Consider the following 166,040-nt stretch of genomic DNA (forward strand, 5'->3'; position numbering starts at 1 on the left):
GCGTCGTCGGTGCTGCCCAGCAGGTCTTCGGCACTCGGCAGGTCGAACCCGGCCGGCAGCGTGTCCGCGCGCGCCAGATCCTCGGCGGCGGCCATCGTGCCATCGCCATAGACCTGCGCCAGCAGCGCCTCGAACGCCGGGGGCGCCACCCGCCGCCAACTGGCAATCGGCCCGGCCACGCGGCGCACTTCGAGCAAGGCCAGCGCGCTCGCCCCTTCGCGCAGCACCAGCGCCACGCCGCCCGGCCCGCACCCTTCCACCAGCACGCCAGAATCGCGCGCCACGGTATAGTCCGGCTGCCAATGCGCGCTGTCCTGCCCCAGCATCATGGTCGTCGCTCCGTCGCCCCGGCCGGCGGAGGCGCGGCCGGTGGCGGCGCGATCACCGCGTCCCCCGCCTGCACTGCCGCCGGGCGCAACACCGCGCCGGGGGACACGCCCAGGTAATCGGCCACCAGTTCATCGATCGAGGGTTCCTGTCCCGGCGCGAACGCCGCCTGCGCGCCGCGCACCGCCTCCATCCGCCGGGCCGTCAGCGCCGCACGTCCGGCCCCGTCGCGCAGGATCGTCGGGCGGATGAACACCATCAGGTTGGTCTTCACGTGGCTCTTGCTGCGCGACTTGAACAGTTCGCCCAGCAGCGGCACATCGCCCAGCAGCGGCACCTTTTCCAGCGTCCGCCGCTCCGCATCGTCAAGCAGGCCGCCCAGCGCGATGATCTCGCCATCGCCCACCGTCACCGTGGTGCGGATTTCGCGCTTGTTGACCACCAGTTCGCCGTTGCTGCTGGAAACCGGCCCGGCGACCGAGCTGACCTGCTGCCGCAGATCGAGCCGCACCGCCTGCCCGGCGTTGATCTGCGGCGTTACGTCCAGTTCGATTCCCACGTTCTGGCGCTGGATCGTGCGGAATGCCCCGGCCAGCGAATTGGACAGCGCTTCCCCCGTCGCCACCGGGATTTCCTTGCCGAACAGGATCGAGGCCGGCACGTTGTCGTTGGTGACGATATGCGGGGTGGACAGCACGTTCGAATTGCTGTCGGCCCGCACGGCATCGATCAGTGTGCCGAAAAAGCCTGATCCGCCCAGACTTGTCGCCCACCCGGCGATGCCTCCGCGCGCGGCCAAGGCCGCCTGCGCCGCGTTCTGGCGCAAAAGGTCGGCCGTGGCGCTGGTCGTGCTGGTGGTGACCGTGGCGCCATTGATCACCGTGGTGGTCTGGTCCAGCCGATCGGCATAGAGCCCGCCGGCCAGATCGAGGATATTGGCGGCGCCATTGGAAAAGCTGGTCACGGCAAAGGGCGCATCCTTGCCCCCGATCAGCATCTGCACACCCAGCTTCTGCGCCACTTCGTCGGAAACCTCGACGATGATCGCTTCGACCAGCACCTGCCGCTGTGGCAGGTCGAGCGCATGGACCAGATCGGCCAGCCGCCGTTGCTCGTCGGCCGGGGCGGCAATGATCACCGCATTGGCACCGGGATAGCGGGTGATCGTCGCCGTGCCGCGCCCGCCGTCAAGCCGGATCGGCCCGCTGCCCAGGCCGCCGATAGTGCCTCCCGCCGGGCTTGCAGCAGAACTGGCCGGGGAACTGGCTGGGGCCGCAGAGGCAGCGCCATTCGTGCCGCCCAGCGAAACCGGCGCCGCCGAACCCGCGCTCGCGTCTCCCCCGGCGCCGCCGACCAGCCGTTCCAACACCGGCACCAGCAGCGCGGCATCGGCATGATCGAGCCACAGCACCCGGATCGCCCCGCCTTCCCCGGCGCGCGCGTCCAGCCGCCGCGCCACGTCAGCCAAGCGCGCCAGCGTGGGCGGATCGCCGCGCAGCACCACGGCATTGGCGCTGTCCACCGCCACCACGCTCGCCGGGCTGCGGCCGCCCTCGCCCGCCGCCACCAGTTGCGTGAGCGCCGTTGCCACTTCGCGCGCGCCGGCGTGGGCCAGGTCGAGCGTCAGCACGCTGGCGCGATCCTGGTCGATCTGGCGCACCAGCGCGCGGATACGGGCGACGTTGTCGGCATAATCGACCACGACCAGCGAATTGCCCGCCTTGTTGGCGGTGAGCGAGCCATCCTTGCTGACCAGCGGACGCAGCGTATCGAGCGCCTGCGCCGCCTCGGCCACGCGCAGGCGGACGATTTCGGTCACCATCTGGTTGCGCAACCCGGCCCCCCGCGCGGCGGCGGTCGGCTGGCTCGCCGCGCCCTCGCTGGGCTGGATGCGGAAAGCGCCGTTGCCGGTGGGCACGGCCACCAGCCCGTTGGCGCGCAGCGTGGCCAGGAACACTTCGAAATACTCGCTCGCGCTCAGCGTCCGCTCGCTCGCCACGCTGACCTTGCCGCCCACCCGCGCATCGACAATGAAGGTCCGCCCGGTCACTTCGGCGGCATCGGCAATGAAGGCGCGCATGTCCGCCTCGCGCACGTTGAGGCGGTATTGCGCCGAGGCAGCCGAAGGCCACCCAAGCAGCAGGCCCGCCAGCGCCAGCGCCAAGGCAAGACCGCTCCACCGCGTGCTCTGGCCGGTCATTGCGCCGCGCCCAGCGAAAGCGCCAGCGCGCGATCCCCGCGCAGCACCGTCACGGCCACGGCGCGCCCGCTCTGCATCGCCGCCTCAAGCTGCGGCGCGGCGCGGGCGTCACGCACGGCAACACCCTCGACCGCCACGATCCGGTCTCCCGGCAGCAGGCCCAGCGCCTGGCCTTCCGCCCCTTGCGCCATCAGTGCGGGAACTCCGCCCGCTTCGCTCAACCGAAAGCGCAGGGTGGCAGGGGCAGGAGCCGACGCCTCTTGCCGCGCCCCGGACAGGCGCAGCACCACGGCCCCACCCGGCCGCTGCAAGACCACGTGATCGAACGCCACTTGCGCCAGGCGCACGCCGGGCATCGCCTCTTCCCCCACCGGCACCGCGCGCTGCACGCCATCGGCCCCGGCCAGAATGGCCGCGCCGCCCTGCCCATCGGCCGCCGAGCGCGTGCCGAGCAGCGTCAGCGGCAGAGACTCTCCGCCGGCACCGGCCGCCGCACCATCGCGCGCAAATGGATCGAATTGTGCAAACAGACCGGCTCGCGTGGGCGCATCAAGCACTACCGGCCCACTGCCATCGGCCGCAGGCGGCGGCCCGAGCGGCACCAGCAGGACCCAGCCGAGCATGACCAGCAAGGCCCCGGCGCTGGCCAGCAGGGCAGCCTCCGCCACGCGCGCCGCCGAGGGCCGCGCCATGGCCGCCCATCCTGTCGATCCTGTGATGCCATGCGCGCGCTTGCCCATCGTTGCCCTTGCCCATTGCCGGAGCCAGAATAGGCGGACCTCCCGTGCCCAGGATGCGGGAAAGCCTCGATTTCGGTTGCTCTTGCGCCTAGCGTCGTGCCTATGCGCCTTCCCTCACCCTTGCACCGCGCCGCCCTGCGCCTCGCCCACCGCCTGCGCCTGGCCTGGTGGCGGTGGCGCCGGGCAACAGTCCTTGGCTGCATGGTCGTGGCGCGCAATTCGGCCGGGCACGTGCTGCTGGTCCGGCACAGCTACCAACAGAGCGAGGCATGGATGCTGCCCGGTGGCGGCCTGGGCCGGGGGGAAAGCCCGGTTGCCACGGCCCGGCGCGAACTGGCCGAAGAGACCGGTTGCACGCTGCACGAGGCGGTGCACTTTGCCGATCATCGCCGCGATCGCGGTGGCTGGATCAACCAGCTCGCGCTGGTCACCGGCCTGGCCGAGGGGCAGCCCCGCCCCGACGGGCGCGAACTGCTGGACGCGGCCTTCTTCCCGCCAGAAGCCCTGCCGGCGCAAACCACGGCCGCCACGCGCGAGATGATCGCGCTGTGGCTGGCGTCAGAACGGTAGCTGCGCCTGCCCCGGCGCGGTGGCACCGGCATCGGCGTCCTGCCCAGGTTCATCGAGCGCGGACAGCGTCACGCCCATCAGCCGCACTGGCTGGGGTAGCGGCAAGACCTGGTCGAGCAGGCCACGGGCCACCTCGGCCAGCGCCACGCGGGTGGCGATCGGCGCAGCCACCGAGCGCGCCCGGCTCATCGCCGAAAAATCCCGGAACTTGAGCTTGAGGGTTACCGTGCGCCCGCTTGCGTCAGCGCGGGCGATGCGGTCCCACGCCAGGTCGATGATCGTTTCCAGCGTTTCACGCAGCACCGAGCCGGACGAGAGATCACGATCGAACGTGCGCTCCGCCCCCACCGACTTGCGCGGCCGGTCGGCCATGACCGCGCGCAGATCGATGCCCCGCGCGGCGCGATAGAGATAATCGGCCTGCGCGCCGAAATGCTGGCGCAAGGTGGCGAGGTCCAGCCGGCGCAGGTCAGCGCCCGTGGCAATGCCAAGACCCGCCATTTTCTCGGCGCCGCGCGGGCCGACCCCGTGAAACCGCGCCACCGGCAGGCTGGCCACGAACGCGGCCCCCTCGCCGGGGCGAATCACGCACAGGCCATCGGGTTTGTTCTGGTCGCTGGCGAGCTTGGCCAGGAACTTGTTGTAGGAGACCCCGGCGCTGGCAGTGAGCCCGGTTTCGGCACGAATGCGCTGGCGGATCAGTTCGGCAATGCGCGTCGCCGATCCGATGCCGCGCAAGTCGCGCGTCACGTCGAGATAGGCCTCGTCGAGCGAGAGCGGCTCCACGTGCGGCGTGTAATCAAGGAAGATCGCGCGAATCTGCTGCGACACCGCGCGATAGACCTCGAAGCGCGGACGGCGAAAAATCAGCTCGGGGCACAGTTGCACCGCGCGGGCCGAGGGCATGGCCGAGCGGACGCCGAATGCCCGCGCCTCGTAACTGGCGGCGGCCACCACGCCGCGCGCGGCACTGCCGCCCACGGCAACCGGCCGCCCACGCAATTCCGGCGCATCGCGCTGCTCCACGCTGGCATAGAACGCATCCATGTCGACATGGATGATCTTGCGCAGGCCCGGCGCATCTTCGGCAGCGGCGGCGGTTGGGGAGGGAGGCAATGGCATGGGGCGCAGCCGATCATGCCACAGCGGCCCGCCAAAGGCTGCAACAAAACCTTGGATTGACACGCTCCGCCTGCCATAGCGCACCCATGCAATCCGATAATCCAGCCCGACGGCGCCCGATCGAGGCGCTGGGCGGGCGCGAATTCATTGCCATGATGGCCCTGCTCATGGCGCTCCAGGCGCTGGCCATCGATGCCATGCTGCCTGGCCTGGGCCAGATTGCCGCCGATCTGGGCGTGTCCGATCCCAATCGCCGCCAACTGGTGGTGGGCGTGTTCCTGGTTTCGGCCGGTGTTGGCGCGCTGGTGCCCGGCGCCCTGGCCGATCGCCATGGGCGGCGCCCGGTGCTGCTGGTGACGATCGCGCTCTATGTCCTGCTCGCGCTGGGCTGCGCGATGGCGCCGGATTTCGATACGCTGCTGATCCTGCGCGCCCTGCACGCCGTGTCCAGCGCGGGCGTTGCCGTGCTGCCGGCGGCGATCGTGCGCGATCGCTTTGCCGGAGACCGCATGGCGCGCACCCTGTCCACGGTTTCCACGGTGTTCATGGTCGTGCCGATGCTGGCGCCCAGCGTGGGCCAGTTCGTGCTGCTGTTTGCCGGATGGCGCTGGATTTTCGGCGTCCTGGCCACGCTGGCGGCGATCATGGGCGGCTGGGTCTTCCTGCGCCTGCCCGAAACGCTCGATCCGGCCAACCGCCAGCCGATCCTGCCGCTGACGATCGCCCGCAACATGGCCAACTCGGCGATGGAGCGTTCGTCTGCCGGCTATGTCCTCGGCGCCGCGCTCGTGTTCGGGGCCATGTTCGGCTATATCAACTGCTCGCAGCAACTGGTTGCCGAACACTTCGGCGCGGGCCGCTATTTCCCGCTGATCTTCGGGGCGACGGCGCTGTCGCTGTCGTTTTCCAACTTCTTCAACGCCCGCATCGTCGAACGTTTCGGCGCGCGGCGCGTGTCGCAGACCGCGCTGCTCGTGTGCATCGCGCTGAGCCTGGTGCAGGTGCATTTCGCGTTCAGCCCGCACCAGACGCTGCTGCGCTTCATGCCGGTGATGGCCGCCAACATCTGCGCCATGGGCTTCATCGGCGCCAACTTCAGCTCGATCGCGCTGCAACCCTTTGCCCGCACGGCCGGCGCCGCCAGCTCGATGCAGATGTTCATGCGGACCCTGATCGGCTCGCTGATCGGCATCGCCATCGGCCAGGTCTATGATGGCACGGCGCGGCCATTGTCGCTGGCATTCGTCACCTGCGGCCTGCTCTCGCTCGGCCTCGTGCTCTATTCCGAACGCGGCCGCCTGTTCCGCCGCCTGATCCCGCCCGGCGGCGAGCGCGTGCTGGTGGATCTGCACTAATACCAACCTGCACAGACTGTGACCCATGAGGATGCCCAGCCCCGTTCGCTGACAAGGCGCAGCCGAAGCGGCGATGTGGTGCATCGTCGCGAGGCTGCAACGCAGCTCAGCGGGCGGGGCTGGGCACCCTGCGGGCAGCGTTTTGGCGACCCTCGGACTGCGTTGCGCCCTTGGCAGGATGCACCACATCCCACCTGCGGACGCGCCTTGCCGAGAACCGCCAAAACGCTGTCCTCATGGGTCACAGTCTGTGCAGGTTGGTATAAGGTCTGGCGTCAGCTCTCACACCAACCGCTTACGCCACGGCGCGGCCCATGGCCGCCAGGGCCACGTCCACCCGCTCTGGCCGGGCAAAGTGATAGCCCTGCATCAGGCGGATGCCCAGGGCGCGGGCGGTGGCCACCTGCGCTTCGTCCTCCACGCCTTCGATCATGCATTCGATGCCCAGTTGCCAGGCAAACGATACGATCGTGCCGACAATCGCCCGCGCCCCGGGATCGCTGGCCAGGGCACTGGCCAGGCCGCGATCGATCTTGACCATGTCCAGCGGCAGGTCGCGCAACTGTGACAGGCTGGACCAGCCTGCCCCGAAATCGTCGAGCGCCAGGCGGAAGCCGGCAGCGCGATAGGCTTCCAGTTGCGCCCGCGCGCGGCGTGGATCGGCCAGCAGCGCGGCCTCGGTCATTTCCAGCAGGAACTGCGCCGGGTCGGCCCCGGCATCGCGCACCAGGCGATCGAGCGATTCCACCGCCCCTTCCCGCGTCACGTCGCGCGGGCTGAGATTGATCGCCACGGTCAACCCCCGGCGCCAGGCATCGCATTCCGCCAGAGTGCGGGCCACCACCGCGCGGGTCAGTTCGCCGGTGCGGCCGGTTGCGGTGGCAAGCGGCAGGAATTCGCCGGGCGCCAGCCAGGCCTGCCCATCGGGCGACCAGCGGGCAAACGCTTCAAAGCCGACGACGGCACGGCTGTCGACATCATAGAACGGCTGGTAGAGCAGGCAGAGCCGATCATCGAGCGCGCAGGCGTTGAACCGGCGCGTCATGGCGCTGCGGTGCTGCAACGCCACTTCGTCTTCCGGCCCGAACAGCACGATGGCGCCATCGCCGCGCTTCTTCGCCTTGTAGAGCGCCGCATCGGCGCGTTCGAGGCAGGCGCTGACATTCGGCCCGCGCACGCGATGGATGCCGGTCGACGCATGCAGGCGCAGGCTGATGCCGTTGTGCACCACCGGCACGCGCACGGACTGGGCCAGTTCGTGCGCCGCCGCGGCCACGCCCGGCCCATCCAGCCCGCCGTGAAACAGGATCGCGAATTCGTCTCCGCCCAGGCGGCCGTGGGCCATGACTCCGGCAATCGCGCCGATACGCATGGCCACGGCGCGCAACACGTCGTCGCCCGCCGCATGGCCATACGTATCGTTGATATGCTTGAACCCGTCGAGATCGAGCAGCGCCAGCCAGGGCTGCGCCTGGCCCTCGCCACCGCGATCCTGCGCCATGTGCAGCCCCAGCCGTGCCAGGATCGCGCGGCGGTTGAGCGCGCCGGTCAAGGCATCGCGGGAGGCCTGCTCGAAATTGGTTTCCGCGAGGCGCGCGGCCAGGCGTTCCCGCCGGGCGAGTTGCTGGCGCGACAGTTCCAGCCGCACGAAATCGGCGTGGAAGCCGAATGTCATGACCAGCACGGTGAGATTGGCCACCGCCAGCACCAGCACCATCGGCCAGAGCCGCGCGCCGTCCAGGGCGAGATAGACCACGCAGGCCGGCAAAGTGGAGGTGAGCGCCAGGCGCAGGGCGGCCGCCGGCGCATGGGCCAGCCCCAGCACGCCTGCCACCGCCACCACCGAAAGCAGCACACAGACCAGGGAGCGCTGCGCGTCATTGCCCATGGCATAGAGATAGAGCGCCCAGGAAACCGACAGCAGCGCGGAAAGCCCCACGCTGGCCGGCAGCCGAATCAGATCGTCCCGCCGCTGGGCAAGAGGCCGGCTGGCCACGCGCGCCGGGAGCCAGTGCCAGCCGCGCTCGCTGGCAAAGACCATCATCGCCAGGCCCGGCAAGAGCGCGAGCCAGGATACCGTGCCAAGGAAGCGCATCACCACCAGCCCGACACCGAGTGTTGTCAGCAGCGATAGCAGCGGCAGGCGGCGCGACAGGCTGTGGGCATAGGCCGCCACCATCGTGTCGCTGCGAAAGCCGCGCCAATTGGCCCCGCCGATCGCGGCGCCCACCAGCTTTGCCAGGCTGTTTGTACGCGGGCGCGCAGGTCTCCGCTCTGGCGCGGAGTCACCCGCGCCAAGATCGGCCACCTGAGGGTTTCCGCTAAGGACTTCCATCAGGTGGCCATAAGGCCCAGCGAGTTAACAGGTGGTATGCGTGGTCAAGCCGCCTGCCGTCGCCCAGCCATCAGGCCGGGCTGTCAGGACGCTGCCAGCGCGGCAACCAGGGCCTTGACCTTTTTCTGCCGCCACTGTGGCAGCGGGGCGACCAGCCAGTATCCGCGCCGGCTGGTCTCGATCTCGCCCAGCGCCACCACCCGGCCGGTGGAAAGCGCGTATTCCGCCAGAAGATAGGGCACGCGCGCCTTGCCCAGGCCAGCGGCCGCAGCGCTGATTGCGGTGCCGGCATCGCCCACCGAAAAAGCCACTTCGCGCCCGTCGCCCGCCGGCACCGGATCGCCCGGCCAGCCGATCCAGGTACCATCGCCGTTCTCGCCGCTGACCTCGGCAAAGCCGGGCGCGGCCACGATCACGGTCTGCGGTGCGCCCAGCGGGATGCCTTCCAGCTCGCCCGGCCCCTCGGCCCAGCGCACCGCCAGGTCGAGGTTGGCCTCGGTAAAGTCGATATCGCCATCGCCGCCCACCAGCGAAAAGCGCAGCGCGGGATTGTCCGCGCGAAACGCCGCCAGTCGCTGGCTGAACCAGGCGGCAAAGAAATCGCGCGGGCAGGCAATGGTATAGACGTGGCTGGATTGGCCCGCCTGCATCGCCTGTACGCCTTCTTCAAAGCGCAGAAAGCCTTCGCGGATGGCGTCCAGCCCGGCGGCGGCCTCATCGGTCAGCTCCAGGCCCTTGGACGTGCGGCGGAACAGCACGACGCCGAGCAGGTCTTCGAGTGCGCGGATCTGCTGGCCCACGGCCGCCGGGGTTACCGCCAGTTCGTCGGCGGCGCGGGTGAAGGACAGGTGGCGGGCGGCGGCGTCGAGCACGCGCAGCCCGTTGAGCGGGAGATGGGTCCGCTTCATCGGTAGTTTCGCCCTCTATTCTGGCGTCAGGTGGCCGTGGCCGGGGCGGCCAGCGGAAAGAACGGGATGGCCACGTCGAACACGCTGCCATCGTCGCGGCGCATGGTATAGTGGCCTTCCATGCTGCCGTTGGGCGTGCCCAGCGGACAGCCCGAGACATAGTCGTGCGCCTGGCCGGGCTCCAGGCGGGGCTGTTCGCCCACCACGCCTTCGCCATCGACGAAGCTGACATGGCCGCGCCCATCGGTGATGCGCCAATGCCGGGTGATCAACTGGGCCGCCTCGTTCGAATCGTTCTCGATGCGGATGTGATAGACCCAGAACCACTTCCCGGCCGCCACGCGCGATTGTTCCGGCAGAAAGTTGACCGCCACCCGGACGGTCATTCCCTGCGTGATCGCGGCATGCTGGAAAAGCTGCTTCATCCGTCAAAGACTAACGCACTTGGGCCGGTGTTCCAATGCCCGAAATGGACTTTCCCGCCGCAACTCTTGCTCCGCGCGTCGCGCCGGGGCACAGGCAGGAGCGCCATGGAAGATCCGAGCCCGCCTCCGTTCATCGTCTGCGCGGTGCTGCCGCATGGGGAAACCGGCGCAGTGGTGCGGCTGCTGGGGGCGCAGACGGGCCTGGTCGCGGGCTATGTCGCCGGCGCGCGGGGGCGCACCTTGCGCCCGGTGCTGATCCCGGGAAACCTGGTCGCCGCCGAATTCACCCGCCGGGGCGATGCGCGCCTGCCCAGCGCGCGGGTGGAACTGGTGGCCAGCCGTGGTCCCTGGCTGGCCGAGCCGCTGCCCAGCGCCGGCATCGCCTGGGCCTGCGCGCTTACCGCCGCTGCCCTGCCCGAAGGCCTGCCCCTGCCCGCGATCCACACCGCGCTGGCCGCGCTGCTCGATGCGATCTGTCTGGCGCCCTCGGCGCGTGGCTGGGCACGGGCCTTGGCCGGTTACGAGGCCTTGCTGCTGCGCGAAGGTGGCCATGGCCTGGCGCCGCGTCCGCCCGAAAACGAGGATTGGCCCGCGCTGCTCGCCCGGCTCGATGTCCAGGGACCGGCGATTGCAAGCCAACTGCTTGCCGAACGGCGGCGCGATGTTATGGCGGCCCGCGCGATTCTGCTCGAACGGCTGAAGCGCATCGGATCGGATTGATAAAGGCCTCACACATGAAAATTGCGGTTTTGCCCGGCGACGGCATCGGCCCCGAAGTGACTCGCGAAGCGGTCCGCGTGATCGAGGCGCTCGATCTTGGCATCGCAATGGAAGAGGCGCTGGTCGGCGGCTGCGCCTACAAGGCCAAGGGCCACCCGCTGCCGCCCGAGACGCTGGACCTGGCCCGCGCGAGCGACGCCATCCTGTTCGGCGCGGTGGGCGATCCCGATTGCGACGCGCTGGAGCGCCACCTGCGTCCCGAACAGGCGATCCTGGGCCTCCGCAAGGAACTGACCCTGTTCGCCAACCTGCGCCCGGCCAAGGTCTTTGCCGGCCTGGAAAGCCATTCCGCCCTGCGCCCGGAAGTGGCCGGGGCGATCGACCTCTTGATCGTGCGGGAATTGAACGGCGACGTCTATTTTGGCGAAAAGGGCTTCCGCCAGACCGCCAATGGCGAGCGCCAGGGCTATGACATCATGTCCTACAGCGAAAGCGAAGTGCGCCGCATCGCCCATGTCGCGTTCCGCGCCGCGATGGGCCGGGGCAAGCGCCTGTGCTCGGTGGACAAGGCCAACGTGCTGGAAACCTCGCAACTGTGGCGCGACGTGATCGTCGAAGTCGCCAAGGATTATCCCGAGGTCGAACTCGAACACATGTATGTCGACAACGCCGCGATGCAGCTCGTGCGCGCGCCGGGCAAGTTCGACGTCGTCGTCACCGGCAATCTGTTTGGCGACATCCTGTCGGACCAGGCCAGCATGTGCGTGGGTTCGATCGGCCTGCTCGCCTCGGCCTCGCTGGGCGAGCGCCAGACCGCGCATGGCACGTTCGGCCTCTATGAGCCGATCCACGGTTCCGCGCCCGACATTGCCGGCCAGGGCCTGGCCAATCCGATGGCGACGATCCTTTCGGCGGCCATGCTGCTGCGCCATTCGCTTGGCCTGGCGCAGGCGGCAGACCGCATCGAGGCCGCCGTTGCCGCTACGCTGGCCGATGGCGTGCTGGGCCGCGATCTGGGCGGAACCGCCGGCACTGCGGAAATTGGTGACGCCGTGCTCGCAAAGCTGTAAGCGCGCGCTCCATGTTGCAACTGGCAGTCATTCTCCCGACCTACAACGAGAGCAAGAACATTGCCTCGATGGTCGAACGGCTCGACAAGGCACTGGCCGGCATCGCCTGGGAAGCGATCTTCGTCGACGATAACAGCCCCGATGGCACCGCCGATATGGCGCGGGCCATCGGCCGCAGCGATCCGCGCATCCGCGTGATCGAGCGGATCGGGCGGCGGGGCCTGGCCTCTGCCGCGATCGAGGGCATGTGCGCCACCGCCGCGCCGATCGTGGCGGTGATGGACAGCGATCACCAGCACGATCCGGCCCTGCTGCCGCCGATGCTGGCCGCTATCACCAGCGGGGAATGCGATGTGGCCTATGCCTCGCGCTTTGCCGAAGGAGCCAGCACCGAAGCCTGGGGCCGGCCCGACCGGGTCAAGGCCTCGGGGCTGGCCAATGCCATCGCCCGCAAGGTCACGGGCGTGCAGTTGTCCGACCCGATGAGCGGGTTCTTCATGCTGCCCGCCACCGTGCTGCGCGCCGATGCGCATCGCCTGTCGGGCGTGGGCTTCAAGATCCTGCTCGACATTCTCGCCACGGTTGACGCGCCGCTGCGGGTAAAGGAATTTCCCCTGAACTTCGCCGCACGGGCCGAAGGCGAATCGAAACTGGATCGTACCGTCGTGTTTGAATTCCTCATCGGCCTTTACGACAAGTGGCTTGGCCGCATCATCCCCACCCGCTTTGCCCTGTTCGGCACGGTCGGGGCGCTGGGCGCACTGGTGCACCTGGCCGTGCTCTATGTCGTGCTGCACCTGTTTGGCCGGGAACTGGCGCTCAGCCACTATCCCAAGGAAACCGCGTTCATCGTCGGCCAGACGCTTGCCGCGCTGACCGCGATGACGTTCAACTTCGTGCTGAACAACGAACTGACTTATGCCGACAAGCGCCTGCGCGGCTTCATGCCGCTGGCGCGCGGCTGGCTCAAGTTCGCCGCAACCTGCGCGTTCGGCATGCTCGCCAACATCGGCGTGTCCACCGCGCTGGTGCGCGTGGGCTTCCACCCGATCTCGGCCGCCCTGGTGGGCATCGTGCTCGCCTCGGTGTGGAACTTCGCGCTGTCGAACAAGTTCGTCTGGGGCAAGTATGGGTGAGGCGAACGCCTGATCCGTAACGCTTTCAACAAAGGCCGCTGTCGGAAACGACGGCGGCCTTTTTGCTTGGCCTACCGGGGCTTCGACAAGCTCAGCCCGAACGGAGAAGGCTATTTCTCCCCCTGCTCTTCAGAGGAGGGGGTCGGGGGGTGGTGGACACCTGGCGCAAGGCCTCGCACCACCCCCTAACCCCCTCCTCTGAAGAGGAGGGGGAAATGTGCGTTTCTCCGTTCGGGCTGAGCCTGTCGAAGCCCCCGGCCCGCATGTACAATGCCCGTCACTTCCACACCGGCAGCCAGGTGAACAGGCGGAACGACTTCACTCCCGGCAGCGGCAGGGCGGCAAGGATCGGGAAGAAATAGACGAAGCCCGCCAGCGTCAGTGCCACGGTGATCCACACCGGCCAGCGCAGGCCGCGCCGCCACAGTTGCGTGAGGGCCAAGGCCAGCGCGGCATCGAGGAACACGGCGGCGAGCTGGTAGTGGTAATAGAACTGCACCGGCTTGCCGTTGATCGCCCAGAAGAACAGCGAGCCGACATAGAACAGCGCCGCCATGCCCGAGAGCGCGGAGAGGCGATCGCGGCCGGTCGGCGCCCACTTGCCGGGAATCGCGAGCGAGCGGCGGGCCAGCGATTGCAGGCCATCGAGCGCGCACCACAGCAGCGCGGGAAGCCCGGCCCACATCGACCACGGGTTGCCGATCATCAGCACGCCACGCTGCGCGCCGTCCCACTTTTCATAGAAGAACCAGATCGGCCGGGCATTGACCATCCACTGATACCAGTGGCTCATGTAGCGATGCGGCTTCACCACGCTGTCTTGCAGTTTCAGCATGGTCTGCTGCCATTCGATCAGGTGCCACGGGCTGAGCGGGTTGATCTTGTAGAACATCGCCGGGGTGAACGTGGCGAAATAGACCAGCACCGGCCAGATCCCCAGCCACAGCGCGGCTTCGAGCAGGCACACGCCAGGCACCGGGCCACCCTGCCGCCCGGCCAGCCAGGCCAGCGCCCGACGCGGCGCGGCAAGGCCGGCACTGGCCTGCCAGCGCGCCCAGGCATACCACAGGCCGGGAAAGACCATCAGCGGCACGCCGTTCCACTTGCCGCCCATCGACAGCCCCATGAACAGCCCCGCCAGAACGAGGTGAACCCGCTTGCCCTTGCGCGCCGCCAGCGCCCATTGCCAGAACGCCAGGGCCAGCGAGGCGGCCATGGCCATGTCCAGGATGGCAATGCGGCTGAGCACGAACCAGATGAAATTGGTCGCCAGGAACAGGCCGAACAGCACCGTGCCCTGGCGCGATAGGCTGGCCCACCAGAACGCGCGGATCGCGCCGTAAAGGCCGATCACGCCATAGAGCGCATTGCAGAAGCGCCAGCCGAACGGATTGTCGCCAAACACCATCATGCCCAGCGCGATGAGTTCCTTGCCCAGCAGCGGATGCTCGGGATTGAGCCGGCTGGACAAGTCGATCAGGTGCCGCGCGGCGGGCAGGTAATGCACTTCATCGAACATGATCTTCGATGGCGTGCCCAGTCGCCAGAACACCAAGACGGCAAAGACCGCCACGATGGCCAGCACGGCGCGGATCGGATCGGGTTCGGATGCGCGCGGCGGAAACCGGAGTGGCTGGGGTATCGGCTGGTTCATGGAAAGCGCGCGATACGCCATATCGCCCTTGGCGTGCAATGGCATCCCTTGCGCAGGGGGCCACGGGAAACTAAGGCTGCGGCCCATGAAACGCACCACCGGACAAGACCGCTCGATCACCCAATCCTGGCGCCCGGCCACCAAGGCCGTGCGCGGTGGCACCTGGCGTTCGGAAATGGGCGAGACGTCCGAGGCGCTGTTCCTCACGTCGGGCTATACCTATGACGATGCGGCCACCGTGGCGGCGCGCTTTGCCGGCGAACAACCGGGCATGACCTATTCCCGCCTGCAAAACCCGACCGTGGCCATGCTGGAAGAACGCATCGCGCTGATGGAAGGGGCGCAGGCCTGCCGCACCCAGGCGAGCGGCATGGCGGCGATGACCACTGCCCTGCTCTGCCAGCTTTCCGCCGGGGACCACATCGTGGCGGCCAAGGCGGCGTTCGGTTCGTGCCGCTGGCTGGTGGAAAGCCTGCTGCCCCGCTTTGGCGTGGAAGGCACGCTGATCGACGCGACCGACAATGCCGCATGGGAAGCCGCGATCCGGCCCAACACCAAGGTGTTCTTCTTTGAAAGCCCGGCGAACCCGACGATGGGCATCGTGGACATGGAATATGTCTGCGCCCTGGCCAAGGCACACGGCATCACCACCGTGGTGGACAATGCCTTTGCCACCTATGCCCTGCAACGCCCGATGGAATTCGGCGCCGACGTGGTCGCCTATTCGGCCACCAAGATGATGGATGGCCAGGGCCGCGTGCTGGCGGGCGCCGTATGCGGCAGCCAGGATTTCATCGACAACGTGCTGCTGCCGTTCCAGCGCAACACAGGCCCCAATTGTGCGCCGTTCAACGCCTGGGTCGTGCTCAAGGGCCTGGAAACGCTGGACCTGCGCATCCAGCAGCAGAGCCGCAATGCCCAGAAGGTGGCCGAATTCGTGGAAGGCCGCGTGCCGGTGATCCTCTATCCCGGCCTCAAGAGCCATCCGCAGCACGACCTGGCTATGCGCCAGATGAGCGCGGGCGGCACGATCTTCTCGATCGAACTCGATGGCGGGCGCAGCCAGGCCCATGGCCTGCTCGACGCGCTCAAGCTGATCGACATTTCCAACAACATCGGGGATTCGCGCTCGCTGATGTGCCACCCGGCCACCACCACCCACCACGGCGTGGGGCCGGAAGGGCGCGCCGACATGGGCGTGGGCGAAGGCATGCTGCGCCTCAACGTGGGGCTGGAAGATGCCGACGACGTGATCGAGGATCTGGATCAGGCGCTGCGGGCGGTGGGGCTGTAAGAAGGGGCAGTTGCAACAACGCAATCTGACCTTTGACAAGCGGCGCTGACCGCCTAAGGGTGCTGCGGGGCGGGGTTATACCGGAGCGTGCACTTGCTGGCGGAAGCCCATCTATCGGCCATTGTCCAATCCTCGGATGATGCCATCATCAGCAAGTCGCTGGATGGCATCATCCAGACGTGGAATCCGGCCGCGACCCGCATCTTCTGCTTCACCGAAGCAGAGATGATCGGGCAATCGATCCGCAAGCTGATCCCGCCCGATCGCCAGCGCGAGGAAGACGGGATCATTGCCCGCATCGCACGCGGCGAACGGGTCAAGACGTTCGAAACCATGCGCCAGCGCAAGGACGGCACGCAGTTCTGCGCCTCCCTCACGGTCTCCCCGATCCTCGCCCCCGATGGCACGGTGGTGGGCGCCAGCAAGATCGTGCGCGATGTAAGCGAACGCCACGAGGCGCAGGCCGTGCTGGCCGAGCGCGAGCATCGCCTGCGCATCCTGGCCGACAACATCTCGCAATTGACCTGGGTGACCGACCCGCAGGGCAACCTGCTGTGGTTCAACAAGCGCTGGTACGATTTCACCGGACTGACCGAAGAGGAATGCCTCCATCGCCGGCGGTTGCCGGTGCACCACCCCGACCATGTCGATCGCGTGGTGACCAAGTTCTATGCCGATGTCGCTGCCGGGGTGGAATGGGAAGACACCTATCCCATGCGCGGGAAGGACGGCAATTATCGCTGGTTCCTGTCCCGCGCCAAGCCGATCCGCGACGAAACGGGCGCAATCGTCAACTGGTTCGGCACCAACACCGACGTGACCGAAATGCTGGAGAAGGAGGAGCAGATCCGCCTTCTGCTGATGGAAGTGAACCATCGCTCCAAGAACATGCTGGCCGTGGTCCAGGCCCTGGCGCGCCGATCAGGCGGGGGCGATCCGGAATTCCTGCGCCGTTTCGAAAACCGGCTGTCCAGTCTTTCGGCCAACCAGGACCTGCTGGTGCGACGCGGGTGGCAGCACATTCCGATGACGGAGCTGGTCGACGCGCAACTGGCGATTCTCGATCGCGAGAGCCGCGCGCTGGTCAAGGTCTGCGGGCCGGACATGCTGCTCTCCCCGCGCACGGCGGAAATCATCGGCATGGCGCTGCACGAGCTGGCGACCAACGCACTCAAATATGGCGCGCTGTCGCAGCCCGGCGGCCAGGTCTGGCTGTGGTGGGAAACCCCGGACGACCATTTCGCGGTGGCTTGGCGCGAACGCGGCGGCCCGCGCGTGGCGCCGCCGCAAAGCTCCGGCTTTGGCACCACGCTGATCCGGCATATCCCGGCGCGCAGCCTGAAAGCCGAAGTGACGCTGGATTATGCGCCCGATGGCCTGTCTTGGCGCCTGGAATGCGACGCCACGCTGGCCCGCACCCTGGCGTCGTAGCGGCTTATGGCCGAGCCCTCAGAACGGGACCCCGGATCAAGTCCGGGGTGACGACGAACAGATTACAGATATGTTCGTCACCCCGGGCTTGACCCGGGGTCCTCCGCAACCTCCACGCCTGGCCCGCGCAACTTGCGCGACACAGGCGGTCAGCCCGCGTCGCCCTGCAAGGCTTCGGCCAGCCAGTGCGGCGGGTGGGTGATCGCCTCCACGCGCAGATGGTCGACGGCCAGGCCCAGTTCGGGATAGGCGGCCCGCTGCCGCGCCGGGTCGGACTGGCTGAGCGGCACCACGGCAAGGCGGCGGTTGACCTTCTGCCGCCAGTTCATCCGCGCGGTGTTTTCCTGGCCGACATAGCAGCCCTTGGTGAAGCTAACCCCGTGGAGTTCGGCGGCATTGGTTTCGAGCCACAGGGTTTGGTCGCTGCCCAGCTCGGCCATCCCCTCCGTCACCCCCAGCTTGAGGCGATGCGCGCGCCATGCATCGTCCACGCGCGCGTCGTCGTCGCTTGCGTGCGCGATCCAGCGCTGGCCCAGCGCGGCAAGGCGCGGATCGGCCGCGCCACCATCGCCCAGGTGGCCCTGCCAATAGACGCCCAGTTCAGGGGCAATGGCGATCGCGATCTTGCGGCGCAGGCGATAGAGCGAGAGGCGCTTGACCAGCGCTTCGGCCACGGCTGCCTCGCAATCGAGCAGCAGCGCGTCCGTCCCATCGGGCCAGACCAGGAAATCGAACAGCGCCTTGCCCTGGGGCGTCAACAGCCCGGCCCAGACCGGCAGCGGCCCCTGCACATCGTTGGTGACCAGCCCTTGCAGGAAAGCGGCAACATCCTCTCCCGGCGCGGTGGGGGAGAGGCGCACGAGCGCACGATCGAACAGGCGGGGGTTGCTCATAGGTGACAGATAGGCAGGCTTGCGCCAAAGGGAAAGGCATGACCACGCATCCGACTCTCACGATCCGCCGCCCCGACGACTGGCATGTTCACTTGCGCGATGGCGCGATGCTGGAAGGCGTGGCGCCCTATACCGCGCGCCAGTTCGCGCGCGCCATCGTGATGCCCAACCTGTCCCCGCCGATGACCGACGTGGCCGGCGTGGCCGCCTATCGCGAGCGCATCCTGGCTGCCCTCCCCGCCGGCAGCGATTTCACCCCGTTGATGACGCTCTATCTGACCGACCATACCGATCCTGATGAAGTGGAGCGCGGCCATGGCGCCGGGGTGTTCACCGCCGCCAAGCTCTATCCCGCCCATGCCACCACCGGATCGGCCCAGGGCGTGACCAGCGTGGCGACGATCTATCCCGTGCTGGAACGCATGCAGAAGATCGGCATGCCGCTGCTGATCCATGGCGAAGTGACCGACAGCCATGTCGATATCTTCGACCGCGAGGCGGTGTTCATCGAGCGCACGCTGCGCAAGCTGGTGGCCGATTTCCCCGCGCTCAAGATCGTGTTCGAGCATATCACCACGCAGGAAGCCGCGCAGTTCGTGGAAAGCGGCGGCGCCAACGTGGCCGCGACGATCACGCCGCAGCACCTGCATATCAACCGCAACGCCATGCTGGTGGGCGGGATGCGCCCGCATGCCTATTGCCTGCCCGTGGCCAAGCGCGAGAAGCACCGCCTGGCGCTGCGCAAGCTGGCCACTTCGGGCCACGACCGGGTGTTCCTGGGCACCGACACCGCACCCCATGCGCGCCATCTCAAGGAAAGCGCCTGCGGCTGCGCCGGGCTGTTCAACGCGCCCTATGCGCTGGAAAGCTATATCGCCGTGTTCGACGAGGAAGGCGCGCTCGACAAGTTCGAGGCCTTTGCCAGCGAGAACGGGCCCCGGTTCTATGGCCTGCCTTTGAACGAAGGCACCGTTACGCTGGAAAAGAGCGGCGTGACCGTGCCTGGCGAAATCGCCGCCGGCGGCACCGTGCTGGTGCCGTTCCACGCCGGCGAAACGCTGGCTTGGCGCCTGGTCTAAAATCCTCCCCGTGCCGGGGAGGATCAGCGGCGGCGCAGCAGGTCATAGCTGAACAGACCGATCGCCGCCCAGATCAGCACGAAGCAGGTCACCCGCGCCGGATCGAGCGGTTCGCCATAGAGCATCGCGCCGAGCACGAAGAGAATGGTCGGCGCGATGAACTGGGCAAAGCCCAGCGTCGAAAGATCGAGCTTGCGCGCCGCCACGGCAAACAGCAGCAGCGGCACGGCGGTGACCACGCCCGATCCCGCCAGCAGCCAGGGCACCAGCCCGCCCTGCCCCAGCGCCGATCCGGCCGGCAGCGTGGCGGCGTGGAGCACCGCAGCGAGCGCGGGCACGAACAGCACGGCGGTTTCCACCGTGAGCCCGATCACCGAAGGCACCGCCACGAACTTGCGCACCAGGCCGTAGAGGGCAAAGCTTCCGGCCATGGCCAGCGCCACGCCCAGCATCGACAGGGCGCCGGCCAGCAGCACGGCAATCCCCCCGGCGGCCAGGATCACCGCCGCCCATTGCAGGCGGTTGAGCCGTTCCTTGAGGAAAAGCACGCCGATCAGCACGTTGAGCAGCGGGTTGATGTAATAGCCCAGGCTCGCCGCCAGAACCTGGTGGGTTTCGATCGCGACGAGATACATCAGCCAGTTGCAACCGATCGCCATGGCGCTGAGCACCAGGCGGCCGAGCATGGCGGGGTTGGTCACCGCCGCACGCAGCGCCGCGCCCTGGCCGGTGGCCATGACGACGGCGAGGCACACCGGCAGGGTGAACACCACGCGCCAGCTTACCAGTTCCACCGCCGGCACGCCGAGCAGCGGGTGAAAATAGATCGGAAAGAATCCCCACAGCACATAGGCGAGCACGGCTGCCCCCAGCCCGCCGGATGCTTTTTTAACGCTCTCGTTCATCTGTTCGGTCATGCGCGGGGCTGTGGCAGGCCCTCGTGCCGCCGCCAAGTGGCTTTCCACCATGGGTTTTGCGCCGCGCCGAAGTTTTTTCGTTTCCGGTCAATTCTGACAACGACGTTGCATCTCGTTCAGTTTGTTGGGTGTAAACATGAACCAACACGACGGATCAGGAGACCGAACATGACTGTCATTCGCAAGACTCTGCTGGGCCTGGCCGCAACGGCCACGCTGGCTGCCGGCATCGCCCCGGCTTCGGCCGCGATTGCCCCCCAGGCGGCCCCCGCCGCCCTTGCCGCTCCCGTGGCGCATGATGGCTGGGATCAGGGCTGGAACCACGGCCGCAACGACTGGCGCGACCGCGGCGATTGGCGCGATGGTGGCTATGGCCGCGGCTACGACGGCTATCGCGGCGATGATCGCCGGGATTATCGCGGTTACGATCGTGGCTATTATGGCGATGTTGCCTATCGCGGCCAGAGCTGGCGCGGCAACGACGGCCGCTATTACTGCCGCCGCAACGACGGCACCACCGGCCTGCTGGTGGGCGGCGTGGCCGGCGCGCTGATCGGCCAGGGCGTGGCGGGACGTGGCGACCGCACGCTGGGCGCCATCCTCGGTGCGGCCGGTGGTGCCCTGCTCGGCAAGTCGATCGACCAGAGCAACGCGCGCTGCCGTTAATCGGAACAGCGTGGCTCCTGCTCGCCGGAGGGACCAGTCGGGGAACGGGCGGGACCGGGGCCTGCATGCGTGGTGGCATGCAGGCCCCCTTTTGCGCTAGGGCCTATGGGGATTTAGCCCATGGCGGGCTGCGAACGGCCGCTTTTCGCGCTTCCGGTACTCACGTACCGAAAGTACGCTGCGCTCCGGGTCGCGAAAATCAGCCATTCTCGCTCCGCCCTGACCTAAATCCCCACAGACCCTAGGCGCCCGTTAAGACGGTGCTAACCACAGCCCGCGCAAGGATGGGCGCATGCCCCGGCGTCTCACCCCAACCTGTGCCGCGATCCTGGCCAGCCTTGCCCTGGCCGCCTGTACCCACGAGGAAGCGCCCAAGGCGCAGACCGATCATGACCCCGCGATGAGCGCCGCGCTGGAAGCGCCGCTGCTGGTCGATCCCGATCTTTCGCAGCACAACCTGCGCAACGCCGCCGTGGTGCCCGGCGGGCCGGTGGACCCGGCCACGCCCCCGCCCGATCCGAAGGACTGAACTGCGGCTTTAAAACGTATTGTCGCGCGGGAAGCCGACCGGCGGCAGGCGGCCCGCCGCGCCACGCGCGACTTTCCAGGGCAGAAGGTCCTTTTCCACGCGGGTGCGGCCGGTTTCGCCACCCATGGTCCAGGTCAGGCCATCGTCCAGCTTGAGCGTGATGGCGTCGGACAGGCCGCCGTCGCGATAGCGTTGCAGCGTGACCCCCTGTCCCTTGGCCAGGATCGGCACTTCCGACAGGGCAAAGATCACCAGCTTGCGGTTCTCGCCGACCACGGCGACGTGATCGTGCTCGGGCGCAATCTCGCGCACGATCTTGAGCGTGACGCCGGGCTTGGTCGAAACCACGCCGCGCCCTTTGCGGGTTTCGGCCAGCAGTTCGTCCATCTCGGCGGCAAAGCCACGGCCGGAGTTGGCCGCCAGCAGCAACTGCCCCTTGGGCCGATAGACCACCAGGGCCACGATATGCGCATCGGGATCGATGTCCACCATGGTGCGGATCGGCTCGCCAAAGCCGCGCGCGCCGGGCAGCTTGTCGGCCCCCAGGGTGTAGAACCGCCCGGTGTCGAGCGCGACCAGCAGCTTGTCGGTGGTCTGCGCGTGCAGCACCCAGGCCGGGCCATCGCCTTCCTTGAACTTGAATTCGGTATCGAGCGGCAAGTGGCCCTTGGCGGCGCGAATCCAGCCGCGCGCGGAAAGCACGACGGTGACCGGCTCCTTCTCGATCATCGCGTCCATCGAGAATTCGCGCGTCGGCGCGGCTTCGGCAATCGTTGTGCGGCGGCGGCCCAGGGCCGTTTCCGGGCCATATTCCTTGCGCAGCGCGTTGAGATCGCGCTTGAGCCGGGTGCGCTGGCGCGCCGGGCTTTCCAGCAGCTTGTTGAGGTCGTCCTGCTCGGCCAGCAGCTCGTCCCGCTCGCGCCGCAGTTCCATCTCTTCCAGCTTGCGCAGCGAACGCAGCCGCATGTTGAGAATGGCTTCGGCCTGGCGGTCGGTCAGGCCGAATTCGGCCATCATCACCGGCTTGGGCTCGTCCTCGGTGCGGATGATCTCGATGATCCGGTCGAGGTTGAGATAGGCAATGATATAGCCTTCGAGCAGTTCGAGCCGGGCGGCGATCTTGTCCAGCCGGTGCTGCGTGCGGCGCAGCATGATGTCGATCTGGCTGACCACCCATTCCTGCAACAGCAGTTTCAGCCCCAGCACCCCCGGCGTGCGCTGCGAATCCAGCACGTTGAGATTGAGGCCGAAGCGCGTTTCCAGGTCGGTCAGGCGATAGAGCGATTCCTTGAGCAGGTCGGGATCGACATTGCGGCTCTTGGGCACGAGCACGATGCGGATCTGCTCGTCGCTTTCATCGCGCACGTCTTCCAGGATCGGCAGCTTCTTGTCGGCAATCAGCGCCGCGATCTGCTCGATCAGCTTGCCCTTCTGGACCATGTAGGGGATTTCGGAAATGACCAGTTGCCACTGGCCACTGCCCAGCCGCTCGATCCCGCTTTCCTCCCAGGCGCCGTCCTCGCCGCGCCCGTTGGAAAAGCGCCCGCGCACGCGGATCGAGCCGCGCCCGGTTTCATAGGCGGCCGCAATCACCGCCGGGCTGTCCACCACCACGCCCCCGGTGGGGAAATCGGGGCCGTGGAACACTTCCATCAACTGGGCATGTTCGGCATGGGGATTGTCGATCAGCAGCAGCGTGGCATCGACGATCTCGGCCACGTTGTGGCTGGGAATGTTGGTTGCCATGCCCACGGCAATGCCGCTGGCGCCGTTGGCGAGCAGGTTGGGGAACAGGCCGGGGAAGATTTCCGGCTCGTGCTCCTCGCCATTGTAGGTCGGCACGAAATCGACCGTGCCTTCGTCCAGCCCGGACATCAGGCGGATCGCGGTGGGCGTCAGCCGCGCTTCGGTATAGCGATAGGCCGCCGCGTTATCGCCATCGATATTGCCGAAATTGCCTTGGCCCTCGACCAGCGGATAGCGCAGCGCGAAATCCTGGGCCAGGCGCACCATCGCGTCATAGACGCTGGCATCGCCGTGGGGGTGATACTTGCCGATCACGTCACCCACAACGCGCGCCGATTTCTTGAACGCGCCGTTGGGATCGAGCTTCAACTGCCGCATGGCCCAGAGCAGGCGGCGATGCACCGGCTTCAACCCGTCGCGCAGATCGGGCAGCGACCGCGCGGTGATCGTGGACAGGGCATAGACCAGATATCGCTCCGACAGGGCGGAGTCGAAGGGGGCATCGACGATAGCGTCGAACGGATCTTTGAAATCATCGGCCATGGCAGAATCTCTGTAGCAATGCCGTGAACAAAACGAAACCTCCGGAACTGTCATCCGCACGGGCCATTGTGGGCAAGTACCCCCGATTTGACGGAGAAATGCCATGGCCAAGCGCGTGTTGATCCTTGCGACCGACGGCTTTGAACAATCCGAATTGCTGGAACCGAAAAAGGCGCTGGAAGCGGCCGGTATCGAAACCACCGTGGCCAGCCCCAAGACCGGCTCGATCAAGGGCTGGAATCACACCGACTGGGGCGAAAGCGTGAAAGTGGATGCCCGGCTCGACGCCGTGGACGCCGACGATTTCGACGCCCTGCTGCTGCCCGGCGGCCAGATGAACCCCGATGCCCTGCGTCTGGAATCGCGGGTGATCGAGCTGGTCGAGGAATTCGACGACATGGACAAGCCGATCGCGGCGATCTGCCATGGCCCCTGGCTGCTGGTGGAAGCCGATATCGTCGATGGCCGCACCGTCACCGGCTGGCCCTCGATCCGCACCGACCTGGAAAATGCCGGGGCCGACGTGGTGGACCAGGCCGTGGCGATCGACGGCAACCTGATCACCAGCCGCAAGCCCGATGACATCCCTTTGTTCGCCCAGGCGCTGATCGATGCGCTGGAGGAAGACGAGGAGGAAGAGGACGAAAAGGGCTGGGACGAGGACGAAGACGCCCTGCCGGAAGACGAAGAAGAGGATTAATCCTTCAGCCGCCCGCCGCTGAGCCACTGGGCCAGCGGCGGGCTCATTTTGCGCAGCGCTGCGCCCAGCAGCAGCGTCGCGCCCAGGGCCAAGAGCGGCTGGGTCAGCAGGAACAGCGGATAGAGCGGCGCACCGAGCGGCCCGGTGAGCGCGCCGATCGCTGGCCCTGCGCACCAGATCAGGATCAGGTGGCAGCAGAACAGCAGGAACATCGCCGGTTCCAGCCGCGACAGCGCCTCGCCCGCACGGGTCTGCGCCAGGCGCCATGCCAGCGCCCAGAAGCACAGCGCGGTGGCCGCGCGCATGGCGAGATCGACGCAGGCGAGCAGCAGCGGCGATGCCAGCCCATGCGCCTGGCCATACAGTTCCAGCCAGATCTTCACGCCAGACAGCGCAAGATAGGGCATCGCGATCAACGCCAGCGGCGCCCCGGCAATCCGCGCGGCGGCATCATGGCGGCGCACCAGCATGCCCAGCACGAAGAAGCCCAGGATCGAGGGGCGCTGCAATAGCGGGAAGAGCGGCGGCGCCAGGCTCCAGGCCAGGGCCGCCACCGCCACCACCGCCAGCGTGCGATCGCCTTGGCGCACCAGCAGCGGGGCCACCAGCAGGCACAGGAACAGGTCGCGCAGGAACGGCATCTGCACGTTGATTTCGTTGGGATGGACGAGGCCAGTCAACTCGTTGGCCAGCCAGCCCCACGAGGTGGGCTGCGGCGCATAGAGCCAGCCGAGCCATGCCGCGCCCGAAACCACGACGATGGCAATGGCATTCCACGCCAGCATGGGCACCAGCACGGTGCGCGCCTTGCCCGCCAGAAACGCGCGCGCGCCACGCCGCGCCAGCGATGGCCCGACCAGCCAGCCGGACACCAGGCTGAGCAGCGGCACCGACGAGCGCGCCAGCAGCTCGATCAGGCCCCAGCGCAACAGGCCCTGGGGCGTGTGATCGAGTGCGCTGAGCGCGGGGCCATAGAGCCCGGTCCAGGCATGAACATAGACGATGCCCAGGATGCACAGCACGCGGGCCAAGCCGATCGCCCGCGAGGTGCGCGCTCTGGTATCGGCAAAGGTCTGGCTTTCCTGGAACACGGGGCTTGGCATCCTTGCAGCGATGCCCCCGCCCCGCGCGATGGCGCGGCAGGAGCGTCCCTGTCAAACCCGCCAAGCGGCCAAACGTGCCCTTATCTGGCTATCCCGCGTAATAGCCCACGCCGACGATGTGATCCCCCACCCGCTGGACGAGCGAGCGCTTGTGCTCCACGCGGTTGTCCGCCCGGTTTAGCCAGACATAGTCGACCCGGCCGCCGCCCTTTGCCTTGGCCAGGGCGATCATGTCGCGCACCAGCGGCTTGCCTTCGGCGTCGGTCATGTCGGTGGCGTCGGTGCCGACCAGCCGGGGATCGGCGCCAGAGGCTTCGTAGGCGCCCGACAGGCTGAACACGAAGACATAGAGCTCGCGGGTGTGGAACGCGCCTTGCGGATCGTTGAATTCGGCAAAGGCCTTTTGCGGGCCAACGCCCTTGAGCTCGGCCACGGCGCGGGTGAGCAGGGCCTGTGCCTCGGCCGAGCCGTCATGCGTGGCGGCCAAGGCCGGTGCCGGCGCCAGGGCCAGCGGCGCAGCGGCCGCGCAGGCGACAGCCAGGATCAGGCGGGGAAACTGTGGCAACATCGATCGAACCTCCTTGGACGCATGAGTCAACGCCCCCGGAAGAAACGGCGCGCGGCGGACGATCGCGCGATCCCCTCGTGGGTGGGGACCGCTTGCCATGGGCGGGGGCGGCTGTCGGTGCGCTAGATCAAATGGTGCGGATTTGCGGAACCATCGCCGCGTCCATCCCTTGAAGTCACACAAAGGAGACAGGCCATGCCCCAAGGCAGCAAGGACGCCTATACCGACAAGCAGAAGCGCAAGGCCGCGCATATCGAGCAAAGCTATGAAGAGCGCGGCGTGAGCAAGGACGAAGCCGAGGCCCGCGCCTGGGCCACGGTCAACAAGCAGGACGGCGGCGGGAAGAAATCCGGCTCTGGCCGCAAGCACTGACAGAGCATTTCAGCCGGCCGAGTTATTCAGCCGGCTGAAATTCAGCCGAGCCAGTCCACCACCTGCCGTGCCACGTCGTTGGCGGCCTGGTTCAGTGCCGGGCCGACGGCCTTGGCATCGTCGTCCACATTGGGCACGCGCGCTTCGAACCGGCGGGTCTCGATCTTGCCGCCGGGCGCTTCCTTCACCGCGTCGAACCGCACGACCGCGCTGTGGCTGGGCAGATCATAGCCCATGGCCAGGAGGCGGCCGGACAGGCGCTGCTGCCACTGGTCGATATCGCTTTCCACCACCAGGCGGCCACCCTTGGCGCGCAGCGTCTCGGCGATCAGGTGCTGCAACTGCCGCGCCGGGCGCTCCACCCATTGCGTTTTCTTGAAATAGGCGACGTTGCTGGCGTCGATCTGCACCGGCACGCGCAGCACGGCCACCCGCGCATCGGCGGAAGGCTCCATCACCACCACCGACTTGGCGAGCGTGCCCGAGGCGCCCTGCCCGTCCGGCACGGTCGCTTCCGGGCTCAGCGCCAGCAGGCTGTCGGGCGCCTTGCCGCCGATGCTGACGCAGCCGCTCAGGGCCAGCGCGGAAACCAGCAGCGCGGCCAGCGCCGGGCGCGAAGCGGGGGTGGGCAAACGCAGTGTCATGTCAAACTCCCCTCATCGCCATCAGTGCTTGTAATCGGGCAGCTTGGGGCTGCCGACCACGCTGCTGACGCCGCGATCGTTGATGCGATCGGTCAATTCGCGCAAGGACCGGGTGGTGGCCTGGAGATCGCGCATCGCCGCTTCGGCCGCGGGCAGCGTCTTCTCGTCGAACTGCCGCAGGCCGGGCTGCGCCGCCGTGGCCGTGGCATTGAGCGCATCGGCCGCGCCCTGCGCCGACTTGAGCGTGTCGCGCAACTGCTTGGCCAGGCCATTGCCCTGGTCGTTGAGCAGGTTGTCGGCCGAGCCGGCGACCTTTTCAAAGGCCGAAAGGGTATAGGTCGCCTGGCGCAGCGTGGACTGCAATTCCGACAGGGTGCGCTGCACCTGGGGCGAGGCATCGGCCAGGTTCGCGGTCATCTTGTCGGTATGGGCCAGGATGTTCTCGATCGACTTCTGGTTCTTGTCGGACAGCACCATGGTCAGCCGCTCGGTCAGAGTGGCCAGCCGTTCGAGCAGCAGCGGCGCGTTGGACAGGATCTCGCCCAGCCCCGAACGCTTGGTCGGGATCACCGGCGCGCCTTCCGGCCCGGGCTGGTCGATCGGCGGGGCGCCTTTCACCGCGCCGGCAAGCTGGATCGTGGAAACCCCGGTAAAGCTGCCCTGGATGCTGGCAGTAGTGCCCATCAGGATCGGCACGCGCTTGTCGATGGCGATGCGCACGCGCACGAACTCGGGATCCTTCTCCCACAGCTCGATATCCTTCACCTGCCCCGATGGCACGCCCGAGAACGACACTTCCGAGCCCTTGGCCAGGCCATCGACGGACTGCTTGAAGAAGATGTCGAACTCGTTCTGTTCGTGCTGGTTGAGCCGCGCGATCCAGATGGTGAGCACGGCCGCGCCGATCAGCAGCAGCAGCGTGACGGCCCCGACCCAGATATGGTTTGCCCGCGTTTCCATCGCTTATTCCTGTTCCATCGGGGATGTGGCCGTCTTCTGATCGGGCTGCACCACGCTCGCCGCTTCGCGATCCTGCGCATCTTTGGCCGCCCGGCCGCGCGGACCATTGAAATATTCCTGGATCCACGGATGGTCCAGCGCCAGCAGTTCGGGGATCGTCCCCACCGCAATCACTTTCTTGTCGGCCAGCACCGCCACCCGGTCGCAGATCTCGTAGAGCGTATCGAGATCGTGGGTGATCAGGAACACGGTGAGCCCGAGGGTTTCCTGAAGGCTGCGGATCAGGTTGTCGAACGCGGCCGCCCCGATCGGATCGAGCCCGGCGGTCGGCTCGTCGAGAAACAGCAGCTCGGGATCAAGCGCCAGCGCGCGCGCCAAGCCGGCACGCTTCTTCATCCCGCCCGAAAGCTCTGACGGATACTTGCTGGTGGCGTTGGCCGGCAGGCCCGAGAGCAGCACCTTGTAGCGCGCAATCTCGTGGCGCAGGTCGTCGCTGATCTCGGGATAGAATTCGCGCAGCGGCACTTCGACGTTTTCCGCCACGGTCAGCGTGGAAAACAGCGCGCCGCCCTGGAACAGCACGCCCCACTGGCTGCGGATGTCGATGTCTTCATCGTCGCGCGCATCGGTGATCGAGCGGCCGAGCACCTCGATCGAGCCTTCCTGCGGAATTTGCAACCCGATGATCGAGCGCATCAGCACCGATTTGCCGGTGCCCGATCCGCCCACCACGCCGATGATCTCGCCCCGCTTGACGTCGAGGTCCAGCCCATCGTGGATGGTGTGTTCGTCAAAGCGGTTGACCAGCCCGCGCACGCGGATCGGGTAATCGCCCTCGAACTCGTCGGGAATGTCGGCCAGGTGCGCCTGCGCTTGGTCCATCGCTTCAACCCCAGCCGATCTTGGTGAAGAACACGGCAAAGAACGCATCGAGCACGATCACCGTGAAGATCGCCAGCACCACGGCCGAAGTCGTGCGCGTGCCCACTTCCTCGGCATTGGTCTTGACCTGCATGCCCTGATAGCAGCCAGCGAGTGCCACGATCAGGCCGAACACCGGCCCCTTGACCAGCCCGACCCACACGTCGTGGATCGGCACCACTTCCTGGATGCGCGCCAGGAAGGTGAGGAACGGGATGCCCAGGCTGACCGCGCCGAGGAACGCGCCGCCGATGATGCCCAGCACCGACGAATAGATGCCGAGCAAAGGCAGCATGATCATCGTGGCGATGATCCGCGGCAGGACCAGCGCCTCGGTCGGCGAGACGCCGATCGTGCGCATGGCGTCCACTTCCTCGGTCAGCTTCATCGTGCCGAGTTGCGCGGCAAAGGCCGAGCCGGACCGGCCCGCCACCATGATTGCGGTCATCAGGATGCCCAGCTCGCGCAAGGTAAGCCGGCCGACGAGGTTGATTGTGTAGATTTCCGCGCCGAACTGCTGAAGCTGCACCGCACCCTGCTGGGCGATCACCACGCCCACCAGAAAGCTCATCAGGCCAACGATGCCCAGCGCGTTGACGCCGACCAGTTCCATCTGGTGGACCAGCGCCAGGCCGCGAAAGCGGCGCGGGTGGCGCAGGATCATGCCCGCAGCGGAAATGGCCTGCCCCAGGAAACCCACGACCTGGAGAAACCCGACCGCCAGCGCAATGACCAGCGTGCCCACTTCATCGGGCACGCGCTTGATCAGCGGCAGGCGCGGGGCGCGGATGCTTTCGTTGTTGGTGTCGGTCTCGCTGATCGCCTTGATCAGGCGCTCCGCCTCGTCGCGGCAATTGACGATCTCGGCGCCGAGTTGCTGCGACAGGCGCCACACCGTCCAGGCGCCGACCGTGTCCATCCGCTCCACATCGCGCACGTCGATCTGGGCCACGGGATCGGACAGCTTGCGCAGGCGACGGTCCACCAGCCCCAGCGAGGATACCACCATCGGGCCGCTGAAATGCAGCACCCCACCGTCGGCCCCCTGGCCCGGCTCTATCGTGAAATCGGCTAAGGCTCTCATGCAGCCCGCTTCATGGGGGAAAATGACAGGGGCGACAAGTGCATCACGTGCGGCGGAACGCATGAACGGGCTTTTCCGTTCCTGCGCCGGCTTGCGATGGCGGGCCGCAACTGGCAAGGCGCCAGCCATGAGCGAGACAGAAACGCAGCAGGAATCGGCCCAAGATCAACTGGCCAAGACGTTCGAGCCGGGCGCCATCGAAGCGCGCTGGTATGCCCATTGGGAAGGCCAGGGCCTGTTCCGGCCCGCGCGCCCCGATGCCCAGCCGTTCACCATCGTGAACCCGCCGCCCAACGTGACCGGCTCGCTCCACATCGGCCATGCGCTGGACAACACGCTGCAAGACATCGTGATCCGCCACGAACGTCTCAAGGGCAAGGATGCGCTGTGGGTGGTCGGCACCGACCACGCCGGCATCGCCACGCAGATGGTGGTGGAACGCCAGCTCGAAGCGAACCAGGACAAGCGCACCAACTACACCCGCGAGCAGTTCGTGGACAAGGTGTGGGAATGGAAGGCGGAAAGCGGCGGCACGATCACCCGCCAGTTGCGCCGCCTGGGCTGCTCGATGGACTGGTCGCGCGAGCAGTTCACCATGGACCCGCACTTCACCCGCGCCGTGGTCAAGGTCTTCGTCGACCTTTACAACCAGGGCCTGATCTACCGCGACAAGCGGCTGGTGAACTGGGACCCCAAGCTCAAGACCGCGATTTCCGACCTGGAAGTGGAAACGCGCGAAGTGCAGGGCCATTTCTGGCGCTTCCGCTATCCGCTGGCCGATGGCGTGACGCTGGACAGCGGCGCCGATCACATCGTGGTCGCCACCACGCGCCCGGAAACCATGCTGGCCGACATGGCCGTGGCCGTTCACCCGGACGATGAACGCTACAAGAGCGTGATCGGCAAGCATGTCGTGCTGCCGCTGACTGGCCGCCGCATTCCCATCGTGGCCGACGAGCATGCCGATCCGGCGCTCGGCACCGGCGCGGTGAAGATCACGCCGGGTCATGATTTCAACGACTTTGAAGTGGGCAAGCGCGCGGGAATCGAAGCGCGCGACATGCTCAACATGCTCGATGCCGAAGCCCGCGTGGTGCAGACCGCCGATGGGCTGATCCCGGCCGAATTCGTCGGCCTCGATCGCTTCGACGCGCGCAAGGCCGTGGTCGAGGCGCTGAAAGGTCAGGGCCTGCTCGTGCCCCATGTCACCAAGGACAAGGAAGGCAACGAGATCGAGCACGACGCCGAGCCGCGCACGATCCAGACGCCCTATGGCGATCGCGGCGGCGTGGTGATCGAACCCTGGCTGACCGACCAGTGGTATGTGAATGCCGAGTTCCTGGCGCGCAAGCCGATCGAAGCGGTGCGTTCGGGTAGAATCGAGATCGTGCCCAAGTCGTGGGAAAAGACCTTCTTCAACTGGATGGAGAACATCCAGCCCTGGTGCGTTTCGCGCCAGCTCTGGTGGGGCCATCGCATTCCGGCTTGGTATGACGCCGAGGGCAAGCCTTACGTGGCTGAAACGGAAGAGGAAGCGCAGGCCCTTGCCGGCAACAAGCCGCTGACCCGCGACGAAGACGTGCTCGACACCTGGTTCTCTTCCGCGCTCTGGCCTTTCGCCACGCTCGGCTGGCCGGACAGCACGGAGCTTGTCAAGCGCCACTATCCCAACGACCTCTTGGTGTCCGGCTTCGACATCCTGTTCTTCTGGGATGCGCGCATGGCCATGCAGGGGCTGCACTTCATGGACGAAGTGCCGTGGAAGCGGCTCTATCTCCACGGGCTGGTGCGCGCCGCCGATGGGCAGAAGATGTCCAAGTCCAAGGGCAACGTGGTCGATCCGCTGGGCCTGATCGACAAGTATGGCGCCGACGCGCTGCGCTTCTTCATGGCGGCGATGGAAAGCCAGGGCCGCGACGTGAAGATGGATGAGAAGCGGGTGGAGGGCTATCGCAACTTCGCCACCAAGCTGTGGAATGCGGCGCGCTTCTGCCAGGCCAACGGCATCGGCGCCTCCGCCACGCTGGCAGCGCCGGCCGCGACCAGCGCGGTCAACCGCTGGATCGTGGGCGAAGTGGTGGAAACCGTCGCCGCGCTCGACCAGGCCATGGCCGACCTGCGGTTCGACGCAGCGGCCAACGCGATCTATCACTTCGTGTGGGACACGTTCTGCGACTGGTACATCGAACTGATCAAGGGGTCGTTCGATGACGAGACGCGCGCCGTGGCCGGCTGGGTGCTCGACCAGATCCTGGTCATGCTCCACCCGTTCATGCCGTTCGTGACCGAGGAACTGTGGCACGCGCTTGGCGCCCGCGACAACGAACTGATCGTCGCGCGCTGGCCGGCTCCGCAGGCCGGTGTCGACGCGGCCGCCAAGGCGGAAGTGGAATGGCTGATCGCGCTGGTTTCGGCCCTGCGCACCGCCAAGAACGAACTGGGCATCGCGCCCGGCGCGCGGCTGGAGGCCTACCTGGCCGAGCCGAGCGCGCAGACCGCCGCGACCATCGCCGCCAACCCGGCCGCGATCGAGCGCCTGGCGCGTCTTTCGGCGATCCACTTCGCCCCCGCGCCCGCCGGGGCCGCGATGCAGATCGTGGCGGGCGATGCCACGCTGGTCGTGCCGCTCGACGGCGTGATCGACATTGCCGCCGAAAAGGCCCGCCTGGAAAAGGCTCTCGCTGCCGCGCAGAAGGAAGCCAAGGCCCTGGAAGGCCGCCTCGGCAACCCCTCGTTCGTCGAGCGCGCCAAGCCCGAAGCGGTGGAAAAGGCCCGCGCCGACCACGCGCACCACAGCGCCGAAGCCGACCGCCTGGCCGCCGCGCTGGCGCGGCTGGGGTAAGGCCCATGCGCCACCGTCTTCCTCCCCTCCTCTTCAGAGGAGGGGATCGAGGGGTGGTGGCGCCCGGAACGGGCGCGGCTCACGGGTTCGCACTGTTGTTGCAGGATCAGCACCACCCCCAACCCCCTCCTCTGAAGAGGAGGGGGCTATTTACCGCCGCTCCTCGGAGAAGAGGGGTGGTGCGAACCCACGAGCCACGCCCATGCCTCTAGCCCTTGCCACCACCACGCCGGGCGAACCGGAAATCTTTGCCTCGCTTCAGGGGGAAGGCCCTTCGATGGGGCGGCCTTCGCTGTTCATGCGCCTGTCGCGCTGCAACCTGGCCTGCCAGTGGTGCGACACGGCCTATACCTGGCGCTTTACCGGGGACAACCGCCCGCACCGCGACGGCCTGGCGTTCGAGCGGCAGGCCAACCAACTGGTGCTGGACGAAGACGATGTCGTCGCGCGGCTGCTGGCCTTTGCGCAGGACCGGCTGGTGGTGACCGGTGGCGAGCCGCTGTTGCAGGCCCCGGCGCTGGCCCGCGTGCTGGCCGCGCTCAAGGCGGCGCGGCCCGAACTGCATGTGGAGATCGAGACCAACGGCACCGTGGCGCCCTCCCCCGCCATCGATCCGCTGATCGACCAGTTCAACGTCTCGCCCAAGCTGGCCCATTCCGGCAATCCGGCCGACCTGGCGCTGATTCCGGAGCGGCTGGCGGCCTGGGCAGCCGAACCGCGCGCGTTCTTCAAGTTCGTGGTCGCCAGCCAGGATGATTGCGCCGAAGTGGCGGCGTTGCAGGCCCAATACGCCATTCCCGGCGCGCGGCTGTTCGTGATGCCCGAGGGCACCGACAGCGAAACCTTGCGCCGCCGCGAGAAATGGCTCTCTGCCCTGGCGCTGGAGCATGGCTGGCGCATGACCGACCGCCTGCACATCCACCTCTACGGCGACACGCGCGGAACCTGAGACGAGCGGCGGAACCGTTCGTCGCAAGCCCCCTGCCCGCGCTCTTGGGCGGTTGCTATGCCGGCGCAAGGGAACCGTTGAGGGACGCAAGAACATGAGGGTCAATTCACTGCTGGCTGTGGCGCTGATCGCCGCAGCGCTGCCGGTTGCGGCACGGGCCGACGATCCGGCCGATCCGGCCATGCGCAGCAGCGCGGCGCGCCTGCGCGATCACGAGACGATCCGCCGGATGAACCAGGCCCAGCTCGATTACGTGCGCCGGCGCGATGCCCGTTGGGCGCGCGAGTATCAGCAGCAGAACGAGCGTTACCAAGAGGGCTATGTCGAGCGGGCGCCCTATGGCGAAGCCTACAGCAATGAGGGCTATGCGCAGGCGCAAGCGCAATACCAGCGCGACCTGGCCGCCTGGCGCCGGGCCGTGGCCGACTGCCGCGCGGGCTATTACGACGCCTGCGGGCAGTAACGCCCGTCTGCGACGCCTTGTGGCATGAAAAAGCCCCCATTCCGCCGGGAATGGGGGCTTTTCTTGTGCGTTTTGAACGGGTGGCCCGATCAGAACGGAATATCGTCGTCCAGATCGTCAGCAAAGCCGCCGCCGCCTTGGTTCCAGGTGCTGCCGCCGCCCGAGGACTGGCCGCCGCCGAAACCGCCACCGCCGCGCGAACCGCCGCCGGAACCGCCTTCGTTCCAGCCGCCCGAGCGCTGGCCACCACCGCCGCCACCGCTGCCGCCGCCGCCCTGCGGGCCATCGAGCATGGTCAGCGCGCCGCCGATGCCGGCCACCACCACTTCGGTGCTGTAGCGGTCGTTGCCGCTCTGGTCCTGCCACTTGCGGGTGCGAAGCTGGCCTTCGATGTAGACCTTGCTGCCCTTGCGCAGGAAGCGCTCGACCACGCCGATCAGGCCCTCGCCATTGATCACGACGGTGTGCCACTCGGTGCGCTCCTTGCGCTCGCCGGTGTTGCGGTCCTTCCAGGTTTCCGAAGTGGCGATGCGCAGGTTGGCGATCTTGCCGCCGTTCTGGAACGACTTCACTTCTGGATCGGCGCCCAGGTTGCCGATCAGAATGACCTTGTTGACGCTGCCTGCCATCGAATCTCGTCCCTATGGAATTCAGTGGCGTGTGATAGCGCATCGCCAACGCTTAGTGCCAGTGCACTATCCACTGGCTTGTTAGCCCAGGCCGCAGGCCACCGCGATCCAATACGTCAGCCCGGCAAAGAGATAGGCCAGGCCGAAGAGATAGGCGAGCATGAAGCCCGGCCATTTCCAGCCGTTGGTCTCGCGCCGGGTGACGGCGATGGTGGACATGCACTGCGGCGCGAAGACGAACCACGCCAGGAACGCCAGCGCGGTCGCCAGGGTCCAGTGGTGCTTGAGCTGGTCGCCCAGGGCGCGGCCTTCCACTGCCTCGTCGTTGGTATCGACGGCATAGCTGGTGGCGAGCGAGGACACCGCCACTTCGCGCGCGGCCATCGACGGGATCAGCGCCAGGGCGATGTCACGGTTGAAGCCGATCGGCTCCATCACCACGGCCAGGCCATTGGCGACATGCCCGGCGATCGAGGCATCGACCTGGCTCTTGCCCGGCTCCGCGCGCGGGAAGTTGAGCAGCAGCCACAGCACCACGGTGACCGTGAAGATCATCGTGCCGGCGCGGCGCAGGAACACCCAGGCGCGCTGCCAAAGGCCGAGCGCCAGATCCTTGACCGTGGGAAGCTGGTACTTGGGCAGTTCCATGATGAAGCCCGAAGCCGCGCCCTTGGTGACCGAGCGACGCAGCACCAGCGCCACGACCATCGCCCCGACGATGCCCGCGACATAGAGCCCGAACAGCACCAGCCCTTGCAGGCCGACGCCGGGCAGCACGCGGGTGTTGGGAATGAACGCGGCGATGATCACCGCATAGACCGGCAGGCGCGCCGAGCAGGTCATCAGCGGGGCGATCAGGATCGTGGTCAGCCGGTCCTTGGGATCGGTGATGGAGCGCGTGGCCATGATGCCGGGAATGGCGCAGGCAAAGCTGGACAGCAGCGGAATGAAGCTGCGCCCAGACAGCCCGACGCCGGCCATCAGGCGGTCCATCAGGAACGCGGCGCGGGCCATGTAGCCGGTCGCCTCCATCACCAGGATGAAGAAGAACAGGATCAGGATCTGCGGCAGGAACACGATCACCGCGCCCACCCCGCCGATGATCCCGTCGGTCAACAGATCGCGCAGCAGCGATGCGGGCAGTTCGCTGCGCACCAGATCCTGCAAGGCCGAAGCCAGGCCATCGAGCGCGTCCTGGAACGGCGCGGCCCAGGTGAACACCGCCTGGAACACCACGAACAACAGAGCGAACAGCACCGGCGGGCCTGCCCAAGGATGCAGCAGCAGGCGGTCCATCCGCGCATGGATGCGGTGGCGGGCGGTTTCCGAAAGCGTGGCGCCTTGCGCCATCTGGCGCGCCAAGAGGCGGCGTTCGGGCAAGGTGACATGCGCGCGCGGCACAGGCGCGGCTTCGCTCGCGGCACTGTCACGCGCAACGGCAATCGCGGCAGCGAGTTCGACCAGGCCCTTGCGGCGCACGGCGACCGTCTCGATCACCGGCACGCCGAGTTCCACGGCCAGCGCGGCCGGATCGATCGTCAGGCCATCGCGCGCGGCCAGATCGACCATGTTGAGCGCGACCACCGTGGGGCGGCCCAGTTCCAGCACTTCCTGGGCAAAGACCAGATGCTGTTCGAGGTTGGACGCATCGAGCACGATCACCAGCACGTCGGGCTGCACCTGGCCCGCCTGTTCGCCCATGATGACCTTGCGGGTCACTTCCTCGTCAGGGCTGGTGGCGGCAAAGCCATAGGAGCCGGGCAGGTCGACCAGTTCCACCGGCTCGCCGCTCGGCAGCAGCAGGCGCCCGGCCTTGCGCTCCACGGTCACGCCTGGATAATTGGCGATCTTCTGGCGCGCCCCGGTCAGCGCGTTGAACAGCGCGCTCTTGCCCGCATTGGGATTGCCGACCAAGGCGGCGACGAACGGTCCCCTGCTCATGCCGCAAGCTCTTCCACGTGCATGGCGCGGGCATGGATGCGGCGCAGGGCCACGGTCATCCGCCCGATCTCGATCGCCAGGGGATCGCGGCCCAGGAACACCCCGCGATAGGCGAGGCGAACCTGCGCCCCTTCGTCAAAGCCCAGCGCGCGCAGGCGCTGCGCTTCTTCGGGCACCAGCGCGGCCCAATCGACCGAAGCGATTCGGGCATCACGGCCCAGTGGAAGTTCATCGAGCGTCACAGCAGACCCGCTGCCATAGCCCAGCCGCTTATGCAAGTCGTTCGCAATTGGATTGATCGCGGTCAAAAGGGCGAAGCGGCCGAACCCCGCCCTTTTGGCCGCTCAGCGGGCCGGATAGCGCAGCCGCCCGAGCAGGCGCACCGGGCTAAACCGCTCGCCCTTGGGCTTGAACAGGCCGGCCTTGATCTTTTCAAAGCGCATCACGCCTTCGATCCGGCGATCGAGGAACGCGCGGGTTTCGGCATGATCCTCGCTGCGGTCTTCGGCAAAGACGGCGAGCGTGGCGGCATAGAGCGCGGCGAGCGTGGCGCGCTTGCTGTAATGGTTGAGATCGGTGGCCGTGTCACCGGCCAGGCGCCACATCGCATCGGCGCTGTTCCAGCCGAGCTTGAGGCTCTGCGCGGTGTTGCGCGGCCGGGCCATTTCAATCAGCGCCCGGCGCAGCGCCTCTTCCATCCCGACCAGCGCGTCGAGGCGGAACTGCACCAGGCGGCGGATGCGCTCGCGCACTTTGACCGTGGCAAGCTCGCTGGCCGGCAGCGCGCGGGCCATGTCGGCATCGATCCGCGCGATCCAGGCGGCGATCATCGTCATCGCCGCGCCGCTTTCGCCCACGCCATAGGCGAGGCGCGCCACTGCCGGATCGAGCCCGACGGCCTGCGCGGCGCTGTCCACCGCCGCGCCGGTCCACCCGTCGAACATCGCCGCCTCGGCCACCAGCGGGGCGAGTTCGACGCGCAGTTCGTCAAGATCGAGCGTTTCGAGCGTGGCAAGATCGGGCATGTGGATCACAAACGGTCCTCCTTCAGGCGCCAATCTGGCAGCCGCACGGGGCTGGCACAATCAGAACGTTGGGCCATAGGTCTGCGCCGCCTTGCCGCTCTGGCGCTTCTTGGCAGCGGTTTCCAGTTCGTCGGAAATCGCCTCGGCATGATCGAGCGCAGCATAATCGCGCGCCGAACGCCCGGAATTGTCGGGCCGATCGGGGTTGGCGCCGGCCTTGAGCAGAGCGCGCACCAGGGCGATGTTGTGGCCGTGGACGGCGGTGATCAGCGGGGTTTCCCCGGTGTTGTTGGGATCATCCACCCGCGCGCCGACCGAAATGAGGAAATCCACGCCTTCCAGGAACGCGAGGTTGGTCGCGATGACCAGCGGCGTCGCCCCCTTGTTGTCGCGCGCGTTCACATTGGCACCCTTGCCCACCAGGAACTGCATCCACAGCAGGTCGCGCCGCTGGGTCACGATGTGCAGCGCGGTTTCGCCGGTGGAAACGTCCTTGGTGTTGACGATCTGGCTCGCCGGGTTTTGCAGCGCCTCGTTCACCTTCTCGCCGTCCTTCTTGCGCACGGCGTCGAGGAACTTGTAGCTTTCCGAAAACTGGGCCAGCGCCGGGCCGGCCGGCAACAGCATGGCCAGCGGCGCCGCAACGCCAAGGGCAAAGGCGCTCAGGGCAAAAGCGCTCAGGCTGGGGGCACGGCGGCGCGAAGTGGCCCGGTTGAACGTCACGGCTGAAATCTCCTCAAGGGCATGGCCACCCGTGCAGGTGGCCCTTGCAAGCGCGCTGTTAGCAGAGCATGAACCGCCACGCCATGGATCACCCTTCGTTCTTGCCGATTATTGCCCGCAAGTGCTTGGCTGCACTTGCGCTGGCCACCTGCCTTTCGCTGGCGGCCTGCGGGGGCGGATCGCCCACGCCCGAGGCGCCGCTCGCCGGGGCGCAACTGGGCGGCGATTTCACCCTGGTGAACCAGGCCGGAAAGACCGTGCATGCCGCCGATTTCGCCGGCAAGTACACCGTGTTCTATTTCGGCTATACCTATTGCCCCGATGTCTGCCCGCTCGACACCGCCAACCTGATGCAGGGCTATCACGCCTTTGCCAAGGCGCACCCTGACAAGGCCGCCCGGTTGGTGCCGATCTTCGTCTCGATCGATCCGGCGCGCGATACGCCGCAGGTGCTGGGCCAGTTCACCGGCAATTTCGGCAAGGAACTGGTCGGCCTGACCGGAACGCCCGCGCAGATCGCTGCCGTCGCCAAGGAATATGCGGTCTATTACCAGAAGCGAGCCGCGCCCAAGGGGGCCGCGCCCGAAGCCTATCTGATGGACCACAGCCGCGCCGCCTATCTGATGGGGCCGGATGGCAAGCCGATCGCCCTGCTGCCGGTGGACCAGAACGGGCCGGCGGTCGCCACCGAACTCGCCCGCTGGGTGCGCTGACCATGGCCGCCCCCACGCAGGACCGGTTCTGGGACAAGCCGATCGAGACGCTTTCGCGCGACGAGTGGGAAGCGCTATGCGACGGCTGCGGCAAGTGCTGCCTGCACAAGCTGGAAGACGAGGACACCGGCGAAGTCCATCACACCAACGTTGCCTGCCGCCTGCTGGACATCAAGACCGCGCGCTGCGCCGATTATCGCCACCGCCGCGCCATGGTGCCCGATTGCCTGCGGCTGACCCCGCGGCTGGTGGCGCAAGTGGCCTGGCTGCCGGCCACCTGCGCCTATCGCCTGCGCGCCGCCGGAGAGCCGCTACCTACCTGGCACTATCTGGAAAGTGGCGACCGCGAGGCGGTGCACCGCGCCGGGGTTTCGGTGGTGGGCAAGGCGATCAGCGAAGTCGTCGCCGGCCCGCTGGAAAACCACATCGTCAGCGACCGGGAGTGGGACACGGGTGCCCCCGCCACCCCGCGCGCACCGATGGGCTTTCGCCTGCCGTGATCGACTGGCTGCGCCGCCCTGCCGCAGCCGAGGACGCGGCCCTGCCAGCAGTGCCGCACCCCACCGTGATCGTACACGGCCGCGCCCTGCCGGTGGAAGTGCGGCGGCTGCGCCAGGCCCGGCGGATGACACTGCGCCTGGCGCCCGATGGCAGCGCGGCGCGGGTTTCCATGCCCACCTGGGCGCGCACCGCCGATGCCCTGGCCTTTGTGCGCGAGCGCGCCGACTGGCTGGGCGCGCAGCTTGAACGCCTGCCCCCGCCGCTGGAACTGGCGCCGGGCAAGGCCCTGCCCTTTCGCGGTGACCGGCTGGTGCTGGCCTGGGACAGCGCCTATCCGCGCCGCCCGGTGGTGGACGATGGCCAGTTGCTGGTCGGCGGCCCGCGCGAGCAACTCGTGGGCCGCGTGCAACGTTGGCTGGCGGGCGAAGCGCTGCGGCTGTGCGGGGAAGACCTGGCCCACTACTGCGCCCGCGCCGGGGTGCCCGTGCCCGCGCTGGGCCTGTCCAGCGCCAGGCGGCGCTGGGGCAGTTGCGCCGCCGATGGTTCGATCCGCATCAACTGGCGCCTGATCATGGCGCCCGATGCCGTGCGCCGCTCCGTGGTGGCGCACGAGGTGGCGCATCTGGTCCATTTCGACCATAGCCCGGCGTTCCACGCGCTGCTGGGGTGGCTTTTCGAAGGCAGCGTGCCGGCGGCCAACCGCTGGCTCAAGGCCGAAGGCCGCGGGCTCTACCAGCCGTTCGGCTGACCGCCCGGACTTGTGGTGCGCGCGACTCATTTGCGTTCCGCCCGCGCCATCCCTATCTGAAGCGCGATGAAAGGCTTTTTCCGCAACGTCTCTCCGCGCCGCGCGGTGCTGGATCTCTGGCAGGTCATGGGTGCGCCCAGCGAATTCCGCGCGCGCGCGCTGATCCTGGCGGCCCTGGTCACCGGGGGCATCTTCTACCTGATGACCCAGCAGGAAGGGCGCGGCCTGCCCAAGCCGCCCACGATCATCTATTTCGAATCCTGGCGCGCCGATCGCAGCGACGCCGAGATTCTCAAAGGCAATATCGAGGCGCAGAAGAAAGCCGACGCCGAAGAAGCTGCCGAAGAACAGCGCCAGGAAGACATCCGCAAGATGTACAAGGCGGTGGGCGCGGCAACCGGCATCGACACGCAGAAGATGTACGATGACGGCACCAAGGAGCGCGCCGCCGAAAAGAAGGCGGAAAGCGAAAAGAACGCCGCGCTCTATCGCCAGATCACCGGCAAGCCGGTGCCGACCGCACCCGGCCTCGATACCCATAAGCCTTGAGCCCGGCGCCAGACGAGGACCGGCGCTGGCTTGACGCCGCCGCTGCCGTTTCCGCGCGGGGCCGGCCACTGAGCGCGCCCAACCCGGCGGTGGGCTGCGTGATCGTGCGCGGCGGTAGGGTGGTGGCGCGCGGCTGGACCCAGCCCGGCGGACGCCCCCATGCCGAAGCCATGGCGCTGGCGGCGCTGGGCGGCGATGCCAGCGGCGCGACGGTCTATGTCAGCCTGGAGCCTTGCGCCCACGCTTCGCCACGCGGGCCAAGCTGCGCCGACCTGCTGGTGGCGGCGCGGCCGGCGCGGGTGGTGGCGGGGCAGCAAGACCCCGATCCGCGCACGGCGGGGGCTGGGCTGGCGCGGCTGCGCACGGCCGGGATTGCCACCGATCTCGTCCCCTCCCCCGCCTGCGCGGCGGCGCTTGCCGGGTTCCTGCTGCGCATCACGGCCGGGCGCCCGCATGTCACGCTCAAGCTGGCGCTGACGCTCGATGGCGCGATCGCGCTGGCCAATGGGCAAAGCCGCTGGATCACCGGCGCACAGGCGCGCGCCCATTGCCACGCCGAACGCGCCCGGGCCGATGCCATCCTGGTGGGCGGCGGCACATTGCGTGCCGATGCTCCCCGGCTGGACGTGCGCCTGCCCGGTCTGGAGCCGCGCAGCCCGCAGCGATGGGTGCTGACACGCGGCCAAGCGCCAAAAGGCTGGAACGCGGTGGCAGACATTGCCGCGCCCCAAGCCTTCGGATCGGCACAGTGGCTGTTCGTGGAAGGCGGTGCGGGCGCGGCCGCCGCATTCCTGAAGGCCGACCTGGTCGATCGCCTGCTGCTCTACCGCGCGCCGATCCTGGTCGGGTCGGGGCTTGCCGCCGTGGCCGATCTGGGGCTGGAAACGCTCGATGCCGCGCATGGCCGTTGGGACAGGGATCGCGCGTGCCAGCTTGGCAGCGACACCCTGACCATCTACCACCGCCGCCGCTGAAGCATAAGGAACCAGCCACCATGTTTACCGGGATCGTCACCGAAGTGGGCAACGTGATTGCCATTGCCGACAAGGGCGACAAGCGGGTGACCGTGTCCTGCGCGATGGACCCGGCGCGGATCGCCATCGGCGCCTCGATCGCCTGTTCGGGCGTGTGCCTCACCGTGGTGGAAAAGGGCGGCGTTGTGGGCGAGGCCTGGTTCGCGGTGGACGTTTCGGGCGAGACGATCAGCCGCACCGCACCCGCGCAGTGGCAGGCCGGTGCGCCGATCAACCTGGAACCGGCGCTGCGCCTGGGCGATGAACTGGGCGGCCACATCGTGACCGGCCATGTCGATGCGCTGGGCAAGGTGGTGAGCCTCGCTCCCGAAGGCGGCAGCCTGCGCGTGATCGTCTCCGCCCCGCCGGAACTGGCGCCCTATATCGCGCCCAAGGGCTCGATCACGGTCGATGGCGTGTCACTGACGGTGAACGCGGTGGAAGACCAGGCCGACGGATCGTGCCATTTCGCGCTCAACATCATTCCCCACACCGCCCAGATCACCACGCTCGGCACCTTGGCAGAAGGCCGCGCGGTGAACCTGGAGATCGACGTGCTCGCGCGCTATCTGCAACGCATGCAGAGCCTGTCGCGCCAGGCCTGAGGCGGGCGGGCGTGTTTGCAGGGCAGTGATGCTCGGTTGTGGGCAGTTGCAGGTTGTACTTGCCCAAGAAGCTGGACCCCGGATCAAGTCCGGGGTGACAGTAAACAAAAATTTCCCGTCGCCCCGGACTTGATCCGGGGCCCCGCTCAGCGGCCTGTGCCTTGAACCAGAATCAAGGGCAGGCGCAGGCCGAGACGCTGCAACACGAGGGCAGCAGCGTCTCGGCCCGGCGTCATCGCATCAGGCCGTGGCGACGTCGCGCAAGGCTTCGATGAAGCGTTCGATATTGCCGGTGGTGAGACCGGCAATGTTGATGCGGCCGGTGCCGGCCATATAGACGCCGTGGCGCTCCCGGATCGCCAGGATCTGCTCGCTCGACAGCGGCAGCATCGAGAACAGGCCGTTCTGCGTGCCCAGCACCGACATGGCGATGGGGCCGACCTGGCCGGCGGCGGCCAGCGTGTCGCGCACCCAGCGCATGCGATCGCGCATCTCGTCCAGCTCGGCCAGCCACAGCGCGGTCAGATCAGGGTCGGCCAGGATCAGGCGCACCGCAGCCGCGCCATGATCGGGCGGCATCGACCACGAGGCGCGAGCAATCGTGGCGCCGTTGGACATGGCCTTGGCCAGCGCGTCCTTGTCCGCCGTGACGGCGTAGAACGCACCGACGCGGTCGCGGTAGAGGCCGAAGTTCTTGTCGCAGGAATAGGCGACCAGCGCCTCGGGCACATGGGCCAGCACCTTGCGCAAGCCATAGGCATCGGCTTCCATGCCCTCGCCCAGGCCCTGATAGGCCAGGTCGATCAGCGGCAGCACGCCCTTGGCGGCGAGCAGCGGGGCGATCTCGTCCCACTGCGCCGGGGTATAGTCCACGCCGGTGGGGTTGTGGCAGCAGCCGTGCAGCAGCACCAGGTCGCTCGCCTCGGCCTCTTCCAGCGCGGCCTTGAGCGCGGCGAGATCGGCCGTGCCATCGGCGGCGGTGTGCTTGAAGGTCTTGAGTTCAAGACCGGCGGCCGCGACGATCTGGGCATGGTTGGGCCACGAAGGGGTGCCCATCCACACGCGCTTCACGCCGGCGCGCTTGGCCACTTCGATCGCCAAGCGCACCGCACCCGTGCCACCGGGAGCCTGCATGCCATCGACCTTGGCGGTGTCGAAATCGGCGCCGAACACATAGGGAATCAGCGCATTGACGAAACCCATGTCGCCTTCGGGGCCAAGGTAGGCCTTGGAATCCTGATCGGCGAGCAGCTTGGCTTCGGCGGCCTTGATCGCCTTGAACACCGGAGTCGCGCCATCGGCGGTGCGATAGACGCCCACGCCAAGATCAATCTTGGTATCGCGCGGATCGGCATTATGCAGCTTGATCAGCGCCAGCAAGGCATCGGCCGGTTGCGGAGCCAGGTTTTCGAGCATGGGGATTTTCTTTCACGGCTGTCTGAAAGGAACGCCGCCCCCATGCCGCCGCAGGGGCGCGGGCGCAAGTGACTTTGCGCCCGCGCAGGCACTCAAGGCGGCAAGCGTGTGTTGGAAATCCGGCTGCGCCGGATTTGCGGCACCGGCCCGCTCCCGTCCCGAAGGCACCGAAAACGTCCGGGGGACGTTTTCGCTGAGGGGGCCGACCTCCCATAGGGTACTATCGTTGGGAGGTCGGGTGGGGGAGCGGGCCGGTGCCGCAAGGAAAATGCGCCTCGGCGCATTTTCCAAACGGACTCTCAGCCCGTCAGAACGGCATCCAGGTCTGCTTGTGGCTGAACTTCATGTAGCCGGCGTTCACGCCCAGGCGCAGCCCCGCGCCCATGCGCACCGGAATGAGCACGACATCGCCGCGCCGCAGATAGCTGACGTTGAACCCGCCGATCAGGTAGGCTTGCCCCTCGCCCGCGCCAAAGCGGTGGTACATGTCTGCCGTATCGTAAAGGTTGTAGACCAGCACGAAGGTGTTGCCGGCATTGGCGCCGGCATCGAAACCCACCGAGGGACCGGTCCAGTAGACCGGCATATCACCCTCCACCTTGTGGTGCAGCGTGCCTGAGCCATAGCGCAGGCCCACGACCAGCGCACCGCCCGCCTCGCGCCCGGTGATATAGCCGATCGGCTCACCCTGCTTTTTCAGGATGTCGCGGATCATCATTGCCAGCCCCTTGGCGCCCTTGCCAAACACGCCTTCGGCCGCGCCGATCAGATCGTCCTCGTGCCAGGATTGGCCGTTGGCGCTGGCCGGCTGCGCTCCGGCAGGCGGGGGTGTTGCCGGCATGGATTGGGGCGGCGGCGGCGCGGTGGGCGCGCCCGGGCTGGCATAAGGCGCCCCGCTCACCGGCGGGCTGGCGGGCGCCGGCTGCACCGGGGTGGCGCGCGGCGCGGCCGGCGTGGTGCCGGGCTGGGGCGCCAGATCGCTGTCGATCGCCGAATTGGGATCGATCGTCTGCACTTGCGCCTGGGCCAGCGGCGCAGACAGCAGGGACAGGCCCGCCAGGCCCAAGGCCACGCGATAATGGATGGCACGCTTCATTGTGTTTCCCGTCCCCTCAATGCGACACCGGATGGCAACAGCACCCTGCCATGGCGCGAACCGGGCACCACGGCAATTGGCCTGCTTTCTTCCGCCACAGATTCTCCCCATCACAATGAACGGGCGATGAGCCGAGTCGAAATTGCGCCCAAACGGAGCAAGCGCACGCCAGCCGCCCACATGGCGCCGATACACCGCTTTCCACAGGGTAATGCAGGCCTGGGGAAAAATCACAAGACAGCGCTTGCCCAGCCCCCCAACCCCCGTTATAGGCCGCCCTCGCCGCTGCGATCCGGAGACGTGGGTGAGTGGCTGAAACCAACGGTTTGCTAAACCGTCGTACTGGTAAATCCGGTACCGAGGGTTCGAATCCCTCCGTCTCCGCCAGGCCCCTGTTTGCAGGGGTTCCCGGAAATCTGCTGGGACTGGCAAAACCCTAAAAAATCGAGGATTTCCCGCTTCGGCTCGTTTCTGTCGGTTCGTGCCCCTCCGCTAGTCGTGGGGTATGAAAACGGGGTATCGGGTCTCGGAAAGGGGGTATCCGGACGCCCTGCCGAACGACGGTTTGAAACGTGATCGGCGGCGGCCTGGTGCGCCCGACTTCCAGCGCGTCGGGCAGGATCGTTTTCGCGGCCACCCCATCCTGGAAGGCGCCACCGGCGGACTTGAAGCCAAGCCGCCGGCGCTCAGCGCGGGCTGGGGTTTTCATCCGCCGGCCATGTCGCGCGGAACGCGGGCGGCTTTGTGGGTCAGCCCGAATTCGCCGTAGCGCGGCGATGCCCGCCTGGTCTTCGCGCGACCGGGAGCGGCGGCATGGCCTCAGGCCCTCGGCTGCCAGGCCACGAATTCCTGGCGCTGTTCACCCAGCTTCTCGATACCCAGGGTTACCACGTCACCCGGCTTGAGATACCACGGCGCGGGCTTCTGCCCCAGGCCGACGCCCGGCGGCGTGCCGGTGGTGATGATGTCACCCGGCTCCAGCGTCATGATCTGCGAACAATAGGAAACGATCTCGGCCACCGAGAAGATCATCGTGTTGGTGTTGCCGTTCTGCACGCGCTGGCCGTTGACATCGAGCCACATCGCCAGGTTCTGCACGTCACCCACTTCGTCGGCCGTCACCAGCCACGGACCGACCGGGCCGAAGGTGGGAAAGCCCTTGCCCTTGTCCCAGGTGCCGCCGCGTTCCAGTTGCCAGTGGCGTTCCGACACGTCGTTGACCACGCAATAGCCGGCAACGTGGTCGAGCGCCTGGTCCACCTCGACATATTCGGCGCGGCTGCCGATGATCACGCCGAGTTCGACTTCCCAGTCGGTCTTTTCCGAACCGCGCGGAATGACCACGGGGTCGTTCGGGCCTTGCAGGCAACTGACCCACTTGTTGAACACCACCGGCTCTTCGGGGATCGGAGCGTTGGATTCGGCGGCGTGATCGGCGAAGTTGAGCCCGATGGCGATGAACTTGCGCGTTCCGGCCACCGGCACGCCAAAGCGCGCACTGCCTTCCACCAGGGGCAGGCTTTCGGGATCGATTGCAGCCAGGCGGGCGAGCGTTTCGGGACCGAGCGTGTCGGGCGTGATATCCGGGTGCCCGGCCAGCGCGCGCAGGCGGCCGGCAGCATCGATCAAGCCCGGCAGTTCCTGTCCAGGAGCGCCATAACGGCAGAGTTTCATGGGTTTTCCTTTGTTGCGGAGAGAAGGGATCGATGGTTGGCGACAGGGGCAACCGCGCCTGGCAGCACCAGCGCGCGGCTCAGGCCATGCACCAGCCACCATCGATCACATGCAATTGCCCGGTCGTATAGGCACTTTCATCCGACGCCAGATAGAGCGCCAGTGCGGCGACTTCCTCGGGGGTGCCGAGCCGCCCCATCGGCTGACGCGCCACGAACGCGGCGCGCGCGGCGGCCTCGTCGCCAGTGGCGGCCAGTCGCTCGTCCAGCGAAGGCGATTGCACCGTACCCGGGCAGATCGCGTTGCAGCGAATGCCCTGCCCGACATGATCAAGCGCCACAGCGCGGGTGATTCCCGCCACGGCCGCCTTGCTGGCACAATAGGCATAGCGATTGCCCACCCCGATCACCGGCCCGGCGACCGAGGCCATGTTGATGATCGAACCACCGCCGCGCGCGATCATCGCGGGCAGCAAGGCCTGCAACATATGCGTGATGGCGTGGACATTGAGATCGAACGACAGGGCATAGCCCGCGTCGGTGGTGTTGAGCAGAGTGCCGGCATCGACATAGCCGGCACAGTTGAACAGCACGTCCACGCCGCCGGCCTGCGCGCCGAACGCGGCGATCGCGGCGCGGTCGGTCAGGTCGATCACATGCGGCGTGCAGCCCGACAGGCCTGCCAGCGCTGCACCGTTGCGATCGAGCGCGAGAACCTGCGCGCCCTCCGCAGCGAACAGTTCCGCAGCGGCGCGGCCGATGCCCTGCCCCGCCCCTGTGACGATGGCCGTCTTGCCGTGAAGTCGCTTCATGCCGTTATCCCGGATTGCTTGGATGCGAACGTGAGCATGGCACCGCGCCGCTGATCTGCCTGCTTGCAGAGAAGCGGGGTTGCGGAGCGCGGCTCAACACATGCGGGGGTCTTTGAAAAGCGCGCACTACACCTGTCCCGATCTGCCATTGTTTTACAGATGCCAGATTAATATCAAATATGCGAACGTCAAACGCTTTACGCCGCTCGGCATGCCAGGCATGCGAATGCAGGGCAGCTTCATCGGCACCATCCGATTTCCGTTTGCCGAGGGAGTCGAGGGCGTGGCAGGGTCTGCAAACCATGCCGCTCACCAGAATTGCAGGATTTCATTGCGTATATGATATTGAAATTGCACTGTAGCGATTGAATGACATGCCCAACGCGGTCCTGTGCGAGCCGTCGTTGCGGAAATTGGCCGCGCCGCCTAGGGTGGCAGGCAGCGTATCGACATGGGACTTTATGGCACGGCAGCCCGAAACCGCAGGACAACGGAAGGGAAGCTACAAGGCCCCCGCGCTGGACAAGGCGTTTCTGATCATTGAATTGCTGGCCAACAATCCGCAAGGACTGCTGGCGAGCGAAATGGCCACCGCGCTGGGCCGGTCGCTGGGCGAGTTGTTCCGCATCGTGGTCGTGCTGGAAGAGGCCGGCTACCTGCAAAAGTCGCGCGTCACCGATCGCTATACTGTCACCTACAAGTTTCTCGACGTGGCCTATCGCGCTACGCCCGCGCGCAAGCTGGTGGTGACCGCGCAACCGGAAATGCAGGCGCTGGCGGCAGAGATCGGACAATCCTGCCACCTTGTCGTCGTGCAATCGGCCGAGGGGCTGATCATCGCGCGCGAGGAAAACCCCGGCATTCGCGGCTTTTCCCTGCGCGTGGGCGCCTCGATCGACCTGGCGCGCAGTTGTTCGGGCAATCTGCTGCTGGCGTTGATGCCGAGGGAACAATGCGAACTGGCATTGGTGCGGGCCGCCGCCCTGCGCAAGGAACCGATCGGCCACACCGCCCTGATGGCCCGGCTGGAGGAAATCCGGACGCGTGGCTACAATATGCGGCCCAGCCCGGTCATCCGCGGCGTGACCGACATCAGCTTCCCGGTTCTCGGCTTTGGCAGCGAATTGCTCGCCGTCCTGACCGTGCCATTCCTGGAAGCGCTCGATGGCTCGCAGCTTGTCTCGCTGGAGGAAGCCATCGTGGCGCTGCGGCGCACGACGGAAACCATTTCCGCCGCGCTGGGCTGGCGCGCCGACGCCACCGACGATGCGGGCAGCGGCGCGCCAGGCAGCCTTCCGGGTGCAACGGACCTGTCGTGACGGCAGCGGCTCAGCGATAATGGCCCATGGTGATCCTGAGCACCTGCGGCCGATCGGTGAGGTTCAGGCCATAATCGGTCTGGTCGCCGTTCCACACGCGGTTCATCACCCATTTCCCGCCGACCATGCGGCCTTCTTCCGCCCGCAGCATGATGCCGTTGGCGGGTGACCCCGGCGCCGGCGCGAAATTCACCCGCACGTGATCGCCGATCAGCAGGAATTCATCGTCGGATAGCTGCATCACGGCAAAGCCGCCAATCGGCTGGTCCGCCGCCGGGTTGGGCTCGGCCTTGATGAAGGTCCAGTCCTTCATGCCGAACTGCCATTCGCCCCAGTCCCCCGTGATGGTCCACTTGCCCAGGGTGGTGGCGATGGGCTTGCCATCGTCGGGCTTGGCCCCGCCCCAAGTGGGATGCGACGCAGCGAGTGCGGCCCATTCGCGCATCATCGGCGCCACCATGGCATAGGGCAGCGCGAAGGCATCCAAGGTCGGATCATCGAGATTCCTGGCCCCCAGCGGATAGTTCATGTAGCCGCTGCGATCCATGCCGAACGGCGCAAAGCCGATCGTCCCGCGGCCGAGGGCGGCATAGAAATAGCGGCCGAACAGCGCGGCATTGCCGATTTCCGGCACCATCAGGGCATTGTCAGGGCGGTTGTACTTGTCGAGGTAGACCAGCACGTTGTCGCTCTTGCCGTCATAGATGTCGGGCGCGGCGAGATCGATCGCCGGAGCGGCTGCCTTCCACACGTCGAGCACGTCCTGCTGCGGGCCGCCGCTGGCCACGCCGGCCGGATCGGGCAGGTTCGACGGCCCGGCCAGCGCGGCGTTGACATACATCGGCAGCGGCTTGATCGCCTTGCCTGCGTCGGCAATCTCGTTGACGTAGCGCGCGGTGTACCAAGTGTTGAAATAGCGATCGGCCTGCGCGCCAAAGGCTTGGGCCCAGGTGCCGCTGCGGCCGGTGGCGCGGGCCAGAGCGGCCGGGATCGGTTGGGCGAACAGGCCATTGGCCTGCGCCCCATAATCGCGCGGCACGCGATAGCTGCCGGTCTCGTTTTCCACCTGCACCATGATCACGGTGTTGGCCGCGTCATGATCGCGCAGATGGGTCATCAGCCTGACGAACGCGCGCTTGTCGCTCGCCAGCGTGTTGGCGCCGTGCGCGCTCAACACCTGGTGATCTTCCCCGTCCTTTTGCTTCATGCGCGGGAAGCGGCGGTTGTCGAGCTTCACCCAATCGGGCGTGTAGCTGTAATTGGTGTTCTTCCACGTGCCGAACCACAGCAGCACCAGGCGCTTGTCATGCTGGCGCGCCTGGTCGAGCAGCGTGTCGAGATAGGCAAAGTCGAATTGCCCCTCAACCGGCTCGATCTGCTGCCAGGCGACCGGAATTTCCAGCGTGTTGGCATGGATGCGATCGAGCACAGGCCAGATCGTGTCGAGATAGGCCGGGTAGTTGACCGCGTTGTTGGCCTGCGCCCCGAGCATCAGGAACGGCGCGCCATCGACCAGCAGGACATGCCGGCCGTTGCGCGTCTCGATCCGGGGGAGCGGCGTGGCCGGGCGGCTGGTGGCTGCCGCAGGGGCGGCGATGGCCGGAGCTGTCAGGCCCGAAGTGGCGAAAACCAAGCCGATCGCCGCGATCCATCCTTTGCTGTGCTGCACTGTCCTCTCCTGCCTGATCGATGCCTGTCCGATTCTCTGCCGGTGGCCATGCCATGTTAGCGCTATCTTGATAAGACTGGCAAGCCCGGTCGGCATGCCCGCCCAAGATCAAACCCGCACTTTTCGCGTTCTGCTGCGCAACAAACGCGGGTTTCGTACGGGAGCGGGACTGTCCGGGCCCCGATGCGGGTGCAATCGACATTGTTATGCCACCGTCAAACAGCTATTGCCCCGCGCCGGGGACGATTGGAGGTAGGGGTTGGTTGGCGTAGATCGATGGCTTGGCCGAGACGGCGGGACGGCCGATGGCTGATTGCGCCCTGGCAAGACAAGCCCCGGCGCCATCTCTTTCCGCCCTGCCTGTTGCCCCTTCTTCTGCCGCGACGCCGTCTGTCGCGCTGGTCTACAATCCCCATGCCGGGCATTTTTGCGCGCGCACGCTGGAACGCTGGCGCGCGGCCTTGGTCGCGGCGGGGCACCCGACGCGGTTGGTCGACAGCCTGGATTATGCTCGCGCCCCGCAGGACACCCAAGCCGACGTGATCTGCATCGTCGGCGGCGACGGCACCGCCCGCATGGTGGTGGAAGCCGGCCTTGCCGCCGGTGCGCCGTCCAGCCTGCGCCACGCCCTTCTGCCGCTGGGCACCGTCAACCTCATCGCGCGCGAAACCGGCTGCACTGCCGATCCGGCCGCACTTGTTGCCACACTCGCGCAGGATGCCGTGCCCGCGCCGCACTATCACGGCCTGTTGAACGGTGCGGCGTTCCTGTGCTGCGCCTCGGTGGGGCCGGACAGCGCGGTGGTGGCGCGCGTCACCCCTGCCGCCAAGCGGCGCTGGGGCCGCGCCGCCTATGCCTTTGCCCTGATCGCGCAACTGTGGCGCTGGCCGCGCCCAGCGCTGCGCGTGACGATCGACGGCGCCACGCATACGGCCGAAGCGCTGTTCGTGCTCAAGGGCCGGTTCTATGCCGGCCCCTGGACTCTCGATCCGCAGGCAGACTTGTGCGAGCGCGCGTTTCGCGTGCTGCTGCTGCCGCAGGCGCGCCGGCGCGACATTGCCCGCCTGGCGCTGGCGGCGATGGTCCACCCGCGCTTTGCCGATCCTGCGTGGCAGCGCTGCGCGGCGCAGACCATCACGGTGGAAGGGCAGGCCGGCGTGCCGATCCAGGCCGATGGCGACATTCTGGGGCAGACGCCGGCCCGGTTCAGCTTGGCGACAGCGCCGATCGCGTTCCTGTCCCGGGCGGCGCGACAGACCACAAGGGACCAGGCCTGATGCGCCCGAACACCGAACGAGACGTCTGCGATGATTCTGCCCATCACCCGGTTCGGCCGCGTTCCCGGCCACGGTCCCCGTCCCTGCCCCAGCATCCCGGCCAGCTCTCGGCCCGCCCGCTGCCACCGGCAGCCTCTCAGCCGGTTGTCCGCCCTGAGCCGTTCCAGCCAATGAGCGCGGAGATATCGGCACCGGCCGCGCGCCAGACGCCGCCGGTGGACCGTTGCCTGTGGGCGCTGGTTGGTGGTTCGGCGCTGGTGGTCGTGGCGATGATGGTGGGCAATCGCCTGCCGGTGGTGGTGGCCAGCCCGGCGTTTGCCGTGCTCGTCGGTGTGGTGGTACTGTTTCTGGAAGTGTGGCGGCGCAGCGCGCGGGCGGCAACCCCGCTCCAGGCGCGGCTGCGTGACCTCAGCGAATATGGGCTGATCCTGATTGCCATCGGCGTGCTCGGTGCGGTGGCGAGCTACCAGGTGGCCGCCGTCTCGCGCGGCTTCTGTGACGACACCCTGCAACGCTGGGACGAGGCGCTGCACTTCGACTGGCTGGGCCTCTATGCCCTGGTGGTGCGCCATCCCCTGCTGCAAGTGACCGGATCGGCCGCCTACAACGCGGTGTTCCTCTACCCCTGGGCGATCCTGATCTGGCATAGCTGGAAAGGCGAACGCGCCCAGGCGCGCGAATTCCTGCTGACCTTCTGGCTGGCAGCGGTCATCACGCTGGTGCTGTTCCCGCTGTTCCCGGCGCGGGGCGCGCTGTCGCACTTGTGGCACGGCGCGGTGCCCTATGCGCCCAGCAACGGGCTGGACCAAGGCACGGTGATCGCCGCGCTGCGCGCCCATCGCCTGGCCGGGATCGAGCTGTCCACCGTCACCGGCCTGGTTTCGGCGCCCAGCTTCCACACCGTGTGCGGATTGCTGTTCATCACCTTTTCCTGGCGGATCGCGCAGTTGCGGCCCCTGATCGTGCCGCTCAACCTGGTGCTGCTGGCTGCCACGCCGATCGAGGGATCGCACTACCTGGTCGACATGGTGATCGGCGCGGGGGTCGCCGGGCTGGCATTCGCCGTGGTGCGCAAGCGCCTGGCCCTGCTGGCCTGGGCGCAAGGGGTTGCCACCCGGCGCCTGCGCCCCGCCACCGCGTCCCGCTGAAGCCGGCAGGGCGCAACGCCCCGCCGGCCCTGGCGACTCAATAGTCCTTGCTGGCCTTCACGCTGATCTGTTCGTCGCCGATCGTGGAGATCGTGCCGAGCAGGGCCAACCAGCGGGTGATGCGGAATTCGATCGAGGTGGCGTTGTAGCCGCGCCCATCGGTGACCAGTTCCAGATAGAACCGGCGGCCGAGATACTTGCCCACGGCGATCGACGTGCCGCGCCCGGTGGTGGCATCCGCCCCCACGATGCGCAGGCGATCGAGGCCGATGGCGCTGCGTACCTTGTTGATCGGATCGCCGCCACCGCCGCCGCGCAACGAAGCCAGGGCAGAGGCCAGTTGCACGGCTTCCGGCGCGGAAATCTGGGTGATCGAGGTGCCGAACAGCAAGCGGCTGAGCAGTTCCTCCTCGGGCAGCGCCGGGGTGGAACTGAACGCGATCGAGGTGTGCGCCGCCGTGCCCGAGATGGTGATCGTGGCCGTGACCCCGTTGGCATCGCCGGTGGCGACGATATCGAGCTGCGGGTCGATTGGCGTAGAGCCAGTGAAGCGGATCTTGCCGCGCGTCAGGTCAAACCGCTTGCCGGCGAATTCATAGGCGCCGCGAATGACTTCGGCCGTGCCGGTGATCTCTGGCGCGGCGGTGGTGCCGCGCAGGCGGATATCCGCGCCCCATTCGCTGTCCAGCCCCATGCCGCGCACCGCCACGCGATTGGCGGCCACAGCATCGATCATGAACTGCCAGGGAGCGGAAGGCGCCTTGGGCGGAGCGGCGTCGGCCGGCGTGTTGATCTCGCGCGTCTTGATCGTCGGCAGGTCGGCCGCTGCGCTGGCCTTGCCCAGCGCCCAACTGGCCTGGTCGATCCGCACGCGCCCGGCGATCGTGCCGCCATTGCCGCTACTGATCACCCGCAGCGGGCCGGTGACCGTGGCCGACATGTCGTCGCGCCGGATCAACTGGGCATTGCTGGCGGCGAGCCGCAAGTCGATCCCCACGCCCTTGGTGGCCACGGCCGACAAGTCGATCGTGCCGCTGCCCTCCACCTTGCCGCCATTGCCGGTGGTGCCGGCAAAGCGCTGAAGCGAAAGGTGCGAGGCATCGAAGCTGCCGGTGGCCTCCACGTTCTGGATATCCGCGCCGATTAGCGAGGACCGCACGCGCAGGCCCTTGGCGGCCAGCGCCCCGGTCAGCACCGGCGCGTCGATCGTGCCGGTGACATTGGCCACCGCGCCCAGCGGGCCGGTGAAATCGAACGCTTCCACGGCGGCGAGACGCCACAGCGCCTCGGCCGGGCCGCTGTAGCGGACCTGGGCATTGAGCTTGCCGCCGCGCAGCCGCTCGGGCAGCGTGCCGCCGCGTGGCATGTCCGAAATCGCAGCCTGGAGCCGCCCACGCACCGCGCCTTGGTCCTTGACCACCGCGCGCGTCTGCAACGCCGCCGCATCCAACTGCCCCACCAGATAGAGATCGACGGGGTGTGAGGTGAGCACCAGGCCCGAGCGCGAGAAGTTGCGCACCTGGATCGCCACATGGCCTTGCGGCGCGCCGGTGCCATCGTCGCTATAGTCGATCAGGCCCGAGGCGAGACCGCCCATGCCGAGATCGGCAAAGGCGATATCCAGCACCGAGAGCGGCATGCGCGCCACTTTCAGGTCGATCTTGGTCGGGCCGCCCAGGATATGTCCCTCGGCAATCACGATGCCGCGCCCGAACGTGACCTGCGTGGGCTCCAGCTTCCAGCCTTCGCCCTCGCGCTCCATCACCATGCGGCGCGGCATGTCCACCGTGCGGCCGGCATAGTTGCCCGCGACATAGGCCACGATCTTGTCCGGCTCGAACGCGGCGGTGCCTTGCAGCGCGAACTGCGTGCCGCGCCGCCCGGCGATCGAGGCCGTGACGCTGCCCGATCCGTTGACCAGCGCGGCACTGGCCGCCATCTGGCCGATGAAGATCTTGCCCGCCGCCAGGCCCTGGGCCGAGACATTGGCCGTCAAGGTGCTGTTGCCCTTGGCAAACAGGCCGTCCACGTCGATCTTGGCATTCCCGATGGCCAGGGGCGTGTCGCCGCCAAAGCGGGCGTTGCGCGCCAGGACCAGCGCCTTGACCATCTGCCCGCCATCCTGCGGCGCCAGGTGGATCGTGCCGTCGAGACCGCCACCCTTGAGCGCCAGATCGCCGCTGACGCCGCCATTGCCCAGCGTGACCCCGCCGGTGATATCGGTCTGCCACACGCGCAGGAACTGGATCTGCAAGCGGGTTGGGCCACCCTTGGGCGAGAACAACCCCATCGAGCCGTTGAACGGCCCGAGGCGCGATTGCCCTTGCGCGGTGATGCCCAGCCCATCGGGGATCGGGCTGATGCCCACGCGCACGTCCTTGAGGCCGGCAGCCGGCAGCGGGCTGGCGAACACGAGCTGCGCATGCGGGCCATCCTTGGCCATGCGCGCATCGACAGTGAACGGGCCATAATCGGCCGAGCGGCCCTGGCCGACGACACTGGCGGTGCCATCCTGGCCGACCTGCCCATCCATCGTCAGCGTCAGCTTGGGAGCGTTGACGGCCACTTTGCGCAAGGTGAGCGGGATCGTGCCGCCCATCCGCGCACTGCCCGAAAAGCGCACGTCGCCGCCCGCCAGATTGGCCAGGGTGGCATTGCTGAGGCGCGAGAGGCGACCGGCGGCATTGGCCTGGATCGACCACGGCAGGCGATCGCCCACCTTGATCAGCACTTTGGCCGTGCCATCCAGCGTGCCGACATCGGGCACGGCAAAGCCACGCGCCACGATCGGGCCGGCCAGGGCATAGCCACCACGCGCGATATCGCCACGCAAGGTCAACCGTGCGTCCAGCCCCTTGAGATGCAGCGCCAGCGGATCGGCCGAAAGGGCATTGCCACGCAGCACGAGAGCGCCTTGCAGGCGCGCGCCGCCCAGGTGCGGATCGACCATCGCCTGGCCGCTGCGCAGCACTTGCGCCGTCACGTCGAGCGGCAGGGTCAGCGCCTTGCCATCCCAGCGCGCGGTCCCGGCAGTGCGCAGGCCCTGCGCGCTGATATTGCCCGAACGCAGGCTGCGCACGGTCAGCAGATGCTCGAACGCAAGATCGTTGAACGCACCATCGAGCGTGCCGCTCAGCGCCACGCCTTCCACTTGCGGGGTGGCCAGCAGCTTTTCGGGGCGCAGCACTTGCGCCTTGATGCGGATCGCCTCGGCCTGGTTGCGCGACAGGTCAAGCCCGCCCTGGGCCATGGCGCGCAGCGTGGGCGTCACGGCAAAGGCCGTGCCCTGCGCGCGGCTTTGCGCGAACGTGCCCTGATAGACCAGCGAGACCTTGCCCCCGGCGGCAGCGGCGGCCGTGCCCTTGACCAGATCGGCCGGGAACACCTGGCCGGCCAGGCGATAGGCGCCGCTGCGATTGTCGAGCAGGAAGGCGGCCATGGTCTTGCCGTCTTGCTGTGCCCAGCCAAAGCCGTGCCAATCGGCAAAGCGGCCGCGCCCGGCGACCCGCACGTGCACCTCTCGGCGCAGGCCGGACAGCCCGGCGAGCAGGCCATCGCGCGGCGCGTCATAAGCGCCGCCCAGCTCGAAGCGGTCACGATCGGGCTCGCTGTCGAGATGCAGCACCAGCCGGTCGCGCCCGCCCAGCTTGCCGGTCACATCCACCAGCGCGCGGCCGTTGCGGATATCGGCGCGGGCCTGCACGTCGATGCGGCGCCGGTCGCCCACGATGCCCTTGGCAATGGTCAGGTCATCGAGCGCGAAACGATCGATGCGGATATTGAAATCGGGCAGGATCGGCGCGTTGGGATCGCCCGGGTTCATCTTGGGCGTGCGCCACAAGGTGCCGCGATGGAACACCAGCGTACGGATATCGAGGCCACTGTGCAGCCAAGACAGCGGCCGCCAATCCAGTTCCACTTCCGGCACGGTCATGAACCGGCCATGCGGATCGCTCAGCACCACGTCGCGCAAGGTGGAAGCGCCGAACAGCGAACCATCGATCCGCCCGATCTTCACGCGCAAGCCCGATCCCGGCGTGACCTGCGCGATGCGATCGATCACGAAGCGGTGGCCAATGGCCGAATCGAGAATGACGAACAGCAGGCCAAGCCCCGCCGCGATCAGCAGCAGCGTGGTGGCCAGCCGCCGTGCCCAGCGCGTGGCCCAGTGGCCGCGCACCGCGACAGGCACGGGAGCAGGCGGCGCGGGCGCAGCCGGCGTGTCGTTCGGTTCCTGCACCATCAGAAGGCCTGCCCCAGCGCGATATAGACGCCCAGGCGGCTATCACCCGGACGCGGATTGATGGGCGTGCCCACATCGATACGGATCGGGCCGAAGTTCGTCTGGTAGCGCAGCCCGAGGCCTGCACCCAGGCGCAGCCCGGAAAGCGTGGGCGTCGCCGTCGGCCCGACGGTGCCCGCGTCCACGAAGGGCACCAGCCCCACTGCCCCGCCGAACAGCCCGGTCTTGACCCGCGCTTCCAGCGAGAATTCGGTGAGCGAGCGCCCGCCGGTCGGCTCTCCGGCCGCATCGAGCGGGCCGACCCGCTGATAGGAATAGCCACGCACCGAGGCGCCGCCCCCGGCATAGAACCGCCGCGACGGCGCGATGTTGTCCAGCTCCGTCCCGGCGATGGCGCCCAGCCGGGTGCGCGCCGCCAGGATGATCCGGCTGCTGACCCGCTGATAGATGCTCGCATCGATCTGGGTCTTCACATAGCTCGACTTGGTGCCATCGGTGGTGGAGATTTCCGGCGAGACGCGCAGCGACAGGCGCCAACCCTTGGTGGGATCGAGCAGGTTGTCGCTGGCGTCATAGGCGCCGCGCAGCGGCAGCGCGGCGATGAAATAGGTGGTGCGCGGCGTGGTGCTGGTGGTTTCCTGCGTGCCGATCAACTGAATGCCGAACGAATAGGTCCACGGCTTCTGGAAAATCAGGGTGGACTGCTTTTCCAGGCTGGCCGTGGCCGACAGGGTGTTGGCGTCATAGGCGCGGACCTGGATCGTCTGGGCATAGAGATCGGCGGTCAGGACCTGGTCGCGCTCGTGGAAATTGTTGCGGCGGAACGTGACACCGGCGAGTTGCTCCTGCGTGCCGAGCACGCCGCGCAGGCGGATCATGCCCTCGGGCGGGAAGAAGTTGCGATGCTCCCAGCTTCCCTCCAGCCGCGCGCCTTCGCCGCTCGAATAGCCGATCAGGCCCGCCAGCGTGCGCTGCGGTGCCTTGGTCAGGTCCACGTCGACATCGACAACACCGGGCTGCCCATTGGCCGGCGGCGTCACTTCGCGCGCCTTGACCGTGGCGGTGGAGACCAGGCTGGTGGCCAGGATGCCTTCGCGCAGGTCGTCCATGTCGCTGCGCAGGTAGAGGTCGCCGGGACGGAACCGCGCGATGCGTTCCAGATGGCGCGAGCTGAGATAGGCCGGCAGGTTGCTGTTGACGTGACCGAAGCGATACTTGCCGCCGGTGGTGACCGGCACGGTGAGATCGCCGGTGCGCGGCTCGTGGTCGATCACCAGGTCGGGTTCGCCGACCGTGGCGAAGGCATAGCCGCGCTCGCCCATTTCCTTGTTGAGACTGTCCTTCTCGGCCAGGATCTTGTCGGTGTTGATCGGATCGCCGACATTGAGATGGAACGCGGCGCGCAAGTCCTTGCCATCGCTTGCCGTTGTCACGTCGCCCAGGGCGATGTGGGCAAACCGGTATTGCGGGCCGGGCTGGATGTCGAACCGAACGACCGACTTGGCCAGGCTCTCCTGGCGGCGCTCCCGCGCCTCTTCGGGGGTTTCGGCCTTGGCCGGGGTGGCGCCGCTTGCCGCAGCGGTGGTGCCTGTGGGTGTGTCGTTGGCCGGGCGCTCGATCGTCTGGGTGATGCCGGGATCGTAATAGCCATAGACGCGCAGCACCTGCTGGAGCAGGTCGGCATCGCTCTTGGCGCGGCGGGTAAGCTGCGCCAGGTTGTCTTCATCGTCCTTGAGCGTGGCCAGGGCAGACAGGCCCTTGAACCGCGCCACGATGGCATCGCGATCGGGCAGCTTGGCATCGGGGGGAAAGGCCAGCACGACCTGGTCTGCCACGCGCACCAACGAGGCATTGGCAATCCGCACGCCTTGCGCCGAATCATCGGTTTCCAGCGCGGCGCCGGCAGCCTTGGCCTGCTCCTGCGCATCGGCGATGTCGGGATCGGGAGACAGTGGCTCGATCGCCGGCAGGTCTGCCTTGTCGGGCCATTCCAGCGTGATGCCGGGCATCGCCGGCAGCGTCGGCAACGGATCGGGGCTGATCAGCGTGGATACATCGGGCGCCGGGGTGCGGGCCGCATCGGTATCGCGCGCCCAGGCTTGGGGATTGTCCAGCGCGGAATCGGGGATCAGGGCCTCCAGCGCAGGATCGGCATCGCGCGATTGCCCCAGCGCGGGCAGCGGGCCGAGCGTGGCCCCAAGCCCCACGCCCAGCGCGGCCAGGGCACGCGCCAGGCCCGACCATGCGAAAACGTCAGAGCGGAGGGAATCCTTCGGCGAGGCCGCGATCTGCCGCAGCGCGGCCCAGCGATTGCGACCCGAGTTCCGGCTTGGTGGGCAGGACGCCAGCGTCGCGTGCGGCGCCGTCTGCCAGCCGATCGATGGCGCGGGCCTGCACATCTGGTTCAAACGCATGCCAGCCATCGCGGCCCAAACGCTCCATCGGCCGATAACGGACCTTGTACTGCATGCGTGCCGATCCCTCGACCCAATAGCCGAGGTAGACATAGGGCAGGCCGATCCTCTGTGCGTGGAGGATGTGATCGAGAATGATGAAGTTTCCAAGCCCGCCGCGCGTTTCGTGATGTGGATCGTAAAAACTGTAGACCATCGAGAGGCCATCACCCTGTTGATCCGTCAGGCATGCCCCCACGAGTTTGCCCAGGCTGCCATCGGCAGTGGGCTCCCTGTATTCAATTACATAACTCCTCACCGACGTATGTTCCACCATGTCCGCGAAGTCCATCTCGTCCATGGTGGCCATGCCGCCGCCCGGATGCCGGGCAGCGAGGTAACGTCGCAACAGGTCGAATTGTTCCGCAGTGGACCAAGGTTTGCAAGCCGTGACGACGAGATCGCCATTGCGGCGCAGATCGCGACGCTGCGTGGCCGAGGGACGGAAGGCGCCGGCCACCACCCGCACCGAAACGCAGGCCTGGCAATCGGTGCAACTGGGCCGATAGGCCACCGTCTGGCTGCGGCGGAAGCCGATCCGGCTGAGCGCGTCGTTCAATTCCTCGGCACCCGGCCCCTTGAGCTCGGTAAACACCTTTCTCTCCTGCCGGCCGGGCAGATAGGGGCACGGCGCCGGGCTGGTGACGAAAAAGCGGGGGAAGCGGACAGGCGCAGTCACGGCCAGAGCAATTCCTTGTCGCGCACCGGCCCATCCGGCGCGCGTCGTGCCCACGACCGTGCCCCGGCACGGCCCTGGGTTAAAGCCCGTTAACCACGAAATCTGGCCAACCGACAAGCCTGGCCGCCCATTTCGGAGCGGATTTCGCCGCCGTGCCGCCGTCCCGTGCCAAGGCAGGACAGCCTGCCCGGCACGGGTTAACGGATCAGGCGAGTTCGACCTGGGTCACATCATAGCCGCGCGTGCGCAGCGCCCGCACCAGCAGGTCGATCTGCTCGCGGTTGCGCGCCTCGCATTCGATTTCCGCAGTCAGGCCCTTGGCCGGCAGCGAGGTGAAGATGCGCTGGTGCCACACTTCCAGGATGTTGACCTGGTGGCGGTTGAACTCTTCCACCACGCTGTAGAGCGCGCCGGGTCGATCCTGCAACACGATGCGCAGGCGGCCAAGGCGGCCCGACCGCGCCAGATCGCGCAGCAGCACATTGGCCAGCAGGCGCGTGTCGATATTGCCGCCTGTCAGCACGATGCCCACCTTGCGCCCTTCGAACATGGCGCGGTTGGCGATCACGGCGGCGAGCCCGGCTGCACCTGCCCCTTCCACAACGGTCTTCTCGATCTGGAGCAGCAGGGCCACGGCGGATTCCAGCGCGGCTTCGTCGACCAGCACGATATCGTCGACCAGCGTTTCCAGTACCGCCGAGGTAAACGCGCCCGGCTCCTTCACCGCGATCCCTTCGGCCAGGGTATCGCCGCCGCAGGGCAGGCTCTGGTGCTTGAGCTTGTCGTACATCGACGGGAACAGTTGCGCCTGCACGCCGACCAGGCCGATCCCCGGCTTCATCGCGCGCGCCGCCGTGCCCATGCCCGTGAGCAGCCCGCCCCCGCCGATCGGCACGGCCAGCATGTCGATCTCGGGCACGTCGGTCAGCATTTCCAGCGCCACGGTGCCCTGCCCCGCCGCCACGGCCGGATCATCGAACGGGTGCACGAACGTCAGCCCGCGCTCGGCTTCGAGCTGGCGCGCATGGGCATAGGCTTCGTCGAACGTTTCGCCTTCCAGCACGACGTTGCCGCCGACGCTTTCGGTCTGCATGATCTTCACCGCCGGCGTGGTGCGCGGCATCACGATCGTGACCGGCACGCCCAGCCGCGTGCCGTGATACGACAGGCCCTGGGCATGGTTGCCGGCCGACGCGGCGATGACCCCGCGCGAACGCTGTTCTTCGGTCAGCAGCAGAAGGGCATTGAGCGCGCCGCGTTCCTTGTAGGCGGCGGTGAATTGCAGGTTTTCGAACTTGAGGTAGATCTCGGCGCCGGTGATCCGGCTCAAGGTCTGGCTATGCAGCGTGGGGGTACGCACCACCTTGCCCATAATTCGTCCGGCCGCCGCGTGAACGTCGGCAAGGGACAGCAGGGCTTGCGCCGGCTGTGGGACGAGCTTGTGGACAAGGTTTTCCATAGTGAGGCTCCCCCTAATGCAAAGGGCGGCGCAAAGAAACCGTTTCCGGAGACGCGCGGCACCCCCTTGGGAGGGCTGGCACGACCGCATAAACCGGTTAAACAACCCGCATGACCGAACCACTCACCATCTCCTGCATCGGCCTTGGCACCATGGGCGGGCCCATCGCCCGCCACCTGGGCCAGGCAGGCCACCGCCTCACCGTGTTCAACCGCAGCGATGCCCGGCGCGAAGCCTGGCTGGCCGCCAACCCCGGCCTGGCCGCGCGCGTGGCCGGCAGCCCGGCCGAAGCCGCCGAGGGCGCCGACGCGGTGATTACCTGCGTGGGCAACGATGATGACCTCGCCGATGTGGTGCTCAGCCCGCAAGGCGCCTTTGCCGGCCTGCGCCCCGGCGCGGTGCTGATCGACCACACCACGGTTTCGGCCCGCATCGCCCGCCAGATCGCGGTGGAAGGCCGCGACAAGGAAATCCTGTGTGTCGACGCGCCGGTCACCGGCGGCCAGTCCGGCGCGGAAAGCGGCACGCTCTCGATCATGTGCGGCGGCAGCGACAAGGCGATTGCCGCCGCGCGGCCGATCCTGGCCGCCTATGCCAAGCGCGTGGTCCATGTCGGCAAGTCCGGCGCCGGGCAGACCACCAAGATGGTCAACCAGATGTGCCTGGCGGCGACGATCGCCGGTCTGTCCGAAGCGATGCGCTTTGCCCAGGCGGCCCATCTTGACCTTGGCAAAGTGTTCGAGGCGATTTCCGGCGGCGCCGCGCAATCCTGGCAGATGGACAACCGCTGGGACACCATGGCCGACGATTCGTTCGATTTCGGCTTTGCCGTGGACTGGATGCGCAAGGACCTTGGCCTGGCCATCGAGGAAGCCCGCGGGCTGGGGGCGAGCGTGCCGACCACCGCGCTGATCGACCAGTTCTATGCCGACGTCCAGGCGCTGGGTGGCGGCCGCCAGGATACCAGCGCGCTGATCCGTCGCCTGCCGCTGCGCGGGCAGAAGCCCGCATGAAGCGCACACTGATTGCCGGCCTGCTCGCCGCCGTTGCCCTGCCCACTGCGGCCCATGCCGGCCAGGCCCCCTCCACCGACACGCTGGTGGACAATGTCCATGGCGAGACGATCGGCGCCGATGGGCAGGTGGAGCCGGTGATCGGCCTGCTGTTCGACCGCAGCGGCGTGATCCGCCAGGTGTTCCACCCCGGCGACAAGCTGCCCAGGAAGGGCTTTGGCTATCACGTAGATGGCCAGGGCCAGGTGATCCTGCCCGGCCTGATCGACGCGCATGTCCATGTCATGGAGCTGGGGCTGGCCGCCCTGACGCTCGATCTTTCGGCCACGCGCTCCCTGCCAGAAGCGCTTGACGCGATCCGTGCCTATGCCGCCGCCCATCCCGATCGCACCTGGATTACCGGGCGCGGCTGGAACCAGGAGCAATGGGGGCTGAAGGACAGCAGGGGGCAGAGTCGCTATCCCACGGCCGCCGAACTCGATTCGGTGGTGGGGGACCGGCCGGTGTGGCTGGAGCGGGTCGATGGCCATGCCGGCTGGGCCAACAGCGCGGCGCTGAAAGCCGCCGGCATTACCGCCGCCACCAAGGCGCCCGATGGCGGCGCGATCGATCGCCGGCCCGATGGCACCCCGGCGGGCGTGCTGGTCGATGCGGCCATGGGCCTGCTCACCCCGCGCCTGCCCGCGCCGCGCGCCGCCGATCGCGATGCCGCCCTGGCCAAGGCGCAATCGCTGCTGTTCCAGCGCGGCGTGACCGCCGTGGCCGACATGGGCACCAGCATCGAGGACTGGCAGGCCTATCGCCGCGCCGGGGACAAGAACCAGCTCTATGTGCGGATCATGGCCTATGCCATGGGCATCGACCAGATGGCGCTGATTGCCGGGGGCGAGCCGACGCCTTGGCTCTATGCCGACCGGCTGCGCATGGGCGGGGTCAAGCTGTTCATGGATGGCGCGCTCGGTTCGCGTGGGGCCTGGCTCAAGGCGCCCTATGCCGATGCACCGGGCACGCGGGGCCTGCCGCGCATGACCGACACCCAGCTCGGCAACCTGATGAGCCGCGCCGCGATGGACAATTTTCAGGTGGCCGTCCACGCCATCGGCGACGCTGCCAATGCCGCTGTGCTCGCCTCGATCGACGATCTTTCCGCCACCTACAAGGGGGATCGCCGCTGGCGCGTGGAGCATGCCCAGATCGTCGATCCGGCCGATATCGCGCGCTTTGGCCGCAACGGGGTGATCGCCTCTATGCAGCCGGTGCACGAAACCTCGGACCGGGTGATGGCAGAAGCGCGGCTCGGGCCGCAGCGGCTGGCCGGCGCCTATGCCTGGGCCTCCATCGCCAAGGCCGGGGCGCGGCTCGCCTTTGGGTCTGATGCCCCGGTCGAAGCGCCCGATCCCTTTGCCGGAATTGCTGCCGCGATCAGCCGCCAGGGGCCGGATGGACAGCCCGACGGCGGTTGGCAGCCGCAGGAAAAGGTCACGCCGGCCCAGGCCCTGGCCGCCTATACCACCGGCGGTGCCTATGCCGGGTTTGCCGAGGGCCGCTTTGGCCGGCTGGCGCCGGGGCTGCGCGCCGATTTCATCCTGGTCGATACCGATCCGCTGACCGCCACGCCCGATGCCATCCGCCACACCAGAGTGCGCGAGACGTGGGTGGGCGGTGGCAAGGTCTGGCCCGCCGATGCCGAAAATCCGCCGGCCGACAAGAACGGAAACCAAAAGGGCTGATGGCCGTTACATCGGCCGACGCGGAAGGTGCCGGGTTCCCCCCTCATCCCGGCGCTGCGTTGCCAGGCCCGGTTGCTATGGTCGTCGGTGTTGTCCCCTCGCACCGAATTACGACCTGATCCGGGCACGGCCATGCGGGCAGCGGAAAAATCCCGCCGCGCATGCGAATTCCCCTCAATGCAAGAATATGGTGGGGGCCAGCGATGGCCCCCACCCCAATCCTTTTAACGCAGGCGCGTCAGGGCAGGAGTTGCGTGGGTTCACCCACCGGCTGCGCGGCGGCAGCGGCAGCCGCAGCGGCTTCCTCGGCCTCGGCCCGTGCCTTTTCCTCGGCATCGGCCTTTTCGGCAAAGCGCATCACGATCAGCGTGCCTTCGAACAGGATCAACAGCGGAATCGCCAGCATGAGCTGCGACACCACGTCGGGCGGGGTGATCAGCGCGGCCAGCGCGACGATGCCCACGATCACATAGCGGCGCGCCTTGACCAGCGCTTCGCGGCTGACGATCCCGGCGCGGTTGAGCAGCATCAGCAGCACCGGCAGCAGGAACGAGACCCCGAACGCCAGGATGAACTGCATCACCAGCGCAAGGTATTCCTCGATCCCGGGCAAGGCTTCGAGTTGCAGGCCGCCCTTGTCCCCCTGGAAGCCGACGAACCATTTGAACGCGGTGGGCATGACCACGAAATAGGCAAGGCTGGCGCCCATGCCGAACAGGATCGGCGTGGCGATCAGGAACGGCAGGAACGCCCGCTTTTCCCGCGCATAGAGCCCCGGCGCGACAAAGGCCCAGAGCTGGTTGGCGATCACCGGGAAGCTGAGCAGGAAGCCGGAGAACAACGCCACTTTCAGGTTCACGAAGAACGCGGAATAGAGCTTGGTATAGATAAGCCGCCCATGCCCGGCGGGAAACGCCAGGCTCAGCGGATGGACCAGGATCGCCAGGATCGTGTCGACGAAATAATAGCTGATCGCCGAGGTGAGCGCGAGCGCATAGACACAGCGCAGCAGGCGGGTGCGCAGCTCGATCAGGTGGTCGAGCAGCGGGGCCTGGGTTTCATCGATATCGCGAATCTGGATCACGGCTGGCCCGGTTCTGTGGGGTTGTGTGCGGCAACCGGCGCGGCCGCGTGGCCTTCGTCGGCCGGTTGCGGGCCGCGCGGACGCTCGCCCCGGCTCTCCACCGGCAACAGCTTTTCAGGCGGCGGCGGGAGTGGCGCGGGATCGGTCGGCGCGTGGGGCGCCAGCACCGGATCGACCGGATGAGCCGGCACTTCTGCGGTGGCGGCATGCGGCGTTTCGGCAGCGCTCGCCGCTGCGCTCTGCGCCATGATCTGCGCGTTCTGCTCCTGCCACTTCTTTTCCATGTCGGCCAGTTCCGCTTCGCGGATCATGGTTTCGATTCCGGCGCGGAAGTGGTTGGAAACCCGGCGCATCTTGCCGATCCAGCGGCCAGCGGTGCGCAGCGCCAGCGGCAGATCCTTGGGCCCGATCACCACGATCGCCACGATGACGACCAGCAGCAGTTCGGACGGCGCGATATCGAACATCGATTATCAGCCCTGCGTTATGGGGCCGATCAGGCCTGCGGACCCTGCTGGTCGGTCGGCTGCTGCACCGGCTGTTGGGGCGCCACCGGCGTGACGGGCGGCGGGGTCTGCTGGATCTGCGCCGGGGGCGGCGTGACGGGAGGATTCGCCTCCTCGTTCATGCCCTGCTTGAAGCTTTTGATACCCTTGCCGAAATCGCCCATCATTTCGGAAATGCGGCCACGGCCGAACAGAATCAACACGACCAGCGCCAGGATGATCAGGTGCGGTAGAGAAAGGCCACCCATTTCAAATTCTCCTTTGCGTGCCCAGATAGGGGAAGTTCCGCCACTTCGCCAGCGGTCCGTGCGGATTTGTGTCGTTTAGGCGGCGTGGACAGATTCCGCAGCGCCACGGCTGGAGGCAAAAACCGCCAGTTCAAGGAGGCGAGGAAGCGTAATATCGGGAATATTGCGCGACGAGCCGACGCGGAAATGGCGGTTTTTGGTCCAGCCCCGCAGGGGTTGCCCTGTAAAAGGCCCTGGCAGCGTTGCTCGTCCTTGAGCCGAAGGCCAGCGTAGCTAAAGAGGCCCACTCCTCCTGCGTCCTCACGCCTCGCCAGGGCCTTTTACAGGGCAACCGTGGTGTTGCGGAATCTGTCCACGCCGCCTAGTCCGCTTGATCGACCTCGTCCGCCTCGTCGGCAACGCTCTCGTCGTCGCGATTGCCGGTCAGCACGGCATAGGCCTCGTCCACCGGATCGAGCAGGCCCGCCGCGCGCAATTCGCCGATGCCGGGCAGATCGGCCCGGCTGGCCAGGCCGAAATGGGTGAGGAACGCAGGCGTGGTGGCATAGATCGTGGGCCGGCCCGGCACTTCGCGCCGCCCGGCCACGCGCACCCAGCCTGCCTCCATCAAGACATCGAGCGTGCCCTTGGCGGTCTGCACGCCGCGAATGGCCTCGATCTCGGCACGGCTGACGGGTTCGTGATAGGCGATGATCGCCAGCGCCTCGGTCGCCGCGCGCGACAGGCGGCGCACCTCTTCCTTTTCCCGGCGCAGCAGGTGCGCAAGGTCTGGCGCCGTCTGGAAATGCCAGCGCCCGCCGCGTTCCACCAGGTTTACCCCACGCGCCGCATAGTGCGCGGCCAGTTCGGCCAGCGCCGGGCGCACGTCTGCCCCGCCGAGATGGCGCGAAATCTCGTCCGCCCGCAGCGGCTCCTGCGCGGCAAACAGCGTGGCTTCCACCGCGCGCAGCAGATCGTCGAGCACGCTCATGGCCGGGCCGCCGGCAGCGGCCGGATCAGCAATGGGCCAAAGCATTCGTCCTGCACCAGTTCCACCCGCCCCTGCTTGGCCAGTTCCAGCGCCGCGAGGAAGCTGGAGGCGAGCGCCGAGCGCGCCAGTTGCCGGTCGGTGTCGCTGGTGATCGCCATCGGCGGCAGAAAGGCGCGCAAGTCCCGCCATTCCAGGCTCGCGCCAAGCAGCGCGGAAATGCGCGCCAGGGCAGCATCGAGCGTCATCACCGGCCGCTCGCGCACCATGTGCACCACAGGGCGGTTGCGGTGCTGGATCTGGCCATAGGCCTGGATCAGATCGAACAGGCCCGCCTGCCAGCGGGAGCGCCGCGCCAGGCTCAGGCCTTCGGGCGCGCCACGGGCAAAGACATCGCGCCCCAGCCGGTCCCGCGCCATCAGCCGCGCGCCCGCCTCGCGCATCGCGCCCAGCCGTTGCAGCCGCAATTGCAAACGTAGCGCCATTTCTTCCGGGCTTGGCTGCATGTCGGGATCGCGCGGCAGCAGCAGCAGCGATTTCAGGTAGGCAAGCCAGGCGGCCATCACCAGGTAATCGGCCGCCAGTTCCAGCTTCAGCGCCTCGGCCCGTTGGATATAGTCGAGATACTGGTCCACCAGTTCGAGGATCGAGATCTTGCGCAGATCGACCTTTTGCCGCCGCGCCAGATCGAGCAGCAGGTCGAGCGGCCCTTCCCAGCCATCGAGATCGAGGTAGAGCGCCTCGTCAGCCGAAACAGCGCCGGAAACCTCTGGAGGCAGGCCATCCCACAGGTCTTCGTCGGAAAGCGCTGCCCCCTCGGCCATGGGTCAGGCCAGTGCGAGCAGCGTGTCGCGTCGCGCGACAAGGTCCGCCTGCAACGCCGCATCGCGCGGCACGGCAGCCGCCGCCGTGGGCCCCAGCGCGCGATCGAGCCGGGCGGCAGTCTGCTCGCCCATCGGGGCCAGCGCTTGGGCAATGCCGATCATGTCGGGCATTTTCGCCCAGCAGTTGAGCGCCAGGTCGCACCCGGCCGCCTGCGCCCGCGCCGCGCGTTCGGGCACGGTGCCGGTCAGGGCTTCCATGTCGAGATCGTCGGTCAGCAGCAGCCCGTCAAAGCCGATACGCCCCCGGATGATCTCACCCACCACGAAGGGCGACAGCGTGGCGGGAAGATCGGCATCCCACGCGGTGAAGCGCAAGTGCCCGGTCATGCCGATGGCGGCGTGGGCCAGTGCCTGGAACGGCGCCAGATCCGCCGCAAGCTCGGCCTCGCTGGCGGTGACCAGCGGGGTTTCCTTGTGGCTGTCCACCAGCGCCCGGCCATGGCCGGGCATGTGCTTGATCACCCCGGCCACGCCGGCGCGGGCCAGGCCATCGAGCACGGCGCGGCCCAATGCCGCCACCCGCTGCGGCTCGCGCCCCAGCGCGCGATCACCGATCACGTCGTGCGCGCCGGGCTGGCGCACATCGAGCAGCGGCAGGCAATCGACGCTGATGCCCGCTTCAGCGAGGTCCATAGCCAGGGCCTGCGCATTGGCGCGCGCTGCCTCGATCGCGCTGGCGGGTGCGACATCATAGAGCCGGTCGAAGGCTTCGCCGGTGGGATAGGGCGCCCAGACCGGCGGCTTCATCCGCGCCACCCGGCCGCCTTCCTGGTCGATCGAGATCAGCAGCCGGTCGCGCCCGTGCAGAGCGCGCAAGCTATCGGTCAGCGCGCGCAACTGCTCGCGGCTTTCCACGTTGCGGCCGAACAGAATGTAGCCAGCCGGATCGGCGTCCTGGAAAAAGGCGCGCTCGTCAGCGGTGAGAACGGGGCCGGAGAGGCCGAAAATGGCAGGAAGCATGGCCCCTGCCATCCCGAAATTTGCCGGCCATGGCAAGCCCTCCCGCGCGCAGGGCGGGGATGGCGGCGCTACTTGTGCAGTGCCTTGGCCAGCGCCTGGACCACGGCCGGCTCGGTCGCGGCCACGATCCGGTCCACCCCTTGCGCGTTGGGATGGAGATGATCGGGCAGTTGCAGCGACGGCTGGGCCAGGATCGGCTGAAGGAAGAACGGCACCAGCGCGGCATCGTACTTCTTCGCCAGCGACGGCCAGATCGGGTTGAACGCGGCAACATAATCCTGCCCCATGTTGGGCGCGGCGAGCATGCCGGTGAGCATCGCGGGAATGCCCCGCCGCTTGAGTTCGGCCAGGATCGCATCGAGATTGGCGCGCGTCTGCGCCGGGGGCAGGCCGCGCAACATGTCGTTGCCGCCCAGCCCGACCATGACCAGCGCCGGCTTTTGCGGCTGGTTGTCGAGCGTGAAGGCCAGCCTTTGCCGCGCGGCGGCGGTGGTATCGCCTGAAACCCCGGCATTGATCACCCGCGCTTTCACGCCCGCAGCGTTAAGCGCGGCTTCCAGCTTGGCCGGATAGCTCTGCCCCGCTTCAAGCTGGTATCCGGCATAGAGACTGTCGCCAAAGGCGAGGATCACCGGGGCATCGGCCGGAACCGATGCAGACGCGGTCGGGGCGGCGGAGCGGGTTTCCAGCGGATCGGGCGCCTTTTGCCCCGAGCAGGCCGCCAGCAGCAGGATCGACAGGACGGCAGGACCAAGAGCGCGCATCGCATTTCCCAAAAAGGCAGTCGGCCCATCATGTCGTTGGTGGAATGGCCGGTTGCAAGAGGCTGGCGGTCTATGCCACTTCGGAGCAGTGACAAGCCCTGCCCCGCTCATTTCCGCCCGCGCGCTGACCCTGTCCCTGGGCCGCGACGCTGCCCGTGTCGATATTCTCAAGGGGCTGGACCTGGACGTGATGGCCGGGGAGACGGTGGCGCTGCTGGGCTCCTCGGGCTCGGGCAAATCGTCACTATTGGCCGTGCTGTCCGGGCTGGAACGGGCCAGCGGCGGCGTGCTGTTCGTGGCCGGGGCGGATTTCGCGACGCTGGAGGAAGACGGGCTGGCCACGGCCCGACGCGGCCGCATCGGCATCGTGCTCCAGGCGTTTCACCTGCTGCCGACGATGACCGCGCGCGAAAACGTGGCCACGCCGATGGAACTGGCCGGCATGACCGACGCCATGAGCCGCGCCGAAGCGGAATTGGCCGCCGTCGGGCTGGCCCACCGGCTCGACCATTATCCCGGCCAGCTTTCGGGCGGGGAGCAGCAGCGCGTAGCCATTGCCCGCGCGCTGGCGCCGCGCCCGGCCCTGCTGTTTGCCGACGAGCCGACCGGCAATCTGGACGCTGCCACCGGCGCCGCCGTGGCCGACCTGCTGTTCGACCGCGCCCGGCAAGCCGGGGCCACGCTGCTGATGGTCACGCATGATGAAGCCCTGGCGCAGCGCTGCGGGCGCATCCTGCGCCTGGCCGATGGGCGCATCGCCAGCGACGAAACGCGATGAGCACGGCCCCCCGCGCGGATCGCGGCCAGTTGGGCTGGCGCGGGGCCTGGACCCTCGCCCGGCGCGGGCTGGACTGGAAATTCCGTGGCCTGCGCATCCTGGTCGTGTGCCTGGTGCTGGGCGTTGCCGCGCTGGCGGCGATCGGCACCCTGACCGAGGCCGTGCGCGGCGAACTCGATCGGCGTGGGCAGGCCATGCTGGGCGGGGATGTCGAGGCGGAAATCGCCGGGCGCCAGGCCTTTGCCGCCGAGCAGGCCGCTTTCGCCCGCGCCGGGCGCTTGTCGATCGGGGCACGGATGCGCGCCATGGCCACGGTGCCCGGCGCCGATGGCACCGCCGTGCCGATCGAACTCAAGGCCATCGATCAGGCATGGCCGCTCTATGGCACGTTCACGCTGGCCGATGGCCGCGCTGCCGGCGCCCCCAACGCGCGCACCGCCTGGATCGCGCCGGGCGTGGCCGAGCGGCTGGGCGTGGCGACCGGGCAGAGCCTGCGCATCGGCCAGGCGACTTTCCGCATCGGCGGCGTGATCGGCGACGAGCCCGACCGGCTGGGCGAAGGCTTTGCGCTTGGCCCCACCGTGATCGTCAGCCGCGCCGGGCTCGATGCCACCGGCCTGGTCCAGCCCGGCGCCATGGTGCGGTGGAAATACCGCCTGCGCCTGCCCGCCTCCACTCCGGCGCAGAGCGTGGCCGACGCCCTGACGCACAAGTTTCCCGATGCCGGGCTGGAACTGCGCACGCGCGACAAGGCTTCGCCCGGCCTGGATCGCTTCGTGTCGCGCATGGGGCAATTCCTGGCGCTGGTGGCGCTCGCCGCGCTGCTTATCGCCGGGATCGGCATCGGCAATGGCGTGGCCTCTTACCTTGAGGCGCGGCGCGGCGCGATTGCCACGCTCAAGATCCTGGGCGCGACCGGGGCGGACATTGCGCGCATCTATCTCTTGCAACTGGGCCTCGCCACGCTGCTGGCGATTGCCGTGGGCCTGCTGCTGGGCCTGGCTGCCACGCCGCTGATCGGGCTGGCGCTGAAAGACCTCTTGCCGATCCCGGCCGGCCTGGTGCTGGCGCCGCGCGCGCTGGCCCTGGCGGCCGTGCAGGGTGCGCTGATCGCCGCGACTTTTGCCGCGCCGCCGCTGCTGCGGGCGCGGGCGGTTCCGGCCATGGCGCTGATGCGCGGACGCCTGGTGCCCCCGCGCGAGGGCTGGCGCGCCCGCGCCCTGGCCATGGGGCTGGGCCTGGCCGCGATCGCCGCCATTGCCGTGGCCGGGGCGGAGCAGCCGTGGCTGGCGGCCGGGTTCCTGGCGGCGGCGGGCGGCGTGGTGGCGTTGCTGGCGGGTCTGGGCTGGGCGCTGGTGCGCATTGCCGCGCGCCTGCCGCGCCCGCGCGCGCCGATCGCACGGATGGCGCTGGCCAACCTGCACCGCCCCGGCGCGCAGACCGGCGCGCTGGTGACGGCATTGGGCTTTGGCATGGCGGCGTTCGTGCTGCTGGCGGGCGTGCAGACCAGCCTTGATGCCAATATCGCCGCGCGTGTGCCACAGCGCGCGCCCGATTACTTCGTGCTGGACGTGCCGCCTGCTGGCCTTCCCGCCTTCCGGCAGGTCGTGCTCAAGGCGGCACCAAGTGCGCGCATCCGCACCGTGCCGGCGATGCGCGGCGCCATCGTCGCGTTCGGCCCGCCCGGTCACATGATCCGCGTGGCCGATCTGGCCCGCATTCCCGACGATGCCTGGGCGCTGCGCGGCGATCGCGGGCTGACTTTTGCCGATGCCCTGCCCGAAGGGAACGTGCTGACCGCCGGGCGCTGGTGGCCGGCCGGCTATCGCGGCGAACCGCTGGTCTCGGTGGATGAAAAGCTGGCCCAGGCCATCCACTTGAAGCTGGGCGACAGGATCACGGTGTCGCTGCTGGGGGTGGAGCGCAGCGCCAGGATCGCCTCGTTCCGGCGGATCGACTGGGACAGCTATGGCTTCAATTATGTGCTGGTGTTCAGCCCCAATGCGCTGGCCGATGCGCCCTACAACCTGGCGGCAACGATCGAGCTGGGCCCGGACAAGGGCAAGCCGGCGGTGTCGCGCGCGATCCTTTCGGGGCTGGTGCGCGCGCTGCCGTCCAGCTCGGTGATCGAGGTGGGGCCGGTGCTGAGCCAGGCGCGCAGCATCCTGGGGCAGATGGCCGTGGCGATCTTTGCCGCCGCCAGCGTGGCGATCCTGGCGGGCATGGCCGTGCTCGCCGGCGCCATCTCCGCCGCGCGGGCGCAGCGGCAATATGATGCCGTGGTGCTGCGTGTGCTGGGCGCGGGCTCTGCCCAGTTGCTGCTGCTGGTTCTGGCCGAGCAGGCACTGCTGGCGCTGCTGCTGGGCGGCGTGGCCCTGGCCCTGGGCACGGCCGGCGCCTGGGCGGTGGTGACGCAACTGTTCGATTTTGCCTGGCTGCCGGGCTGGGGCACGATCCTGGCCGTGCTGGGCGGCGCGCTGGCGCTGGTCATGGCGATGGCCCTGGGCGGTTCAGTCGGCGTCTTGCGCACGCGGCCCGCCCAGGCCCTTCGCGAGCTGTGATCAGCGGAAGACGTCAACCTCATAGGGGTTCTTGGGATCGGGGCCATAGCGGTTGGGCCCGCGCGTGCCATCCAGGCACATGAACACCAGCAGCGCAAACCAGCCCAGGATCGGCAGGAAAATCAGCAGGATCCACCAGGCCGAACGGTCGATGTCGTGCAGGCGGCGAACCCACACGGAGAGGCTGGGAATGAAATTGACCAGCGCGAACAGCCCGGAGATGGCATCGCCCACGCCGTTGAGCTGGGTGTTGATGCCCACCGACCAGCCCATGGTGGTATAGGCCGTGCGCCCGAACAGCACCGTGATCGCCAGGTTCACCAGGAACCCGAACAGCGCGAACATCCAGTATTCCTTGCGCCGCGATCGCCCGGAAAACTCGAAGTAGCGGCGATAGGGCAACAGCATCCAGTTCATCGCAAGTCTCCAGGCAGGAAGGTCAGCCGAACACGTCGGTCAGATCGGGATTGATCGGATCGGGGCCAAAGCGGTTGGGCCCCGCCGTGCCCGGCAGGCACATGAACACGAGTGTAATCAACCCGCCCACGTAGGGAATGGCGCCCAGCAAAACATACCAGCCCGACTTGTCCTGATCGTGGAAGCGGCGGACCGACAAGGCCAGGCCCGCCCAGAACCAGCCAACTGCCGCAATCATGGCCAGAAGCGTGAGCAGCAGCGTAACCGGATGCGACCACGGCAGCGCCCCGCCATCGCGCGGTGCGAAGGCAACGATCAGCCCCATGATCAATGCGATTTGCGCGATCAGCAGCACATGAAACATCCAGTATTCCAGCCGCCGCGAACGCCCGTTGAAATCCAGCATCCGTTTGTAGGGCAAAATCATCCACTGCATCTGCATCCCCCCGTTTCAGAGGACGCAGACAGCCAGAAAAATATCGAAAAGACAAGAAAAAGGGGGCCGCAAAGCAGCCCCCTCAAGTCTTGCGCTTCGCGTCCGGGTTAGAAGCGATAACGCACCGATGCACCATAGGTGCGCGGCTGGTTGGTGTAACCCGAAATCCCCAGGGGCTGGGCCACCGAATCGAAAATCTTGGTCAAAGTGCGGTTGTCGGTCAGATTGCGGCCCCACACCGTCAGGTCCGTGCGCGCCGCCAGGATCACGCCCAGCGCTGTGTTCACTTCGTTCACCCGCCGCTGGTATTGCGCCGAGGCGGCAATCGCGGCGGCGGTGCCCAGGCTGAGGAAGCCGGGCAGTCCGTCTTCCATCGTCACCGGGCTTTCATGGTGGAAATCGGCGCGCACGAACAGGCGCGCAGAGCGGCCCAGGCGATGCTCGTATTGCCCGGCCAGCGTGAACGACAGCGCCGGAATTCCCGCCGGGCGCCGACCGGAGAGATCGCCCACGGCCGACATCGCGAAATCCTGATAGAGCGGATCGAGCCAGGTGGCGCTGCCCGACAGCACCAGACCCGCTGCGGGTCGCAGCGCGGTTTCCAGTTCCACGCCGCGCACCCGCTCCTTGCCGGCGTTGACCAGGGCGAACCCGGTGCCGGTGAAGAGGTTGGACTGGAACCCGCTGATCGTCTGCTGGAACACGGCCAGGTTGGCCGTGGCCAGGCCCCATTCGGCCTTGAGCCCGAGTTCGTAGACGGTGGTGCGCTCCGGCCCGGCAAAGCGCGTGGCATAAGTCTGGTTGACCTGCGCCAGCCCGGCAGCCTCCAGCGCGGCCTGGTCCGAGGCAAAGGGCCGGCTGTCGCGCGAGAGGTTGATCGAACTGGCCTTGAACCCGGTGGCATAGCTCAGATAGCCGCGCAGATGGGCGGTCATGGCCAGCATGGCACGGGCCGTCCAGGTCACGCGCTGGTCATGCGTGCGGCCCGGCTCCACTGCATTGGGCAGGTTCACATAGGCCGGAAACAGTTGCAGGCTGCGCAGCGGCGCCAGCGGATTGGCCGAAGGATTTTTGGCATTGGCCGCCGCGCGCCCGAGCACGGCGGCATAGCCCTGCGGATTGGCCTGGGCAAAGGCGGCAACGGCCGCGGCATCGCGCGGGTTGACGTCCTGCGCGCGCAGGCCGGCGGCGGTCAGCAACTGCTGGCGGAACGGGGCATAGGCGCGCCCGTCCAGATCGACCCCGGCAAAGACGTCGCTGCTTACACCGGCCATATCATAGCGCTTGGTATCGCTGGTGAACGCCGCCCCGCCGGTCAGCGTGACGCCACCACCCAGCTTGAGATCGGCTTGAAAGTACGCGGAAAACGCCTCGTTGCGCAGGCGATAGCGTTCGTTGGAACCCTGCCCGCTGGCAAAGAAGCGCCCGGCATAGCGCGTGGGATCGCCTTCCAGGCTGCCCAGCACCTGCTCCAGTTGCGGCACGCTCAGCGCCCCGCCACTGGCCTCCTGCACCAGCAGGTTGGCATAGGCGCGCATATCCTGGCCAAAGGCGATGGCGCTGCGCTGGTCCAGCGTCTCGTTGAAGTAATAGACGCCGCCCACCGCGTTGAACGGACCGGGCAGATCGGTCGCCACGCGCAGTTCTTCGGTGAAAGTCGAAAGCTTGAGATCCTGCGCATTGCGCGCCAGCATCTGGCCGCTGGAGAAATCCGAATCCTGGTTGGTGGCCGAGGTCAGCCGCCGCCAGGCCGAGATCGCGGTGATCTTGACGCGATCGAGCTTGTAATCGAGCTGCCCGGAAAAGCCGTAGTTGGCGATGCGGTTGGTCGAATCGAAATTCCACCAGGCCTGGTCAGCATAGATCGCATCGGGGGCGTTGACCTTGCCGCCCACGGCCAGCACTGCCTGCGTGGCGGCAGAGGGCTGCACGTTGACCGGCGCGCAGCACACCTCGTTGATCAAGCCGTAATCGCCGATCACGCGCAGCGACAGATCATCACCCGGCTGCCACAGCGCCTGGCCACGCACGAACCAGCGGTTGCGCCCGTTGCTGCGATGCCCGGTGTCGGGATCGACGATGGTGCCATCGCGGCGGTTGCGCCCGGCAGCAAGGCTCACCGCCAGGGCATCGGTCACCGGGCCGGTGACCAGGCCCTTGAGCACCAGCGCGTTGTAATTGCCCCAGCTTGCCTCGAAATCGCCGCCGGGCTTGAACTGCGGCAGGCGGGTGATGATCGAGATCACCCCGGCCGAGGCGTTCTTGCCGAACAGCGTGGATTGCGGCCCGCGCAGCACTTCCACCTGGTCCACATCGGGCAAGTCGGCGATCTGGGCCGCCGTGCGCGAGCGATAGACGCCATCGACGAAGACACCCACCGACGGCTCAATGCCGCTGTTGTTGGCCCCGTTGCCAAAGCCGCGGATGTAGATGTTGACGTTGGCCGGGCTCTGCAACTGCTGCATCGAGAGCGACGGCACCAGGCTGGTCAGATCTTTCAGATCGCGAATCTGCGCGCGGGCGATGGCCTGCCCGCTGGCCACGCTGACTGCAACGGGCACATCTTCCAGGCTGGCATCGCGCTTGGTTGCGGTGACGATGATTGCGTCGTCCTGCGCGCCGGTTGCCGCTGCCGCGCCATCCGCTGTCGCGACCAGGGCATGGGCCGATGGCGTACAGACAAAGCCGGGCGCCATCAGCGCCAGAGCCGACGCGGCCTTGCGCGCGGAACGCCGGTCCCGTCGCGGCGCCCCTACCGCCTCGTTCTGATTGCCGGAAATTCCCATGTCTTGCTGATATGCGCGCCCTTTGCCGGCCCGGCGCGCGACACCCCCCGTGCCTGCCCGCCGGGCCGTGTGCCCTAGCTAGCGCGGATATATTCGGCCATAAACCGCAATCCGCTCCTTTCTCGGGCATTTCCGCCCGATCCGGCGGTGATTTGACGGCACTGTGGCCGCAGCGCCACATCGCCGGGAACGGGTCTTTTGCCAGCCGCTCTTGTGGCAACGCACAATAACGAGTAAGCGCGCGCCCAAGTGCGGCCCGAACCGGGAAGACGGGATTTTCCCCAAACGGCTGCCGCAAGCCCATATCCCGGTTTCCGAAGAAAGCCTTTCATGTCTCTGCCCTTGCGCAATATCGCGATCATCGCCCACGTCGACCACGGCAAGACCACGCTGGTGGACCAGCTTTTCCGCCAGTCCGGCACGTTCCGCGACAACCAGCGCGTGGAAGAGCGCGCCATGGATTCCAACGACCTGGAAAAGGAACGTGGGATCACCATTCTGGCCAAGTGCACGTCGGTGGAATGGACCAACCCGGCCAACGGCGAAACGACGCGAATCAACATCGTCGACACCCCCGGCCACGCCGACTTCGGCGGCGAAGTGGAACGCATCCTCTCGATGGTCGACGGCGTGATCCTGCTGGTCGACAGCTCGGAAGGCGCGATGCCGCAGACCAAGTTCGTCACCGGCAAGGCGCTGGCGCTGGGCCTCAAGCCGATCGTGGTGGTCAACAAGATCGACCGCCCCGACGGCCGCCCGCAGGAAGTGCTCGACGAAGTGTTCGACCTCTTCGTCAGCCTCGATGCCAACGACGAACAGCTCGAATTCCCGGTGCTCTACGCCTCGGGCCGCAACGGCTATGCCGGCACCGACGAAACCGTGCGCGAAGGCAACCTGCTGCCGCTGTTCGAAAAGATCGTCAGCCACGTGCCCGCGCCCTCGCTCGACACCGAAGGGCCGTTCAGCTTCCTGGCCACCCTGCTCGATCGCGACAACTTCATGGGCCGCGTGCTGACCGGCCGCGTCCAGTCGGGCACGATCAAGCTCAACCAGCCGATCCACGCGCTCGACCGCGATGGCAAGGTGCTGGAAGTGGGCCGCGCCTCCAAGATCCTCTCGTTCCGTGGCCTGGAGCGCGTGCCGGTGGAAGAAGCGCGCGCCGGTGACATCATCGCGCTGGCCGGCCTGGAAAAGGCCACCGTGGCCAACACCGTGGCCGATCCTTCGGTCACCACCCCGATCGAAGCCCAGCCGATCGATCCGCCGACCCTGGCGATGCGCTTCTCGGTCAACGACAGCCCGTTTGCCGGCCGCGAAGGCGACAAGGTGACAAGCCGCATGATCCGCGACCGCCTGATGCGCGAAGCGGAAACCAACGTGGCCATCCGCGTTACCGAAAGCGCCGACAAGGACAGCTTTGAAGTGGCTGGTCGCGGCGAATTGCAACTTGGCGTGCTGATCGAAACGATGCGCCGCGAAGGCTTCGAACTGGGCATCAGCCGCCCGCGCGTGCTGTTCGGCACCGACGAGAACGGCCGCACCGAGCCGTATGAAACCGTGCTGGTCGACGTTGACGACGAATTCTCGGGCACGGTCGTGGAAAAGATGCAGCGCCGCAAGGCCGAGCTGACCGACATGCGCCCCTCGGGCGCGGGCAAGACCCGCATCACCTTCTCCGCCCCCTCGCGCGGGCTGATCGGTTATCATGGCGAATTCCTGTCCGACACGCGCGGCACGGGCATCATGAACCGCCTGTTCGAGAAGTATGGCCCGCACAAGGGCGTGATCGAAGGCCGCCAGAACGGCGTGCTGATCTCCAACGCCACGGGCGAAGCCGTGGCCTATGCTCTCAACAGCCTGGAAGAGCGCGGCGTGCTGTTCGTGCGCCCGCAGGACAAGGTCTATGAAGGCATGGTGATTGGCGAAAACGCCAAGCCCGACGATCTCGAAGTCAACCCGATGAAGTCCAAGCAGCTCACGAACTTCCGTTCGTCGGGCAAGGACGATGCGATTCGCCTCACCCCGCCGCGCATCATGACGCTGGAACAGGCAATCGCGTATATCGATGACGACGAAATGGTCGAAGTGACCCCGCAGACCGTGCGCCTGCGCAAGGCGATCCTCGACCCGAACGAGCGCAAGAAGGCCAGCCGCAAGAAGGAAAACGCCTGATTTTCCTCGCCTTGCAAGGGCGATGACCAACGACAAAAGGGGCGCTCTGGCAACGGGGCGCCTTTTTTTTTCGTGCCGGCAAGAGCCTGAACAAAGGTTTCATCGGCGGTTCAGCGCATGTTGCATAAGGTTTCTCTCAACAAGGCCCGCTGTGAGCATGAGGCTCTTTTGGACAGAACGGCGGGTTGGAGACGAGCCATGAAGCTGATGAGCAAGGTTCTGCTGGCGGGCGCCCTGGGCGCCACCGTTATGGCCACTGCCGCCCCGGCAGAGGCCCATGGCTGGCATCGCGGTGGCGATGGTGCCGGTCTGGCGATCGGCGCGGGTATCCTCGGCCTCGCCGTGGGTGCCGCGATCGCCTCGGACCATCCGCACCGTGGGTACGTGGTGGAAGAACGCTATGCCCCGCCGCCCCCGCCGCCGACCTACTATTATGAAGGTCCGGCCTATTACGGCGGTTATTACGCACCCCCGCCGCCCCCGCCTCGCACTTACGTCTATCGCGAAGTCTATCGCAGCGGCCCCAGCTATTACGGCTATGGCTACGGCTACAACCGCTGGCATCGCGGCTGGTAATTCCGGCTTCCATCCTGATCGGCGCGCCCGTCGGAACCTGTCCGGCGGGCGCGTTCTCTTGTGCGGCTGGGGCCATTTGCAGCGGGCCTCTCGCCATCCTGTCCTGCGCCCGCTATGGCGCGCGCCATGACGAGTTCCCCATCCGTGCCCCAGACTGTTCCCGATCTTGCCGCCATGGCCGCCAGCGGCCGGCTCGATGGCCTGCGCATTGCCCTGTTCAGCGGCAACTACAACTATGTGCGCGACGGCGCCAACCAGGCGCTCAACAGGCTGGTCGGCTATCTCCTGCGCCAGGGCGCCCAGGTGCGCGTCTATTCGCCCAAGGTGGAAACGCCCGCGTTCGAGCCAACCGGCACGCTGATCGGCATTCCCGCGCTGGCCGTGCCGGGGCGCGGGGAATATCGCGTGCCGATCGCGCTGTCGCCGCGCGTGCGCCGCGATCTGGCCGCGTTCGACCCCCACGTGGTGCACGTCTCCTCGCCCGACGTGGCCGCCCATCGCGTCGTGACCTGGGCGCGGCGGCGCCGGCTGCCGGTGCTGGCCTCGGTCCACACCCGGTTCGAGACCTATTTCCGCTATTACAACATGGCCTGGCTGGAGCCGGTGATCGAAGCCATGTTGCGCCGCTTCTATCGCCGCTGCGACGCGCTGGTGGCGCCGTCTGAATCGATGGCCCAGGTGCTGCGCGAACAGCGCATGAACTATGACATCGGCATCTGGTCGCGCGGCGTGGACCGCGAGATCTTCACGCCCGAGCGCCGTAGCCTGGAATGGCGCCGCTCGCTGGGCCTGGCCGACGATGACGTGGTGATCGGCATTTTCAGCCGGCTGGTGATGGAAAAGGGCCTGGACGTCTTTTCCGACGCGATCGACGAGCTGAAAAGCAAGGGCGCCAAGTTCCGCGTGCTGGTGATCGGCGAAGGCCCGGCGCGCGAATGGCTGGAAACCCGCTTGCCCGACGCGGTCTTTGCCGGGTTCCTCTCGGGTGCGGACCTGGGCAAGGGCGTGGCCAGCATGGACGTGCTGTTCTTCCCTTCGGTGACCGAGACGTTCGGCAACGTCACGCTGGAGGCGATGGCCTGTGGCCTGCCCGTGGTCGCCTCGGCCGCTACCGGCAGCCAAAGCCTGGTGGACGATCACGTCTCGGGCCGCCTGATCACGCCGGGCGCGGTGCACCAGTTCGCCGAAGCGCTGCGCGCCTATGTGGAAAATCCGGACCTGCGCGCCCAGCATGGCGCGGCGGGCGAACGCCGTGCCCAGGAATTCAGTTGGGACCGGATCAACCAGGCCGTAGCTGATACCTATGTGCGGCTGGTGCGGCAGAAGCGCACGCGGCGGTAATCCCCCGGCCGGTCAGCGGACGATGCGGTAGAGCACGCTGCCCGGCGTGCGCCGCACCGCCACCGCACCAGCCACCGGGCGCACCCGATCGGTATCGATGATCCACACGTAATCGAACGCCGCGCGCGGCAGCTCGGCCAGGCGCCGGCTGATCGTGTTGGGCTTGTCGCAGCCATCCAGCTTGGCGAATTCGGAATCGTCGGTAGCAAAGGAACCGGCAAGCGGCGCATGCACCTGCAACAAGTGCCCGCCGGGCACCATCCACTGCTCGTTGGAAAAGGCGTGGCGGCGGGCGATGGCATAGCCGCCCAGGTGCGTGCGCCGCTCCCGCCGCCATGGCAGGATCGAGACGGTGCAGGTCTCCACCACCAGCGAAGCAACGCGGCTGCCGCGCGGGACGGTATCGAGCGCGGCAAGATCGGCCGCCATTGCCTGACCGGCCAGCCACAGGCTGAGCGAGTTGCCCAGCAGTCGGGCGATCGCGAAACCTAAGCCGAGCCCGGCTAGCCCGCTCCAGGACAGCCACCCCTTACCTGCATAGCGCGGCGTTGCTGCCACCAGCGCCACGATCAGCACGAACGGCACCAGGCGCATGTCCACAAGGCTGGCGCCGATCAAGGTGGCCGGCAGCAAGACGTAAGCCACGGCGAGAACGCCGCAGCCCCACCACAGGCCCAAGGACCGGGCGCATTGCTCGCCACGCCGCAGGCTCCACCAGACCAGGCCCAGCAGCAACAGCGCGCCGGCCACGTCCCACACCAGCCAGCGATCGCGCAGCGGCATCAGCAGGTAGGTGATCTTGAGCGCCGGATTGAAGAAATCCTCGGTCGGCCCGTGGCCGCTGGCCGGCAGCGGCCAGACGATGCGCAAGACTTGCGGCGCCACCAGGCAACTGGTGGCCAGGCCGGCACGCAAGCCTGCCCACAACAGCGCGCGTAACCCGCCCGCGGCCCAATCGCGGGGACTCCAGCGATGCGCCAGTTCGTCCATGCCGGCAAACACGCCAAGCAGCACCCAAGCCACCAAATGGCACACCCACAACGCGCATGAGAGCGGGACGAACACAACCCAGCGCGCGGCGATCCACCCGCGTCGGCCCATGCAAATCCACAGCGCGAGCGCCAGCGTCGCCAGGGCCTGGCCCAGCGCAAAATTGAGAAAACCGAACTGGACCGGATAGCAATAGGCGAGCGGCAGCGCGAACAGCGCCAGCGGCGTGATCCTCCCCTGCACGCTGCGCGCCAGGCACAGGATGCCCAGCACCTGCAACACGGGAATACCCACGGTGACCGCGCGCAGCGCCGGCTCCAGCCCGAGCAGCGGCGCCAGGCCCTCCATCAGGATATCGACCCCCAGGTTGGGAATCAGGTTCCAGTGAAAGCTGTACCAGCGGGCCAGATCGGCCGAGCGGCCATGATCGACCTGCACGGCATAGTGCCCGAGGTGACCGCCCAGATCGGTCAGCGGCGCCACCGGGGGCAAGACCAGCGGCAGCGCCGCCAAGAGCATCGCCACCAGCCACAGCCATGGCGATTGCAGCCAGCGCGGTTCGCTTGACGGGGGAAGACTGGGCACCGCTGCCTTGGCCGCGTGCAACCGGGCAATCGTTTCGTCGGGCACGGGCGTTACTGGCAGATCACGTAATTTCAAGTGATCGCGGCTTAATCGGGCACAGAGTCTCTGGCAATTGCAAATCGTGTCGCAGGACGAGATGGCCCCTCTGTACGGCCGGGGTCGGTCAAGGATCGCCGATGGTGCGCTCGCCTGCGAGGGGGCTTCGACAAGCTCAGCCCGAACGGAATAAAGATAAGGATTGACCCCACCTCCGTTCGGCCCGAGCTTGTCGGAGGGCGCTGGCCCCGCCCATCGGCATTCCGGTTAAGACCTACCCCACCTCCGTTCGGCCTGAGCCTGTCGAAGGCCGCTAGCACCGCCCACCGGCATTCCGTTGAAGACCTACCCCACCGCCGCCTGGCCTGAGCCTGTCGAAGGCCGCTAGCCCCGCCCATCGGCATTCCGTTGAAGACCTACCCCACCCCCGTTCGGCCTGAGCTTGTCGAAGGCCGCTGGCGCTGCCGTCGCCGGCCGGGAGACAAGGCCCCCGGCCAGCGCCGCCCCGTCAAAGCCGCTCGATCTTCCGCGCCGCCTCGTCGAGGATATCGGCCACGGCCAGCGCCGTTGCGTTGTCGAATTCGCCAGCGGTCACGCGCTGGCGCAGGGCCAGGGCGAGATTGGCAAAGGCGCGGCGCACCGGTGGGCTGGCTTCGCGTTCACCGGCCTGGGCCAGGCTGGTCAGCCGCGCGACGATCACCTTGAGCTCGTCGGTCTTGCCGGCCAGTTCGGTGCGGCCCGCCTCGGTCACGGCAAAGGCCTTGCGCGTGCCTTCGCCGGCTGCCTCGGCAATCAGGCCTTCGTCCACCAGCAGCGCCAGGGTGGGATAGACCACGCCCGGGCTGGGGGCATATTGCCCGCCGGTCAGGTCTTCCACGGCCTTGATCAGTTCATAGCCGTGGCGATCCTGTTCGGCCACCAGGCTCAGCAGCAGGAGGCGCAATTCGCCCGTGGCGAACATGCGGCCCCGGCCGCCGCCGCCGCGACCACCCCGGCCGCCGAAGCGCCCGCCGCCTCTGCCCCCGCCGAAGGGACCGCCGCCGAAGGGGCCACCCCCACCGAAAGGACCGCCACCAAAGCCGCCATCATCCTCGTCAAAGCGGCCGGCAAAGCGCGCCGCGACATGGGCGGCAAAGCGGTCTCCGAACTTTCCGCCGCCACAGCGGCCACGGCGCTCGCCGCGTTCGTCGCCGTGAAATCGGCCAAACATGCCCCGTTCGGGGCGGTTGCTGTCAAATCGCATCGATATTCCTTTCATCACGATGCAGCTAAGATATATCTTAAATGCATCTCCACAAGCCCCGCTGCAAAATTTTTCGAGAAATTTTCGCCCCGGCTCTCTATCTCGGTTGGCGATGGCCGATCTGTTTGCCCCGCCTCCCCAGGAAACCCCGCGCGCCCAGCCGCTTGAGCATGGCCCGCTGGCCGACCGGCTGCGCCCGCGCGCGCTTGGCCAGGTGATCGGCCAGGGCCACCTGACCGGTGCGGAAGGCGCGATCGGGCGGATGGTCGCGGCCGGCAAGCTTTCCTCGATGATCCTGTGGGGGCCGCCCGGCACCGGCAAGACCTCCATCGCGCGGCTGCTCGCCGATGCCGTGGGCATGCGCTTCGTGGCGATCAGCGCGATCTTTTCGGGCGTGGCCGATCTCAAGAAAGTATTTGCCGAAGCAGAAGCCATGGCGCTCGCCGGGCGGCGCACCCTGCTGTTCGTGGACGAGATTCACCGCTTCAACCGCGCGCAGCAGGATGGCTTCCTGCCCGTGGTGGAAAACGGCACGATCACTCTAGTCGGGGCCACCACCGAAAACCCCAGCTTCGCGCTCAACGCCGCCTTGCTCAGCCGGGCGCAAGTGCTCATCCTGCACCGGCTCGATGCCGCCGCCCTGGGCGAATTGCTGCGCCGAGCCGAGGAAGAGACCGGCCTCGCCCTGCCCCTCACCCCGCCCGCGCGCGAGGCGCTGGTCGCCTCGGCCGACGGCGACGGGCGCTTCCTGCTCAACCAGGTGGAAACCCTGCTGGACGTGGACCTGCCCGCCCCGCTCGATCCAGAGGCGCTGTCCACGTTCCTGATGCGGCGCGTGGCGGTCTATGACAAGGACCGCGACGGGCACTACAACCTGATTTCCGCCCTGCACAAATCACTGCGCGGGTCCGATCCGCAGGCCGCGCTCTATTGGCTGGCGCGCATGCTGGTGGCGGGGGAAGAGCCGCTTTATGTGCTGCGCCGCCTGGTGCGCTTTGCCAGCGAGGATATCGGCCTCGCTGATCCGCAGGCGCTGATCCAGTGCCTGGCGGCCAAGGACGCCTATGAATTCCTCGGCTCGCCCGAAGGCGAACTCGCCATCGTGCAGGCCTGCCTCTATTGCGCCACGGCGCCCAAATCCAACGCCGCCTATGCGGGGATGAAGGCGGCGTGGAAAGCCGCGCGCGACACCGGCTCGCTCAGCCCGCCCGCGCACATCCTCAACGCCCCGACCAAGCTGATGAAGGACATCGGCTATGGCAAGGGCTATGCCTATGACCACGACGCGGCAGACGGCTTTTCCGGCGCCCACTATTGGCCAGACGGGATGGCGGCGCAGGACTTCTACCGCCCGGTGGAGCGCGGCTTCGAGCGCGAGATCGCCAAGCGGCTGGAGTGGTGGGACCGCAAGCGGCGCGAGCGGCGCGGGGAAGAATGAGCCGCTTTGCCCATTTCGTGGCGATCGACTGGTCCGGCGCGGCGGGGGAACGGCATAAGGGCATTGCCCTGGCGCAATGTAGCGCCGGACCGGGCGCCCCCACGCTCGTTCGCCCGGGCCATCGCTGGTCGCGCGCCGAGGTGCTGCACTGGCTGCGGCACGATCTGCCGCGTGACAGCCTCGTCGGCATGGACCTGGGGCAATCGTTGCCGTTCGTCGATTGCGGCGCGTTCTTTCCCGGATGGGCAGAAAGCCCGCCCGACGCCCGCGCGCTCTGGGCCATGGTCGATGCCGCCTGCACCGATGAACCGCACCTGGGCGTCAACCGCTTCGTCGACGCCAGCGAACCGGCGCGCCATTTCCGCCGCCACGGCGGCCGCTGCGGCGATCGCTTCCCCCCCGGGCGCGGTCGCCTGCGCGTGACCGAACGCGCGCAGGAGGCAATGGGATGCAAGCCCTACAGCAATTTCAACCTGGTCGGCGCGGCGCAAGTGGGCAAGTCGAGCCTGTCGGGGATGCGCGTGCTGCACCGCCTTGCGGGCCACCTGCCCGTCTGGCCGATCGATCCCCTGCCTGCTTCGGGCAGCGTGGTCTGCGAAATCTACACCACCATCGCCGCCATGGCCGCCGGACGCCCGCCCAGCCGCTCCAAGATCCGCGATGGCGCCGCACTCGACACCGCGCTGGCAGCCCTGGCCAGCGCCCCCTTCCACCACGCCGGCCCGATCGACGACCACCAGAGCGACGCCCTGATCACGGCCGCCTGGCTGCGCACCGTGGCCGCCGAGCCCCGGCTGTGGCACCCGCCCGGCCTGACCCCGGAAATTGCCAAAACCGAGGGCTGGACGTTCGGGGCCAGTTGAGGCTATGCGCTGTGCTAGCCACCGTTGCCGGCTTAGCTCAGTTGGTAGAGCACCTGCTTTGTAACCAGGGGGTCAGGGGTTCGATTCCTCTAGCCGGCACCATTTTGCGAACCACAAGCGTTCGCCGCCTGCCATGGGTTTCATCGCCCGAGGCCCTAATCCGCCGTCCAGCCACCATCAACGACCAGGCTGGTGCCGGTCATCAGCGCCGATGCCTCGCTGGCGAGGAAGACCACGGCGCCCATCAGGTCTGCCACCGTGCCCAGGCGGCCCAGCTTGATCTTTGCCAGCACGCTGGCGCGGAAGGCCGCATCTTCGAAGAAGGGCTTGGTCATCGGGGTTTCGATGAACGTGGGGGCTATCGTGTTGGAGCGGATGCCGTGGGGGGCAAGGTCGAGCGCGAAGGCCTTGTTCATGCCTTCGATGGCCCACTTGCTGGCGCAATAGAGGCTGCGGTTGGGGCCGCCGACGTGGCCCATCTGGCTGCCGATGTGGATCAGGCTGCCCCCGGCAATACCTTCGGTCAGCATGGCCTTGGCCGCGCCCTGCGCCACGAAGAAAGCGGAGCGCAGATTGAGATCGAGCACGGCGTCATAGTCGTCCTCGCTCACCTCCCACAGCGGCTTGGGGCGGTTGGTGCCGGCGTTGTTGACCAGCACGTGAAACGCCGGGCGGCTGGCGAAGAACGCGGCGACGGCAGCCGTGTCGCTCACATCGAGCACGGCCGCATCGGCCAGGCCGCCGGCCGCAACGATGGCCGCCGCACCTGCCTCGATCTCGGCCGCGGTGCGCGCGGCGAGCGTGACCTGCGCCCCGGCCTGGGCCAGGGCAGCGGCCATGGCGAGGCCGATGCCCCGCCCGGCCCCGGTGACGAGCGCGCGGCGCCCGTCGAGCTGGAAGCTGGGGGTCTGCGGAAGCGCGCTCATGCTTTCGTCAGTTCCGAAGGTTCGGCCTGGCCGGCATAGGGCACATTGCGCCCGCCGAACCGCCGCACGCGGATGTTGGCCTGCTCGCCATGCCCGGCAAAGCCTTCCAGGGCGCAGAGGCGGCTGCAATATTCGCCCACCAGGGCGCTGGCCTCGTCGGTCAGGACTTTCTGGTAGGTGCAGGTCTTGAGGAACTTGCCCACCCACAGGCCGCCGGTATAGCGCGCCGCCTTCTTCGTCGGCAGGGTGTGGTTGGTGCCGATCACCTTGTCGCCGAACGAGACATTGGTGCGCTGGCCCAGGAACAGCGCGCCATAGTTGGTCATGTGCCGGAGGAAATAGTCTGGGTCGGCGGTCATGACCTGCACGTGCTCGCTGGCAATCTCGTCGGCCACCCGCACCATCTCTTCATAGCTTTCAGCCACGATCACTTCGCCAAAGGTTTCCCAGGCCTTGCGGGCGTGATCGGCGGTGGGCAGGATCTGCAACAGACGGTCGATCTCGGCCATGGTGGCGCGGGCGAACTTTTCCGAATTGGTGAGCAGGACACCGGGGCTGTCCGGCCCGTGCTCGACCTGGCCGAGAATGTCGGTGGCGGCCATTTCCGGGTCGCAGCCCACTTCGTCGGCAATGATCAGGGTTTCGGTGGGTCCGGCGAACAGGTCGATCCCGACGCGGCCAAACAACTGGCGCTTGGCTTCGGCCACGAATGCATTGCCGGGGCCAACCAGGATATCGACCGGATCGATGCTCTGCGTGCCGATGGCCATGGCGCCGATCGCCTGGATGCCGCCCAGGGCATAGATCGCGTCTGCCCCGGCCAGCGCCTGCGCCGCGACGATGGCGCGCGCCGGCTTGCCCTGGAACGGCGGCGCGCAAGTGATCACGCGCGAAACCCCGGCGACCTTGGCCGTGATCACGCTCATGTGCGCAGAGGCGAGCAGCGGGTACTTGCCGCCCGGAACATAGCAACCCGCCGCGTTGATCGGCACGTTCTTGTGGCCGAGGATCACGCCGGGCAGCGTCTCGACTTCCACGTCCTTCATGCTGTCGCGCTGGATCTGGGCAAAGTTGCGCACCTGGGTCTGCGCGAACTCGATATCCTTGCGCTCCTGCGGCGAAAGGCTGTCCACCGCCGCGTCGATCTCGGCCTGGCTCAGGCGATAGTCGTCGCGGTCCCAGCCGTCGAACTTGATGCTCATCTCGCGCACGGCGGCATCGCCGCGCCGCTCGATATCGGCCAGCGCCGCTTCCACGATGTCACGCACCTTGCGGTCGGTTTCCGCCTTCACATCCGCAGCCGCGCCGCGCTTCAGCCATTGGGCCATCTGCCAAACTCCTCCAGCGGATGGGCTGATCCCCATCCCTTCACCGGCGCATTGAATACATATTCAACGAATTTCAGGACATGAAAATCATCGCCCACAAACCTCGGTTTTATGAATGAATATATATTCAAGATTTCGGTCCATCAAACAGGCGATAGCCTCGGATCCCCGTTTGACCGCCGCTCTGGCCGGCGATAGGAAACGGCGATGGTTGCCCCGCGCGATGCCCGCCGATCCCCTGTCGATGATGCCGCATCAGTTACCGTGCATGATGTCGCGCGCGAGGCGGGCGTGTCGCAATCGGCGGTGTCGCGCGCGTTCACGCCCGGCTCCAGCCTGGTGGCAGACAAGCGGGAGCGCATTCTCGCGGCGGCCGCCAAGCTGGGCTATCGCCCCAACCCGCTGGCGCGTTCGCTGATCCGTGGCCGGTCGGGCATCGTCGGCGTGGGGGTGGCCAACCTGGCCAATCCGTTCTTCGTCGCGACGCTGCAACTGCTTTCGGACCGGCTGGACCAGAACGGCCTGCGGCTGATGCTGTTTCCCGCGCAGGGCGAACCATCGATCCAGGACGTGCTGCACTATCGCATCGATGCACTGGTGCTCCTGTCGGTCAGCCTCTCGTCGCTGCTGGCCGGCGAATGTCGGCGCGCCGGGGTGCCGATCATTCTATACAACCGCACGACCGACCAAGACGATGCCTCGTGCGTGGTGGGCGACAACGCGCATGGTGCGCGCGCGGTTGCGGCGCATCTGCTCGGCGGCGGCCATCGCCGGCTGGCGTTCCTGTCGGGCTCGCCCGATGCCTCCACCAATATCGAGCGCGAGGCCGGGTTCACGGCCTATCTGGCGGAACAGGGCCTGCCGCCACCGCTGCGCGAATGCGGCCACTTCGCATTCGATGCGGCCATGGCCGCGACGCGCCGCCTCCTGCTGCGGCCCGATCGCCCGGATGCGATCTTTTGCGCCAACGATACCATGGCACTGGCCGCGATCACCGTGGCGCGGCACGAATTCGGGATCGACGTTGGCCGCGATCTGTCGATCGTCGGTTATGATGACGTGCCGATGGCGGCCTGGCCCAGCTTTGCCCTGACCACTTATTCCCAGCCGGCCGCGCAGATGGTCGATGAAACCGTCCGGCTGATCCACGCGCTGCGCGAGTCGCCCAGTAACCATGAAGCGGTGGTTTGCCCCGGAAAGCTGGTCGTGCGCGGCAGTTCGCGCCCGGTCGCGTAACGACCTACCCCACCGGCAGCGCCGTCTTGTAGACCACCGGGCGCAACGCGAAACTGGTGGTGACCTGCGATACGCCCGCCACCTTGGTCAGCTTGTGGCGCAGGAAATCCTCGAATTCGCTGAGCGAGCCGACCAGCACGCGAAGCTGGTAATCGGCCTCTCCGGTCATCAGGTAGCATTCCATGACTTCGGGGAAGTCTGCGACGGCGGCCTCGAACAGCGACAGGCGCGTGTCATCCTGCTGTTCCAGGCGGATGCGGACGAAGGCCGTCACGCCAAGGCCCACCGCAGCGGGATCGACCAGGCCGACATAGCCCTGGATGATGCCGCTTTCCTCCAATTGGCGCACCCGGCGCAGGCATGGGCTGGGCGATAGGCCCACGGCATCGGCCAATTGCTGGTTGGTGATTCGCCCATCGGCCTGAAGCCGCGCGAGGATGCGGATGTCTATGGCATCCAACCGCTGATTTGACATGAAATTGCCCCCAGACCGATTTTTTGGCAGAATCTGCCAATACTCTGCCCGCCCATGGCAATCTTTGCAATGATCCCCGGACCATGATGATCTAGACTGCCGCCACCAGAAGACGGGAGGGATTGTCATGGCCATCGTTGCGCAACCGCAAAGCCAGCAGGACACGGTTCAGGCGCTCGAAGCCCTCGACACGCGCCTGCGCTGGCTTTCCGCCTGGACGGTCCACAATGCCAACCACGTGCGCAAGAAGCGCGACGGGATGAAAGTGGGCGGCCACCAGGCCAGTTGCGCATCGATGACGACGATCATGTCCGCGCTCTATTTCCATGCCCTGCGCCCGCAGGACAAAGTGGCGGTCAAGCCGCATGCCGGGCCGGTGCTCCATGCCATCCACTACCTGCTGGGCAACCAGAGCCTGGACCAGTTGCAGCGGTTTCGCGGCCTGGGCGGCATGCAGAGCTATCCCTCGCGCACCAAGGACCAGATCCCGGTCGATTTCTCCACCGGTTCGGTCGGCCTGGGGGTGGCCATTACCGCCTTTGCCAGCCTGGTGCAGGACTATCTGATCGCGCGCGGCCAGCTTCCCGCCGAAAACGCCGGCCGGATGATCGCGCTGATGGGCGATGCCGAGCTTGACGAAGGCAACATCTATGAATGCCTGATCGAGGGCTACAAGCACGACATCCGCAATTGCTGGTGGATCGTCGACTACAACCGCCAGTCGCTCGACAGCACGACGGCCGACCGCATGTTCCGCCGCTTCGACGATATCTTCGAGACCTGCGGCTGGCGCGTGCTGACGCTGAAGTATGGCAAGCAGCAGCGCGAGGCGTTTGCCCGGCCGGGCGGCAAGAGCTTGCAGGAGTGGATCGACAATTGCCCCAACGCCGATTTCGCCGCGCTCACCTATCAGGGCGGCGCGGCGTGGCGCGCGCGGTTGCTGGCCGACATCGGCAGCAAGCCGCATGTCCGCAAGCTGCTCGACAGCTTTGACGATGCCGCGCTGGCGCACCTGATGACCAACCTGGGCGGCCATTGCGTGGAAACGCTGCTGGAAGCCTTTGCCGCCGCCGACGATGAAACCCCGACGATGTTCATCGCCTATACCATCAAGGGGTTCGGCCTGCCGCTGGCGGGCCACAAGGACAACCATTCGGGGATGATGAACCCGCAGCAGATCCTGCAACTGCGCGACAGCCTGAACATTGCCGAGGGCCAGGAATGGGAACCCTATGGCGGCCTGGGCGACAACCTCGCTGCCGAACTGCGCGCCTTTGTCAGCCGCAGCCCGTTTGCCGCCACCCCGCCCGAGCACGACGCGCCGGCCGTGCCCGTGCCTGACCGCCTGCCCACGCCCGAGGGCGAGGAGCAATCGACCCAGGCCGCGTTCGGGCGGATCCTGATGGACCTGGCCAAGGCCGGCGATACCCTGGGCGACAGCATCGTGACCACCGCGCCCGACGTGACGCAGACCACCAACCTGGGCGGCTTCGTCAACCGGCGCGGCCTGTTCCGGCGCGGCGAACTGCACGACGTGTTCCACGCCGCCAAGATCCCTTCGGCGCAGCGCTGGACCGGCCATGCCGCCGGCCAGCACATCGAACTGGGCATTGCCGAAAACAACTTCTTCCTGATGCTCGCCGCCCTCGGCCTGTCCGCCCCGCATTTCGGAACGCGGCTGCTGCCGGTCGGCACGGTCTATGATCCGTTCATTTCGCGCGGTCTCGATGCGCTGAACTATGGCTGCTATCAGGATGCGCGGTTCCTGCTGGTGGGCACGCCCTCCGGCCTCACGCTGGGCGCGGAAGGTGGCGCGCACCAATCGATCAACACGCCGCTGATCGGCATGGGCCAGCCCAACCTGGATTACTACGAACCCGCCTATGCCGATGAAGTGGCGATCCTGATGCGCCATGCGTTCGAGCACATGCAGAAGCCTGAAGGCAGTTCGGTCTACTTGCGCCTCAGCACCCGCTCGATCCCGCAAGTCACGCGCAGCGATGATGCCTGGGAAGCCGACGCAGTGCGCGGCGGCTATTGGCTGCGCCGCCCCTCGGCCGACAGCGAGGCTGCGATCGTGTTCACCGGCGCGATTGCCCCCGAAGCCCTGGCGGCATGGGAAACGCTGGTGGAAGACCTGCCTGGCCTCGGCCTGCTCAACGTGACTTCGCCCGATCTGCTGCATCGCGGCTGGTCGGCGCGCCGCGCGGCGCGGTGGACCGGCACCAAGCCGGCGCCGAGCCACGTCGACCACCTGCTTTCGGCGCTGCCGGCGCACGCGAGCCTGGTGACCGTGATCGACGGATCGCCGGGGGCCTTGTCTTGGCTTGGCGGGGTCAGGGGCATGCGCGTCAGCCCGCTTGGCACCGACCGCTTCGGCCAGACCGGCGATCTGCCGGATCTCTACCGCACCTATCGCCTCGATGCCGATGCGATCATCGATGCGGCGGCAGAGCTGTTCCTGGAGGAATAGGCCTTTGCCGGTCCCGCGACGGCCGGGCGCGGTGGATGGCTTGCCGGGCATCAACCGTTGCGGGGGACCCCGGATCAAGTCCGGGGTGACGTTGAAATAGCTAAAGTTTCTTCGTCGCCCCGGACTTGATCCGGGGCCACGCTCTGTTGTCGATGATGGAAATCAGACGCGCTTGATCCAGCATGATCAGCGCCGCGACGTGAAGCGGTATTCCGCCAGCGTTTTCACGATCTGGCCATTGGCATCGACCAGGCCGATGCCGATCCCTTCCACCCGGCCCTGCGCGCGCGGGGGTTGCTGCGCGGCGCGGGCCATGTAGGTGGCCAGCGCCGGGCTGGCTTCGTTGGCCAGCAACGTGAGATGCGGATCGAACTGCATGAACACGTTGGGCGAGCCATAGCGTTCAAATGCGGGAAGCTTGGCCGGATAGTCTTTCATCCACGCCGGCGGCGCCAGGTCGTGGTCGCGCAGCGGTTCGGCGGCCAGGGTCACCTCATCAGCCAAGCGTTGCAGCGCCGCGCTGCGCGTCACGCGCAGGAACAGCCAGTTGGTGGGGCTGCGCTCGGCGCCATCGACGGCCAGCGGGATCGGCTGGCGGCCCCGGGCCAGCCGCGCGATGGCGGCCTTGAGGCGGGGCAGCGCGCTGGCAGGGTATTGCGTGAGATAGAGCGTGGCGTGGACCGCCTGCCCCTTGGCGCGGAACGAGGTCATGCCCAGCGCGCCCAGTTCGGCACTGGCGCGATCCACCGCCGCCACGATCGGGCGCGAGGGGATGGCGTAGATATCCAGGCTCAGTTTGGCAGGTAGAGCCTCGGCGCTGGCCGCATCGGGCAAGGCCAGAGCGGCCAGCAGCGTGGCAAGGGCACCAAGGACAAGGCGCGGTTTCATCGTGTCGATCAGGCTGGGCATGGCATCACCCGTGCCAGCCGCGCGCCGCACAGGCAATGGCCATGCGACGCGCGGCGATGCCTATTGTGCGTCAGGCGGTGGCGCGGGCGATCAGCCGAGCCAGGCGCTCGGCAAAGGCGCGCGGATCACGCGGCGGCTCGCCATCGACGATGCGCGCTTCGTCGAGCAGCAGGTGCGCGGCATCGGTGCGCAGTTCGTCGCTCTCGGGCAGCGCGGCGAGCCGCTCGATCTGCGGGTGAGCGGGATTGACTTCCAGCACCGGCGCAGACCCGGCGGGAAGCTGCCCGGCATTGGCCAGCAGCTTTTCCAACTGGCGATCGAGGCCGCTTTCGCTGGCCACCAGGCACACCGCGCTGTCCGTCAGGCGATCGGAGGCGCGCACGTCGGACACCGCGTCACCCAGGGTTTCCTTCACGAAAGCGAGGAAGCCGCCCACCGCATCGCTGGCTTCGGGCTTGGGCTTGTCTGCGCCTTCGGCCAGGGGAATGAGGCTGAGATCGGCCGCCCCTTGCGTGACCGACTTGAACGGCTTGCCGTCCCAGTCGATCGCCCCGCGCACCCAGAAGCTGTCGACCTGGTCGGGCAGCAGCAGCACTTCCACGCCGCGCGCGCGGAAGCCTTCGAGTTGCGGCGAACTGGCAATGCGATCGAGATCGCTGCCCGTGGCGTAATAGATTGCGGTCTGGTTTTCCGGCATCGCCGCGACATAGTCTTGCAGCGAACGCCATTCCCCGCCCGAGGCGGTGGTCTTGAACCGGGCGAGGCGCAGCAGCGTTTCGCGCCGCTCGAAATCCTCGTAGAGCCCTTCCTTGATCACCGCGCCAAAGGTGTCCCACAGCCGGGCATAGGCGGCCGGATCATCCTTGGCGGTCTTTTCCAGTTCGCCCAGCACCTTGCCGGTGAGGCCCTTCTGAATCGCGGCGAGGATCGGGCTGTCCTGGATCATCTCGCGCGACATGTTGAGCGGCAGGTCCGCCGAATCCACCAGCCCGCGCACGAAGCGCAAGTAGCGCGGCAGGATTTCCGCCTCGTCGGTGATGAACACGCGGCGCACATAGAGCTTCATGCGACCCTTGCGATCGGGATCGAACAGGTCGAACGGGCGCGTTTCCGGCACGAAGGCGAGCACCGAATATTCGTGCCGCCCTTCGGCGCGGTAATGCAGGGTCAGCGCCGGATCGTCCCACTGCCCGGCCACGCTGCGGTAGAAATCCTTGTATTCCTCGGGCGTGATCGCGCTCTTGGGCCGGGTCCACAGCGCGGTGCCGTCAGCCACCTGGTTGCCATCGGCGTCCGGCTTGTCCTTCACCGTGATCGGCACCGGCACGTGGCCCGATTGCGCGCGCACCATCTGCTCGATGCGCGGGGCTTGGGCATAATCGGCCGCGTCTTCCAGCAGATGCAGCACGATGCGGGTGCCGCGCGCCGGTGCCTGGTCGGCCTCGACCGGGCCGATGGTATACGTGCCCAGGCCATCGGAAGACCACATCGCCGCCTGGTCCTGCCCGGCCCGGCGCGAGATCACGTCGACCTTTTCGGCGACCATGAACGCGGAATAGAAGCCCACGCCGAACTGGCCGATCAACTGGGTATCCTCTGCCCCCTTGGCCGCCGCGATGCGATCCATGAAGGCCTTGGTGCCCGAACGCGCGATCGTGCCCAGCGTCTCGGCCATGTCGGCCGCGGTCATGCCGATGCCGTTGTCCTCGATGGTCAGGCGGCGCAGGTCTGCTTCCACCGTGATGGTGATGCGCGGGGCTGGATCGTCGCCCAGCAGATCGGGCTGGGCGATCGCTTCATAGCGCAGCTTTTCGCAGGCGTCGGCCGCGTTCGAGATGAGCTCGCGCAGGAAGACATCCTTGTCCGAATAGACCGAATGCACCATCAGGTGCAGCAGCTTGGCCACGTCCGCCTCGAAGGCGTGGGTCTGCGGGCCAGCGGCGGTATCGTCCAGAACGTCGGCGGTCATGGGCGGGCGAAACTCCCTGTTGTGAAAAATGGTCCGGTACGGGCCAAGATGTGCGCCGCCCCGGGGGAGTTCAAGGCCGGTCAGATCGCGTTGATGTCCACCACCGTGGGGATCGTGTCGTTGAGCAGGGTGATCACCTTGCGCGCGATCTTCCAGCCGCCCTCGTGCCACACCAGGCGGTGGGCATAGCGGCCGAAGAAGCAGTCGGCGCGGTTCATCCGCACGTCGAAGCGGTGGCAGACGAACGCGGAAGAGACCTCTCCGCTCCCTTCGCCCTGCGTGGTGACCAGCACATTGCTGACCATGTGCACCACGCGCGGCAGCGGGGCGGAAGCCACCGACAGGCCGGAGGTGAGGCGCATCACGCGGTCCTCCAGATTGCGCCGCCCCTTGTAGTAGATCAGCGACAGCTCGCGGTCGGGGTCTTGCGTCGGCGTGGTCTCGTCGCGCCACGCCGGCATCCAGAATTCCACGTCGGGCGTGAACAAGTCGAGCCATTCGCCAAAGCGCTGCGTGTCGATCAGCAGGGCCTCGCGATAGAGCAAGTCCTGCGCCGCTGCGATGGTCAGCGCCACGCTCATGCCGCCGCACCTTGCGCCATGCGCCGGGCCCAGGCGCGGTAATAGCTGTGGAACAGGGTCTCGTCGCAAAGCTGGGAATCGGCCAGCACGCTGCGCTGTGGCGCCATGCCCAGCACATCGGCAAAGCGATTGCCGCCCGCCACGCTCGCCGTCATCCCCCGCGCATAACCCTGGAGCCAGGGCTCGATCATGCCGCCATAGCCGATCTGGCAGTTTTCATACGATACGGTGTCGTCGGGCGTGGCCATGCCGGTGGGATTGAAGAAATCCTCGTACTGGCGGATGCGCTGGCGGCGGGCCTCGCCGCTTTCGCCCTTGGGCGCGATGCACCAGGTGCGCATTTCGGTGAGCCCCGGCGCGAGCGGGCGGATCACCCGCAACTGGCTAGAAGCGTTTTCGGCAACCTGGAGATTGGGAAAGATCGTCAGGTTGCGCATGTTGAACATCCAGTCCCGCCGCGCCGCGCCATGGCGCTGCGCCAACGCGGCAGCGCTTTCATAGAGCGGGATCGCCGGCGTGACGCCGAAGATGCCCCAATTGAGCACGTGGCCATTGGCAAAGCTATAGCTGCCGCCGGCCACGCCCTGGGCTTCTTCCTTCCAATAGTCACTGCTTTCCCAGACCGAGGCGACGACATCGGCGCTCAGTTCCTGCTGGCGCCGTTCCAGCACGCGGATGTAGGAGGGATGGGCCGAGGTGAAGTGATAGGCATCGGAACAGTTTTCCAGTTGCAGCTTCCAGTTGGCGGCATAGGTGAACGTCACTTGCCCCGGCACCAGTTCCAGCCCCTCCGCGCTCTGGTCTGCCACCAGATCGAGCAGATGCGCCGCCTCGCCCAGGTAGTCCTCCAGCGGGGGCACATCGGCGGCAACGCTGCCGAACAGGAACCCGCGATGGGCGGCAAAGCGCGGCAGCGGGGCCAAGCCGTGATCGGCCTGGTCGAACGCCTCGGCATAGCAGCCGGCGCCTTTCCACTTGATCGCCTTGTTGCGGCCGGCGCTGTCGAAGCTCCAACTGTGATAGGGGCACACGTGCAACCGGGCATGGCCCTGGCGCGTCTGCGCCAGCCGCGCGCCCTTGTGCGGGCAGGAATTGACGAAAGCGCGCAGCACCCCTTCTCCGCAGCGCTGAACCAGCACTGGCACCCGCCCGGCAAAGGTGGTGAAGAAGTCGTGCGGTTGCGCCGCCTGGGATTCAAGGCCCAGGAACACCCAGCCGCCTTCGAACAGGCGGGCTATTTCCGCCTCGAACACGGCCGCATCGGTGAAGATCGCGCGGTTGACGCGAAACACGCCGTCTTCGGGCCGATCATCGACAAAGCGCGTGACATCCATCACCAGTGCTCCTTGGCGTCAGGCCACTTCGGCCTCGACCAGAGTGGGGCCGGCAGCGGCCAGCGACCAGGCCAGTGCCGCATCGAGCGTGGGCAGATCCTGCGCGGCGCGCGCCGCCACGCCGTGCCCTTGCGCCAGCGCGCAGAAATCGAGCTCGGGGAACTGCGTGCCGACCAGGGTCTGCATGCCGAACAGGCGGCCAAAGCTGTGCAGCGCTTCATAGCGCCGGTTCTTGAGGATCACGAAGCTGACCGCAACGCCCAGTTGTGCGGCAGCGTGCAGGCCCTGGATGGCATACATCGCCGAACCATCGCCCAGCACGGCGATCACCTTGTCGCCCGGCCGGGCCAGCGCCATGCCGACGGCGGCCGGCAGGCCATGGCCCAGGCCACCGCTGGCCGTGGTGTAGAACGTGTCGCGCGCCACGATCGGCAAGTGATCGTGCATCGGGCCACGGGCCGAAGGCGCTTCTTCCACGATCACGCTTTCGGGCGGGCGCAGCGCGGCCAGGCGTTGCAGCACCAGCCGATCGGTCAGCGCGCCCTGTTCCGGCACGGCAACCCTGGTGCGCGGCGGCGGCGCGGGGCGCGCGGGCGGACGCGACCGGTCAAGCAACTGCCCCAGCGCCAGGCGCGTATCGGCGACGATGGCCGTGCCCACCGGCGCCCAGGCGGCATGGACGGGATTGTCGCCGATCAGCCAGACGCGCGTGTCGGGCGTGATGTGCGGCCCCTGCCCATCGACATGGTAGAGGTTCATCGGCCCGCCCAGCGCGAGTACGACATCGTGCGCGGCCAGGCTGGCGACAATCGCTTCGCGTCCGGCGGTCAGGAAGCCCGCAAACAGCGGATGATTCTCGGGAAAACTGCACCGCGCCGCCATCGGCGCCACCCACACCGGGGCCTGGTGCCGTTCCGCCAGGGCGATCACCGCATCCCACGCGCCATCGCGCGCCACCCCTGCGCCCACCACCAGCGCCGGCCGTGCGGCGCGGTCCAGCTCTGCCGCGCAGGCGGCCAGGGCATCGGCATCGCCCGCCCGCGCGGCAAAGACCTGCCGCGCCGCGAACGGCTCGCCGGGCTGGTCCCAATCATCGATCGGGATGGACACGAACGTCGGCCCGCACGGCGGCTCCATCGCCACGTGATAGGCGCGGGCAATCGCGGCCGGCACATCCTGCGCGCGCGCCGGCTCGCAGGCCCACTTGACGAAGGGCTGCGGAAACTCGGTTGCCCGCTCGGCAAACAGGAACGGCTCGAACGGCAGGATGGCGCGCGCCTGCTGCCCGGCGGTGACCACCAGGGGCGTCTGGTTCTTGCGGGCGGTGAACAGGTTGCCCAGCGCGTGGCCGACCCCGGCCGAACTGTGCAGGTTGACCAGCGCGGCATGGCCCGTGCCCTGGGCAAAGCCATCGGCCATGCCCAGCACGACGCTTTCCTGAAGGCCCATCACATAGCGAAAATCTGCGGGAAAATCCCGGAACATCGGCAGCTCGGTAGAGCCGGGATTGCCGAACACGGTGGTCATGCCCAACTCGCGCAGCAGCGCCACGGTTATCTCGCGTACGGTCGGCATGGCTCTCCCACCCGGGCTCGGCGCGCGGCTCGTGTCCGGCGCCTGTTCTTGCTGGCGCATACTGTGCCGTCATCAGGCGATAGGCACAATTGCAATTCCGGGAAAAAGCCATACGCATGGCGCATGGATTTTGACGAACGCCACTTGCGCGCCTTCCTCGCCGTGGCCGAGACCGGCAGCCTGGGCCGGGCGGCGGCCGTGGTGAACCTGACGCAGCCCTCGCTCAGCCGGATGATCCAGGCAATGGAACAGCGCCTGGGGCACAAGCTGTTCGAACGGCAGAGCAAGGGCATGGCGTTGACCGCAGCGGGCGAAATCCTGCTGCCCCATGCCCGGCTCCTCGCCTTCGAGATGCGCGCCGCGCGCGACCAGCTTGACGCGCTGCGGGGGCTGCGCCGGGGCGTGGTGCGGGTGGGCGCGGTGGCCGCCGCGATGCGCACGCTGGTGGCGCAGGCGCTGGGGACGCTGCTGGCGCGGCACCCGCAACTGACCGCGCAGACCCTGGAAGAGGTGGACGACGGCCTGCTCGGCACGCTGCTGGAACGGCGGGTGGACGTGGTCGTGACCGCGTCGGCGCTCGATCATCACGAGGTCGAATGCCTGGGCACCTGCGCCTATGCTGATCGTTTCGGAGTGTTCGCCGCCGCCGACCATCCGCTGTCGCGCTGCGCCGAGCCCGTCGCTCTGCCCGATCTGGTGGATCAGGGCTGGGTCATGCCCGGTCCAGGTGCCACGCCGCGTGTCCAGTTCGAAGCGCGGTTCCGCGCCGCCGGCCTGCCGGTGCCGGCGGTGGTGGTCGAATCCTCCTCGGTCGAAACGATGGTCGCGGTGGCCGCGCACAGCCGCCTGCTGTGCTGGCTGCCCGAACCGCTGGTGATGCCGCACTTGGCCATGGGCACGCTGGGTGAAGTGCCCGCACCGGCTCTTTCCCACGCCCGCGCGATGCGGCTCTATCGCCACCGGGCCGGGTTGCTGCCCGAAGCGGCGCGCCAGTTCGTGCGCTGCCTGCCGCTGGAGGCTTGACCGCCCACCGCCCGGCCCGAACACTCGCGCGTATACGTGTGGGGGATCGCCCCGGCACGGCGCAGCAACGGGAGAGGACGGACATGGCGGAGGCACCGCGCAAGATCGTGATCGTGGGCGCCGGGGCGATGGGTTGCCTGCTCGCGGCACGGCTGGCCCTGGGCGGCGCGCAAGTCACCGTGGTCGATGTGGACGCGGCACGGCTCGCCACGATCGCGCGCGAGGGCATCACGCTCTGCGATGATACCGGCACACACCATGCCCGCGTCGCGGCAGCGCGCGCGGCCGACGTGTCCGGGCCGGCGGACGTGGTGATCCTGATGACCAAGGGCATGCACAGCGCGGCCGCGATCCAGTCGGTGGCGCACCTCGCCAATGGCCAATGCCTTGCCCTCACTCTGCAAAACGGGCTGGGCAATGTGGAGGCGATCGCCACGGTGTTTGCTCCCGATCGCATCCTGTGGGGCGTGACCGATTTCCCCGCCGATCTGGACGGCCCGGCGCAGGTTTCCTCGCACGGCGCCGGCCACATCTGGTTGGGTGGCGCCGATCCGGTTGCCGATGTCCATGCCCTGGGCGTGGCGATCCTGCTCGACCGGAACGGCCTCAACGCCGTGGTCGATCCGCAGGTGCGCGTGGCGGTGTGGGAAAAGGTGGCGTTCAACGCGGCGCTCAATGCCCTCGCCACGATCACCGGGAAGCCGGTGGGCGGCCTCGACTGCACCGAGGGCCGGAGGATCGCCCTGGCCGTGGTCGAGGAAACCATGGCCACGGCGCAGGCCCATGGCGTGCCGATCGATCGCCCGCGCCTGCTCGCCAAGATCGAGCATGCCCTGGCCCACCATCGCGGCCACAAGCCTTCGATGCTGCAAGACCGCCTGGCCGGCCGCGCGACGGAAATCGAATCGATCAACGGCGCGATCGTCGCCTTGGCCGATCAAGCCGGCGTGCCCGTGCCGGTGACCCGCACGCTGGCCGATCTGGTGCGGATGGGCGAACCGCGCCGCGAGTGATGAACAGGATTTGTTACGCTGATGCCCGATATTCATCGTGCCAGCGGATTTGGATTGCGATATGCAACGCAAGTGCACACGCCTTTCCGGAAGCAGGTTTCCCCCATGATCGAATTGACCATCAATGGCCAGAAGCGTCGCGTCGACGCCGAAGGCGATACCCCGCTGCTGTGGGTTCTGCGCGATGACCTGGGCATGACCGGCACCAAGTATGGTTGCGGCATCGCGCAGTGTGGCGCCTGTTCGGTGATGATCGACGGCACTGTCACGCGCAGTTGCGTCACGCCGGTGGAATCGGTGGCCAGCGCCCAGATCACCACGATCGAGGCCGTGGAGGCCGATCCTGTGGGCGCGCGGGTGGTCGAAGCCTGGGTCAAGCACCAGGTGCCGCAGTGCGGCTATTGCCAGTCGGGCCAGGTCATGGCGGCCACCTCGCTGCTCAAGCAGAACGCCCGCCCGAGCGATGCCGACGTGGAAGCGGCAATGACCAACCTGTGCCGCTGCGGCACCTACAACGCGATCAAGGCGGCGGTGCGCGACGTGGCCGGCCTCGCCCCGGCGCAGGAGCACGGCGCATGACCGAATGGACTCCGCTTGATCCCGCCCTCGCCCAGGCCCTGCCCACCGGCGCGCCGGTCAATGTTTCGCGGCGCGGCTTTCTCGGCGCGGCCGGTGCAGGCACGCTGGTGCTCGGCTTCGGGCTGCCGATGGGTGGTGCGCGGGCGCAGGCCGCCGGCGGCGCTGCGGCGATCACGCCCGGCACGCGCGTGCCGGCCTTCCTGGCGATCGGCCCGGACGGGGCGATCCGCCTGCAAAGCCCATTTGCCGAAGGGGGTCAGGGCACCTGGACCGCGCTGGCACAGATCGTGGGCGAGGAACTCGATGCCGATCCCGCCAGCTTCGTGGTGGAAAACGCCCCGCCCGGCCCGGATTATCGCGTCATGCCCGGCGGCATCCGCTTCACCGGCGGGTCCATGTCGGTCCGCTCCAGCTATGACACCATGCGCCGGCTGGGGGCCAGCGCCCGCGCGGTGCTGATCCAGGCAGCGGCGCAGCGCCTCTCGGTGCCGGTGGCCGAACTGACCACCCAGCCCGGCCGCGTGGTGCACCAAGCTTCAGGCCGCAGCCTGGGCTATGGCGAGCTTGCCCCCCATGCGCTCGATCTGGCCGTGCCGGCCACGCCGCCCGCGCTCAAGGATCCCAAGGATTTCCGCTGGATCGGCAAGCCGCAGGCGCGGCTTGACGTGCGTGCCAAGTCCACCGGCAAGGCGCAGTTCTCGATCGACACCAAAGTCGATGGCATGCTCCACGCAGCCGTGCAGCACGCGCCGCGCCTGGGCCTGACCGTGGGCAAGATCCGCAACGAGGCTGCGGTAAAGGCGATGAAGGGCGTGCATTCGGTGCACGTGCTCGATGGCGCCGTGGCCGTGGTCGCGCCACGCTTCTGGCATGCGCGCCGCGCGGTGGAGGCTGCCCAGGTCGATTGGCTGGAGCCGAGCGGCGCCACCTATCGCCCGATGCCGGCAACGTTTTCCACCGCCGACCATGCCGCCCACCTCGCCACGGTGCAGGGCACCGAGGAAGTGGCCGAAAGCAGCGGCGACGTGGCCAAGGCCTTTGCCGCAGCCAAGTCCACCGTCAGCGCCACCTACCACAGCCAATATCTCAACCACGCGCAGTTGGAGCCGCCCTCGGCCCTGGCGCGGTTCAACGCCGACGGCACGCTGGACATGTGGTTTCCCAACCAGGCGCCCGACATGTTCCTGGCAGAAGTGGCCAAGGTTTCCGGCCTGCCGCCCGAAAAGATCCGCATCCATTCGCCGCTGCTCGGCGGCTTCTTCGGGCGCCATTTCCTCTATCCCAAGGGCAATCCCTATCCCCAGGCGATCGAACTGGCCAAGCGGGTCAACGCGCCGGTCAAGCTGATCTGGACGCGCGAGGAGGAATTCCTGCGCGATCCGCTGCGGCCGATGGCGGCGGTGCGCTTTCGCGGCGCGCTCGATGCCGCCGGCATGCCGCTGGCGATCGAGGCGGTCAGCGCCACCGAAGGCCCGGGCGAAGGCATTGCCGACAAGCGCAGCGGCAAGATCGACCCCAGCGCGCTCGAAGGCCTGACCGGCAAGAGCTATGCCGTGGCAAATACCCGCATTGCCCAGATCTTCGTGAAAAGCCCGACCACGCTGGCCTATTGGCGTTCGGTCGGCAATTCGATGAACGACTTCTTCTATGAAGCCTTTCTCGATGAACTGGCCGATCAGGGCGGGCAAGATCCGTACGCCGTGCGCCAGCATCTGCTGGCCGGCAACGCGCGGCTCACCACCCTGCTCAAGGCGGTGGTCGATCTCTCCGGCGGGTGGAAGCGCGGGCCGTTCAAGGCCGCCGACGGCACCACCCGCGCGCGCGGCATGGCCATGGCCTCTCCGTTTGGGACGCAGACCGCGGCGATTGCCGAAGTCTCGATCAGCGATGGCCAGGTGACCGTGCACGAGGTGTGGCAGGCGATCGATCCGGGCAGCATCGTCAATCCCGCGATCATCACCGCGCAGGTCAATTCCGCCGTGGCGCTGGGCGTGTCGCAAGCGCTGGTGGAAGAAGCCGCCTACAAGAACGGGGAGCGCGTGGCGCGCAACTTCGATGGCTATCCGATCCTCACCCCCGATCGCATGCCGCGCGTGCATGTGCGCATCGTGGAAAGCGGGGAGAAGATGGGCGGCATCGGCGAACCGGGGCTGCCGGCGGTGCCCCCGGCCGTGGTCAACGCGGTTTCGCGCCTGCGTGGCAAGCGGGTGCGGGCGCTGCCCATCGGCACGCTTGCCTGACCGTCAGGCTGGCCCGGCGCCTTCGGCCCGGGCCAGCTCCTGCTCCTGCTCCAGAGCCCGCGCGCGCCACAACCACGCTGCGCCATAGAGCGCGGCGAGCGCCAGGATGGCGGCGAGCGGGCCCCAGGCTTCGGCCAGGCTCGCCCCCATCTGGTTGAAGCGGATGAACAGGTGCATCGCCGCCGTTGCCGGGGAAAGCCAGGCGAGCGCAGCCAGCCAGCCGGGCATGGCCGACAGCGGCCAGGCAAAGCCAGCCAGGAACACCAGCGGCACGGACGTGGGCATCAGCAGCTTGAGCGCATCGTCCCCCCGCCGGAACAGGCTGCCCAGTGCCAGCCCGAGCGCGGCCACCGCCGCCGCGAACACCGGCAGCGCCAGCAGCAGCCCGGCCATGTTCCCCGCGCGCGGCACATCCTGGATCCAGAACGCGAAGCCGAACACGAAAGCCCCGGCCAGGACGCCCACCAGCACCAGCGCCGCCCAGGTGCCCAGCGCGGCGGCCAGCCAGTCCCCACCGATCACCGCGCCGCGCCGGCGCCGTTCGGCAATCAGCCGCGCCCCGGCAAACAGCAGCGTCTGTTGCAGGATCACGTTGGCAACGGCCGGAAACACATAGTCGCGATAGCCGCCGGTGGTGTTGAACAACGGCTGCACCACGATCGGACTGGCCGCGCCGCGCACGCCCTTGTCGAGGCCAAGGCGTTGCGCGGTATCGGCGGCCACTTCGCCCAGCGCCTTGGCTATGGTTTCGGCGCGGACGAAATAAGTGCCGTTGACGATCAGGGCGATGCCCGCCCCCGGCTTGCCGGTCTGCGCCACGGCGGAAAGCCCGCGCGACAGCACCAACACCCCTTCGGCGCGGCGCTGCTCCAGCACGGCGCGCGCCGCGGCCACATCGGGCGCGCGGGCGATCACGTTCACCGCATGGGTTTCCCCCAGCCGCCGCACCACCAGGCGCGACAGGGCGCTGTCATCCTGATCGACCACCACCACCGGCATCGCCTCGGCCGCCTGGCGGGAATAGGGCGCGGGGTAATAGAAGGCGTAGAACAGCACCGAGACCACCGCGAGCGAGAGCAGTTCGCGCGAGCGCAGGATTTCCCACAGCGTGGTCTCGCAGGCGCGCCACACCGCCTTCATCGCGCGCGCACCACCAGCCACAGCCCCAGTGCGCCGGGCACCAGGGGATAGAGTAGCAGCGCGCCCGCCTCGGCCAGCAGCGGGCGCGCCGCCGCGCCCATCACCGCATCCATCTGCAAACGCAAGCCGTGGGTCAGCGGCAGCGCGGCATTCCACACCCGCACCAGCCAGGGCGATCCGTTGATCGGCAGAGAGGCGCCGGAATAGGCCAGCGCCGACCCCGCGACGATCACCGCGCCCGACAGCGCCGTGGCCGGCTCTCGCACCAGGGCCAGCAGGAACAGCGCGATCGAGACCGTGGCGGCAAACAGCAGGGCATAGCCCCCGACCAGCGCCAGCACGCCGCCTTCCACGCGATAGCCACGCGCCAGCACCAGCCACAGCAGCCAGGCCGTGGCCAGCGCGGTGCCCGCGCCGACATGGGGCAGCAGGCGGCCCACGACCTGCCCGGCCGCGCCCGGCGTAGTGCGGACAAACGCGGCGAAAGAGCCATCCTGCAACAAGGGCGTCAGCGCGCCGATTGCAGTGACGGCAATCGCCAGATGGAGAATGCCAGGCCCCAGCAGCAGGCCCAGATACCATTCCAGGCTGCCGGTGGGATTGCCGAGCAGCGCGACATGGACCCCCGGCAAGCGCGCCGTATAGAGCCCCAGCCGCGCCGCCGGACCGGCCGCCAGGGCGCTGGCCACGGCCAGTTCGGCGCTGGTCTGCGCCACGGCGCCGGTCGCCAGGAACTGCGCGGCATAGAGCACTTCCACCGGCGCTGCACCGGGGCGGCGCAGGCCGGTTGCCACGCCGCGCGGCACCACAACCACGGCCACCGCGCGTTCCTGGCGCAAGGCGGAAAGCCCCTGCCCGATCTGCCCGGTCACGGCAACGACGCGCAGTTGCGGACTGGCGGCGAGATCGCGCACGATCGCACGCGCCAGTGGCCCGCCATCGCGATCGACCACCACCACGCCCAGCCCGCGCGGCGATCCGGCAAACAGCATGGCCGCCATCAGCGCCAGCATCACCGCCGGCACTACGGTCAACAGCGCCAGGTCCAGCCGGTTGTGGCCCAGGCGATCCACCTCTGCACGAAATCCGGCGGCAATGCTCATTGCGGCCAGGCGAACAGCACGCTCATCCCGGGACGCAGGCCCGCCACGGCCTCGGCCGGGCGCAGCCGCACCTCGATCGCGTGCACGTCATAGCCGCGCGTGGCGCGGGTGGCGCGCTGCGTGGCAAATTCGCCCTGCGGCGCGATGCGCGCCACGCGGAAGCGCACGTTGCGGCCCAGCGCCGGCACTTCACCGACCAGCACCCGGCCCGGCGCCATGCCATGATAGATGTCTTCGGGCAGGTTGACGCTGACCCAAGGGTGATCCACGTCGATCACCTGCAAGGCTGGCAGCACCGGGCTGACGAGTTCGCCCGGCTGCACCAGGCGCCGCGCCACTTCCCCGCCGATCGGCGAGACCAGCCGGGTTTCCGCGCCCAAGGCACCCGCAGTGGCCGCGCCGGCCGCGGCGATGCGCACTTGCGCGGCGGCCAGGGCCTTGCTCGCCGGGCGCGGGCCGGCCAGCAGCTTGGCATACTGCGCGCGCGCCGCCGCCGCCGCCTGCGCGCTGCTGTCGCGCGCGGCATGGGCTTCGTCACGCCGCTGCGCCGCGATCACGCCCTGGGCAAACAGGCGATCGGCCCGCTCGCTGGATGTGCGCGCCAGGTCTGCCGTCGCCTGGGCCGCCAGCCAGGTCGCGCGGACCGAGGCGATATCCTCCGCCCGCGCGCCTTCATCGGCCAGTGCCTGGGCCGCCTTGGCGCCATCGAGCGCGGCCTGCGCCTGCGCCTGGCCATTGGTGATTTCCGGGCTGGAGAGGCGCGCCAGAACCTGGCCGGGCTGCACCCGGTCGCCCTCTTCCACAGTGATCGCATCCACCCGCGCGAGCGCCTTGGTCGCGACGTTGATGGTGTCTGCGTCCACTTCGCCCTGAAGCGGGGGATCGGACGGACGGGCTGCGAGCCACAGGCCGATCGCCAGCAGCACGGCGACCAGCGCCAGGCCGAGATAGAGCCAGCGTCGCTGCCGGGGAGAGGGTTGCGCGGTCATGGTGTCTGGGGCTCCGGCAGCAGGCGCACGTCGGCCGTGGCAATCGCGTCGTCCAGCCGGTCGAGCCGGCCCGAGGCGGCCAGCAAGCCGGCGAGCGCCAGATCGTATTCATAGGCCGTGGCAATGCGCTGGGTGCGCGCGGCCGAAAGCGCGGCCTCGGCGCCCAGCACGGCGGTGAGCGTGCTTTCCCCTTCGGCGAACGAGACACGGCGCACCCGCAGGTTTTCCTGCGCGGCGGCGAGGCTCGAATCGAGCAGCACGAACGAGCGGCGCGCCGCCTCGGTCAACGTCCAGGCCCGGTGCACGGCGGTTTCGCCGACGCGACGCGCCTCGCGCGCGGCATCCTGCGCGGCGGCCTCCTGTTCGCGCGCGGAGGCCAGCAGATGGCCGCGATCGACATTGGACAGCAACGTGATGCGCGCGCCCACGCCGACCACCCAGTCCGGCTCGGTCGGCAGGGCGTGATCGCGGTTGAAGTTATAGGCGCCAAAGGCAAAGGCCTGGGGCCGATAGCGGGCGCGGGCCAGTTCCACCCCGGCCTTGGCGACACCGGCGCCGGCGTCCGCCTCGCGCGTGCGCGGCAGGCGATCCCCGTCGACATAGCTGTCCACCGGCTCCAGCGCGCGGGTGCGCACGAACAGCGGCGTGGTCGGCTGCACGCTGCCGGCCTCCAGCGTCAGGGCCAGTTCGTCCTGCGCGGCGGCTTCCTCCAGCAGCGCGCGCTGATAGGCCCGCTCGGCGGTGTCGCGCGCCACGCCTGCTTCCAGCGTGGTGGCATGCGGGGTGACACCGGCCTGTTCGGACTGCGCGACATCGCGTGCCAGGCTGGCGAGGGCATCGCGGGATTCGCGCGCCGACAGCGCCAGGGCATGGGCCGCCATCTGGCCGAAATAGACCCGTACCAGATTGAGCCGCGCGGTATCGCGGGCGCTGGCCACCCGTGCTTGCGCCAAGTCAACCCCGGCGGCGGCGGCATGCTGCACCGCCGGTATCGCGCCGCCGGAATAGAGCGGCAGCACGCCCTGGACGGTGGGATTGAACACCTCGTCGCGATAGCGATAGGTGAGCGAGTCCGGGATTGCCGAAAAGAGGCCCGGCAGTGCCTGCGATATGCGTCCGACGATGCCGCTGGCAATCTCCTGGAACGCGGGCGGCAACTGCCCCGGCAGCGCCGAAAGATAGCCATCGACCCCTTGCAGGGTTTCCTGCTTGGGGCCGGAGAGATCGACGCTGAGCGTCTTCTGATAGGCCAGATATTGCGCCGAGGCGGTCACGATCGGGCGGTGCATCGTTGCCACGGCCGCCTGCACTTCGCGTGCAGCATTGACGCCATGCTGCACGCCCGACAGCGCCGGGGAGGCGTGCTCCAGCCGCTCCTGCGCGTCGGCAAAGCTCAGCGCCAGAGCCGGGCCTGGCGTCTCCGTAGCCGCCTCTTGCGCATGGCCTGAACCGGCGGTGGCGATCGTGCCGCTTGCCGCCCACAGCAGCAGTACGGCGCCCCTGTTCACATTGTCCGTCTCATTCTGCCGCAGCCCCCTTGCAGCGTGGATTCGCGCAGGCCTCACGCCCGTGCAAGCCGCCTTACGCGCAAAGCCGGCAGTGGTTCCTGCGCGCGATCAAATTGGCCGGTCGCATCGCCGCCGGTCACACAGGCGCCGGTCAGGCAAAGCGGGCCAGATCGAACGGCGCGAGCGGCACGGCGGGCGTGGCCCCGTCGATCAGTGCCGTCACCAGATCGGCCGTCACCGCCGCCAGCGTCAGGCCCAGGTGCTGATGGCCAAAGGCATAGAACAGATTGTCGGCACCCTGCGCCCGGCCGATCGCGGGCAGATAGTCGGGCAGCGTCGGGCGGCAGCCCATCCAGCGTTGGTATGGCCCGGTGATCGGCAGGCCAAGATCGGCGACATGGCGTTCAAGCCGCGCCCACTTGCGCGGATCGGCCGGAGCATCGGGGTGCCCCAGTTCGACAAAGCTCGCTGCCTGGACCGTGTCGCGATAGCGGGTGACGATCATTGATCGCTCCTCGAACACCACCGGCGGCAGATCGGCGGGCCAGCCAGTTTGCTCGTCGCGGATTTGCGCCCGGATGTGATAGCCGCGCTCGGCGATCATCGGCACGGCATGGCCCAACCGCTCTAGGATCGCGCGCGAGCGGACCCCGGCGCAGACCAGCACCTGGTCCACCTCCACCCCCGCGATCGCGGCGCTCCCCCCGGCCACGCGCACGGCCGCCTTGGCCTGCACCCGCTCGCCACCGCGCGCGGCAAAGGCCTGGTGCAGCGCCTGGCGCAAGGCACCAAGGTCAGCGATCTGGGCGGTGCCGGCAAAGCGCACGGCGCCGGCCACCGGCGCGCGGCACAGCGCATCGATGCGCGCGCGGTCTGCGTCGGAGACGGGCTGCACACTGGCCGTGCCGGTCTGTGCCGCCTGCCACGCGGCCGTGCCGGCCTGCGCCGCCGCCGCGCCATGCCAGGCCACGAAATGGCCCTCTTCGCGCAGCAGGTCTTCCGCGCCGATGCGCTGGGCAAGCGCACGCCAGGCCGGCAGCGCCTGCGCCATCAGCGGCGCCATCGCCGCGCAACCGGCCCGGAAGCGCGCCGGGCGCGACGCGGCGAGCAGGCGCAGCCCGAACGGCAGCCAGTGCCTCACTGCGCCAGGCGGAAAGGCCAGCGCGCCGCCGCGCAGGAACAGGCGGCTGGGCAGAGAGCGCAAGGTCTCAAGCGAGGCCAGCGGCTCCACCTGCTCGGTGGCAATATGCCCGGCGTTGCCCCACGAGGCCGCCTGCCCTTGCGCGTCGTCATCGAGAAGGACAACGCGGTGCCCAGCCTCCAGCAGGGCGATCCCCGTGCACAGACCCACCACGCCGCCGCCGACAACCCCGATTGCGCTCACGAAAACTCCATTGCATTAGTCCGACTATTTCGTATACCATATATCAATCACGCTAGTTGCGCACAAGATCGTATCTGGCGATACCACCCGCGCTTGCCGACGCGAGACGCTTCGCAACCCTTGTACCCCCATCCAGAGGATCCCATGCTCGGACCGCGCAAATCCCTGACCGATCTGACCCAACGCACATCCGGGCACGCCCTGGCCAAGACGCTGAGCTGGCCGCACCTGATCGCGCTGGGGGTGGGCGCGATCGTCGGCACGGGCATCTATACCCTCACCGGCGTCGGCGCGGAACGGGCCGGGCCGGCCGTCATCCTGGCCTTCGCCATTGCCGGCGCGGTCTGCGCCTGCGCAGCCCTGGCCTATGCCGAGATGGCAACGCTCATCCCGGCGGCGGGCAGCGCCTATACTTTCAGCTATGTCGCGCTGGGTGAACAGCTCGCGTGGATCGTGGGGTGGAGCCTGATCCTGGAATACTCGCTGGCCTGCTCCACCGTGGCGGTAGGCTGGTCGGGCTATCTTGTCGGATGGATCGAATCCGCCGGCATCCACCTGCCGCACATGCTGCTGGTCGGCCCCCACGGCGGCGGGCTGGTCAACCTGCCAGCCGTGCTTGTCGCGCTGGGCGTGATGGGCCTGCTGGTGGCGGGCACGCGCGAAAGCGCCACGCTCAACATCGTGCTGGTGATCATCAAGCTGGTGGCGCTGTCGATCTTCGTGATCATGGCCCTGCCTGCATTCCAGGGCCATAACCTCCACCCGTTCATGCCCTATGGCTTTGGCAGCACGGAAATCGGTGGGGAAAAGCGCGGGGTGATGGCGGCGGCGGCCATCGTGTTCTTCGCGTTCTACGGGTTCGATGCCGTGGCGACCTCGGCCGAGGAAGCCAAGAATCCCGGCCGCGACCTGACCATCGGCATCGTCGGCTCGATGCTGGTCTGCACGCTGATCTACATGGCCGTGGCCATTTCCGCGATCGGCGCCCTGCCGTTCCAGCAACTGGCCAACTCGCCCGAGCCGCTCGCGCTGGTGCTGCGCAGCCTGGGCCAGCCGATGGCCGCGCACCTCATCGCCCTGGCGGCCGTGATCGCGCTGCCTTCGGTGATCCTGGTCATGATGTATGGGCAAAGCCGCGTGTTCTTCGTGATGGCGCGCGACGGGCTGCTGCCCCGCGCGCTCGCCACGATCAGCCCGCGCACCGGCGCGCCGGTGCGGATCACGCTGCTGACCGGGATTTCCATCGCGATTGTCGCGGGCATCTTCCGCCTGGACGAGATCGCCGAACTGGCCAACGCCGGCACGCTGATCGCGTTCATGGCCGTGGGTGCCTGCCTGATGGTCCTGCGTCGCCGCGCCCCCGAACTGCCGCGCCTGTTCCGCTGCCCCCAGCCGATGCTGGTGGGCACGCTGACGATCCTGGGCTGCGCCTATCTGCTGCTGAGCCTGCCCAGCGCCACGCTGGTGCGCTTTGCCGCGTGGAACGGGCTGGGGCTGGCCTTCTACCTGCTCTACGGCCGCCGCCACAGCGACGCGGGACGAGCCGAGCGCCAGGCCTGACCTGAAAAAAGCCCCGCTGCGCAAGGCTGGTGCAGCGGGGCTTTTCGCGTCGAGAATGAGGCGCTTACGTCACCTGAAAGCCGGACCAGAACGGGTCTTCGCGGTCGATCCAGATCGTGTTGAAGCCGGTCGCGACTGCCGAACCCTCGATCGAGGGAATGATCGCGGGCTGGTCGCCCAGCGTCACGGCCTGCTCCACCCGGCCGGTGAAACGCGAGCAGATATAGCTTTCGTGGACGAAGCTGTCGCCCACCGCCAGCTTGCCCTGCGCGGCAAGGTGCGCGAGCCGGGCCGACGTGCCGGTGCCGCAGGGGCTGCGGTCGATCGCCTTGTCGCCATAGAACACCGCGTTGCGCCCATCGGCGCCTTCGTGCTTGGGCTTGTCGGTCCACAGCACGTGGCTGACGCCGCGAATGGTGGGATCGAGCGGATGCACCGGCTCGAACTTTTCGCGCACCGCCGCCCGCACCCGGTTGGACAGTTCGATGATCCGCGCCGCGCCCAGATCGTCCAGCCCGGTATAGGCGCCCTGCGGCTCGACAATGGCGTAATAGTTGCCGCCATAGGACACGTCGACCGACAGCGACCCGATGCCCTCGATGTCCACCGCGATGCCGCGCGCGGCGACATAGGAGGGCACGTTGGTGATCCGCACCGAGGTGACCTTGGCCCCTTGCGTTGCATAGGCGATGTCGATCGTGCCGGCGGGCACTTCCACTTTCAGGCGGCCCGGCACGGCCGGCTGGATCAGCCCGTGTTCCAGGCCGAACGTGATGATCCCGATCGTGCCGTGGCCGCACATCGGCAGGCAGCCGCTGGTCTCGATGAACAGGATGCCGATGTCGTTGGCCGGATCCACCGGCGGATAGAGAAACCCGCCCGACATCATGTCATGCCCGCGCGGCTCGAAGCACAGGCCGGTGCGGATCCAGTCGAACCGGGCCAGGAAATCCTGGCGCCGCTCCGACATCGAGGCCCCCTTCAACAGCGGAGCCCCGCCCGCAACGAGGCGGACGGGGTTCCCTGCGGTATGGCCATCGATGCAAAAGAACGTGTGGCGCATCCCGTAAGCCTTACGCCAGTTCGGCGACGGGCGTGGGGGTGAGGTCAGGACGGGTTGCCGCCGCCTTTTCGACCATGGCGATCACTTCGGCGCGGCGCGCGCCCTGCAACACATAGCGCGGCGGCAGCACGCGCTCGGAACCACGGCCCATGACCTGCTCGGCCAGCTTGATCGACTGGACCAGATCGTGCTCGGCATCGAGGTGCAACAGCGGCATGAACCAGCGATAGATTTCCATCGCCTTGGCATGGTCGCCGCGCTGGAACGCATTGACCAGTTCCACCGATTCCTTGGGGAATGCGTTGGTGAGGCCCGAAACCCAGCCCTGCGCGCCCAGGAACAGGCCTTCCAGCGCCACGTCATCGAGCCCGGCAAACAGGACATAGCGATCGCCGAATTCATTGCGGAAATCGGTGAAGCGGCGCGTATCCGGCGCGGATTCCTTGACCGCGACGATGTTTTCCACGTCGACCAGCGCCGCCAGCACGTCCTTGTCGATCACGGTGCGATAGGCCGGCGGGTTGTTGTAGAGCATGATCGGCAGGCCCATGCTCTGCGCCACGCCCTTGAAATGCGCGACCAGTTCATGCGCCTTGGGCACATAGACCATCGGCGGGAGCAGCATGATGCCATCGGCCCCGGCCTTTTCGGCCGCCTGGGCATAGCGCACGGCGCGGCGCGTATCGTATTCCGAACAGCCGGTGATCACCGGCACGCGGCCATCGACGACTTCGACAATGGCTGACAGCACCTGGACCTTCTCGTCGTATTCCAGCGAGTTGTTTTCGCCCACCGTGCCCAGCGCGATCACGCCGGTCACGCCGTCGCGGATCAGGTCATCGACCACGCGCTGGGTGTCGGCCAGATCGATCGACAGATCCTCGCGGATCTGCGTCGTGACTGCCGGGAACACACCCTTCCAACCGATTGCCATGTAATTTCGTCCTGATATCGTTTGCTTGAAATATCGTATACTATATTTTTCACGAGTGCGCAACGACTCATTTGCTTGCGCTGTCAGAGCGCACTCGCCCCCTGGCCAGAACCGACAGGATATCCTGGTGCAAAGCCACGGGAATGCGCAATCCTTCCTGGGCCGATCGCGCCCGCGCGACAAGCCGGCGGGTGCCTGGCAAGCGGGCACCTTGGCCCTCGATTGCGGCAAACAGCGCCTCGGCGCGCTGCAAATGGGCCTCTACACCCGCGCCGAGAAATCCGGCAGGGTCGATGGCCAGGATCAGTTCCCCGCCGATCGGCGAGCCGCCGCGCCCGGCATCGGCGGCCAGCGATTCCGCGCTGGTCATGTCCCCGATCAACGGCCCGGCGATCAGTTCGACCATGGCCGCGAGCGCCGAGCCCTTGTGCGCGCCGAATGTGCGCATCGCGCCATCGAGCACGGCGGCCGCATCGGTGGATGGCTGGCCCTGCGCGTCATAGCCCCATTCGGGCGGAACAGGCTTGCCCGCGCGGCGGTGCAGTTCGATCTCGCCGCGCGCCACGGCGCTGGTGGCAAAGTCGAACACGAACGGCGCCCGGCCCGGACGCGGCCAGGCAAAGGCGATGGGGTTGGTGCCGAACACTGGCCGGGTGCCGCCTTCCGGCGCGACCCAGGCATGGCTGGGCGTGAACGCCAGCGCCACCAGGCCTTCGCCCGCCAGCGCTTCCACTTCGGGCCAGAGCGCGGCAAAATGCACGGCGTTGGTGATGGCCATGGCGGCAATCCCGTGGCGCCGCGCCTTGTCCACCAAGAGCGGCAGCCCGCGCGCGAACGGCAACTGGGCAAAGCCGCCCTGCCCGTCCACCCGCACCAGCGCCGGCGCCGGTTCGCTCACCTGCGGCACCGCCGCGCAGGCCACCACGCCACGCTCGATCGAATTGGCCGCCACCAGCAGGCGATAGAGCCCGTGCGACGCGCAGCCATCGCGCTCGCCAGCCACCATCGTCTGCGCCACGGCCGCAGCATGATCGGGCGCCAGCCCCCAGGCCGACAGCACCTGGCGGGCCAGGGCATCGGCCTCGTCCAGAGTCAGCGCGACCGTTTCGTCCGCTGCGCCGCTCATGCCTTTGCTCCGGCGGCGGTTTCGCCAGGCTTGGCGGTGACCACCCGCACTCCGAACACCGGCCCGGCCGAGCTGCGATCGGCGGGCACGAAGCGCACCTTGACCCGATCCTTGCCCCGCGTCAGCGCTTCGGGCAGTGGATAGTCCACGTCGAAGAACGCGCCGGGATGATCGTTGTCCAGCGTCTGCGTGGCGATCCGCACATTGTCGACCAGGATGTCGAACGTGCGCGCCCGCTCGCCGCCCCAATAGCTGGCCTGCAACACCAGCGGCCCCGGCTTCACTTTCATGGCGAACTCGAAATAGCCGCCAGATCGCGCATCGCGGCCGTTGCGGCCACGATAGACAACCGGATAGGAAATGTCGGAGGTCAGCCCATGGTCGCGCTCGGGCTGCATTTCGCCCAGGTGCATCACGTCGATGGAGCGCGCGGCCAGATCCTTTTGCCGCGCCTGCTCGGCCAGGAATGCGGCCTGCTCGGCTTTCCACCCCGCTTCGCTGAAGCGCTTGAAGTAGACCGCGCTGCGCCGGTCATACTGGCTGAAGAACGGCACGAAGGTCAGGTCTGCCGGCCGGATCAGCCCTGTGGTGTGATAACGCGGCCGATCGGAAACCATCGGCGCGAACGCCGCCAGCGGCGTCTCGCCGACCATCGCTGGGTCCACCCCGGCCCATGGCGCTTCGGCCGGGCCCAGGTCTGCGGCCATGACCAGCGGCCCGCGCAGCACCGCCACCGTATCGGTCGATCCAGCGGCATTCTCCAGGCGCAAGTCCAGCGGCAGATTCAGCGTGACCACGTCGCCCTTCTTCCACGCGCGGTGGACCAGGGCATAGCCGTTGGTCGTGGCCACCGGAACCGGCAGTCCATTGACCGCCAGGCTGGCCTTGCCGTCTGCCCAGGCGGGAATGCGCAGCGCCAGGGCAAAGCGGCCCTGCTTCACCGCATCGAGCGAAAGGCGCACCTCCGGCTTGAACGGATAATCGGTGTCCAGCGTGGCCGTGACACCCTTGGCTTGCCAAGTTGCCGTCGCGGGGATGTAGAGATTGACGAACAGGGTGTCGTCGCCTTCCCAAAAGATCGAATCCCCGTGTTTGGCATGGCTTTCCATGCCCGAGCCGACACAGCACCAGAACACGTCCTCGCTCGGCCCGGAATATTCGCGCGCCGCCCCGCTCATCAACGGCGTCATGTAGGTAAACCCGCCGGTCGCCGGGTTCTGCGCCGCCATCACATGGTTGAGATGCGCACGTTCATAGTAATCGAACAGCGCCCCATGCGGCTGCCAGCCATAGAGATGCCGGGTCAGCTTGAGCATGTTATAGGTGTTGCAGTGCTCGCAGGTGGACTCGGTGAGGTGCAGCGCGATGCTGTCCGGCTCGAAGAAATACTCGCGATCGGCGTTGCCGCCAATGACATAGCTGTGATGCCCGGTGACCCGCTCCCAGAAGAAGCGCGCGGCACGGCCCGGATCGTCCTTGCCGGTCAGTTCATGGATGCGCGCCAGCCCGATCAGCTTGGGCACTTGAGTATTGGCGTGAAAGTTGGCGAGCTTATCTTCCTGCGCCACCAGCGGGCCGAGCACGCGGTTGTCGAAAATGCGCTCGGCCAGACGGATCCAGCGCGGATCGCCGGTCTGGGCATAGAGCTGGGCATAGCTTTCGTTGATGCCACCATATTCGCAGTTGAGCATGTCCTGCAATTGCTGGTCGTCCAGCGCGGCAAAGACCTTCTCGAAATAGCTGGCCAGACCGATGGCGACGTCGAGCGCCTGGGCATTGCCCCAGGCGGCATGGACATCGAGCAACCCGGCAAAATACTTGTGCACGGTGTAGAGCGGAGACCACGAACCGTTGAGATCGAAGCCGCCGGACTTGATCTGCCCCCGCATCACTTCGGGAAAGATCGCCTCGCCATCGATTATGGCGCCGTCCTTGGTCTTGCGCCCCAGCGCGCCGAAATAGCCATCGTGCCGCTGCGCCTGGCACAGCGCCAGTTCGCCCACGATATAGTCGGCGCGGCGGCGGCATTCGGCATTGCCGGTCTGCTGCCAGGCCAGCACCAGCGCAGTCATATAGTGGCCCAGCGAATGCCCGGCGATGGTATCGGATTCCCATCCGCCATAGATCGGCGCCTTCGGTTCCAGCCCGGCATACTTGCGGAAATTGTGCAGAAAGCGATCGGGGCTGAGCGACAGCAGGTAGTCCACGTTGACGTCCACCGCCGTGGCATAGACCGAGGGACGCAGGCGCACGTCTTCCAGCGGCAGCGGGCGGGCGCGCAACGGCACCTTGGGGGCAACCACGGCCGCCCATGCCTTGAACGGAACCGAACAGATTGCCAGGCTGGCAACCCCTGCCAGCCACTGGCGCCGATTGGCCTTCATGCCCTCAGAACTCCTAACGAATATCGTATACGTTATTGATACAAGGGTGCCAAGGTGAGTCAACCCTCGCCCCTGCATGCCCATGGCAGCAAGACCAACCGATCAGGTCAAAAGCCATATCATATATCGTATAATCTTCTTGACGCTCCTGTGGGTGCTCGCCATGAAATGGGCGATCACGGCCGGTCGATTGTTGATCACGACCTGTCCGCCAGACTCCAAGGACCGTCCATGAAGCGCCCGCTCACGCCCCTGCCCCTTGTCGCCCTGGCCTTGGCGGTGGCATCCACCGTGCTGCCCCTGGGCGCGACTTGCGCGGCAGACGAGAGCGCACCGCCCCAGCCGGCGCCCGCTTATCCCCCGATCCAGACCACGCCGCTGCGCACCCCGACGTTCGACCTTGCCCTGCGCACCGACACGCAGACCCTGGCTCACCTCTCGCCACTCGGCACGACCGGCTTCGATTTCGTGCCCGCCGGGCGGGAAGCGGAACGCGCGGGTGATGGCTATGTCCATATCGGCGACATCCATATCCGCCTGCGCACGCCGGGCGGCGATTGGCGCGATTTCAGTTCGGCGCACGCACGCCGGCCGCTCGCCGCGCTGCCCGGCGGCCGAGGGATATTGGCCGCGGCAGACATCACCGCATCCCTTGGCGCGGGCCTGCCACTGCGCGTCGAGCGGCGCTGGGTAAATGACCACGGCGTGCTCGCGCTGCGCTTCACCCTGGTCAATACCGGCGCCGTGCCGGTGGAAATCGGCGGGCTCGGCCTGCCCATGGTGTTCGACAACATCATCCGCGATCGCGATCTTGACCAGGCGCATGCCCAGGCCAGCTTCGTCGATCCCTATATCGGCCGCGATGCCGGCTATCTTCAGGTCACGCGGCTCAATGGCCAAGGTCCGGCGCTGCTCGTGCTGCCGGAAAAGGATACTCCGCTCGAAGCCTATCGCCCGGTGCTCGAAGCGCGCTCTGCCCCTGCCGGCGATATCTTCACCGATCGCAGCCCGCGTTCGCAGGTCTCCGAAGGGTTCTATGACTGGACCATCGCCAGCAAGGGCTTTGCCGAGCGCGAATGGGCCAAGGCGGGCGAGCAGTGGAACGTGCCCACCAGCTTCACCCTGGCGCCGGGCGCGGCGCGCACCATCGGCCTGCGCTTCATCACCGCGCCGTCGATCCGGGCGATCGAAGACACGCTGGTGGCGCATCAACGTCCGGTTGCGGTCGGCATTCCCGGCTACGTCGTCCCGACAGACCAGACCGCCAGCCTGTTTCTCAAGGCGCCCAGCAAAGTGGTCGCCATCACCAGCGAGCCGGCCGGCGCCCTGCGCGCCACGGCGGAGGCCGCCGGCCATGGCTGGGCGCGCTATCGCATCCAGACCAGCGGATGGGGCCAGGCGCGGCTCACCGTCGCCTATGCCGACGGGCAAAAGCAGACAGTCAGCTATTACATCACCAAGCCGCTCGATCGCGTGATGGCCGATCTCGGCGCCTTCACCACCACGCAGCAATGGTTCGAAGGCAAGGGCGATCCCTTCCACCGTTCGCCCGCGATCCTCTCCTACGATCACCAGGACCATCGCATCATCACCCAGGACGCCCGTGTCTGGGTGGCGGGGATGAGCGACGAAGGCGGTGCTGGCTCGTGGGTCGCCGCCGCGATCAAGCAGCTCGACAATCCCGACCCGGTCGAAGTCGGCAAGCTCGAGCGGCTGGTCGATGAAACCGTGCTCGGCACGCTCCAGATTGCCGACGGTCCCCATCAGGGCGGCGTCAAGAAAAGCATCTTCTATTACGATCCGCAGCAGTTCCCCGGCTATTATGATCCGTCGATCAACTGGAAGACCTGGACCTCGTGGTCGCGCAAGGATGCCGAGGATCTCGGCCGATCCTACAACTATCCCCATGTCGCGGTCGGCCACTGGCTACTCTATCGCCTGGCCCGCAACACGCAGGGGCTGGTTCACCAGCACGACTGGCGGTTCTATCTCGACTGGGCCTATCGCACCACGGTGGCGATGATGCGCGACGCGCCCTATTATGCCGAATTCGGCCAGATGGAGGGCGACGTGTTCCTCGACATCCTGGCCGACTTGCGCCACGAAGGCCTGACCGCGCAGGCGGACGAAGTCGAACGCCTGATGAAAGCGCGCGCCGATCATTGGCGCGGGATGAAGTATCCGTTCGGCAGCGAAATGGCTTGGGACTCCACCGGCCAGCCCGAAGTCTATGCCTGGATGCGCCATTTCGGCTATCAACCGCAGGCCGACGTCACGCGCGAGGTGATCCTGGGTTATGATCCCGCGATTCCCAGTTGGGGCTATAACGGCAACGCGCGGCGCTATTGGGATTTCCTCTATGGCGGCAAGGTCTCGCGCATCGAGCGGCAGATCCACCACTATGGCTCGGCGCTCAATGCCGTGCCGCTGTTCGACGCCTTCCGCCAGAACCCGTCAGACCTGCACCTGCTCCGCGTCGCCTATGGCGGGATGATGGGCGGCATCACCAATATCGCCCAGGACGGCTTCGGCTCGGCCGCGTTCCATTCCTGGCCCGACATGATGCAGTGGGATGCGCTCACCGGCGACTACGGCATGGGGTTCTATGGCCATGCCATTGCCGCCGCCACCTATCTCGTGCGCGATCCGCAGCTTGGCTGGCTGGGCTTTGGCGGCGACGTGACGCCTCAGGGCAAGGTGATCGGCATCGTGCCGCGCGACGGCGCGCGCCGCCGCCTGTTCATCGCGCCGGCCGGCCTGTGGATCACGTTGCAAGAAGGCCATATCCAGCGCGCGACCTATGACACCGGCAGCGGCGAGGTCACGCTCATGCTCGATCCTGCCAGTGCCACCCAGCCGGTCGCCCGCCTCATGGCCGAAACCACCACCACCAGCGGCAGGCCCTACGCGGTCACCAGTGGCACGCTGGAACGCGGCGGCTATACCATCCCGCTCGGCACCAGTCCGGTTCAAGTCGCGCTGAAGCCACGGTGATCGCGCAAGCCGAAGCGGTGCGCCGTCTGTCCTGACCCCCATCAACGCCCCACTCGCGCAAAATCCTGCTTTCCGCCCGAGCCGCGACGTGCCATGCGCTTTTAGGAAAGAATTTTTCCCAATTGACGGATTTTGCATGATGCGCGGCAACCAAGGCGAAGAAGCACTTGCGATCGGCAAGCGGTTGCGCGCCATCCGTCGTGCACAAAACGCCACGCTAGCCGATGTCAGTGCGCGGGCCGGCGTTTCGATCTCGGCCTTGTCCAAGATCGAGAACGCCCAGATTTCCGCCAGCTACGACATTCTCAAGCGCGCCTGCGACGCTTTGGGCGTGGGAATCGAAGACATCGTTTCGGCCACGGCCAAGAGCCAGCTTTCCGGGCGCAAGACGGTGACGCGGCGGGGCGAAGGCGAACAGTTCCGCTCCGATCAATATGACTATCGCATCCACGCCAGCGAGATTTCGAAGAAGGCGATGATCCCCTTCGAAATGGTCATCCGCGCCCGCAAGGTGGAGGATTTCGACCACTGGAGCGAGCACGAGGGCGAAGAATTCGTCTATGTGCTAGACGGCGCGATCGAGATTCACACCGAACACTATGCGCCTTTCCGCCTGGCGGCCGGGGAAAGCGCCTATTTCGACAGCAGCATGAAGCACCTCTATCTCGCGGTGGGCGAGGCCGATGCGCGCGTGCTGTCCATCTCGCACGATCCCGCCACGGCCGAGAGGCGGCCGGTTTCCACCTATATGCATCCCTCCACCCGGCAAGTGCCGGCCTAGCCGTAGAATTCGGGCGCCAGGCGCATCTGCTGGATCGCCACCGGATCGTGGAACAGCAGCATCGTGGCGTCGTGTTCGCGCTGCACCGCCTTGAGCCGGCGGATCGCGGCGAGCGCGGCCATGTCGTCGCAGCATTCGCCCGGCAGAACTTCATCGGCGAAATTCTCGGCCAGGTCACCGGCATCGAATGGAAGGATCACCGTGCCGGTCTGCGGCAGGGTAACCACCGCCGATTGATGGCCCTGGGTGTGGCCGCGCGTATCGATCAGCGCCAGCCCGGGCATCGCTTGCCAATCCCCATCGCGCAAGTCCCAGTCCAGGCCCGGCAGGTCATAGTCGGAACGGATATAGGCCAACCCCGGATCGGCGGCAAAGGCGTGGTCGTATTCGCGCCGCTGCACCGAAATGCGCGCGTGAGTCAGTTGCCCGAGATAGCCGCAATGGTCGTAATGCAGGTGCGAGAGGATGACATGGCCGATATCGTCCAGGCCAATCCCGATCTGCGCCAGTTGCTGTGCCATGTCGTGTACCGGCCGCACCACCGGCGGGGTCATGCCATACTGGCCAAAGCAGGCGTGGCGGCGCACGGGATCGGTGATGTTGTCGGGGTTCATCCCGCCATCGAGCAAGACCCAGCCATGATCGGTGTCGAGCAGATAGGCACAGACCGGTTCGCTCAGGATGAAGCGCTGGCCCAAGTTGCGGGTGGAAATCGTCTTGGGCAGGATTTCAAAGCCACAGAGCAGCACGAACAGCCGGCGCACGGCAGTGTTGGGGGTCATCACGATTGCTCCCTGGGCGCTACCTCGGGCAGCGCCAATGCTGCCATGGCAAGGCCGCAGCCAGCCAGCAGGACATAGCCGATCCAGCCCGACATGCCGAAATAGATCGCGGGGGCGAGGAAAGAGAGCAGCGAAATCGCCTGCCCGATCACGCCCGAAACCCTGCCCTGGCGGTTGCCGCCGGCCTCGGCGCCCGCTTCGGCCAGCGCGGGCAACTGGGCCATCGCCACCGCGCCCAACCCGCTGAACGCCAGCAGCCAGGCAAACAGCGCAGCACTAGCCAGTGCCAGGCTGCCGCCCGGCCAGAACAGCAAGGCCTGCGCAAGGGCGCCCGCCATGGCCAGGCCCGCAAACAGCACGCGCCGCCGTCCGGCCCGCGCCAACACGGCGCCCGCCGCCAACCCGCCCAACATCATCGCCACGCCCTTGGCAGCGGCCACCACCGTGGCGGATTCCGCCATCGATGCACCATGCACCCGTGCCAGCCAGGCCGGCGCGACCAGGCTGGTGCCATAGGAAATCGCCGATGGCACAGCCACCGCCAGCGCCAGCCGCAGCACCCGAGGCTCGCGCAGCACCAGGGCAAGCTCGCGCATGGCAGCAGCCCGATCAGGCAAGCCCGCCATCTGCACCAGATGGGGAAGCGCCAGCGCGCAAAGCCCCAGGATGCCGAGCAAGGCGCCGTGCAGCGCGAGTGGCTGCACCCAATGCCCTGTCTGGGCAAAAGGTGCGCCCAGCACCAAGCCGAGGGCAAAGCCGGCCGGCGCATATGTGGACCACAGTGCCATGGCCCGCACCTGCCGGGCGCCACCATAGGCTGCGGCCAGCAGCGCGGGTGCCGCGACGCTGATCCCGGTAAACGCCAGGCCCGAGAGCAGCAACGCGGCATAGAGCGCGGACGAGTTGCCGCCCGCCACGGCCAGCGCATCGGCGAGTGCCCCCGCCAGCCCGGACCAGACCAGCACCCGCCGCGCGCCTAAGCGATCGACCAGCGCGCCGCAGGGCACGGCCAGCAGCGCCGATGGCAGCGAAAACAGCGCCAGACCCTGCCCGATCTGCGCCGCAGTCAGCCCCAGCGCCTTGGCCAGATCGAGCGTCAGCGCCGCGATCACACCCACTTGCGCCATGCTTGCCAGCGTCAGCGCATAAGCCAGGGCGAGCACGGACCAGCCACGCGATGTGGCAGGATTGGCTACAGCGGAAGAGACGACAAGAGAGCACATGGGAGCAAGGGTTGCATTTTTTCCTGATTTTCAAAAGTTGGAAAATTATTTTTCCTGTAGGAAAATTTCTGTTAGCACATCTGCATCCGCATCCGCCTTGGGAGGCCATGCCTTGAAGATCACTGCCATCACCGCGTTCCCCTTTCGCCTGCCGGTGCGGCGCGATTTCAAGTGGGCAGGCCTTATCGCCGATCTCGGTGGTTTCGTGGCGGTGCGGGTGGAGACCGAAGGCGGCGTGACGGGCTTTGGCGAGGCAACCCCGCTGCCCGATTGGGGTGGAGACTGGGGGCGCCGCTGTGGCGAGACGCAGGCCAGTGTGGTGCAGATGATCGAGCAGGTGCTGGCCCCCGCGCTGGTCGGCCTGGATGCCACGGCGGTCACCGCCGCCCGCGCCGCGATGGACCGCGTGCTCATCGGCAACAGCTATGCCAAGTGCGCGATCGACATTGCCCTGCACGATGCCTGGGGCAAGATCGTGGGCCAGCCGGTCTACAAGCTGCTGGGCGGCGCCGTACGCCCCAGCGTGCCCGTGGCGCACATGATCGGCCTGATGCACGAAGCCGAAGCGCTCGACGAAGGGCTGGGCGCGGTGGCCGATGGCGTGCACGCGTTGCAGATCAAGGGCGGGGTCGATCTGGCGCGCGACGTGCGGCTGGTGGCGGCGCTGCGCCGCGAATTGGGCCCCGACATCACGCTGCGGCTCGATGCCAACCAGGGTTACGGCCATGGCAAGGCCGCCACGCAAGCCGTGCTGCGCCTGGCCGAGGCGGGCGCCAGCCTGGTGGAACAACCCACCACTGGCCTGCCGTTCATGGCGGCTGTCACGGCGGTGGCGCCGCTGCCGATCATTGCCGATGAAAGCTGCTGGGACATTCACGACGCACTCGATGTGGCCGAACGCGGAGCAGCCGATTGCCTGTCGATCTACCTGGCCAAGGCCGGTGGCTTCGTCGGTGCGGGCGGAGTGGCGCGGGTGGCCGCCGCCCGCAAGATGGCCTGCGATGTCAACGGATCGATCGAATCCGCCATCGGCACGGCCGCCAACGTCCATTTCGCCCTCGCCCATGGCGCGGTCACGCTGGGCGCGGTGATCGCAATCAGCGCGCCGGCGGGCACCCATCCCTGCCGCATCGCCGGCCGCTATTACGAAGACGACGTGCTGGCTGCGCCCATGGCCGTGGCCGATGGCGCGATCCTGCCGCTTGATGCGCCGGGCCTCGGCATCACCGTGGACGAGGACAAGCTCGCCCACTACCGGTGCCACTGACCATGGCCGGCTATCGCATCGCGGCCGACATCGGCGGCACGTTTACCGACATCGCCTGCCTTTCGCCCGATGGCACGCTGACCACCGCCAAAGTGCCGACCACGCCGGGCGACTACGCCCGCGCCATCCTGGCCGGCATTGCCGACGTGGCCGCGCGGCTCGGCCTGCAACCGGCCGATTTTGCCGAGATCCTCCACGCCTCCACCATCGCCACCAACGCGATCCTCGAAGGCAAGGGCGCGCGCACCGCGCTGGTGACGACCGAAGGATTTCGCGACGTGCTGGAAATGCGGCGTATCCGCGTGCCGCGTCTCTATGACCCCCTCTATCAAAAGCCCGCCCCGCTCAGCCCGCGCCGCCTGCGGCTGGAAGTGCCCGAGCGCATGGGGCCACGCGGCGAAGTGATCCGGCCGCTCGACACCGGCGCGCTGGTCCAGGTGGCGCAAGCCCTCGGCCAGGCCGGGGTGGACGCAGTGGCGGTGTGCTTCCTGCACAGCTACGCCAATCCGGCGCACGAGGCCAAGGCTCTGCAAATCCTCAAGGAAGTGCTTCCGCCCGAAACCTTCCTGTGCGCCAGCCACGAAGTGTTGCCCGAAATTCGCGAATACGAGCGGACCAGCACCACCGTGGTCAACGCCTATATCGGCCCCGTGGTCAGCGCCTATCTCGGCGCCTTGCAGGAACGGCTGATAGCCGCCGGGCTCGATGGACGGCTGTTGATGATGCAGTCGAGCGGCGGGCTGCTTGATGTCGCCCAAGTCATCGCACGGCCTGCCACGGTCGTGGAAAGCGGTCCGGCTGCGGGCGTGGTCGGCGCCGCGCGCCTGGGCGGCGGCGCCGGGCACGGTCATGTCATCACCTTCGACATGGGTGGCACCACGGCCAAGGCCTCGCTGATCGAGCATGGGCGCCTTGCCACGACCGACGAATACGAAGTGGGCGGCGGCATTTCGATGTCGAGCGCGCTGGCCAAGGGCGGCGGCTATGCCCTGAAACTGCCGGTGATCGACGTGTCCGAAGTGGGCGCGGGCGGGGGCAGCGTGGTGCGGGTGGATGCTGGCGGCGCATTGAAAGTGGGGCCGGAAAGCGCGGGCGCCGTACCCGGCCCGGCCTGCTATGCCGCCGGCGGCACCCAGGCCACCGTCACCGATGCCAACGTCGTGCTGGGCTATCTCAACCCCGTGGCGCTGGCCGGCGGCACCGTGCCGATCGACGCCAGCCTATCGCGCGCGGCGATCGATGCTGCCGTGTGCCAGCACCTGGACTGCACGCTGGAAGAGGCCGCATGGGGCATCCACCGCCTGGCCAACGCCGCGATGATGCGCGCGGTCAAGGCGGTTTCCACCTATCGCGGCCGCGATCCGCGCGATTTCGCGCTGTTTGCGTTCGGCGGCAATGGCGGCATCCACGCCGCCGCGCTGGCCCGCGAACTGGGCATGGCCCAAGTGATCGTGCCGCCCGGCGCCGGGGTGTTTAGCGCGGTAGGCCTGTTGTTCACCGATCACGAAGTGAGCCGCTCGGCCGCGCTGGGCCGCCCCCTGGCCGACGATGCCGAAACCCTCGCCGCGATCACGCGGGCGCTGGCCCGGCTGGATGCCGATGTGCGGACCGAACTCGGCGCGCATCCGGCACTGACGCTGCGCGGGCGGGCAGACTTGCGCTATCACGGGCAAGGCTTCGAACTGGGTGTGGACCTGCCGCCCGGTGCGATCACCCCCGCCTGGATCGAGGCGCTGCGCACCGCGTTCGAGGCTGAGCATCGCCGCTCCTATGGCCACGACCTGGGGCCGCATCGCATCGACCTGGTCACCCTGCGCGCGATCGGCACGATCCCGCCGCAAGGCCCTGCGGCTATCGCCCCGGCTGTTGCCCAAACGCCTGCCCCGGCCCCGGAAACCACCCGCGCCTGCTGGTTCGGGCCAGAGCACGGGCGCATCGCAACCCCGGTGATCGATCGCACCGCGCTGCGCCTTGAGCCGCGCGCCGGGCCGTTGATCGTGGAGGAATACGAGGGCACGACCGTGGTGCCGCCCGATGCCACGGCGCAACGCGACACGGCGGGCAATATCGTGATCACCCTTGGCGCAGGAGCCACCCATGTCGCGTGATGTCGATCCCATCCTGCTCGAAGTGTTCAAGAACGGGTTCGAGGCCGTGGCCGACGAGATGGCCCTGATCCTCATGCGGACGGCGCACTCCCCGATCGTGCGCGATGCGATGGATTTCTCCACTGCCTTGTGCGACGCGGCCGGGCAGAACCTGGCCCAGGGACTGACCACGCCGATGCATCTGGGCAGTTTCCACGATGCCATGCGCCACCTGATCGGCGAATATGGCGCCGATATCGCCGACGGCGACGTGTTCATCGGCAATGACCCCTATCTCGCCTCGGGCCAGCACCTGCCCGATATCTATGTGATCCGGCCGATCTTCCACGCCGGCACGATCCACGGTTGGGCGGCCACGATTGCCCACCATGTCGACGTGGGCGGCCTCGTGCCCGGCAGCAATTCGTTGAGCGCGGTGGAAATCCACCAGGAAGGACTGCGCCTGCCGTTCGTCAAGCTCTACCGCGCCGGCCGGCCCGATCCGGTCGTCACCCGCCTGATCGCCGCCAACGTGCGCACGCCCGATCAGGTACTCGGCGATATCGAGGCGCAAGTGGCCGCTGCCCATGCCGGCGCACGCGGCCTTGTCGCAATGATCGATCGCCATGGCGCGCAGACCATCGCCGCGTATGGCGCCGCGCTGCACGATTACGCCGAACGCCTGGCGCGCGCCGCCATCCGCGCCATTCCCGATGGCACCTATCGCTTCGAAGACCATATCGACGGGCTGGGCGACAACCCGCAGCCCGTGCTGTTTCGCCTGGCGCTGACCGTGGCCGGCGAGGAAGTCACCGCCGACTGGACCGGCACGGCGCCGCAAGTACGCGGCGGCATCAACGCGCCGATCTCGTTCTGCAAGTCCAACGTCTATGCCGCGCTGCGCTCGGTCATGGGTGCCGACGTGCCCAACTGCCATGGTTATACCCGGCCGATCCACGTGGTCGCGCCCGAAGCCAGCGTGCTCAACTGCACCTATCCCGCCCCCTGCGGCGCGCGCGGCATCACCGGGTATCGCATCGTCGATTGCGTGTTCGGCGCGCTTGCCCAGGCCGTGCCCGACAAAGTCGCCGCCGATGGCGCGGGCGGCTCCACCCTGCCCAGCTTCAGCGGCCGTATCGACGGGCGCACGTTCGTGTTCTCGGAATGCGTGATGGGGGTGTGGGGCGCGACCAGCGAACACGACGGCCAGGAAGGCGTGCCGCACATGGCATCGAACCAGGCCAACGTGCCGATCGAGACGATCGAGGCCGATTACCCCATCCGCATCGAACGCTATGGCCTGGTGGCGGACAGTGGCGGGCCGGGTCGCAACCGGGGTGGTCTGGCCGTGCTGCGCGAATATCGCATGCTGGCCGACGATATCTTCTTCGGCGTGCGCTCGGACAAGGTGATCCACCCGCCCCATGGCCTCCAGGGCGGCCGCGCCGGCACACCGGCCAGCAACCTGCTGGAACGCAGCGGGGGCTTGCGCATCCTGCCGGCGATGCCGACCACGCCGTTCCTGCTCCAGACCGGCGAAGTCTATCGCCACGTCATGGCCGGCGGTGGCGGCTTCGGCTCTGCGCTGGAGCGCGCGCCCGACCGCGTGCGCGAGGACGTGCTCGATGGCCGTGTCAGCCGCAGCCACGCCCGCGATGCCTATGGCGTGGTGATCACCGCCGATGGCACGCTGGATGAAGAAGCCACCATCGCGCTGCGCAGCCGCATGGCGCCCCTTGCCGCCACCCCGCGTCCCGCCGGCCGGGAGACACGGGCATGAGCGCGATCCACACCAACCCCCGCCCGGTCTCCGCGCTCGATCCATTCTCGGCCGAATTCCGCGCCGATCCTTTTGCCGCCTATGCCGAGCTTCGCGCCACCGGCCCGATCGTGTGGCTGGAACAATACGGTATCTGGGTGGTGCAGCACCATGCCCAGGTGAAGGACGTGCTGACCGACTGGCGCCGTTTCAGCAATGCCGGTGGCGGCGGGTTGACCAACTATTTCAAGGAACCCAACTGGCGCCAGCCCAGCATCATCCTGGAAGTGGACCCGCCCGAACACGAGCGCACCCGCAAGGTCATGATGCGGGTGATCAATGCCAATGCCATCAAGTCCCTGCGCGGTGGGTTCGAAACCGTGGCGCGTCGCCTGGTCGATGCCGCCCTGGCCCAGGGCGAGATCGAGGCGGTTTCCCAACTCGTCCAGCCCTTCCCCCTCACGGTCTTTCCCGATGCGGTGGGCATGCCCCCGCTCGATCGCGAAATCATGCTGGTCTATGGCGGCATGGTGTTCGGCGCGTTCGGCCCACGCACGGCGTGGTACGACCAGTTGATGGAACGCGCCGAGGAAGTCTCGGCCTGGATCGACGCGCACTGCGCCCGCGCCGCGCTGACCGATGATGGCCTGGGCGCCGGGATCTATGCCGCGGCCGACGCGGGCGAAATCACCCACGACGAAGCGCGCCTGCTGGTGCGCTCGTTCCTGTCGGCCGGGGTCGATACCACGATCGATTCCATCGGCCTGGCTTTGCGCGCGCTGGCGCAGCATCCCGAGCAATGGGCGCTGCTGCGCGCCGATCCCACGCTCGCGCGCAACGCCTTCGAAGAGGCGACGCGCTATGACAGCTCGTCGCAAAGCCTGTTTCGCACCACCACGGAATCGTTCGAATTTGCCGGGCAAACATTGGCACGCCACGAAAAGGTGCTGGTGCTGATCGGCTCGGCCGGGCGCGATCCGGCGGTGTGGGACGAACCCGATCGCTTCGACATCCGCCGCCGCCTGACCCACCAGGTCGGCTATGGCACCGGCATCCACGGCTGCGTGGCCCAGATGATGGCCCGCCTGGAAGGCGAAGTGTTCTTTCGCGCGCTGGCCGAAAGGGTCGGCACTCTCACCTGCACCGGCCCATCGCAATTGCGGCTGGTGCCGGGGCTACGCGGGCTGTCCAGCCTGCCCCTGGCCCTTGCTGCCTGACGGAGAAGACAACACCATGGCCACCGTGATCGTTGCTGGCGGCGCCACCGGAATCGGCCGCGCCAGCGCCCTGGGCTTTCGCGCGCGGGGCGATGATGTCGTGCTGATCGACCATCGCGAGGAAGCGGCGCAAGTCGCGGCCGAGGATCTTCCCGGCCGCTGCCTGTTCATGGCCGCAGATCTGGCCGATCCCGCAGTGCCGGCCCGCGCCGTGGCACTGGCGGTGGAAACCTTCGGCGGGCTCGACAGCGTGCTGGTGACGGCGGCCCTCATGCAATCGGCGGCACTGGCGGAATGGACGCCGCAGATGTGGGCGCAATCGGTCAACCTCAACCTGGCCATGCCGTTCTTCCTGGCCCAGGCCGCCGCGCCACACCTGCGGCGTTCGGAAAATCCGTCGATCGTGCTGATATCCTCCACCGGCGCGCTGCGCGGCCACGCCGGCATGTCGGCCTACCAGGCCACCAAAGCCGCCCTGCCTGGCCTCACCCGCAGCCTGACTGCCGAACTCGGCCCCGATGGCATCCGCGTCAATTGCATCATGCCCGGCTGGATCGAAACACCATTCAACGATCCGTTCTGGCAGTACCAGCCCGATCCGGCCGAAAAGCGCCGCGCCATCGAGGCGCAGATCCCCCTGCGCCGCCAGGGAGAGCCCATGGACGTGGCCAGCATGGTGCTGTTCCTGTGTTCCCCGCAAGGGCGCTATATCGCCGGCACGTCGATCGTGATCGACGGCGGCTATACGGCGGTCTGAGGCCATGGCCCACACCCACGGCTGGCGCCTGGCAGACAGCTTTTCCTCCGCCGTGCGCCCGGCGCTGCTCGGCAGCCTGGGCGCGGTTTCGGCCGCGCACCCCCTGGCCGTCGCCGCCGGGCAAGCCGCGCTGTTCGCCGGAGGTTCGGCGGCCGATGCGGCCATTGCGGCACAGGCCGTGCTCTGCGTGCTGTGCCCCGATGCCTGCGGACTGGGCGGCGACATGTTTGCCCTGGTCGCCGATCGGGCGCAGACTGTGGCGATCAACGGTGCCGGCACGACGCCCCAGGACGCCACCACCTTTGCCGACGATGGGCCGCACAGTGTGACTGTGCCGGGCCTGGCCGGCGGCTGGGCCAAGCTGCATCGCCGCTGGGGGCGCCTGCCCGCCGCCACCGTGCTCGCCCCGGCCATTCGCCTGGCGCAGGATGGCCATCGCGTTTCGCCCACGCTGGCCGCGGCGGTGACGGCGCAGCGCGCGCGGCTGCTCGCCCATGGCGCGGCGGCGTGGTCATTGCTGGGCCTTGCCGCAGGCGATCGCCTGGTGCAGCCCGAACTCGCCGCCTTGCTGCGCAGCCTTGCCCACGATGGCTTCGATGCGTTCTACACCGGCGCGCCTGCGGCCGCCATTGCCAACGCTCTGGCACGCCAGGGTGGCGCGATGGACCGGCGCGACCTGGCCCGCCATGTTACTCATATCGGCCCGGCGCTCACCGTGCCCTATGCCGGGTGCGCCGTGGCGGTGCAGCCCCCGCCCACGCAGGGCGTGCTTCTGGGCATGGTGCTCAAGGGCATGACCGCGCAGGCCCCGGCCGATGATGCCGGGTCCGATCACACCGCCGTGGAATTGACCGAGGCCGCCTTTGCGTGGCGCGATGATGCCGCGCAACTGGGCGCCGCGCTGCTCGACCAGCCGCTGCCGATCGACCCGCAACGCGCCGCGCGGCGTGGCGGTCCGCGCGCCTATCTCCACACCGCCGGGGTGGCGACGGCCGATGCCGATGGACTGGTGGTCTCATCGCTGGTTTCGGTGTTCGACGATTTCGGCAGTTGCGTCTTCGTGCCCGAACTGGGCATCACGCTCAACAACCGCGCCGGCGGCTTCACCCGTGGCGCCAATGCCCCGGCTGCCGGCAAGCGCCCGGTGCACACCCTGGCCCCGGCGCTGGTGCGCGGCCCGCAAGGCTGCCTGGCCTTGGCCACACCAGGCGCCGATGGCCAGGTGCAGACCCTGTTGCAAGTGATTGACCGCACCTTGCGCCGGGGGCACGACCTGGCCAGTGCCATCGCCGCGCCGCGCTGGCGCAGCGAAGGGGCGCATCTGCTGATCGAGGAAGGCCATCCCCAGGCCGCTGCCCTGGCCCGCCGGGGCCATGCCCTGGCCCCGCTGCCACCGGGCCAGATGCGCTTTGGCGCGGTCGCCTGTGCAGGCCTGAGCGATGGCACGCCCCTGGCCGTGGCCGATTGGCGGCGCGATAGCTGGGCCGGTGTCGCCTGACACCAGCCCACGCCGCACCATTACCTCGCCTTGGCCCGCGCGCGAAAGGCGTGGAGCAGCGGCTCGGTATAGCCGCTGGGTTGCGCTTCCCCGGCAAAGACCAGCGCACGCGCCGCCTGGAAGGCCAGGCTGCCCTGTGGATCGGTGGCCATCGGGCGGTAGGCCGGATCGCCCGCGTTCTGGGCATCCACGCGCGCGGCCATGGCCAGCAGCGCCGCATCCACCTGTTCAGCGGTGATCACGCCATGGCGCAACCAGTTGGCCAGGTGCTGGCTGGAAATGCGCAAGGTGGCGCGGTCTTCCATCAACCCCACGTCATAAAGATCGGGCACCTTGGAACAGCCCACACCCTGGTCGATCCAGCGCACGACATAGCCGAGCAGGCCTTGCGCGTTGTTGTCCACTTCGGCCTGGATCTCTGCCGCGCTCCATGGCCGATCGGGTGCGATCGGCACGGTCAGCAGATCGGCCAGCGGGGCCAGTGGCTCGGCCAGGCGCGCTGCCTGGCGGGCGGCCACATTGATGCGGTGATAATGAGTGGCGTGCAGCACGGCGGCGGTGGGCGAAGGCACCCAGGCAGTGTTGGCGCCAGCCTGCGGGTGCACGGTCTTTTGCGCCAGCATGTCGGCCATGCGATCGGGCATGGCCCACATGCCCTTGCCGATCTGGGCCTTGCCGGCCAGGCCACAGGCCAGCCCGATCTGCACGTTGCGGTCTTCATAGGCGGCGATCCACGGCGTGGCTTTCATCTGCGCCTTGCGCAGCATCGGCCCGGCACGCATAGCGGTATGGATTTCGTCACCCGTACGGTCGAGAAAGCCGGTGTTGATGAACATCACCCGGTGGCGCACCGCGTGGATGCAGGCGGCCAGGTTCACGCTGGTGCGGCGCTCTTCGTCCATCACGCCGATCTTGATGGTGTGCCGGGCCAGGCCCAGCAGGTCTTCCACCGCATCGAGCACGTCGTTGGCGAACGCGCATTCGGCCGGCCCGTGCATCTTTGGCTTGACGATGTAGATCGAGCCGCTGCGGCTGTTGCGATGGCGCCCGCGCCCCTGCACGTCGACCAGGCCGATCAGGCTGGTGACCACCGCATCGACCAACCCCTCGGGCGCATCCTGCCCATCGGCCAGGCGCACGGCGGGCGTGGTCATGAGGTGGCCGACATTGCGCACCAGCAGCACCGAACGCCCAGGCAGGGTGAACGGCCGGCCATCAGGGGCAACATAGCTGCGATCGTGCGCCAGCCGCCGTGTCTGCGTGGCGTCGCCCTTGGCAAAGCTGGCCTCAAGATCGCCGCGCAGCAGACCCAGCCAGTTGGCATAGGCGGCCACTTTGTCTTCCGCATCGACGGCGGCGATCGAATCTTCCAGGTCGCAGATCGTGGTCAGTGCCGCTTCCACCACGATATCGGCAAGGTGCGCACGGTCGGTCGCGCCGATGGGGTGGGCCGGATCGATCACCAACTCGATATGCAGGCCATTATGGCGCAGCAGGATGTTGGCGCCCGCGCGGCCGGCCCATTGCGCCGGGTCGGCCAGCACCGGATCGCCGCCCGTCCAATCGGCCCACGAACCCTGCGCCAGGGGCACGGCCTGGTCCAGGAACGCCCGGCCCCAGGCGATCACCTGAGCACCGCGCGCCGGGTCATAGCCGGTGCCTGCCGCCGTGCCCGGAATGGCATCGGTGCCATAGAGGGCATCGTAAAGGCTGCCCCAGCGCGCGTTGGCGGCATTGAGCAGGAAGCGCGCGTTGAGGACCGGCACCACAAGCTGCGGCCCGGCCAGTTCCGCCAGCTCCGCATCCACGCCCCATGGGTCCACCTGGAACGGCAGCACCTCGGGCACGAGATAGCCGATCTCGCGCAGGAAGGCTTCATGCGCTGCGGCGTCGAACGCCTGGCCAACCCGTGCCTCGTGCCAGGCGTCGAGCGCCTGCTGCAAGCGCTCCCGCTCGGCCAGCAGGGCGCGGTTTTGCGGCGCAAAGCGTTCGAGCAGCGCGGCAAAGCCGGCCCAGAACGCCTCGGGCGCGATCCCGCTGCCGGGCAACGCCTGGTCTTCGACAAAGGCGGCCAGCGGCGCCGCCACGGCCAGCCCGGCCCTGGTTGTCATGATCATCGAGCGATCCTGCGGGGCTTAGCGCTGCGGCGCCTTGGCCAGAATCGCGGCGGTGGTGGTGTGGGTGTTTTGCGGCGTGGGCGCGGGCATCTGCTGCACGCGGCGGATGTTGCGACCATGGCCCTTGGCATCAGTGCAAAGCTGCCCGTCGCGCATCACGAAGCGGCCGCGTACCAGGGTGTGGATCGGCGCGCCCTGCGCCACCCAGCCCTGGAATGGGGTGGAATTGCCCTTGGACTGCAAATCCGCAGAATCGACCACGGTTTCGCGGTCGAGATCCACGATCACGATATCCGCATCCGATCCGGGCAGCAGTGCGCCCTTGCGCGGATAGAGGCCAAAGGCCTTGGCCGGGGCAAGCGAGGTCATCTTCACATAGTGCGTGATGGTCATGCGGCCCGAAACCACCTGGCTCAGCATCAACGGCATCTGGGTCTGCACCCCTGTAAACCCGCAGTCGGCAGTCCAGATATCGTCACGGTGCTTTTCATCGTGGCTGTGCGGCGCATGGTCGGTGGCGATCATGTCGATCGTGCCATCGGCCACGCCGGCCCAAAGCTGGTCCTGGTGAACTTTCTCGCGCACCGGCGGATTGACGCGGATCAGCGACTTCTTGTCGGTATAGGCGTGCTCGTCGAGCAGCAGGTAATGCGGGCAGGTTTCGGCGGTGATATCCACCCCGCGCAGCTTGGCTTCGCGCAAGGGGCGCAGTTCGTCGCCCGAGGAAACATGCAGGATGTGGATGCGCGCGCCGGTCCATTCGGCCAGGATCGCGGCGCGGGCCACCGCTTCCACCGCCACGACCGGCGGCCGCGCATCGAGGTGGGCCAGCGGGTCGCAGCGCCCGGCGGCCATCAGCTTCTTCTGGCGGCGCGCCATGATCGAGGCGTTTTCGGCGTGCAGTGCCACGCGATAGCCATGCTTGGCGACGATCTCGAACCCTTCGAGGATCGCGCCCGAAGGCGGCGAGGGCAGATTGCCGAAGGTATTGCCCATGAAGCACTTGAACGCGGCCACGCCGCCTTCGATCAGGGCTTCGAGTTCATCGATGTTGGATTCGCCCAGCAGGCCATAGATGCCGAAATCGACATAGGCGGTTTCGGCCTGCTTGAGCTTGAGATTGAGCGCCTCCACCGTGCCGGTCGGCGGATTGGTGTTGGGCATTTCGAACACCGTGGTCACCCCGCCCATGGCCGCGCTGGCCGTGCCGGTTTCCCAGGTTTCCTTGTGGGTATACCCCGGATCGCGGAAGTGCACGTGCGCGTCGATCGCACCGGGCAGCAGGTACTTGCCGGTCGCGTCGAGCACCTCGGCCGCTTCGGGCATGGCATCGGCCGCGCCGATGGCGAGGATGGCACCATCCTTGATGGCCACCGATGCGGCAAAGGTGGTGCTGTCGGTTACCAGCGTGGCGCCGTGGATGACGAGATCGGCAAGCATCGGGAAATCTTTCTGTCTAAAAACGGGAGAGGTCAGAGCGAGGCCCAGCCACCATCGACCGGCAGGTCGACACCGGTGATCTGGCGCGATGCGTCGGACGCCAGGAACAGGCAGGCATTGGCCACGTCCTCGGCCTGGCTGATGCGGCGCAGGGCATATTCGGCGGCGTGCTCGGCAATCACTTCATCTTCGCTCAGGCCGCGCGCGGCCGCCATGCCAGGCATCACCTTGGTGCGGAAGCGCGGCCCATCGACCATGCCGGGCGCCACGATGTTGACGTTGATATTGTGCGGCCCGGCCTCGATCGCGGTGGACTTGGTGATCCCGCGCAGGCCCCACTTCGATGCCGAATAGGCCATGCGTCCGGCGCGGCCATGCATGCCGAACGTGCCACCGACATTGACGATCTTGCCATAGCGGCGCGCGATCATCGCCGGCAGCACGGCGCGCATCATGTGGAAGCAGCCCGCCATGTTGAGCCGCACGATCTCGTCGAACGCCTCGGGCGTGGTTTCCCATGCCGGCAGGCCAACCGGGCCGGTGCCGCCCGCCACGTTGACCAGCACATCGACCTGACCGTGGGCGGCAACCACAGCGGCAACGGCGGCATCACACTGCGCCGCATCGGTAACGTCACAGGAAAAGGTTGAAATTCTTTCGGCGTATTCGGGGTTATCTTCGCGAAGCTTTTCAAGAGCTGACAGGTCTCTTCCAAGAACAGCTACGAACGAACCTTCCTTGCAAAATGCATTTGTGATCGCAGGCCCCATGCCCTTTCCGGCACCTGTGATGATCACAACTTTATCTACAAGGCCAATTTCCATACGTAACCCCATGAATTTTTCACGGCTTCTTCACATATTTGAAAAATCCCTGTTGATTTTTGCCACAGCATGTGAAGTGCCTGTTACTGCATAGGCTATCCCCTGTTGCCCTTGGTGTGCTAAAAGGATGGCATGCCGGTGCAAAAATACGAACGGAACCATCGTGGCGCTGCGTAACCAACGAATCTGGGCCTACATCGACGAAGTCGCGCGTGCCGGCTCGGTACGCCAGGCGGCAGAGCGCCTGAACATGACGCCGTCCGCCCTGCTGCGACGCATCCAGGACGTGGAACACGATCTGGGCGCCCCGCTGTTCGAACGCCATTCGCTGGGCGTGCGGCTGACTGCGGCGGGTGAGCTGTTCATCCGCTGGATCCGCACGCAATCGGCGGAATTGCAGCGCGTCTATTCGCAGATCGAGGAACTGGGCGGGTTACAGCGTGGCGACATCCGCATCGCTTGTAGCCAGGCGGTGGCGCGCAGTTTCCTGTTGCAGCAAGTGGTGGATTTCCGCGCGCGCCATCCCAACGTGAAGTTCCGCATCGTGGTGACCGACCATATCAGCGCGGTGCGCCAGTTGACCGAATACGAAATCGACCTGGCGCTGATCTTCCGCCCGCTGCGCCATCCCGAACTGCACCCGATCCTGTCGATCGGCCAGGGCCTGGTCGCGATCATGGCGGCAGACCATCCCTTGGCCGACAAGGCCGTGCTGCGCCTGCGCGAATGCGCGCATTACGATCTCGCCATGCCCGACACCGCGTTCGGCGGCCGCGAGATCATCGAGACACGCCTGGCCAACAGTTCGGTCAAGCCGCGCATCGTGGTGGAATCCAACAATTTCGACATGCTCGGCGAAATCGTCGCATCCAGCGATCTGATCACCTTCCAGATCGATATCGGCGCCGAACTGTGGCGCCGCGATCCGCGCTTTGCCGTGCGCCGCATCAACGATGTGGACCGCACCTATGGCCCGCTGGTGCTCGGCCAGTTGAAGGGGCGCCCCCTCCCGCTCGCCGCAGCCAAATTCGCCGAGCAACTCGCCCGCGACATGCATGCCTGCCGCACCCTGCCCATGGCCGAAATCCCGGCGTTCGAAGACGACGAGGATGAACACCTCGCGTTCGACATGGAAGAAGACAGTCCCAGAGGGACGGACGGCTGATACCCGCGTTTGGCCGCATCAACATGGTCATCACCCCGGGCCTAGCCCAGGGTGATGTGAAGAAACCAGGCCGCGGTTGAATTACCCCCGCGCGTAAATCGTCTGTGCCGCCTGCTCCGACACGAACCCTTCGGCCAGGTCGGCCGCCAGCGCCTCGGGCCGTCGCGCATGGGGATCGCCCAGGCCTGCTCCGCCCGGCACGTCGAGCACCAGGCGCTGCCCGGCGGGAATTTCCTGGCGCCCCTTCCCACGCAGCACGGTTCCGTCCGTCAGCCGCACCTGGCCCAGTGAGCCGTCGGCCCCGCCGTCGCGGCCGCGCGCGGCATGGTCGACACGCTCGAACATCGCGAGCACTTCAAAGCCGCTGCCATCGCGCATGGCCACTTCCACGCGCTGCCCCAGCCCGCCGCGCAGTGCCCCGGCGCCGCCGCTGTCGGTCAGCAATTCCTTGCGCCAGATCACGATCGGCGCGCCATGCTCGGTCACTTCCACCGGCATGGCGCGCACACCGCTGGGAAAGGCCGTGCCATCCAGGCCGTCCTGCCCCGGCCGCGCGCCCGATCCGCCCGAATTGAAGAAGATCGTGTCGAACAGGTCGCCCGGCGTGCCCTGCTCACTTTCCGGATGGCGCCCGCGCAACTGCACGCTCCACAAGCACGAAGAGCCTTCCACCGGCACGCGATCGGGGATCGCCTGCGACAGGCAACCAAACACCAGATCGGGCAGCATCTGCCCGACGATGTGCCGCGCCGCCACCGGCCAGGGGCGCTGGACATTGAGGATCGAGCCTTCGGGCGCGTCCACCTCATAGGGCAGCAGCGCGCCGTGGTTGTTGGGCACTTCCGGGCTGATCACGCAGCGCAGCGCAAAGACGGTATAGGCGCGGGCATAGTTGAGCACCACGTTGATCCCGCGCGGCAGGCAGGCGTCCGATCCCGCATAGTCCACCTTCACGCGCTTCCCATCGATCGTCAGCGTGGCGCGCAGGGTGACGGGCGCGTCATAGCCGTCGATCGTCAGGCTGCTGCTCCACGAGCCTTGCGGCAGGCGCGCGATTTCCGCGCGCGTGGCCTCAAGCGACTGGGTGACGATCGTGTCGGCCACGTCCTGGAGGTCATCCATGCCGAATTCGCCCAGCATCGCCGCCAGGCGCCGGATCGCGGCATTGTTGCTGGTCACATAGCTCAGGATGTCCCCGCGCACCTGCAAGGGCGTGCGCACGTTCTGGCAGACGATTTCCAGCAGTTGCTCGTTCAATTCGCTCCGGCTGGCCAGCTTCATCAGCGGAATCTGGATGCCTTCTTCGTAGATGGAGCGGCCATCGGGCCCCTGGCCCAGACCGCCGATATCCACCTGGTGGCAGCACACCCCGAACAGGCCGACGATCCGCCCCTGGTGGAACGCGGGCGAAACCACGGTCACGTCGTGCAGGTGCCCGGCGGTCAGCCAGGGATCGTTGGTGATGAAATGGTCGCCCGGCTCCATCGTGTCGAGCGGGAAGCGGTCGATGAAGTGGCGCACGCCGGCCGCCATCGAATTGACGTGGCCGGGCGTGCCGGTCACCGCCTCGGCAATCAGGCGGCCTTCCAGGTCAAACAGCGCGGCGGACAGATCGCCCGCATCGCGCACCGTCGTCGAAAAGGCCGTGCGCATCAGGGTCTGCGCCTGCTCTTCGACAATGGCGATCAGGCGGGTCCAGATCACCTGGTGGCGCAGTTGCGACAGGGCATTGCTCATGCGCGGGGCTCCTCGGGCCGGCGGGTACAGACAAGCGTGCGGTTGGCATCCATGCGCGCATCGAAACGCGGCGAGACGACCGTGGTGGTTTCGCGTTCGGTCACCAGCACCGGGCCGCGCACGGCATCCCCCGGCGCCATGTCTTCGCGCGCGACCACGGCAAAGCGCAGCGCCAGGCCATCCTGCGGATCGATCACCTCGCGCCAGGCGGTGGGCATGATCCAGCGATCGGCCAGCGGCGCACTGGCGCCCTGCCCCTGCCACACCTGCGCCGCCACGGCGACGCGGAAGGTCAGGAGTTCCACCGGCAGGTCGAGCGCCTGGTTGCCGTATTGCATGCGATAGGCCGCTTCGAACAAACCGCGCAGTTCCGCCACGCCGGGCAGCGGCCCTGCGGGCAGATCGAACGGAATTTCAAAGCCCTGCCCGGCATAGCGGCCCAGCGCCACGCGGCGCTCGTTTTGCGCGGCGCCTGGCGCGCCTTTGGCCACCAGGTCTTGCGCCTGCGCGGCCATGGCGCCCAGCAGCGCATCGAGCGCGGCGAGATCGGCGCCGTCCGACAGCAGCAGGTGATGGCTGCGCGCCACTTCATAGGATACCGGCGCGCGCAGAAAGCCCACTGCCGATCCCACGCCGGCGCCGGCGGGCACGATCACCCGGCCGATGCCCAGCTTTTCGGCAAAACGCACGGCATGGAGCGGCGCCGCACCGCCAAAGGCGATCAGGCTGCGGTCTTCCAGCGTCATGCCCTGCTCCACAGCGTGGACGCGCGCGGCGCTGGCCATGGTTTCGTCCACGATCTCGCTGACACCAACGGCGAGCGTGGTGGCAGCCCCGTCCCAGATGCCCAGGCCCGCGAGCGCCGTGGCCGACGCCGTGGGATCAAGCGAGACCTTGCCGCCGGCAAAGCGCGCCGGATCGATCCGGCCGAGCACGATATCGGCATCGGTCACGGTCGGGCGCGTGCCGCCCCGGCCATAGGCCGCCGGCCCTGGCTCCGATCCGGCCGAATGCGGCCCCACGGCCAGGCGTCCGGCGCGATCGACCGAGGCGATCGACCCGCCGCCCGCGCCGATTTCCACCATTTCCACCACGGGAATGCGCAAGGGCAGGCCCGATCCCTTGCGGAAACGATGCGCGCGGCCAACCTCGAACACCTGGCTGGTCTGCGGCCGGAATTGATTGATCAGGCAGATCTTGGCCGTGGTGCCACCGACGTCGAGCGCCAGAACTTCCCCGGCGCCGCATTCCGCGGCCACCGAAGCGGCAAAGATCGCCCCGCCCGCCGGCCCGCTTTCCACCAGCCGCACCGGAAACCGCGCGGCGATGTCGACGGTGGTGAGCCCGCCCGAAGACAGCATCAGATAGAGCGGGCAGGCAAAGCCCATTTCCGCCAGCCGCGTTTCCAGCCGTCGCAGATAAGCATCGACGATCGGCTGGACATAGGCATTGGCCACCGTGGTGGAAAAGCGCTCGTACTCGCGCATTTCGGGCGAGACTTCGCTCGATAGCGACAGGCTCACCCCCGGCATCTCCTCGGCGAGGATGCGCGCGGCCTGCTGTTCATGCGCAGGGTTGGCATAGGCGTGGAGGAATGCCACCGCCACCGCGCGAATGCCCTCTGCGCGGAACCTGGCCGCCGCTTCGCGCACGGCCGCTTCATCCAGCGGCAGGAGCACTTCACCGGTCGCCGCCATGCGCTCGGCCACGCCCAGGCGCAGCTTGCGCGGCACCAGCGGCGCGGGCTTTTCCATGGCGATGTCATACTGGTCAAAACGGCTTTCGCTGCCCAGCGCGAGCACATCGCGAAAGCCTTCAGTGGTCAACAGCGCCGTCGGCACACCGCGCCGCTCGATCAGGGCATTGGTCGCCAGCGTCGTGCCATGAACCACCAGGTCCACGTCCGCCGGCGTCAATCCCACTTCGTCGAGCAGCAGCGCCACCCCTTCGAGCAAGGCCCGCTCGGGCGCGTCATAGGTGGTGAGAATCTTGGTCGAATGGCGCGCGGTGGCGGTTTCCAGCACCACGTCGGTAAACGTGCCGCCGATATCGGCACCGATGCGCGCGCGCGGCCGCGAGAGTTGTTCAGCCATAGATGTCCTGGGGATTTTTCGCGAGAGTGGCATAGAAGCGGGCAAGGTGATCGGCCACCTTCACCGCCGGATAGCGCGGGGTATCCGCCCCCACCAGTTCGGGCAGCGGCGCAACGACCACGGCGCGATCGGGATTGGCGAAATAGGGCACGGAGAAGCGCTCTTCCCCGGCGCGATTGCGCACGCGGTGGAAGTTCGACAGGAAGCGGCCGTTGGACCACCACATCATCATGTCGCCCACGTTGATGGTAAAGGCCCCGGCGATCGGCGGCGCCTTGATCCACACCCCGTCGCGGCGCTTCACTTCCAGCCCGCCCACATCGCCTTGGGCCAGGATGGTGAACGGCCCCTCGTCGGTGTGCGGCACCATGTTCGAGACCTCGTCATCGGCCATGGCGGGCAGGCGCGGATAGAAGTTCATCGACAGTTGCGAGGCAGGATGGCGGAACCAGCCGTCAAAGCGGTGTTCGGGCAAGCCAAGGCCCAGCGCAAAGGCTCGCAGCAATTCGCGCGACAGGGTGAGCATCGCATCGAGGTAAGCCTCGCTCGCCGCGCGGAACGCGGGCATGTCGGCCGGGAAGCGATTGGGCTGGTCGAAGATCGCGGCATGGTCCATGTCGGCCGGATCGGCGGGCCATTCATGCTGCAACCGATATTGCTCGAACAGGCGGGTGTTGCGCGAAAAGCCATCGGCCTCGGGCGCGCCGATCCAGCCGCGATACCATTCGGGCGTTGCCGCGCTTTGCGCCCGCTCGGCGCGGGGCCGGGCAAAGAACGCTGCGGCTGCGGCAAAGACATCCTCACGCACCGCCTGGGGTACGCCGTGCCCGGCCAGATAGAAGAAGCCGATCTCTTCGCAGGCGCGGGCGATGGTCCCGGCCACCTCCTGGCGCGCGGCGGCATCGCCGCTCAGGAACGGCGCAAAATCAATGAGAGGCACCTCGTCCAGCGTGATCGCTTGGGCGGCGGATACGTCATCGGCGGAACGGCTCATCGAACAGGCTCCATCGCGAAGGCCAAGGGCAAGGCGCGCAGGCGGCGCCAGAGTGCCAGCCAGGCATGGGGGCCGGCCGGGCATAGGGTATGACTAAGGCAACACTTGGCCGCTGAGCGTTGTTTTTTTGGTACTCCCCCGCTGCCGAAACATCACCTTGGCGCACCACCCCCCACCGGCTAGTCCATAAACTGCACAGATCACCACAAGCACGGGCGCAGCATGACAGGCAACAACGGGCAAGCCGGGCCTTTGGCCGGAACCCTGGCAGGGCAGATCATCGCCCTCACCGGCGGCACGCGCGGGCTTGGCCTGGCGCTCGCCCATGCCCTGGTCGCCCAAGGGGCGCGCGTGGCGCTGATCGGGCGTGATGCCGCCACCGGTGCCGCCGCGCAGGCCAGCGTGGGCACCGCCGCCCGCGCCTATGCCGCAGACGTGACCGACGCCGCCGCGCTGGCCGACGTATTCGCCGCCATCGCGCAAGACCTGGGGCCGGTCGATGCGCTGGTCTGCGCCGCCGGCGTCAGCAGCGGCAAAGCGCCGATCTGGGAGAATGGCGAGGCGGCCTATCGCCACTGCTTCGATATCAACGTGCTGGGCGTGATCAACGCGCTGGGCGCGGCCATGCCGGCCATGGTGGCGCGCGGGAGCGGCCAGGTCGTGGTGATCGGCGGCACCTATGGGCACAAGGGCGTGGCCGGCCAGGGCATCTATGCCGCCTCGAAATGGGCCGTGCGCGGGCTGGTGCGCTCGGCCGCGCTCGATGGCGCGCCGCACGGCGTGCGCGTCAACATGGTTTCGCCCGGCGGCATCGACGGCGAACGCCTGCGCCGCCTGTTCCGCCAATCGGCGGAGCGCAACGGCGAAGCGCCCGACGCCCCATACAACCGCTTTGTCCAGTCCACTGCGCTGGGTCGCCTGGTGGGTGAGGACGACATTGCCCGCGCCGTGCTGCACCTGCTTGGCCCCGGCGGGCGCATGATGACCGGGCAGGACATCGTCGTCGACGCCGGAACGATACTCTGAAGGAGCCTGAACCAAGATGACCATCGATCTTTCGCGCTTTGGCCGCGGCACGCAGACCCTGCACGCCGGGCGCGATCCGGCGGCCAACTTCGGCGTGGTCAATCCGCCGGTCTATCACTGCTCCACCGTGCTGTTCGACAGCGTCGAACAGTTGCTGGAAACCCGCCGCGACCGCGCCTCGGGCGCCTATGTCGGCTTTACCTATGGCCGCGAAGGCACTGCCACGACCCGCGCGTTCGAGGATGCCATTACCCTGCTCGAAGGCGGCTATCGCGCCGTCACCACCAGTTGCGGGCTCGGTGCGATCTGCGCGTCGCTCACCGCGTTTCTTTCGGCCGGCGATCACCTGCTGATCGTGGACAGCCTCTATGGCCCGGCGCGCGCGTTCTGCGAGGAATTCCTCAAGAAGTTCGGCGTGGACGTAACTTATTACCGCCCCTCGATCGGCGCGGGGATAGCGGCGCTTATCAAGCCCAACACCCGCGTCATCTACATGGAGAGCCCCGGTTCGCTGACCTTCGAGATGACCGACGTTCCGGCCATCACCGCCGTGGCCCGCGCGCACGGAATCAAGACGGTGTTCGACAACACCTGGAGCAGCCCGGTCAATTTCCGCCCGCTCGAACACGGCGTCGACGTCTCGATCAACGCCGCCACCAAATATATCTCGGGCCATTCCGATCTGATGCTGGGCGTGGCGGTCTGCACCGAGGAAGCGTTCATTCCGGTCAAGAAGACGGCCTCGGGCAGTGGCTACTGCGGCGGGCCGGACGACATCTACATGGCCTTGCGCGGCCTGCGCACCTTGCCGCTGCGGATGAAACAGCACCATGCTGCGGCGCTGGCCGTGGCGCAGTGGCTGCAAGCCCGGCCCGAAGTGGCACGAGTGATGTATCCCGCCCTGCCCGATGATCCCGGCCACGCCATCTGGAAACGCGATTACGATGGCGCCTCGGGCCTGTTCGGCGTGGTGCTGAACGCCTGCACCGATCGGCAGTTTGCCGCGATGCTCGATCACATGGACTTGTTCAAGCTGGGCTACAGTTGGGGCGGCTATGAAAGCCTGGTCGTGCCCACTTATCCGTCAGACCTGCGTTCGGAAGTGACGTGGGAAGCGCCCGGCCCCAGCCTGCGCCTGCATGTCGGGCTGGAAGAGGTGGACGACCTGATCGCCGATCTTGAGCGCGGCTTTGCCCGCCTGCACGCGGCTGCCTGATATTTCCCTGTTTATTCGGAGTTTTTCATGACCCTGGTTGCCATCAAGGCTGGCCCCTATGCCTTCACCGCCCGCCTGGAAGAGGAACTGGCGCCCGTCACCTGCGCCCGCTTCAAGGCGATGATGCCCTATGATGAAAAGGTCATCCACGTGCGCTGGAGCGGCGAAGGCGTGTGGATCCCGATGGGCGACACGGTCTATGACCTGCCCTGGGAAAACCCAACGCGCCATCCCGCGCCTGGCGAATTCATCTTCTATCCTGGCGGCTACAGCGAAACCGAGATTCTGCTCGCCTATGGCGGCGTGGCCTTTGCCAGCAAGCTCGGGCCGCTCGCCGGCATCCACTTCATGACAATCGTGGAAGGCAACGAGAACCTGGCAAAGCTGGGCAAGCAGACGCTGTGGGAAGGTGCGCAGTCGATTGCCTTCGCAATCAAGGATTGACCTGGCCATGGCCCCGCACCCCTTCCTCACCGGCACCCCGCTGGGCCTGTTGATCGACGGGGGCTTCGTGCCGGCCGCCGATGGCCAGACCCTGCCGTCGCACGACCCGGCCACGGGCGAACACCTTGCCGATTTCGCGCGCGGCCAGGCGGCCGACGTGGACCGCGCGGTCGCGGCAGCGCGCGCCGCGTTCGAATCCGGCCCCTGGCCGCGCTTCTCCTCGGCTGAACGCCAGGCGCTGCTGCTGCGCCTGGCCGATCTGGTGGCCGCCCATGCCGAAGACTTCGCCCTGCTCGACACGCTCGACATGGGGTCCCCGATCCGCCACACGCGCGGCAGCGTGGCGATGCTGACCGACCTGGTGCGCTATTACGCCGGCATGGCACGCGGGATCGAGGGGGTGACGGCCACCCCGTCCAATCCCGCCATGTTCGCCTGCACGGTGAAGGAACCGGTCGGCGTCTGCGCGGCGATCATTCCGTGGAACGGGCCACTCTGGGCCAGCATCCTCAAGCTTGGCCCGGTGCTCGCCACGGGCTGCACCCTGGTGCTCAAGCCGGCGGAGGACGCTTCGCTTTCCCCGCTGCTGCTGGGCAAGCTGGCGTTGGAAGCGGGCGTGCCGCCGGGCGTGTTCAACGTGGTGACGGGTCTTGGCAACGAAGCCGGCGCCGCGCTGGCCGCCCATCCCGGCGTGGACAAGATCGCGTTTACCGGATCAGACACCACCGGCCGCGCGATCATGGCCTCGGCCGCCGGCAGCCTCAAGCGGATCAGCCTGGAACTGGGCGGCAAATCGCCCAACATCGTCTTTGCCGATGCCGATCTCGACAAGGCCGCGCGCATGGCGGTGGTCGCGGCCTTTGCCAATTCGGGCCAGGTGTGCAGCGCCGGCACGCGCCTGTTCGTGGAGCGCGGCGTGGCCGATGATTTCGCCGCTGCCGTGGCCCATCATGCCGGCGCGTTGCGCCTGGGGAACGGCATCGATCCGGCAACGGACCTTGGCCCGCTGGTCTCCGCCCGCCAGTTGGCGCGCGTGACCGGCCATATGGACGATGCCCTGGCCGAAGGCGCGGGCGCAGTCTGCGGTGGCGAGCGGCTGAGCGAAGGAGCCTTTGCCCAGGGGTTCTTCTTCCCGCCAACGGTGCTGTCGGGCGCGACGGATACGATGCGCGCGGTGCGCGAGGAGATCTTCGGCCCGATTCTGGCGGTGCTGCCGTTCGATAGCGAAGAGGAAGTAGTGGCCCGCGCCAATGCCACGCCGTTCGGCCTGGGTGCGGGCGTGTGGACCGGCAACGTGGGCCGCGCCCATCGCCTGGGCCGCCGCCTGCGCGCCGGGTCGGTCTGGGTCAACTGCTACAACGCGATCGATCCGGCCGTGCCGTCAGGCGGGATGAAAGCCAGCGGCATGGGCCGCGAATATGGCAAGAACCACCTGGAGGAACACCTGGAGACCAAGTCCCTCTGGATCGCCACGGACTGACGCCGATGGCTGCGGGGCGGATGGCCAAATGGCCTCCGCCCCGCGTGTCGTCACATCCACTTCTGCACGGTGGGCTTTTCGAACACCGCCAGCTTGTCGATCAGCGCCTCGGGCGCAGGATCGAGCGCGATGCCTTCGCGGTGCGCGGCAGGCAGGAACTTGCGCGCGATCATCGTATCGATGAAGCCCATGAAGCTATCGTAATAGCCATCGACATTGAGCAGGCCGACCGGCTTGTCCACATCGCCCAACTGGTTGAGCGTCCAGGCTTCCATGAACTCCTCGGCCGTGCCGATGCCGCCGGGCAGGGCAATGCAGGCATCGGCCAGGTCAAGCATCCGCTCCTTGCGCGCGCGCATGCCATCGACGATCTCGCTTTCGCTCAAGGCCGGATGCAGGTGCCCCTTGTCGTGCAGGCGCTGGGTGATCACGCCATGCACGCGGCCGCCGCCGGCCAGCGCCGCATCGGCCAGAATGCCCATCAGGCCCTTGTGCGTGCCGCCATAGACCACCGTGATGCCCCGCCGCGCCAGCGCGCTGCCCAATGCGGCGGCTGCGTCTTTATAGGCTTCCCCTTCGCCCACGTTCGATCCGCAGAAAATGGCGATGGCAGACAGGGTGCGGGGCATGGGGCAAGGCTTCCGGGTTGGGGTGAAACGTTCCCCCTGCTGCTAGCCGATGCGCGTGTCCCTGCGCAATCGGCAGGCGTTGCCCAAACGTGGCACATCGCGCAACGCCGCGCTGCCAAAGGGGCAACACCTGCGCCGCACCATCCGGGGCAAATGTGGGGCATTCCAACAAGAGGCTTCCCCATGACGCCCGAACAGAACAAGTTCATCACGCTTTCCGGCCCGGCCACGCCGCTGGGCGACTTGCTGCGGCAATATTGGCAGCCCGTGGCCATCACGGAGGAACTGGAAGGCGAACGCCCGCTCAAGGCGATCAAAGTGCTGGGCCAGGACCTGGTGCTGTTTCGCGACGAAGACGGGCGCCTTGGCCTGATCGATCGCGATTGCCCGCATCGTGGCGCAGACCTGGCATTCGGCCGGCTGGAAGACGGCGGCGTGCGCTGCCCGTTCCACGGCTGGTTGTTCGATGTGAATGGCGCGTGCCTGGAAACGCCGGCAGAACCCAAGGGCAGCAGCTTCTGCAAGCGCATCAAGCAGCGCGCCTATCCGGTGCGCGAAGTGGGGGGCACCATCTTCGGCTGGTTCGGCCCGCTCGACGCCGATGGGCAAGCCCCGGCGCTGCCCGCGCTCGATTGCCTCGCCGCGCCCGATAGCCATGTGTTCTCGTTCAAGGGCTATCTCGACTGCAATTGGCTCCAGGCGCTGGAAGTGGGCATGGACCCGGCCCACGCTAGCTTCCTCCACCGCTATTTCGAGGATGCCGAGGCTGATGCCAACTATGGCAAGCAGTTTCGCGCCCATTCGACCGACAGCGACCTGCCGATGACCAAGGTGCTGCGCGAGTACGACTGCCCCGATATCGCGGTCACGCCCAGCGATTGCGGCTTGCGCATCACCACGCTGCGCCACCTCGACGGCGGCGATACCCATGTGCGCGTCACCAACGTGCTGTTCCCGCAGGCGTTCGTCATTCCGCTCTCGTCCACCATGACGATCACCCAGTGGCACGTCCCGATCGATGACCACAGTTGCTATTGGTATGCCATGTTCACCAGCTTTGCCGAGCCGGTGGACAAGCCGCTGATGCGCGAACAGCGCCTGCAACTCTATACCCTGCCCGACTACATGCCGCGCGTTGGCCGCCACAACAATTGGGGCTTCGACGTGGAAGAGCAGAAGACCCGCACTTTCACCGGCATGGGCGAAGACATCAACGTGCACGATCAGTGGGCGGTGGAAAGCCAGGGCCGCATCCAGGACCGCACGCGCGAGCATCTCGGCACGTCGGACAAGGCGATCGTCGCCTATCGCGTCATGCTGATCAACCAGATCAAGAAAGTGCAGAAGGGCGAAGCGCCGCTGGCCCTGCCGCCACTGGGCGAAGGCAACGCCGGCGCCGGCCCCGCCACGATCGACGGGGTTGCGCCCGGCGGCATGGCGCCCGAGGCCTATTGGCGCGACGCGGTCGAACGGCTACGCGCCGAGGCGACCTGGAACGTGCCCGCGCTCGCGCTATGAGCGGGTTCGTCTTGACCCACGGGCTGTGGAGTGACGAGCAGGCGGCCGCTGCGGCCGACCTGCCGCGCCGCCTGGCCGATGCCGGGGGCCATTCGGTGCGGCTAGGCTTTCCCGATCTGCACGGGATCGTGCGCGGCAAGACGGTGATGACCGCCGCCCTGCCCGGCGCGCTGGAACAGGGCCTGTCGATCACCTCCAGCCTGTTGCTGAAAGACACCTCGCACCGCACCGTGGTGCCGGTCTTTGCGGCGGGCGCGGGCATTGGCCGGGCCGATCTCCAGGGCGCGGGCGATCTGGTCATGGTGCCCGATCCGCTCAGCCTCAAGCTCCTGCCCTGGGCGCCGGGCACGGCCTGGATGCTGGGCGACCTGTTCTTTGCCGATGGCACGCCCTACCCCTGGTGCCCGCGCCGCATCGCGCGCGCCGCCGCAGCGCGCCTTGCCGAACGCGGCCTAGCGTTCATGAGCGGGCTGGAAGTGGAATTCCACCTCACCCGCCTGGTCGATCCGCGCCTTGCGCCCGATGATGCCGGCCAGCCCGGCACGCCGCCCGATGTTGCGCTGACGCACCAGGGCTATGCCTATCTCACAGAGCAGCGCTACGACACGATCGAGCCGATACTCGACGTGCTGCGCCAGGCCTGCGCCACGCTGGGCCTGCCGCTCACCTCGATGGAACTGGAATTCGGACCGTCGCAGGTGGAATTCGTGTTCGGCGTGCAGGAGGGCATCGCCTCGGCCGATGCCATGATCCTGTTCCGCACCGCGGCCAAGCAGGTGGCGCGCCGCCATGGCCATCACGCCAGCTTCATGTGCCGCCCCGCCCTGCCCCAGGCGATGTCCAGCGGATGGCACCTGCACCAGTCGCTGGTCGATAGCGCCAGCGGGCGCAACGCCTTTGCGCAAGGCGATGGCCAGCCCGGCCTTTCGGCGCTGGGGCAGCACTATCTGGCCGGGTTGCTCGATCACGCCGCCGCCGCCATGCCGCTCACCACCCCCACGATCAACGGCTACAAGCGCTATCGCGCCAACTCGCTGGCGCCCGATCGCATCGCCTGGGGGCAGGACAATCGCGGCGCCATGCTGCGCGTGCTGGCCAAGGGCAGCCCCGGCGCCACCCGCATCGAAAACCGCGTGGGGGAGCCGGCGGCCAATCCCTATCTCTACCTCGCCGCGCAGATGGTGTCGGGCCTGGCCGGCATGGAAGCCGGCGCGCTGCCGCCCCCAGCGGTGGACAGTCCTTACCAGGCGCCCGCCCCGCTGCTGCCCACCAGCCTGGAAAGCGCCCTCCCCGCGCTGGAACAGAGCGCGGTGCTGCGCGAAGGCCTGGGCAGTGGCTTTGTCGACCACTTCGCCCGCATCAAGCACGCCGAAGTGGCCCGCTACAACGCCACGGTGACCGATTGGGAACACCGCGAATACTTCGATCTATTTTAACCACGCACCAAAAGCCAAACCCCGGATCAAGTCCGGGGTGACGGGAAAAAGAATATTCCCAAATTCGTCGTCACCCCGGACTTGATCCGGGGTCCCGCTACTTGGATCCACAACCCGCCTGACGGGTCGCACGGAAACCCCCCGGATGATCACCATCCGGGGGGCTTTTCATTCACAGCACTGTAGCGCCGCCGTCGATCACCAGTTCCTGCCCGGTGATGTTCCGCCCGCCCGGCCCCGCGAGATAGAGCACCATGGCCACGATGTCCTGCGCTTCGCTCGGTTTGCCGAGCGGGATGCCCATGTTCGCCACATAGGCGCGCAGGGCTTCGTCCTCGCTCACCCCGCCCGCTTCCGCCTGGGCTTTCCATGCCGCTTTCATGCGGGGAATGGCAATCGGGCCGGGCGCGATATAGTTCACCGTGACACCGTCGGGCCCGGCTTCCAGCGCTGCACTGCGGGTCAATCCGCGCAGCCCCCATTTCGAAGCACTATAGCTCGATCGCCCGGCGCGGCCACGCATCCCGTGGTTGCCGCCGATCATGATCACCCGGCCCTGGCCCGCCGCGCGCATTACCGGCAGGAGCCGGCTGAGCACGATGAACGGGGCGCGCAAGTTGGTGGCCACGGTGCTGTCGAAATCTTCCAGGCTGTACTGCCCGATGGGCGGCGACAACGGCCCGGTGGTGCCGGCGGCGTTGACCACCACGTCCACCCGCCCGTCGCTCCATTCCAGCAAGGCATCGAGCGCGACCTCAAGCTTGCCGGCATCGCGCACATCGGCAGTCAGCGCCAGGGCGCGGCGGCCCAGCCCCTCGATCTCGCGCACCAGGTCATCGAGCGCCGCAGTACGCCGGCCCAGCACGGCAACGTCATGCCCCTCGCCCGCAAGCGCCAGCGCGATTTCGCGCCCCGTGCCGGCACTGGCGCCGGTTACGAACGCAATCTTCATTGCGCTTCGGCGAAATAGCGGCGGTTCGAACCGGCCTGGATCTTGTAGATCGAACTGCCCGCACGGCTGGGGAACGGCAGTTTCACATGGTTCTGTTCAAACCGCACCTCGCTCGTCGACGGGCCACGCACGATGCGGGAATCGTATTCGTCCCAATCCACCTTGTAGAACAGCGGAAACGCATCGCTGGCGGCATATTCATAGAACAGGATGCGGCGCGGATCGCCCGACAGGTTCACGCTCGAACCATGCAGCGTCATCGGATGGTGAAAGCTGACCGTGCCGGCAGGGCCTTCGAGCAGCACCGCCTTGGCCGGATCGACGGCATCGGCCAGCACCGCGCCCACGAAATAGCCTTCCTCGTCGTGATGGTCGATCAACGGCCCCTTGTGGCTGCCAGGGATTACCTGCATCGCGCCATTGGCGGCGCTGGCGCCATCGATCAGGATCGAGGCGACCGTCGTGCCCATGTGGGTGTGCGGGGCAAAGGCCCAGTCCTGATGCCATTCCAGCGCATCGCCACCCTTGGCGGACTTCATGTTGATCTTGGTGTGGTTCAACCGGATCATCGGGCCGATCAGCCGCTCCGCCAGGGCCATGATCGCCTCGTTCCCGGCCAGCGCGGCATAGAACGGATCGATGCGGTTGGGCTTCTTGATGCGCTGTACCGTGCGATTGCCATCGAGATCGGTGGAGAAATCGTACCACGCATTGTCGTCGGCCACCTCGGCCGCCGCCGCTTCCACCCTATCGGTCAGCGAGCGCAACTGGTCCAGCACCGGCCCTTCCAGCAGGCCCGGCAGCACGACATAGCCGTGCTCGTCATAATGCGCGACGGCGTCTTCAAGGTTCATGATGGCATGTCCTCTGGCAAAGGCAGGTCGGTGATGACCATGTGGGCCTTGTAATGGGTGATGGCGAGCGGCAGGCGCGCGGCGCGCAGGGCATTCTGGCCCGTAGCGCCACAGGCCCAGAACACCGGCAGTTCGCCGGGCAGAACACGTTTCATGCCATGCCCGCCATAGCTGTCTTCCAGGCTGGCGATGCCCAGGTCTTCGGGCAGGCCGAGCGATACCGGCGCTCCGTGAAAGCCGGGGTGGCGCGCGGAAACCAGCGTGGCGCGGATCGCGTCGGCCGGGGTCAGCGCGCGCATCGAAACAATCAGCTTGCCGCCGAACGGGCCAACCGGCACCGTCTCGCGCGTGGTTTCATACATCGCCGAAACGTCGCCCTCTTCCAGATGGCGCAGGCGCACACCGGCGCGCTGCAACAGCGCCTCGAACGAAAACGAGCAGCCGATCACGAACGGCACCAGATCGTCACGCCAATGTGCGCTGGCATCGCGCGGCGTATCGACCAGTTCTCCATCGCGAAACACCATGTAGCCGCCGGTATCGCGCGCGATGTCTAGGTCATCGGCAATGCCTGGCATGTCGCGGCGCCCTGGCTCGCCCCGGCCAAGTAGGGGCAAGGCCTCGGGATTGGCGCGGGCATAGGCTTCGAAATCATCGGCATGGACGGCGGGCACGGCGATCAGGTTGCCCTGCACATGCCCCCGCGCCACCAGATTGGTAAAGCCGGTGAACCGCCCATCGCGAATGGCCCGGCGCATGGCACGGGGATCGCTGTGGTCCAGCGCGGCAAGAGAGGCAGCGTCGTTCATGGCATTTCCTTACCAAGCGCGGCGCGATGCAGGGGTTGCTTTTTTCGGTCAGGGGCGTTGCCGGTCCTGCGCTGTTTTGCCCGGGCGCAATAACGGAAAAGGAAACACTTTCCCCTTCTCGCGCGCGGAGCAACCATCCCATGACCATGCCCACGAAGACTTATGCGATCATCGGCGGGGCGGCCGGCCTGGGCGGCGCGCTGGCGCGTATTTTGGCCGATGGCGGTGATGCCGTTTGGCTGGCCGATACGCCAACGGTGGCAGCCGCTGCGCCGGCCTTGGCCAACGTGGCGTTCCATCCGATGGACCTGGCCGATACGCCAACGGTGGCAGCCGCTGCGCCGGCCTTGGCCAACGTGGCGTTCCATCCGATGGACCTGGCCGATCCCGCCGCACCGCGCGCATTGGTCAAGACGATCACGCGGCGCCAGGGCCGGCTCGATGGCCTGGTCGTGGCCGCTTCGGCCATGGGCGGGGCGCCGCTTGCCGATTGGCAGGTGGACGATTGGGACCGCGCTGCCGCCATCAACCTGCGCCTGCCGTTCCTGGCGGCGCAGGCGGCGGAAGGGTTGCTGACGCACAGTCGCGGCAGTCTCATCCTGGTATCGTCCACGGCCACCTTGCGCGGGCAGGCACAAAGCCATGCCTATCAGGCGACCAAGGCGGGCTTGGCTGGCCTGTTGCGCAGCCTGGCGGCCGAGCTGGGGCCACAGGGCGTGCGGGTCAACCTGGTGTTGCCAGGCTGGGTGGAAACGCCGCAGACCCAGGCCTTCTGGCGCGCACAGCCCGATCCCAACGGCGCGCGGGCCGCGATCGACGCACGCATTCCGCTGCGCCGCCATGGCAATGCCGATGAAGTCGCCGCCGCGATGGCCTGGCTGCTGTCAGATGCTGCCAGCTATGTCACCGGCGCGACCATCCCGCTCGATGGTGGCGACACCGCTGTGTGAAAAACTCAGGCGGATAGCCCGCCTTCTGACAGGCGCCCGGCGTGGCGCAGCACGGCCAGGCTCAGCAGCAGGGCGCCGGCGGCCACGGCAATCCAGGCATGCCAGCTCCCCAGCCCGAAATAGATCGCAGGCGTGAGGAACGAGGCAAGCGAAACGAACTGGTTGACGATGCCCGCGCCCAGGCCCGCGCCGCCGGCGCGCTCCGCCACGCGCGGCAACAGCGCCATGCACACGCCCGAAAGCGCGCCAAAGGCAAAGACCCAGCCCATCAGCCCGGCCACCGCCGCTGCCAGCGGGCTGGCCGGGACGAACAGCAGCGCCTGCGCCAGCACACCCACCGCGGCCATCGCGGCGAACAGGCGCAAGGGGCGCATCGCCCGCGCCAGCAAGGCACCGGTCACCGTGCTACCCGCCAGCACCGCCAGGATCTTGGCCCCCGCCACGATCCCTGCTGACGCCGCCAGCGAAACGCCATGCGTCTTGGCCAGCCAGCCCGCCGCCACCAGGCTGGTGCCATAGGAAACCATGTTGGGCAGCGCGGCCGCCAGTGCCAGCAACAGCAGCACGGGATTGGTGACCCCGGCGCGCAATTGTGCCAGTGGTGATCGCGCCAGGTCACGCGGGGCAGAGGCGACGCGCGGCAGGAGCACGGCGCCGGCCACGCAGGCCAGCATCACGGCGCCATGGGCGGCAAAGGCCAGGCGCCAGCTTGCCCATTGCGCCACCAGGGCGGCCAGCAGCAATCCGGCGGAAAAACCGGCTGGGGCGTAGGTTGCCCACAGCGCCATGCCGCGCGCGCGCAGGTTGCCGTCCAGCGTGGTCATCAGCATGGCCGCCCCGCCATTGAGCACGCCGACATAGGCAATGCCAGCCACGACCATCGACAGGTCGAACAGCCACAATGCCCGCGCCTGCACCAGGCCCAGGTCCGCCACCGCCAGCAGCAGCGGCGCCAGGATCAGCACGCGGCGTGGCCCCAGCCGATCGACCAGCCCGCCCCCCAGCGTGGAGGTGATCGCGGCGGGCAGCGAAAACAGCGAAATGGTCCAGCCGATCGCGGCCGGACCACTGGAAAAATCCCGCGCCACCAGCGCGGTCAGCGGCGAAAGCATGCCGACCATCGCCATCGATCCCAGCCCGATCGCATAGACCAGCACCAGAGTGAACATCTGGCGGCTGATGCCCTGCCATGCCGGCAGCAGCCCATCGAAGGGATGTTCGGGCGGCTGCCGGACGATGGTCTGCGACAAGGCTTTTCTCTTTTCAGGCGTTGGGCGGGAAAGCGGGCCGGCCTGGGCCAGCCCCCTTCCCCGCAGCATTTGCGATCACTGGCGGTATTGCAAGGTCAGCCCGATCGTGCGCGGACGATAGGACTGCTCATAGTAGAGGCTGCCGCCAACGGCGTCATGACCGCGCGAAAGCAGATCGCGCGAATTGGTCAGGTTGTCGACGAACAGCGAGAGATCGACCCCGCCCTTGCGCAGGCCCATGCGCAACTGGACATAGTCGCGGCCCGGCAAGGCATAGAGACCCGGATCATAGCCGAACGTGCCCACCGCCGAAGGGATCGTGTCATCGCTGGTGAAGGTATAGTCCACCCGCGCATAACCCGAGATTTCCCCCGTGATCGGCGCTTCATAGTTGCCATAGGCATGGCCCGACCACAGCGGCCCGCTGATGCGTTCGCCCGCAGCGCGCAGCAGCACCGTGCCGTTCTTGATCGTCACGTCATCGGCATAGTGCACGTTGGTATAGCCGATGTTGCCACCCACCGAGAGCCCGGTGACCGGCCGCACCTCGAGCGAGAGTTCCAGGCCCTTGCCATTGGCATCGCCCAGGTTCGACACATACGAGAAGCCGCAGTTGAGGCGGACCGCCTGCTGGATGTTCTTCCAGTTGACGATATAGCCGCTGACATCGAACGCCACCTTGCCGCCCAGCAAGCGGCCCTTGGTGCCCGCTTCGTAGGACCACAGCGAGTCCGATTCAAAGCTGGTCGGCACGGTGCTGGTGGTCAGGCCCAGCGCGGTCAGGTCGCTGGCGCAGCGTTCGGGCAGCGTGCTGGGCTGCGCGCCGGCCGGGCGGAAGCCCTTGCTGGCCGAGGCATAGAGCATCGCGTTGTCATCGACCTGGTACTTGGCCGCGAACTTGGGCGTCCAGGCGCCTTCGCTCGTCTTGGTGATTACCTGGGTACGTGACCCGCCGTTGGTCGGACCGTCCTTGGTTTCGTCGAAGGTGAAATCGACCTTGGTGTAGCGCAGCGCGGCGGTCAGCGTCAGCTTGTCGGTGGGCTTCACGTCCACGCTGGCAAAGGCGGCGTACTGATCGTCCTTGGACGTGATGATATCCACCAGGCTGTAGCGGTTGTCATACTGCTGATAACCGCTGACCAGCACGCCGGGAACGCGGCCCGACGAGGTGAAGTTGGAAAAGTCCTGCTGGCTGTGGGTGTAGAATACCCCGGCGCTCCAGTCGATCAGCGGATTGTTGGCGGAATAGGCCCGCAGTTCCTGCGAGAAATTCCGCTGCTTGAGCGTGAGGTAATCCTCCATGTTGGTGATGTCTTTGTTCGAATAGGTCCCGAAGGGCGAACCCGAACGCAAGGTGGAGAAATAGGTCGAATAGTCGAGCGTCTGGTACTGCTCGCGCTTGAGGTACGAGGTGTTCGACGCGATCGTGACCGTGCCCAGCTTCAGTTCCGCCGTCAGCGAGGGCATCAGCAGGCGGTCGCGGGTCGGCTCGGGCTGGTAGACGCCGGTGTGGTAATCGCCATCCTTGGCGTTGCCATAGCCTTCCCAGAAATCGTCGCGCGCGTTCTGGCGCAGGTATTGATAGAACACCTTGGGCGTAATGGTCAGCGTGTTGGTGGGCTTCCACGCCAGGGCGACGCGGCCCACCATGTTGCTCTGCCAGTTGATATCCTTGGCTTTGACCGTGTCGGTGCCTTGCGTCACCTGGTCGATATAGCCGCCCTGGCGCTGGTACCAGCCGCTGGCGCGGAACGCGAGCGTATCGGTCAGCGGCGCGCCTACGGCCAGCCCGCCTTCATAGCTGGGCGATCCGTGGTCGGTGAACGAAACCTGGCTGCGACCATAGATGCTGGTCTTGTCGAAGCTGGGCGAAGGGGTGATGAAACGCACCGCGCCACCTTCCGAACTCGCGCCGAACAGCGTGCCCTGCGGCCCGCGCAGCACTTCCACGCGCTCCAGGTCGAAAATGCGCGGATAGGGATTGCCGCCGTAATAGCCGATGTTGCGGATCTGGATCGGCGTATCGTCGATGTAGATCGCGGTGGTCGAAGACCCAACGTCGGACTTCAGGCCGCGAATGGCGATGTTGGTGCCGTTGTTGCCAGCCACGCCCGACGTGGTGGAAAACTGCAAGGCCGGGGTTATGCGCGCGATGTCGTCGATGCTGCGCACGCCCTGGACGTCCATGTCCTTTTGCGAATAGGCGGCGATCGACAGCGGCACCTTGTTCAGCGTTTCGTCGCGGCGCTGGGCCGAAACCACGATCTCCCCGGTCGCACCGCCGGCGACATCTGCGGGGGCCGGTGCCGCGTCGGCGGCGTGGGCCATGCCGGCATCCAGCGCGAAAGGCGCCACGCTCGCGATCAGGACCAGGGCGCTGCGGCGCAACCGGCCACGGCGGGCAACCAACGAAAGACTGTGCGACATAATGCTTATCCCTCTTGTTGTGCTTCTTGCCTCCCACAGCCCTTGTCCAACCCGCACCTTGCCTGGGCAAGGAGTGCGGCCGGCCGCCGTTTGGCGGCAGGGCAGCCTTGGCGCCATTGCGCCCTGCGGCTCCCCGATCGTGCCTTGGTGTTCTCCCCAGGCAGGCCTTGGCTCACCAACAAGGTGATTCACAAACCGCCGCGCCGCCATTGCAAGAATCGAACCGGAGTGTTGCTATTCTTGTGCAACAGCGTGCCATCGGTGCTGGCGTTCGCAAATGCGAAACACGCCATGACCCAACCGGCACTTCGCATCGCTGGCAAGTGTAGTTGCCACCGCGTAGAGCAGGCGGGCGGCAACAGGCAGGAAGGAAACGCGATGCACGGATCGACCTGGCATGTGGGCGCGGTGCTGCCCGCCGCCGATGTGCCGCCGCTGGGCGCCCACACCATCACCATCGGCAGCGATGGTCGCATCGCCACGCTGGCGCCGTGCGACCCGTCAGGCCTGACTGCCGCGCAAGCCGCGCTTGTCGCGATGCCCGCGCTGGCCAATGCCCACGATCATGGCCGTGGCCTCGCCACGCTCGCCTGCGGGGTGGCCGATGCGCCGCTCGAACACTGGATGATCGACCTGGCGCGCCAGCCGCGCGTCGATGCCTATGACACGGCCGCCCTTGCCCTTGCCCGCCTCGCCGGATCGGGCGTTGCCGCCGTCTATCACTGCCACAACACGCAAGACAGCGCCGCCTTGCTGGACGAGGCCGAGGCCGTTTCCCGCGCCGCGCACGACACCGGCGTGCGCGTGGCATTTGGCTGGCCGTTCTTCGATGCCAATCCGCTGGTCTATGGCGATCACGCCGTGCTGGCGCGGTTTTTCCCGCCCGATCGCCGCGCGGCGATCGCCACCATGGACCAGGGCTTGCGCTCCTGCGCCACCAACATGGCCCTGTTCGAGCGCGCCCAGGCGCTGGAGCACGATACCTTCACCCTGCATTATCACCCCGTGGCGCCACAATGGGCCCAGCCGGCCACGCTGGCGGCCATCGCCGCTGCTTCGGCAGCAAGCGGGCGGCGCGTGCACACCCACCTGCTGGAAACGCGGCTGCAACGCGAGTGGGCCGATGCCCATTTCCCGCAAGGCTTTGTGCCGTGGCTGGATGCGATCGGCCTGCTGTCTCCGCGCCTGACGGTGGCGCACGGGGTGTGGTTGCGGCCCGATGAACTGGCCCTGCTTGCGGCGCGCGGGGTAACCGTTTCGGTCAACGTCTCGTCCAACTTGCGCTTGCGTTCCGGCTTGCCGCCGCTCGCCCAGATCGCGCAGGCGGGCGTGGCCATGGGCCTGGGCCTTGATGGCATGGGGCTAGACGACGATGCCGACATGCTGCGCGAAATCCGCCTGGCGCACCTGCTGCTGGGCCAACCCGATCGGGATCACGGCGGCCCGGTGACCCTGCCAGACAGCCAGCCCGTGCTGCACGCGGCCTGGTCGGGCGGGCGCGCCGCGATCCTCGGGCCAGACGATGGCGGCGGGCGGCTCGCGCCCGGCGCGCCGGCCGATCTACTGCTGATCGACCGGCGGCGCATGGGGCAAGACTGGATCGGGGATGGCTGGCCCGCCGATCCCGCCTGGCTCCTGGCGCGCGCGACCCGGGCCGATGTCGCCCACCTGCTGGTCGCTGGCCGCGCCGTGGTGCGCGATGGCCAGGTTACCGGGGTGGACGAAGCCACCCTGGCCGCGCGCCTCGCTGCCCAGGCCCGCGCCGCGCGCCGGGCCACCCCGCCCGACACAGCACGGATCGCGCAAATGCAGGCCGCCACACATGCGTTCTATGCCGCCGGCTGCCACTGCGGGCAGCCATGACGCGCCTTACGTCCCCGCCACCATCAGCGTGGCGAGCGTCAGGGTTTCCACCCCGGTCTTGATGCTGATCGCCGGATCGGGCGCGAAGAACGGCGAATGGTTCACCGGCACTGGCTTGCCTTGCGCCTTGTACTGCGCAGCCATCGCCGCGCTGGTGCCGCCAATGCTGAAATAGACCGAGCGCACCTTGCCACCTTGGGCGAATTCGGAAAAATCCTCGCTCGCGGTCCAGCCCGGCTCGCTCGCCGGGATCAGAACCACGCGATCCTTGCCCAATGCTGCGGTCAGAGTGGCGGCCGATTGTGCCGAGAGTGCCGGTTCGTTGATCACCGAGCCGGTGCCGTGCAAGTGCACCACATCGGGCGCAGGCGCACCAGACATCATCGCCACGGCATCGGCCGTGGTCTTGACCCCTTTGAGCAGCCCATCGCGCACCGCCGGATCATAGGATCGCAGCGTCAGGCCAAGCTCGGCCGTATCGGGAATGATATTGGCCGCCGTGCCGGCATGGAACGATCCCACCGTCACCACGCCGAATTTCATCGGGTCTTTCTGACGGCTGATCACGGTCTGCACGTCTTCCACAAAGCGCGCGCCCATCACCACCGGATCGATGCTCTTGTCAGGCATCGAGCCATGCGCGCCCACCCCGTGAAACGTGACATGCACGGCATCGCTGGCAGAGGTGGTGAAGCCCTGCTTGATCGTCACCTCGCCCGCCGGCGAAGGGCCGACATGGGCGCCGAACGCGAATTGGGGCTGAGGAAAGCGGGTATAGAGCCCGTCGGCCAGCATCGCCTTGGCGCCTGACACCACCTCTTCGGCCGGCTGCCCCACCAGGATCACGGTGCCATGCCAGCGCGCCTTCATGGCCAAGAGCGCCCGCGCCGTGCCGATCCACCAGGCCATGTGGATATCGTGGCCACAGGCATGGTCGACGAACGTGGTCTTGCCGTTGGCATCGGTCTGCTGCGCGCGGCTGGCATAAGGCAGGCCGGTCTTTTCCTCCATCGGCAGCGCATCCAACTCGGTGCGCAACAGCACCACCGGCCCCGCCCCGTTATGGATCACCCCGACGATGCCGGTCTTGCCCACGCCGGTCGTCACATCCACGCCCATGGCCTTGAGCTGCCTGGCCAGCACATCGGCAGTGCGGGTTTCGCGAAAGGCGGTTTCGGGGTGGCTGTGCAAGTCCTGATAGAGCGCCTGGAGATCGGGCCAATCCTTGGCGAACTGGGCATCGATCGCCGCGCGCGCGGCGGCAGGATCGGCCTTGGCCAGGGCAGGCGGGCAAGCCATGGCGCAGAGCGCGAAAGCGAGAGCGGAAGCGCAGGAAAAACGGTGCATCATCAACCCACCTTGTGCCACATCGCGCTGCGCAGGGGCAAGGCGCGGCCAACCAGCGCGACCACGCCCAGCCCCGCCAGTTGCAACACTGCCGCCGTCAACAGGAACCCAACCACGAAACCAATGCGCGCCACCCCGCCGGGCGCTTCCAGCCCATGGGCAAACCCATGGCCCAACCCGGCCAGCGCCACGCCGGCCGCAGCCAGCCATAGCGGCGGGCGCAGGCGCAACAGCGCCGCCAGCGCCAGCCCGACAACGCTTGCCCCGATCATCGCCTCCGCCAGCCCCGCCGGCACCAGCGCGGCGGTGACGAAGCCGCCAAGCATGGCGGCCAGCAGCGCAACCGGCAGGACTCGCGCCGCGCGGCCGCCGATGATGCCGGCCCAGGCCCCGGCCAACAGCATCGCCGCCAGGTGATCGGCGCCGGTCAAGGGGTGCAGCAGCCCCGCCACCAACCCGCCACCGGCACCATGGCCGGGATGGGCCAGGGCCGTTCCGGGCAGCGCGGCAAGCACGACGAGAGCGGCGATTGCAGGCAAGCGTTTCATGCGGGGATCCTTTCGGGCAGGCCGCCGGTCTTGACGATGAACTGGATGATCTCGGGCAGGCCCAGGCATTCCTTGAGATTGGTGAACAGGAACGGCCGGTCGCGGCGCATCAGCCTGGCATCGCGGTCCATCACACCCAGGTCAGCACCCACCAGCGGGGCGAGGTCGATCTTGTTGATCACCAGCAGATCGGATCGCGTGATGCCGGGGCCGCCCTTGCGCGGAATCTTGTCGCCGGCCGAAACGTCGATCACGTAGATCGTGATATCGGCCAGTTCCGGGCTGAACGTGGCGGCCAGATTGTCGCCCCCGCTTTCGATGAAGATCAGCTCCAGGCCGGGAAAGCGGCGGGCCATTTCGTCGACCGCGGCCAGATTGATGCTGGCATCCTCGCGAATGGCGGTGTGCGGGCATCCGCCGGTTTCCACGCCCATGATCCGCTCAGGCACCAGCGCACCGGAACGGGTGAGAAATTCGGCATCCTCGCGGGTGTAGATATCGTTGGTGATCGCCGCGATGTTCCAGTGGTCGCGCATCGCCTTGCACAGCCGATCGGTCAGCGCCGTCTTGCCCGAGCCGACCGGGCCACCAATGCCGACGCGCAAAGGTCCATTGTGGGAAATCATGAGCGGAACAGCCTTGTATAGAGCGTTTCGTGATGGAACGAGCAGAGTTCGAGGGCCGGGCTCGCCGTGCCGAGATCGTCGAGCGGGCAGGCGCGCGCCGCCGCGGCGATCGGGCCGATGCGACGGGCAAGTTCGGCCATGGCCAATTGCCCGTCGGTCTGGCCCAGCGGCACCAGCCGCACCCCGGCCGAAACCAGGTTGGCCGACGTGGCATGGAGAAAGCCATGGACCGCAGCACTTTCGTCCACGCCATGCGCGGCAGCCGCCAGGGCAAAAACGGTAGCATGGGCATTGGGCCAATCCCCCCGCCGCACGGCGTAAGCCTCAAGCGCGGGATGGGGCCAGGCCTTGCGCACCACGGCCAGGAACGCCGCGCCCTGCTGGCGGCTTTCGAGCGCGGTTTCGCTGCTCGCGCGAAATGCGGCGGCCAGGTCTGCCAGGGCATCGAACGCAAGCTCGTCATGCGCCACGCGCATCGCCTGCGTAAGCAGCACCGCATCCACCCAGCCGCCCCCGCGCGAGATCACTGCATCGACATAGCCGACCAGATCGGCCCAGGACCGCACCCGGCCATCGTCCACCGCCGTTTCCAGCCCATGGCTATAGGTATAGCCGCCGATCGGCAGCGAGGGCGATGTCCACGCCAGCAGCAGGTGCAGTGCCGGTTCAGTGAGCATGATCGTGGTGATGGCCATGGCCATGGCCATGGTCGTGATGGTGGTGGCCATCCCCATGATCGTGGCCATGCTCCCCGGCATAGGCGCCGCCTTCGGGCGTGAACGGCGCTTCGACCAGGTCCACCTGCGCGCCCAGTCCGCGCAGCATGTCCAGGATCACCCCATCGCGACGCAGCAGGATGCACCCCGCGTGGATTTCGGCCGGAAGATGGCGGTTGCCGATGTGCCAGGCCAGCCGCAACAGCGCGATCGGGCTCGCCGCGCGCACTTGCATCAGCGCCTCGGGAACGGCTTCCACCCGCACCACGCGCCCGTCCGACAGCAAGAGCCCGTCGCCATGGGCCAGCACCGTGGCGCGCGCCAGGTCGAGCACGAAATCGGTGTCGCCCGCCGCGACATAGCGGAAGCGGCGGCGATGCCGCGCATCGTAATCCAGCACGATGACATCGGCTGCGCTGGCGGCATCCCAGCTTCCGGCGGGAAGCACGTCTCGGGCGATGAGGGGCTCGGTCATGGTCGCTTTCAGAACAGGAAATAGCGTTGGGCAAAGGGCAGTTCGGCAGCCGGCTCGCAGGTCAGCAATTCGCCGTCGGCGCGCACTTCATAGGTTTCCGGGTCCACCTCGATATGCGGCATCGCACTGTTGTGGATCATGCTGGCCTTGGAAATGCCGCCGCGCGTGTTGCGCACCGCTTCCAGCGGCCGTTCCAGCCCCAGCCGCTGCGCCATGCCCCCGGCAATGCCCGCCGCCGACACGAAATGCAGCGAGGAGGCCACCCCCGCCTGCCCCAGCGCGCCGAACATCGGGCGATAATGCACCGGCTGCGGCGTGGGAATCGAGGCATTGGGATCGCCCATCGGCGCGGTGGCGATCGAACCGCCCTTGATCACCATGTCGGGTTTCGCGGCAAAGAACGCAGGCGACCACAACACCAGATCGGCCAGCTTGCCCACTTCCACCGAGCCGACGACATGCGAAATGCCATGGGCAATCGCCGGGTTGATCGTGTACTTGGCGATATAGCGGCGCGCGCGCAGGTTGTCGTCGTCGCCATCGCCCGGCAGGGCGCCGCGCTGCACTTTCATCTTGTGCGCGGTCTGCCAGCAGCGGATCACGGTCTCGCCCACCCGGCCCATCGCCTGGCTGTCCGAAGACATCATCGAAAACGCGCCGAGGTCGTGCAGGATATCTTCGGCGGCAATGGTTTCGCGGCGAATGCGGCTTTCGGCAAAGGCCACGTCCTCGGCAATGCGCGGGTCGAGATGGTGGCACACCATCAGCATGTCGAGATGCTCGTCCAGCGTGTTGACGGTATAAGGCCGGGTCGGGTTGGTCGAACTGGGCAAGACATTGGGCAAGCCCGCCACGCGGATGATATCGGGCGCGTGCCCGCCCCCTGCCCCTTCGGTATGGAACGCGTGGATCGTGCGCCCGGCAAAGGCGGCAATCGTGCTTTCGACGAACCCGCTTTCGTTGAGCGTATCGGTGTGCAGCGTGACCTGGATATCCAGCTCGTCGGCCACGGTCAGGCAGCAGTCGATGGCAGCGGGCGTGGTGCCCCAATCCTCGTGCAGTTTGAGGCCGCAAGCGCCTGCCTCGACCATTTCCACCAGCGCCTGAGGCTGGCTGGCATTGCCCTTGCCGAACAGGCCGAAGTTCATCGGCAATGCTTCCAGCGCCTGGAGCATCCGCCCGATGTGCCAAGGTCCGGGGGTGCAGGTGGTTGCCAGGGTGCCGTGCGCCGGGCCGGTTCCGCCGCCCAGCATCGTGGTGATCCCGGCATTGAGCGCTTCTTCCACCTGCTGCGGGCAGATGAAATGGATATGCGCGTCGACCCCGCCGGCCGTCAGGATGCGCCCTTCGCCCGCGATGATCTCGGTGCCCGACCCGATCGGAATGGTCACGCCCGGCTGCGTATCGGGATTGCCCGCCTTGCCGATGGCATGGATGCGCCCGTCGCGCAGCGCCACATCGGCCTTCACCACGCCCCAATGGTCCAGGATCACCGCATTGGTGATCACGGTGTCCGGCGCGCCCTGTGCCCGTGTGATCTGGCTTTGCCCCATGCCGTCACGGATCACCTTGCCGCCGCCGAATTTCACTTCCTCGCCATAGACGGTGAAATCCTGCTCCACCCGGATCAGCAGCGCGGAATCGCCCAGGCGGATACGGTCGCCCGTGGTCGGGCCAAACATGCCGGCATAGGCGGCGCGGCTCATGCGCACAGGCATCGTCACAGCGCTCCCATCACGGTGCCACGGAACCCGATGACCACGCGCGCGCCCTGATAGGGGATCAGCGCCACGTCACGCGATTGGCCCGGCTCGAACCGCACCGCCGTGCCGCTGGCAATATCGAGCCGGTGCCCGCGCGCCGCCGCGCGATCGAAGTCCAGCGCCGGGTTGGTTTCGGCAAAGTGGTAATGGCTGCCCACCTGGATCGGCCGGTCACCGGTGTTGGCCACGGTCAGGACCAGCACCGGGCGCCCGGCGTTGATCTCGATCTCGCCATCGGCAGGGAGGATTTCGCCGGGGATCATGACGGGTTCCTTCACCGGATGGGCTTGTGCACGGTCACCAGCTTGGTGCCGTCGGGGAAAGTCGCTTCGACCTGGATGTCGTGGATCATCTCGGCAATGCCGGGCATGACCTGGTCGCGCGTCAGCACGTGGCCGCCGCTGGCCATCAGGTCGGCCACGCTGCGCCCCTCTCGCGCGCCCTCCACCACGTGCTCGGTGATCAGGGCGATGGCTTCGGGATGGTTGAGCTTCACGCCGCGCTGCAAGCGCCCGCGCGCCACCATCGCGGCCATGGCCACCAAAAGCTTGTCCTTCTCGCGCGGGGTCAGTTGCATCGCGTTCCTTTCAGCAGGTCCACAGCGCCGGCATGCGCGGCGCCAGCCCGAATACCGCCGCGCGCAGGGCACAGACCGCCGCCATCACCTGCGCGCGCAGCGCCTGGGGCTCAGGTGCGGCCCAGCGTAGCAGCAGCATGCCATCGAAACTGGTGGCCCCACCATGGGGCGCCGGCGCCAGGCCCCGCGCCAGATCGAGATGCCTGGCCGCGTCGCACCCCACATAAAGCATCGTGGCCAGCGCACGCGCCTGGCCCAGCCCATGGGGCAATTCGGGGGAAAGCGTACCCTCCCCGGCGCCATCGCCGTGCAAGTACAGGGCATCGGCCCAGATCAGGCGCCCATCGCGGCGGATGTACCAGGCATCGTGGACCAGGCCCTGGGTAAACGCCTCGCCCATGGCGCCGCGCCCCAGCACGAGCGTTTCCACCGCCAGCAAGCCAGAATCACCTGCCACATCGGCTTCCAGCCGGCGGCGCAGGCGTGTGCCCTGAAACAGAATGGCTTCCTGGCCCAGCCATTCGCAGCGCCCGCCCGCGCCCACTGCCAGGCGGGTTTCGACCGCGATATCGGGATCTTCGGGCAGCACGCGATAGAGCTTTTCGGCGGCTTGCGTGGTCACCGTGCCGCAGGCCCCCGGCTCCACCACCACATGCACGGCCACGCGGTCTCCGCCAGTCAGCCCGCCACTGGTGGTCAGACTGACGGCCAAGGGAAATTCGCCTGCCGCGGCATCGGGAAACAGCAGGCGGCAAGGTGCCTTTTGGTAGATGTCGCTAATCCCGTCGGCACCGAATGCCACGCGCGACAGTCCGGTCAGGCGCTGGTGCCCGGTCAGGCGCTGATGGTGGGCGGGGATCGCATGCATCGTGGCATAAGGCTATGCCCTGCCAACATTTGCTCATGTAGCCAATTGCACAACACGGCGTTGCAGTGTGTTCAAACCATGCGTTGGTGCGGTTGCCGGATCTGGATCGGCACGGTCACGCAAACAGGGCGAGTACGATGGCTGCTTGAAGGGTGGTGTTCGAGACGGGCGGCATGGGCACAGAATCGGGCAAGCTCGGACCGGCACAAGTTTTGCGGATGCCCACGCGCAAATCCTCTGCCGTGTGCGTGAGGGGATGTTGAGGGATTGCGGTGAGTTTTTAACGCAGAAAGCCGCCTGATGAGAGGCGGCTTGGTATGTTGTATGATGGTTGCGGGGGCAGG

General features: G+C 67.5%; 140 protein-coding genes, 2 tRNA genes and 1 pseudogene (1 of these 143 only partly in view). 60 read left to right on the plus strand and 83 right to left on the minus strand.

The genetic code is table 11. From position 1 onward, the window contains the following. The 3 genes in view from IE191_RS06040 to IE191_RS06050 are tightly spaced (each overlapping or abutting the next) and all read right to left on the minus strand, a layout consistent with a single transcriptional unit that may run on beyond the window. A protein-coding gene (locus tag IE191_RS06040; RefSeq protein ID WP_191323453.1) for a GspE/PulE family protein crosses the window boundary here: on the minus strand, nt 1-329 show its start. It extends 1,171 nt beyond the left edge of the window; 329 of the gene's 1,500 nt are visible here — the first part of the coding sequence; its start codon is at nt 327-329; its stop codon lies beyond the left edge, outside the window. After that, a complete protein-coding gene (gspD, locus tag IE191_RS06045; protein WP_191323454.1) occupies nt 326-2,527 on the minus strand; it encodes a type II secretion system secretin GspD in 2,202 nt (733 codons plus the stop codon). Before gspD ends, IE191_RS06040 begins: the two co-directional genes overlap by 4 nt. After that, nucleotides 2,524-3,219 (minus strand): type II secretion system protein N, encoded by a 696-nt coding sequence (locus IE191_RS06050; protein WP_191323455.1) that lies wholly within the window; start codon nt 3,217-3,219, stop codon nt 2,524-2,526. The genes gspD and IE191_RS06050 overlap by 4 nt, the downstream gene beginning before the upstream one ends. 150 nt (nt 3,220-3,369) lie before the next feature. On the opposite strand from IE191_RS06050, the gene IE191_RS06055 reads away from it, so the two are divergent. Further along, nucleotides 3,370-3,837 carry an NUDIX domain-containing protein gene (locus IE191_RS06055; RefSeq protein ID WP_191323456.1) on the plus strand — a complete coding sequence of 156 codons (468 nt, stop codon included), beginning with the start codon at nt 3,370-3,372 and terminating at the stop codon, nt 3,835-3,837. On the opposite strand, the gene dinB is transcribed toward IE191_RS06055, so the two are convergent. Next, nucleotides 3,826-4,959 (minus strand): DNA polymerase IV, encoded by a 1,134-nt coding sequence (gene dinB, locus IE191_RS06060; RefSeq protein WP_191323457.1) that lies wholly within the window; start codon nt 4,957-4,959, stop codon nt 3,826-3,828. The genes IE191_RS06055 and dinB overlap by 12 nt on opposite strands. An 86-nt stretch (nt 4,960-5,045) precedes the next feature. On the opposite strand from dinB, the gene IE191_RS06065 reads away from it, so the two are divergent. Beyond that, nucleotides 5,046-6,314, plus strand: coding sequence for a multidrug effflux MFS transporter (locus IE191_RS06065; RefSeq protein WP_191323458.1), 1,269 nt, complete (start codon nt 5,046-5,048; stop codon nt 6,312-6,314). Between the two features lie 295 nt (nt 6,315-6,609). Here IE191_RS06065 and IE191_RS21300 read toward each other — a convergent pair whose 3' ends face one another. The 3 genes from IE191_RS21300 to apaG form a co-directional block, all read right to left on the minus strand. Beyond that, nucleotides 6,610-8,622 carry a putative bifunctional diguanylate cyclase/phosphodiesterase gene (locus tag IE191_RS21300; protein WP_229815134.1) on the minus strand — a complete coding sequence of 671 codons (2,013 nt, stop codon included), beginning with the start codon at nt 8,620-8,622 and terminating at the stop codon, nt 6,610-6,612. Nucleotides 8,623-8,732: 110 nt separating this feature from the next. Then, nucleotides 8,733-9,557, minus strand: coding sequence for a LysR family transcriptional regulator (locus IE191_RS06075; RefSeq protein WP_191323459.1), 825 nt, complete (start codon nt 9,555-9,557; stop codon nt 8,733-8,735). A 26-nt stretch (nt 9,558-9,583) separates the two neighbouring features. After that, the gene (gene apaG / locus IE191_RS06080; protein WP_191323460.1) at nt 9,584-9,982 is read right to left on the minus strand and encodes a Co2+/Mg2+ efflux facilitator ApaG/CorD; all 399 of its coding nucleotides are present in this window, start codon (nt 9,980-9,982) and stop codon (nt 9,584-9,586) included. Between the two features lie 105 nt (nt 9,983-10,087). On the opposite strand from apaG, the gene IE191_RS06085 reads away from it, so the two are divergent. The 3 genes from IE191_RS06085 to IE191_RS06095 are packed head-to-tail and all read left to right on the plus strand — an operon-like array spanning nt 10,088 to nt 12,908. Next, entirely contained in the window at nt 10,088-10,702 is a 615-nt protein-coding gene (locus IE191_RS06085) for a recombination protein O N-terminal domain-containing protein (RefSeq protein WP_191323461.1), read from the plus strand. 14 nt (nt 10,703-10,716) lie between these two features. Beyond that, nucleotides 10,717-11,772 carry a 3-isopropylmalate dehydrogenase gene (gene leuB / locus IE191_RS06090; protein WP_191323462.1) on the plus strand — a complete coding sequence of 352 codons (1,056 nt, stop codon included), beginning with the start codon at nt 10,717-10,719 and terminating at the stop codon, nt 11,770-11,772. Between the two features lie 11 nt (nt 11,773-11,783). Next, nucleotides 11,784-12,908, plus strand: coding sequence for a glycosyltransferase (locus IE191_RS06095; RefSeq protein ID WP_191323463.1), 1,125 nt, complete (start codon nt 11,784-11,786; stop codon nt 12,906-12,908). A 277-nt stretch (nt 12,909-13,185) separates the two neighbouring features. Here the strand turns inward: IE191_RS06095 and IE191_RS06100 are convergent, their stop codons facing one another. Then, complete coding sequence (locus IE191_RS06100; protein WP_191323464.1) at nt 13,186-14,562, minus strand: glycosyltransferase family 39 protein; 1,377 nt, start codon at nt 14,560-14,562, stop codon at nt 13,186-13,188. An 85-nt stretch (nt 14,563-14,647) separates the two neighbouring features. Here IE191_RS06100 and IE191_RS06105 point away from each other — a divergent pair, with 85 nt between their 5' ends. Continuing rightward, nucleotides 14,648-15,856: a trans-sulfuration enzyme family protein gene (locus IE191_RS06105; protein WP_191323465.1), complete on the plus strand. Its 1,209-nt coding sequence runs from the start codon at nt 14,648-14,650 to the stop codon at nt 15,854-15,856. A gap of 87 nt (nt 15,857-15,943) precedes the next feature. Next, nucleotides 15,944-17,287 carry a PAS domain-containing HWE histidine kinase family protein gene (locus tag IE191_RS06110; protein ID WP_229815135.1) on the plus strand — a complete coding sequence of 448 codons (1,344 nt, stop codon included), beginning with the start codon at nt 15,944-15,946 and terminating at the stop codon, nt 17,285-17,287. Between the two features lie 149 nt (nt 17,288-17,436). On the opposite strand, the gene ygfZ is transcribed toward IE191_RS06110, so the two are convergent. Further along, nucleotides 17,437-18,180 (minus strand): CAF17-like 4Fe-4S cluster assembly/insertion protein YgfZ, encoded by a 744-nt coding sequence (gene ygfZ, locus IE191_RS06115; RefSeq protein WP_191323467.1) that lies wholly within the window; start codon nt 18,178-18,180, stop codon nt 17,437-17,439. A gap of 38 nt (nt 18,181-18,218) precedes the next feature. Between ygfZ and pyrC the strand changes: the two genes are divergently transcribed. Continuing rightward, complete coding sequence (gene pyrC, locus IE191_RS06120) at nt 18,219-19,259, plus strand: dihydroorotase (protein ID WP_191323468.1); 1,041 nt, start codon at nt 18,219-18,221, stop codon at nt 19,257-19,259. Between the two features lie 23 nt (nt 19,260-19,282). On the opposite strand, the gene rarD is transcribed toward pyrC, so the two are convergent. Further along, nucleotides 19,283-20,176 (minus strand): EamA family transporter RarD, encoded by an 894-nt coding sequence (gene rarD / locus IE191_RS06125; protein WP_229815136.1) that lies wholly within the window; start codon nt 20,174-20,176, stop codon nt 19,283-19,285. A 168-nt stretch (nt 20,177-20,344) separates the two neighbouring features. Between rarD and IE191_RS06130 the strand changes: the two genes are divergently transcribed. Together IE191_RS06130 and IE191_RS06135 are read left to right on the plus strand one after the other, a co-directional pair. Continuing rightward, complete coding sequence (locus IE191_RS06130; protein WP_191323469.1) at nt 20,345-20,842, plus strand: glycine zipper 2TM domain-containing protein; 498 nt, start codon at nt 20,345-20,347, stop codon at nt 20,840-20,842. Nucleotides 20,843-21,134: 292 nt separating this feature from the next. Then, nucleotides 21,135-21,371: a hypothetical protein gene (locus IE191_RS06135; protein ID WP_191323612.1), complete on the plus strand. Its 237-nt coding sequence runs from the start codon at nt 21,135-21,137 to the stop codon at nt 21,369-21,371. Nucleotides 21,372-21,380: 9 nt separating this feature from the next. On the opposite strand, the gene parC is transcribed toward IE191_RS06135, so the two are convergent. Further along, nucleotides 21,381-23,660, minus strand: coding sequence for a DNA topoisomerase IV subunit A (gene parC / locus IE191_RS06140; protein ID WP_191323470.1), 2,280 nt, complete (start codon nt 23,658-23,660; stop codon nt 21,381-21,383). 103 nt (nt 23,661-23,763) lie between these two features. On the opposite strand from parC, the gene IE191_RS06145 reads away from it, so the two are divergent. Beyond that, the gene (locus IE191_RS06145; RefSeq protein ID WP_191323471.1) at nt 23,764-24,360 is read left to right on the plus strand and encodes a type 1 glutamine amidotransferase domain-containing protein; all 597 of its coding nucleotides are present in this window, start codon (nt 23,764-23,766) and stop codon (nt 24,358-24,360) included. Here IE191_RS06145 and IE191_RS06150 read toward each other — a convergent pair. Continuing rightward, nucleotides 24,357-25,451 (minus strand): acyltransferase family protein, encoded by a 1,095-nt coding sequence (locus tag IE191_RS06150; RefSeq protein ID WP_308432881.1) that lies wholly within the window; start codon nt 25,449-25,451, stop codon nt 24,357-24,359. The two genes, IE191_RS06145 and IE191_RS06150, sit on opposite strands and share 4 nt — an antisense overlap. A gap of 100 nt (nt 25,452-25,551) precedes the next feature. Continuing rightward, the gene (locus tag IE191_RS06155; RefSeq protein WP_191323473.1) at nt 25,552-26,031 is read right to left on the minus strand and encodes a cache domain-containing protein; all 480 of its coding nucleotides are present in this window, start codon (nt 26,029-26,031) and stop codon (nt 25,552-25,554) included. A gap of 195 nt (nt 26,032-26,226) precedes the next feature. Here IE191_RS06155 and IE191_RS06160 point away from each other — a divergent pair. Further along, a pseudogene (locus IE191_RS06160) lies at nt 26,227-26,394 on the plus strand (plasmid stabilization protein); the annotation flags it as partial. A 50-nt stretch (nt 26,395-26,444) separates the two neighbouring features. Here the strand turns inward: IE191_RS06160 and IE191_RS06165 are convergent. From IE191_RS06165 to IE191_RS06180, 4 genes are read right to left on the minus strand one after another with little or no spacing between them, the layout of a single operon-like run. Then, entirely contained in the window at nt 26,445-27,047 is a 603-nt protein-coding gene (locus IE191_RS06165) for an ABC-type transport auxiliary lipoprotein family protein (RefSeq protein ID WP_191323475.1), read from the minus strand. A gap of 21 nt (nt 27,048-27,068) precedes the next feature. Beyond that, a complete protein-coding gene (locus tag IE191_RS06170) occupies nt 27,069-28,007 on the minus strand; it encodes an MlaD family protein (RefSeq protein WP_191323476.1) in 939 nt (312 codons plus the stop codon). A gap of 3 nt (nt 28,008-28,010) precedes the next feature. Then, nucleotides 28,011-28,889 (minus strand): ABC transporter ATP-binding protein, encoded by an 879-nt coding sequence (locus IE191_RS06175; protein ID WP_191323477.1) that lies wholly within the window; start codon nt 28,887-28,889, stop codon nt 28,011-28,013. Between the two features lie 4 nt (nt 28,890-28,893). Next, nucleotides 28,894-30,012 carry an MlaE family ABC transporter permease gene (locus tag IE191_RS06180; protein ID WP_191323478.1) on the minus strand — a complete coding sequence of 373 codons (1,119 nt, stop codon included), beginning with the start codon at nt 30,010-30,012 and terminating at the stop codon, nt 28,894-28,896. Nucleotides 30,013-30,139: 127 nt separating this feature from the next. On the opposite strand from IE191_RS06180, the gene IE191_RS06185 reads away from it, so the two are divergent. From IE191_RS06185 to IE191_RS06195, 3 genes are all read left to right on the plus strand, one after another. Continuing rightward, nucleotides 30,140-32,854 (plus strand): valine--tRNA ligase, encoded by a 2,715-nt coding sequence (locus IE191_RS06185; RefSeq protein WP_191323479.1) that lies wholly within the window; start codon nt 30,140-30,142, stop codon nt 32,852-32,854. Between the two features lie 202 nt (nt 32,855-33,056). Further along, a complete protein-coding gene (locus tag IE191_RS06190; RefSeq protein WP_191323480.1) occupies nt 33,057-33,803 on the plus strand; it encodes a 7-carboxy-7-deazaguanine synthase QueE in 747 nt (248 codons plus the stop codon). 94 nt (nt 33,804-33,897) lie between these two features. Continuing rightward, nucleotides 33,898-34,266, plus strand: coding sequence for a hypothetical protein (locus IE191_RS06195; protein ID WP_191323481.1), 369 nt, complete (start codon nt 33,898-33,900; stop codon nt 34,264-34,266). An 89-nt stretch (nt 34,267-34,355) separates the two neighbouring features. Here the strand turns inward: IE191_RS06195 and ssb are convergent, their stop codons facing one another. From ssb to IE191_RS06220, 5 genes are all read right to left on the minus strand, one after another. After that, on the minus strand, nt 34,356-34,895 hold the full coding sequence (ssb, locus tag IE191_RS06200; protein WP_191323482.1) for a single-stranded DNA-binding protein: 540 nt from the start codon (nt 34,893-34,895) through the stop codon (nt 34,356-34,358). An 81-nt stretch (nt 34,896-34,976) separates the two neighbouring features. Next, entirely contained in the window at nt 34,977-36,836 is a 1,860-nt protein-coding gene (feoB, locus tag IE191_RS06205) for a ferrous iron transporter B (protein ID WP_191323483.1), read from the minus strand. Then, nucleotides 36,833-37,078: a FeoA family protein gene (locus IE191_RS06210; RefSeq protein ID WP_191323595.1), complete on the minus strand. Its 246-nt coding sequence runs from the start codon at nt 37,076-37,078 to the stop codon at nt 36,833-36,835. Before IE191_RS06210 ends, feoB begins: the two co-directional genes overlap by 4 nt. Before the next feature lie 102 nt (nt 37,079-37,180). Continuing rightward, on the minus strand, nt 37,181-37,861 hold the full coding sequence (locus IE191_RS06215; protein WP_191323596.1) for a COQ9 family protein: 681 nt from the start codon (nt 37,859-37,861) through the stop codon (nt 37,181-37,183). Nucleotides 37,862-37,921: 60 nt separating this feature from the next. Beyond that, nucleotides 37,922-38,488 (minus strand): ankyrin repeat domain-containing protein, encoded by a 567-nt coding sequence (locus IE191_RS06220; RefSeq protein WP_191323597.1) that lies wholly within the window; start codon nt 38,486-38,488, stop codon nt 37,922-37,924. A gap of 179 nt (nt 38,489-38,667) precedes the next feature. Between IE191_RS06220 and IE191_RS06225 the strand changes: the two genes are divergently transcribed. From IE191_RS06225 to IE191_RS06250, 6 genes are all read left to right on the plus strand, one after another. Further along, nucleotides 38,668-39,297 (plus strand): SCO family protein, encoded by a 630-nt coding sequence (locus tag IE191_RS06225; protein ID WP_191323598.1) that lies wholly within the window; start codon nt 38,668-38,670, stop codon nt 39,295-39,297. A 2-nt stretch (nt 39,298-39,299) separates the two neighbouring features. Further along, nucleotides 39,300-39,797: a YcgN family cysteine cluster protein gene (locus IE191_RS06230; RefSeq protein ID WP_191323484.1), complete on the plus strand. Its 498-nt coding sequence runs from the start codon at nt 39,300-39,302 to the stop codon at nt 39,795-39,797. Beyond that, on the plus strand, nt 39,794-40,546 hold the full coding sequence (locus IE191_RS06235) for a M48 family metallopeptidase (RefSeq protein ID WP_308432882.1): 753 nt from the start codon (nt 39,794-39,796) through the stop codon (nt 40,544-40,546). Before IE191_RS06230 ends, IE191_RS06235 begins: the two co-directional genes overlap by 4 nt. Nucleotides 40,547-40,612: 66 nt before the next feature. Then, nucleotides 40,613-41,095 carry a hypothetical protein gene (locus tag IE191_RS06240; protein ID WP_191323485.1) on the plus strand — a complete coding sequence of 161 codons (483 nt, stop codon included), beginning with the start codon at nt 40,613-40,615 and terminating at the stop codon, nt 41,093-41,095. Further along, the gene (ribD, locus tag IE191_RS06245) at nt 41,092-42,069 is read left to right on the plus strand and encodes a bifunctional diaminohydroxyphosphoribosylaminopyrimidine deaminase/5-amino-6-(5-phosphoribosylamino)uracil reductase RibD (RefSeq protein WP_191323486.1); all 978 of its coding nucleotides are present in this window, start codon (nt 41,092-41,094) and stop codon (nt 42,067-42,069) included. The genes IE191_RS06240 and ribD overlap by 4 nt, the downstream gene beginning before the upstream one ends. 20 nt (nt 42,070-42,089) lie before the next feature. After that, the gene (locus IE191_RS06250; RefSeq protein WP_191323487.1) at nt 42,090-42,713 is read left to right on the plus strand and encodes a riboflavin synthase; all 624 of its coding nucleotides are present in this window, start codon (nt 42,090-42,092) and stop codon (nt 42,711-42,713) included. A gap of 240 nt (nt 42,714-42,953) precedes the next feature. Here the strand turns inward: IE191_RS06250 and IE191_RS06255 are convergent, their stop codons facing one another. Beyond that, on the minus strand, nt 42,954-44,129 hold the full coding sequence (locus tag IE191_RS06255; RefSeq protein ID WP_191323488.1) for an amino acid aminotransferase: 1,176 nt from the start codon (nt 44,127-44,129) through the stop codon (nt 42,954-42,956). 307 nt (nt 44,130-44,436) lie between these two features. After that, nucleotides 44,437-45,225 carry a DUF1134 domain-containing protein gene (locus IE191_RS06260; protein ID WP_191323489.1) on the minus strand — a complete coding sequence of 263 codons (789 nt, stop codon included), beginning with the start codon at nt 45,223-45,225 and terminating at the stop codon, nt 44,437-44,439. Between the two features lie 294 nt (nt 45,226-45,519). Between IE191_RS06260 and IE191_RS06265 the strand changes: the two genes are divergently transcribed. Together IE191_RS06265 and IE191_RS06270 are read left to right on the plus strand one after the other, a co-directional pair. Further along, nucleotides 45,520-45,612 (plus strand) — tRNA-Ser (locus tag IE191_RS06265). Nucleotides 45,613-45,730: 118 nt separating this feature from the next. Beyond that, nucleotides 45,731-45,994 (plus strand): hypothetical protein, encoded by a 264-nt coding sequence (locus IE191_RS06270; protein ID WP_191323490.1) that lies wholly within the window; start codon nt 45,731-45,733, stop codon nt 45,992-45,994. A gap of 50 nt (nt 45,995-46,044) precedes the next feature. On the opposite strand, the gene IE191_RS06275 is transcribed toward IE191_RS06270, so the two are convergent. After that, the gene (locus IE191_RS06275; RefSeq protein WP_191323491.1) at nt 46,045-46,899 is read right to left on the minus strand and encodes a fumarylacetoacetate hydrolase family protein; all 855 of its coding nucleotides are present in this window, start codon (nt 46,897-46,899) and stop codon (nt 46,045-46,047) included. 79 nt (nt 46,900-46,978) lie between these two features. Further along, nucleotides 46,979-47,710 carry an SDR family oxidoreductase gene (locus IE191_RS06280; protein WP_191323492.1) on the minus strand — a complete coding sequence of 244 codons (732 nt, stop codon included), beginning with the start codon at nt 47,708-47,710 and terminating at the stop codon, nt 46,979-46,981. A 461-nt stretch (nt 47,711-48,171) separates the two neighbouring features. Here IE191_RS06280 and IE191_RS06285 point away from each other — a divergent pair, with 461 nt between their 5' ends. Next, on the plus strand, nt 48,172-49,029 hold the full coding sequence (locus IE191_RS06285; protein WP_191323493.1) for an IclR family transcriptional regulator: 858 nt from the start codon (nt 48,172-48,174) through the stop codon (nt 49,027-49,029). Nucleotides 49,030-49,039: 10 nt separating this feature from the next. On the opposite strand, the gene IE191_RS06290 is transcribed toward IE191_RS06285, so the two are convergent. Then, nucleotides 49,040-50,662, minus strand: coding sequence for a DUF5597 domain-containing protein (locus tag IE191_RS06290; protein WP_373299253.1), 1,623 nt, complete (start codon nt 50,660-50,662; stop codon nt 49,040-49,042). A 341-nt stretch (nt 50,663-51,003) separates the two neighbouring features. On the opposite strand from IE191_RS06290, the gene IE191_RS06295 reads away from it, so the two are divergent. Next, entirely contained in the window at nt 51,004-51,975 is a 972-nt protein-coding gene (locus IE191_RS06295) for a diacylglycerol/lipid kinase family protein (RefSeq protein WP_191323495.1), read from the plus strand. Nucleotides 51,976-52,145: 170 nt separating this feature from the next. Next, nucleotides 52,146-53,123 (plus strand): phosphatase PAP2 family protein, encoded by a 978-nt coding sequence (locus tag IE191_RS06300; RefSeq protein ID WP_191323496.1) that lies wholly within the window; start codon nt 52,146-52,148, stop codon nt 53,121-53,123. 37 nt (nt 53,124-53,160) lie between these two features. Here the strand turns inward: IE191_RS06300 and IE191_RS06305 are convergent, their stop codons facing one another. From IE191_RS06305 to IE191_RS06320, 4 genes are all read right to left on the minus strand, one after another. Next, nucleotides 53,161-57,366, minus strand: coding sequence for a translocation/assembly module TamB domain-containing protein (locus tag IE191_RS06305; protein ID WP_191323497.1), 4,206 nt, complete (start codon nt 57,364-57,366; stop codon nt 53,161-53,163). Continuing rightward, nucleotides 57,366-59,573 (minus strand): autotransporter assembly complex protein TamA, encoded by a 2,208-nt coding sequence (locus tag IE191_RS06310; RefSeq protein WP_191323613.1) that lies wholly within the window; start codon nt 59,571-59,573, stop codon nt 57,366-57,368. The genes IE191_RS06305 and IE191_RS06310 overlap by 1 nt, the downstream gene beginning before the upstream one ends. 46 nt (nt 59,574-59,619) lie before the next feature. Beyond that, nucleotides 59,620-60,498 carry an arginyltransferase gene (locus IE191_RS06315; protein WP_191323600.1) on the minus strand — a complete coding sequence of 293 codons (879 nt, stop codon included), beginning with the start codon at nt 60,496-60,498 and terminating at the stop codon, nt 59,620-59,622. A gap of 205 nt (nt 60,499-60,703) precedes the next feature. After that, nucleotides 60,704-61,957, minus strand: a complete 1,254-nt coding sequence (locus tag IE191_RS06320; protein WP_191323498.1) for a threonine ammonia-lyase — start codon at nt 61,955-61,957, stop codon at nt 60,704-60,706. Between the two features lie 110 nt (nt 61,958-62,067). On the opposite strand from IE191_RS06320, the gene IE191_RS06325 reads away from it, so the two are divergent. Continuing rightward, on the plus strand, nt 62,068-62,970 hold the full coding sequence (locus IE191_RS06325) for an NAD(P)-dependent oxidoreductase (RefSeq protein ID WP_191323499.1): 903 nt from the start codon (nt 62,068-62,070) through the stop codon (nt 62,968-62,970). Beyond that, nucleotides 62,967-64,700: an amidohydrolase gene (locus IE191_RS06330; RefSeq protein WP_191323500.1), complete on the plus strand. Its 1,734-nt coding sequence runs from the start codon at nt 62,967-62,969 to the stop codon at nt 64,698-64,700. The genes IE191_RS06325 and IE191_RS06330 overlap by 4 nt, the downstream gene beginning before the upstream one ends. 238 nt (nt 64,701-64,938) lie before the next feature. Here the strand turns inward: IE191_RS06330 and tatC are convergent, their stop codons facing one another. From tatC to IE191_RS06365, 7 genes are all read right to left on the minus strand, one after another. Next, nucleotides 64,939-65,784 (minus strand): twin-arginine translocase subunit TatC, encoded by an 846-nt coding sequence (tatC, locus tag IE191_RS06335; protein WP_191323501.1) that lies wholly within the window; start codon nt 65,782-65,784, stop codon nt 64,939-64,941. Next, the gene (tatB, locus tag IE191_RS21010) at nt 65,781-66,251 is read right to left on the minus strand and encodes a Sec-independent protein translocase protein TatB (RefSeq protein ID WP_229815138.1); all 471 of its coding nucleotides are present in this window, start codon (nt 66,249-66,251) and stop codon (nt 65,781-65,783) included. The genes tatC and tatB overlap by 4 nt, the downstream gene beginning before the upstream one ends. A 29-nt stretch (nt 66,252-66,280) precedes the next feature. Beyond that, complete coding sequence (locus IE191_RS21015; RefSeq protein ID WP_229815139.1) at nt 66,281-66,538, minus strand: Sec-independent protein translocase subunit TatA; 258 nt, start codon at nt 66,536-66,538, stop codon at nt 66,281-66,283. Between the two features lie 361 nt (nt 66,539-66,899). Further along, nucleotides 66,900-67,508: an SMC-Scp complex subunit ScpB gene (scpB, locus tag IE191_RS06350; RefSeq protein ID WP_191323601.1), complete on the minus strand. Its 609-nt coding sequence runs from the start codon at nt 67,506-67,508 to the stop codon at nt 66,900-66,902. Further along, nucleotides 67,505-68,329 (minus strand): segregation and condensation protein A, encoded by an 825-nt coding sequence (locus IE191_RS06355; protein ID WP_191323502.1) that lies wholly within the window; start codon nt 68,327-68,329, stop codon nt 67,505-67,507. Before IE191_RS06355 ends, scpB begins: the two co-directional genes overlap by 4 nt. 3 nt (nt 68,330-68,332) lie before the next feature. Then, nucleotides 68,333-69,349, minus strand: a complete 1,017-nt coding sequence (nagZ, locus tag IE191_RS06360) for a beta-N-acetylhexosaminidase (protein WP_191323503.1) — start codon at nt 69,347-69,349, stop codon at nt 68,333-68,335. Nucleotides 69,350-69,417: 68 nt separating this feature from the next. Beyond that, a complete protein-coding gene (locus IE191_RS06365; protein ID WP_191323504.1) occupies nt 69,418-70,113 on the minus strand; it encodes an arylesterase in 696 nt (231 codons plus the stop codon). An 88-nt stretch (nt 70,114-70,201) separates the two neighbouring features. On the opposite strand from IE191_RS06365, the gene IE191_RS06370 reads away from it, so the two are divergent. Both IE191_RS06370 and IE191_RS06375 read left to right on the plus strand, forming a co-directional pair. Next, entirely contained in the window at nt 70,202-70,891 is a 690-nt protein-coding gene (locus IE191_RS06370) for an ABC transporter ATP-binding protein (RefSeq protein WP_191323505.1), read from the plus strand. Then, nucleotides 70,888-73,452: an ABC transporter permease gene (locus tag IE191_RS06375; protein ID WP_191323506.1), complete on the plus strand. Its 2,565-nt coding sequence runs from the start codon at nt 70,888-70,890 to the stop codon at nt 73,450-73,452. The genes IE191_RS06370 and IE191_RS06375 overlap by 4 nt, the downstream gene beginning before the upstream one ends. On the opposite strand, the gene IE191_RS06380 is transcribed toward IE191_RS06375, so the two are convergent. From IE191_RS06380 to IE191_RS06390, 3 genes are all read right to left on the minus strand, one after another. Then, nucleotides 73,453-73,869, minus strand: a complete 417-nt coding sequence (locus IE191_RS06380; RefSeq protein ID WP_191323507.1) for a DUF805 domain-containing protein — start codon at nt 73,867-73,869, stop codon at nt 73,453-73,455. A gap of 22 nt (nt 73,870-73,891) precedes the next feature. Continuing rightward, nucleotides 73,892-74,275, minus strand: coding sequence for a DUF805 domain-containing protein (locus IE191_RS06385; RefSeq protein ID WP_229815140.1), 384 nt, complete (start codon nt 74,273-74,275; stop codon nt 73,892-73,894). A 137-nt stretch (nt 74,276-74,412) separates the two neighbouring features. After that, entirely contained in the window at nt 74,413-77,091 is a 2,679-nt protein-coding gene (locus IE191_RS06390; protein WP_191323509.1) for a TonB-dependent receptor, read from the minus strand. Between the two features lie 330 nt (nt 77,092-77,421). Here IE191_RS06390 and typA point away from each other — a divergent pair, with 330 nt between their 5' ends. The 3 genes from typA (at nt 77,422) to IE191_RS06405 (ending at nt 81,180) form a co-directional block, all read left to right on the plus strand. Then, on the plus strand, nt 77,422-79,263 hold the full coding sequence (typA, locus tag IE191_RS06395; RefSeq protein WP_191323510.1) for a translational GTPase TypA: 1,842 nt from the start codon (nt 77,422-77,424) through the stop codon (nt 79,261-79,263). Nucleotides 79,264-79,461: 198 nt separating this feature from the next. Next, complete coding sequence (locus IE191_RS06400) at nt 79,462-79,839, plus strand: hypothetical protein (RefSeq protein WP_191323512.1); 378 nt, start codon at nt 79,462-79,464, stop codon at nt 79,837-79,839. Between the two features lie 174 nt (nt 79,840-80,013). After that, on the plus strand, nt 80,014-81,180 hold the full coding sequence (locus IE191_RS06405) for a glycosyltransferase family 4 protein (protein ID WP_191323602.1): 1,167 nt from the start codon (nt 80,014-80,016) through the stop codon (nt 81,178-81,180). Between the two features lie 12 nt (nt 81,181-81,192). Here the strand turns inward: IE191_RS06405 and IE191_RS06410 are convergent, their stop codons facing one another. Beyond that, on the minus strand, nt 81,193-82,800 hold the full coding sequence (locus IE191_RS06410) for a hypothetical protein (RefSeq protein ID WP_191323513.1): 1,608 nt from the start codon (nt 82,798-82,800) through the stop codon (nt 81,193-81,195). Nucleotides 82,801-83,299: 499 nt separating this feature from the next. Next, nucleotides 83,300-84,034, minus strand: coding sequence for a PadR family transcriptional regulator (locus IE191_RS06415; protein WP_191323514.1), 735 nt, complete (start codon nt 84,032-84,034; stop codon nt 83,300-83,302). A gap of 112 nt (nt 84,035-84,146) precedes the next feature. On the opposite strand from IE191_RS06415, the gene IE191_RS06420 reads away from it, so the two are divergent. The 3 genes from IE191_RS06420 (at nt 84,147) to IE191_RS06430 (ending at nt 86,437) form a co-directional block, all read left to right on the plus strand. After that, nucleotides 84,147-85,472: a replication-associated recombination protein A gene (locus IE191_RS06420; protein WP_191323515.1), complete on the plus strand. Its 1,326-nt coding sequence runs from the start codon at nt 84,147-84,149 to the stop codon at nt 85,470-85,472. Continuing rightward, complete coding sequence (locus IE191_RS06425; protein ID WP_191323516.1) at nt 85,469-86,335, plus strand: hypothetical protein; 867 nt, start codon at nt 85,469-85,471, stop codon at nt 86,333-86,335. Before IE191_RS06420 ends, IE191_RS06425 begins: the two co-directional genes overlap by 4 nt. 26 nt (nt 86,336-86,361) lie before the next feature. Then, nucleotides 86,362-86,437 (plus strand) — tRNA-Thr (locus IE191_RS06430). Nucleotides 86,438-86,490: 53 nt separating this feature from the next. Here IE191_RS06430 and IE191_RS06435 read toward each other — a convergent pair. Then, nucleotides 86,491-87,261: an SDR family NAD(P)-dependent oxidoreductase gene (locus tag IE191_RS06435; protein ID WP_191323517.1), complete on the minus strand. Its 771-nt coding sequence runs from the start codon at nt 87,259-87,261 to the stop codon at nt 86,491-86,493. Next, nucleotides 87,258-88,589 carry a histidinol dehydrogenase gene (gene hisD / locus IE191_RS06440; protein ID WP_191323518.1) on the minus strand — a complete coding sequence of 444 codons (1,332 nt, stop codon included), beginning with the start codon at nt 88,587-88,589 and terminating at the stop codon, nt 87,258-87,260. Before hisD ends, IE191_RS06435 begins: the two co-directional genes overlap by 4 nt. 207 nt (nt 88,590-88,796) lie before the next feature. Here hisD and IE191_RS06445 point away from each other — a divergent pair, with 207 nt between their 5' ends. Next, entirely contained in the window at nt 88,797-89,825 is a 1,029-nt protein-coding gene (locus IE191_RS06445; protein WP_191323519.1) for a LacI family DNA-binding transcriptional regulator, read from the plus strand. Between the two features lie 4 nt (nt 89,826-89,829). Here the strand turns inward: IE191_RS06445 and IE191_RS06450 are convergent, their stop codons facing one another. Beyond that, a complete protein-coding gene (locus tag IE191_RS06450; RefSeq protein ID WP_308432884.1) occupies nt 89,830-90,285 on the minus strand; it encodes an Lrp/AsnC family transcriptional regulator in 456 nt (151 codons plus the stop codon). A gap of 142 nt (nt 90,286-90,427) precedes the next feature. Here IE191_RS06450 and IE191_RS06455 point away from each other — a divergent pair, with 142 nt between their 5' ends. After that, entirely contained in the window at nt 90,428-92,773 is a 2,346-nt protein-coding gene (locus IE191_RS06455) for a thiamine pyrophosphate-binding protein (RefSeq protein WP_191323521.1), read from the plus strand. A 186-nt stretch (nt 92,774-92,959) separates the two neighbouring features. Here IE191_RS06455 and IE191_RS06460 read toward each other — a convergent pair whose 3' ends face one another. From IE191_RS06460 to mdlC, 5 genes are all read right to left on the minus strand, one after another. Then, nucleotides 92,960-93,682 (minus strand): 2'-5' RNA ligase family protein, encoded by a 723-nt coding sequence (locus IE191_RS06460; protein WP_229815141.1) that lies wholly within the window; start codon nt 93,680-93,682, stop codon nt 92,960-92,962. A gap of 70 nt (nt 93,683-93,752) precedes the next feature. Further along, complete coding sequence (gene htpG, locus IE191_RS06465) at nt 93,753-95,651, minus strand: molecular chaperone HtpG (RefSeq protein ID WP_191323522.1); 1,899 nt, start codon at nt 95,649-95,651, stop codon at nt 93,753-93,755. 80 nt (nt 95,652-95,731) lie between these two features. Beyond that, complete coding sequence (locus tag IE191_RS06470; RefSeq protein WP_191323523.1) at nt 95,732-96,232, minus strand: aromatic-ring-hydroxylating dioxygenase subunit beta; 501 nt, start codon at nt 96,230-96,232, stop codon at nt 95,732-95,734. Beyond that, nucleotides 96,229-97,566: an aromatic ring-hydroxylating oxygenase subunit alpha gene (locus IE191_RS06475; protein WP_229815142.1), complete on the minus strand. Its 1,338-nt coding sequence runs from the start codon at nt 97,564-97,566 to the stop codon at nt 96,229-96,231. The genes IE191_RS06470 and IE191_RS06475 overlap by 4 nt, the downstream gene beginning before the upstream one ends. An 18-nt stretch (nt 97,567-97,584) precedes the next feature. Then, the gene (mdlC, locus tag IE191_RS06480) at nt 97,585-99,201 is read right to left on the minus strand and encodes a benzoylformate decarboxylase (protein WP_229815143.1); all 1,617 of its coding nucleotides are present in this window, start codon (nt 99,199-99,201) and stop codon (nt 97,585-97,587) included. A 63-nt stretch (nt 99,202-99,264) separates the two neighbouring features. On the opposite strand from mdlC, the gene IE191_RS06485 reads away from it, so the two are divergent. The 4 genes from IE191_RS06485 to IE191_RS06500 all read left to right on the plus strand — a co-directional run bounded on the left by IE191_RS06485 (nt 99,265) and on the right by IE191_RS06500 (nt 103,996). Further along, a complete protein-coding gene (locus IE191_RS06485) occupies nt 99,265-100,164 on the plus strand; it encodes a LysR family transcriptional regulator (RefSeq protein WP_191323524.1) in 900 nt (299 codons plus the stop codon). A gap of 83 nt (nt 100,165-100,247) precedes the next feature. After that, on the plus strand, nt 100,248-101,177 hold the full coding sequence (locus IE191_RS06490; protein ID WP_191323525.1) for a ketopantoate reductase family protein: 930 nt from the start codon (nt 100,248-100,250) through the stop codon (nt 101,175-101,177). 105 nt (nt 101,178-101,282) lie between these two features. Continuing rightward, nucleotides 101,283-101,756, plus strand: coding sequence for a (2Fe-2S)-binding protein (locus IE191_RS06495; protein WP_191323526.1), 474 nt, complete (start codon nt 101,283-101,285; stop codon nt 101,754-101,756). Then, a complete protein-coding gene (locus IE191_RS06500) occupies nt 101,753-103,996 on the plus strand; it encodes a xanthine dehydrogenase family protein molybdopterin-binding subunit (RefSeq protein ID WP_191323527.1) in 2,244 nt (747 codons plus the stop codon). The genes IE191_RS06495 and IE191_RS06500 overlap by 4 nt, the downstream gene beginning before the upstream one ends. Nucleotides 103,997-103,999: 3 nt before the next feature. Here the strand turns inward: IE191_RS06500 and IE191_RS06505 are convergent, their stop codons facing one another. The 5 genes from IE191_RS06505 to IE191_RS06525 all read right to left on the minus strand — a co-directional run bounded on the left by IE191_RS06505 (nt 104,000) and on the right by IE191_RS06525 (nt 110,120). Beyond that, nucleotides 104,000-105,136, minus strand: coding sequence for an ABC transporter permease (locus IE191_RS06505; RefSeq protein WP_191323528.1), 1,137 nt, complete (start codon nt 105,134-105,136; stop codon nt 104,000-104,002). Then, the gene (locus IE191_RS06510) at nt 105,133-106,239 is read right to left on the minus strand and encodes an ABC transporter permease (RefSeq protein WP_191323529.1); all 1,107 of its coding nucleotides are present in this window, start codon (nt 106,237-106,239) and stop codon (nt 105,133-105,135) included. The genes IE191_RS06505 and IE191_RS06510 overlap by 4 nt, the downstream gene beginning before the upstream one ends. Then, the gene (locus tag IE191_RS06515) at nt 106,236-107,228 is read right to left on the minus strand and encodes an HlyD family secretion protein (RefSeq protein WP_191323530.1); all 993 of its coding nucleotides are present in this window, start codon (nt 107,226-107,228) and stop codon (nt 106,236-106,238) included. Before IE191_RS06515 ends, IE191_RS06510 begins: the two co-directional genes overlap by 4 nt. Continuing rightward, nucleotides 107,225-108,736: a TolC family protein gene (locus IE191_RS06520; protein WP_229815144.1), complete on the minus strand. Its 1,512-nt coding sequence runs from the start codon at nt 108,734-108,736 to the stop codon at nt 107,225-107,227. Before IE191_RS06520 ends, IE191_RS06515 begins: the two co-directional genes overlap by 4 nt. Before the next feature lie 151 nt (nt 108,737-108,887). After that, a complete protein-coding gene (locus tag IE191_RS06525) occupies nt 108,888-110,120 on the minus strand; it encodes an NAD(P)/FAD-dependent oxidoreductase (RefSeq protein WP_191323531.1) in 1,233 nt (410 codons plus the stop codon). A 144-nt stretch (nt 110,121-110,264) separates the two neighbouring features. Here IE191_RS06525 and IE191_RS06530 point away from each other — a divergent pair, with 144 nt between their 5' ends. Beyond that, a complete protein-coding gene (locus IE191_RS06530) occupies nt 110,265-111,680 on the plus strand; it encodes an amino acid permease (protein ID WP_191323532.1) in 1,416 nt (471 codons plus the stop codon). A 64-nt stretch (nt 111,681-111,744) separates the two neighbouring features. Here IE191_RS06530 and IE191_RS06535 read toward each other — a convergent pair whose 3' ends face one another. The 4 genes from IE191_RS06535 to IE191_RS06550 all read right to left on the minus strand — a co-directional run bounded on the left by IE191_RS06535 (nt 111,745) and on the right by IE191_RS06550 (nt 117,187). Continuing rightward, complete coding sequence (locus IE191_RS06535) at nt 111,745-112,743, minus strand: 4-hydroxyproline epimerase (protein WP_191323533.1); 999 nt, start codon at nt 112,741-112,743, stop codon at nt 111,745-111,747. A 10-nt stretch (nt 112,744-112,753) separates the two neighbouring features. Beyond that, nucleotides 112,754-113,677 carry a dihydrodipicolinate synthase family protein gene (locus IE191_RS06540; RefSeq protein ID WP_191323534.1) on the minus strand — a complete coding sequence of 308 codons (924 nt, stop codon included), beginning with the start codon at nt 113,675-113,677 and terminating at the stop codon, nt 112,754-112,756. A 67-nt stretch (nt 113,678-113,744) separates the two neighbouring features. Continuing rightward, a complete protein-coding gene (locus IE191_RS06545) occupies nt 113,745-114,803 on the minus strand; it encodes an Ldh family oxidoreductase (RefSeq protein ID WP_191323535.1) in 1,059 nt (352 codons plus the stop codon). After that, nucleotides 114,800-117,187: a glycoside hydrolase family 127 protein gene (locus IE191_RS06550; protein ID WP_191323536.1), complete on the minus strand. Its 2,388-nt coding sequence runs from the start codon at nt 117,185-117,187 to the stop codon at nt 114,800-114,802. The genes IE191_RS06545 and IE191_RS06550 overlap by 4 nt, the downstream gene beginning before the upstream one ends. 231 nt (nt 117,188-117,418) lie before the next feature. Here IE191_RS06550 and IE191_RS06555 point away from each other — a divergent pair, with 231 nt between their 5' ends. Together IE191_RS06555 and IE191_RS06560 are read left to right on the plus strand one after the other, a co-directional pair. Then, nucleotides 117,419-120,181, plus strand: a complete 2,763-nt coding sequence (locus IE191_RS06555) for a DUF5695 domain-containing protein (RefSeq protein ID WP_191323537.1) — start codon at nt 117,419-117,421, stop codon at nt 120,179-120,181. Between the two features lie 136 nt (nt 120,182-120,317). Then, complete coding sequence (locus IE191_RS06560; protein ID WP_191323538.1) at nt 120,318-120,962, plus strand: helix-turn-helix domain-containing protein; 645 nt, start codon at nt 120,318-120,320, stop codon at nt 120,960-120,962. Here the strand turns inward: IE191_RS06560 and IE191_RS06565 are convergent. Then, a complete protein-coding gene (locus IE191_RS06565; RefSeq protein ID WP_191323539.1) occupies nt 120,959-121,744 on the minus strand; it encodes an N-acyl homoserine lactonase family protein in 786 nt (261 codons plus the stop codon). The genes IE191_RS06560 and IE191_RS06565 overlap by 4 nt on opposite strands. Next, a complete protein-coding gene (locus IE191_RS06570; RefSeq protein ID WP_191323540.1) occupies nt 121,744-122,907 on the minus strand; it encodes an MFS transporter in 1,164 nt (387 codons plus the stop codon). The genes IE191_RS06565 and IE191_RS06570 overlap by 1 nt, the downstream gene beginning before the upstream one ends. 172 nt (nt 122,908-123,079) lie before the next feature. Here IE191_RS06570 and IE191_RS06575 point away from each other — a divergent pair, with 172 nt between their 5' ends. From IE191_RS06575 to IE191_RS06600, 6 genes are read left to right on the plus strand one after another with little or no spacing between them, the layout of a single operon-like run. Next, on the plus strand, nt 123,080-124,234 hold the full coding sequence (locus IE191_RS06575) for a mandelate racemase/muconate lactonizing enzyme family protein (RefSeq protein WP_191323541.1): 1,155 nt from the start codon (nt 123,080-123,082) through the stop codon (nt 124,232-124,234). 2 nt (nt 124,235-124,236) lie between these two features. Beyond that, nucleotides 124,237-126,342 (plus strand): hydantoinase/oxoprolinase family protein, encoded by a 2,106-nt coding sequence (locus IE191_RS06580; protein WP_191323542.1) that lies wholly within the window; start codon nt 124,237-124,239, stop codon nt 126,340-126,342. Beyond that, entirely contained in the window at nt 126,332-128,101 is a 1,770-nt protein-coding gene (locus IE191_RS06585; RefSeq protein WP_191323543.1) for a hydantoinase B/oxoprolinase family protein, read from the plus strand. The genes IE191_RS06580 and IE191_RS06585 overlap by 11 nt, the downstream gene beginning before the upstream one ends. Continuing rightward, nucleotides 128,098-129,297, plus strand: a complete 1,200-nt coding sequence (locus IE191_RS06590) for a cytochrome P450 (protein WP_191323544.1) — start codon at nt 128,098-128,100, stop codon at nt 129,295-129,297. The genes IE191_RS06585 and IE191_RS06590 overlap by 4 nt, the downstream gene beginning before the upstream one ends. A gap of 16 nt (nt 129,298-129,313) precedes the next feature. After that, the gene (locus tag IE191_RS06595; protein WP_191323545.1) at nt 129,314-130,054 is read left to right on the plus strand and encodes an SDR family NAD(P)-dependent oxidoreductase; all 741 of its coding nucleotides are present in this window, start codon (nt 129,314-129,316) and stop codon (nt 130,052-130,054) included. Nucleotides 130,055-130,058: 4 nt separating this feature from the next. Then, on the plus strand, nt 130,059-131,552 hold the full coding sequence (locus IE191_RS06600; protein WP_191323546.1) for a gamma-glutamyltransferase: 1,494 nt from the start codon (nt 130,059-130,061) through the stop codon (nt 131,550-131,552). Between the two features lie 20 nt (nt 131,553-131,572). Here the strand turns inward: IE191_RS06600 and IE191_RS06605 are convergent, their stop codons facing one another. Genes IE191_RS06605 through IE191_RS06615 form a run of 3 tightly spaced genes read right to left on the minus strand, consistent with a single transcriptional unit; the run spans nt 131,573 to nt 135,945 of the window. Continuing rightward, on the minus strand, nt 131,573-133,663 hold the full coding sequence (locus IE191_RS06605) for a malate synthase G (protein WP_191323607.1): 2,091 nt from the start codon (nt 133,661-133,663) through the stop codon (nt 131,573-131,575). Between the two features lie 24 nt (nt 133,664-133,687). After that, on the minus strand, nt 133,688-135,109 hold the full coding sequence (allB, locus tag IE191_RS06610) for an allantoinase AllB (RefSeq protein WP_191323547.1): 1,422 nt from the start codon (nt 135,107-135,109) through the stop codon (nt 133,688-133,690). A 32-nt stretch (nt 135,110-135,141) separates the two neighbouring features. Continuing rightward, on the minus strand, nt 135,142-135,945 hold the full coding sequence (locus IE191_RS06615) for an SDR family NAD(P)-dependent oxidoreductase (RefSeq protein ID WP_308432885.1): 804 nt from the start codon (nt 135,943-135,945) through the stop codon (nt 135,142-135,144). Between the two features lie 151 nt (nt 135,946-136,096). Here IE191_RS06615 and IE191_RS06620 point away from each other — a divergent pair, with 151 nt between their 5' ends. Beyond that, the gene (locus tag IE191_RS06620; RefSeq protein WP_191323549.1) at nt 136,097-137,098 is read left to right on the plus strand and encodes a LysR family transcriptional regulator; all 1,002 of its coding nucleotides are present in this window, start codon (nt 136,097-136,099) and stop codon (nt 137,096-137,098) included. A gap of 81 nt (nt 137,099-137,179) precedes the next feature. Here IE191_RS06620 and IE191_RS06625 read toward each other — a convergent pair whose 3' ends face one another. Genes IE191_RS06625 through IE191_RS06635 form a run of 3 tightly spaced genes read right to left on the minus strand, consistent with a single transcriptional unit; the run spans nt 137,180 to nt 141,922 of the window. Further along, nucleotides 137,180-138,835: a hydantoinase B/oxoprolinase family protein gene (locus IE191_RS06625; protein ID WP_191323550.1), complete on the minus strand. Its 1,656-nt coding sequence runs from the start codon at nt 138,833-138,835 to the stop codon at nt 137,180-137,182. Then, a complete protein-coding gene (locus IE191_RS06630; protein ID WP_191323551.1) occupies nt 138,832-140,928 on the minus strand; it encodes a hydantoinase/oxoprolinase family protein in 2,097 nt (698 codons plus the stop codon). The genes IE191_RS06625 and IE191_RS06630 overlap by 4 nt, the downstream gene beginning before the upstream one ends. After that, on the minus strand, nt 140,921-141,922 hold the full coding sequence (locus IE191_RS06635; protein ID WP_191323552.1) for an isopenicillin N synthase family dioxygenase: 1,002 nt from the start codon (nt 141,920-141,922) through the stop codon (nt 140,921-140,923). The genes IE191_RS06630 and IE191_RS06635 overlap by 8 nt, the downstream gene beginning before the upstream one ends. 222 nt (nt 141,923-142,144) lie before the next feature. On the opposite strand from IE191_RS06635, the gene IE191_RS06640 reads away from it, so the two are divergent. Genes IE191_RS06640 through IE191_RS06655 form a run of 4 tightly spaced genes read left to right on the plus strand, consistent with a single transcriptional unit; the run spans nt 142,145 to nt 146,088 of the window. After that, nucleotides 142,145-142,948, plus strand: a complete 804-nt coding sequence (locus IE191_RS06640) for an SDR family NAD(P)-dependent oxidoreductase (protein ID WP_191323553.1) — start codon at nt 142,145-142,147, stop codon at nt 142,946-142,948. A 16-nt stretch (nt 142,949-142,964) separates the two neighbouring features. Then, nucleotides 142,965-144,164, plus strand: a complete 1,200-nt coding sequence (gene metC / locus IE191_RS06645) for a cystathionine beta-lyase (protein ID WP_191323554.1) — start codon at nt 142,965-142,967, stop codon at nt 144,162-144,164. 27 nt (nt 144,165-144,191) lie between these two features. Next, nucleotides 144,192-144,608, plus strand: a complete 417-nt coding sequence (locus IE191_RS06650) for a DUF3830 family protein (RefSeq protein WP_191323555.1) — start codon at nt 144,192-144,194, stop codon at nt 144,606-144,608. A gap of 7 nt (nt 144,609-144,615) precedes the next feature. Further along, complete coding sequence (locus IE191_RS06655; protein WP_191323556.1) at nt 144,616-146,088, plus strand: aldehyde dehydrogenase family protein; 1,473 nt, start codon at nt 144,616-144,618, stop codon at nt 146,086-146,088. A 50-nt stretch (nt 146,089-146,138) separates the two neighbouring features. Here the strand turns inward: IE191_RS06655 and IE191_RS06660 are convergent, their stop codons facing one another. Next, nucleotides 146,139-146,717, minus strand: a complete 579-nt coding sequence (locus tag IE191_RS06660; protein WP_191323557.1) for an LOG family protein — start codon at nt 146,715-146,717, stop codon at nt 146,139-146,141. 183 nt (nt 146,718-146,900) lie between these two features. Between IE191_RS06660 and IE191_RS06665 the strand changes: the two genes are divergently transcribed. Further along, a complete protein-coding gene (locus tag IE191_RS06665; protein WP_191323558.1) occupies nt 146,901-148,235 on the plus strand; it encodes a Rieske 2Fe-2S domain-containing protein in 1,335 nt (444 codons plus the stop codon). Further along, nucleotides 148,232-149,671, plus strand: a complete 1,440-nt coding sequence (locus tag IE191_RS06670) for a glutamine synthetase family protein (protein WP_191323559.1) — start codon at nt 148,232-148,234, stop codon at nt 149,669-149,671. Before IE191_RS06665 ends, IE191_RS06670 begins: the two co-directional genes overlap by 4 nt. 172 nt (nt 149,672-149,843) lie before the next feature. Here the strand turns inward: IE191_RS06670 and IE191_RS06675 are convergent, their stop codons facing one another. From IE191_RS06675 to IE191_RS06685, 3 genes are read right to left on the minus strand one after another with little or no spacing between them, the layout of a single operon-like run. Continuing rightward, nucleotides 149,844-150,623 carry an SDR family NAD(P)-dependent oxidoreductase gene (locus tag IE191_RS06675; RefSeq protein WP_191323560.1) on the minus strand — a complete coding sequence of 260 codons (780 nt, stop codon included), beginning with the start codon at nt 150,621-150,623 and terminating at the stop codon, nt 149,844-149,846. Continuing rightward, a complete protein-coding gene (locus tag IE191_RS06680; protein ID WP_191323561.1) occupies nt 150,620-151,477 on the minus strand; it encodes a phytanoyl-CoA dioxygenase family protein in 858 nt (285 codons plus the stop codon). Before IE191_RS06680 ends, IE191_RS06675 begins: the two co-directional genes overlap by 4 nt. After that, the gene (locus IE191_RS06685) at nt 151,474-152,286 is read right to left on the minus strand and encodes a D-glutamate cyclase family protein (RefSeq protein WP_191323562.1); all 813 of its coding nucleotides are present in this window, start codon (nt 152,284-152,286) and stop codon (nt 151,474-151,476) included. Before IE191_RS06685 ends, IE191_RS06680 begins: the two co-directional genes overlap by 4 nt. Before the next feature lie 140 nt (nt 152,287-152,426). On the opposite strand from IE191_RS06685, the gene IE191_RS06690 reads away from it, so the two are divergent. After that, nucleotides 152,427-153,236: an SDR family NAD(P)-dependent oxidoreductase gene (locus IE191_RS06690; protein WP_191323563.1), complete on the plus strand. Its 810-nt coding sequence runs from the start codon at nt 152,427-152,429 to the stop codon at nt 153,234-153,236. A gap of 5 nt (nt 153,237-153,241) precedes the next feature. On the opposite strand, the gene IE191_RS06695 is transcribed toward IE191_RS06690, so the two are convergent. Then, nucleotides 153,242-154,486 carry an MFS transporter gene (locus IE191_RS06695; protein ID WP_191323564.1) on the minus strand — a complete coding sequence of 415 codons (1,245 nt, stop codon included), beginning with the start codon at nt 154,484-154,486 and terminating at the stop codon, nt 153,242-153,244. A 75-nt stretch (nt 154,487-154,561) separates the two neighbouring features. After that, the gene (locus IE191_RS06700) at nt 154,562-156,913 is read right to left on the minus strand and encodes a TonB-dependent receptor (RefSeq protein ID WP_229815147.1); all 2,352 of its coding nucleotides are present in this window, start codon (nt 156,911-156,913) and stop codon (nt 154,562-154,564) included. A 378-nt stretch (nt 156,914-157,291) separates the two neighbouring features. Here IE191_RS06700 and IE191_RS06705 point away from each other — a divergent pair, with 378 nt between their 5' ends. Continuing rightward, nucleotides 157,292-158,776, plus strand: a complete 1,485-nt coding sequence (locus IE191_RS06705) for an amidohydrolase family protein (protein WP_191323565.1) — start codon at nt 157,292-157,294, stop codon at nt 158,774-158,776. Between the two features lie 6 nt (nt 158,777-158,782). Here the strand turns inward: IE191_RS06705 and IE191_RS06710 are convergent, their stop codons facing one another. The 9 genes from IE191_RS06710 to IE191_RS06750 are packed head-to-tail and all read right to left on the minus strand — an operon-like array spanning nt 158,783 to nt 165,696. Continuing rightward, on the minus strand, nt 158,783-160,123 hold the full coding sequence (locus IE191_RS06710; RefSeq protein ID WP_191323566.1) for an amidohydrolase: 1,341 nt from the start codon (nt 160,121-160,123) through the stop codon (nt 158,783-158,785). 2 nt (nt 160,124-160,125) lie between these two features. Then, complete coding sequence (locus tag IE191_RS06715; protein ID WP_191323567.1) at nt 160,126-160,671, minus strand: HupE/UreJ family protein; 546 nt, start codon at nt 160,669-160,671, stop codon at nt 160,126-160,128. Beyond that, on the minus strand, nt 160,668-161,297 hold the full coding sequence (gene ureG / locus IE191_RS06720) for an urease accessory protein UreG (RefSeq protein WP_191323568.1): 630 nt from the start codon (nt 161,295-161,297) through the stop codon (nt 160,668-160,670). The genes IE191_RS06715 and ureG overlap by 4 nt, the downstream gene beginning before the upstream one ends. After that, the gene (locus tag IE191_RS06725) at nt 161,294-162,025 is read right to left on the minus strand and encodes an urease accessory protein UreF (RefSeq protein ID WP_229815148.1); all 732 of its coding nucleotides are present in this window, start codon (nt 162,023-162,025) and stop codon (nt 161,294-161,296) included. The genes ureG and IE191_RS06725 overlap by 4 nt, the downstream gene beginning before the upstream one ends. After that, nucleotides 161,964-162,488: an urease accessory protein UreE gene (locus IE191_RS06730; RefSeq protein ID WP_191323569.1), complete on the minus strand. Its 525-nt coding sequence runs from the start codon at nt 162,486-162,488 to the stop codon at nt 161,964-161,966. The genes IE191_RS06725 and IE191_RS06730 overlap by 62 nt, the downstream gene beginning before the upstream one ends. Nucleotides 162,489-162,496: 8 nt before the next feature. Further along, the gene (ureC, locus tag IE191_RS06735; RefSeq protein ID WP_191323570.1) at nt 162,497-164,206 is read right to left on the minus strand and encodes an urease subunit alpha; all 1,710 of its coding nucleotides are present in this window, start codon (nt 164,204-164,206) and stop codon (nt 162,497-162,499) included. Between the two features lie 2 nt (nt 164,207-164,208). After that, on the minus strand, nt 164,209-164,514 hold the full coding sequence (locus IE191_RS06740) for an urease subunit beta (protein WP_191323571.1): 306 nt from the start codon (nt 164,512-164,514) through the stop codon (nt 164,209-164,211). Nucleotides 164,515-164,525: 11 nt separating this feature from the next. Next, entirely contained in the window at nt 164,526-164,828 is a 303-nt protein-coding gene (locus IE191_RS06745; RefSeq protein ID WP_191323572.1) for an urease subunit gamma, read from the minus strand. A 10-nt stretch (nt 164,829-164,838) separates the two neighbouring features. Beyond that, nucleotides 164,839-165,696, minus strand: a complete 858-nt coding sequence (locus tag IE191_RS06750; RefSeq protein ID WP_191323573.1) for an urease accessory protein UreD — start codon at nt 165,694-165,696, stop codon at nt 164,839-164,841. Nucleotides 165,697-166,040 lie beyond the last annotated feature (344 nt).

The sequence above is a fragment of the Novosphingobium pokkalii genome, from assembly GCF_014652855.1.
Taxonomy (GTDB): domain Bacteria; phylum Pseudomonadota; class Alphaproteobacteria; order Sphingomonadales; family Sphingomonadaceae; genus Novosphingobium; species Novosphingobium pokkalii.

What these genes read in the sequence shown, in the direction of transcription:
- gspD (WP_191323454.1), bottom strand. Translation starts at nt 2,527, where the DNA reads ATGACCGGCCAGAGCACGCGGTGGAGCGGTCTTGCCTTGGCGCTGGCG.
- IE191_RS06050 (WP_191323455.1), bottom strand. Translation starts at nt 3,219, where the DNA reads ATGGCGCGGCCCTCGGCGGCGCGCGTGGCGGAGGCTGCCCTGCTGGCC.
- IE191_RS06055 (WP_191323456.1), top strand. Translation starts at nt 3,370, where the DNA reads ATGCGCCTTCCCTCACCCTTGCACCGCGCCGCCCTGCGCCTCGCCCAC.
- dinB (WP_191323457.1), bottom strand. Translation starts at nt 4,959, where the DNA reads ATGCCATTGCCTCCCTCCCCAACCGCCGCCGCTGCCGAAGATGCGCCG.
- IE191_RS06065 (WP_191323458.1), top strand. Translation starts at nt 5,046, where the DNA reads ATGCAATCCGATAATCCAGCCCGACGGCGCCCGATCGAGGCGCTGGGC.
- IE191_RS06075 (WP_191323459.1), bottom strand. Translation starts at nt 9,557, where the DNA reads ATGAAGCGGACCCATCTCCCGCTCAACGGGCTGCGCGTGCTCGACGCC.
- apaG (WP_191323460.1), bottom strand. Translation starts at nt 9,982, where the DNA reads ATGAAGCAGCTTTTCCAGCATGCCGCGATCACGCAGGGAATGACCGTC.
- IE191_RS06085 (WP_191323461.1), top strand. Translation starts at nt 10,088, where the DNA reads ATGGAAGATCCGAGCCCGCCTCCGTTCATCGTCTGCGCGGTGCTGCCG.
- leuB (WP_191323462.1), top strand. Translation starts at nt 10,717, where the DNA reads ATGAAAATTGCGGTTTTGCCCGGCGACGGCATCGGCCCCGAAGTGACT.
- IE191_RS06095 (WP_191323463.1), top strand. Translation starts at nt 11,784, where the DNA reads ATGTTGCAACTGGCAGTCATTCTCCCGACCTACAACGAGAGCAAGAAC.
- IE191_RS06100 (WP_191323464.1), bottom strand. Translation starts at nt 14,562, where the DNA reads ATGAACCAGCCGATACCCCAGCCACTCCGGTTTCCGCCGCGCGCATCC.
- IE191_RS06105 (WP_191323465.1), top strand. Translation starts at nt 14,648, where the DNA reads ATGAAACGCACCACCGGACAAGACCGCTCGATCACCCAATCCTGGCGC.
- ygfZ (WP_191323467.1), bottom strand. Translation starts at nt 18,180, where the DNA reads ATGAGCAACCCCCGCCTGTTCGATCGTGCGCTCGTGCGCCTCTCCCCC.
- pyrC (WP_191323468.1), top strand. Translation starts at nt 18,219, where the DNA reads ATGACCACGCATCCGACTCTCACGATCCGCCGCCCCGACGACTGGCAT.
- rarD (WP_229815136.1), bottom strand. Translation starts at nt 20,176, where the DNA reads ATGACCGAACAGATGAACGAGAGCGTTAAAAAAGCATCCGGCGGGCTG.
- IE191_RS06130 (WP_191323469.1), top strand. Translation starts at nt 20,345, where the DNA reads ATGACTGTCATTCGCAAGACTCTGCTGGGCCTGGCCGCAACGGCCACG.
- IE191_RS06135 (WP_191323612.1), top strand. Translation starts at nt 21,135, where the DNA reads ATGCCCCGGCGTCTCACCCCAACCTGTGCCGCGATCCTGGCCAGCCTT.
- parC (WP_191323470.1), bottom strand. Translation starts at nt 23,660, where the DNA reads ATGGCCGATGATTTCAAAGATCCGTTCGACGCTATCGTCGATGCCCCC.
- IE191_RS06145 (WP_191323471.1), top strand. Translation starts at nt 23,764, where the DNA reads ATGGCCAAGCGCGTGTTGATCCTTGCGACCGACGGCTTTGAACAATCC.
- IE191_RS06155 (WP_191323473.1), bottom strand. Translation starts at nt 26,031, where the DNA reads ATGTTGCCACAGTTTCCCCGCCTGATCCTGGCTGTCGCCTGCGCGGCC.
- IE191_RS06165 (WP_191323475.1), bottom strand. Translation starts at nt 27,047, where the DNA reads ATGACACTGCGTTTGCCCACCCCCGCTTCGCGCCCGGCGCTGGCCGCG.
- IE191_RS06170 (WP_191323476.1), bottom strand. Translation starts at nt 28,007, where the DNA reads ATGGAAACGCGGGCAAACCATATCTGGGTCGGGGCCGTCACGCTGCTG.
- IE191_RS06175 (WP_191323477.1), bottom strand. Translation starts at nt 28,889, where the DNA reads ATGGACCAAGCGCAGGCGCACCTGGCCGACATTCCCGACGAGTTCGAG.
- IE191_RS06180 (WP_191323478.1), bottom strand. Translation starts at nt 30,012, where the DNA reads ATGAGAGCCTTAGCCGATTTCACGATAGAGCCGGGCCAGGGGGCCGAC.
- IE191_RS06185 (WP_191323479.1), top strand. Translation starts at nt 30,140, where the DNA reads ATGAGCGAGACAGAAACGCAGCAGGAATCGGCCCAAGATCAACTGGCC.
- IE191_RS06190 (WP_191323480.1), top strand. Translation starts at nt 33,057, where the DNA reads ATGCCTCTAGCCCTTGCCACCACCACGCCGGGCGAACCGGAAATCTTT.
- IE191_RS06195 (WP_191323481.1), top strand. Translation starts at nt 33,898, where the DNA reads ATGAGGGTCAATTCACTGCTGGCTGTGGCGCTGATCGCCGCAGCGCTG.
- ssb (WP_191323482.1), bottom strand. Translation starts at nt 34,895, where the DNA reads ATGGCAGGCAGCGTCAACAAGGTCATTCTGATCGGCAACCTGGGCGCC.
- feoB (WP_191323483.1), bottom strand. Translation starts at nt 36,836, where the DNA reads ATGAGCAGGGGACCGTTCGTCGCCGCCTTGGTCGGCAATCCCAATGCG.
- IE191_RS06215 (WP_191323596.1), bottom strand. Translation starts at nt 37,861, where the DNA reads ATGCCCGATCTTGCCACGCTCGAAACGCTCGATCTTGACGAACTGCGC.
- IE191_RS06220 (WP_191323597.1), bottom strand. Translation starts at nt 38,488, where the DNA reads ATGCTGTTGCCGGCCGGCCCGGCGCTGGCCCAGTTTTCGGAAAGCTAC.
- IE191_RS06225 (WP_191323598.1), top strand. Translation starts at nt 38,668, where the DNA reads ATGGATCACCCTTCGTTCTTGCCGATTATTGCCCGCAAGTGCTTGGCT.
- IE191_RS06230 (WP_191323484.1), top strand. Translation starts at nt 39,300, where the DNA reads ATGGCCGCCCCCACGCAGGACCGGTTCTGGGACAAGCCGATCGAGACG.
- IE191_RS06240 (WP_191323485.1), top strand. Translation starts at nt 40,613, where the DNA reads ATGAAAGGCTTTTTCCGCAACGTCTCTCCGCGCCGCGCGGTGCTGGAT.
- IE191_RS06250 (WP_191323487.1), top strand. Translation starts at nt 42,090, where the DNA reads ATGTTTACCGGGATCGTCACCGAAGTGGGCAACGTGATTGCCATTGCC.
- IE191_RS06255 (WP_191323488.1), bottom strand. Translation starts at nt 44,129, where the DNA reads ATGCTCGAAAACCTGGCTCCGCAACCGGCCGATGCCTTGCTGGCGCTG.
- IE191_RS06260 (WP_191323489.1), bottom strand. Translation starts at nt 45,225, where the DNA reads ATGAAGCGTGCCATCCATTATCGCGTGGCCTTGGGCCTGGCGGGCCTG.
- IE191_RS06270 (WP_191323490.1), top strand. Translation starts at nt 45,731, where the DNA reads ATGAAAACGGGGTATCGGGTCTCGGAAAGGGGGTATCCGGACGCCCTG.
- IE191_RS06275 (WP_191323491.1), bottom strand. Translation starts at nt 46,899, where the DNA reads ATGAAACTCTGCCGTTATGGCGCTCCTGGACAGGAACTGCCGGGCTTG.
- IE191_RS06280 (WP_191323492.1), bottom strand. Translation starts at nt 47,710, where the DNA reads ATGAAGCGACTTCACGGCAAGACGGCCATCGTCACAGGGGCGGGGCAG.
- IE191_RS06285 (WP_191323493.1), top strand. Translation starts at nt 48,172, where the DNA reads ATGGCACGGCAGCCCGAAACCGCAGGACAACGGAAGGGAAGCTACAAG.
- IE191_RS06295 (WP_191323495.1), top strand. Translation starts at nt 51,004, where the DNA reads ATGGCTGATTGCGCCCTGGCAAGACAAGCCCCGGCGCCATCTCTTTCC.
- IE191_RS06300 (WP_191323496.1), top strand. Translation starts at nt 52,146, where the DNA reads ATGAGCGCGGAGATATCGGCACCGGCCGCGCGCCAGACGCCGCCGGTG.
- IE191_RS06305 (WP_191323497.1), bottom strand. Translation starts at nt 57,366, where the DNA reads ATGGTGCAGGAACCGAACGACACGCCGGCTGCGCCCGCGCCGCCTGCT.
- IE191_RS06320 (WP_191323498.1), bottom strand. Translation starts at nt 61,957, where the DNA reads ATGGAAAACCTTGTCCACAAGCTCGTCCCACAGCCGGCGCAAGCCCTG.
- IE191_RS06325 (WP_191323499.1), top strand. Translation starts at nt 62,068, where the DNA reads ATGACCGAACCACTCACCATCTCCTGCATCGGCCTTGGCACCATGGGC.
- IE191_RS06330 (WP_191323500.1), top strand. Translation starts at nt 62,967, where the DNA reads ATGAAGCGCACACTGATTGCCGGCCTGCTCGCCGCCGTTGCCCTGCCC.
- tatB (WP_229815138.1), bottom strand. Translation starts at nt 66,251, where the DNA reads ATGTTCGATATCGCGCCGTCCGAACTGCTGCTGGTCGTCATCGTGGCG.
- IE191_RS21015 (WP_229815139.1), bottom strand. Translation starts at nt 66,538, where the DNA reads ATGGGTGGCCTTTCTCTACCGCACCTGATCATCCTGGCGCTGGTCGTG.
- scpB (WP_191323601.1), bottom strand. Translation starts at nt 67,508, where the DNA reads ATGAGCGTGCTCGACGATCTGCTGCGCGCGGTGGAAGCCACGCTGTTT.
- IE191_RS06355 (WP_191323502.1), bottom strand. Translation starts at nt 68,329, where the DNA reads ATGGCCGAGGGGGCAGCGCTTTCCGACGAAGACCTGTGGGATGGCCTG.
- nagZ (WP_191323503.1), bottom strand. Translation starts at nt 69,349, where the DNA reads ATGCTTCCTGCCATTTTCGGCCTCTCCGGCCCCGTTCTCACCGCTGAC.
- IE191_RS06365 (WP_191323504.1), bottom strand. Translation starts at nt 70,113, where the DNA reads ATGCGCGCTCTTGGTCCTGCCGTCCTGTCGATCCTGCTGCTGGCGGCC.
- IE191_RS06375 (WP_191323506.1), top strand. Translation starts at nt 70,888, where the DNA reads ATGAGCACGGCCCCCCGCGCGGATCGCGGCCAGTTGGGCTGGCGCGGG.
- IE191_RS06380 (WP_191323507.1), bottom strand. Translation starts at nt 73,869, where the DNA reads ATGAACTGGATGCTGTTGCCCTATCGCCGCTACTTCGAGTTTTCCGGG.
- IE191_RS06385 (WP_229815140.1), bottom strand. Translation starts at nt 74,275, where the DNA reads ATGCTGGATTTCAACGGGCGTTCGCGGCGGCTGGAATACTGGATGTTT.
- IE191_RS06390 (WP_191323509.1), bottom strand. Translation starts at nt 77,091, where the DNA reads ATGGGAATTTCCGGCAATCAGAACGAGGCGGTAGGGGCGCCGCGACGG.
- typA (WP_191323510.1), top strand. Translation starts at nt 77,422, where the DNA reads ATGTCTCTGCCCTTGCGCAATATCGCGATCATCGCCCACGTCGACCAC.
- IE191_RS06400 (WP_191323512.1), top strand. Translation starts at nt 79,462, where the DNA reads ATGAAGCTGATGAGCAAGGTTCTGCTGGCGGGCGCCCTGGGCGCCACC.
- IE191_RS06405 (WP_191323602.1), top strand. Translation starts at nt 80,014, where the DNA reads ATGGCCGCCAGCGGCCGGCTCGATGGCCTGCGCATTGCCCTGTTCAGC.
- IE191_RS06415 (WP_191323514.1), bottom strand. Translation starts at nt 84,034, where the DNA reads ATGCGATTTGACAGCAACCGCCCCGAACGGGGCATGTTTGGCCGATTT.
- IE191_RS06420 (WP_191323515.1), top strand. Translation starts at nt 84,147, where the DNA reads ATGGCCGATCTGTTTGCCCCGCCTCCCCAGGAAACCCCGCGCGCCCAG.
- IE191_RS06425 (WP_191323516.1), top strand. Translation starts at nt 85,469, where the DNA reads ATGAGCCGCTTTGCCCATTTCGTGGCGATCGACTGGTCCGGCGCGGCG.
- IE191_RS06435 (WP_191323517.1), bottom strand. Translation starts at nt 87,261, where the DNA reads ATGAGCGCGCTTCCGCAGACCCCCAGCTTCCAGCTCGACGGGCGCCGC.
- hisD (WP_191323518.1), bottom strand. Translation starts at nt 88,589, where the DNA reads ATGGCCCAATGGCTGAAGCGCGGCGCGGCTGCGGATGTGAAGGCGGAA.
- IE191_RS06445 (WP_191323519.1), top strand. Translation starts at nt 88,797, where the DNA reads ATGGTTGCCCCGCGCGATGCCCGCCGATCCCCTGTCGATGATGCCGCA.
- IE191_RS06455 (WP_191323521.1), top strand. Translation starts at nt 90,428, where the DNA reads ATGGCCATCGTTGCGCAACCGCAAAGCCAGCAGGACACGGTTCAGGCG.
- IE191_RS06460 (WP_229815141.1), bottom strand. Translation starts at nt 93,682, where the DNA reads ATGCCCAGCCTGATCGACACGATGAAACCGCGCCTTGTCCTTGGTGCC.
- htpG (WP_191323522.1), bottom strand. Translation starts at nt 95,651, where the DNA reads ATGACCGCCGACGTTCTGGACGATACCGCCGCTGGCCCGCAGACCCAC.
- IE191_RS06470 (WP_191323523.1), bottom strand. Translation starts at nt 96,232, where the DNA reads ATGAGCGTGGCGCTGACCATCGCAGCGGCGCAGGACTTGCTCTATCGC.
- IE191_RS06475 (WP_229815142.1), bottom strand. Translation starts at nt 97,566, where the DNA reads ATGGATGTCACGCGCTTTGTCGATGATCGGCCCGAAGACGGCGTGTTT.
- mdlC (WP_229815143.1), bottom strand. Translation starts at nt 99,201, where the DNA reads ATGCGCCAGCAAGAACAGGCGCCGGACACGAGCCGCGCGCCGAGCCCG.
- IE191_RS06485 (WP_191323524.1), top strand. Translation starts at nt 99,265, where the DNA reads ATGGATTTTGACGAACGCCACTTGCGCGCCTTCCTCGCCGTGGCCGAG.
- IE191_RS06490 (WP_191323525.1), top strand. Translation starts at nt 100,248, where the DNA reads ATGGCGGAGGCACCGCGCAAGATCGTGATCGTGGGCGCCGGGGCGATG.
- IE191_RS06495 (WP_191323526.1), top strand. Translation starts at nt 101,283, where the DNA reads ATGATCGAATTGACCATCAATGGCCAGAAGCGTCGCGTCGACGCCGAA.
- IE191_RS06500 (WP_191323527.1), top strand. Translation starts at nt 101,753, where the DNA reads ATGACCGAATGGACTCCGCTTGATCCCGCCCTCGCCCAGGCCCTGCCC.
- IE191_RS06505 (WP_191323528.1), bottom strand. Translation starts at nt 105,136, where the DNA reads ATGAAGGCGGTGTGGCGCGCCTGCGAGACCACGCTGTGGGAAATCCTG.
- IE191_RS06510 (WP_191323529.1), bottom strand. Translation starts at nt 106,239, where the DNA reads ATGAGCATTGCCGCCGGATTTCGTGCAGAGGTGGATCGCCTGGGCCAC.
- IE191_RS06515 (WP_191323530.1), bottom strand. Translation starts at nt 107,228, where the DNA reads ATGACCGCGCAACCCTCTCCCCGGCAGCGACGCTGGCTCTATCTCGGC.
- IE191_RS06530 (WP_191323532.1), top strand. Translation starts at nt 110,265, where the DNA reads ATGCTCGGACCGCGCAAATCCCTGACCGATCTGACCCAACGCACATCC.
- IE191_RS06535 (WP_191323533.1), bottom strand. Translation starts at nt 112,743, where the DNA reads ATGCGCCACACGTTCTTTTGCATCGATGGCCATACCGCAGGGAACCCC.
- IE191_RS06540 (WP_191323534.1), bottom strand. Translation starts at nt 113,677, where the DNA reads ATGGCAATCGGTTGGAAGGGTGTGTTCCCGGCAGTCACGACGCAGATC.
- IE191_RS06545 (WP_191323535.1), bottom strand. Translation starts at nt 114,803, where the DNA reads ATGAGCGGCGCAGCGGACGAAACGGTCGCGCTGACTCTGGACGAGGCC.
- IE191_RS06550 (WP_191323536.1), bottom strand. Translation starts at nt 117,187, where the DNA reads ATGAAGGCCAATCGGCGCCAGTGGCTGGCAGGGGTTGCCAGCCTGGCA.
- IE191_RS06555 (WP_191323537.1), top strand. Translation starts at nt 117,419, where the DNA reads ATGAAGCGCCCGCTCACGCCCCTGCCCCTTGTCGCCCTGGCCTTGGCG.
- IE191_RS06560 (WP_191323538.1), top strand. Translation starts at nt 120,318, where the DNA reads ATGATGCGCGGCAACCAAGGCGAAGAAGCACTTGCGATCGGCAAGCGG.
- IE191_RS06565 (WP_191323539.1), bottom strand. Translation starts at nt 121,744, where the DNA reads ATGACCCCCAACACTGCCGTGCGCCGGCTGTTCGTGCTGCTCTGTGGC.
- IE191_RS06580 (WP_191323542.1), top strand. Translation starts at nt 124,237, where the DNA reads ATGGCCGGCTATCGCATCGCGGCCGACATCGGCGGCACGTTTACCGAC.
- IE191_RS06585 (WP_191323543.1), top strand. Translation starts at nt 126,332, where the DNA reads ATGTCGCGTGATGTCGATCCCATCCTGCTCGAAGTGTTCAAGAACGGG.
- IE191_RS06590 (WP_191323544.1), top strand. Translation starts at nt 128,098, where the DNA reads ATGAGCGCGATCCACACCAACCCCCGCCCGGTCTCCGCGCTCGATCCA.
- IE191_RS06595 (WP_191323545.1), top strand. Translation starts at nt 129,314, where the DNA reads ATGGCCACCGTGATCGTTGCTGGCGGCGCCACCGGAATCGGCCGCGCC.
- IE191_RS06600 (WP_191323546.1), top strand. Translation starts at nt 130,059, where the DNA reads ATGGCCCACACCCACGGCTGGCGCCTGGCAGACAGCTTTTCCTCCGCC.
- IE191_RS06605 (WP_191323607.1), bottom strand. Translation starts at nt 133,663, where the DNA reads ATGACAACCAGGGCCGGGCTGGCCGTGGCGGCGCCGCTGGCCGCCTTT.
- allB (WP_191323547.1), bottom strand. Translation starts at nt 135,109, where the DNA reads ATGCTTGCCGATCTCGTCATCCACGGCGCCACGCTGGTAACCGACAGC.
- IE191_RS06615 (WP_308432885.1), bottom strand. Translation starts at nt 135,945, where the DNA reads ATGGGGTTACGTATGGAAATTGGCCTTGTAGATAAAGTTGTGATCATC.
- IE191_RS06625 (WP_191323550.1), bottom strand. Translation starts at nt 138,835, where the DNA reads ATGAGCAATGCCCTGTCGCAACTGCGCCACCAGGTGATCTGGACCCGC.
- IE191_RS06630 (WP_191323551.1), bottom strand. Translation starts at nt 140,928, where the DNA reads ATGGCTGAACAACTCTCGCGGCCGCGCGCGCGCATCGGTGCCGATATC.
- IE191_RS06635 (WP_191323552.1), bottom strand. Translation starts at nt 141,922, where the DNA reads ATGAGCCGTTCCGCCGATGACGTATCCGCCGCCCAAGCGATCACGCTG.
- IE191_RS06640 (WP_191323553.1), top strand. Translation starts at nt 142,145, where the DNA reads ATGACAGGCAACAACGGGCAAGCCGGGCCTTTGGCCGGAACCCTGGCA.
- metC (WP_191323554.1), top strand. Translation starts at nt 142,965, where the DNA reads ATGACCATCGATCTTTCGCGCTTTGGCCGCGGCACGCAGACCCTGCAC.
- IE191_RS06650 (WP_191323555.1), top strand. Translation starts at nt 144,192, where the DNA reads ATGACCCTGGTTGCCATCAAGGCTGGCCCCTATGCCTTCACCGCCCGC.
- IE191_RS06655 (WP_191323556.1), top strand. Translation starts at nt 144,616, where the DNA reads ATGGCCCCGCACCCCTTCCTCACCGGCACCCCGCTGGGCCTGTTGATC.
- IE191_RS06660 (WP_191323557.1), bottom strand. Translation starts at nt 146,717, where the DNA reads ATGCCCCGCACCCTGTCTGCCATCGCCATTTTCTGCGGATCGAACGTG.
- IE191_RS06665 (WP_191323558.1), top strand. Translation starts at nt 146,901, where the DNA reads ATGACGCCCGAACAGAACAAGTTCATCACGCTTTCCGGCCCGGCCACG.
- IE191_RS06670 (WP_191323559.1), top strand. Translation starts at nt 148,232, where the DNA reads ATGAGCGGGTTCGTCTTGACCCACGGGCTGTGGAGTGACGAGCAGGCG.
- IE191_RS06675 (WP_191323560.1), bottom strand. Translation starts at nt 150,623, where the DNA reads ATGAAGATTGCGTTCGTAACCGGCGCCAGTGCCGGCACGGGGCGCGAA.
- IE191_RS06680 (WP_191323561.1), bottom strand. Translation starts at nt 151,477, where the DNA reads ATGAACCTTGAAGACGCCGTCGCGCATTATGACGAGCACGGCTATGTC.
- IE191_RS06685 (WP_191323562.1), bottom strand. Translation starts at nt 152,286, where the DNA reads ATGAACGACGCTGCCTCTCTTGCCGCGCTGGACCACAGCGATCCCCGT.
- IE191_RS06690 (WP_191323563.1), top strand. Translation starts at nt 152,427, where the DNA reads ATGACCATGCCCACGAAGACTTATGCGATCATCGGCGGGGCGGCCGGC.
- IE191_RS06700 (WP_229815147.1), bottom strand. Translation starts at nt 156,913, where the DNA reads ATGTCGCACAGTCTTTCGTTGGTTGCCCGCCGTGGCCGGTTGCGCCGC.
- IE191_RS06705 (WP_191323565.1), top strand. Translation starts at nt 157,292, where the DNA reads ATGCACGGATCGACCTGGCATGTGGGCGCGGTGCTGCCCGCCGCCGAT.
- IE191_RS06710 (WP_191323566.1), bottom strand. Translation starts at nt 160,123, where the DNA reads ATGCACCGTTTTTCCTGCGCTTCCGCTCTCGCTTTCGCGCTCTGCGCC.
- IE191_RS06715 (WP_191323567.1), bottom strand. Translation starts at nt 160,671, where the DNA reads ATGAAACGCTTGCCTGCAATCGCCGCTCTCGTCGTGCTTGCCGCGCTG.
- ureG (WP_191323568.1), bottom strand. Translation starts at nt 161,297, where the DNA reads ATGATTTCCCACAATGGACCTTTGCGCGTCGGCATTGGTGGCCCGGTC.
- IE191_RS06725 (WP_229815148.1), bottom strand. Translation starts at nt 162,025, where the DNA reads ATGGCCACCACCATCACGACCATGGCCATGGCCATGGCCATCACCACG.
- IE191_RS06730 (WP_191323569.1), bottom strand. Translation starts at nt 162,488, where the DNA reads ATGACCGAGCCCCTCATCGCCCGAGACGTGCTTCCCGCCGGAAGCTGG.
- ureC (WP_191323570.1), bottom strand. Translation starts at nt 164,206, where the DNA reads ATGCCTGTGCGCATGAGCCGCGCCGCCTATGCCGGCATGTTTGGCCCG.
- IE191_RS06740 (WP_191323571.1), bottom strand. Translation starts at nt 164,514, where the DNA reads ATGATCCCCGGCGAAATCCTCCCTGCCGATGGCGAGATCGAGATCAAC.
- IE191_RS06745 (WP_191323572.1), bottom strand. Translation starts at nt 164,828, where the DNA reads ATGCAACTGACCCCGCGCGAGAAGGACAAGCTTTTGGTGGCCATGGCC.
- IE191_RS06750 (WP_191323573.1), bottom strand. Translation starts at nt 165,696, where the DNA reads ATGCATGCGATCCCCGCCCACCATCAGCGCCTGACCGGGCACCAGCGC.